The sequence below is a fragment of the Citrobacter sp. Cf087 genome (assembly GCF_030334285.1).
GTDB lineage: Bacteria > Pseudomonadota > Gammaproteobacteria > Enterobacterales > Enterobacteriaceae > Citrobacter > Citrobacter freundii.
On record NZ_JAOWED010000028.1, the window covers coordinates 115,075 to 345,760 of the forward strand.

Sequence of the window (230,686 nt, forward strand, 5' to 3'; positions counted from 1 at the left end):
TGGTCAATGGCGGCGCTGATCTTCACCTGGTTCTGCATGCTGCATTCCGGGCTGATGATCCTTGAAGCTAACCTCAATTACCGCATTGGTTCCAGCTTTGACACCATCACGAAAGATCTGCTGGGTAAAGGCTGGAACGTAGTGAACGGCATCTCGATCGCCTTCGTTCTCTATATCCTGACCTACGCCTATATCTCAGCGAGCGGGTCGATTCTGCATCACACTTTCTCCGAGATGTCGCTGAATGTTCCGGCGCGCGCGGCAGGTCTTGGCTTTGCGCTGCTGGTGGCATTTGTGGTGTGGTTAAGCACCAAAGCGGTTAGCCGCATGACGGCGATTGTGCTGGGCGCAAAGGTGATTACCTTTTTCCTGACCTTCGGCAGTCTGCTGGGACATGTTACGCCCACTACGCTGTTTAACGTGGCACAAAGCAACGCTTCGTATACACCGTATCTGCTGATGACGCTGCCGTTTTGTCTGGCTTCATTCGGCTATCACGGCAACGTCCCGAGCCTGATGAAGTACTACGGCAAAGATCCGAAGACCATCGTTAAGTGTCTGGTGTACGGCACGTTGCTGGCGCTGGTGCTATATACCGTATGGTTGCTGGGAACGATGGGCAACATTCCGCGTCCAGAGTTTATCGGTATCGCGCAACAGGGCGGTAACATTGATGTGCTGGTACAGGCGCTGAGCGGCGTACTAAACAGCCGCAGTCTGGATCTGCTGCTGGTGGTGTTCTCCAACTTTGCGGTGGCGAGTTCATTCCTCGGCGTTACGCTCGGTCTGTTTGACTATCTGGCGGATCTGTTTGGCTTTGATGACTCAGCAGTGGGACGTTTCAAAACGGCATTGCTGACGTTTGTCCCGCCAATTATCGGTGGCCTGCTATGGCCGAACGGTTTCCTGTATGCCATTGGCTATGCAGGACTCGCGGCAACCATATGGGCTGCCATTGTTCCGGCGCTGCTGGCCCGTAAATCCCGCGAGCGTTTCGGTAGCCCGAAATTCCGTGTCTGGGGCGGTAAGCCGATGATTGCGCTGATCCTGGTGTTCGGTATCGGCAACGCGGTTATCCATATTCTGTCGAGCGTGGATCTGTTACCGGTCTATCAGTAAAACCGTTGCCCGGTAGCGCTACGCTTATCCGGCCTACAGTACCGTGTAGGCCGGATAAGGCGTAGCCGCCATCCGGCACAAAGCGCGCTACCCCAACAATTCCTGCTTCACATCCATCGCCAAATCAAACGAATGAAGACGTGCCTGATGATCAAAAATCTGGCCGTTAACCATAATTTCATCGGCCTGGGTTTCACGCAAAATGGCATCAAGACCGTGACGCACTTTTGCCTTATCACCAACCAGCGACATGCTCAGCGCCTGTTGTACGCCGTACTGTTCAGAAGCGGACCACAGCTGATGCATATTCTCTACCGGCGGTGGTAGCTGGCCGGTTTCGCCACGACGCAGTTTCATAAACGCCTGCTGCATCGAGGTGAAAAGAAACTCGGCGTCGCGATTGCTGTCAGCGGCAATGATGTTGATGCACACCATCGCATACGGCTTTGCCAGCCGCGCTGAGGGTTTGAACTGGGTGCGATACAGATGCAGCGCCTGATGCAGCATATCCGGAGCAAAATGCGAGGCGAAGGCAAACGGCAGGCCGAGCTGGGCCGCCAGCTGTGCGCTGTACAGGCTGGAGCCTAATAACCAGACCGGGATCTGTTCGCCGTAGCCGGGAACCGGGCGTACATGGGGATTAGGATCGTGGGCGTCGAACCAGTCCACCAGTTCAGCGACGTCGCGTGGGAAGTTATCTATATCACCGCTCATATGGCGGCGCAGCGCACGCATCGTTGGCTGATCGCTCCCCGGCGCGCGGCCAAGCCCAAGATCGATGCGTCCCGGATACAGCGTATTCAGGGTACCGAACTGTTCGGCGATCACCAGCGGCGAATGGTTGGGCAGCATAACGCCGCCAGACCCGAGATGCAGCGTGGTGGTATTGGCGGCCAGATAGCCAATCAGCACTGAAGTTGCGGCGCTGGCGATACCGACCATGTTGTGATGTTCTGCCAGCCAGTAGCGGTGGTAGCCGCGCTTTTCGGCCAGTCGGGCGAGATCAAGCGAGTGCGTGAAGGCCTCTTTTGCCGAAGAACCTTCAGGGATCGGCGCCAGATCCAGCACCGAGAACGGAATAGTTTTGTCAGTCATAACGGCTCACTTTGTTACCGGTTAATCTTTTAATACTGCATTAAAATTTGATTACCGTTGTTAACAAAGTGAGCTTTATGAGACTGACGGCAAAAACAATGCCCGATGGCGCTGCGCTTATCGGGCCTACGGGATCGCTATTTGTAGGCCGGATAAGGCAATTTGCCGCCATCCGGCTAGGCCTGCAGCTCCAGACCAGCCAGTCGCTTCCAGTAGCCGTTGCAGTCACTGTGGGCGGCAAGCGGTAATGGAGCACTGCCATTTTCATTGGCACGGAAGGCGTCAAGCATGGCGAATGTCTCTGTCCCCAGCGGGGAAAGGCGCACAATATCAACCAGCCCCTGCATGGATGTCAGCTCGTTACCGAGGTTGTAGACATAGCCGCTCATGGTCTGGATCCCGTTGAGCACAAAGACCTGCTGATTCTCCTGCGACAGCACATCGCGTCCGTTCGGGTATTTGATGCAGCAGGTTTCACATTCGTCTTTTGGACGATCTTCAGAGCGTGCGGTAAAGCATCGGGCGGAGTATGCCAGCGGCAGATGCCCATAGCTCAGTACCTCGACTTCAAACTGATTGCGAATACCCAGCTCATCACACTGGTTGAGCAGGTTTACCAGCCAGTCGCGGGATAACTCTACCGGCATACACCAGCGCACCATGCCCTGCTTGAGCAGAATACGCAGCGTGACGGCGTTGTAGCAGTTGAGCGCGTGCCCGGCGACAAACGGCAGCTTACGCTCGGCGCACATATTCACCACGCCGAGATCGCTGGCTTCCAACAGGAAGTCGCCGTTTTCGACATAGCGCTTCAGCTCTCCCAGTTCAGAGGAAGCCTGCACCAGCGCCAGCGTCGACAGCACCACCTGCTTACCGCTACCGGCGAGAGACTTCGCCATATCCAGCCAGTCGCCCACTTTGGTCGCACGGCGTTTGCTGCATACCGCTTCGCCAAGATAGATAACGTCAGCATGACTGGCGGCGGCCTGCTGGTAAAAATCTTCCAGCGTTTCTTTCGACCAGTAGTAGAGCACGGGTCCTAATGAATATTTCATTGCTTTTCTCACTGCCATTTACGGTGATACGCGCCAAGCGTGGTCTGCGTGCCTTCGGACATTGAACCGAGCGTTTCCATCCACGCGGCCTGCGGGACGTAGTTTTGCGGGTCGGCCATACAGCGGTCGATTGCCTGACGCCACACTTTCGCCACCTGGCTAACGTAAGCCGGGCTGCGCTGGCGACCTTCGATTTTCACCGAGGCAATATTGGCAGCCAGCAGTTCCGGCAGCAGTTCGAGCGTGTTGAGGCTGGTGGGTTCTTCCAGCGCATGGTAGCGCTCGCCATCCACCAGGTAGCGCCCTTTACACAGCGTTGGATAACCGGCGTTTTCTCCATCCTGATAGCGGTCGATCAGCACTTCATTAAGACGGGATTCCAGCCCTTGTTGGGTCTGCTGCCAGCGCACAAAACGGGCAGGGGAGCAGGCACCGACGGTATTAGGAGATTCGCCCGTCAGGTAAGACGAAAGATAGCAACGGCCTTCCGCCATAATGCACAAGCTGCCAAAGGCGAACACTTCCAGGGGAACTGGTGTGACGCGAGCAAGCTGCTTCACCTGATGAATAGACAGCACGCGCGGCAGAACCACGCGGGCGACGTCAAAGTTGCGATGGTAGAAATTAATCGCCTCTTCATTGGTTGCAGATGCCTGAACAGAGACATGGCGCTCAATATGCGGGTAGCGCTCTGCGGCATACTCAAGCATGGCGAGGTCGGCGAGGATCAGCGCGTCTGCACCCAGTTGCGCTGCCATATCAACGGCACGCTGCCAGCGTGCGTAACCATCCGGGTGCGCAAAGGTGTTAATCGCAATGTGCAGCTTACGGCGATGTTGATGAACGAAACTCACCGCTTCCTGCAATTTTTTCTCGGTAAAATTAAGGCCGGCGAAATGACGGGCGTTGGTATCATCTTTCAGCCCGATGTAGACAGCATCAGCGCCGTTCTCGATGGCCGCCTTAAGCGCCGGGAGGTTTCCGGCAGGGCAGAGCAGCTCCATAATTTATCCTGAACGTTGCGCCATGTAGGGCGCAGAAATGTTAACGAAGAGGGATTTTAGTTAACCTTGCTGAGACAATTTTTGATTTGAGGCAGTTAAAGTCGTATTGGTGACACCAATAAAGAGGTAACAATTTCGTAGCGAATTGTTGATTTATGCCGCTATGTCGTTTATTTGATATGGCAAAATAGCAGGACTATTGAAACAGGGAGTAAAGCTCGTGTTGGATAAACTGCGTTCACGCTTAGTACATTTAGGTCCTTCTCTGATGAGTGTACCGGTTAAACTGACGCCCTTTGCGCTGAAGCGCCAGGTTCTGGAGCAGGTCCTGAGCTGGCAGTTTAGTCAGGCGCTGGCCGATGGGGAGCTGGAGTTTCTCGAAGGTCGCTGGCTGAGCATTCATGTGCGTGACATTGACCTCAAATGGTATACCTCTGTTGAGAACGATAAACTTATCGTCAGCCAGAATGCAGATGCGGATGTGAGTTTTAGCGCCGATGCCAGCGATCTCCTGATGATCGTGGCCCGCAAGCAGGATCCGGATACGCTTTTCTTCCAGCGTCGCCTGGTGATTGAAGGTGATACAGAATTAGGGCTATACGTAAAAAATCTGATGGATGCCATCGAACTGGAGCAGATGCCTAAAGCGTTGTGCGTCATGCTGATGCAGTTGGCGGATTTTGTTGAGGCGGGGATGAAAACGTCGCCAGAAACCAAACAGACCTCGGTAGGTGAGCCATGCTGATTCGAGTTGAGATTCCCATTGATGCCCCTGGTATTGATGCGTTGCTGCGCCGTTCATTTGAGAGCGATGCGGAAGCAAAATTAGTGCACGACCTGCGTGAAGATGGTTTCTTAACGCTGGGTTTGGTTGCTACCGATGATGAAGGTCAGGTAGTGGGTTACGTCGCGTTCAGCCCTGTCGATGTTCAGGGTGAAGATCTGCAATGGGTCGGCATGGCGCCGCTCGCGGTGGATGAAAACTACCGGGGGCAAGGCCTGGCGCGTCAACTGGTCTATGAAGGACTCGATTCCCTGAACGAGTTTGGCTACGCCGCGGTGGTTACGCTGGGCGATCCGGCACTGTACAGCCGCTTTGGCTTTGAGCTGGCAGCGCATCATGACCTGCGTTGTCGCTGGCCGGGCACCGAAAGCGCGTTCCAGGTTCATCGCCTGGCGGACGATGCGCTGGAGGGCGTGACGGGCCTGGTGGAATACCACGACCACTTCAATCGTTTTTAACATCCGGGGCTTGCAGGCTGCTCAGTAGAGCCTCAAGCCCTTCGCCTTCTACAAGGCGCTCTTTCTGACGCTTTGTGAGCTGTTTGACGCGATACTCTATGCGCAGGGCCAGCGAACGGTCGCCAATCTGCGCCGCAAATGCCAACGTGAGTTCCCCCTTTCCACGTAGCGCCTTCGCGCCTTTCCCACTTTGATGCTGCTTATAGCGGCGCTGCACATCGGTGGTTATTCCGGTGTATAAGGCGTTGTCAGCGGTACGGATCAGGTACAGATACCAGGGTGTCATTGTCACCATCGACATGATAATTTTCAGGCCTACAGTATAAAAGAGAACAGAAATGGAAACACTGACTGCAGTGTCTCGCTGGCTGGCAAAACAGCACGTCGTGACCTGGTGCGTACACCACGAAGGTGAATTGTGGTGCGCCAATGCGTTTTACCTGTTTGATGCGCAGAAGATGGCATTCTATGTGCTGACCGAAGATAAAACGCGCCATGCGCAGATGTCGGGACCGTGTGCACCGATTGCCGGCACGGTAAATGGTCAGCCCAAAACGGTCGCCCTGATTCGTGGCGTGCAGTTTAAGGGGGAGATTCGCCGTCTTGAAGGGCAGGAGAGTGAAGCCGCGCGTAACGCCTACAACCGCCGTTTCCCCGTCGCCAGAATGTTGCCAGCGCCCGTGTGGGAGATTCGACTGGATGAAGTCAAATTCACGGACAACACGCTGGGCTTCGGTAAAAAGATGCACTGGCTACGTGATCTATAGTTAAAAGAGTGATTGAAGCGTCAGGGGAAAATAAACGATGAGTCAGGTGTTAATAACCGGTGCAACGGGTCTGGTGGGTGGACATTTATTGCGGATGCTACTGAATGAACCCCGGATCAATGCCATTACGGCGCCGACGCGTCGACCGCTGGCTGATATGGTTGGCATCTATAATCCCCACGATCCGCAGCTAACCGATGCTCTGGCGCAGGTTACCGATCCGGTCGATATTGTCTTTTGTTGTCTGGGAACGACCCGACGTGAAGCGGGCAGCAAAGAAGCATTTATCCACGCTGACTATACGCTGGTAGTGGATACAGCTCTGACGGGGCGTCGGCTGGGGGCACAGCATATGCTGGTGGTGAGTTCGATGGGCGCTAATGCCAATTCACCGTTTTTTTATAACCGGGTTAAAGGTGAAATGGAGCAGGCGCTGATTGCGCAGAATTGGCCTCGGCTGACCATTGCCCGGCCTTCAATGCTACTGGGTGATAGGGACAAACAGCGGGCGAATGAGATGTTTTTAGCGCCGTTGTTCAGGCTGCTGCCGGGTAACTGGAAGTCGATTGAAGCGCGCGATGTTGCGCGGACAATGTTGGCAGAAGCGCTGGCGCCTGGGCATGAAGGGGTTTCGATCCTGACCTCTTCCGAGTTACGCGAAAGGGCTAAATAAAATGCCGGATGGCGCTGACGCTTATCCGACCTACAAACGATAATGTCCTGTAGGCCGGATAAGACGCTCAGGCGTCGCTATCCGGCATCAGTATTACTTAATAAACGTAAAGGCCGTCGTGACGCGTTTCACGCCGCTTACCCGGCTGGCGATGTCTGCCGCCGCCTTCGCTTCGCGTTCGGTCACCAGACCTAACAGGAACACTTCTCCATTCTCGGTCGTGACTTTCACGTTAGAGGATTTCACCTGATCGCTGGTCAGTAACTGGGAACGTACTTTGGTGGTTATCCAGGTATCGTTGGACGCATCGCCCAGACCGATTGGCTGGCCCTGACGGATCTCATTAAAGACCTCAGTCGTACCTTCTACGCCCATCGCAATCTGTTTTGCTCGTGCAGACAGTTCGCTATTTGGCGACTGACCGACCAGCAGCACTTTACCCTGATATGCGCTCACGTTGATTCGCGCTTCTTTCTTGATCTGGGCATCTTTCGACAACGCCGTATTGACGCGTAATTCCAGGGTTCCATCATCTACCTGGGTGCCGACGCTGCGAGGATCCGTCGCGGCTTTGGTGCCGACAGCAGCAGTTCCGACAACGGCAGCAGCGACACAGCCTTGCAGCAGCAGTGCAGCGATAATCACAGCAAGCGGCGAAAATGCCTTCATGTGTACTCCTTAATCATCCTGGTGAGGGAAAAGCGTGTTATCGATGAGATCGCAAAGGCAGTTGACCGTCAGCATGTGCATTTCCTGAACGCGGGCGCTGTGGTGTGAGGGGATACGGATTTCAACATCCTGCGGCCCCAGTAATCCGGCCAGTTCCCCTCCGTCATACCCGGTCAGCGCGACGATTGTCATGTCGCGTGTCACGGCGGCTTCAACGGCTTTTACGATATCGCGGCTATTACCACGCGTAGAGATTGCCAGCAGAACATCTCCTGCATGTCCCAGCGCACGGACTTGTTTTGCATAAACTTCGTCGTGCAGGCGATCGTTGGCAATCGCAGTTAAGACCACATTATCAGTGTTTAGTGCAATCGCAGGTAAACTTGGGCGTTCTGTTTCAAAACGATTGATCATGCTGGCAGCAAAATGCTGTGCGTTGGCAGCGGACGTCCCATTACCACAACAGAGAATTTTGTTGCCATTGAGCAGGGACTGAACCAGCGTCATGGCGGCACGGGAGATCGCATCCGGAAGTGCTTCAGCCGCAGCTATCTGAGTTTGAATGCTTTCTGTAAAGCAGACTTTAATTCTATCTAACACGCTAATCCTTAAGAACCAGGCTCTGAATCTTCAACTATGAGCGGTCGTTGAACGCGTCCTTAAACCACTCAACATCATTTCCGGTGAAGGCTAACACATCGAACCGGCAATCCACAGTATCAAAACTCCCATTGTGGCGCGCAAGCCACAAGCGGGCGGTCTGTAATAATTTGTGTTGTTTGCTCCGGGTCACACTCGCCGCTGCGCCGCCAAACTGGGCCGAGCGCCGATAGCGGACTTCAACAAAGACGGTGGTGCTGCCTTCACGCATTATCAGGTCGATTTCGCCGCCACGTTCACGCACGTTGGCGGCGATAAAATGCAGTCCCTTGCTTTGCAGCCAGTCACGCGCGGTGGATTCCCACGCGTCACCGGTCTGTTTACTCGTTAACTGGCGGGGACGACTTGTCCTTGCTGGTATTTGAGCCATGATAACTTCCTGTTAATCACACAATCCGGCGTTGCGGTTAAGGCCCCGGTGTTGCCGTTAATTTCGAAACCCTGTACCTGACGCATTTGCGAGAAGTGGTTGGCAAGTGACCAGGCATCGACGCCCATCGCATACATACGTGCCAGTGAGTAGTCGTTACGAACCGCGCCAAGCGCCTGCTGCATGAGAGGAGCGTTAGCACCTGCAAGCATCGGTATTTCGCTGTACTGCAAGCCTTCCATCTCCAGACGGAAATCCGGGCCAGCAGTTCCCTGCGCGCTACGGGAGCTGGCGTACAGCGTCGCTCCGCTCTGGCTGCCGTTGCGCATAGCGATCATCGGCTTAATAAAGGCAATTTCTTCCGGCGTCGCCAGAATATACACGGCATCAACACGGCCGCTGCCGCCGGTGATCTGCGCATCGGTGGGCGCAGCCGGAATCGTCAGGCCGCCAATCGTCACGCCAGGTTGCGCAGGTACAGAGGAGGCCACCGGGCTGCCCGTCAGGGAAATTCCCGAGCCGCCGTTGACGCCCATTTTCAGCTCGGCGGTGGAGCCAAACTTCTGCTGCAACACTACGCCGCCGCCCAGCTTTTGCCATTCCTGTGCAAAGGCGTTGGCAACGCGATCGCCTAATGAACTCCGAGGGATCAACAACAGCGGCGTCTGTTTTCCTTGATCGCGGATGTGACGCGCGGCGTCGCGTGCTTCATCTTCTGGCGACAAAGCGAAGTAGCAGACGTTCGGCAGGTTTTTCACCGACTCCGGCTGATTAAGTGCCAGCACGTTTAATGGCGTATTGCTTTTCATCAGCTCTTCAACATTGTTCTTCAGCAGTGGGCCAACCACGATGCTGGCGCCATCCTGTTGAACCTGAGTCAGAATTTGGTTCAGAGGCTGTGATGAAGTGTCGTAGATTTTCAGCTCTGCTGATGGATTCGCCGGTGCGCTGGCGGTTGTTGGCTGAGCGGGTGCTGTGGGCTGGGCAGCAGGTGTTTCTGGCTGAGCTGGCGTCTCGTTGGTCAGATCGCTTACTGACGCCTGAGAAGGGCTGGCAACGCCGTCAGTCGTTTGCGGCTGTTCTGTGGTCGTCGCAGCTGTTGTATCCGCAGCAGGCGCAGCTACCGCAGGGGCCGCTACGGGTTGAGTACCCATATTTTTCGCCGCTTCAAAGCCTTGCTGAATAGTCCGGCCAAATACAGCGGCCTGACCGTTCAGCGGCAGCAGCAGCGCAATTTTGCTGGTGGAGGCGGGCTTAAAGCTCTGGACGTTAACCAACTGCGTTGGCAGTATTTTTGCGCCCGGGTTTTGCGGATAACGTTTCTGCCAGTCCGCAATACCGGCTTTCATCATGTCTGGATCGTTACGGTTATCGAACCAGACGCGCTGGAGATCCAACCAGCCTTGCAGCACGTTTTCATCCGCATTGATGACCAGTGCCTGTGCTTGCTCCTGGGTCATGGATGACAGCGCCTGCCAGGTGGCATCGATGTTTTTCTGCTTAGCATTCGCGGCCAGCAGCGGTTCCTGGGCGATCAGGGCGCGCAGTAGTGTCAACGATGGGCGACCCTGGTTGACGTCGATTTGCGCCTGCCAGTATCTGGCCTGCTGGTTTTGATCGAAATCGGCAGGAGTGAGTTTATCCAGCAGGGCCTGAGCGCCAGCGATATCTTTCTGCGCGAGCTTGATCTCGACGGCCAGCAGAGACTGCTCACGACGCTGAGTGTCGTTTAGTTTCTGCGGCAGCTGGTTCAACAGCTCGATAGCCTGCTGGCTCTTGCCTTCTTTCAGCAGTGCACGAATGGCGAGTAATTGCCAGTTGGTCTTGCTATCATCTGAGCTTTGCTGCATTTGTTGCAGATAAAAGCCGGAATCAGCCTGCGCAGTGCCCTGCATATGGGCTGCACTCTGGTCTGGCGCCTGGGTGCCACAGCCTGCGAAAATCAGTGCTGCCAGAATGACTGGTAGCGCGCGCGCGGCTTTCAAACGAGAAAATGTTGAGGGTACCATACTGTATCCAGTGATATTTTTTTACTCAATGCTCAATATTAAATCGGCAATACGGACGACACAATGAAACAACACGAATCGGCGGATAATTCTCAAGGCCAACTCTTTATTGTACCTACTCCTATAGGAAATTTGGCTGATATTACCCAACGAGCGCTCGAAGTTTTACAAGCCGTTGATTTGATTGCCGCTGAAGACACACGTCATACAGGATTATTGTTACAACACTTCGCGATTAACGCCCGTTTGTTCGCGTTACACGATCACAATGAGCAACAAAAAGCGGAAACGCTGGTGGCGAAACTCAAAGAAGGGCAAAACATTGCGCTGGTTTCCGATGCCGGAACGCCGCTGATTAACGATCCTGGCTACCATCTGGTGCGCACCTGTCGCGAAGCGGGGATCCGCGTTGTTCCGCTGCCAGGTCCTTGTGCGGCGATTGCTGCCCTGAGCGCTGCTGGTTTGCCTTCAGACCGCTTTTGCTATGAAGGTTTTCTGCCTGCCAAATCGAAAGGGCGTCGTGATGCGATGAAAGCCATTGAGGCAGAGCCGCGTACGCTTATTTTTTATGAATCTACCCACCGCTTGCTGGATAGCCTGGAAGACATGGTTGCCGTCTGGGGCGAATCCCGTTACGTGGTGCTGGCGCGCGAGCTGACCAAAACCTGGGAAACCATTCACGGCGCACCGGTCGGCGAACTGCTTGCGTGGGTCAAGGAAGATGAAAACCGTCGTAAAGGTGAAATGGTGCTGATTGTCGAAGGGCATAAAGCGCAGGAAGACGATCTCCCTGCCGATGCGCTGCGTACGTTGGCTTTATTACAGGCAGAGCTGCCGCTGAAAAAGGCCGCCGCGTTGGCCGCTGAAATCCACGGCGTGAAAAAGAATGCACTGTATAAGCACGCACTGGAACAACAGGGAGAGTAAGCCCGATTGTTGATGGCCAAACCGACAAGGGTATGGCCATAAGCTAACACAGAGCTTAAGACTGAGCGGCAGTTTCACTGATTAATAAGCGGTTTGCTGACCCGCATACAGTGATTTTGCTACGCACCACTTCTTTCATCGCATCCATACCGACCCGCATGTAATAGCGAGGATCGTTGCCCTGCGGATTCTCCGCAAACCACGCCTTGACCGCATCGGCAAAAGCGATTTTCAGTTCAGTAGCGACGTTAACTTTGCAAACGCCAAGCTCGATCGTGCGGCGGACGTATTCGTCAGGAACATCGCTTGCGCCATGTAAAACCAGGGGAACGTCGACGACCTCACGAATTTCACCCAGCCGCTGGAAATCGATCTTGGGCGTTTTGGTATATAAACCGTGTGCTGTGCCGATGGCAACTGCAAGGCTATCTACGCCAGTACGCTCAACAAACCGTTTAGCTTCTTGTGGATCGGTGAGGAAGGCGCTTTCTGCATCCACGCTCATATCATCTTCTACGCCACCGAGGCGACCCAGCTCAGCTTCCACGCTGCAATCTTTGGCATGGCAAAAATCCACAACGGATTTCACCAGCTTCACGTTTTCTTCAAACGGAAAGTGGCTGCCGTCGATCATTGCGCTGCGCACTCCTGCATTCACTTTACGACGGATATCGTCCAGCGACTCATGGTGATCAAGGTGCAGCGCCAGCGGTATACCGTAGCTGGTGGAATAAGCGCTGCACAGCGCGTAGATCTCTTCCAGCGCGATATGCTTAAAGGTGCCCGGTGTTCCGGCAAGGATCACCGGCGATTGCATTTCATAGCACACCTCAAGGATCGCCTGGATCGTCTCGGCGTTATGAATGTTAAAGGCGGGTACGGCATAACCCTTTTTTTGGGCATCCAGCAGGAGGTATTTCGTGGAAATAATGCTCATAAAACGATCCTTTTAGGCGTTCCAGGGATGAATAACAACGCCCTGTACAACGCGGTTCACAGTGCCGCTGGCAGAAGGCGTATCCGGTGTATTGCCGATATTGATGGATTGCGTCAAAGCAAAGACCTGGGCGTAGATCAGGAAGCAGAATGCCAATTCCATATCGATGAAAGAGCGTGCTGGTGGCAGCAGAATATGTGGGCCAGCTTCAATCGCCTCATGGGTTTGTGCGGCAATCGCGACAACCCGCAATGCCTGCCGATCGCGGCGTAACTCTGCCAGCAGATCGAGATCGTATTGACGTGTATAGGGATGGCTGGAAACAAAGACCACTACCAGCGTTTCATTATCAACCAGCGACTTTGGACCGTGACGAAAGCCTGTAGGGGAGTCATAGAATGCGGCCAGTTTGCCTGCTGTCAGTTCCAGGACTTTCAGTGCCGATTCCCGCGCAGCTCCCTGTAATCCACCGCTACCGAGGTAAACGATCCGTTTCCAGGGTTCATTGCCAAATACGCCGTCGCTGAAATCACCCAGTGAAGTCAGAATCGCCTGGCACCGATCGGCCACGTCGCGGAAGGTCTGACTGTTGATTTTTTCCGGGGCGAATACCGCCAGGCAGCTGGCCATCATGGTGGTAATGCTGCTGGTCATGGCGAAACCACGGTCATGTGTCTCTGCGGGCATCAACAGAGCAAAGGCATTGTCGCTTGCGACTGCGTTTTGATAGAGGCTACCTGCTTCGTTGCAGGTGATTGGCAGGTGATAGCACTCAGGTACAAACTGATTAGCCAGTTCCACTGCCGCAACACTTTCAGGGCTGTTTCCTGAGCGAGCGAAAGAAATGAGCAGCAGCGGATGTGCGGGATTCAGGTAATCCATCGGATTAGTGACCAGATCGGTGGTTGGCACAGCGCTGATGTTTTTACCGGTATAGCTTGCCAGCCAGGGGGCGATGATGTCGCCAATGAATGCTGATGTTCCGGCCCCAGTCAGTATGATCCGCAGATCGTTTTTGCGCAGTAATGGTGCGAGAAAGCTGTCAATGGCAGAGCGAATGTTGTCGATATTCGTAAGGGAACGGATCCAACTGGCAGGTTGTTGACGGATCTCTTCTTCGGTCCAGGTGCCCGTTACCGCGGTAACAGGGGTATAGGTTTCTGGCATAACTTAAGTCCTTAGTCTTGTAAATTCCACATAAGACGCTGGCGAGAATGTCGCTATCTTTCGTTTCGTTTCACTTGTTCATCTTGTCGATTGATTAAAATCTATAGGAAAGAAATCGAAAGAGCAATGATCCAAAATGAAATAAAACGAAATTTGTGATCGTGAGAACGAAAGGGGCGATTATCTTATTGATCTATAAGAAGTACGCTTGTTGAATGATGGTTAGGTATTTACTCAAGCGAAAGGAAAAGAAAGGCCTTGCGATCGAAGACCGCAGGCCAACACGAGACAAAATGAAAGGTCAAAGGGGGAGAGCCTGACCCTGAATCCAGATCTGTTGTAAATGCAGCCCGCTATTAAGCGCGATCGCGTCGGCACGTTTTCCCACTGCTAACGATCCCAGGTGGCGATCGATACCCAACAGACGTGCGGGGTGGAGAGAGGCCATATGAATTGCCTCTTCTGCCGTTATCCCGGTGAGCTCGACCATATTACGTACGGCGGCATCAACCGAGAGCGTGCTACCAGCCAGACCACCGGAAGCGGTACGCACAATACCACTGTGCATTTCCACTTCCTCACCGCAGAGCGTATAGCGCCCGTCTGGCATTCCTGCAGCCTGCATGGCATCGGTGATCAGCACCAGCCTGTCTTTGGCGCAACAGCAGCAGAGCTTCATGGCCGCTGGGTGGACATGGTGTCCGTCAGCGATAAGTTCCAGCCAGGCGCGAGGGTCGGTTAACCCTGCGCCAACCATTCCTGGATCCCGATGATGTAAGCCGGTCATACCGTTATAGCAGTGCACCAGTCCGTCAGCACCGGCGTCAAAGGCCGCGCGGGTTTGTTCCCAGGTAGCAGCGCTGTGTCCCAGCATCACCCGTACGTTGCGCTGCTTCAGATGTTCGATGGCCTGTAATGCACCGGGTTTTTCTGGTGCCAGCGCAACGACGCGCAATGTTTGCTGGGAAATCGCAATCAGTTCATCCAGTTCACTGAGTTCCAGTTCCCTGAAAAGCTCAGGCGGGTGCGCCCCTTTGTTCTGCGGCGTAAAGTACGGGCCTTCAAGATAACTGCCCAGCACCTGTGCGCCGGGTCCTCCGGAATGGTAACGATGGGCGATACGCTCAAGCGCCTTGCGAATATCTGGTAGTGGAGCGGTGACGGTAGTGGGTAGCCAGTTGGCTACCCCTTCACGTGCTTTGTGCATCGCCAGTTTGTCGAGCGTATCTGGTGCTTCATCCATCACATCGACGCCCGCACCGCCGTGCACGTGGATATCAATGTAAGCCGGACAAAGCAGGTCTGCATCGTGGACCATAACGCCAGAGGGGATTGGCTCTATTTCTGCAATGATGCCGTCTTCAATGTGTATTTGATGATCGTCCAGCCAGCCCCGTTCGGTCAGTAGACGTCTGGCGCGAAGTAGCTGTCTCATATCCCTTCCTCAACGGGCTTTTCCTCACGACAGCGTCCCAGTTCGTCCACCAGGCTAGTTAAACCACGATGCCCGCACTCCAGCGCCTGCAAGCGAAATGCTTCGCTGGTCAGGCCATCGCGCTCCAGCACCATTTCCAGCAGTAGTTGCAGATTAGTGCCAGTGATCACCTCGGTGCCTTGCCTTTGCATGGCCAGGGTGGAAGCGACGCGAAATGGTGTCCCGCCTAACAGGTCTGTCAGAAACACGATGTCTTGCTGCGCATCCAGTTCACTCACCGCCTGTTCAAGCTGCGATGTGAGTAAGGCGGTGGTTGAGGTTTCCGGAAAGTCGATGGCGATGAACTGTGATTGTTCACCCAGAATCTGTTTCATCGCATTTTCCATTCCGCTGGCAAACCCGCCATGACCCGTCAAAATAATACCTAACATCTACAACCCCTTATGTTTACAGGAAGTGACAGAACTTACCTACGACGCCGAGCACCACGGTAATGGCGATAAGGCGCAGAGGACTCCAGCCACGGCGGACCAGCCAGAACATGGTTAATGTGTAGACCAGCGGTAAAAAAGCAGGCATCAGCTTGTCTATCACATCTGTTTGCAGTTTCACCACTGCATCGCCAGCAGTGATTTCCAGCGTAGTGCTCAGGCGAACATAGGTCGCTACCAGCGCGCCGATCACCGTCATCCCAACGATGGATGCCGCATGTCCAACCTTTTTGGTGTTAGCTTTAATCAGCGGGATGGCAGCAACGCCCATTCGATAAGCATAGTGTGCCAGCCCAAAGCGCAGACCAAGATGAACCACGTTGAACATAACAATAAAGACAACAGCGCCAAGAATAGAGCCTTGCAGCGCCAGGCTGGCCCCGATACCGCCGCAAATAGGCAGTAACGTTAACCAGAACATGGCATCACCGATACCGCCAAGTGGCGCACCCACGGCAATCTTGGTGCTTTGAATACTGTTCACATCCTGCTTGGAGCGTTCCATCGCCAGGATAATCCCGATAACAAACGTGACCAGGAATGGGTGCGTGTTGAAGAAGCCCATATGGCCTTTCATCGAACGCGCCAGATCGCGCTTATTGGTGTGGATCTTTTTCAGAGCAGGTAACAGGCCGTACAGCCATCCTGATGCCTGCATACGTTCGTAGTTAAAAGAGGCCTGCAACAGCATTGAACGCCAGGCAACACGGTTGATATCTTTTTTCGTCAGCTCGGCACCGATATTCTGGTCTTCGTAGACGTTTTCATTGGTGCCAGACAGCAGCGTTTCTTCGGTTTCGGAAACGTTCGGCAGAGCCGTTTGATTAGATGCCATCTTCGAATTCCTCTTTTTGTGCTGCGGGAGCTGTAGGTTCAGGTGATTTACGCAGAAAATCGATCAGCGCCATTGCCAGTGCTGCGGCGGCGATTGCCAGCACAGGGAGTTTGAGCCAGGCTGCGGCGACAAAACCCAGGATGAAGTAGGGGATATAGACGTTTTTCATCATGATTTTCAGCAGTACGGCGAAGCCGATAGCTGGCATGATGCCGCCTGCCACGCCGAGGCCGTCAATCAGACGCGTCGGCAGAACATCTATCGCGGTTTTGGCATGTTCCGCGCCAAAGTAAATTGGCAGGAACGCGCATAAAAAGTAGAAGGTCCCCAGCGCGAGCAACGCCAGATAGTTGACCCGCTCAATCCCGGCTGTATCGGCATTCGCTGCCATGCGATCGCAGCGAGCCATCACCCCGGACATCACAGAGAACAGGAAGGTAATCCCCATCTGTACTGCTACGGCGAACGGTACCGCCACACCTACGGCAACTTCAGGTTTCACTCCGGTCGTTATGGCAAACGTGGTTCCCACGATAGTGCCGATAATCACGTTTGGCGGCTGAGCTCCTGCCAGTGGGGCCAGACCCATCCACACCAGTTCCAGCGTACCACCTGTTAAAATACCGGTATGCAGATCGCCCAGAATCAGGCCGACCAGCGGCCCGAGAACAACCGGGCGGTGCATGTGCGTTAACCCGTTGAACATATCCAGGCCTGCAATAAAGGCGAGAATACCCAACGCAAAAGCCTGCAACAGACTGATTTCCATTGTGAATCCCTCAGAGAAGTTTATAGAGGTCCTGGGCGGGTTCTGTTGGAACGCCCTGAACGAAGCATTCCACTCCAGCGGCTTTGAGCCCGTTGAACGCCGTAATATCGGCAGCGTCTACAGAAACCGTTTTGGCGATTTGTTGTTTGCCGTTGGCGTAGTGCATATTGCCAACGTTGATACGGTTAACAGGAACACCGCCTTCGACCAGACGGAAGAAATCCGCAGGCGATTTGCAGACCAGCAGAATTTTCTGGCGATCGGCGGCACGGTGAATATTGTCGATCACTTTTTGTAGTGACCAGAAGCGTACGGCGATCCCTTCTGCCAGTACCATTTCCATCAGGTTTTGCTGCACTGGATCTTCAGCCACCTCATCATTAGCGACCAGCACCAGGTTTGCCCCCGCAAACCCGACCCATTGCACACCAACCTGACCGTGAATCAGACGTTCATCAATGCGACTTAATACAATGTTTGGCATGGTATTTTTCTCTTTTTTGTTATGCGTTACGAGCTGGAGCACCCAGGCAGGCGCAGTGATATTGCTGCAGTATGTCCTGAATATGGTTAATGATGAGTTCTCGCGGCGTGGCGCTGAGATCTCCCTCGCGCACTTTTACGTACTGCAAGGGTAAATACTGGCTAATCAGCGGCAGTGGAATGGGGTCATCCGCCAGGTTACGTACCAGACGTTCGAATGCCTCATCAATCTGGCTGTCCGGCCAGTAGTAACGAACCCGATCGGAGTAGCTGTATCCGCGAGCCAGACGGCGTGCGTTGCCATCACCGTGATAGTGGCTCTGCCAGTACTCTGGTCGATCAAGCATTACGCTTTCCAGCACATGTCGCAGGCCTGAACAAGCTTTTGCAGGCAGTAATTCTTCTTCAATGGCGGCTAATGAAAACAGCGCTTCGCGCAGAGCGAAGGTCAGCGCAGGTCCCACTTTCAGAATAGCGAAGTGGTCTATCACCAGTTGACGCAAGGACTGTGGCGTTTGGTAATCGGTAGAGTGCGCTTCAAACACGAGTGTGTCGTAGTCTTCCACCATTTTGCTGAGTGCCACAGCTTTCTGTGGTTGATAATCAATGATGTGTGTGTGGTCGAATTCAACGCCAGGTTGCACCACCAGGGCGATAATACGCGGCCAGATACCTTCCAGACCGTGCTTTTCAAAGGCGTGATAGTGAGCCTGAAGCGTTGCGCGTGCGGCATCGGGCGTTGTTACCGCCAGGTCGGTTAACGTTTCGTGAGCGCCACCTGGAACCGGCACTTCTGTGCCAATCACATAGACCAGGTCAGACTCGCCAAAATGTGCCATACAGGTTTCTTCGGCGACTTTTGCCAGACGTGCGGCGCGCTCAGCGACAATTTCATCCGTCAGTGGCACCGGGTCGTTAGCACAAGACATGCTGCAATCGAGGTGGATTTTTTTAAAGCCTGCGGCGACATAGCTCTTGATCAGATCGTCTGCATTGGCCATTGCCTGTTCCGCAGGCAGATTTTGCCAACGGTTTGGCCCGAGATGGTCTCCGCCGAGAATCAGCATATCCTGAGAAAAATCAAGCGAGTCGGCTAAACGGCAGACAAAACTGCGAAAATCGGCTGGTGTCATACCCGTATAGCCGCCAAACTGGTCAACCTGATTAGAGGTTGCTTCGATCAACAGCGGTGTATGGTTTGCATGGGCGTAGCGTATTGCGGCTTCCAATACGATTGGATGCGCGGAACAAACGGCATAAATCCCGTTTGCCTTCCCCCGTTTATGCTGCTCGACCATTTTAGTTAGATGTTTCACTTTCCTCTCCAGGTCAGATTACTGCGACATCAATCTTTCGTTTTGTTTCATTTAATACTGCATCATGGTGTTATAAAAATAAAACGAAAGATAATAGTTTTCCGATCTGTTTCACAAAAGAAACACAATGAAAGGTTTCAGCGTAAGTTCGTCCGGCTCTTCCCTGCTTGCGGGGCTTGCATTCGCGCAAAAGAAAGGCGTTAATAGACAAAACGAAATAAAACGAAAGGTTTAACTAAAGGATTTCTTATGAGTAACACCGAGTCCTCTGCAGACAAGCGCGTTATTGGCACCAGCGAAAGACGTGAGCAGATCATCCAGCGGTTACGGCAGCAGGGAAGCGTTCAGGTTAACGATCTTTCCTTATTTTTTGGCGTCTCCACGGTCACTATTCGCAACGACCTCGCCTTTCTGGAAAAGCAGGGGATTGCGGTACGTGCCTATGGCGGAGCGCTAATATGCGAGAGCAATGCGCCTGTTGTGGAGCCTTCTGTAGAAGATAAGAGTTCACTTAATACGGCAGTAAAACGCAGTATTGCCAGAGCCGCCGCAGAGTTAATTCAACCGGGACACCGCGTGATCCTTGACTCCGGCACCACGACCTATGAAATTGCCCGCCTGATGCGCCAGCATACCAATGTCATTGCTATGACTAACGGTATGAATGTCGCCAATGCGCTACTGGAAGCCGAAGGGGTTGAGCTGCTGATGACCGGCGGTCATTTGCGTCGTCAGTCACAATCGTTTTATGGCGATCAGGCTGAGCAGTCGCTACAAAATTATCACTTCGACATGCTGTTTCTTGGCGTTGATGCTATCGATTTAGAGCGTGGTGTTAGCACGCACAACGAAGATGAGGCGCGTCTCAACCGCCGGATGTGTGAAGTGGCTGAACGTATCATTGTCGTTACCGACTCGACGAAGTTTAACCGCTCCAGCCTGCATAAGATTATTGATACCCAGAGGATCCACACCATCATTGTTGATGAAGGCATCCCAGAGGAGAGCTTGCAGGAACTACGCCGCAGCGGTGTTGAAGTGATCATTGTTGAGTAGTCCCGCTCTAAAATTCAAAAATGTGATCCCATTCAATTAAACAAAAACAAACCATAAGCGAGCTTTTTTAGTAGCTCGCTTTCGTTTTTTTGCATGCTTCCCGTCTCTTTCTCGCATCTTACTCGCTTTTGACCTTTTCATTTTTTCGGTTTTCTTCGTTTCGATTTGCTAAAACGAAAGAAAATAGTCAATTTTTGTTAAATTCAACGCTGGGCCAGTGCGCACAAATTCACCTTATTGCTTCTGATGTAATATATTCAAAAGAAAACGAAAGTGCTAAAGCGCTAAAACAAAACAACATGAATATTTGATGGAGCAATAGAAATGCTGGATAACTTAAGACGTCGCGAGCAAATAATTGATCTGCTATGCGATCAGGGTAGCGTTCGTGTCGAGCCACTGAGCGTCCATTTTGGTGTGTCATCGGTTACGATCCGCAACGACTTACGTTATCTGGAACAGAAGGGATGTGTCATGCGCTCCTACGGCGGGGCGGTTCTCAATCAGCACTTTGCCCTTGACCGGCCTTTGCAGGATAAGGACCGGCTGAATCGCGATGTGAAAACGCGTATTGCCGAAAAAGCGGCCAGCTTTGTGAAAGATGGTGACACGTTAATCCTCGATTCCGGTTCGACCACCACGCTCATTCCTCCTATGTTAAAAAATCGCCGCGATCTGGTGGTGATGACCAATGCGCTCAACATTGCATGGGAACTGGCGAATTTTGAGCGCGTAGACGTCATGATTCTGGGAGGGAATGTCAGGCAAAGCGTCTATTCATTGTATGGCCCTTCAGCAGAACACCAGCTTAGGCAATACCGGTTTGATAAGCTTTTCTTAGGCGTTGACGGATTCTGCCTGGAAGCGGGAATTACCACGCCACATCCGGGAGAAGCACATCTGAATCAGGTAATGTGTGAAGTTGCGCAGGAGGTCACGGTAGTCGCTGACTCCAGCAAGTTTGGCCGCAAAAGTTTCTGTATGATTAGCGAAATCAGCGGGATTGACCGGGTGATTACCGACAGCGGGATCCCAGAAAATTACCACCGGACGTTAATCCAGCTTGGGGTGGATGTGGTGATTGCGGATGAATAACTGAAACTGCTGGCGAGTTTCCCCCGCCAGCAGTTTTTTAGTGGGTCTGCGTACCCTGTTCAACCAGCAGCAATGCGGCACCGCGAACCCCGCTGGATGCGCCATGGATGGCCGGGAATACGCGGGCAGGTTCTAATCCCGGGAACAAATAACGTGACATGGCCTGCGGCAGCAACGTATAAATTTCTTCGATGTTGGAAACCCCACCGCCGAGAACAAAAGCATCGACATCCAGAATCAACTGCAATTGCGCCAGCGTACAACCCAACATATCAATCCATGCTTCTATGGTAGTAACGGCGCTGGCATTGCCATGACGATAATGCTCCAGCAGGGTCTCCATTTTGAGTTGTTCTCCGCTGAAGTGTTTGTGGAGCCACAGTAAACCGGGGCCGGATTGATAGCGTTCCAGACACCCTTGTAAGCCACAACCGCACTTCAGTTCCGGTAAATGATAACGACGCATAAACGTTGCCGGAAGCGGTAAATGGCCAAACTCACTGGCCATTCGGTTGCGACCCCGATACAGCTGACCGTCAATGACTAACCCTCCACCCATGCCGGTGCCAATAATGGCACCAAAAATTCTGGAGAACTGGCGAGCCTGCTGGGTATGGGCTTCCGAGAGTGCAAAACAGCAGCAATCATTGTCCAGTTCAACCGAACGATTGAGGCGGTGGGCCAGATCGTTCATCACCTGGCGTCCAGTAAGGCAAGGCACGTTAGATGACAGTAATTTTCCGGTATGTCTGTCCATAAGACCGGGCATGCCGATGCCAATTTTTCCTTGCGTTCCAGTCGCCCAGTCGGCGGTATCAATAAGTGAAGTAAAGGTCGAAAGAAAGAGTTCATAATCCTGGACTGGCGTGGCGACGCGCTTGCGCCAGCAAACCTGCATTTCCTTATCAAAAGCGACAATTTCAGTTTTGGTTCCACCAATATCAACACCGTAAAACATGCCTCATCTCCTCCGGCTTCACAGCGTAACCAGACTGTTTTCCTTGCGAGCGCGTTCTGCGGCAAAGACCATTAAGTGACTTTCCAGTGACTCATCCGGGCCAGAAAGGATCATATTTTGATCGTTGGCCATCACTGCATGGATAAAGCGATCCATCAGGTAGTAATCGCCACCACCATGTCCCCCCATCTGGGTTTGTGTTCCAGCGGCGATCTCCTCGATCTGATGCACAGTTTCTTTGTCTGTCAGGAAATCAAACACCCGGATCTGCTCGCCATCACCTTCCAGATAACCTCTGGTGCCAAACAGGCGCGTTTTTCGATCTTCCATTTTGGTAAACGCGGTCATGGTAAAGGTCACTGTCTGCTGGTGGGCAAAACGTAAGTTAACAACCTGATGATCCACCACATCATTATCACAACGATAAACGCAGCGACCATAAGGCCCATCGCGCAGCGCCTGGCGGACATTTTCTTCGCTGGGATCTGCAGTCAGCACCCGACGGAAGTGGGGAGTGCATTTGTGGTTTTCACCCAGATAAATTTTGCAGGCAGACCAGGGGCAGGTTGCTTCAACCTGACAATCAAGGCAGCGGTCGGCGGCGCCAGCAGGCTGATTCTCTTTCACAAAGTGGCTCAGGCTGCCAAATGATCCTACGTCCTTGCAGTTGTCGCCCATGATGTAGCGGATCCAGTCCAAATCATGACAGGATTTCTGTAATAACATAAATGACGATTCTGCTTCATTGCGCCAGTTACCACGTACAAACGAGTGCGCCTGATGCCAGTAACCTACGGGTTCGAGATGCTGCATGCTGACAATATCGCCAATTACGCCATCATCAAGCAGTGATTTCAGCTTTTGCGTATAGCGGGTGTACCGCAGGACGTGCGCGACGGCCAGTAATACGTTGTTGCGTTTAACCGCATCAATAATGATCCGGCAATCTTCTGGCGTAGGGGCGAGCGGTTTTTCCAGCAGAATGTGATAGCCGAGATTGGCAAACGCCACGGCAGGATCTTTGTGCATATTATCCTGCGTGCAAATAAGTACTACGTCGGCCATTTTGGGTTGGGCCGCAGCCTCTTGCCAGTCGCAAAATACGTTATTTGGGGCAATCTTATGCTGTGCGACAAACTGCTGGCGATACGCCTCTCTGGGCTCAGCAACGCCTACTACCTGCATTCTGTCTGGATGTTCAAGCGCATAGCGAGCATATATTTCTCCGCGCGCACCAGCCCCTACCACTAATACGGTCACTTTATTCGCACACATATAAACCTCTCATTTTTCACTTAGCCTGAATAACGATCAGGCCAAATTTTCTTCATGTTTTTTATCAAACAAAAAGGCGGCTTCCAGATTAAATTTCACTTTGATAGATTCGCCGGGAAGAGGGGCCCAGTCGGGTGAGGAGTTAATACGTAAGATCATATGTTGCTCACCAATATCAAAATGCAGAAGGTCTTCGTTGCCCATCCTTTCTACGTTGGTAATGTGCGCATCGAACGCAGAGACGTCATGCTGTGAGGCTAACTGAATGGCCTCTGACCGGATGCCGAACCAGACGCTGGAGTGCGGATATTGCTCCAGTAGGTTACTCAAGCGTGTATTTAATGGCAGGATTAAATTATCAGCCAGGCGCAGACCACGAGTGCCGGGTTCAATATCAAGCAGCATAATATTCATTGCCGGATTACCAATAAAACCAGCAACAAATTTATTCCTGGGATGATGGTAGATATTTCCTGGGGTATCCACCTGCATAATACGACCGCCATTAAGAACGCAAATCCTGTCTCCCATCGTCATCGCTTCAATCTGATCGTGCGTGACGTACACCATGGTTGCGCTCACGCCTTCGTGACGCAGTTGTCGATGCAGTTCTGTCAGCCGCACGCGCATTGAAACACGCAGCTTTGCATCCAGGTTGGAAAGCGGCTCATCAAACAAAAAAACGTCTGGCTTACGCACGATGGCCCTGCCAACGGCAACGCGCTGACATTGACCGCCCGAAAGTTGGCCGGGCTTTTTATCGAGTAATGTCTCTATTTCCAGCTTGTGTGCAGCTTCCCGTACGCGGATATCAATCTCTTCTTTGCTCATTTTCCCTAACAGACTGAATGCCATATTTTTATAAATCGTCATGTGGGGATAGAGGGCATAATTCTGGAAGACCATGGCAACGCCTCGCTCCTTTGGTAGCAGGTCGTTGACGCACTTCTCTCCGATTGCGATATGACCATGAGTGATATCTTCCAGACCTGCAATCATGCGCAGCAGCGTTGATTTGGCGCAGCCTGATGGCCCGACAAACACCATGAATTCGCCATCGTGGATTTCAAGATCAACGCCATGGATCGCCTGGAAGCCATTGGGATAGACTTTGCTTACTGCCTGTAATTGAATACCTGACATAACACTGCCCCTTATCCTTTAATTCCGGCACCAGCGATGCCGCGAATAAAATAGCGCTGGAAGAAGATATAAAGTAACAACATCGGGATAATCGCCAGCAATGCGCCCGCCATTAACATCGGATATTCCACGCCTGAGCGTCCGGAAAGTGAGGCTAACCCCACCGGTAATGTCATTTTATCCATGGAGGTGTTGACGATCAGCGGCCACATTAAGTTATTCCAGCTCCACAATCCGTTAATAATGACGCAGGCAATCAGCCCTGGTTTAATTAATGGCAGCATAATTTTGAAGAAAATAGTCAGATGGTTATACCCATCCATAATGGCTGCCTCTTCCAGTTCTTTAGGTACTGACAGAAAAAACTGACGCAATAAAAAGGCGCTATATATGCTGAATAAACCCGGTAGCACCAGTCCAGGAATTGAGTTCAGCAAACCGATTTTTTCAACGGTTAAAAACTGTGGGATTAAAAAGATCTGACCGGGCACCATCAGAATTGAAATACACAGCATAAACAGGACATCTCGCCCTTTAAAACGCAGTCGGGAGAAACCGTACGCTGCCATTGCCGCAATCAGCGTCTGCAAAATGACGATGACCAACGTGGAGACGATCGAGTTAAAGTAAAAGCTGCCAAAAGGCATTTCATGCAAGATTTTACCGTAAGCCTGAAACCCTGGGTTGGCAGGTAGCAGGATCGGCGGAAAGGCGATGCTTTCTGCCTGGGTTTTAAAAGAGGTGATGATCATCCAGATGAAGGGAACCACAGTTACCAGCGTCGCGAGGATCATCAAGCCGTAAATTAGCCATTTTTCACGTTTAGTCATGAACATCGTGGTTGCCTCACTGTGCTTTAAGTCGTTTACCAATCCATATTTGCAGCAGCGTCAGGACCATCGTGATAACGAAAATCACCACGGCGATCGCTGAGGCATACCCTTTTTCATGGTAGATAAAGGCGTATTTATAGAAGAGATAGGCGATAGTCATTGTCTGATCGTCCACCATGGATGAACTGCCAAACAGCAGATAAACCACATCGAAAATTTGCAGCGTTTCGATAAAAGAGATCACCAGTACGAAAAACAGCGTGGGGATCATTAGCGGTAAGGTAATAGACCAGAATCCACGCAATTTGCTGATGCCATCCAGCGACATCGCTTCATAAATTTGTTTGGGGATCCCCTGCAATCCAGCGAGCAGAATGATCATCTTCAGCGCAATAGCCGACCAGATGATAACCAACGAGGCGCTCAGGCGGACGACATCGGGATCGGATAACCAACCGATGGCCGGAAGATCGAAAAAGGCCAGGATCTGATTAATTAAGCCGAAGTTTCGGTTCATCAACCACTGCCAGACCATAGCAATGGCCGCAGGCATAGTGACAGCGGGCAGAAATAACAGCGTGCGAAACAACCACTGACCGCGAATCGCCTGATTCAGGCCAATTGCGAGCAGTAATGACAAAACGGTGATTATCGGTACGCAAATAAAAACATAGGCCAAGGTGTTATAAATTGCTGAACGAAACTCATCATCGCTGAATAAATTAATATAGTTATCTAAGCTGATCGTCGTCCAGATCTGAAACTCACCCAGGTCAGTGAAACTATAAAAAACGTTCTGGAAGAATGGAGTAAAGTAAAAAACAATTAACCCCGCCAGTAACGGCATAATCATTATCCATCCCCAGAAGCGTTCTTCTTTTTCCAGCTTGGTCAGGGATTTTTTTTGCACCTCTCTGGCCGGTAATTGTGGGGATGCAGCTTCATCTGAATAGCTCATACAGACTCCGGGATGCTCACTGTGCAACCAAAATATATTGCGAAAGCGAGAGGGAGCATGGCTCCCTCAGGATTATTTCTGCATTTCTCGTTCAACGCGTTTAGCAACACCAGGCATGACTTTCTCTGGGTCAGTACCCGTCCACACTTTTTTCAAGCCATCATTCAGAATGCTATTCCACTTAGCGGTATTGGAGCCCGCGGTTGGATATTTATGTGAGAAAGCCAACGAATCGATATAGGCTGAAACATCAATATCCTTAAAGCCTTCAGCCCACTCTTTGGCCACTTTTTGGTTAGCCGGGATCACGACTTTTCCCGTCGCCAGAGTCTGCTGCGCATGCTCAGAACTCATGAATTCAATGAACTTCCACGCCGCATCTTTATGCTGACTTTTGGCTGACATAGCAAATGCCAGACTATGGGATACACCTGCCTGCTCTGCCATTTTTGGCATTGGCACTACGCCGATGTGATCCTTAATCAGCTCATTTTGAGAGAAGGGTAATGCCCACCATGAGCCTGCGTAGACCATGGCTACCCGGTTTGACTGGAAGACGTCTGAGGCTTCCATCTCGCCTGGCGGTTGGATTAGTCCCGCGTTCAGCATGCCTTGAACATCGCGATAGACGGCGATAGCTTTGTCATTGGCAACATCCGTTTTGCCCTCAGGTAGTACAATCTTATCCCCGGCCTGTAATAGCAGGTTAAAGTAACTATCCTGTCCGCTGCTGAATTCCATTGCCAGTGGATAAGACTGTTTATCCAGCCCTTTACGTAACTGATCTGATTTTTGTTTTAGATCATTCCACGTCCAGTTTTTATCGGGATAACTCACACCAGCCTGATCGAACATTTTTTTGTTGTACCAGACGGCAATTGCATCAATATCCCTTGGGATGGCATATTGTTGCGACTGGTATTGGTAGGCATCGACTGAGCTTTTAACAAAATCATCCAGTTTTGGCGCTGATTTATCTTTCAGATAATTACTCAGTGGTTCCAGCATGCCATTTTTCACATATTGCTGGAAATTAGGCATGTTCATCCAGAATACATCCGGTGCTACATTTCCACCGACTGCTGAACTGAGTTTGATAAAATACTGGTCATAAGGAGTTAGTTCAATTTCGACCTTAATTCCGGGGTTGTCTTTTTCAAATTCATTAACGAGCTGTTGTTCGCCAGGGAGTTGATTACGGTCCCATAACGTGTAGCGTAATTTAACAGGCTTTGCGTCCGACTGGCCTTCAGCACTCGCGAAGACAGGAGTTGCCAGTAAACAGGAAATAAGACAAGCCAATGCGACATTATTTTTATTCAGGGTATACATAACTTCCCTCTTTATTCAGGTCAGAATGCTTATGAGGTAAATTACAGGAGCCTATGAATAATCTGTTTTACACCGGAGAAAGTCAAAGCAGTAAAAAAGAGGGGATTATCGCATTAAAACAAGGTCGTCTTTCGGTAGGTTTCTCTTTTATCAAAACGAAAATATAACGTAAAACAATGGTGGTATTATTTCTTTTAATTTCATGTCGTTAGGTTCATTTGGCAGGTTTGAATCGAAAAAAACAGATGTTTAAAAAAACCTCTTAAAATGCGAACGTTATCACTTTATTTGTTGAAGCATCGACATCAAAAACGGGGACAAATCCCCGTTTTTTCGTTGGCTTTCGTTTCGATAATCAGGTCACTGGCGCCGGGTTAAACACCGCCAGTTGGTTATGCAGTCCCCACTGATCTGAGAAGGTTTTCTTACGTCCGCTGGCGACGTCGAGAATAAACTCGAACAGTTTCAGACCCACGTCTTCAATGGTTTCTTCTCCGGTAGCGATGGTACCGGCGTTGATGTCCATCAGGTCAAACCAACGATTGGCCAACTCCGTGCGTGTCGCCATTTTAATCACCGGCACGGCCATCAGGCCATACGGCGTACCGCGACCGGTGGTAAAGACTTGTACTGTGATCCCGGAAGCAACCTGTTGCGTACCGCAGACAAAATCGCTGGCGGGGGTGGCAGCGTAAATCAGGCCACGTTTGGTTGGACGCTGTCCCGGCGACAAGACTTCGACAATCGCGCTCTTGCCCGACTTCGCAATAGAACCCAGTGCTTTTTCCACCACGTTTGCCAGACCGCCTTTCTTGTTGCCCGGTGATGGGTTGGCGCTGCGGTCAGTCTTGCCCATATCCAGGTAGTTGTCGTACCAGGCCATCTCCTCGAGCAGGCGTTTACCCACCTCTTCGTTAATCGCGCGCGGGGTCAGAAGGTGGATGGCATCGCGTACTTCGGTGACTTCGGAGAACATCACTGTCGCGCCACAGCGTACTAACAGGTCGGAGGCATAACCTACCGCTGGATTGGCCGTCACGCCGGAAAACGCATCGCTGCCGCCGCACTGCATGCCGACCACCAGTTCTGATGCCGGGCAGGTTTCACGCTGGCGCTGATTGAGCTTTGCCAGATGGCGTTCGGCCACCTGCAAAATATCGGCAACCATCGATTGAAAGCCGACGTGTTTTTCATCCTGCAGGCTGACGATGCTGGCGCTGTCGACCGGAATGCTTTTTACATCGTGCGTACCTTCCAGCAGGCGCTCTGGCTGCAGTTTTTCACAGCCGAGGCCAATGACCATTATCTCACCGCCAAAGTTAGGGTTCAGCGCAATATTATGAATAGTTCGAATGGGCACGATGGCGGCTGGAGCGTTAATCGCCACGCCGCAACCGTACAGATGATTGAGCCCCACCACACCGTCAACATTCGGGTATTTGGGCAGCAGATCGCGTTCAATGATTTTCACCACATAGTCCACCACGCCCGCCACGCAGTGCACGCTGGTGGAGATGCCGAGCAGATTCTTGGTGCCAACGCTACCGTCAGCATTGCGGTAACCTTCGAAGGTATAACCCTCGAGAGGCGGCAGCGGCTCAGGCACTTTAGTTGCCAGCGGCAGCGTCTCCAGCGGCGGAGCCTTGGGCAGCTCAACCATTGATTCATCAATCCAGCTGCCGCGTGGGATGTCGCGAACGGCATAGCCTATCACTTCGCCATAACGCACGATTTCGCCATGAACAGGAATATCCACGAGCGCCACTTTATGACCCTGGGGAATATGTTCAATGAGTTCCAGTCCGTCCGGAAAACGCGTTCCGGCTTTCAGACCATTGTCATTGACAATTATCGCCACATTATCTGTTTCGTGAACTTTAATATAAAACGCCGTTGGCGATTCTTGTCTAATTTCGATTTCGGCCATTGTCCAGTATTCTCCAACAAGTGGTGATAATAGTGTGGATATTTATATTTTGAATCTCATTTTCAGTAATAAAGATTCGGTATCGTGAAATAAGAATGTCAGGAGTTTATCGTGAAGAATGTGACAATGATCACTTAAACTCAGCAAGACCGCACCAGCAGGGGTAGCAATACGTAAATGTGTGGATTAGCGCCCATGTATGTGTGCATATGCCCAAAACATTATTTTCATAACGCATATTTAATGAGCGCTTGCACAATGATTAACGTTGCACTGCTGATTATACTAAATCACGGTTTCATAGCGTCTGATAAATTATTATACGTTTTTATTATCGGTAATTTATCACCAGGGATATCTGCCAAATAATAATAAAAACTTTTATGTACCCGAGGTAATTAGAATGATACTGGATACAGTTGTCGAGAAAAAGAAAGGTACGCACACCCGTTACTTAATATTGCTAATAATATTTATTGTTACCGCCGTTAACTATGCGGACCGTGCCACGCTATCTATTGCCGGCACGGAAGTGGCGAAAGAGTTGCAGCTCAGTGCCATTTCAATGGGTTACATTTTCTCCGCCTTCGGTTGGGCTTACCTGTTGATGCAAATCCCTGGCGGCTGGCTGCTGGATAAGTTCGGTTCGAAGAAAGTCTACACTTACAGTCTGTTCTTCTGGTCGCTGTTCACCTTTCTGCAGGGTTTTGTCGATATGTTCCCGCTGGCCTGGGCGGGTATTTCAATGTTCATCATGCGTTTCATGCTGGGCTTCTCGGAAGCGCCGTCCTTCCCGGCGAACGCCCGTATTGTGGCGGCCTGGTTCCCGACGAAAGAGCGCGGTACGGCATCTGCGATTTTTAACTCCGCACAATATTTCTCTCTGGCGCTGTTTTCGCCGCTGCTGGGCTGGCTGACCTTTGCCTGGGGCTGGGAGCACGTCTTTACCGTGATGGGCGTTATCGGTTTTGTGCTCACCGGCCTGTGGGTAAAGTTTATTCATAACCCAACCGATCACCCGCGTATGTCGCAGGAAGAGCTGAAGTTTATCTCTGAAAACGGCGCGGTCGTGGATATGGACCATAAAAAGCCCGGCGATGTGAAATCAGGTGGTCCTAAACTGCATTATATCAAGCAGTTGCTGACAAACCGCATGATGCTTGGCGTGTTCTTCGGACAGTATTTTATCAACACTATCACCTGGTTTTTCCTTACCTGGTTCCCGATTTACCTGGTACAGGAAAAAGGCATGTCGATCCTGAAAGTCGGTCTGGTGGCGTCGATTCCTGCGCTGTGCGGATTTGCCGGTGGCGTGCTCGGCGGTGTGTTCTCTGATTATCTGATTAAACGTGGCTTCAGCATCACCCTGGCACGTAAGCTGCCGATTGTGCTCGGAATGTTGCTCGCGTCGACCATTATTCTGTGTAACTACACCGATAACACCACCCTGGTTGTCGCGCTGATGGCGCTGGCGTTCTTCGGCAAAGGCTTCGGCGCGCTGGGTTGGCCGGTGATTTCCGATACCGCGCCGAAAGAAATCGTTGGTCTGTGCGGTGGGGTATTTAACGTATTTGGCAACGTAGCCTCTATCGTCACCCCGCTGGTGATTGGTTATCTGGTGAGCGAGCTGCACTCATTTAATGCTGCGCTGATGTTTGTAGGGTGTTCGGCGCTGATGGCAATGGTTTGCTACCTGTTTATTGTCGGTGACATTAAACGTATGGAATTGCAGAAATAAACAAAGGTATAGGCGATGAATAACACGATTTTCCCGAATAAGTTTAAAGCGGCCCTCGCGGCGCAACAGATTCAGATTGGCTGCTGGTCTGCATTGGCCAGCCCAATCAGTACCGAAGTTTTAGGCCTGGCGGGTTTTGACTGGCTGGTACTGGACGGCGAACACGCGCCAAACGATATCTCGACGTTTATCCCGCAATTGATGGCGCTGAAAGGCAGCGCCAGCGCGCCGGTCGTACGCGTGCCGACCAACGAGCCGGTGATTATCAAGCGCCTGCTGGATATTGGGTTTTACAACTTCCTGATCCCGTTCGTTGAGACACAAGAAGAGGCGGTGAACGCCGTGGCGTCGACCCGCTATCCGCCGGAAGGTATTCGCGGCGTGTCCGTCTCCCATCGCGCCAATATGTTTGGCACCGTACCGGACTACTTTGCGCAATCGAATAAGAACATCACCATCATCGTGCAGATCGAAAGTCAGCAGGGCGTTGATAACGTTGACGCCATCGCGGCGACCGAAGGTGTAGACGGTGTCTTCGTCGGCCCAAGCGATCTGGCTGCGGCGCTAGGCCATCTCGGCAATGCGTCACATCCTGATGTGCAGAAAGCTATCCAGCACATTTTTGCCCGCGCGAAAGCACATGGCAAACCAAGCGGAATTCTGGCGCCGGTAGAGGCGGATGCGCGTCGTTATCTGGAGTGGGGCGCGACCTTTGTTGCTGTTGGCAGCGACCTTGGCGTGTTCCGTTCAGCCACGCAGAAACTGGCTGATTCTTTTAAGAAATAACCACCATCGACAGTAGAGAGAGATAAAGACATGACAATGAAAGTTGGTTTTATTGGCCTCGGTATTATGGGTAAACCAATGAGTAAAAACCTCCTCAAGGCAGGTTACTCGTTGGTGGTTGCTGACCGTAACCCGGAATCCATTGCGGAAGTCATTGCCGCTGGTGCAGAAACCGCCGCCACGGCGAAAGATATTGCTGAGCAGTGCGACGTGATCATCACCATGTTGCCGAACTCGCCGCATGTTAAGGAAGTGGCGCTGGGTGAAGGCGGTATTATTGAAGGGGCGAAACCGGGCACAGTGCTTATCGACATGAGCTCCATTGCACCGTTGGCCAGCCGTGAAATTAGCGACGCGCTGAAAGCGAAAGGCGTGGATATGCTGGATGCGCCGGTCAGCGGCGGCGAGCCAAAAGCGATTGATGGTACGTTGTCGGTAATGGTCGGCGGCGATAAAGCGATTTTCGACAAGTATTACGATCTGCTGAAAGCGATGGCTGGCTCAGTGGTACATACCGGCGACATTGGCGCGGGTAACGTCACTAAGCTGGCGAACCAGGTGATTGTAGCGCTGAACATTGCGGCGATGTCTGAAGCGCTGACGCTGGCGACCAAGGCGGGTGTGAACCCGGATCTGGTGTATCAGGCGATCCGTGGCGGACTGGCCGGAAGCACCGTGCTGGACGCGAAAGCGCCGATGGTCATGGACCGCAACTTTAAGCCAGGTTTCCGTATTGACCTGCATATCAAAGATTTGGCGAATGCGCTGGACACTTCTCATGGGGTCGGCGCGCAGTTGCCGCTGACTGCTGCAGTCATGGAGATGATGCAGGCGCTTCGCGCAGATGGGCTGGGCACCGCCGATCACAGCGCGCTCGCATGCTACTACGAAAAACTGGCGAAAGTGGAAGTCACACGCTAACAAGAAGGGCGCGGATGTGCGCCCTGTATTTCTTGCCTTGCGCGGCACAGTCAGGCTACATAACTATGAAAATCGTAATTGCCCCAGACTCTTATAAAGAAAGTCTATCTGCCACTGAGGTCGCTCAGGCAATAGAAAAAGGATTTCGGGAAATATTTCCCGATGCGCAATATGTTTCAGTTCCGGTGGCCGACGGCGGCGAAGGAACGGTCGAAGCCATGATTGCCGCCACGCAAGGGAGTGAATATTCCGCGTGGGTAACGGGGCCGCTGGGCGAAAAAGTGAATGCCTGCTGGGGCATGTCCGGAGATGGTAAAACTGCGTTTATCGAAATGGCGGCAGCCAGTGGTCTGGCGTTAGTCCCTCCTGATAAGCGTAACCCGTTAGTCACCACGTCACGTGGTACCGGGGAATTGATTTTGCAGGCGCTGGATAGCGGGGCGCAGAGCATTATTATCGGCATTGGCGGTAGTGCAACCAACGACGGCGGCGCGGGTATGGTGCAGGCTCTGGGCGCGAAACTTTGCGACGCTAACGGGACTGAGATTGGCTACGGGGGCGGTAGTCTGATGAGCCTCAACAGCATCGACATTTCCGGTTTGGATCCGCGATTAAAAACCTGCTCCATTCGCGTGGCCTGCGATGTGACCAATCCGCTCACAGGTGATACTGGCGCTTCGCGCATCTTCGGCCCACAGAAAGGGGCGACGGAAGAACGCATTATCGAACTGGACCGAAATTTGTCTCACTATGCCGACATCATTAAAAAATCGTTACGGGTAGACGTGAAGGATGTTCCCGGGGCGGGGGCTGCCGGTGGTATGGGCGCTGCGTTAATGGCTTTTTTAGGCGCGGACTTGCGCAGTGGTATTGAGATTGTGACCCAGGCGCTCAACCTGGAAGAGCATATTCACGACTGTACGCTGGTGGTGACCGGGGAAGGACGCATCGACAGCCAGAGCATTCACGGCAAAGTGCCGGTGGGCGTGGCGATCGTCGCGAAGAAATACCACAAACCGGTAATTGGTATTGGCGGCAGCCTGACGCGCGATGTGGAGGTGGTGCATCAATATGGTATCGATGCGGTGTTTAGCGTATTGACCAGCATCAGTACGCTGGAAGAGGCCTTCCGTGGGGCATTTGACAATATTTATCGCGCCTCAAGAAACATCGCCGCTACGTTAGCGATAGGAATGCGCAGTGCGGGGTGACATTACCCCGCAAACCCTCTATACTGCGCGCCGAAGCTGACCAGACAGTCGCCGCTTCGTCGTCGTCCTCTTCGGGGGAGACGGGCGGAGGGGAGGAAAGTCCGGGCTCCATAGGGCAGGGTGCCAGGTAACGCCTGGGGGGGAAACCCACGACCAGTGCAACAGAGAGCAAACCGCCGATGGCCCACGTAAGTGGGATCAGGTAAGGGTGAAAGGGTGCGGTAAGAGCGCACCGCGCGGCTGGTAACAGTCCGTGGCACGGTAAACTCCACCCGGAGCAAGGCCAAATAGGGGTTCACAAGGTACGGCCCGTACTGAACCCGGGTAGGCTGCTTGAGCCAGTGAGCGATTGCTGGCCTAGATGAATGACTGTCCACGACAGAACCCGGCTTATCGGTCAGCTTCACTCTTTATAAAACCCCGCTTCGGCGGGGTTTTTGCTTTTCGGATAGGCCAGATGAATGACTGTCCACGACGCTATGCTCAAAAGAACGCGGCTTATCGGTCAGCTTCACTCTTTATGAAACCCCGCTTTGATGGGTTTTTTGCTTTCTGGGCAGGTTGTTATGCCTGATGGCGCTGCGCTTATCAGGCCTACAGGTATGGCTGGAACGGGTTTTGTAGGCCGGATAAGGTGTTTACACCGCCATCCGGCAGACGTTATACCTGTCGCGTTACGCTTGGTTTAACACGACTCTGGCGTTTATTTTCTCTTCATCTACTCTTTATTTGACCTTTATTTATGCGCTGAATGTCTTTTATTTGAGGGAATGCGTTGTAGGGTATTTTCGTTTTTGTGATGGCTAGCACAAAACGCTGAGCGATACGTTTTTATCGAGAATAATCGAACGCAATCGATCGCCATCACAAAATTACGCGCTAATAAAGTGTACAAAATTAGTGTTAATACAATGTTGCATATGATAATTATTTGTATTGTCTAGATTGAATTTTAATAAACGCAATGTTTCTTTACAAACAAATATGGCGAAAAAATGTGATGCATGGCGTTATTTAATCACTACAAACGGTAAAATATAATTATATTTGATAAATTACTCATTAAATTTAAGTGTCATTCTGCCCGATAATTGCGCTGTAATTGATTGAAATATAGCCTTTCCTGGTTTTTAGAAATAACAGATAAAATGGCGATGTTATAGCCATAAAAAATCGTTATCCCCCCATCTTTTTTTGATTAAAGTCAGGGTAAAGTGAGATGTGTATTTCATATCTATATGATTTATAAGTGGTTTCATTTTTTATAATAGTCTTACAAAATGTAAGTCAAGGGATTTGTGAGGGGTAGCACATATCCTTGTTTGCTTAATTTGGTACACTTCCTGCCGTCAACAAAGTAATTAACGCAGGTCGATATGAATACTATTACACTCCCTAAAACACAGCACTTAGTGGTCTTTCAGGAAGTCATTAGAAGCGGTTCTATCGGCTCAGCTGCAAAAGAATTAGGTTTAACTCAACCCGCTGTCAGTAAAATCATCAACGATGTTGAGGCTTATTTTGGTATTGAGTTAGTTGTGCGTAAAAATACTGGTGTGACATTGACTCAGGCAGGTCAGGTGATGCTCTCATGGTCTGAATCAATTACCCGTGAAATGAAAAACATGGTTGATGAGATGAACAGCATGACGAGCAATGCGGTCGTTGATGTGTCGTTTGGTTTTCCTTCACTGATTGCCTTCACCATCATGTCCGGCATGATTAAAAAATTCAAAGAGGTATTCCCGAAAGCACAGGTTTCTATGTATGAAGCTCAGCTCTCCTCGTTCTTACCGGCAATCCGTGACGGGCGTCTGGATTTTGCCATCGGTACGCTGAGCGATGAGATGAAATTGCACGATCTGCATGTGGAGCCGCTTTTTGAGTCAGACTTTATCCTGGTTGCCAGCAAGTCCCGAACATGCACCGGCATCACCTCGCTGAGCGCGTTGAAAAACGAACAGTGGGTGTTGCCACAAACGAATATGGGGTACTACAGCGAACTTCTTACCACGTTACAGAATAATGGCATCAGCAGTGAAAACATCGTTAATACTGACTCCGTCGTCACCATTTATAATCTTGTTCTCAATGCTGATTTCTTAACAGTAATTCCCTGCGATATGACCACACCGTTTGGCTCAAACCAGTTTATTACTATCCCGGTACAAGAAACCTTACCCGTCGCGCGTTATGCCGCCGTGTGGTCGAAAAATTATCGAATTAAAAAAGCAGCATCTATTTTGGTGGAATTAGCCAAAGAGTATTCATCATATAATTGTCGGAGACGAAGGCAATTAATTGAAATTGATTAAAGATTGAAATTGTTTTAACAAAAAATAAACGCCATCTGTCTATATCTGACAATGGTCACGGCTATCTATTTACTTTAATACCCTAGTAAGAGGTTCTAATGCACATTACATACGATCTCCCAGTTGCAATTGAAGATATCCTCGAAGCGAAAAAAAGACTGGCGGGGAAAATTTATAAAACGGGAATGCCTCGCTCTAACTATTTTAGTGAACGTTGCAAAGGGGAAATTTTCCTCAAGTTTGAAAACATGCAGCGTACCGGTTCATTTAAAATCCGTGGCGCTTTTAACAAGCTCAGTTCCTTAACAGAAGCCGAAAGAATGAAGGGCGTGGTGGCTTGCTCTGCAGGTAACCATGCGCAAGGGGTTTCTCTCTCCTGCGCTATGCTCGGTATCGACGGCAAAGTGGTAATGCCGAAAGGCGCACCGAAGTCTAAAGTAGCGGCAACCTGCGATTATTCCGCGGAAGTTGTGCTGCATGGCGACAACTTCAACGACACCATCGCTAAGGTTAGCGAGATTGTGGAAACGGAAGGCCGTATCTTTATTCCACCATATGATGACCCGAAAGTTATTGCTGGTCAGGGCACTATTGGTCTGGAAATTCTGGAAGATCTGTACGATGTCGATAACGTGATTGTGCCAATTGGTGGTGGTGGTCTGATTGCGGGTATTGCGGTGGCAATTAAATCTATTAACCCGACCATTAAAATTATTGGTGTGCAGTCTGAAAACGTTCACGGCATGGCGGCTTCTTTCCACGCTGGAGAAATAACCACGCACCGAACGACCGGCACCCTGGCGGATGGTTGTGACGTCTCTCGCCCGGGTACTTTAACGTATGAAATCGTTCGTGAGTTGGTGGATGACATTGTCCTGGTCAGCGAAGATGAAATTCGCAACAGCATGGTGGCATTAATTCAGCGAAATAAAGTTGTAACTGAAGGTGCCGGTGCGCTGGCATGCGCAGCATTATTAAGCGGGAAATTAGATAGCTATATCCAGAACAGAAAAACAGTCAGCATTATTTCTGGCGGTAATATCGACCTTTCTCGTGTATCTCAAATTACTGGTTTAGTTGACGCTTAATATACTTCGTTGAGGATAGGATATGAGTACTACTGATAGCATTGTATCCAGCCAGACAAAACAGTCGTCCTGGCGCAAATCGGACACCACCTGGACACTGGGTTTATTTGGTACAGCCATCGGCGCTGGGGTGCTGTTCTTCCCTATCCGCGCAGGTTTTGGCGGACTGATCCCCATTCTGATCATGCTGGTGTTAGCATACCCCATCGCGTTCTATTGCCACCGTGCGCTGGCACGCCTGTGTCTTTCCGGTTCTAATCCTTCCGGTAACATCACAGAAACGGTTGAAGAGCACTTTGGTAAAACGGGCGGCGTGGTTATCACGTTCCTCTACTTCTTTGCGATTTGTCCGCTGCTGTGGATTTATGGCGTCACCATTACCAACACCTTTATGACCTTCTGGGAAAACCAGCTGCAAATGCCAGCATTGAACCGTGGCTTCGTGGCGCTGTTCCTGTTGCTGCTGATGGCATTCGTCATCTGGTTTGGTAAAGATCTGATGGTTAAAGTGATGAGCTACCTGGTATGGCCGTTCATTGCCAGCCTGGTGCTTATCTCTCTGTCACTGATTCCTTACTGGAACTCAGCGGTTATCGATCAGGTTGATATCAGCAATATCGCTCTGACTGGCCATGACGGCATCCTGGTTACCGTATGGCTGGGTATTTCCATCATGGTGTTCTCTTTCAACTTCTCGCCAATCGTTTCTTCCTTCGTGGTCTCTAAACGCGAAGAGTATGAGAAAGATTTCGGTCGCGAATTTACCGAGCAGAAATGTTCTAAAATCATCTCCCGCGCCAGTATGCTGATGGTTGCGGTGGTAATGTTCTTCGCCTTTAGCTGCCTGTTCACGCTGTCTCCGGCAAACATGGCGGATGCGAAAGCGCAGAACATTCCAGTACTGTCTTATCTGGCGAACCACTTCGCTTCACTGTCCGGGACGAAGTCCACCTTCGCGACCGTTCTGGAATACGGTGCTTCTATTATCGCCCTGGTTGCTATCTTCAAATCGTTCTTCGGCCACTACCTGGGGACGCTGGAAGGTCTGAACGGTCTGGTGCTGAAGTTTGGTTACAAAGGCGATAAGACCAAAGTTTCCGCCGGCAAACTGAATACCATCAGCATGATCTTCATCATGGGCTCCACCTGGGTTGTGGCTTACGCCAACCCGAACATCCTGGACCTTATTGAAGCAATGGGCGCGCCGATTATTGCCTCTCTGCTCTGCCTGCTGCCGATGTATGCCATCCGTAAAGCGCCATCACTGGCGAAATACCGTGGCCGTCTGGATAACGTGTTTGTTACCGTGATTGGTCTGCTGACCATCCTGAACATTGTCTACAAACTGTTTTAATCCTTAAGCTCAGGATGAGCGGAGTAGTGAAATGAATGAGTTTCCGGTAGTACTGGTTATTAACTGTGGTTCGTCTTCCATTAAATTCTCAGTGCTGGATGCAGCTAACTGTGAAGTTTTAATGGCGGGAATCGCGGACGGTATTAACTCTGAAAATGCGTTCATAGCAATTAATGGAGGAGAGCCAGCTAAGCTGGCTCACCACAGCTACGAAGACGCATTAAAAGCAATTGCCGTTGAACTAGAGAAACGTAATTTAATGGACAGTGTGGCCTTAATTGGCCACCGCATTGCACACGGCGGAAATATCTTTACCGAATCAGCAATTATTACTGACGAAGTTATCGATAATATCCGCCGGGTATCGCCGCTAGCACCGTTACATAATTATGCGAACCTGAGTGGGATCGAATCTGCTCAGCACCTTTTCCCTGGCCGACAGCAGGTTGCGGTATTTGATACAAGCTTCCACCAGACGATGGCCCCTGAAGCCTATTTGTACGGTTTACCGTGGAAATATTTCGAAGAGTTGGGCGTTCGTCGTTACGGCTTCCACGGCACGTCGCATCGCTATGTTTCTCAGCAAGCGCATGACCTTCTCGACCTGCAGAGTGATGACTCGGGTCTGGTTGTGGCTCACCTGGGGAACGGTGCGTCAATCTGTGCGGTGCGTAACGGGCAGAGCGTTGATACCTCAATGGGCATGACGCCGCTGGAAGGGTTGATGATGGGGACACGCAGCGGCGACGTCGATTTCGGCGCGATGACGTGGATTGCCAGCGAAACCAACCAGACGCTGAGCGACCTTGAGCGCGTAGTGAATAAAGAGTCCGGTTTACTGGGTATTTCCGGTTTGTCTTCTGACTTACGTACGTTAGAAAAAGCCTGGCACGAGGGACATGAGCGTGCGCAGCTGGCGATTAAAACGTTTGTGCATCGTATCGCGCGTCATATCGCCGGGCATGCCGCATCGTTGCATCGTCTTGATGGGATTATTTTCACTGGTGGAATAGGTGAGAACTCGGTATTAATTCGTCGTCTGGTTATTGAGCACCTTGCCGTTTTAGGCGTGAATATCGACAACGAAATGAATAGTCTGCCAAATTCCCATGGTGAAAGAATTATCTCAAATAAAGATGCTCGTGTTATTTGTGCGGTTATTCCCACAAATGAAGAGAAAATGATTGCACGTGATGCCATTGCATTAGGCAAAATTAATACCCCAGTAGCATTTGCATAATTAATTTTCAGCAGAGAGATTATTTTTCATGAAGGTAAATATCGATACCAGCGATATGCTGTATGCCGAAGCCTGGAATGGCTTTAAAGGTACGGACTGGAAAGAAGAAATTAATGTCCGTGATTTTATTCAGCACAACTATACGCCTTATGAAGGGGATGAATCTTTCCTCGCCGAAGCAACGCCTGCGACCACTGCATTGTGGGAAAAAGTTATGGCGGGCATCCGTATTGAAAACTCGACGCACGCGCCGGTTGATTTCGATACCAATATTGCTACCACGATAACCGCGCATGATGCGGGTTATATTGAACAAGAACTGGAAAAAATCGTTGGTCTGCAAACGGATAAGCCGCTCAAGCGCGCTCTGCATCCGTTTGGTGGCATCAACATGATCAAAAGCTCTTTTGATGCTTATGGTCGTGAGATGGATGCTGATTTTGAATACCAGTTTACTGAACTGCGTAAAACCCATAACCAGGGCGTATTCGACGCCTACTCTCCGGATATGCTGCGCTGCCGTAAATCCGGCGTGCTGACCGGTCTGCCGGACGGCTATGGCCGTGGCCGTATTATCGGTGACTATCGCCGCGTGGCGCTGTACGGTATCCGCTACCTGGTGCGCGAGCGTGAACTGCAGTTTGCCGATCTCCAGTCGAACCTGGAGTGGGGCCAGAATCTTGAAGCCACGATTCGCCTGCGTGAAGAGCTGTCTGAGCACCGTCGCGCTCTGCTGCAAATGCAGGAAATGGCTGCGAAGTATGGCTGCGATATCTCCCGCCCGGCGCGTAATGCGCAAGAAGCGGTGCAGTGGGTGTACTTTGCTTACCTGGCTGCGGTGAAATCGCAGAACGGCGGCGCGATGTCGCTGGGCCGTACCGCATCGTTCCTAGACATCTACATTGAGCGCGATTTCAAAGCGGGGATTTTAAACGAGCAGCAGGCGCAGGAGCTGATCGACCACTTCATTATGAAGATCCGTATGGTGCGCTTCCTGCGTACGCCGGAATTCGACACCCTGTTCTCAGGCGACCCTATCTGGGCGACTGAAGTTATCGGTGGTATGGGGCTTGATGGCCGCACGCTGGTGACGAAGAACTCGTTCCGCTATCTGCATACGCTGCACACCATGGGCCCGGCACCAGAGCCGAACCTGACGGTGCTGTGGTCTGAACAGCTACCAATCGCCTTTAAAAAGTACGCTGCCCAGGTGTCTATCATCACCTCGTCTTTGCAGTATGAAAACGACGATTTGATGCGTGCCGACTTTGACAGCGATGACTATGCCATTGCCTGCTGCGTCAGCCCGATGGTTATCGGCAAACAAATGCAGTTCTTCGGGGCGCGTGCCAACCTCGCTAAAACGTTGCTGTACGCAATCAACGGCGGCGTGGATGAGAAGCTGAAAATCCAGGTCGGGCCGAAAACGGCACCACTGATGGATGACGTGCTGGACTACGACACGGTGATGGAGAGCCTGGACCACTTTATGGACTGGCTGGCCGTGCAGTACATCAGCGCGCTGAACATCATCCACTACATGCACGACAAGTACAGCTACGAAGCTTCGCTGATGGCGCTGCACGATCGTGATGTCTATCGCACAATGGCCTGTGGTATGGCGGGTCTGTCCGTGGCGGCGGATTCTCTGTCGGCTATCAAATATGCTCGCGTGAAACCGATTCGCGATGAAAACGGCCTGGCAATTGATTTCGAAATCGAAGGCGACTATCCGCAATACGGCAACAACGACGAGCGCGTAGACAGTATTGCCTGCGACCTGGTCGAACGCTTTATGAAGAAAATTAAAGTGTTGCCAACCTACCGTAACGCGGTGCCGACGCAGTCCATTCTGACCATCACCTCCAACGTGGTGTACGGACAGAAAACTGGTAACACGCCAGACGGACGTCGCGCGGGTACGCCGTTTGCGCCAGGGGCAAACCCGATGCACGGCCGCGATCGTAAAGGTGCGGTGGCGTCGTTAACCTCGGTCGCCAAACTGCCGTTCACCTATGCCAAAGACGGTATCTCGTACACCTTCTCCATTGTACCGGCAGCGCTGGGCAAAGAGGATGGAGTGCGTAAAACCAACCTGGTCGGTCTGCTGGACGGTTACTTCCACCATGAAGCGCATGTGGAAGGTGGTCAGCATCTGAACGTTAACGTTATGAACCGTGAAATGTTGATGGATGCCATTGAGCACCCGGAAAACTATCCGAACCTGACGATCCGCGTGTCTGGCTATGCGGTGCGCTTCAACGCGCTGACCCGCGAACAGCAGCAGGATGTTATTTCACGTACTTTCACCCAGGCGCTCTGACGCCGGAGGGACTATGAGAAAAGTTATTGCAACCGAATGTGCGCCAGGGGCTATCGGGCCTTACGTACAGGGTGTGGATCTGGGCAGCATGGTGTTGACGTCAGGTCAAATCCCGGTGTGTCCACAGACCGGTGAAGTGGCTGAAAACGTATCCGATCAGGCGCGTCAAAGCCTGGAAAACGTGAAAGCGATTGTCGAGTCTGCAGGTTTGAAAGTGAGCGATATCGTCAAGACCACCGTTTTCGTTTCCGACCTGAACGACTTCGCCACCATCAATCAGGTTTACCAGCAGTTCTTTGATGAGCATAAGGCAATCTACCCTACACGCAGCTGCGTGCAGGTCGCCCGCTTACCCAAGGATGTGAAGCTGGAGATTGAAGCCATCGCCGTACGTGGCGACACGCTGTAATCCCTTGCGGGGCGATCTCAGGATCGCCCCGATCCTTAATGAGTGTGAAACCTGGTCTTCACTGAACGGCAATCCGAGGGTGTGGATATGATTAGCGCATTCGATATTTTCAAGATTGGCATTGGACCTTCCAGCTCCCATACCGTGGGGCCAATGAACGCTGGTAAAAGCTTTATCGATCTGTTGGTCAGCTGCGGGGAACTTCCCAAGGCTACACATATTGTGGTCGATCTTTATGGATCGCTTTCCTTGACCGGAAAAGGTCATGCGACAGATGTCGCCATCATGATGGGACTGGCCGGTAACAGTCCACAAAATGTTAATATAGATTCTATCGCTGGTTTTACTCAGGAAGTGGCCCGTACCGGACGTTTACCGGTTGCAGAGGGCACGCATGTTGTCGATTTTTCCCCAGACGAAAATATTCTCTTTCATACCGAAACGCTGCCGCGCCATGAAAATGGCATGCGTATCACCGCATGGAACGGCACCGAGACGCTATTAAGCAAAACCTATTACTCCATCGGCGGTGGTTTTATCGTTGAAGAGGAGCAATTTGGTCAGGCGCATGATGTTGAAGCACACGTGCCCTACAATTTTCATTCCGCCAGCGAACTGCTGAAACTGTGCGAGCGCAACGGGCTGTCTGTTTCCGGCCTGATGATGCAAAACGAACTGGCGATGCGCAGCAAAGAAGAAATCGATGCTGGCTTTGCTGCCATTTGGGACGTTATGCACGCTGGAATTGAGCGAGGCATGAACACCGAAGGCGTTCTGCCGGGTCCACTGAACGTCCCGCGCCGCGCCGTGGCATTACGTCGGTTGCTGGTTTCCAGCGATAACCTGTCCAGCGACCCAATGAACGTGATCGACTGGATCAACATGTTCGCGCTGGCCGTGAGCGAAGAAAACGCCGCCGGATGCCGGGTTGTGACGGCACCGACCAACGGAGCATGTGGGATTATCCCTGCTGTCCTGGCCTATTACGACAAGTTCCGCCGCCCGGTGAATGCAAACTCCATTGCCCGCTACTTACTGGCCGCGGGGGCGATAGGCGCGCTGTATAAGATGAATGCCTCTATTTCTGGTGCCGAAGTGGGTTGCCAGGGGGAAATTGGCGTCGCCTGTTCAATGGCAGCAGCCGGGTTGACAGAGTTGCTTGGCGGTAGCCCGTCTCAGGTGTGTATTGCGGCGGAAATCGCCATGGAGCATAACCTGGGACTGACCTGCGATCCGGTCGCCGGACAGGTACAAATACCGTGTATTGAGCGCAATGCGATCAACGCGGTAAAAGCCGTCAACGCCGCGCGTATGGCGCTACGTCGAACATCTGAGCCACGCGTTTCGCTCGATAAAGTGATCGAGACCATGTATGAAACGGGCAAAGATATGAATGACAAATACCGTGAAACGTCACGTGGTGGTCTGGCTATCAAAGTGATTTGTACTTAACTAAATTTGTGTTTATTTCTCCTTTGGGCGCACCTGAGTGCGCCCTTTTTTTTGTTGTGATCCGCTTCAAAAAGAGAAATTAATCCCATTTTGTAAATATAAAATAGAAAAACTTTATTAAACATTATGAAATGAGTGGGTATTTATGTGAAGTTTTTCTCTGACCCTCGGCGTATGATTTCTCCATTCTAACGAACTCGCCTGCACGACTCGTACCGCGTATCGCATTGATGCGGAACGGAAAAATAATAAAACCTTACCCTACATTTTGAGCGAGATTTTTATGGAAACGGCAACGAATAACAGCGTAATACTCGACGCATCTGCTCCGGCGCGTCGGGCGGGGATGACCGAAAGTGAATGGCGTGAAGCCATTAAATTCGACAGCATGGACACCGGCTGGGTCATTATGAGTATCGGTATGGCGATTGGTGCGGGGATTGTTTTTCTTCCTGTCCAGGTCGGGTTAATGGGGCTGTGGGTGTTCTTGCTGTCCTCTATCATTGGCTACCCAGCCATGTATCTGTTCCAGCGTCTGTTTATCAATACGCTGGCTGAGTCCCCGGAATGTAAAGATTACCCAAGCGTGATCAGCGGTTACCTGGGTAAAAACTGGGGCATCCTGTTAGGTGCGTTGTACTTTGTGATGCTGGTAATCTGGATGTTCGTCTACTCCACCGCCATCACCAACGATAGCGCCTCTTACCTGCATACTTTTGGCGTTACTGAAGGTTTACTGTCCGACAGCCCGTTCTATGGCCTGGTGCTGATTTGCATCCTGGTGGCCATCTCGTCACGCGGGGAAAAACTGCTGTTTAAAATCTCCACCGGCATGGTGCTGACCAAACTGCTGGTAGTGGCAGCGCTTGGCGTATCGATGGTTGGGATGTGGCATTTGTATAACGTAGGTTTACTGCCGCCGATGGCGCTGCTGATCAAAAACGCGATCATAACGTTGCCATTTACGCTGACCTCAATTCTGTTTATTCAGACATTAAGCCCGATGGTTATCTCGTATCGTTCTCGCAACAAATCCATTGAAGTGGCGCGCCATAAAGCCCTGCGAGCGATGAATATCGCGTTCGGCATTCTGTTCGTGACCGTCTTTTTCTACGCCGTTTCCTTCACGTTGGCGATGGGCCATGACGAAGCGGTTAAAGCTTATGAGCAGAATATTTCCGCTCTGGCGATTGCCGCGCAGTTTATCAGCGGTGCGGGTGCTGGTTGGGTGAAAATCGTCAGCGTTGTTCTGAACATCTTTGCCGTTATGACCGCTTTCTTCGGCGTCTACTTAGGTTTCCGTGAAGCGACTCAGGGGATCGTAATGAACGTGCTGCGCCGCAAAATGCCAGCCGAGAAAATCAACGAAACCCTGGTTCAGCGCGGCATTATGGTTTTCGCCATCCTGCTGGCCTGGAGCGCAATTGTGCTCAATGCGCCGGTGCTGAGCTTCACCTCTATTTGTAGTCCTATCTTCGGCATGGTGGGTTGTCTGATCCCGGCCTGGCTGGTCTACAAAGTTCCTTCACTGCACAAATACAAAGGCGCTTCCCTGTATCTGATTATTATCACGGGCCTGCTGCTGTGCGTTTCTCCGTTCCTGGCATTTTCCTGAGTTATCTGAGCAAAGGTTGTTGTTATGTTTGAGACTACATTGAATCCATTATGGGATAGTTTTATCCGCGCGGTACAGGAAGAGGTTAAGCCTGCGCTGGGTTGTACGGAACCTATCTCTCTGGCGCTGGCGGCAGCGGTCGCATCCTCTGAGCTGGACGGCGCGGTTGAACGTATTGATGCGTGGGTCTCACCGAACCTGATGAAAAACGGCATGGGCGTTACCGTGCCGGGTACCGGAATGGTCGGGTTACCTGTCGCGGCGGCGCTGGGTGCGCTGGGGGGAAATGCCCGTGCCGGTTTAGAGGTACTGAAAGATGCGTCGCCCCAAGCGATCGCTGATGCGAAAGCGATGTTGAGCGCTGGCAAGGTCGCGGTGATGCTGCAGGAGCCTTGCGAGGATATCCTCTTTTCCCGCGCGAAGGTTTACAGCGCTGAAGGATGGGCGTGCGTGACGATTGTGGGCGGTCATACCAACATAGTCCACATCGAGACCAATAAGGGTGTAGTGTTCACCACAGAACAGAATGCTCAGGAAGAGGAGCTGGAGTCGCCGCTGGCGGTATTATCTCACACCTCGCTGGAAGAGATTCTGGCGTTCGTGAACGCGGTACCGTTTGAGTCGATCCGCTTTATTCTTGATGCGGCAAAGCTGAACGGTGCGCTGTCTCAGGAAGGGCTGCGTGGTAACTGGGGCTTGCACATCGGAACCACGCTTGAGAAGCAGTGCGCGCGTGGCCTGCTGGCGAACGATCTCTCCACCTCTATTTTGATCCGTACCAGTGCGGCATCGGATGCGCGAATGGGCGGGGCGACGCTGCCGGCCATGAGCAACTCCGGATCCGGCAATCAGGGTATTACCGCGACTGTTCCGGTCATGGTGGTGGCCGAGCACTTTGGCGCGGATGAGGAGAAACTGGCGCGGGCGCTGATGTTGTCTCACCTGAGCGCTATTTACATCCATCATCAGCTTCCGCGTTTGTCTGCGCTATGCGCGGCAACCACGGCGGCGATGGGCGCAGCAGCGGGGATGGCATGGATCGTGGATGGCCGCTACAACACCATCGCGATGGCGATCAGCAGCATGATTGGCGACGTGAGCGGAATGATTTGCGATGGCGCTTCAAACAGCTGCGCGATGAAAGTCTCAACCAGCGCATCTGCGGCGTGGAAAGCGGTACTGATGGCACTGGATGATACTGCCGTAACCGGAAACGAAGGGATTGTGGCGCATAACGTGGAACAATCTATCGCTAACCTGTGTGCGCTGGCGTGTCGGTCGATGCAGGAAACCGACAAGCAGATTATTGAGATCATGGCCAGTAAGGCGCATTAATCTTCAGGTCGGGTAAGGCGTTGCCGCCACCCGGCATAAGTCTAAGCCGCCTTTTCAGGCGGCTTCTTCGTCTTCCAGCCGTAGCTCGGCATCGGCCACAATCGCTTCCAGCTCTGTCAGCATTTCTTCATAGCCGAAGGCAACTGTTTCCTGTTTTTTCAGCTCAACCTGCGGCTGGCGTTTTTTTGATGATTTCTTACTCAATAGTCGTACTCCATTGTTTTCCCTGACTATACGGGCAAATCTATCAGCAAAGCGCGCAGCGGGGTATCGGCGACTAACGTTATGTTAGTTTCGTCACGAATAAATGCCCCATCGCCACAGGTGAGCGCTTCTTTTTCGGCGCCAGACGTCACCGCATGGAATCTGCCGTGAATCGACTGTAAATAAGCGCGTGGCCCATGTAACTGAAAACTCAGCGATTCACCTTGCTGCAGTTCAACGTGGTGCACCCATACCTGTTGGCGCAGATGCAGGCTGCCTTGTTCACCGTCCGGCGAGGCCAGCAGCTGATGCTTACCGGTACCCAGCGTGGCTTTCTGTACGCAGGCGTTTTCACGCTGCGGGCAGGCGTCCAGCCAGAGCTGCATCCGCGTTAACGGTTTGTCTTTGCTGATATTGTGTTCGCTATAGCTAATCCCGGGCTGTGTCGCGAGCAGTAAAACTTCGCCTGCTTTGGCCTTGATATGGTTGCCTTCGCTGTCTCGGTACTCTGCTTCCCCTTCAAGGATCAGATTGACGATATCCACCTTCGGATAGGTCCGCGGCTGGAAAGAGGCCCCCGGTGCCAGAACTTCCTGGTTCAGAACACGCAGCGAGGCATAACCCAGCAGTTTAGGATCAAAATAGTGTCCAAAGGAGAAGGTATAACGGGCCTGCAGCCAGCCGTAGTCTGCTTGCCCGCATTGTTTGGCTGTACGGGTAGTAATCATAGTTCTTGACCTCTCTTTACTTCCTTTTATGTTAAATGGCTAGACGCTGCATTGTTAGCCAGATATTCTGCCCGGTATGTTCAAATTTCCTGAATGAGAACGAGATGGCTAAAGAAAGGGCTTTAACGCTTGAGGCGTTACGCGTCATGGACGCAATAGACAGGCGCGGCAGCTTTGCCGCCGCAGCAGACGAACTGGGGCGCGTGCCTTCCGCACTTAGCTATACCATGCAGAAGCTGGAGGAAGAGCTGGACGTAGTGCTGTTTGACCGTTCAGGCCACCGTACAAAATTCACTAACGTCGGGCGTATGCTGCTGGAGCGTGGGCGCGTACTGCTGGAAGCTGCGGATAAGCTGACTACCGATGCCGAAGCGTTGGCTCGAGGATGGGAAACGCATTTGACTATCGTTACCGAAGCACTGGTGCCAACGGCGGCGTTTTTCCCGCTGATCGACCGACTTGCCGGCAAGGCCAATACCCAGCTTTCCGTCATTACCGAAGTTCTGGCCGGGGCGTGGGAGCGTCTTGAGCAGGGGCGGGCGGATATCGTGATTGCGCCGGATATGCATTTTCGCTCATCCTCAGAAATCAACTCGCGCAAGCTGTACTCGCTGATGAACGTGTATGTGGCGGCTCCGGATCATCCGATTCATCAGGAGCCGGAACCGTTATCGGAAGTCACCCGCGTGAAATACCGTGGGATCGCTGTGGCGGATACCGCCCGTGAGCGTCCGGTACTCACGGTTCAATTGCTGGATAAACAGCCGCGTCTGACGGTGAGTACGATAGAAGATAAACGTCAGGCGCTGCTGGCCGGATTGGGCGTAGCGACAATGCCGTACCCGCTGGTGGAAGAGGATATTGCAGCTGGTCGACTGCGGGTCGTTAGTCCGGAATCGACAAGCGAGATAGATATTATTATGGCCTGGCGTCGTGACAGCATGGGCGAGGCGAAATCCTGGTGTCTGCGAGAAATTCCCAAGCTGTTTGCGGGTAAATAAGAAATACGCCCCTCCAACGGAAGGGGCGTATTTAAATTCAGGACAACTGTTTGGGGTCAGCGCCGAAGCGGTTACTCCCCGGAGTGCCGTTTTGACAGTTGAAAATGATGATCACCAACCAGCCGACGATCGGGATCAGCAGCACCAGCAGCCACCAGGCTGAACGGTCGGTGTCATGTAAACGCCGGAACTGTACCGCCCACCACGGGATAAAGACCAGAACCCCGTAAATCGTCGTTAATATGCCTTCTCCTCCGGCGCGTTCCCAGCCAAACATTCTGTCCAGAATGCCCAGCACGAACGTGAAGATGATGTTGACCAGCACAAACATCCAGTATTCTTTACGACGCGCGCGGCCACCAAAACCAAAGTAATTCTTTAATACGTTTAAATACCAATCCATTTTTGCCTCGTTCTGCGTTCAATTACTTGTTTTTAAAGCAATCAAATTAAGAATAGCTGCGAATGGAATGCTGGTAAATGTTTGTGTTGTTAATTATTTGGCCTCCAAACGGGCAATGCCGATCAGTTAAGCATGTATGGTGAACATGTGATTCTTGCTCAGGGTTCCGTTCACCTCATGTGCGTTGCTTCTCTGATATCTTTATACCCGTGAACGGGCAAGGGAGGCTCACCGCCGCCTCCCTTGCAACCCAGGCTCCCGGCGGGAAAATCGTCGCTGCGCGATGTATTCGTCTTATTCCGTCTGCCTGTCGGGTCGGGGCCGAGCCTGCGTCCATGCAGGCCGTCCCCTCTGCCCGCATCCCTGCGGGCAGCCCCGGTCAGCCGTCAACGCCTCATCGATTTTCAGCCGGACCGGGGTCATCGCTGTAATGCTCTGACTTCCAGTTAAATCTGATTTGCTGTTCAGATATATTCAAAAAAACGCAGATGGTTAGGTGTGGGCTGGTCCGGCTGAAAATTGCCGACGTGTTTCCGTAAGGCCGGGAGAACCCGCATGGATGCGGGTTCAGGGCGCGTTTTACAGGGACGTTTCCTCGCGCCCGACCCGGGAGCCGGGAGGAATAAGCGGAGGGTATTGCATAGCAACAATTTTCCTGCCGGGAGCCGGGATTGTAAAGGGCGTGGCGGAGAACGCCCTTTACACGTTCACAGGAATCGGTGCTTCAGAGAAACGATGAACATGAGGTGAACGGAACCCTTTCCCTGAAATAACATATTCATTACCTCCGCCAGCACATGTTGATGCCTTTCGAAACGGAGGCGTTAACTGAACAGCATTACCCAAACGGAGGCCAGTGTAAATCAGGCGAAACGCTCGTCACGCCCATGAGGTTCGCTGAGATCCTGCCACGGGCCGATTGAAATAATACCGGTCGGGTTGATTGTTTTGTGGCTACGGAAGTAGTGATGACGGATATGGTCAAAGTTGACGGTCTCCGCAATGCCCGGCATCTGGTAGATATCGCGCAGAAAACCGTACAGATTCAGGTAGTCACTGATGCGGTGTTTGTCGCACTTGAAGTGGGTGACATAAACCGGATCAAAGCGCACCAGCGTGGTCCACAGGCGAATATCGGCCTCAGTTAGCTGGTCACCGGTCAGGAAGCGATGCTGACCCAGGATCTGCTCCAGTCGTGCCAGAGATTGAAAGACTTTTTCCACGGCATCGTCGTAGGCTTCCTGGCTGGTGGCAAATCCCGCTTTATACACGCCGTTATTGACGTTGTCATAAATCCAGCCGTTCAGCTCGTCGATTTTACTTTGCAGGGCAGGTGGATAGTAATCCCCGGCTTTCGCACCCAGCGCATCAAACGCAGTGTTAAACATGCGGATGATTTCTGCAGATTCGTTGCTGACAATAGTGTGGTTTTTTTTGTCCCACAGTACCGGAACGGTCACCCGACCGCTGTAGTGCGGATCGGCGTGTAAATAGAGCTGATAAAGAAATTTGTGCTGATACAGGGTATCGCCGGTTGCCGCTGGGAAGTTGTCGTCAAAGGTCCAGCCGTTTTCCAGCATTAGCGGATGCACAACGGAAACGGAAATAAACGGTTCCAGCCCTTTAAGTTTACGCAAAATCAGTGTGCGATGTGCCCACGGACAGGCCAGAGAAACGTACAGATGATAACGGTCTTTTTCGGCAGCAAAGCCACCTTCACCGGTCTGGCCAGGCGTGCCATCCGCGGTGAGCCAGTTACGGAAAGCCGATGCAGAACGTTGAAATTTCCCGCCGGTTGATTTGGTGTCGTACCAAGTGTCATGCCAGATGCCGTCAATCAGTTGTCCCATGATTTTCGTCTCCTCAGATAGCAAAAGCGAGGAGATATCTCCTCGCTTTTTGATGTGTTCAGTATAGTTTGCTTACCACTTTTTATTCAGTACGCGGTCAATACTGAATGCGCCCGGACCGGTGATAGCCAGCAGCAGGAAGCCGCCTGCGATGGTCAGGTTTTTCATAAACATCAGAGAGTTCACACCTTCCGCAAAGTTACTGTGGAAGAGGAATGCCGTCAGCAGCGTGAAGCCTGCGGTGAACAGCGCGGTAGTACGGGTCAGGAAACCGAACAGAATTGCCAGACCGCCGCCAAACTCAAGCAGAATCACCAGCGGCAGCATAAATCCTGGGACGCCCATGGCTTCCATGTACTGTTGGGTACCTGCATATCCGGTGATTTTTCCCCAACCTGCGGTAATAAACAGGATTGGCATCAGAATGCGCGCTACCAGTACACCAACATCTTCTAATTTCTTCATCATACTCTCCAGGAAACCACTCAGGCGGCTTATTGTGTTTTTTTGTGCAACGACGCTGCTGAGCGCGTCGTTGCTGTCGATGAAGAGAATAATAAACGTGGCTAATGAGAATTGTTAGCAAGGAAAACTGTCAGTATTTTTCAAAAATTTTGAGGTTGGGGGTAGGGAAGGGATTAGCCGCGCAGTTGCTGCTGTCTGATGGTCGATTTCACCAGACGCCAGATGCTCCAGACGCTAAAGCCGCGTTTGGCCCAGCGGACCAGCAGATTTGGGTTACGGATGGTGCGAACTGCCATAATACTGCTCCCGACTAACACCCAGCCGCGCAGGTTCAACAGCGTCTTCCAGCCACGATCGTAGACCTCGGTGGCTTCCAGCCAGTCGCGGCGAGTAGCAGACAGATCCAGCCGTTGCTGCTGGATCTGTCCAAGCAGTTGCGCCTTACGTTGTTGACGTTCGACTTTACTGCTCATTATGCGTCATCCTCCAGAGCCCGCCTGTCGTTCGCGAGTTCATTGCGCGTATGGCGTAGCAGCGTTGTTTTACGCGCTTTACGCAGCGTCCATATCCCGCCAATCAGCGCTAACAGCAACAGCACTACGGTGGTGGCAATCATGGCATTCAGGCGGTATTGAGGGTCAATGGCCCAGATGATAAGTACCATCAGGCTCATCAGGCCAAACGCCGCGAACAGCATAGTCAGCCCAAGCATCAGCAGGATCTGGATGAGGTTGGCTTTTTCCTCTTCCAGTTCGACGACGGCCAGCCGCAGCCGCGTCTCTACGATCTCAACGAGAATCGTCAGGATCCGCTGTCCAATACCCAGTACGCCTTTGCCTGGACCTTGTGCGTGTTGAGAATCAGCCATTGTTAACGGCGCGACAGCAGTACACCAAGCACCACACCGACTGCAGCGCCAATGCCGACGCCTGTCCATGGGTTTTCGCGCACGTAGTTATCGGCTTTAGCCGCGGCCTCACGGGTCTGTTTGGCAATCACATCGCTGGTTTCACTCAGACGATGGCGGCTCTCGCGCAGCGCATGTTCGGCTTTGCTGCGAATTTTACTCATCTCTTCCTTCGACTTATCGCCAGAAGAGCTAAGTACTTCTTCAAGCGTATCCGCAAGAGATTTCAGCTCAGCGCGCAGGTTTTCCGTAGCATTATCTTTCGACATAGTTTTCTCCAGTTGAGTGGCTAGTTACCGTACTTAGTAATCGCGGGTTTCGAGTTCTTTTAGCTCTTTCTGAGCTTCAGCAAGCTTGTGTTCGCGCTTTGCTACCTTATCCGCATCGCCTTTTTGCTTAGCTTCGGCTAAGTCACGTTGACGCTCGGCAATCTCATTTTTCTGCTCGGCGATTTTTTTCTGATGGTTGGCGCGCAGTTTGCTGTCAGTACAGTTTGCCCTGACTTCGCTCAGCGCTTTGTTCAGCCCATTGATGCGGCTCTGATTATTGTGTTTTTCGGCATAGCTAATCTCCCGCTGAATGTCTTGTTCTTTTTCCTGACAGAGGGTGTTGGCGTAGCTGCCGGCACTTAGAGCGAAAAGGCTAATTGCCAAAGCGATGCGGTATTTCATTCTTGAACCTTCCATTGTGATTCGACCTCGTCGTTTAGGGTCGATGCTCCAGAATAATAAAACGTTGGGTCATAAGCCCAGTTTATTAATCATAGGCGCTAAACGGTGAAATCACCAAAGTGAGTGATCTAATTCAGATTCCTGGAAATTAACCAAAGCGGTGTGGAGTATCACGTAAGCGGGATAACCACTGCACCGCCTGATTATCATCATCCTGCTGAGCAATAACGAAACCGTGCGGTAACGTTCGATCAAGTACGACCTTTGCCGCTGCGCTTTGCGCACTGGAATCAAAGGTAATCAGCAGTGCGTCATTTTGCGGAGTGATGCTTTTAAAACGAATGCCGTTGGCATCCAGGTGATGCCAGATAGAGAAGCCATCAGGCATGCTGGCTCCCTGGTTTACGGCACGAATGGCGAGCGTTGATTCCTGCTGGCGAATGACAGACCAGGTCAGGAGCAACGCGCCAATGAACAACATAAAAGTGGTGGACCAGGCAAGTCGTCGGAGCGTTATGCATGATTTCAGCATAATTTACCCTCGGTTCCCGTATTTCTTCTTCCAAAGAACAACCAGTGAACCTGCCAGACCAAACACCAGTAACACCACAGGAAGCAGCATCAGACAAGACATTAGCTGATCTTCATATTTGAGAAACACCGGCGTTTTGCCCAGCAGATAACCAAGCGTTGTGAGAATCAAAACCCAAAGCAGTCCACTCATCCAGTTGAAGAACTGAAAGCGCGCATTGTTCAGGCCGGACAATCCTGCGATGGTCGGCAGTAATGTTCTGACAAACGCGATGAAGCGACCGACCAGCAGCGCAGACAAGCCATGCTTATGGAACAGATGATGCGCGCGCTGATGGTAATGCGCGGGCAGATGAGATAGCCAGTTTTGTACTGTGCGGGTATTCCCCAGCCATCGCCCCTGGATATAGCTAAGCCAGCAACCCAGGCTGGCTGCGGTAGTGAGCAGCAGTACCGTTTGCGGGAAACCCATCGCGCCTTTGGCGATAAGTACGCCGACCAGCACCAGTAGACTGTCGCCAGGTAAAAAGGCCGCTGGCAGCAGTCCGTTTTCCAGAAACAAAATGGTAAATAGTACGAAATAGAGCATGCCAATCATGGAAGGATTGGCCAGCGTTTCAAAATCCTGAGCCCATAAAGCATTCAGTAATTGAGTCAGTAGTTCCATTCAATATTCCTGGAGAATCGGTTGTCGTCATGCCGGTTTTCTGGAGTTTGTAACGCCGCAATTTTATTGGTGTTTTTTACATGGATCGCGGTCTGACACAAATTCACGGCCTGAACTATTCCCTGTAAAGTTGTGAAGTAAGCAAGCTCTCAAACACAAAAATTCAAATAGCATCTAATTGTAACAAAGGTCAACGTTGTCCGTTATAGAAATTACGGTTGTTGAACTGTGATTTTGCTTATCGCAATGGAGGGAGGCGAGAGGATTTACACAGGCTGACACTTTATACCTAATGCTTACCAAGCAGGAGAAACAGGCGCTTTGTCGCGCCTGCATCGAAAAGATTGCTTATTTAGCGCTGTTAACCGCCGTATCGAGATGAACGACCGGATTTTCTGCAAAAAGATAACGATCGGCATTGAACTCAAAATCATCGCTGGTCTCATTGAACAACATGATTTTGGTATTCTCCAGGTGCTGCCACATCGCCAGTTTTGCCGCGTTCGGATCTTTACGGATCAGTGCTTTGAGAATTTGATCATGGTCATCACACCAGTTATCGACGGTACGTGCGTCGATATGTTCGTGCAGTTTTTTCCAGTACGGGTTGTGGCTACGCTGGGTCCACATTTTTTCTACGATGGCGGCCAGCGCAGAGTTCTGCGTGGCTAGCGCGACCTGAATATGAAACTGCAGATCCCATTCGGAATCGCGGAAGCATTTTTCATTCCGCGCATGCTCTTGAATGTCCATCAGTTTCATGATGTCTTGCTTGGTAACCTGCGTAGCAGCAAATTCAGCGATATTGCTTTCAATCAACTGACGAGCCTGAAGCAGCTCGAAAGGACCATAATTGGCGAATTCAAGCGATTCGTCGGTGGCCTGCTGGTGACGGGCCTGGTTCGAAATGACATGAATGCCAGAACCTTTGCGCACTTCTACATAGCCCTCAACTTCGAGCATGATAATCGCTTCACGAACCACGGTACGGCTGACATTTTTTTCATCGGCGATAAAGCGCTCTGCGGGGAGTTTTTCACCCACCAGATAGACGCCCTGCTCAATGCGTTCTTTCAGATCAGCGGCAAGTTGTTGGTACAAACGTCGTGGTTCAGTGATTTCCATATGCGCTCCAGGCATGATACGGCAGACTCTATTTGTTATACCACTTTTACGATTACGGCTCCACTCGCGACGTCAAAAAAGCCGCCAGATAACTGGCGGCTTAGCATGACAAAACCTTGTTAAATCTTGTCCGGTTAACTTTGCGCAGCGGGATCGCCAGTTTGCGACTCTGACTCTACCTCGCTGGCCGATTTGTTCTGCAATACTGTCCAGATGACTAACGCGCCGAGCAGGTCGAATACCGCCAGTACGGCAAACAGTGGGCTAAAGCCGATGGTGTCAGCCAACGCGCCGACGACCAGCGCAAACAGCGTACTTGCAAGCCAGGCGGACATACCGGTCAGACCGTTCGCCGTTGCCACTTCATTACGACCAAACACGTCAGAAGAGAGTGTGATCAGCGCACCGGACAGCGCCTGGTGAGCAAAGCCACCGACGCACAGCAGGGCGATAGCAATGTATGGGCTGGTGAACAGACCGATCATCCCTGGGCCAATCATCAGCAATGCACCCATGGTGACGACCATTTTACGCGAAACGATCAGGTTAACGCCGAACCAGCGCTGGAACAGCGGCGGTAAGTAACCCCCAACGATACAGCCCAGGTCAGCAAACAGCATCGGCATCCAGGCAAACATCGCAATTTCTTTCAGGTTAAAGCCGTAGACTTTAAACATGAACAGCGGGATCCAGGCGTTGAAGGTCCCCCATGCCGGTTCTGCCAGAAAACGCGGCAGCGCGATGCCCCAGAACTGGCGGTTACGCAAGATCTGACCGAGCGACATTTTTTTCGAGGTCGCGTTTTTATGCTGTGATTCCTGACCATTCAGAATGTAATCACGTTCCTCATCAGACAGTTTTTTCTGGTCGCGCGGGTGTTTGTAGAATACAAGCCAGCACATCGCCCAGATGAAGCTCAGCGCACCGGAAATAATGAATGCCATCTGCCAGCTGTGCATGACGATGGCCCAGACCACCAGCGGTGGAGCAATCATCGCGCCGATAGAAGAGCCGACGTTAAAGTAACCTACGGCAATTGAACGCTCTTTTGCCGGGAACCATTCAGAACTGGCTTTCAGACCCGCAGGGATCATTGCGGCTTCAGCGGCACCTACCGCGCCACGCGCCAGTGCCAGTCCACCCCAACTGCCAGCCAGTGCGGTCGCGCCACAGAAGACGGCCCACAGAACGGCGAACATCGCATAACCCACTTTTGTGCCGAGCACATCGAGCACGTAGCCGGCAACGGGTTGCATTACGGTGTAAGCAGCAGAATACGCTGCGATGATATAGGAATACTGTTGAGTGGAGATGTGTAACTCTTCCATCAGAGTTGGCGCAGCTGCCGCCACAGTGTTACGTGTCAGGTAACCCAGCACGGTGCCAAGTGTCACCAGTGCAATCATGTACCAACGTAACCCTTTAATTTTACGCATGTAAAACCTCATCGTTTTGTTATGTCCGCGAACGAGCGGTCATCTTCCAGTTCAGGGCGGAGGATGTTCTTTTACGAGGGGGGACCGAAAAAAAGCCGGTACTCCCCGAACTTTGCCATGTCAATAATTGTGCTAATTCGGTTTCCGTACCGGTCAATCCGATGGATATCCATCGGTAATTTGCATTCCGTCGGCTTATGTATCGCGACGGCCAAAAGATAACTTGTCATACAGCTTTAAAAGGTGAGTGCCATCACAAAAGTGTGAATCTTCGTGTGGTCATTATTTCGATTCAGCAAAGCCAGAACTGGCGCGGCTTGACGCGTGATTTACCTCTTTGAGAGTAATTTTTTTGTCACCATTTGTTGATCTAACTCACGAAAATATCTTCAGCGTATAGAAATTGGTGTGATAACTTTGTCAACATCAAAACATAAGCAATCTGACGCACTCGTTGAGAGGAAGACGATAATGACCCCGTTTATGACTGAAGATTTCCTGCTGGACACCGAATTTGCCCGCCGTCTGTACCATGATTACGCCAAAGACCAGCCGATCTTCGATTACCACTGCCATTTACCACCGCAACAAATCGCTGAAAACTACCGTTTTAATAACCTGTATGACATCTGGCTGAAGGGTGATCACTACAAATGGCGTGCGATGCGTACCAATGGCGTCGCTGAGCGCTTGTGTACCGGCGATGCGTCCGATCGCGAGAAGTTTGACGCATGGGCCGCCACGGTTCCGCACACCATCGGTAACCCGCTGTACCACTGGACCCACCTCGAATTACGTCGTCCGTTTGGTATTACAGGTAAGCTGCTGTCTCCGGCAACGGCTGACGAAATCTGGAACCAGTGCAACGAGCTGCTGGCGCAGGATAAATTCTCTGCGCGCGGAATCATGCAGCAGATGAATGTGAAAATGGTCGGCACTACCGATGATCCGATCGACTCTCTGGAGCACCATGCGGCCGTTGCTAAAGACGGAAGCTTTGATGTGAAAGTGCTGCCGAGCTGGCGTCCGGATAAAGCCTTTAACATTGAGCTGGCGACCTTTAATGACTACATGGCGAAGCTCGGTGAAGTGTCTGACACGGATATCCGCCGCTTCAGCGACCTGCAAGCTGCACTGACCAAACGTCTTGATCACTTCGCAGCTCACGGCTGTAAAGTCTCTGACCACGCGCTGGACGTGGTGCTGTTTGCCGAATCTAACGAATCTGAGCTGGATAGCATTCTGGCGCGTCGCCTGGCGGGTGAAACCCTGAGTGAACATGAAGTGGCGCAGTTCAAAACCGCCGTTCTGGTGTTCCTCGGCGCTGAATACGCCCGTCGCGAATGGGTACAGCAGTACCACATCGGCGCGCTGCGTAATAACAACCTGCGTCAGTTCAAACTGCTCGGCGCGGACGTCGGCTTCGACTCCATCAACGACCGTCCGATGGCGGAAGAGCTGTCCAAACTGCTGAGCAAGCAGAATGAACAAAACCTGCTGCCGAAAACCATTCTGTACTGTCTGAACCCGCGCGATAACGAAGTGCTTGGGACTATGATCGGTAACTTCCAGGGCGAAGGTATGCCGGGCAAAATGCAGTTCGGTTCCGGCTGGTGGTTCAACGATCAGAAAGACGGGATGGAACGTCAGATGACCCAACTGGCACAGCTCGGCCTGCTGAGCCGTTTCGTCGGTATGCTGACCGATAGCCGTAGCTTCCTGTCTTACACTCGTCACGAATACTTCCGTCGCATTCTGTGCCAGATGATTGGCCGTTGGGTTGCCGCGGGCGAAGCCCCTGCCGACATCCAGCTGCTGGGTGAAATGGTCAGAAATATTTGCTTCAACAATGCGCGCGATTATTTCGCCATTGAACTGAACTAAGGCCTGGGTGAAGGTATGCAATACATCAAGATCCATGCGCTGGATAACGTCGCGGTTGCGCTTGCTGATTTGGCTGAAGGAAACGAAGTCACCGTTGATGGGCAGGCGGTAATCCTGCGCCAGGCGGTCTCTCGTGGCCATAAATTCGCCTTATGCGATATTGCGAAAGGCGAAAACGTCATTAAATACGGTTTGCCAATTGGCCATGCGCTGGTGGATGTTGCGGCGGGTGAGCATATTCATGCCCATAACACGCGCACAAATCTGAGCGACCTGGATACGTATCGCTACCAACCTGATTTCCAGGCCGAAGTCGTGCAGCCTGCCGATCGCGATGTGCAGATTTATCGCCGCGCGAACGGTGACGTTGGGGTGCGTAACGAACTGTGGATCCTGCCAACGGTAGGCTGCGTTAACGCGATGGCGCGCCAGATGCAGAACCGTTTTCTGAAAGAGACTAACGACGCCGAAGGAATCGACGGCGTGCATCTCTTCAGCCACACCTACGGCTGTTCACAGCTCGGCGACGACCACATTAATACCCGCACCATGCTGCAAAACATGGTGCGTCACCCGAATGCGGGTGCGGTGCTGGTGGTTGGTCTGGGCTGTGAAAACAATCAGGTGGATGCCTTCCGCGAAACCTTAGGCGAGTACGATCCTGAGCGCGTTCACTTCATGGTCTGCCAACATCAGGAAGACGAAGTGGAAGCGGGGATTGAACATCTTCACCAGCTGTACAACGTGATGCGTAACGATAAGCGTGAACCGGGTAAGCTGGGCGAGCTGAAGTTTGGTCTGGAATGCGGCGGCTCTGACGGCCTCTCCGGTATTACCGCCAACCCGATGCTGGGCCGTTTCTCCGACTACGTGATTGCTAACGGCGGAACTACCGTGCTGACCGAAGTACCGGAAATGTTCGGCGCCGAGCAGCTGCTGATGGACCACTGCCGCGATGAAGAAACGTTCGGCAAGCTGGTCACCATGGTTAATGACTTCAAGCAGTACTTCATTGCCCACGACCAACCGATCTACGAGAACCCATCGCCGGGCAACAAAGCGGGCGGTATCACCACGCTGGAAGATAAATCGCTGGGCTGTACGCAAAAAGCAGGCTCCAGTCAGGTGGTGGACGTACTGCGCTACGGCGAACGTCTGAAGACGCATGGCCTGAACCTGCTGAGCGCACCGGGCAACGATGCCGTCGCCACCAGTGCCCTGGCGGGCGCGGGCTGTCATATGGTGCTGTTCAGTACAGGTCGCGGTACGCCGTACGGTGGTTTTGTACCGACGGTGAAAATTGCCACCAACAGCGAGCTGGCAGCGAAGAAAAAGCACTGGATCGATTTTGACGCTGGACAGTTGATCCACGGTAAAGCGATGCCTCAACTGCTGAGCGAGTTTGTCGATACGATCGTTGAGTTCGCCAACGGTAAGCAAACCTGCAACGAGCGCAACGATTTCCGGGAACTGGCTATCTTTAAAAGCGGCGTAACGTTGTAATTACCCTTCATCTTTTGCACCACAGCTGTGTTGGCTGCGTTCACCCACCCCGGTCACTTACTCATGTAAGCTCTCGGGGATGTGCGAACTTGCCACCTTGCTGTAGCACAAAATCTTTTGGGTAAGTTTGTTTATGGTGGAATCTAAAAACGGCGTTTCATAATATGGAGCGCCGTTTGTTTTTGCATTACCTGACAAGGATCATTCATGACCGCGTATTGGCTGGCCCAGGGCGTAGGTGTCATCGCCTTTCTGATCGGCATTACCACCTTTTTCAATCGCGATGAGCGCCGCTTCCGGCTGCAACTTGCTGTCTATAGCGCCACCATTGGCGTGCATTTTTTTCTGATGGGCGCCTGGCCCGCGGGAATGAGCGCAGAACTCAACACCATCCGCACACTTGTCTCAATGCATACCCGCAAACTGTGGGTGATGACCGTTTTTATTATCCTCACCCTGGTTCTCGGTCTGGCGAAATTACAGCATGCGATGGAGCTGTTACCGATAATTGGCACGCTGGCCAGCACCTGGGCGCTGTTTCGCTGCCAAGGGTTAACCGTGCGTTGCGTAATGTGGTGCGCAACCGCCTGTTGGGTTATCCATAATTTCTGGCTGGGATCGATTGGCGGGACGATGATCGAAGGGAGTTTTCTGGTGATGAATGGCCTGAACATTATTCGCTTCCGGCGGATGCAAAAACGCGGAATTGATCCGTTCAAAATTGAAAAAAGCGTACAAGAAAAGAGCCCCTCCGCCCGATAACGGAGGGGCGCAGGGATTAGCCGCGCAGAGCGTTATTTGCCAGACGCTCGTCTTCAGCCTGGCAGGCTGCCGCGGTAAACAAGACATCTGTAGAAGAGTTCAGCGCCGTTTCACAGGAATCCTGCAATACGCCGATGATAAAGCCGACGGCAACTACCTGCATGGCGATATCATTCGGGATACCGAACATATTACACGCCAGTGGGATCAGCAGCAGAGATCCACCCGCCACGCCAGATGCGCCACAGGCGCAAAGCGAAGCCACCACGCTCAGTAACAGCGCCGTCGGTAAATCGACCGGAATACCCAGCGTATTCACCGCCGCCAGCGTCAGCACGGTAATGGTGATCGCCGCACCCGCCATATTGATGGTGGCGCCCAGCGGGATAGATACCGAGTAGGTATCACGATCCAGATTCAGCTTCTCACATAGCGCCATATTCACCGGAATGTTGGCGGCAGAACTGCGGGTAAAGAAAGCGTACACGCCGCTTTCGCGCAGACAGGCCAGCACCAGCGGATACGGGTTACGGCGAATTTTCCAGAAGACCAGCAGTGGGTTGACCACAAACGCCACCAGCAGCATACAGCCTACCAGTACGGTCAGCAGTTGGGCGTAGCCCCAAAGCGTTGCGAAACCGGTGGTTGCCAGCGTGGATGAGACCAGACCAAAGATACCGATTGGCGCGAAACGAATCACCAGCTTTACCATAAAGGTGACGGCGTTGGACATATCATTGACCAGATTTTTGGTCGTTTCATTACCGTGGCGCAGTGCAAAGCCCAGACCAACGGCCCAGACCAGAATACCGATATAGTTAGCGTTAAGCAGGGCATCAATTGGGTTAGAAACCATGCTCATCAGCAGGCTACGCATTACTTCAACGATGCCGGACGGCGGCACGATATCGCCAGCGCTGCTGGAAAGGTGCAGTGTCGACGGGAAGGCGAAGCTGAAGACAACGGCGGCTAATGCCGCTGAAAATGTTCCGAGCAGGTAAAGGAACAGAATGGGGCGGATATTGGTTTTTTGCCCGTGTTGGTGGTTGGCGATAGAGGCCATGACCAGCATCAGAACCAGAATTGGCGCGACGGCTTTTAATGCGCCGACGAACAGCGTACCCAGTAAACCAACGGCTTCTGCCGCAGGTTTTGACACCAGTGCGAGTAAAATCCCCAGTACCAGGCCAATCAAAATTTGTTTAACCAGGCTCCCTTGCGCCAAACGCGAGAGTAGCCCCGATGAACGTTGCGTAGTCATGTCGTGATCCTTTCATTGTGTTGTTGCTCATCCATCGTGCGCTCTTACGACGCATCTTTCTGGATGTAACAAAGTGTTTGCGTGGTTGAGTATAAGGAAAGATAAAGCTTCGGGAAGAGAAATATCCTGGATTCCCCGCTGAGATCATATTTTATAACTTTGAATTAACATTGTTTTGACATGATAAACAAAAAGCCCGACGCACGCAGTGTGCTGCCGGGCTTTTCAGCTAGCAGATGAAACTTACTGTATTTGCTGCTTTTTATCGTGCTGGTGGTTGACCCATGCGTTAACAATCAGCGTCACAAACAGAATGCCAAATACCACGCCTAACGAGATAGCGATCGGGATATGGTAGAAATCGACGATCAGCATCTTAATACCGATAAACACCAGAATAACCGACAAGCCGTACTTCAGCATCGAGAAACGCTCCGCCACGCCCGCCAGCAGGAAGTACATTGCACGCAGCCCCAAAATAGCAAACAGGTTCGAGGTCAGCACGATGAACGGGTCGGTGGTAACGGCAAAGATAGCCGGAATACTGTCGACGGCGAAAATCACGTCGCTCAGCTCAACCAGAATCAACACCAACATCAGCGGCGTGACAAACAGCAGACCGTTTTTACGCACGAAGAATTTTTCATCTTCGATGGTATCGGTCATGCGCAAATGGCCGCGCAGCCAGCGTACTAACGGTCTGTCGCCGATACCGGAGGCATCTTCTTTCGCCAGCGCCATCTTCACGCCGGTAAACAGCAGGAACGCGCCGAACACGTACAGCAGCCACTCAAACTGGGTGATAAGCCAGCTGCCGGCGAAGATCATGATCGTACGCAGAACAATTGCTCCCAGCACGCCATACACCAACACCCGGCGCTGCAACGCAGGCGGCACTGAGAAGTAGCTGAAGAGCATCAACCAGACAAAGACGTTATCTACTGCCAGCGATTTTTCGATCAGATAGCCGGTCAGGAACGCCAGTGCCTGTGGGTCGGCAACGGCGCGGCCCTGGGTTTCCGCCAGGTACCACCAGAAGGCGGCGTTAAACAGTAGCGACAGCGTTACCCAGACGATTGACCAGGCCGCAGCCTGTTTCATCGACATCGTATGTGCGCCACGACGACCCTGCAACAGCAGGTCGATGGCCAGCATAATTACCACTACGACAGCGAAGCCACCCCATAACAACGGTGTGCCGACAGTATTCATTGTATTTCCCCATGCATAAAAAAAACGGCCAACGCCGAATGACGTTAGCCGCTGCTTTTTATGCATAGACCTTGCCATTCGGCAAGGTCTCACTTACAACAACAAAGGAATACGATGGCGTATTCCTTTGTTATCGCCCGGTGACCGGATGTGGTTTTTCACACATCGTAATGACGATCAACCGACAACGAAGTTACTCCCCTTTGCGGGTTACAAAATATTACAGGCCATGCATTCAGTCAATGGCCTGCAACATTCCATTTACACACTTTTACGCAGTCAGCGAGGTTACCGTCTCGTCTGCCGGGAAAACCACGCCGGTCTGGCGGCGAATCTCCGTTTGCAGTTTAGCGGTGATACGGCTGACGGCCAGTGCCGGGTGATCCACTTCGCCGGATTCAACCAAATGGGCAAAAGCCTCTGCCTCATACAGCATAGTATTGATGTGTTGAGGCGTCGTCAGATCCTGCGTTTTCCCCCCGCGTGGAACGAAGCACACCTTTTGGCATTCGGAAATATGCTCGATGACCAGCGATCCCGACTCGCCCTGAATTTCACTGGCTAATACCGAGTCGCTTACTTTTGAGTGCTGGAGCGTAACGCTGAAATCACCGTAATTCAGCACCACCACACCGTGAGCATCCACGCCGCTTTCCAGCAGGCTGGCGCTGGCCTGAACGCTCTGTGGTTCGCCCCACAGCGCAACCGCCGAGGCCAGGCAGTAAAAACCGATATCCATAATCGAGCCATTGGAGAACGCCGGATTAAACGTGTTCGGATTTTCACCATCCAGATAGCGCTGGTAACGCGAGGAGTACTGGCAGTAATTGATAAATGCCTTCCTGATTTTTCCAACTTTTGGGAGCGATTGCTGTAACAGCAGGAAGTTAGGCAGGCTGGCGGTTTTAAACGCTTCAAACAGCACGACCTGGTTTTCACGCGCGCAGGCGATAGCGGCTTCGGCTTGCGCCAGGTTGGAGGCCAGTGGCTTTTCGCAAATAACATGCTTTTTGTGCCGCAAAAACAGCTCGGTCTGCGGGAAGTGCAGGGAGTTTGGACTGGCGATATAGACGGCGTCGATCGCCTCGCTTTGCGCCATCGCTTCCAGCGAAGTAAACAGATGCTCGACGGGGTAATCGTTGGCGAAGGTCTGTGCCTGCTCAAGGCTACGAGAATAGACCGCGGTTAACTTATACTTGCCGGTTTCATGGGCGGCATCGACAAACTGGCGGGTGATCCAGTTTGTGCCAATTACTGCGAAACGTATCATAAAGGCCTTCAGGCTGCGAAAAGGGATTCTTTCGTCAATTTAGCATGCCCTGAAGACAAAGCCAGTGCGCGACTACGCAGTTTGCTTTAACGATTGTTGCGTTAACCACAGGCGGGTATCGAACTCCAGTTGGTGATACTGAGGCTCCATATGACAGCACAGCTGGTAAAACGCTTTGTCGTGCTCTTTTTCTTTCAGATGCGCCAGTTCATGAACGACAATCATACGCAAAAAGGGTTCGGGGGCATTGCGAAAAACTGTCGCCACGCGGATCTCCGCTTTAGCCTTGAGCTTTCCGCCCTGCACGCGAGATACGGCGGTATGCAGTCCCAGCGCATTCTTCAGAACGTGGATCTTGCTGTCATACATGACTTTATTCAGCGGCGGGGCGTTACGCAGAAACTGATTTTTCAGATCCTGAGTATATTGCCAGAGCGCTTTGTCGGTCGCGAAGTCATGCGTACCCGGATAGCGCTTCTCCAGCACTGCGCCCAGGCGTTGCTCAGCAATCAGCGTTCTCACCTGAGAAAGTAAATTCTCCGGATATCCTTGCAGATAGATCAACTGACTCATTAGTGCCCCATATAAAGTATAAAAAGTGTATACTCACGCACCCTTTTCAGGGATACGCCGAAATTTTACCATTCAGGAGGGCCGATGAGCCACATAGACAACGGTTTCCGTTCGCTGTCACTTAAACGTTTCCCGGAAACGGATGACGTTAACCCGCTGCTGGCGTGGGAAGCTGCAGATGAATATCTGCTGCAACAGCTGGACGATACCGAGATTAGCGGCCCGGTGCTGATCCTGAATGATACCTTCGGTGCGCTGGGCTGTGCGCTGGCGGAACATACGCCGTACAGCATTGGCGACTCCTATCTCAGCGAGCTTGCCACACGTGAGAACCTGCGTCACAACGATATTGCCGAGTCGAGCGTCAAGTTCCTCGACAGTACCGCTGACTATCCGCAGGCGCCGGGCGTGGTGCTGATTAAGCTGCCAAAAACCATGGCGCTGCTGGAGCAGCAACTGCGCGCCCTGCGTGAAGTGGTCACGCCGCAGACGCGTATCATCGCCGGTGCAAAAGCGCGTGATATCCACACCTCTACGCTGGAGCTGTTTGAGAAAGTGCTGGGACCAACCACCACCACGCTGGCATGGAAAAAGGCGCGCCTGATCAACGGCACCTTTACCAAACCGGCGCTGGCCGATACCGCCCAGACCCTGAGCTGGAAGCTGGAAGGCACCGACTGGACCATCCACAACCATGCCAACGTCTTCTCCCGTACCGGGCTGGACATCGGCGCACGTTTCTTTATGGAGCATCTGCCGGAAAACCTGGAAGGCGAGATTGTCGATCTCGGCTGCGGTAACGGCGTGCTGGGCATGACGCTGCTGGCGAAGAACCCAGAAGCCAGCGTGGTGTTTGTTGATGAATCACCGATGGCGGTCGCTTCCAGCCGTCTGAACGTGGAAACCAACCTGCCGGACGCGCTGGATCGCAGCGAATTTATGATTAATAACGCGCTCTCCGGCGTAGAACCGTTCCGCTTCAACGCGGTGTTCTGCAACCCTCCGTTCCACCAGAAGCATGCGCTGACCGATAATATCGCCTGGGAGATGTTCCACCACGCCCGCCGCTGCCTGAAAATCAACGGTGAGCTGTACATTGTGGCTAACCGTCACCTCGACTACTTCCACAAGTTGAAGAAGATTTTCGGCAACTGCGTAACCATCGCCACCAATAATAAATTCGTGGTGCTAAAAGCGGTCAAAACCGGTCGCCGTCGTTAAGCCCTTGTGCCGGATAGCGGCTAACGCCTTATCCGGCCTACACGAGCTGCATCGTAGGCCTGATAAGCGTAGCGCCATCAGGCAAAGATGTGCGCAGTTGCCTTATCCGACCTACGGGATACAACGTGTTAAATCTCCAGCGCTAAGCGGGTCCCCTGCGCAATAGCGCGTCGGGCATCCAGTTCCATCGCCACATCGCAGCCGCCGATCAGATGCACCGTTTTATCTGCCGCGTGCAGCGGATCGACCAGTTCACGGCGTGGCTCTTGTCCGGCGCAAATCACCACGTTATCCACGTTAAAGATCACCGGTTCGCCGTTCAACACGACGTGTAACCCATCATCATCAATCTTCTGGTAGCTGACTGCCGGGATCATTTTCACGCCGCGTGAGAGCAGGGTGGCGCGATGGATCCAGCCCGTCGTTTTACCTAAACCTTGCCCCGGTTTGCTGGCTTTACGCTGCAACATCACTATCTGGCGCGGGCTGCGGGATAAGTGCGGACCTTCCGGGCGTAAGCCGCCAGGCTGTTGCAGGCTGGTGTCGATCCCCCATTCCACGCAGAACTCCGCAATGTTCTGGCTGGTGGCTTCACCGGGTTGACTCAGATACATGGCTGTATCGAAACCAATCCCGCCGCAGCCAACGATCGCTACGCGTTTGCCCACTGGCGTTTTATCGCGCAGGACGTCGAGATAGCTCAGCACTTTTGGATGTTCGATCCCCTCGATCGGCGGCATACGTGGCTCGATCCCGCTGGCAAGGATCACTTCGTCGAAAGTGTGCAGATCGTGTGCGCTGACAAAATGATTCAGCTTCAGGGTCACGCCAGTCACGTCGATCATCCGGCGGTAGTAGCGCAGGGTTTCATAGAATTCTTCTTTGCCGGGGATCTGTTTGGCGATATTAAACTGCCCGCCAATTTCGCCATGTGCGTCAAACAGCGTGACGTGATGTCCGCGTGCGGCGGCATTAATGGCGAAGGCGAGGCCCGCAGGACCCGCACCGACAACCGCCAGATTCTTCGGCACAGCTGCCGCAACGATCGGCATTTTGGTTTCATGGCATGCGCGCGGATTCACCAGGCAAGAGGTGACTTTGCCGACAAAGATCTGATCCAGACAGGCCTGGTTACAGCCGATACAGGTGTTAATCTCATCCGCTCGTCCGGTTTGCGCTTTTGACAGCAGTTCGGCATCGGCGAGGAACGGACGGGCCATCGACACCATATCGGCATCGCCACGGGCCAGAATGTCATCGGCGACCTGGGGATCGTTAATGCGGTTGGTGGTGACCAGTGGGATTGTCACATGCCCTTTCAACTTGCGCGTCACCCAACTAAACGCGCCGCGCGGTACCGGGGTCGCGATAGTGGGAATACGCGCCTCATGCCAGCCAATACCGGTGTTAATAATGGTGGCCCCGGCGGCTTCTATAGCCTGCGCCAACTGGACGGTTTCGTCGAAGGTTCCGCCGTTTTCTACCAGATCGAGCATCGACAGGCGGAAGATAATTATAAAGTCATTACCGGCACGCTGACGTACCGCTCGCACCACCTCAACGGCAAAACGCATGCGGTTGGCATACTCACCGCCCCATTGGTCATCGCGCTGGTTGGTACGCAGAGTCAGGAATTCGTTGATGAGATACCCTTCCGACCCCATCACTTCTACGCCATCGTAGCCCGCTTCCCGCGCCAGTTGGGCGCAATGGGCAAAATCTTCAATCAACTGCAGCACTTCATCATGCGTCAGCTCATGCGGCGTAAAGCGGTTAATGGGGGCCTGAATAGCAGATGGGGCCACCAGATGCGGCTGGTAGCTGTAACGCCCGGTGTGCAGGATTTGCAGGGCGATTTTGCCGCCTTCGTCATGCACGGCATCGGTAATGACGCGATGGTGTGCAAGCTGGCTGCTGTCGTTGAGCATCGCGCCGCCTTCCATCCCCACGCCGGAAAGCGCAGGCGCAATGCCTCCGCTCACAATTAACGCGACCCCGTGACGAGCGCGCTCGGCGTAGAACGCGGCCAGCCGTTCTGCACCGTCGGGATACTCCTCCAGCCCGGTATGCATTGAACCCATCAGCACGCGGTTTTTAAGCGTGGTGAAGCCTAAATCGAGCGGGGCGAACAGCGACGGATAGCTCATAAAGGTGTCCAGTATGTAAAATTATTGTTATGTGGTCGGATGAGTTCTAATTTAGCCGTCGCCGCGTAAAAGGGAAAAGGGGAATGCCGTGATTGTGATGGGATTCAAAAAAGGAGTGGGGCCAGAGAATGAATATGCCGGATATCGGTGCAAGCACCTAATCCGGCCTGTGAAAATGTGTCTTTGTAGACCGGATAAACGAAGCGCCATCCGGCGGTATGTCACAGATTACTGTTTTTTAAGAAAATCGTTGTACAGCATATAGAGATGTGCCGCGCTCCAGGAGAAGTTTGGCGCGCCCTGCTGCGCACCGGTCAATGGGTTATAGTTTTCCTGAATCGGACCATCTGCTGTAAGGCCTTTGGCGTGGCTGAAGAAGGTATCCGCCAGTTTTAACGCTTCATCGCGATAGCCATAACGCTCCATCCCTTTTAGCCCAAACCAGAACTGATCCACCCAGACGCGCCCGCGCCAGTAGATGTCCGCGCCGAAGGCGGGGTTGGTCAGCGCTGCAGTACCAAGTGGGACAAAGGTGTTGAACTCGTTGGGATCGAGCATCACCTTAACCACCGCATCCGCATGGGGCTGCGTTGCCGCCCCGTTAAACAGCGGCGACCAGCCTTCCGGCCCTTTGCCACGTTCGACGATTGGTTTACCCGCACAGCCGTTGGTCAACGGGATATCTTCGATCCTCACGTCATAGAAGAATCGGGTGTCTGGGTCGAACATGCAGGTATTGATGTAATCCGCCAGTTTTTGCGCCAGCTGGCGGTAGCGCTGCGCTTCTTTGTGTTTACCGAGCAGGGTCGCCATCTCTGCCAGATAATGGTTGTCGCTGTACATATAGCTGGCCTGATCGACCGATTCCTGCAGCAGCGAGTAACCCAGCAACTTACCGTCGTTACTGCGGTTTTCGGCAAATTTCACCACCCAGTCGCTGCGTTTCCCACCGTTAGCGACGTATTTATCCAGTTGCTCTTTGTCGATAAAACCAAAGACTGCCGCATCGTCACGCCCGGATTCCCAGGAAGCAGCAACCTGTGCTGGGATCTCGAGGCTGTCATACTGGCCTTTACTGGTGATGTTGGCGTAGTTTTTCAGTCCGGATAGGGTTTCTTCCTTGTCGCCATTTTTCACCGTAAACAGCATTTCACCGCTGTCGGTATTGTGGGCTTTATCGCGGGTCGCGCCGTATTCCGGTACGCCGTTGCCGTTATGATCGCGGTTTCGCAGCCACCAGTCGTGATATGCAACCAGCTTTGGATACATCTCTTCGAGCCAGGCCTTATCCTTGGTGACGTTGTAGACTTCCATTACCGACCAGGCAGCCAGGCTTGGCTTGGTGTTACGCTCGTTCCAGTTGCCGCCGTCGCCGCCGCGCTCGGGGCTAAGGTTCCAGGCAATCAGGTCGGGAATGAATCCGGCGTCTTGCGGGCGAACGGGATCGCCGGGTTTAATCTGCCATGAAAAGACGGCGCGGATGTTCTCTTTGGCGATCTCCGGGTTAAAGTGCGCCATGGCGAAGGCCTGCTTCCAGGTATCCCACGGCCAGGTCTGGTTGCCGGAGAACCAACGGCCGGTAACCGACGGTGTCACGGTATTGTGTTTTACCGCACCGCCCGGCGAGCGCCAGTTACCGTTCAGCGTTTCGATCGCCTTCACCGCCACTCGGGTTTGTTCTGGCGTGGCGTCCGGGTTGTTTAAGCCTTTCTTGAGATAGTCGTCCCAGCGCTGCTGTGAGGCGAGCATGTAAGAAGAAGGACGCGCCAGAATATCGCGGATCTGCGGTTGCTCTTTTGCCACATCTTCGGCGGTAAGCAGATGAGACCAGGTGGTGTAAATCGTCGTCGAACCGTTGATATGGGTCTTCCCCGTGAAGCGATGACCATTAACCGTGGTTTTCATGGCGACAGATTTATGCACCTGATACTCCGACTCGCCGGAGGTGAGCAGATCCCAGGTTGAACGCACCTTGCCGAAGGTGACTTTCAGGCCGTCGTGCGTGGCGGTGATTTTGCGCTGATAGCCAGGGAACTCGCCATCAATGGTTTTATCCGACAGGGCTTTTCCCTCTTTTGCCTCCAGTTTTTCCAGCAGTTCGCCGTCCCACACCAGATCCAGCGGCGAGTTGCTGGTGATTTTGGTTTCCAGCAGCGAAGTGCGCGGACTGGCGAAGCGTAGCGTCATCTCTACCTGTACATCTTTTGATGACAATTTCTGTACCAGCGCCCCGGGAATGCTGTAAGCCTCGAGGGCAAAATCGACCTTTTTACCGTGCTGATACACCGTCAGTCGGTCAAAATTATTGGCCATAAAGTTGATGTACTCTTCGGTCAGCAGTGCGACGCCAGGAAAGCCGCCCATTGTTGCGGGGCCATCTGGCAACAGATGCCCGTGCCATGAGCCGAGGTCGAAAAATGGATTAAAACGCTGGTGGTCGTCGTGATCGTAGTCATGCATGTAGTCCGGCGCACCGGTGCGATTAATGATGTTTTTGAAGTCATTAACGCTGGCGGCATGTGCAGAGACGTTCATCAGCAGGAGGCAGGCCAGCGGCGTAAGAAGAGGTTTGATATTCATGGGTTCCGGTCCTTGTTACCAATAGAAATATTGCATCAGGAAGATTTGGTCGCTCGGGTCACCAGATGCATTCTGCATATAGAACCGGCTGTCGAAGGCGGTAGCGAAACGTCCGCCGCCGTATTCATACCAGATACCGAACTGCATAAAGGACGTGGTTTCTTCCTCGGCGCGATCTGGTCGGTGTTTGGCGTAGCTATATGCGGTGGAGAGGTAAACGCCTTTTAGCGCTTCATACATCGCGCTGACCATATAGCCGGTCTCGGTGCCGGACACATCCAGCCCGTCGGCGCGACCTGTGTGGTGCCACGCGCGGGCGGCGAAGTTGGGCGAGAGGATGCCGGTCAGGAACAGCTGTCCGGTACCGTCCGTTATCTCCAGACCGTTCATCCAGGTTACGCCTTCAGTCAGGTCGTACTGGATGTAACCGTTCATCATGGCCGGATAGGTATATTTATCGTCGTAGCGATCGTATTTACCAAAGTGCAACCATGCTTTGCTTTCATCGTGATGTCCGGCGGGTGTAGCGGTCACGCTATAGCGCAAAGGGCCGGTCAGGTTTTGCACCTTAATGGCGGTCATGATGTCTCGGGTATTCGGAATAACGTAGCCCAGGTCTGGCGTGAAATCCCCCCACCATTGCAGGTCATCCAGCGAGGAGTCCTGGCGCAGGCTGAGCATCACCTCTGTTCCAGCATCGGTACGGTAACCACCGTAAAAGCGGTTGATCCCGCCTTCGAATCCGCCCCAGCTATGGTCAGGAACCCAGGCATTGCCTTGATGGTCGGCCTGCACGGTCCAGCCCTCGCCGTAGATCAGACCAAACCATGAACCGTGTTTTATCTCCAGGCCACCTTCAATGTAAGTACCGTCGCTGTATTTATGCTTATCTTTTCCTTCTAAATCCATATATCCACCCATGCCCAATTCGCCATAAAAACGAAAAGAGGGGGAGGTTATGGCAGGTGTTTTCGTATCGTCGTGTTCAGCAGGGCGAACTTCTTCTGCACCCACAGAAGAGACGCAGAAAAAGGGCAGGGCAATAATTGCCCTGCAATAATGGCTAATGTTATTCATGCTTCGATCCTAAGCAAATAAAATATAATTTTTATTGTTATATACACTTCATACTTCAAGCTGCATGTGCGTTAGCTACGTTCGTTCACCCCAGTCACATAGTTATCTATGCTCCTGGGAATTCACTCACTTGCCGCCTTCATGCAACTCGAATTATTTTGGTTATAGCCTTGGAGAATATTGTTTATTGTTATTATGTTTTAGTCATTAATTGATATTTGAAGCGGGAGCAGCCTCAATAGCTTTTTCTTCTTTAGTTAGCCCTTTGATGTATTTACTGTATTTCCACCAGGCAAAACCGAGGAAAATAACAATCCCACCGACGTTATAGAAAATAATGGTTATGATATTCCCGCCGCTCGGGAAGGTAGAGGCAATAAATCCGATAGTGAACAGGACGATCAGCATTGATACCACAATAATGCCGGTTTTTTGCGAACCCATACGGAAGTCGCGCGGTAAGTGGTCCAGTTTTGCGCGCAGATTCAGGTAGGCCAGCATAATAAACAGCGGCGGCAGCATCGATGCGGCGGCGGTCATGTTGATGATGGTGTTCATTAAGTCTTGCACGGTATTGGAACCGAGCGTTGGGATAATCATCAGCGGGATAACGATCAGAAACTGGATCCACGCTGCACGGGCCGGTACGCCGTTTTCATTCAGTTCGACGGTTTTTTTACCGAAAATACCCGCCGGAATTTCAGAGAAGAAGATCTTCACCGGCGTTGCGGTCCACATCAGCAGAGAGCCGAACATCGCGGTAAAGGAGACCAGGCCGACAAAGCGGTTAACGATGAGTTCCGGCAGGCCAAAGTATGCCGCCAGACCGTGGAATACCTGCACCGATCCACCGGTAAACTTCAGCTCTTTGCTGCTGACGAAGACGTTGATCAGCACCGAGGAGATGGAATAAAGCACGCCGATAAAAATCCCGGCAATGATAATGACCTTCACGAACGATTTTGACCCGCCCTTGACGTCGTTGACATATACCGCCACGGACTCCGCGCCGCCTGCCGCCATGAATATCCAGGTGGTAATACCGAGGAACGCCCAGTTAAAATTCGGGATCATTGCATCAACGGTGATGGGGTCAGCAGGCTGCACGCCGCCCACCAACGCAGTACCCGCCAGTAAAATGTAGGACAGCGTCAGCAGCAGCATTAACGTTGAGGTGACGGAGGTAATCGGCCCCAGCATTTTTGCGCCGTTGGTCGAAACCCAGGTCGAGAAGGCAAACAGCACCATACTTAACACGGTTGTGGCGAACGGCGTCAGAATGTATTCGTAGCCTAAAAATGCGTACGAGGCATAGGCGATAACGCGCGGGAGTAACGAGGTAAAAAAGAACAGGTTAACGAACCAGTAGGTGTAGGCGGTAATAAAGGCCCAGCGCCCGCCCAGCGAGCTTTTCACCCATGCGTAGACACCGGCTTCGGAGTTTTTATTCAGCGAAACAAATTCGGCGATGATTAAGCAGAATGGAATAAAGTAGAAAATTGTCGCGAGGAAAAACATCGGTGCGGATGCCAGACCAAGCTCAATATTATTGTTGATAACGTTATTAAAACTATAAACCGCGGCAAAGGTGAGTGAAAGTAAGCCGAACTTGCCGATGGTATTACGTTTGGTATCAGACATAGCACATCTCCGATTCCTGATTATTATAGGGTACTGGCGGCGCAACGTCGGCGCCGCCTGTGTTTTTTATTTATTATGAAAATAACCATCTTCGATGGTGACTTTGAGTACGACTTTCTTCACTACGCTATTACAGATAAAACGATAGGCTTCATGGTTGTCACAAATAACCATTTGTCCTTCGTGCACTTCTACGGTTTTTCCGCAGCCTTTCAAATATTCGCGGTCGGTTTCATCGCGATAATATTCAACCACCTGGAGATCCTCTTTGGCGGCATACTCTATTTTTTGCTGTCCTTGCAGGTAGTAGTGGATCTCAAAATAACGACGATGGCCGGTAAACAGCGCATCGGTTGCAGAGTCCGTCTCTACACGGTAGCTCAGAGAATCACCGATAGAGTGAGCGACGCCTGGCTGAATATTGTCAATATTTTCAATGGCCTCGACGCAGCGTTGCCATTTCCGACCCGAAGCATAGCGTTGCTGGAACTGCTCTAAGTTGTCGATGATCCTCATTTTATATTCTCGCTGTGCATATTCGTGGAAAAGAACCCGGTGCCAAAGGCACGGTTGGCGGTGGTTTGAGCGCCAGACTCACTGCCGGAAATCGGCAACAACGTGAAGCCGTAGCTGAATGACGTAAACCAGACGCGCCAGGAATCAAGTACCTCGCTTCCCCACGAGTTAGAACCTAAGCCCAGTAGCTGATGGTCCAGATTAAGGGTGATGTCATCGCTGTGCTGCAGCTCATTACAGTGCTGTGCGGCAAAGATATTTTCTGGCGTATAGCGCCAGGCGCTCAGGTTGACAGGGCGCTGCGGAATCACTAGCAAACCGTTACCGTGACGATTGGTTAGCGTTGCCCAACGCACGTCCTGACGATTGCCGTTGTTTTGCGGGAACGGATAATTCTCGAACATCTCATCCACGCTGCTGCGCCAAATGTCGATGATATTGGCCTGCTGACTATCGGCATAGTTTTCACCAGGACCACGTCCGTACCAGGCCACCTGTCCCAAATCACCGCTGATGCCCATCGTGAAGCCGATACACGGAATAATGTCCCGGTACTCGCCGTAAGGCTGGCCGGAAAGCTCCACATTCAACTGACCGTCTGCGGCAATCCGCCAGCGATAGGTGCAGCGCATACCGAAATCAAATACCGGCGGGGCGATAATCGTTTGGCTGGTGATGAGCAGCGCATCTTCGGTTTGCTCAAAGGTAAAGTCGCGCAGATGCTCCTGCATTATCTGTATATGATTTGGCTGCCAGAGGCCTTCGAACTCTTGCTTGTGGTTATCTATGGTTGGTTTGAAGAAATTAATCTTCGGCTCGCGGGTAATCAGCTCTTCACCATTGACGTTCCAGCTAATGGGTTTACCGGTCAGCTTTGAGAACGTCAGATGGAAGTTATAACCGCGAACGGTGCAGCTCTGGCGGTTCTCTTCCAGCGTCAAAGGGGTGGCGTTTTGCAGACTGAACGGTACGGCAGTCACCGTTCTGGCCTTCAGCGGGAACTGATAAGTCGCGATGTGATGCCCGGCTTCGCTGTATAACGTGCGGGAATCTTTCGTCACGGTGACGTTGAGGAACGTCTCGCGCGCATCCAGCTCCGGCAACGTGCATTGCAGCAGCGTATCGCTGTTGGGAGGAACGTCGCGCAGTTTTATCTGCTGAGCAGAGAGCGTATCTCCTTCGGCGCGAACCTCAATATGCAAGGTGTAGTCGTCAAGCGTGGTAAACCACAGTTTGTTTTCTACCCGCAGCTCGCCGCGAGCCAGATCCTGCGCGCGCACTTTCACTGGTGCAATTACCTGCTTGTACTCTTGCAGACCCGGGCCTGGGGTTTGATCGGAATAAATCAGGCCATCAAGGCAGAAGTTGTAGTTGTTCGGGTAGTCGCCGTAGTCACCGCCATAGTTGTACCAGACGTTACCGTCTTCATCTTTGGCCTGAATCCCGTGATCGCACCACTCCCAGACATAGTGTCCCTGAATGCAATCATGCTGATAGAAGACGTTCTGATATTCCGTTAGCCCGCCGGGGCCGTTGCCCATTGCGTGAGCATATTCGCAGATGATGCGCGGTTTAGGATGTGGGTATTCACCAAACTCATTCATCAACGGTACGCGGGTGTACATGGTGGAAATGATATCCACCACTTCGGCGTCACGATCTTCTTCGTAGTGGATCAGACGCGTGTCATCCAGCGCTTTTGCCGCGTGGTACATGGCGCGAATATTACAGCCGTAGCCGGATTCATTGCCGAGCGACCAGATGACGATCGACGGGTGGTTTTTCTGCGCGTGGACGTGGCGTACGATGCGCTCAACGTAGACATTTTCCCACAGCGGATCGTCGGTGATCCGGCTGATATCGCCGATATTAGCGAAGCCGTGAGATTCAACGTCGGTTTCGGCCATGACGAACAAACCATAGATATCGCACAATTCATAGAAACGTGGATCGTTCGGGTAATGGGCGGTGCGTACGGAGTTGATGTTGTGCTGCTTCATTAACAGCAGATCTTTTTCCACACGATCCATACCGACCGCGCGACCCTTGAGATGATCGTTATCATGACGGTTGACGCCATGCAGCATGACATAGCGGTTATTGATGTAAAACAGACCGTTGCGAACGTTGATATCGCGGAATCCGACGCGCTGCGGCACAACCTCAAGGATGTTGCCGCTGGCATCTTTCAGGGTCATCACCAGATGATAGAGATACGGCGATTCCGCCGACCACTGCTGTGGTGCGCTGACCTTGAAATTGAACGCGGTGCGGGTGAGTTTATCCACCGTCAGAGCGTTAATCACGCCGCTATGCAGTGTCTGCTCACCGTCAAACAAAGTGTATTCGAGCGATGCCATCGTTGGCGTGGAGGCGATGTTTTCCAGCACGATGTCGCAGGAGAGGGTGGCATCGCGATAGTCATCATCGAAATCGGTACGAACGGTAAAATCCTGGATATGGGTCGCCTGTTTGCCGACCAGATAGACGTCGCGGAAAATTCCCGCCGACCACCACATATCCTGGTCTTCAACGTAGGTGGAATCAGCCCATTGCATGACGCGAACGCACAGCAGGTTGTCACCGGTTTTCACCACCGCGCTGATATCAAACTCGGCCGTCAGGCGACTGCCTTTGCTGAAGCCAACGTACTGACCATTCACGTAAACTTCGAAGTAGGTTTCTACGCCATCAAATTTAATCAGCGTCTGTTTGCCCTGCCAGCCTTCGCTGAGAGAGAAAATACGCTGGTAGGCTCCGGTGGGGTTATTGGTCGGCACGTAGGGGACATCAATCGGGAAAGGAAAACCTTCGTCGGTATACTGCAGCTTGCCGTGCCCTTCCATCTGCCACATACCGGGGACGGTGATGTTGCCCCAGTCGCTCATAAACTGCGATGTAAAGGCTTCCGGCACCTGCAGCGGATGCTCAAAGAACTGGAAATTCCACTGACCGCTCAGCAACTGAAAGAGGCTGCTGGTTTCGCGGGCAAACGAGCGAGCCTGCGCAACGGAGTCGTAAGAGAAAAAATATGCGCGTGGCGCCAGTCGATTTTCGTGGGTGAGCTGAATGTTTTCCCAGCGATTCATAAGGCCTCCCGGTGGAGAAAAATCGGAACCATTCATTTTAATGGTGAGTAAGTGTAATTGATGGTGATTTTAGTAAAAGTTTTACTAAAATATAGCAAGTAAAGTGATTTACTTTAACTGGATCACGAAAATAATTCGGGCGCAGAAAAAAATGCATGACAATGCGCGCCCGGCTTCAGCAGAAACCGGACGGATTAACGGGGGATTTTAGCGGGTGGTGCCGCGCAGTTTCAGCTTGCTGGGAACAAAAACCAGCAGGGGAAGTGCACGTCCGTCGCGGGCTTTCTCAAACAGCAGGTTGACGCCCTGACTGCCCATCATTTCTGAATGGATGCGTACGGTGGAAAGCGGAGGAAAGGTGAAGCGCGCCGTCGGGATATCATTAACGCTAATCAGCGAAATATCCTGCGGAATGTTCAGTCCACGCTCGTGAATGGCGCGCAGAACGCCAATAGCAATCGAGTCAGAAGCCACAAACAGGGCGCTGGGATAGTCGGCTTTCGCCAGCATTTTTTTGGCCAGTTCATAGCCTGATGAACTGGAGAAGCCGCCGCGATAAATATCCTGTTCTGAAACGACCTGCTGCAGGCGACCGTATTCGACAAACGCGGCTTCGCGGATATCAGCCTTGCCAGGCTGATCTTCGCCGCCGATGAAGCCAATGCGGGTCACGCCCTGGGCGATGAAGTAGTCGATGCTCTCTTTACTGATGCGGGCCAGATCGATATCGACAGCGTCATATTCACTGCCGGGTTCATGAAAATCGATAAAGCAGATGTTGTCGGTAAGCGCTGTTGCCGCCTCGCGCAGCGCAGGAGAAGGCTTGCCGACAATAAGAATGCCGGTAATGTTTTTGCTCTCCGGCAACCCACTGTGCTCATAGCAGTTGGTCAGTTCAATCCCCAGCTTCTCGCACTGGGTTTCAATCCCATGGCGGATCGCGAGATAGTAAGGATCGTTGATTTCCAAATCCTGCTGATAGCTGTAGAGCGCCAGAATATGCTGGGGGCCGAGTGCGCTGGTCTGGTTCTTACGGGCGCTGCTGGTTTTGTACTCCAGCTTTTCCGCGATCTCCAGAATGCGATGCTTGGTCTCTTCTTTTACATTCAGCGTGGGGTCATCGTTTAAAACCCGGGACACTGTCGCCAGGGACACGCCAGCTTCGATTGCGATGTCTTTAAGTGTTGCCATGTTTGCCTTTTCCCTGAGTTACCTGCGCATTGTAAATGAAGTGCTTATCTATTCATCTGTTTTCAGTAAAAAAAGCACGTTTAATTGACATGCTCGGGGTAAAACTGGGCTTGCAGAGTGTGATGGATACGTCATTTCCCCGCTTTTGAGAACAATGCCCGGAAAATAGTTTGCTAGTATTTAGTAAAATTTTACCAAAGGAGAAAACAATGGATACTGTCGCATTTGCTGATTTTGCCCGCATGGAAATACGTGTTGGAAAAATCGCACAGGTTAAGCGCCATGACAATGCCGATAAGCTGTATATCGTACAGGTTGATGTGGGAGAGCGAACGCTGCAAACCGTGACCAGCCTGGTGCCTTATTACAGCGAAGAGGAGCTGATGGGGAAAATGGTGGTGGTGCTGTGCAATCTGCAAAAGGCCAAAATGCGCGGTGAAACATCGGAGTGTATGCTGCTGTGCGCTGAGACGGACGATGGCAGCGAAAGCGTGCTGTTAACGCCAGAACGGGTGATGCCTGCAGGCGTGAGGATTGTTTGAATTGAGCTGATGCCGGATGGCGGCTACGCCTTATCCGGCCTACGTTTGCTCACGCAGGCCGGACAGACATCTGTTACATCTGCTCCACGCTCACCCGTAATGCTGCCAGGGCTTTGCGTGTTGATCGCAACACCAGATCGCATTGCTCGATCGTTAACGTTAGCGGCGGTTCGATGCGGATCGTCTTGGCATTGTTGAGCGTCCCGGCGACCAGCACCCGCTGGCGGAACATCTCACTGGCAAAGTTATAGCCGATTTCATTATCGACAAACTCAATCGCCATCAGCATGCCTTTGCCGCGTACATCATGTACCAGGTCCGGGTATTCCCGCGCAAGCTGACGGAAACCATCCAGCAACATATCGCCTTTCTGCTCCGCCTGAGCCGGTAAATTTTGCTCCAGCAGGACGTTAATGGTGGCCAGCGCAGCCGCACAAGCGAGCGGGTTGCCACCAAACGTGGTGGTATGCAGGAAAGGATTGTCGAACAGGACGGAGAACACCTCTTCGGTGGCAATGGTTGCGCCAATGGGCATCACGCCGCCGCCTAACGCTTTGGCAAGACACATAATGTCGGGCTGCACATTTTCGTGCTCACAGGCGAACATCTTGCCGGTACGCCCCATCCCGGTCTGCACTTCGTCAAGGATCATCAGTGCGCCGAACTCATCGCAAAGTTTACGAACAGCGGTTAAATAGCCTTGTGGCGGCAGGATCACCCCCCCTTCGCCCTGGATGGGTTCGAGGATCACGGCTGCGACATCGTCACCGGTCTTTTTACACTCGCTGAGCATGGTGCGCATCGCGTTAACATCGCCAAACGGCACATGACGGAAGCCCGGCAGCAGCGGCATAAAGGGTTTGCGGAAGGTAGATTTAGCCGTGGCGGACAGCGCGCCCAGTGATTTACCGTGGAATGCGCCGCTGGTGGCAATAAACGTAAATTTACCGCGCGGTGATTGATACGCTTTCGCCAGCTTCAGTGCGGCTTCAACCGACTCGGTCCCGCTGTTACAGAAGAAACTGTATTTCAGTTTACCGGGCGCCAGTGCGGCGAGAGTTTTTGCCAGCATGGCCCGCAGAGGGTCAAGTAACTCCTGGCTGTGCAGAGGTTGTTTCGCGAGTTGATTCTGTACGGCGGAAACCACGACTGGATTACGGTGCCCCACGTTGAAAATTCCAAAACCACCCAGGCAATCGACGAACTCCTGCCCTTGGGTGTCGACAAGCGTATTCAGGCTTCCCGCTTGCCACTCTACGGCTCCGTAATCCCCGCCTGCAGTTACAGATTTTCGATACTCTAAGAACCCCGGATTGACATGCTCCTTGAAGTACTCAATCACCTCTCGGTTTAACGATTTCATTTCCTCATGATCAAGCGTGCGCTTTTCGATGAGATTCAGTGCGTGTGCGCTGCAGGCCAGGGCCGATGCGCTGGAAGGTAACCTGTTCAAAATATGCTCCAGGAGCTCGCGTATCACATGATACTGATTTAAGTATTGCAGGGATTGCGCCATTCCGGCGCGCTTAGCAAAAATCGGGATAAACACCAGGAAACATCTTACTTACGCAACATTTAATGCCATTATTTAACATTTGCTGGCATTTTGCCCAAGTCAGGAGCCTGAAAACAGATCGAATAAACGCAAATTTGCTCTAAAAATGGGCAATATTTGCACTGTGACAGTGCGCTGGTAGAAGTAATATTGAATAGTTACTGGATGAAAGTATTTTAAATCAATGGATTAGAATGCGTACAGTTTTTGAGGTTTAATCGCAAATTGCGATCTAAATCAAATTTAACAACTAAAGATAAAAAAATTATCGCCGAAATAACATAAGCCGAAAGAGTTAACAACCAGATAACCTGCACAGGACGCAATCATGTCTTCTCATCCCTACGTTAGTCAGCAAAATACACCGCTGGATGATGATATCACCCTCATGTCGACCACCGATTTGCAAAGCTATATCACCCATGCGAACGACACCTTCGTTCAGGTCAGCGGCTATCAACTGAATGAGTTGCTTGAAAAGCCGCACAATCTGGTTCGTCATCCGGACATGCCAAAAGCGGCGTTTGCGGATATGTGGTACACCCTGAAGCAGGGCGAGCCATGGAGCGGGATTGTGAAAAACCGGCGTAAGAATGGCGATCACTACTGGGTGAGGGCCAATGCGGTGCCGATGGTGCGGGAAGGACGCGTGACCGGGTATATGTCGATTCGTACCCGGGCAACTGACGAGGAAATTGCAGCGGTAGAGCCTTTATATAAAGCGCTGAACGAAGGACGTTGCAACCGGCGTATCCATAAGGGGTTGGTGGTACGCAAAGGCTGGCTGGGTAGACTGCCGGCGATGCCGATTCGCTGGCGGGTACGCAGCGTGATGGCATTCATGTTTGTCCTGCTAGCGGTCGCATTGCAGCAAATGGGTGCTGAATGGCCATTACTGTTGATGAGTGCATTGGTGATGCTTTTAGGAACGGCTATTTTCGAATGGCAGATTGTGCGTCCTATTGAGAATGTCACCCGTCAGGCGCTGAAAGTGGCGACCGGTGAGCGGAACAGCGTGTCGCATCTTAACCGCAGCGATGAACTGGGACTGATGCTGCGAGCAGTGGGCCAACTGGGATTAATGTGTCGCTGGCTTATTCATGATGTCTCCAGCCAGGTGAGTTGCGTGCGCAGCGACAGCGAAACGCTGGCAAAAGGTAGCGATGATTTAAATAAGCATACGCAGCAGACCGTTGAGAACGTGCAGGAAACGGTGACCACCATGAATCAGATGGCGGCATCGGTAAAACAAAACTCAGAGACCGCCGCGGCGGCTGATAAGCTCTCTATTGCCGCCAGCAGCGCGGCAACGCACGGCGGTGAGGCGATGGATACCGTCATCAAAACCATGGACGATATCGCCAACAGCACCCAGCGGATCGGCACCATTACCACGCTGATTAACGATATTGCCTTCCAGACCAACATTCTGGCTTTGAACGCCGCTGTTGAAGCCGCGCGGGCGGGCGAGCAGGGGAAAGGGTTCGCCGTGGTGGCGGGAGAAGTGCGTCATCTTGCCAGCCGCAGCGCCAGTGCGGCCAATGATATCCGCAAGCTGATTGATGCCAGCGCCGACAAAGTGCAGTCCGGATCCGACCAGGTTCACGCCGCAGGACGCACGATGGACGATATTGTGGCGCAGGTGCAAAACGTCACTCAGCTGATCGCCCAAATCAGCCACTCAACGCTGGAACAGTCAGATGGTCTTTCCAGCCTGACCCGCGCGGTGAATGAGCTGAGCAACATTACGCAGAAAAACGCCGAACTGGTTGAAGAGAGTGCGCAGATTTCCGCAATGGTGAAACATCGCGCGGGTCGTCTGGAAGATGCGGTCACGGTGCTGCATTAATACTAATAATACAGGCGGAACGTCGGGCAAACGGGTTCCGCCTGCTGTGCAGATTAATCCAGCTGAGTAATATCCAGCGCAGCGCGATCGATAATACCGATGATTTTTTTGATCTGCGCATCGCTGGTATCACCATGATTAACGCGTAGATCCAGCACGGCTTTGAAGTTTTCCAGCGCGCGTTTCATCTGTGGATTTTTGCGTAATTCAAAACCCACGCAGCGGGCTTTGATCCGTTCGTGGATATGGCCCAGATGTTCACGGTTTTCATCCAGCCATTGCTGGCCCTGAGTCGTGATCGCAATCTGTTTACGCCCACCTTCCTCGTCGCTGACGGTGATTAGTGCCTGATCCTGCAAGAAATCCAGCGTCGGATAGATAACGCCCGGGCTCGGGGTATAGTTACCCTGAGTCAGGGTTTCAATCGCTTTTATCAGCTCATAGCCGTGGCTGGCGTCGCGGGTCAAGATATCCAGAATGACCAGGCGTAATTCTCCGTGACCGAAGAAGCGTTGGCGACGACCACCGCCGCCGCGACCATGGCGGTGCCCGCAGCCGTGCTCGTGGTGGTGATCTTTGTTACAGCCTTCATGGCGATGTTCTTCACCTTTGCAGCAGCCTGCATGGTGCTCGTTGTGGCGGCCTTCGTGGTGATGTCCTTCACCCTTGCAGCAGCCTTCGTGTTGGTGCTCTGTATTTTTGCAGCAACCTTCATGATGGTTTTGCATCATCGTCTCCTGATGTTATTTAGATATATCTAATTTATATCTAAAAACTATTATTTTGCAAGTCTACAAATTATATGTTGTTTAAGTCTGTGATTATTTAGTGTTTTTATTGGTTTTTGATAGCTACTTAATCAGACAGTGACTATATCAAAAAAGTGCTTGCAATCTTCTTGATTAGCAATCATTATCATTTAAAAATGAATTTAGATATATCTTATTATTTTCACGAAGGCGAAAACATGACAAAAAACACCTCACGCTACCCGCAGCGCGTTCGCAATGAACTGCGTTTTAGGGAACTTACCGTCCTGCGCGTAGAGCGTATTAGCGCGGGCTTTCAGCGCATTGTACTGGGCGGTGACGCTCTGGACGGTTTTAGCTCACACGGCTTTGACGACCATACCAAGGTCTTTTTCCCTGAACCGGGCAGCCACTTTGTGCCGCCTGTCGTCACCGATGAAGGCATTGTCTGGGCTGACGGTGTGCGTCCGCTTTCCCGTGACTACACGCCGTTGTATGACGAAGCGCGCCATGAGCTGGCGCTGGATTTCTATATTCATGATGGCGGCGTGGCGAGTACATGGTCGATGAATGCCCGCGAGGGCGACAAGCTGACAATCGGCGGGCCGCGCGGTTCTTTGGTGGTGCCAGAGGATTATGCGTATCAGGTTTATGTGTGCGATGAGTCGGGAATGCCCGCGCTACGCCGACGCCTGGAGTCGCTCAGCCGTTTAGCGGTACGTCCAAACGTCACGGCGCTGGTCAGCGTGCAGGATGCGGCGTACCAGGATTATCTTGCCCATCTCGACGGGTTTACTATTGAGTGGTTTATCGGCCATGACGCGCAGGCGGTGAATGAACGCTTATCGCGACTAACCGTGCCCGCAGATGATTATTACGTCTGGATCACTGGCGAAGGCAAGGTGGTAAAAAACCTGAGTGCTCGCTTTGAAACCGAGGCGTTTGACCCTCAACGGGTGCGTGCGGCAGCCTACTGGCATCAGCATAAAGCGGCAGATTAATAATTAGATGGCGGAACGCCAAACGCCTGGCGGAAGGCATAGCTAAATGCCGCGGTGCTTGAATATCCTACGTCGAGCGCCACGGCGGTCACGCTTTTATTTTTTTTCAGCATTAATACGGATTCCAGAATACGCATTTTTTGCTTCCAGACGCTGAAAGGCAATCCGGTTTCTTTTTTGAAATGGCGTGAAAAGGTACGGGCAGACATACCCAGATGATGCGCCCAGTATTCAACTGAATGCTCCAGGGCGGGGGATTCTTGTATGGTTCGGCATACTTTGGTTAATTCGCGATCCTGCGGCCAGGGTAATACAAAGGCGACTTCCGGGAGTTGCAGAATAATATCGACCAGTACACTAACCAGTTTGCCCTCTTTTGACTGGCTATCATAATGACCTGAAATTGAATTCGTGGCGTAATGAATAAACTCTCTGGCGAAATCACTGATAGCCACTACTTTGCATTCATTGATGCTCTCTTCAAGAAAGCCCGGTTTAATATCCAGATTTTCTAAATACACATCATCCAATGCCCAAACCGCATGCTCAGTATTATTTGGGATCCAGATGCCATAATGCGCCGGGATTATCCAGCACTTACCGGCAACATCAATGCGCATGCTGCCTTTGCGGGCGAAATGAAACTGCATAAAAGAGTGTGAATGCTGCGGTACATGGTGGTTGGCTTCCAGGACATAAGAGCGAAAGAATACGTCCTGCGGCAGTTCGGTCATGGAGTTATCCGGGAAGGAGTTCCACTGTTTTTGCGCCAGAGTTTCCATAAATGAATCGTCAATGCTCCCGATAATGTGTCCGCTGCTCGATAGATCTTGTCCGCGGATCATAATACATACACTCTTTTTTCCATAATAATCTTGCGTAATAATTTTTAGCCCACTTTTGGTAAATACCATGAACTCGCTTTGTTCAGATGCTGTCATCGTCAATGAAACAAATGATAACTGGACCCGAATGGGAAAAGAGCTGCTTTCACAAGCGGATATCAGAATTAATGGCTCACGCGCCTGGGACATTCAACTTCATCATACCGGTTTCTTTAAACGAGTATTGCAGCAAGGCTCATTAGGGCTTGGCGAAAGCTATATGGAAGGCTGGTGGGACTGCGAACGGCTCGATATTCTGTTCTGCAAAATCCTGAAAGCAAAACTCGACCAGCAGATGCCAGGTAATCTGAAAGATATTTTACGCATTGCCAGCGCGCGCCTGTTTAATTTGCAGTCACGTAGCCGTGCATGGATCGTCGGTAAAGAGCATTATGATATTGGTAACGATCTCTTTGCGCTGATGCTTGATCCGCATATGCAATATTCCTGCGGTTACTGGAAAGATGCAACCACATTAAACGATGCGCAAAATGCCAAATTAAAAATGATCTGCGAGAAGCTGCAGCTTAAACCGGGTATGCGTTTACTCGATATCGGTTGTGGCTGGGGCGGGCTGGCGGAATATGCGGCGCGTCATTATGGCGTAGCAGTAGAAGGCGTTACCATTTCCAAAGAGCAGCAGAAAATGGCGCAGCAGCGCTGTGAAGGGTTGGACGTTAACATTCTGCTGCAGGATTATCGCGATCTTAATAAACACTACGATCGCATTGTCTCCGTGGGGATGTTTGAACATGTCGGGCCGAAAAACTACGACACCTATTTCAGTATCGCCGACCGTTGTTTAAAACCAGACGGACTGTTCCTGCTGCATACCATTGGTAGCAATAAAAAAGGGATGAGCGTCGATCCGTGGATCAATAAATACATTTTCCCAAATGGCTGCTTACCGGCGATTTCCCATATTGCCGAGGCCAGCGAATCACGGTTTGTGATGGAAGACTGGCATAACTTCGGCAGCGATTACGATAAAACGCTGATGGCCTGGCATGAGCGCTTTAATCAGGCATGGCCGGAGCTGTCATCATGTTATTCCGCCACCTTCAGAAGAATGTTTAATTACTATTTATGCGCGTGCGCAGGGGCTTTCCGCGCCAGAGATATTGAGCTTTGGCAGGTGCTGTTTAGCCGCGGCGTAGAGGGCGGGATCCGCGTTTATCGTTAACGTCCGCCGGATGTCGGCGTTGCCTTATCAGGCCTACAAAGCTTTGCACTCGTAGGCCTGATAAGCGCAGCGCATCAGGCACTTATGGCTTATCCCAGCTCACTCTCTGCCAGCGCTTTAAACACCATCGCTACGGCGTGCGCGCCGGGGTCCATATTTCCGAGCAGGCTTTCGCTGCTGAGATACGATGCGCGACCGGCATTGGCTTTGCTCGACAAACAGGTTCGTTCGGCTCCCGCTTGCGCGGCGTCGAATGCGGCCTGCAGATTTTGCGGCTGCGTGAGCAGCGAAGTCAGGGCCGGTTGCAGCGCATCAATCATGGTGCGATCGCCTTCGTCTGCGCCGCCGTAGAACTTCATCTGCGCCAGTCCCGTATTCAGGGATTCGGCAACGCTAGCTCCCTGTTCCAGTTTCTGCCCCGCAGCGGTAAAGAAAATAGACATCAGCACACCGCTGGAACCACCCATCACTACGGTCAGACGTTCGCCAATCAGCGCGAACAGCGTGGCAAGGTTATCCAGCGGTAACTGCTGGCGATGCAACAGACTGGCAATTTCACGCGCGCCAGCGGCAAAGGTCGAACCGGTATCGCCATCGCCGACTTTGGCGTCCAGCGCATTAAGATGAGTCTCCTGATCGGAAAGGGTTGTGGTGACTAGTTCCACAATCCCGGCCACCAGGGCGTTCGCCGAAGGCTGGAATTCCACGCGTGCGCTACGCTGAGATGATGGTACACAACTGATTTCACGCGGCGGGACCGGCGTCGGCCAGTTGCTGGTTTCCACCTCGGTGAGTAACGCTTTTTCGATGCTCTCTTCCAGCACGATGGCCGTCAGTGAAAAGCCTTTCATATCCAGCGCGGTGACCAGTGAGGCCGGGCCAATCAGCCAGTCGATACGTGGGTGCAGCGGGCTGCTGGCCAGTTCGCGGGTAATGATGGCCATTTCGGCAACGGAAACGCCGCCAAGATTGTTAACCATCACCGCCAGACGGCCGGTTTCAGGCAGGGCTGCCATCAGTTTATCCACCATCAGGTTCACCACCTGCGCACTGTTCTGGGTGTCGATAACCGATGCGCCTGGTTCGCCGTGAATGCCCATGCCCAGTTCCGCGTGGCCCGGATGATGACGCGGGGCGGCGTCGGCTTCTTGCGGCAGATGACAGCTGGAAAGCGCAACGCCCAGGCTGAAGGTGTTATTGGCCGCGTACTGCGCTTCACGCAGGACGGTGGCGAGGTTGTAGCCGCGTTCGGCAAAATAGCCTGCGATTTTATGCACCAGGATGGTTCCCGCAATGCCGCGTGGGTGTTTGTTATCAGGCAGGGAGATGTCGTCGCCAACAATCAGCATTTCAACGTTGTAACCAAGGCGACGTGCTTTCTCGGCGGCGAGACCGAAATTAAGACGGTCACCGGTGTAATTTTTCACGATCAATAAACAGCCCGCCTCACCGGTTACCGCCTGGATGGCGGTCAGTACCGCATCCACGCTCGGGGAAGCGAAAACGTCGCCGCAAACCGCAGCGGTTAGCATACCTTTACCGATAAACCCAACGTGCGCGGGTTCGTGCCCTGAACCACCGCCGGAAATTACCGCCACGTTATTTTTGTTGAGGTCACGACGGACCACGATGCGAATGGCCGGATCGCTTTCCAGACGCGCCAGGTTATTCCACGGGCTGGCGATAATCGTACCGTCGATGACGTCGCTCACGAGATGGGTGCGTTGATTAAAAAAGAATTGAGACATAACGGCTCCTTGAGGTTGAGTGTAAGACAAACCCCCGGAAGCATGGTCATGGTACGGAGGCGATAGAGAGATTCTGGCGAAGTCAGCGCGGAAAAAAACAACGTTAAAATGAGTTTCATTCCGGAACGTTGTCATTGTTTTTTGTTCCATAATGAAACTGAAAAGAACGAGGAACGATCACAATGCGAGCTCGCTCGACTTTTTTCTCTCGCGATAAATGCAGCTGATACGGCACTGTCGGCTTTTTTTTTGCCGGTTTTTTGGCAAGTGAGTGGGTAAAAAAGAAAGTGAGATTCGTCTGTGCCGGAGATTTGGTGGCAAATGAGCGGATCGGGATCGCAAACCTTATCATTTTTGTGGATAAGCGTTCCAATATGGAACGTACTCCGTTTTTATCTGTTTCATATCAGAACAAAAAGACGAAAGATTTTTTTGTGCACGCCTCGCCATACAGTTATTGCATCGCTCCGGTACCTCCCGTTTTCGCCGTCTGCATCAGGCCAAACAGGTTAACGCCAGGGCTCACCATGTAAAAACATGTACTTATTTGAGGATGAAAGGAATGCTAAAAGTTATTCAATCTCCAGCCAAATATCTCCAGGGTCCTGACGCTTCCACCTTGTTTGGTCAATACGCTAAAAATCTGGCGGACAGCTTTTTTGTGATTGCGGATGACTTCGTGATGAAGCTGGCGGGAGAGAAAGTACTCAACGGCCTGCACAGCCACGACATTAGCTGCCATGCGGAACGCTTTAACGGTGAATGTAGCCATGTTGAAATTAATCGACTGATTGCCATTCTGAAACAGCACGGCTGTCGCGGCGTGGTTGGGATTGGCGGCGGGAAAACGCTGGATACCGCCAAAGCGATTGGTTACTACCAGAAGCTGCCGGTGGTGGTGATCCCGACTATCGCGTCTACCGATGCGCCAACCAGCGCGCTGTCCGTTATCTATACCGAAGCCGGTGAGTTTGAAGAGTATCTGATCTACCCGAAAAACCCGGATATGGTGGTGATGGACACTGCGATCATTGCCAAAGCGCCGGTACGTCTGCTGGTGGCCGGGATGGGCGATGCGCTCTCGACCTGGTTTGAAGCGAAAGCCTGTTATGACGCCAGAGCGACCAGCATGGCGGGCGGACAGTCCACCGTGGCGGCGCTGAGCCTGGCGCGCTTGTGCTATGATACCCTGCTGGCGGAAGGCGAGAAGGCACGCTTTGCTGCGCAGGCTGGCGTGGTGACCGATGCGCTGGAGCGTATTGTCGAAGCTAACACTTACCTCAGCGGCATCGGCTTTGAAAGCAGCGGTCTTGCAGGGGCGCATGCGATCCACAACGGCTTTACGATTCTGGAAGAGTGCCACCATTTGTACCACGGTGAAAAAGTCGCCTTTGGTACGCTGGCGCAACTGGTGCTGCAAAACAGCCCGATGGAAGAGATCGAAACCGTGCTGAATTTCTGTCAGAAAGTAGGCCTGCCGGTAACGTTAGCGGAAATGGGCGTGAAAGAAGACGTTGACGGCAAGATCATGGCCGTGGCGAAAGCGACCTGCGCAGAAGGTGAAACCATCCACAATATGCCGTTCCCGGTAACGCCTGAAAGCGTACATGCCGCTATCTTGACGGCAGATCTGCTGGGGCAGCAGTGGTTGGCGCGTTAATCAGTCGTCGGTAGGTTGTTATCCAGCATCTTCTCCCCCTCTGACAGTTTCTGCCGGAGGGGTTGTCTATGGTTAAACAGCGGAAAGGGATATGACGGCGCACACGCATAACATCGGGAAGGAAGTCTCTTCAGTCATTGCCCAGTCATGGCATCGTTGCAGCAAGTTTATGCAGCGGGAAACCTGGCAGGCGCCGCATCAGGCGCAGGGACTGACCTTTGAGTCGATTTGTCGTCGCAAGACGGCGTTGCTGACGATTGCTCAGGCTGCGCTGGAAGATGCTTGGGAGTTTATGGACGGCCGCCCGTGCGCGCTGCTGATTCTGGATGAATCAGCCTGTATTCTCAGCCGTTGCGGCGATCCGCAGACGGTAGAACAGCTGGCGGAGCTTGGGTTTCGTGACGGCAGCTACTGTGCAGAAAGCATCATTGGCAGTTGTGCCCTGTCGCTGGCGACGATGCCGGGCCAGCCGACAAAAACCTCTGGCGAGCAGCATTTTAAACAGGCGCTGCATCCGTGGTCGTTCTGCTCGACGCCGGTCTTCGATAACCATGGTCGACTGTTCGGCTCCATTTCGCTGTGTTGTCTGGTGGAGCATGAGTGCGTTTCTGATTTATCCCTGACGCTGGCGATTGCCAGAGAAGTCGGCAACTCTTTGCTGACCGACAGCCTGCTGGCTGAATCCAACCGCCATCTGAACCAGATGTACGGGCTGCTGGAGAGTATGGATGATGGTGTGATGGCCTGGAACGAACAGGGCGTATTGCAGTTCATCAATGCGCGAGCGGCGCTGCTTTTGCATCTCGATGCGCAGGCCAGTCAGGGGAAAAACATTCACGATCTGCTCAATCTCCCCATGCTGTTGCGCCGGGCGATCAAACATGCCCGCGGTCTGAATCACGTCGAAGTTACCTTTGAAAGCCAGCATCAGTTTGTTGATGCCGTCATTACCCTGAAGCCGATTGTTGAGGAGCAGGGCAACAGCTTTATTCTGCTACTGCATCCGGTGGAACAAATGCGCCAGCTGATGACCAGCCAGCTCGGCAAGGTGAGCCACACCTTTGAGCAGATGTCGACTGACGATCCGGAAACCCGCCGCTTGATCCATTTTGGACGCCAGGCAGCGAGGGGGAGTTTCCCGATCCTGCTGTGCGGGGAAGAGGGTGTTGGTAAAGAGCTACTGAGTCAGGCCATCCACAATGAAAGCGAGCGCGCCAGCGGGCCGTATATCGCCGTGAACTGTCAGCTGTATGCCAACAGCGTACTGGGGCAGGATTTTATGGGCAGTGCGCCCACCGACGATGAAAATGGCCGGTTGAGCCGTCTTGAACTGGCGAACGGCGGCACGCTGTTTCTGGAAAAAATTGAATATCTGGCACCGGAGCTGCAATCCGCGCTGTTACAGGTGATCAAACAGGGGGTGTTAACCCGCCTGGATGCCCGTCGGCTGATTCCGGTGGATGTCAAAGTGATCGCCACCACCACGGTTGATCTCGCCAATCTGGTGGAGCAAAACCGCTTTAGCCGTCAGCTGTATTATGCGCTGCACTCTTTTGAGATAGTGATACCACCGCTGCGGGCGCGGCGCAGTAGTATTCCCTCGCTGATTTATACGCGGCTGAATAGCCTGAAAAAACGCTTTTCATACAGTTTGAAGATCGACGACGACGCGCTGGCGCAACTGGTGGCCTATTCGTGGCCGGGCAATGACTTTGAGCTGAACAGCATTATCGAAAACATCGCCATCAGCAGTGATAACGGCCATATTCGGCTGAGCAATCTACCGGATTATTTGTTTGCCGAACGTCCTGGTCTGGAGACGGCGTCTTCACTGCTGCCTGCTAGTCTGACGTTTACCGCTATCGAAAAAGAGGCGATTATCCATGCTGCCCGCGTCACCAGCGGGCGCGTGCAGGAGATGTCGCAACTGTTGAATATCGGTCGTACTACCTTGTGGCGCAAGATGAAGCAGTACGACATTGATGCCAGCCAGTTTAAGCGCAAGCATCTGGACTAGTTTCTTCAATTCTCGCCATCGAGAACAGCGCGTCTGACAGTCGGTTGATATAACGCCTGGGTTCATCGCGTAACGTTAGCGATCTGCTCATCGCGATGAGGACCCGCTCCAGTCGGCGCGTCAGGGTTCGCGCAACGTGTAGCTGTGCCGATGCGAGATTTTTCCCCGGAATAACAAACTCTTTGAGCGGGCCGCTTTGCGCCATATTACGGTTAATAAGCTGCTCCAGCGCCTGAGTATCCTCTTCACCAATACGCTGTTGTAAGCGAGCGAGTCCTTTCTCATCGCTGGCGAGTTCCGCACCCAGAACAAACAGCATTTTCTGTATGGCGTGCAGATCCTGGCGTAGCCCGGCCTGACGCGTGCTGGCATAGCAGACGCCAAGTTGGGAAATCAGTTCATCCACCGTGCCATAGGCCTCAACGCGGATGTCGTCTTTGTCGATACGGCTGCCGCCAAACAGTGCGGTCGTGCCTTTATCGCCGGTTCGGGTGTAGATGCGGTACATTTATTTTATCTCGCTGAAGGGAAGCACTTTGACCAGTTGACCAGCATTGGCGCCAAGCGTGCGGATCTGCGCAATTCCGGCGGTGATATGACCACGGATCAGCGCCCGATCCTCGGGCAACTGGGCGTGGGTTAACGCAATATCACCCGTGGCGTTAAGACCCAGACCGACACGTAGCGTTGAGCTTTTGGCCGCAAGTTTGCTCAATGCCAGTGCGCAGTCATGCTCGTTGCAACAGATTGCCCGACAAGGGACGCCTTGCTCTTCCAGTCCCCAGCACAGCTCATCAAGCACGCGAGTATCCTGCCAGCGTGAGTGATAAAACAGATGTACGCCCGGTGATGAAAGTGACATTGCGCCCCCTGTACTATCAGAATGCCTGACGGAAGATCTCGGCAATTTCTTTCTCGTTCCCTTTGCGCGGGTTAGAGAAGGCGTTGCCGTCCTTCAGCGCCATTTCCGCCATGTACGGGAAATCGGCTTCTTTGACACCCAGATCGCGCAGATGCTGCGGAATGCCGATGTCAGCAGAGAGACGAGCAATGGCGTGAATGGCCAGTTCTGCGGCATCCATGGTGGAAAGCCCGTCAGTGTTTTCGCCCATAAACTCTGCAATGTCGGCAAATTTTTCCGGGTTAGCGATCAGGTTATAGCGCGCCACGTGCGGCAGTAGTACGGCATTCGCCACGCCGTGCGGCATGTCGTACAGACCGCCAAGTTGATGCGCCATCGCGTGAACGTAGCCGAGGTTGGCGTTGTTGAAAGCCATACCTGCCAGCAGGGAGGCGTAGGCCATATTCTCGCGAGCTTTCAGGTTGCTGCCCAGCGCTACGGCCTGACGCAAGTTGCGTGCGATCAGGCGAATAGCCTGAATAGCGGCAGCGTCGGTGACCGGGTTGGCATCTTTGGAAATATAGGCTTCTACGGCGTGGGTCAGGGCGTCCATACCCGTCGCGGCGGTCAGCGGGGCGGGTTTGCCGAGCATCAGCAGCGGATCGTTAATGGAGACCGACGGCAGGTTGCGCCAACTGACAATCACAAACTTCACTTTGGTTTTTGTATTGGTCAGCACGCAGTGGCGGGTGACTTCGCTGGCGGTACCGGCAGTGGTATTTACCGCAACGATCGGAGGCAGCGGGTTGGTCAGGGTTTCAATCCCGGCATAGCTGTAGAGATCGCCTTCGTGAGTTGCTGCGATACCGATGCCTTTACCGCAGTCATGCGGGCTACCGCCACCGACGGTAACGATGATATCGCAATGCTCTTTGCGAAAGACTTCCAGACCGTCACGCACGTTGGTGTCTTTGGGGTTAGGTTCAACGCCATCAAAAACCACCACGTCAATGCCCGCTTCACGTAAATGGGCGAGGGTTTTATCTACCGCGCCGTCTTTAATGGCCCGCAGACCTTTATCAGTAACCAGCAGCGCTTTTTTACCGCCTAACAGTTTGCAGCGTTCGCCGACAACGGAAATAGCATTGGGGCCAAAGAAGTTCACATTTGGCACCAGGTAATCAAACATACGATAGCTCATAATATACCTTCTTAGATTTAAATTATAATTCAGAGAAACAATTCAGTGCGGTTTCTGCTAATAATCTGTCTTGTTCCACGGTGCCGCCACTAACGCCAACGGCACCAATTAATTTACCGTTTAATATGACAGGTAAACCGCCGCCGAAAATAACAATGCGCTGTTGGTTGGTAAGCTGCAAACCATATAGCGAAGCACCAGGTTGTACCGCGTCGGTAATTTCATGGGTACCCTGGCGCAGACAGCAGGCGGTATACGCTTTATTAAGAGAGATATCACAGCTGGTGACAAACGCATCGTCCATGCGTTGCATTAGCAGCGTATTCCCACCGCGATCCACCACGGAAAAGACCACCGGAACGCTGATCTCAAGCGCTTTAGCCTCAACGGCCTGCGCCATTTTTTTTGCAGCCGCCAGCGTAATGGTGGCAATTTGTTGGCTCTTATTCACAGTTTCTCCTGAAAATGTTGTAGGGCTGAGGTCACGAAACATATCGCGCAACAGCTATTTTTATCATTGGCTTTACCTTATTTTCTCGCCGTGCGTTATTAAGTCAATAGGGCGAAAATTTCAAAGATATTAAATTCACCTTCCCGGTTTGGCGTTTATTGATAATGATCATTTAACCTCGTCACAATTCACGATGGATATTCCTGAATTGCGTTTCAATATGAAACGATGCGTTTTTATTAGGTACCAAATTGGAACGAAATTAATTTTATTTTTTTATTGTTCTGCTCATTTAGAGTTCGACCATTGCTGATGAAAGGCGAATGCCGGGTGTTGTGTCCCCGGCAATGCGGCCCGGCGTCCCTATTTTTTATCTTTTGAGTCAATAAATCATGAGAAGATCAAAACGATTCGAAGTGCTTGCGAAGCGGCCTGTAAATCAGGATGGGCTGATTGGCGAATGGCCTGAAGAGGGGCTGATCGCCATGGAAAGCCCCTACGATCCAGCGTCGTCGGTGAAGGTGGAAAATGGTCGTATTGTTGAGCTGGACGGTAAGAGCCGCGCCGAGTTCGACATGATCGACCGTTTCATTGCCGACTACGCCATTAACGTGGCTGAGGCCGAGCACGCCATGCAGCTCGACGCGCTGGAGATCGCCAGAATGCTGGTGGATATCCACGTCAGTCGGGAAGAGATTATTGCCATTACCACTGCCATCACCCCAGCGAAAGCGGTGGAAGTGATGGCGCAAATGAACGTGGTGGAGATGATGATGGCGCTGCAAAAAATGCGTGCCAGACGCACGCCCTCCAACCAGTGCCACGTGACCAACCTGAAAGATAACCCGGTACAGATTGCCGCCGACGCTGCTGAAGCGGGGATCCGCGGCTTTTCCGAGCAGGAAACGACGGTCGGGATCGCCCGCTACGCGCCGTTTAACGCCCTGGCGCTGCTGGTGGGTTCCCAATGCGGTCGTCCCGGTGTGCTGACGCAATGTTCTGTTGAAGAGGCCACGGAGCTGGAGCTGGGCATGCGTGGGCTAACCAGTTATGCCGAAACGGTGTCGGTGTATGGCACAGAATCGGTGTTTACCGACGGTGATGACACGCCGTGGTCCAAAGCGTTTCTCGCCTCGGCTTATGCATCGCGTGGGTTGAAGATGCGCTACACCTCCGGCACTGGCTCGGAAGCGCTGATGGGCTATTCCGAAAGTAAATCGATGCTTTATCTGGAGTCGCGCTGCATTTTTATCACTAAAGGCGCGGGCGTACAGGGGCTGCAAAACGGTGCGGTCAGCTGTATCGGCATGACCGGCGCTGTGCCTTCGGGGATCCGCGCGGTGCTGGCGGAAAACCTGATTGCCTCAATGCTCGACCTTGAAGTGGCCTCCGCCAATGACCAGACCTTTTCTCACTCCGATATTCGCCGTACTGCCCGCACCCTGATGCAGATGCTGCCGGGTACCGACTTTATTTTCTCTGGTTACAGCGCGGTACCCAACTACGACAACATGTTTGCCGGGTCGAACTTCGACGCTGAAGACTTCGATGATTACAACATCCTGCAACGCGATCTGATGGTTGACGGCGGTCTGCGTCCGGTGACTGAAGAAGAAACTATCGCTATACGCAATAAGGCCGCACGCGCCATTCAGGCGGTGTTCCGCGAACTGGGCCTGCCGCTGATTAGCGATGAAGAAGTGGAAGCCGCTACTTATGCTCACGGCAGCAAAGATATGCCTGCGCGCAATGTAGTGGAGGATCTGGCGGCCGTGGAAGAGATGATGAAGCGTAATATCACCGGGCTGGATATTGTCGGCGCGTTGAGTTGCAGCGGTTTTGAAGATATCGCCAGCAATATCCTCAATATGCTGAGACAGCGTGTTACTGGTGATTACCTGCAAACGTCGGCCATTCTGGATCGCCAGTTCGACGTCGTCAGCGCCGTCAACGACATCAATGATTATCAGGGACCTGGTACCGGCTATCGCATCAGTGCCGAACGCTGGGCGGAAATTAAAAATATTGCGGGCGTGGTTCAGCCCGGCTCGATCGAATAAGGCGGAACACTGTGGAATGCACAACTGAACGTAAGCCGGTTTTCACCTTACAAGTGAGCGAAGGCGAGGCGGCTAACGCGGATGAACGCGTGGATGAAGTGGTGATTGGCGTCGGCCCGGCCTTTGGCAAGCACCAGCATAAAACCCTGATTGACATGCCGCACAACGCGATTCTGAAAGAGCTGGTGGCAGGGATTGAAGAAGAGGGATTGCATGCGCGGGTAGTGAGGATCCTGCGCACCTCGGATGTTTCTTTTATGGCATGGGATGCGGCAAACCTCAGCGGCTCAGGCATCGGGATTGGCATCCAGTCGAAAGGAACCACGGTGATTCATCAGCGCGATCTGCTGCCGTTAAGCAACCTCGAGCTGTTCTCTCAGGCTCCGCTGCTGACGCTGGAAACCTATCGTCAGATTGGTAAAAACGCCGCGCGATATGCACGCAAAGAGTCGCCTTCGCCGGTGCCAGTGGTCAATGACCAGATGGTGCGCCCTAAATTTATGGCCAAGGCCGCGCTGTTTCATATCAAAGAAACCAAACACGTGGTGCAGGATGCTGCGCCTGTCACGTTGCATATTGCACTGGTAAGGGAATGACCATGAACGACAACATCATGACTGCGCAGGATTACCCATTAGCGACCCGCTGCCCGGAGAAAATCCAGACGCCTACCGGCAAGCCGCTAACCGACATTACTCTTGAGAATGTGCTGGCGGGCCGCGTAGGACCGCAGGATGTGCGTATTTCTCAGCAAACGCTGGAGTACCAGGCGCAGATTGCTGAGCAGATGCAGCGTCATGCCGTGGCGCGCAATTTTCGTCGTGCGGCAGAGCTGATTGCGATTCCGGATGCCCGCATTCTGGAGATCTACAACGCGCTACGGCCGTTTCGTTCTTCGTTCGCCGAGTTGCAGGCCATTGCCGATGAACTGGAACACACATGGCATGCCACGGTGAACGCTGGGTTTGTCCGCGAATCGGCAGAGGTATACCAGCAGAGAAATAAGCTGCGTAAAGGCAGCCAGTGACGGAGGCAGCATGCCGTTAATTGCAGGGATCGATATCGGCAACGCCACCACCGAAGTGGCGTTGGCGCAGGATGGCCGGTTTATCGGCAGCGGGATTGTCGCCACGACCGGTATGAAAGGCACGCGGGATAATATCGCCGGGGTAGTCGCGTCCCTGCAGCAGGCGCTGAATAACACGCCGTGGTCGCTGCAGGACGTAGCAAAAATTTGCATCAACGAGGCCGCACCGGTGATTGGCGATGTGGCGATGGAAACCATCACTGAAACCATCATTACCGAATCGACGATGATTGGTCATAACCCGCAAACGCCCGGTGGCGTTGGCGTGGGCATGGGAACCACCATCGCCGTGGAGAAGTTGGCGGCGTTGAGCGAGGATCGATTTGCCCAGGGCTGGATCCCGTTGGTAGGTGAGGAGATGGATTTCCTTGAGGCGGTTTGGTTTATCAATGAAGCGCTGGATCGCGGCGTCAATGTGGTGGCGGCCATCCTGAAAAAAGATGATGGCGTGCTGGTGAATAATCGCCTGCATCGGCCAATGCCGGTGGTTGATGAAGTCACTCTGCTGGAGAAGGTGCCGGAAGGTGTTCTGGCTGCGGTGGAAGTGGCGGCCCCGGGACAGGTGGTGCGGGTGCTGTCGAACCCTTACGGCATTGCGACCTTCTTTGCCCTGACGCCCGAGGAAACGCAAACTATCGTCCCCATCGCCAGAGCGCTGATCGGCAACCGTTCCGCCGTGGTGCTGAAAACCCCGCAGGGTGATGTGCGATCAAGGGTGATCCCGGCGGGTAAGATCTTTATCCGTGGTGAAAAGCGTGGCGGTGAAGCCGACGTAGCGCAAGGCGCGCAGGCCATTATGCAGGCGATGAGCGCCTGCGCGCCCGTGCGCGATATTGCTGGGGAAGCTGGTACGCACGCAGGCGGCATGCTGGAGCGGGTGCGAAAGGTGATGGCCTCGCTGACCGGTCATGACATGAACACGGTGCATATTCAGGATCTGTTGGCGGTCGATACATTTATTCCGCGTAAGGTGCAGGGCGGCATCGCCGGAGAGTGTTCAATGGAGAACGCCGTGGGCATTGCGGCGATGGTGAAAGCCGATCGCTTACAGATGCAGGCCATCGCCAGTGAGCTGAGCGCCCGGTTAAACACTCTGGTTGAGGTTGGTGGCGTGGAGGCCAACATGGCTGTAGTGGGGGCGTTAACAACGCCTGGATGCGCTGCGCCGCTGGCAATCCTCGATTTAGGCGCAGGATCTACCGATGCAGCTGTCATCAATAGCGATGGCGTAGTGAAAGCGGTACATCTGGCCGGGGCGGGGAATATGGTCAGCCTGTTGATTCAAACAGAGCTGGGCTTAAGCGATGCATTTCTGGCGGAGGAAATTAAAAAATACCCGCTGGCAAAAGTGGAGAGCCTGTTCAGCATTCGCCATGAGAACGGCGCGGTAGAGTTTTTCCGCGAACCGCTCAGCCCGTCGGTGTTTGCCAAAGTTGTGTATTTGAAAGAGGGCGAGCTGATCCCGGTAGATAACCAGACCTCGCTGGAAAAAATACGTCTGGTGCGCCGACAGGCCAAAGAGAAGGTTTTTGTGACCAACTGCCTGCGCGCGTTACGCCTGGTGTCACCTGGTGGATCTATTCGCGATATGACTTTTGTGGTGCTGGTAGGCGGTTCTTCTCTGGATTTCGAAATCCCGCAGATGATCACCGATGCGCTGGCGCATTACGGCGTTGTCGCCGGGCAGGGCAATATTCGAGGTACCGAAGGGCCGCGTAATGCGGTGGCAACCGGACTGGTTTTAGCCGGAGATGCAAAAAAATAGCGCAGAAAACAGTCGCGCAAGCGTTTAGCTGCGGGGTAAGTCAAATAAAGGCGATGTTCTCTTTGATATCCCGGCGGAGTTGGGTACATAGTATAAATGTGTCTCTCACGTGGTTAATTTTAAGGATAAGAGCATGCCAACAGCAATTGAGAAAGCATTGGATTTTATTGGTGGTATGAACACTTCGGCGTCAGTACCCCATTCAATGGATGAAAGCACCGCTAAGGGAATCTTAAAGTATTTGCATGACTTAGGTGTGCCAGCGAGTCCGGAAGTTGTGATGGCACGGGGTGAGCAGGAGGGATGGAATCCCGAGTTCACGAAAAAAGTGGCCGGATGGGCAGAAAAAGTTGCCTCCGGTAACCGCATCCTTATCAAGAACCCAGAGTATTTTTCAACCTATATGCAGGAGCAGCTCAAAGAGCTAGTGTGAGCTGACTATCGAATAAAACTCTAACGGACGTTTCCATCTCGGGATGGCGGCGTCCAAATGGAATGCCAGCGATATGGGCTGGCGTATCGCATGATATATCCTTATTCCCTCGCCATCCCCCGCTACGCATTCAGAGCCATCCAATTATTGGCTTTGCCAACAATTGCATATATTTCCAATAACAAAAAGGACCTGCGATTTCTCGCAAGTCCTTGAAGTTTGGTGGCCCCTGCTGGACTTGAACCAGCGACCAAGCGATTATGAGTTCCTACATAAACAACCGAAAATCAATAGTTTGCGTTATTTATCATTGACATAGGTTGCCAACATTTGCCAATGATTACCCATTCTTAGCCATTTCCACCGCCACTTTATCGCCATTACCATCAATTAACGCAGTGATGCTTGCAACTTACAAAAGTGTAAGTAAGGTGTATCATCAAAGACATGCATTAGGTGAGGTAATATATGGATTTAAATCAATTATTTAATTCAATAGAAGCTACAATGTTGGCTAGATTCAAAGAATCTGGCTTTATACATCATAGCGGCGATAAAGGTGAGAATCGAGAAGAGTTTTTAATGGATTTTCTCAAAACTCATTTGCCAAAAAGATATGGTGTGACCAAAGGAGAGGTAATTACAAAAGAAGGTTTACGCTCCCATGCTATTGATATCATAATTTATGATGCCGTTAATTGCCCAGTGCTTTATGCGGGAAAAACATCAATCCTACCTGTTGAAGGGGTTTATGGTATTATCGAAGTTAAATCAACTCTATCAAAAAGTGAGTTTGATGATGCAGCAAAAAAAATAACCTTATTCAAAAAACTAGCGCCGAGAGATTTAGGGGTGATTGCTACTAGAGAGTACGCAACAGTTCATAGAGCATCTAGGCCATTTGGTATTGTTTTTGGATTTAATGTTTCTGGTAACTCTTTGGATTCTCTGAAAGAAAATTGGATGGCGCATTGCGATGCTGTACATGATGTAAATTATTTTTGTAATCTAATATGTGTTCTTGGCAAAGGTGTGCTTCGTTATGAAAAAGTTAATCTAACAAAAGGGGAAAAAGATTTACTGCTAGATACAGATGAATTTGTTAATTTGGTTTTAACGGCACATAAGCGTCAGGTAAATAGTGAGGAAAATGATGAGGTTATTTTTCGTATAGTTAAAGAGGGTATGGAAGACCAATCTTTTGGTCGTTTTTTTACCTATCTATTAATTATGCTTACTCGAATGAAATTAAATGTCCCTGATATTGGACGATATATCGATCCAAATTTGCCATTGTCCATTGTGAGAGAGTAAATATGGCTAAGATTGATCCAAATGAACTTTGTCCCTGTGAGTCTGGCTTGCTTTTCAAAGAGTGCCATGAACCAAGAATTAAGAGACCTGAAGTTCCAGAGATTAAGGAGACGATAACTCTAGAGGTTATTCCTGAGCCAGACCCAGATACAAGGACTGTTTTTATTTATCAAGGGGAGGGCACTGTTGCTATAACAGGTTATGAGGTCGGATTAGCGTTGCTATGTGGGGGGTGTAAATCTCAACTTGTTATTGGAGTGCCAAAAGTTAATATTCATAACATTGTCATTCGTTGTAATGGATGTGGTGCATACAATGAGGTTTGATATTTTATAGTATAGATATTGTCACTTTTGTAACCCTACTAAATATTCAAGGTCATAAGCGCACTATATCTGTGCGCCTATAATTTTATTTACCGCTACTCCATTACCGCAGAGGTCTTGTTCAATGGATTAAGTCTTACGGCATCTTCAAGATGGTCAGGAGCAAAATGCGCATATCGCATCGTCATTTTGATGTCGGTATGGCCGAGTACTCGTTGCAAGACCAGAATATTACCGCCATTCATCATAAAGTGGCTGGCGAATGTGTGGCGCAAGACGTGGGTAAGTTGTCCTGCTGGTAATTCGATGCTTGTTCTTTCCAGTGCAGACCGGAATGCGCCATAACAATCACTAAACAATCGACCTTTTTTATCATCAGGCAGTGACTCGTAGAGCTCTTTGCTGATGGGAACAGTGCGGTTTTTTTTACCTTTTGTGTTGGTGTAGGTGATTTTGTATTTCGCAAGCTGGCTTTTTTTCAAACTCTCAGCCTCAGACCACCGGGCGCCAGTGGCGAGACAGATTCTGACCACGGTTTCTAAATCAGGGTGGTCGTGCCGTTTACACTCTCCGAGCAGTTGCGAAATTTGGTCGTGAGTTAGCCAGGCCATTTCCATTTCTTCTGTGCGGAATGGGCGCATGTTTTTCAGTGGGTTTTCGCCCTTCCATTCTCCGAGGCGGTTTAGCTCATTGAACACAGCCCGGAAGTAGGCCAGCTCAAGATTAAGCGTGCGAGGCGATACCTCTTTCACTCTGTTTGAACGGGCATACTCACCTTTTAACCGTTTTTCTCGGTAGCGGGAAAACATCTGCGCATCGAAATCGCGTGCGAGTGGTTCGCCCATACACTCAAAAGCATGGTGCATGGATAACTGGCGTTTCAAGCCGTCTTTCAGCGTAATGCCATGAGCGCTATACCATGAATCAACCAGCTCTTTTAACGTGCGCCTGTCTTCCTTTTCTTCCTGCCACGGGTTTTGAACGGTGTACTGTTCAAACGCCAGAGCTTCGCCCTTAGTGGCGAATTTCTTTCTGATACGTTTGCCTTTTGCACCGTTTGGGTAGAGCTCACAAATCCAACCGCCAGCCGGATTTTTACGGACAGTCATCAATTAACCTCGCTGTATACACCCACTACACGGCCAATCGTTTTTATCTCATCAATCCCGCACTCAAACGGTACTTTTCCACCTGCCACATGCAACCTTTTACCGGGTAGAACCGTTAACTCTCGGAGGCTGATTGCGCCCTCAACATCAACAATCCAGAGGCCGTCAGCTAAAGGCGCATCTTTCTCAGCGATGTAGCTTTTACTCTCGCTTCTGACACAGATGGCACTTTTCAAGGGCTTTTCGAAAAGCTCGGGGTCGATATTCAAAATTCCAGTTTTAGTGAGCCTGCCTTCACTTAATGTGAATGACTGGAGCTCGTAAGACGGTTTTGAGTTTTCATCTGATTTTTGTGGTCCTTTCCCAGTCAGGATCCATTGGATATTGACGCCAGTCTCAAGGGCGCAGAATGCAGCGAAATCATAGGAGACGTTGCCCCGCGTATAGCGGTTTTGCAGCGTGCTAGCTGCGATATTGAAATGATTAGCGAGCTGGATTTTCTGTGTGAAACCGTAGACCTGACAGATTCTGTCTAAAACTTCCTCGTTTGATATTTGGTTTTCAAAGTCCATAAATCGCATTCTCATGTTGACCAATGCGAATAATCGCATTAGGATTCGATTGTTGGTGGCAGTTGATGGCAAGCGTCGGAGTTCTGTCAATAACTGTACGGGAAGCGAAAGCGATCCACCGAAACTCGATTTATCAAAACCACTGAGCCGACGTGAAAGACGAGAACTGACAAACCGGCTCAGGAAGCCAAAACCAGCAATGCGGCGAAAATTCATCCACGGAACGGATGAGCAAAATGCAGTTATAGCGAAAACTATCGACGAAATACATCTGACAACCGGCATCACTATTAGCCGGGGCGAAGCCTTGCACCTGATTGCAGGTGGCAAAAGTTGCTTTGATGGTAAATGGTTGCGAGGAACGGCCACAGGAGAAATATTTACCGCAGCGCCATCACATCAGGCTAAAGCTAAGGAGCATCAGACCAAAGCTACAGAAATCCTCAATCGTGTTGCGGCTTTAGCTGAACTGGCAACGAAAGCATAACCGTTAATATTCATCCATATCATGTACATACAGTGTATTTACTGCTTTTTTTTCTTCACATTTTTTATCAATACGTGCTACTGTATGTTTATACAGTATCTCGTTATGGAGGTTGTGTGGATAGAGAGTTAAGTGAGCACGTTATGATTGAGCGGGTCGAAATGATTGCGCGTCTGACGGCTGAAGGGACTTGTCAGGAAAGAGACCGTGAAATCGCATTGAATTTAATTGCGGAGATAGCAAGAGGCAACTTAATGAAAAACAATAATTTTTCTGTTGTTTTTTCCGCGCCGCCAGTTGATGAAACTTTTGCGAGGGAGAGCAAGGTGAGGGTAAATATCACATTAGATAAAGACCAAATAGTCGGTCAGCCGGTGATTGATGCTTTTCAGAGTGAATTATCTAGGCGAATACAGTCTGTTTTTCCATCGACGCGCGTTACGGTCAAAAAGGGATCCATGACTGGTGTCGAACTGATGGGGTTCGATAAAGATTCAGACCGCGAAGCGCTGGACGCTATTCTTCAGGAAGTTTGGGAAGATGAGAGCTGGCGGTAGCTCTTCAAAAAAGCGCCAATATCAACCTCATGTTTGGTAGCATGGGGTTGTTTTTTATGGGATTAGATAAAGGAAAATCATGGATACCGTAATAGCATTTTTATCTCTGGCTCTTTTTATTGCTTTTATCATTGGTCTTATCAAGCCGTCGCTGGTTAGGATGCCAAATCGAAAGCGCTCAAGTGCGGTTTATCTCGGCGGCTGTCTGGCGCTGGGCGTTATTGGCTCAATCTTATGGCCGACTGAAAAGGGTCAGCCTGTAGCGAAAAATGATGTACCGACGGTTAAAGCGGAACCGGCTACGCCAACGTTTGAGTACGCAGATAAAACCCTCAAAGAATATCGCAACGAGCCAAAAGAAACCCGGCACGAAATCGTTAAAGACTATGTTGGCTTCAAAAGTGTACCGGCCAGCTCTGCAGATGTTTTTTATGCCTGTATGAGTGAGTACACTTTTACTAAAGATGATGCGTTAAAGCTCGGTGATGTGTTGGGGTGGTGTTTCAACGACTTTGAGAAGGATCCACAATCTCTAAATAATAAAATCAACCTTGATGTATTTCAGGGAAATTTTAGCGGTTGGGATGGCTCTTATCGTCCGTTAGAGAGGCTGATAAAAGCCAGCATGAATGATGATTCCTCTTATAAACATGTTTCAACGGTTTACCATCTTATTTTGAATAAAGACCCGCATGCCGTTGTCAAAACAACGTTTCGCGGAACTAATGCTTATGGTGGAGTGGTTAAACAGACCGTAGCAGCGCGCGTCGATGTTCGAACGGGTGAGGTTGATTCAATACTCGAAAATTAAGTAATACAGTGACAAACGCCGCCGGTGTTGAAAAACGACTACCGCGAGGCGTTTGTCCTGCCTTTCAAAATTTCCAGATGTGTTATTGGTTACACACTAGTGATGAATGGGACGTTACCTTAGCGGGTTTTATAGTGGCGCTTTGACGACACTAAATAAAATTCATTGAGGGCGATATTATGCATCGACTACCGGGAGAAATTCCGCAGCACAAAACTAAAAGCATAAAACTGATGGCAATCGTTCATCGTCTGCAGACGATAATGGTCAATGAGAACCTGACGCCAGCAGAACTGGTTGGGTGTGCAGAAATAGTCAGGGATAACTACGGCAAACTGGATAATATCAGCAGGCCGATACAATACGCACCTCCACCACGTCGTCCATAGCAAACGTCGCCAGCGATGAAACTCGCTTTCAGTGCTGGCGGGGTTGAACAACGAGCTACGCGAGGCGTTAGTGTTAATTTAGTTTTAATGAATGGTACTCAACCGAGTCGACCTTAGATTTGATATATGTAAAATCATTTACAGAGAGTAATGCTGCTAGTAAGCGACATACCAGAGCCTGCATTTCTCGTAATATATCATCACCATATTGACCGCCATTAACACTGGAGAAACCAAGCGGTTGACCATAGAAAATAGCCTCATGAAAATTATCATTGCGGATGGTTGTAATATTTTTTTTGCCTGTTACCCATGAAGGCCGTGGTATGCCATAGGTTTCGCACAGCCACTTTAACCGCCTGGAGTGATTTAACGTTTTTTCAGGGCACTTGTTTTTTTCTGCCCACGCTAAAGCAAAACAACCATCCAATGCCATGTAAAGATACTGGAACTTTTCAAATGAAAGGTATTGTGGGTTGTGAGATAAAAATAGTGCGTGCACCACTGCCGCTATTTTTATTGGTGATTTCTCGGTTTTTTGCTCGCTAGATATGTAATTGAGAGCCAATTCTATGATTGCTTTTTCAGAGCATCTGCCGAGAATAAAGTCTGTTAACTTAGCAGGCTTGATGGGGGTTGCATCTAAAAAACCAGCATCGGTGGTTGTTAATCTCATCCCCCTGAAAAAAGACAGGCACCACACAACAAAGTTGAGAGCTTCTAGCGAGGATGTATTTTTTAATTTTAGTATGTGCGTTTTTGGCAATCCGAATACTCGGCAACTATAAGGCATTATGGATATGCCGCCATTAAAGTTATATGTCTCTTGGTTTCCTGGGTATATCCAGCCATTAACAACATTTTTGTCATTGTTAACGCGCTCTACTTTCTCAGCGAGGCCGGGTAAAGTAAGTAAAGAAAAATTTTCAGTCTCAATGTTAACTTCTACTGGATAGTATCCAAACTCAGTTCCAATCTCATCGGGCTGCTGTTCGTTAACTTCACCTTGCATATCTTTCTCCGTTCAAAAATAGGCTCGATAGTTATGGAGAGGCTATCATGTTTGGAAATTGCCAATGTTCGTGATTTTTGTAAATTTAAGGTGATTTATCAATAAATAAGCTGTGCATGCAACAGGTGCATGGTTTTGCATGCGTCAGGCTTGCCCGTTCTGGTAGTGCGCCGCCAGAGCTGGCGCGGATCCAGAGTGGTCATGCAACTGCATTAAAACCGACCCATAAAGCGGGCAGGCGTGGCGGGGAAAGCATTGCGCGCCAGAGGTGGTGCGGAATAATAAAAATTATCGTCTGAGCGCCTCATAATGGCGCTATCGTGGTTGCTGTTGCTTCGTTGGTGGTCGTGTGTGTTCGTGCGCGTGTGGCGCGTCTGAGGCGTGATGGTGGCGGGGTATGAAAAAGCCGCCATGCTGGCGGCTTGAGGGGGTTATTCCGGGTTGTCGAGGGTGTACTCTTTGAATCTGATGACCTCCATGCCGAGCCAGTCGTTTACCTCCCTGAACCTGTCCTGTAGCGGCGACAGCTCATTGCGCACAAATACCTTTGCCACCTTCTCAACGTCACCGAGTGAGCCGATATTCTCGGGCTTGCCGCCCATTAGCTGGAACGGTACGCGGTGCGCATCCATCAGGTCGGCGGCACTGGCTTTCTTGATGTTGAAAAAGTCATCCTTTGTGGCGACCTCGCTCAGTGGCACGATTTTGATGCCGTCCGGTTTTCCGCCGGGGGCGTAGAAAAACAGGTTCTTAAAGTTGCCGAGTCCTTTCGAGTTACGCATCGCCTCGCGTAGCGATTCGACGTCGGTCGCGCTCTGCGCCGGGTCAGTCACATACATGATGTAACCCGCGTGCGCGCCGTTCTGGTAATACTTGCGGCGAAACAGCGTTGCGGATTCATTCAGCCAGGCAGAATTAAGCGCGCTGAGATATTCCGGCAAGCCGTAAATCTCCTGATTAATGTCAGGCTCCAGCAGGTGAAATACGGTGTCAGGCGCGAATTCATGCGGCAGAGTGAAGTTTTCCACAAACCAGAAAATCGAATCATCAACCCCACGACGGGTGTATTTGGCCGGTGAGGTCAGTAGCTTGATTAACTGGCCGGTGACGCTGTGGCGCTGCTCAAGAAAGGCGTTGCCGAAGACCAGATAGTCGAGCGCAAAACGGCTGAAATCCTGACGGGACAGCAGCGGGTGTGGAATGTAGGTGCTCGCGAGTACGTTGCGTTTAACGTAAATCGGTGAGCTGTGATGTACAGCAGAGCGCAGGCTCTTTGCCAGCCCGGAAAAGCTGACCGGCGGCTCGTACCATTTGCCGTTACTGATGCACTCGACGTAATCCAGAATATCGCGCTTGTCGAGCACCGGCACTGGCTCACCGAAGGTGAACGCTTCCATTTTTTGCGGTGCGCTGGCTTTCAGTTGCTGTGGTGCGCGTGTTTTCTGCGCGGCGGCTTTGCGGGATTTTTGCTTACCCATTAGTTGAACTCCAGAATAGATTTAGGCTGCATGCCGCTACCGGCAGAAAGCGGTTCGTTTAACAGGGCGTGCATGGTCGCCCATGCGATATCGGCGTGACTGGCTTCCTCGGTACGACTGGCCTCATAGGTGGCGCTTCGCCCGCTGCTGGTCATGGTTTTGCGAATCGACATAAACGACTGCGTGACGTCGGTTGCCCCGGCGTCGTACTCCAGACAGCCGCGACGAATGGTGTCTTTTGCCTTGAGCACCATGGCGGTTTTCATTTCAGGTGTGTAACGGATGCCGCGTGCCGCCGGGTAGAATGAGCGCACCAACTGGAACACGCCGAGACCGAGGCCGGTTGCGTCAATGCCGATGTATTCGACGTTGTATTTCTCAGTCAGCTTGCGGATGCCCTCTGCCTGCGCGGCAAAGTCCATGCCTTTCCACTGGTGGCGCTCCAGCATGCGGAACTTGCCACCCGAGACCACCGGCGGTGCGAGCACGACGCACCCGGCACTGTCGCCAGTGTGCGACGGGTCGTAGCCAATCCAGACCGGGCGAGAGCCGAAAGGATGGTCGGCGAACGGGGCAAAATCCTCCCATTCTTCCATCACATCGACCATGCAGCGCTGCAGCTCCTCGAACGGGAATACCGATGCCTTATCGTCGACAAACTCGCACATAAACAGGTTTTTAAAATCATCATCACTGTTTTCGCGTTTGAGCTGGTCGAGGTCGAACAGGGTGCAGCCCCCGGCAAGGGCGTCCTCAATAGTGACAATCTGCCGCCACTGACCATCATCGCAGAGCTGACCACCGGCGAGTGCGCGGTGACTGATGTCGATTTCGATGCGGTCAGCGGCACTGGCGCGCCCCTTGTTGAACAGCTCACCCGACCAGAAGGGGTAAGCCCCGTGCGCCAGCGTTGAGGGCGTCGAAAAGTAGGTTGAGCGCAGGTGCTTCTGCGATGCCATGCCCGAGGCGACTTTGCGCAGTTTCTGAAAGTTCGGGATCCAGAATATTTCATCGACATACAGGTCGCCGTTATGGCTCTGCGCGGTGTTGGAATTGGTACCGAGAAAAATCAGTTTTGCGCCGTTGTTGCCGATGACAATCGGGTCGCCGGTCAGGTCGACGTCGACCAGTCGTGCAAACTGGATGATGTATTCGCGGAACACGTAAGCCTGCGTTTTACTGGCTGACAGAAATATCTGGTTATGGCCGGTTTTGAGCGCGCGCAGCAGCGCCTCACGGGAGAAATAGAACGTCGCGCCAATCTGGCGGGATTTGAGAATGTCGCGAATACGGTGCGCCAGTCCTGCGCGGTACCACTGCAACTGGTACTCGAAAGACTGGTCGAAAAATAGCTCCTCCAGTTTCTCGATAGCCTCGTCGCTGAAAAAATTCTTTTTCGGCTTTTTGCGCTCCCCTTTGTTGCGGTTGGCGACGTTGGGGTTAAGGTCGGCCTCGTTGCCGGTCTGGCTGTAGCGGTTGACGCGCGCCAGCCGTTCAATCTGCCGTCCGAGCAGGTCAATCTCTTTGAAATCGCCGCCTGTCTTTTGCGGCTTGGCGATGAGCTGAATCAGCCTGGCCTCAAGGCTGCTTTCAACGCGGGAAATCGGCGCGATGCCGTCCCAGCCGTCGCGCTGCTTCCAGCTCTGCACGGTCGGGCGCTTGACCTGCAGCATTTCGGCAATCTGTGGCACGGAAAACCCCTGCCAGTAAAGCAGCGATGCCTGTCGTCGCGGGTCATGCAACAAGGTTGTATCGGTGGAAATGGTCATTGATGCCTCGCCGTAGTGGATTCAGGGCAAGGCTACTTAATGGCCGTCAGTGATTCGCTAAGGTGCTGTTGTGTGGGCGATTGTCCAGCCGTCGTTAGTGGTCTGGTGTGCCCGGAGTCTGGAAACTGGCGTTGACCAGTAACCCTAACCTCAGGACTCCTGACAATGGCAAAAAAAGTCTCAAAATTCTTTCGCATCGGCGTCGAGGGTGATACCTGCGACGGGCGCATTATCAGCGCCAGTGATATTCAGGAAATGGCCGACACGTTTGACCCGCGCGTCTACGGTTGCCGCATCAATCTTGAGCACATCAAAAGCGTGTTTCCTGATAGCCCGTTCAAACGCTATGGCGATGTGGTCGAACTGAAAGCGGAGAAAATCGAAGATGACTCCGCGCTTAACGGAAAGCTGGCACTGTTCGCAAAAATCAGCCCATCCGACGATTTAGTCGCAATGAATAAGGCACTCCAGAAGGTTTATACCTCAATGGAAATCGCGCCGAATTTCAGCAACAGCGGCAAATGCTATCTCGTTGGTCTGGCTGTGACCGATGACCCGGCAAGCCTCGGCACCGAATACCTCGAATTCTGTCGCAATGCAAAACACAACCCGCTTAACCGCTTTAAGGCTAACCCTGAAAACCTGATTTCAGCGGCAACGCTTGCAGAGCTTGAGTTTGAAGACCAGCCGGAAACGGTATTTACCGCCCTGACTGACAAGGTGAAAGCCATTTTCAGCCGTAAACAGGTCAGCGACGATGCGCGCATGAATGATGTGCATGAAGCGGTGACCGCCGTCAGCGAGCATGTGCAGACCAACCTCACTGCGCAGGATAAGCGTATTTCCGATATGGAAACCGCACTTGCCACCTTCAAACAGGAACTGACCGGCAAGGTTGAGGAAACCAGCAAGGCATTTTCCGCCCTGAAAACCACCCTCGATAAAACCGAAAGTTTCAGCCAGCCGCGACGCACGAAAGCCAGCGGCGGTGGTGGCGATGAGCTGCTGACCGACTGCTGATAAGCCGCAAACCCGAAACCGGGCGGCAACCCCGCCCGATGCAGTGACTAACCGATAATTTCAAACAGGAAATACTATGCGCCCGGAAACCCGTTTTAAGTTCAATGCCTATCTGACCCGCGTCGCTGAGCTGAACGGCATCAGCACTGATGATGTCAGTAAAAAATTCACCGTCGAGCCGTCCGTCACGCAAACGCTGATGAACAAAGTGCAGGAGTCATCCGCGTTTCTGCAGACGATTAATATCCTGCCGGTTGCAGAAATGAAGGGTGAGAAAATCGGCGTCGGTGTGACCGGTACTATCGCCAGCACGACCGACACCTCGGGTGATGATGAGCGTAAGACCGCAGACTTTACCGCGCTTGAGTCCAACAAGTACGAGTGCGACCAGATTAACTTTGACTTCCACCTGAAATATAAAACCCTCGACCTGTGGGCGCGTTTTCAGGACTTCCAGCGCCGTATCCGTGACGCCATCGTCAAGCGTCAGGCGCTCGATTTCATCATGGCCGGTTTTAACGGTACCACCCGCGCCGCCACCTCTGACCGCACCAAAAATCCGATGCTGCAGGATGTGGTCGTCGGCTGGCTGCAGAAATACCGCAATGAAGCCCCGACGCGCGTGATGAGCAACATCACCGACGCTGACGGTAAGGTCGTTTCAGCAGTGATTCGTGTCGGTCGAAACGGTGACTATGAGAACCTCGACGCGTTGGTGATGGATGCGACCAATAACCTGATTGACGAGGTTTATCAGGATGACCCGAAACTCGTTGCCATCGTTGGCCGTAAGCTGCTGGCCGACAAATATTTCCCGCTGGTGAACAAGCCGCAGGAAAATAGCGAAGCGCTCGCGGCAGATATCATCATCAGCCAGAAGCGAATCGGCAACCTGCCTGCTGTGCGTGTGCCGTACTTCCCGGCGAATGCCGTGTTAGTGACCACGCTGGAAAACCTCTCTATCTATTTCATGGATGAGAGCCACCGCCGCAGCATTGATGAAAACCCGAAAAAAGACCGTGTGGAAAACTACGAGTCGATGAATATCGACTATGTGGTCGAGGCGTATGCTGCCGGGTGCCTGCTGGAAAACATCACCCTGGGCGATTTCACCGCACCTGCAGCACCGGAAAGCGGAGCCTAAACCATGACGAGCCCCGCACAGCGTCACATGATGCGGGTCTCGGCCTCTCAAACCGCGCAGCGGGAGCAAGCCCCGCTGCGCCATGCAACCGCCTATGAGCAGATGCTGGTTAAGCTGGCCGATGACCGCCGCACGTTAAAAAACATCCGTTCAAACGAACGTAAAGCCGAGAAAAAGCGCGAGCTGCTGCCGTTCTATGCGCCGTGGGTCGCCGGTGTGCTGGCTGATGGTCGTGGTGCGCAGGATGACATTGTCATGACCGTCATGCTGTGGCGTCTCGATGCCGGTGATATCGCTGGCGCGCTGGAAATTGCCCCCTACGCGCTGAAATACGGCCTCACCTCTGACCATCGCCGCACAACACCTTACATGCTGGTTGAGGAGGTGGCGCTTGCCGCGCAGCGTCTGCGCGATGCCGGTGAGTCTGTCGACCTTTCCTGGCTGCAGACCACTATCGACCTGACCGACGGCGCTGACGTTCCCGATATGGTGCGCGCCCGTCTGCATAAGGTGACAGGCCTGACCCTGCGTGATGCCGGTATGAATGCCGAGGCGCTGGCGCAGTTTCAGCGCGCGATGCAGCTCGACCGCAATGCCGGTGTGCGCAAGGAGATTGAGCGACTGGAACGGGCATTGAAGCCAAAGCCAGAGGCCGCACCCCGTAAAACGACTAAACCGCGCACGCGCAAACCTGCCAGCAAACCGGCAGCAAAGCGCGGGCGTCCACCAAAGGCGGAAAAACCGCCGGTTAACTGAACGCTCCCCGAGCCGGGCGGCACGCCGGTCAAAGCAGGCAAAGACCTGACGGCGACCGGCGTCCACCGCCCAACCTGATGAGGTTGTCATGACGACAGTGATACTGAACCAGCCCGATGAACCGCAGGACGTACCGGGCGTGGTGATTCCCGCACCGGAGACGGGCGGTGCAGTGATTAAAAACACGTTCTTTTTCCCTGATGTGGATCCGAAGCGCGTGCGCGAACTGATGCGCCTTGAGCAGACGGTTTCCGATGCGCGCCTGCGCAATGCCATCAAGACCGGCATGGCCGAGACCAATGCGGAGCTTTACGACTACCGGCAGCGCCAGACTGCCGCCGGGTTTAAGCAACTGGCCGACGTGCCTGCCGAGGAAATCGACGGTGAGAATGTGCGCGTTTTCCACTACCTCAGCGCCGTGACGGCGATGGCGACCGCCACCCTGTATGAGCGTTATCGCGGCGTTGAGGCCACCGGCAAGGGTGACAAAAAAGCCGACAGTGTGGAAACCACCATTGATGACCTGTGGCGGGATATGCGCTGGTCAGTTGCGCGTCTGCAGGACAAGCCGCGCTGCATAGTGGGTCAGCTCTGATGAAAGTCAGGGCAATGCAGGGCGACACCCTCGATGCGATTTGCGCCCGGTATTACGGGCGCACTGAGGGCGTGGTCGAGACGGTGCTGCAGGCTAATCCGGGTCTGTCTGAGCTGGGAGTCATTCTGCCGCATGGTACCGAGATTGACCTGCCCGATGTGCCATCTTCACCAGTAACTAACACTATCAATCTTTGGGAGTAAACCATGACAGAAGGGGAAAAAGGCGTCCTGTCACTGTTTGTGATTGGCGTGATGATTGTTGTCGGGAAAGTGCTGGCAGGTGGTGAGCCCATCACCCCGCGCCTGTTTGTCGGACGCATGCTGCTCGGCGGTTTCGTTTCGATGGTCGCCGGTGTTGTTCTGGTGCAGTTTCCTGATATGTCACTGCCTGCCGTGTGCGGGATTGGATCCATGCTCGGCATTGCCGGTTATCAGGTGGTGGAAATCGCCATACAGCGCCGCTTTAAGTCACAGAAAGGGGAAGACGATGCCGGTCATTAATACTCACCAGAATATCGCCGCCTTTCTGGACATGCTGGCGTATTCCGAAGGAACAGCGAACCATCCGCTGACGAAAAACCGTGGCTATGACGTCATTGTCACCGGTCTTGATGGTAAGCCAGAGATTTTCACCGATTACAGCGACCACCCTTTCGCACATGGCCGACCACCGAAAGTGTTTAATCGCCGTGGTGAGAAATCCACGGCATCGGGGCGTTACCAGCAGCTTTATCTGTTCTGGCCGCACTATAAAAAACAGCTCTCGTTGCCTGATTTCAGTCCACTGTCGCAGGACAAGCTCGCGATCCAGTTAATCCGGGAACGCGGTGCTATTGACGATATCCGGGCGGGGCGTATTGAGCGTGCTGTTTCCCGTTGTCGCAATATCTGGGCGTCATTACCGGGTGCCGGTTACGGCCAGCGCGAGCACAGTCTCGAAAAGCTGGTCACTGTCTGGCGCACGGCTGGCGGGGTGGTGGCATGAAAGTCCTGATAACGCTGCTTGTGCTGGCCGTGCTCGGGTTGCTGTGGTTGCGCCATGAGAACGGCAATTTATACCGCTCTTTTGAGGCGGCAAACCGTGTCGCGAGCGAGCAAAAGACGACGATTGGCATGCTGAAAAATCAGCTCAGTGTTGCCGGTCAGCTCGCCCGACGTAATGAATCCGCGCAGGTGGCACTGCGCGAGCAGCTCGCAAAGGCAAGTGCAGAAGCCAGCCGCCGTGAGCAGACGATAACGAGGTTACTTAATGAAAATGAAGCCTTTCGCCGCTGGTATAACGCTGCTCTGCCTGATGTTGTGCGTCGGTTGCACACCCGCCCCGCCTGCGCCAGCGCCGGTGATTGTGGTCAACGGATGCCCGAAGGTGAGCCTTTGCCCGATGCCGGGAAGTGACCCGAAAACAAATGGTGACCTGAGCGCGGATATTCGCCGTCTTGAGGGCGCGCTGACTGCCTGTGCGCTGCAGGTCAAAACCGTCAAACACTGTCAGGATGAACTCGATGCAGAAGCACAAAAGCCTGCGCAAAGCGCTGATTAACGCCGTGCCGCAGCTCCGAAACAACCCCGATATGCTGCGCATGTTCGCTGATAACGGGCATACGGATTCCCGACTGGCGAGCTCACTGTCGTTTGAAAAAGTGTACGTGCTTAACGTGGTGGTGACTGACTTCACCGGCGACCTCGATTTGATATTCGTGCCGGTGCAGGCGTGGCTGCGTGAACATCAGCCGGACATTATGACCACCAACGACGGGCGCGAGAAAGGATTCACCTGGGTGATTGATATCAATAACGACGATTCGCTCGATATCAGTATCAGCCTGAGACTCACCGAGCGCACGCTCGTCAAAGAGGTCGACGGCGCACTGCACGTCAGCTATGCGCCAGAGCCGTCGCTGCCTGAACCCGTGACGCGCCCGGTCGAACTGTACGTTAACGGCGAACTGGTGAGTAAGTGGGATGAGTGAGTTAACCGCGCTGCAGGAGCGCCTTGCCGGTCTGATTGCCAGCCTGTCACCGGCGACGCGTCGGCAAATGGCGGCTGAGATTGCGAAAAAGCTGCGCGCCAGTCAGCAACAACGCATTAAGCGCCAGCAGGCACCCGACGGCACCCCGTATGCCGCGCGAAAGCGCCAGCCGGTGCGGAGCAAGAAAGGCCGCATTAAGCGCGAGATGTTCGCCAGACTGCGCACTAACCGCTTTATGAAAGCCAAAGGCAGCGACAGTGCGGCGGTGGTGGAATTTACCGGCAAAGTGCAGCGCATGGCGCGGGTGCATCAGTATGGCCTCAAAGACCGGCCAAACCGCAACAGCCGTGAGGTGCAGTACGAGGCGCGCCCGCTACTCGGTTTCACCCGCGACGATGAGCAGATGATTGAAGACGTCATTCTCAGTCACCTCGGCAAATAAATATTGTGTGAGCCATCACCGGAGCCGCGCGAATTGGCGCGGTTCCAGACCAGAGGCATCCTTGCATTATGAATACGTTATCCACTTTACAGGAGCTCGCGCGCGCAATTCGCAACCTCATCCGCTCAGGTGTGGTGACTGAGGTCGATATTGTGCAGGGGCTGTGCCGCGTACAAAGCGGCGGGATCCAGACTACATGGCTGAACTGGCTGACTACCCGCGCCGGTCGTTCGCGTACATGGTGGGCTCCCTCGGTCGGTGAGCAGGTACTGCTGCTGGCGATTGGTGGCGAGCTTGATACCGCTTTCGTTCTGCCGGGGATTTTCTCAGACGATAACCCCGCCCCGTCTGCCTCGGCGGATGCGTGGCATGTGGTGTTCCCTGATGGCGCGGTTATGGAGTATGAGCCGGAAACCGGTGCGCTGACGGTCAGCGGCATCAAGACTGCCGACGTGACGGCATCGGAGTCCATCACCGCCACCGTGCCGGTGGTGCTGGTCAAAGCGGCAGAGCGTATCACCCTCGACACCCCGGAGGTGGTCTGCACCAACAAACTGACGACGGCGACGCTTGAGGTGCAGAAAGGCGGCACCATGCGGGGAAACATCGAACATACCGACGGCACGTTGAAATCAAACGGTGTGCAGGTTGATGACCACGGTCACGGCGGCGTGCAACGGGGTGGGAGCTGGACGGAGGGCACCAAGTGACGGCGCGCTATATGGGGATGAACCGCAATTCCGGCCTCGCTATCCGTGACAGTGAGCATATCAGCCAGAGCATGCGCGACATTCTGCTGACGCCGGTCGGCTCGCGGGTAATGCGTCGTGAATATGGCTCGCTCCTGTCTGCGTTGATTGATATGCCGCAAACCCCGGCGCTAAGGCTGCAAATCATGGTGGCGTGCTATTCCGCGATCCAGAAGTGGGAACCACGCATCAGGCTTACATCCATCAGTTTTGAGCGCGGCGACACTGGCGAAATGTATGTCGATATTACCGGGATGCGTACCGATACCGGTGCGTCAGTTTCAACCACTGTTTCACTGAGTTAAATCACTATGCCAACTGTTGACCTGAGTCAGTTACCCGTTCCCGACGTGGTTGAGGAACTGGACTATGAAACCATCCTTGCGGAACGCATAGCGACGCTGATTTCGCTTTATCCTGAAGACCAGCAGGAGGCTATCGCCCGCACGCTGGCACTTGAGTCTGAGCCGATTGTTAAGCTTCTGCAGGAAAACGCCTACCGCGAAGTTATCTGGCGTCAGCGGGTGAACGAAGCCGCGCAGGCGGTGACGCTGGCCTATTCTGCCGGTGACGACCTTGACGTCATGGCCGGGAACAACAATACCGAACGCCTGACCATCTCACCGGCGGATGACACCACCATCCCGCCGACACCTGCCGTTATGGAGTCCGACACCGACCTGCGTCTGCGCGCACAACAGGCGTTTGAGGGCTTGAGTGTAGCGGGTCCGGTCGGAGCATATGAGTATCACGGTCGCAGCGCCGACGGGCGGGTCGCTGACGTTTCGGTCGCCAGCCCGTCACCAGCCTGTGTGACGATTACCGTGTTATCACGCGAGGGCGACGGCACCGCCAGCCCTGAGTTACTGGCAGTCGTTGAAAAGGCGCTGAATGCTGAAGATGTGCGCCCGGTGGCAGACCGGGTGACTGTCCAGTCAGCCGAGATTGTGCCGTACCAGATTGACGCGACGCTCTATGTTTACCCAGGCCCTGAATCCGAACCCATCAGGCAGGCGTCAGAACAGAAGCTGCAGAGCTACATCAGCGCGCAGCACCGCCTCGGGCGAGATATCCGACTGTCAGCCATTTATGCGGCGCTGCATGTTGAAGGGGTACAGCGTGTCGAACTGGCATCACCGCAGGCCGACATTGTGCTGAGCAAGTCGCAGGCGTCGAACTGCACCGAATACCAGATAACTATCGGGGGCTCGGATGAGTGACCGGCTGTTACCCGTTGGCTCATCACAACTGGAGGTCGCCGCCGCTGCTGCACTCTCTGAGATTCAGCGCGTGCCGGTACCGCTGCGCACTCTGTGGAACTGGCGCACCTGCCCGGTAAACCTGCTGCCGTATCTGGCGTGGGCGCTGTCGGTCGACAGGTGGGATGAGAAGTGGCCGGAGGCGACAAAACGCAGCGTCTGTGCTTCCTCGTTTTTCGTCCATCAGCACAAAGGCACCATCAGCGCATTGCGCCGGGTGGTTGAACCGCTTGGTTTTCTGATTGAGGTGCGCGAGTGGTGGCAGCTCGACGAGGAGCCAGGCACATTCCGCCTTGTTGTCGGCGTGCTCGATAGCGGCATCACTGACGAAATGTATCAGGAGCTTGAGCGCCTGATTGAAGATGCCAAACCAGCAAGCCGTCACCTGACAGGGCTGGCTATCAGTCTGAGTGCAAGCGGTGAGCTGTATGTCGGCGCGGGATGCTACCACGGCGACGCGCTGACCGTTTACCCCTACACCCCCAAGGAAATTGTCGTCGGCGGTGAATATTACCTGGCCTCGGCCATCCATTTGATTGATAACCTGAGAGTGAACGCATGACCGCAAAATATTTTGCCATTCTGACCAATCAGGGCGCGGCGCGACTGGCGAACGCGGCGGCACTCGGCACCAAACTCAACCTGACGCAGATGGCCGTCGGTGATGCGAATGGTGCGCTGCCGACCCCTGACCCGTCGCAGACGAAACTCATCAACCAGAAGCGCATCGCGCCGCTGAACCTGCTGACCGTTGACCCGACCAATAGCAGCCAGATTATCGCGGAACAAATTATTCCCGAGAATGAGGGTGGGTTTTGGATCCGAGAGATTGGTCTCTACGATGACGACGGCATTCTGATTGCTGTGGCGAACTGCCCGGAGACCTATAAACCGCAACTTCAGGAGGGAAGTGGCCGCACGCAGACCATTCGCATGATTCTCATCGTGTCCAGCACATCAGCTATTACTCTGAAAATCGACCCGTCGGTCGTGCTGGCAACGCGCCAGTATGTCGATGACAGAATTATCGAAGTTAAAAGTTATGTCGACAGTAAATTCACGGCTCATGAACAGTCACGAAATCACCCCGATGCCACAACGGCTGATAAGGGATTTGTGCAGCTTAATAGTAGCGTGACAAGCGAAAGTGAAGCGCAAGCGGCAACACCAAAAGCGGTAAAAATAGCTATGGATAACGCCAGTGCTCGACTGGCTAAAGAGCGCAATCTCGCAGATTTGCCAAATCCGGCATTGGCGCGGCAAAGTCTACAACTGGGCGACAGTGCGACTAAAAATACCGGGACAACTGCTGGCACTGTGGCAGCAGGTGATGATGCTCGTATCTCAGGCGCGATGCAGAAAAGCCAGAATGGCGGTGATATTCCCGATGTCGCACAGTTTGTCCAGCACCTTGGTCTGCAATTTTTTAAGTCAGCGCCATCTGAGTTATCAGATGCTTTTACCAGTGTTCTGTCTCCTGATGGAAAATTGCGGATTGTACTGGCAAATAGCGGAGAGTGGGGAGTGCAGGATAGTCAGGGAAACGCCGTGGCACTTCCTGTATCTCGTGGCGGTACTGGCGCAACCGATGTGGCGGGAGCACTTCGCAGACTCGGGCTTGATTATGGCAGCCTGTTACCGGTGGGCGTTCCTATCCCATGGGTATTCGCAACACCGCCCGAAGGATTTCTGAAATATAACGGTGCATCGTTTGACAAGGCGCTGTATCCGAAGCTCGCACAGATATTCCCATCAGGAAAACTATTGGATTTACGCGGCGTATTTATTCGTGGCTGGGATGATGGAAAAGGGATTGATGCCGGACGTGCAATACTGACACAACAGCAGGATGCCCAGCAAAATATCACCGGTATGGTTTCTGATGTTACTGTCGGCGTTAACGCTGCCGGAACAGGTGCATTTAGTCTGGTCGATTTAACTACATCAGGCATTGCGGCAGGTGCATTAAATTCATTTTATCAAAAGCACATTTATCTGGATTCCTCCAGGGTGGTTCGAACGGCAACCGAAAACCGTCCGGTGAATATTGCATTTAACTACATCGTGAGGGCTGCATAATGGCGAAAGCGACGCTAAACAAAAATGGCATAGCTACGAAAGCAGGTGATATGACCGTCTATAACTACGACGGCGCAACTAGAGAGTATCTGTCGACCTGCGTTGAATATCTCGCGGTTGGTGTAGGCATTCCTGCCAATTCTTGTACTGATGCCCCATTAGATGAAAAAGACGGTTTTACCGTGTGTCGTACGGCCAGTTTTGAAGGATGGGAATATGTAGCAGACCATCGGGGCGAAACGGTTTATGACACAGCAACAGGTAAGCCTGTCACGATTACTGTGCCGGGTGATTATGCAGACGACGTGACCACGGTTGCACCCGCAACGCCTTATGACCGCTGGAACGGTAGCGAATGGGTCACCGATAAGAATGCGCAGAAAAACGGTCAGATTATGGAGGCAGAGCAGAAAAAATCCGCGTTGTTAGCCGAAGCGCAAAGTACTATCAGCCTGTGGCAGACCGAGTTGCAGCTCGGCATCATCAGCGACGATGACAAAGCCAGCCTGATTGCATGGATGAAATACATTCAGGGGCTGAACGCGGTCGACACCTCAGCGGCACCGGATATCGGGTGGCCGGTTAAGCCGGAGTAATGCGGGGCGGGCTGATGCCCGTCTTTTTTTAATTTGTTTATGTGCCATCCCCTACCCATCGCCGACAAATAGCCCACCATTACAGCACAACAGAAAATACGCTCACCCCTTAACCATGGAGTTAACCGGATGAGTGATTTTCACCACGGCGTGCAGGTGCTTGAAATTAACGACGGCACCCGCGTCATTTCCACAGTTTCGACCGCTATCATCGGCATGGTCTGCACGGCCAGTGATGCGGATGCGAAGCTATTCCCTCTCAATGAACCGGTACTGATTACCAATGTGCAGAGCGCCATTGCGAAAGCCGGTAAAAAAGGCACGCTGGCAGCCTCTCTGCAGGCCATCGCCGACCTGGCTAAACCTGTCACTATCGTTGTGCGCGTTGCCGAAGGTACCGGAGACGACGCAGAAGCGCAGACCGTTACCAACATCATCGGCGGCACGGATGAGAACGGAAAATACACCGGCATTAAAGCGCTGTTGACTGCCGAAGCGGTTACCGGCGTTAAGCCGCGCATTCTCGGTGTGCCGGGTCTCGATACGCAGGAAGTGGCGGTCGCACTTGCGTCAGCCGCTATCAAACTACGCGCATTTTGTTATGTCAGCGCGTGGGGCTGTAAAACCATTTCAGAGGCGATGGCCTATCGCGAGAATTTCAGCCAGCGCGAACTGATGGTCATCTGGCCTGACTTCCTCGCATGGGACACCACCGCGAACGCCACCACCACGGCATATGCCACCGCCCGCGCACTCGGTCTGCGCGCCTACATAGACCAGACCATCGGCTGGCACAAAACGCTGTCTAACGTCGGTGTGCAGGGTGTTACCGGCATCAGCGCCTCAGTCTTTTGGGATTTGCAGGCATCCGGCACCGATGCTGACCTGCTCAACGAGGCCGGGGTCACGACGCTGGTGCGCAAAGATGGTTTCCGTTTTTGGGGGAACCGCACCTGCTCTGATGACCCGCTTTTCCTGTTTGAGAACTACACCCGCACCGCGCAGGTACTGGCCGACACGATGGCTGAGGCGCACATGTGGGCGGTCGATAAACCCATCACTGCATCGCTCATCCGTGACATTGTCGACGGTATTAACGCCAAATTCCGCGAGCTGAAATCTAACGGCTACATCGTGGATGGTGAATGCTGGTTCGATGAGGAATCGAACGACAAGGAAAACCTCAAGGCCGGGAAACTGTATATCGACTACGACTATACACCGGTTCCCCCACTGGAAAGCCTGACCCTGCGCCAGCGCATCACCGATAAATATCTGGTGAATCTGGCCGAATCGGTCAACAGCTAAGGAGCCTGAAACAACATGGCACTACCCCGCAAACTTAAATATCTGAACATGTTCAACGACGGCCTTAGCTACATGGGTGTTGTTGAATCCGTGACGCTGCCGAAGCTGACCCGCAAGCTCGAAAACTATCGCGGCGGCGGTATGAATGGTGCGGCGGCAATTGACCTCGGCCTCGACGACGATGCGCTCACCGTCGAATGGTCTGTCGGTGGCCTGCCCGATGTGGCGCTGTGGGCGCAGTACGCCGCGCCGGGTGCTGACGCCGTGCCGCTGCGTTTTGCTGGATCCTATCAGCGCGACGACACCGGCGAAATCATCGCGGTCGAGGTGGTCATGCGTGGACGTCACAAAGAAATCGACGGCGGCGAGAATAAACAGGGTGAAAACACCTCGACCAAGCTGTCGACCGTCTGCACCTACTATCGCCTCACGATTGATGGTAGCGACGTCATCGAAATCGACACCGTCAACATGGTCGAGAAGGTGAACGGCGTCGACCGTCTGGAACAGCACCGCCGCGCAATCGGGCTGTAATTCCCTGATCGGTCAGCACTGCTGGCCGGTTATTAATCCCCATTCAGAGCAGAGAAAAACATCATGGCAAAAGCACCACGTAAAACCGCTGAATTTGTTGATACGGCTGGCAATGAAATTGACACCGTAAACCCGAACGTCGTGACCCTCGACAAGCCGATTAAGCGCGCCGGTCAGACGATTGATAAAGTCACCCTGATTGAGCCCAACGCCGGTACCCTGCGCGGTGTCAGTCTGGCAGCGGTGGCGCAGTCCGAAGTCGATGCGCTGATTAAAGTGCTGCCCCGCATGACCTATCCCGCGCTCACCACGCAGGAACTGACCGCGATGAACCTGCCCGACATGTTATCGCTGGCCGCTAAGGTGATTGGTTTTTTGTCACCGGCTTCGGCGGAGTAGATTTTCCGCCCGACCTGTCGACCGATGACCTGATGGCGGATATTGCCGTGATATTCCACTGGCCGCCATCAGAGCTCTATTCCCTGAGCCTGAGCGAGCTCATCACATGGCGCGAAAAGGCGCTGCAGCGTAGTGGAAACCACAATGAGTAATAACCTGAGGCTTGAGGTATTGCTGAAAGCGGTCGACCAGGCGACCCGACCGCTTAAATCTATCCAGACCGCGAGTAAAACCCTGTCGGGTGATATTCGCACCACACAAAAAGGGCTGCGTGACCTGAATGGTCAGGCGTCGAAAATCGACGGCTTTCGTAAGGCAAGCGCGCAACTGGCCGTAACCAGTCAGGCGCTTGATAAGGCGAAGCGTGAAGCCGGTGAGCTGGCTGTGCAGTTTAAAAACACCACCAGTCCGACCCGTGCGCAGGCGCAGGCACTCGAAGCGGCAAAGCGTGCCGCTTCTGAACTGCAGGCGAAATACAACAGCCTGAGAACATCGGTACAGCGTCAGCGCTCCGAACTGATGCAGGCCGGTATCAATACCCGCACCCTGTCTGCCGATGAACGTCGTCTCAAAACATCCATCAGCGAAACAACAGCGCAGCTTAACCGCCAGCGTGAGGCACTGGCGCGCGTCAGTGCGCAGCAGGCGAAATTAAGCCGGGTGAAAGAGCGATATAAATCAGGTAAAGAGCTTGCCGGTAACATGGCCGCAGCAGGCGCTGCCGGGGTGGGTATTGCGACAGCGGGAACGATGGCCGGGGTTAAATTGCTGATGCCCGGTTATGACTTTGCGCAGAAAAATTCCGAGCTGCAGGCTGTGCTCGGGGTCGATAAGCAGTCGCCAGAAATGGAGGCGTTACGCAAACAGGCTCGCCAGCTCGGCGACAATACTGCAGCCTCTGCAGATGACGCAGCGAGCGCGCAAATCATCATTGCGAAAAGCGGCGGTGACGCTGCTGCTATTCAGGCGGCGACGCCGGTCACACTGAATATGGCACTGTCAAACCGACGCTCGATGGAGGAAAACGCTGCGCTGCTGACCGGGATGAAATCAGCATTTCAGCTTTCAAACGACAAGATTGCGCACATTGGCGACGTTCTCTCGATGACGATGAACAAAACCGCCGCCGATTTTGACGGACTGAGCGACGCGTTGACCTATGCCGCGCCGGTGGCAAAAAATGCCGGGGTGAGCATCGAACAAACCGCCGCAATGGTCGGTGCGCTGCACGACGCCAAAATCACCGGGTCAATGGCGGGCACGGGTAGCCGCGCCATTCTCAGCCGCCTGCAGGCTCCCACCGGAAAAGCGTTTGAGGCCATTAAGGAGCTCGGCGTCAAAACGTCCGACAGCAAGGGGAACACGCGCCCGATATTCTCCATCCTGAAAGAAATGCAGCGCAGCTTTGAGAAAAACAACCTCGGGACAAGCCAGCGCGGCGAGTACATGAAAACCATTTTCGGCGAAGAGGCCAGCTCGGCGGCGGCGGTACTGATGGAAGCAGCCTCAAGCGGCAAACTTGACCGGCTCACCGCAGCGTTTAAAGCCTCGGACGGTAAAACCGAGGAACTGGTTAAGGTCATGCAGGATAACCTCGGCGGCGACTTTAAAGAGTTCCAGTCTGCTTATGAGGCAGTCGGTACCGACCTGTTTGACCAGCAAGAGGGCTCGCTGCGTAAACTCACCCAAACCGCCACGCAATACGTGTTAAAGCTCGACGGCTGGATCCAGAAGAACAAAGGGCTGGCGACAACCATCGGCATCATCGCCGGTGGCGCACTGGCTCTGATTGGTATCATCGGCGGTATTGGTCTCGTTGCGTGGCCGGTTGTTATGGGGATTAACGCCATTATCGCTGCTGCTGGCGTGCTGGGTACGGTATTTACTGTCACCGGTAGTGCCATTGTGACCGCACTCGGCGCGATTACCTGGCCGATTGTCGCATTGGGGGCGGCGATTGTGGCCGGGGCGCTGCTCATTCGTAAATATTGGGAGCCCATCAGCGCATTTTTCTCGGGGGTGATTGAGGGGGTCATGAGCGCCTTTACCCCTGTCGGGGAAATGTTCGCTCCACTGGCACCCATTTTTGACGGTCTCGGTGAGAAACTGCGCGGTGTCTGGCAGTGGTTTAAAGACCTGATAGCACCGGTCAAGGCCACGCAGGAAACGCTCGATAGCTGCAAAAATGTCGGCGTCATATTTGGTCAGGCGCTGGCCTCTGCTTTGATGGCTCCGCTCAATGTATTTAACAAGTTGCGCAGCGGTGTCGACTGGCTTCTCGAAAAGCTCGGCATCATCAACAAAGAGTCGGACAGCCTCGACCAGACCGCAGCCAAAACCAACGCCGCCACACAGGGTAATTCCTACATCCCGGCAACCAGCACATATGGTGGTTATCAGGCTTATCAGCCAGTGACCGCACCGGCGGGACGCTCTTACATTGACCAGAGTAAAAGCGAATACAACATCACTTTGCCGGGTGGCGTTGCGCCGGGGCATCAGCTTGACCGACAGCTACGCGATACGCTCGAACAGATTGAGCGCGAAAAGCGTGCGCGTCAGCGTGCCAGTATGAGCCATGACTGAGGAGGAATAAATAATGATGCTTGCGCTTGGAATGTTTGTGTTTGAACGCCGCACCCTGCCTTATCAGTCGATGCAACTCTCGAAGGATTATCGCTGGGCATCTAATGACCGGGTCGGTAAACCTCCTGCGTATCAGTTTCTCGGTGAGGGGGAAACCTCCATTCAGCTTGCCGGTACGCTTTACCCTGCCATTACCGGTGGCCGTATATCACTGAGGGCAGTTGAACTGATGGCTGACGAGGGCAGAGCGTGGCCGATGATTGAGGGTACCGGCAATATTCTCGGGATGTATATCGTCGATAAAGTCTCGACTACACACACCGAGTTTTTCAGTGATGGCGCGGCCAGAAAGATTGATTTCACACTTTCGCTGAAACGGGTCGACGAATCACTGGCGGCGATGTTTGGCGACCTGAATAAGCAGGCTGGCGAACTGCTTGGCTCTGCCGGTAATCTGACCGATAAGCTGCAGGGTATGCTCGGAGGGCTGACCGCATGATGACGGGCATGACCATTGACGCCGGGGCAAGCCTTGCACCGGTATTTATGCTGACACTGAACAGCCAGGACATTACCAGCAATTTTAGTGACCGGTTGATTTCTCTCACTATGACCGACAACCGGGGTTTTGAAGCTGACCAGCTAGACATTGAGCTCGACGATACTGACGGCAAAGTCGAGTTACCACTGCGCGGCGCGGTGCTGACGCTGTGGCTTGGCTGGCAGGGTTCGTCACTTCTGAATAAGGGCGATTTCACGGTTGATGAGATTGAGCACCGAGGCGCGCCTGATACGCTGACCATTCGTGCGCGTAGCGCAGATTTTCGCGGAACACTCAATTCACGGCGTGAGGAATCATGGCACGACACCACTCTCGGTGAGCTGGTCAGCGCCATCGCAAAACGCAATAAACTGACGGCCAGCGTCGCGGATTCGCTGAAAAAAATCCCGGTACCGCATATCGATCAGTCGCAGGAGTCCGACGCAGTATTTTTGACCAGACTGGCTGAGCGCAACGGGGCGGCAGTATCAGTGAAAGCGGGGAAATTGCTGTTTCTGAAAGCCGGTAGCGCAGTGACAGCCAGCGGTAAACCCGTCCCACAAATGACACTGACCCGCAGTGATGGTGACCGTCATCAGTTTGCCATTGCCGACCGTGGGGCTTATACCGGCGTAACGGCAAAATGGTTGCACACCAAAGACCCTAAGCCGCAAAAGCAAAAGGTAACGCTGAAACGTAAACCAAAAGAGAAGCACCTGCGCGCACTGGAACACCCGAAAGCAAAGCCGGTCAGCAAAAAGACAAAAGCCAAAAAAGAGCAGGAAGCGCGCGAGGGTGAGTATATGGCCGGTGAGGCTGATAACGTGCTGGCGCTGACGACGGTCTACGCTTCAAAGGCTCAGGCGATGCGAGCAGCTCAGGCTAAGTGGGATAAGTTGCAGCGAGGCGTTGCGGAGTTTTCAATTACACTGGCGCTCGGTCGGGCTGATTTATTCCCCGAGACACCGGTGCGCGTGTCGGGCTTTAAGCGTGTCATAGATGAGCAGGCATGGTTAATCAGTAAGGTAACTCACAATCTGAATAATAATGGATTCACGACGGGATTAGAGCTTGAGGTTAAGCTCTCCGATGTGGAGTACAGTGCTGAACCGGATGATGAATAAAATATATTCACAAAAAGTGAATTGATGTTTATCATTGATTCACGAATTGAGAATAGTAGGGTGGGTTATGTTTCATTGTCCAAAGTGTCATCATGCCGCACATGCACGAACAAGCCGCTATTTAACAGAAAATACAAAAGAGCGCTACCACCAATGCCAGAACATCAACTGTAGTTGTACGTTTATGACAATGGAAACGATAGAGCGCTTTATTGTTACTCCAGGAGCTATCGACCCGGCACCGCCGCACCCGACTGTCGGTGGTCAGCGGCCATTGTGGCTCTGATAAATTTCCGTTAAATGCCCGCCGTGTGCGGGTTTTTTTATACGCTCAGGAAAATGGCGGTATAAAATCCACCGCCATTTTATCGCCACTTAAAAACGAGACAACAAAAAAGCCACTCTTTCGAGTGGCTTAATTATATGATTTTAAAGCTAAAATTTGGTGGCCCCTGCTGGACTTGAACCAGCGACCAAGCGATTATGAGTCGCCTGCTCTAACCACTGAGCTAAGGGGCCGTGGCGGTGGATTATAAAGTAACTCCGCGTTGCAATCCAGACATAAGCGTACGGATGCTGTTTTTATAAACAATGTATTTTCAGTCCGTTATACTTGTTCCTCTGATGTATTGTTCGGAGTAATTATGGTTAAGGACATACTGGCACCGGGGCTGCGGGTGGTGTTTTGCGGCATCAATCCGGGGCTATCTTCCGCAGGTACAGGATTCCCCTTTGCACACCCCGCTAATCGCTTCTGGAAGGTTATCCATCAGGCGGGGTTTACCGATCGCCAGCTTAAACCTGAAGAGGCACAGCATCTGCTGGATTTCCGCTGCGGCGTGACTAAGTTTGTCGACAGACCAACGGTACAAGCCAATGAAGTGAAGCTACAAGAGATGCGTAGCGGAGGTCGTCTGCTTATTGAGAAAATAGAAGAGTATCAGCCAGCCGCGCTCGCTATCCTCGGGAAGCAGGCATTTGAGCAGGGGCTTAGCCAGCGTGGGGCGCAGTGGGGAAAACAGACGCTGACCATTGGCGCGACGCAAATATGGGTATTGCCGAATCCCAGCGGGTTAAGCCGGATCACGCTGGATAAACTGGTAGAGGCGTATCGGGAAGTGAATGTGGCGTTGAAGGCGCGCGGCCTGTAACTGCCGGAGCCTTAGGCTCCGGCGTCACTGTCAGAACTCGAAGCGTGCGCCCATGTTGTAGCGGCGTCCTTCCAGGATGGAAGACTGGTTATAGGACGTTTTGTAGATTGGGTTCACGTCGAACAGGTTATAAACCCCCGCCATCAATGTGATGCTCTTGTTGAGATGGTAGCGTGCGCCTAAATCGACCAGCGCATAGGCGTCGGTTGACGTTGATTTGCCGATGTCAGGCGTATTGCTGCGCCAGCTGGCTTTACTCCACAGCTCCAGATCGTTAAGTGCATTCCATGTCAGAGACAGGTTGGCCATGCTCGTCGGGAACTCGTTCAGTGCCTCTCCCTTGTACTGACCGCTCTTTTGCTCGCTGTGGGTATAGGTGTAGTTCGCGTTCGCTTTCAGCGCGGTAGTGACCTGCCAGTCGCCGTTCAGCTCCAGGCCATAGATTTCCGCGTCACTGACGTTGAAATACTGCGAGACTTCTTCCGCTTCATACCCGTTGTAAATGCACTTCTGCGTGGCCGTTGCGGTACAGATGGTGTAGTCGCTGATCTTGTCCTTGAATTTGGTGAAGAACACGGTTGCATCCAGTGCCAGTGTGTCCTGTTGCCAGTAGACGCCCAGCTCGGTGTTGACGCTCTGCTCAGGTTTCAGGTCATCGTTGCCGATCCCAATGAAAGAATACGGATACGAACCGTAGACGCTGGTGAAACCTTCATTGTTCTCACGCAGGTCCGGTTTTTTATAGCCCGCCGATACGCCGCCCTTCAGCGCCCAGCTTTCGTCAATCGTCCAGTTACCGTAGAGTTTTGGCGTGACGTGGTAGCCAAAGTAGCTGTCGTGATCGAGACGCGCCGAGGTGGTGAGGGTGAAGTCCGGAACCATCATCCAGGCATCCTCCGCGAAGATGGCCCAGCCGTCACGGGTGATCTTGCTGACCGGCGTTATGCCCGGCACTTCTTTGTTTTCGATGCCGAAAGTGTCGTCCAGCTCATTACGGGTGAAGTTGATCCCCAGCGTCAGCTTGTGGTCGCCCAGCGTAAAGGTGTTCGCGCTGTTGGCTTCATAGTTTTTCTGCTTAATGAACTGCGAACTCATGCCCGGCACACGATACTCGGTTTTAGCGTTCTCGTAGCTGATGAAGTTCTTCACTTCCAGCAGATCGTCGCCGTACCAGGCATGCTGCGCAAGTGAAGCGGCATCGCGGTCAAAGTCCCATTGCCAGGCTTTATCATTGTGTGATTTTACCTGATGCCCTTTGACGACGTTCAAATCCCACAGTTGGGTGTCGGTCGGCGACATGTTGATGGTGGCATCCAGATTGCCAGCCTGGTGCTTCACAAAGCGCTCATCGGAGATGCTGTCGTCATCACGGCGATCAAGATAATCCGCCGCTACGCTCACCCCGAGCTTGCTGGGGATAATTGGCCCCATCAGGAAGACATTGGTCTGGTTGGTGTTACCGTACTCGCTCTTCTCTTGCAGGAAGTAGTTATCTTCCAGCACACCCGTCCATTTATCGAGGTTGTAGCCTTTTTTGGTGATGACGTTGACCACGCCGCCGATGGAGTCAGAGCCATACAGTGAGGACATCGGTCCGCGAATCACCTCGATTCGCTCGATAGCAGCAAGTGGCGGTAAAAAGGCAGCCTCTGTCCCGATATGGTGTCCGTAAGGACGCGATTCGCGGGTGCCTTGTTTGATGCCGTTGACCATGTAGGAGGTATAGGTCGAGTCCATGCCGCGCATCTGCACATCGCCTGTGGCAAGGCTACCGTTGCCATTACCCACCAATACGCCGGGCATCTCGCGAAGGGCTTCGGTGACGTTCTGGTTAGAGCGGGTGTTCAGTTCTTTCTCGCCGATGACGGAGATGGTCGCCGGTGCCTCACGGCGTTCCTGTGCGAAACCGGTGGCGGTGACCACCAGTTGATCTTCATTATCTGGTGTGGTTTCTTCGGCGAAAACGGTCGCCGGGAGGCTGGCAAGGGCGAGCGAAATCGCCAGCGCGGTACGAGTCTGGTTAATCACAACGTATTCCTCAGAACTGGGTTAAATCGAGCTTGAGTACATAGTCAGCCTTGTTGGCTTTTTCATCCTGCTTCACGCTAACGAAGAGCGTTTTGCTGTCAGGAGAAAGCACCATGCTGTTTGGCATTGCTGCCGTTTTGATGGTGTGCTTCAGGCTGTAAGTGTTGGCATCGATAACGCTAATCTGACGGGCATTGCGATGGGTAACATACACTTCGTTGCGGGCAGGGTTATAGACCGCAGCGATAGAGTTTGGCGTGGGAACGCGGTGAACAATTTTACCGCTGTCCAGTTGGACTACCAGCACGTCGGCGGTGTTGGTATCGGCGATAAATCCGACGCCTTTGGCCGTGTTCAACGCGATGTTCAGGAAGTAATGCTTCGGCTCGGAGGGGTCAACCTTCACACGCGACAGAACCTGCGACGTTTTGCCATCCAGGGTAACCAGTTCGCCTTTGCCAGTGACGGCGTAAACTTTATCGCCAGCTTCATCAACGGCGAAACCGACCGGATCCATCCCTTTGAGGGCGTGTAATAGTTTCTGGTTATGCGTGTCGACAACCCACAGCACACCTTTATTTTCACTGCCAATACCGGAGACATACAGACGGTGGTGCTTCTTGTCGAGCACCACTTCACGAACGTGGGCTTTATTTTCTTCGTCTGCAAGCTGAAGCATTTTCACTTCTTTATGGGTGCGGGTATCCAGCAGGGTCAGTGAGCCATCCAGCGCATTACCTAGCCAGAGAATGTGGTTAGGTTCATCCAGTGAGACCGCAAAAGGACGGCGTTCGGTGGCGATCCGCTCATCGACTTTTAATGATTCAGTTGAAAACAGGAACACTTCACCGGCGGTTTTATCTTTGTCGAAAGAGGGGGCAGAGGCTGCATAGATAGCCTGTTGTCCGGCGTCATAAGCCAGTTCGTAAACGCCATGACCAAGCGTCTGAGAGGCGAACTGATCCTCAGTAAAGTCTTTTGCCAGGGCTGAACCGGCATAAAGTGCCAGTGAAATCGCAAGCGCGCAGAGGGACTGATTTTTTAATGTTTTTAAATTCATGTCATTTTTCTTTACAGTTGTTTACGAAAAGAAAATGATAATGAAAATAAATATCATTTACAATTGCGTGTATAGGCAATGCCCCCTACCAATTTTTGTACACTGCGGAAAATCCCAAAAAAAAAGCTCCCCGGAGGGAGCTTCTTAATAACAGAAACGATTAATCGTCGAGGAAGCTACGCAGTACTTCAGAGCGGCTCGGGTGGCGCAGTTTACGCAGCGCTTTCGCTTCGATCTGACGGATACGTTCACGGGTAACGTCGAACTGTTTACCGACTTCTTCCAGCGTGTGGTCGGTGTTCATATCGATACCGAAACGCATACGCAGAACTTTTGCTTCACGGGCGGTCAGGCCAGCCAGAACGTCGTGCGTTGCGGCACGCAGGCTCTCGGTAGTCGCAGAGTCCAGCGGTAGCTCGAGGGTGGTATCCTCGATGAAATCACCCAGATGCGAATCTTCATCGTCGCCGATCGGCGTTTCCATGGAGATAGGCTCTTTAGCGATCTTCAGCACTTTACGGATCTTGTCTTCCGGCATCAGCATGCGTTCAGCCAGTTCTTCCGGCGTAGGCTCGCGGCCCATCTCTTGCAGCATCTGACGGGAGATACGGTTGAGCTTGTTAATGGTCTCAATCATATGTACCGGGATACGGATGGTACGCGCCTGATCCGCGATCGAACGGGTGATCGCCTGACGGATCCACCAGGTTGCATAGGTGGAGAACTTGTAACCACGACGGTATTCAAACTTATCAACCGCTTTCATCAGACCGATGTTACCTTCCTGAATCAGATCCAGGAACTGCAGGCCACGGTTGGTGTATTTTTTAGCGATAGAGATAACCAGACGTAAGTTCGCTTCAACCATTTCTTTTTTCGCACGGCGGGCTTTCGCTTCACCGATGGACATGCGACGGTTGATATCTTTAACCTGCTCGATGGTCAGGCCGGTTTCTTCTTCAATCTGCTGCAGTTTCTGCAGGCCGCGGTGAACGTCATCTGCCACATCGTGCAGTTTTTCAGACCACGGTTTGTTCATCGCGATTGCCGCGTTGAACCAGGTTTCGCTGGTTTCGTTGCCAGTGAACAGGGTGATGAAGTTTTTCTTCGGCATTTTGCACTGCTCAACGCAGAGCTTCATGATCAGACGTTCCTGAGTACGCACGCGGTCCATCATGACGCGCATGCTGTTTACCAGGTAGTCGAACTGCTTCGGCACCAGGCGGAACTGTTTGAACACTTCGGACAGCTTCTGAATTTCTTCCTGCGCGGCAGCATGGCTGCGGCCTTTCGCTTTGATGGTGTCGCGAGTGATTTCGTACTGAGTACGCAGTTCACCGAATTTTTCACGCGCTAACTCAGGGTCGATGCTGTTGTCGTCATCGCTGCTGTCGTCGTCGCCATCTTCTTCATCTTCGTCTTCATCGTCATCCATCTCTTCCTGAGAGAGTTCAGAACCGACGTGGGTCGCCGTGGGCGCCATGTCTTCTTCCGCGTTTGGATCGACAAAGCCAGTGATCAGATCGGAAAGACGTGCTTCTTCAGCTTCTACGCGATCGTACTGCTCAAGCAGGTAGGTGATAGCTTCCGGGTATTCGGCAACGGAGCATTGAACCTGGTTAATCCCGTCTTCGATGCGTTTAGCGATGTCGATTTCGCCTTCGCGGGTTAACAGTTCAACGGTACCCATTTCACGCATGTACATGCGGACCGGGTCAGTTGTACGACCGATTTCGGACTCAACGCTGGACAGAACCTGGGCAGCCGCTTCTTCCGCGTCTTCATCGGTGCTGTTGGAGGTTTCAGCAAGCAGCAGATCATCGGCATCAGGTGCTTCTTCCATCACCTGAATACCCATGTCATTGATCATTTGGATGATGTCTTCGATTTGATCTGAATCGACGATATCTTCCGGCAGATGGTCATTGACCTCGGCATAGGTCAGATAGCCTTGCTCCTTACCACGTTGGACAAGAAGCTTCAGCTGTGACTGCGGGTTTTGCTCCATAAGACGGTATCCACACTTAATTCGTTTGATTGGTGTTGGGCGGTAAAACCGCCAACGGCAAAACGAGGGCATACTTATATTTTGCCGCTGCCTCTCCGTGCGGCTGTCGGGGGCTTCCCGATCGATATTCGGCAGTTAAGCCGTTAAATACTTCATCTTTCACGTTGTCTCTGCGTTAGCTGCGTTCGTTACTCGGCTCATCCTGAGCCTCGCCCCTTACGGGGCCGCCGCAAGCAGCGTTCAAATCCGCTCCCGGCGGATTTGTCATCCTGGTCATGTACTTATGTACACTCCCAGGCGTTCGTTCACTTGCTGCCTTGATACAACGCGAATGATTTTGTCTTTGTTTTGTCTTTCTCTTATTTCTTGGCCAGTTCCTGGTTCAGCGTCCAGAGTTCCCGGCGTTCTTCGCTGCTTAAACCGTGTGTGCGCTCACGAGCTATCAACTCTTCCTGGCGCAGTTCAAGCATCGAATCAAACATATGGTTGAGTGAGTCGGTGAAGGTTTTTTCTGCGATATCTTTATCTGCTATATCGTCCCACATCGACAGTTTTTCAAGGGTCGCAGCATCATTTGTGCCACGATAGTGTTCTAAAAGTTGCCCGGTGGTCAGACCTGGCTGAGCCAGACAAGTGTTGACCAGTTCTCTTAATAAGCCAAGTCCAGGCAGCTTATTGCTATCCAGTGCGCCTAACGGTGGAACCAGCGGGGCGAGCTCCGGGTTCTGCACCAGCAACCCTATAAGTATACGCATGGTCGTACGTTTTAGCTGTGGAACAGGGCGGGAAGCCCCATTTTCTGCCAGTTTTGGCATTAAACGTTCAAGCTGGCTGTCATCCAGAATGCCGAGCTTGTTTCCCAACTCCTGTCGCAGGTAAATGCGCAACGTTTCCCCTGGTACTTGAGTAATCAGCGGTAATGCCAGCGTGCTGAGCTGTGCGCGTCCGTCTGGGGTACTCAAATCCACCTGCGGCAACAGGCTGTTAAATAAAAACGCAGAGAGCGGCAGCGCCTGCTCCATCCGCGCTTCAAAGGCCTCTTTCCCTTCTTTGCGCACCAGCGTATCGGGATCTTCGCCGTCAGGTAAAAACATAAAGCGTAGCTGGCGTCCGTCTGTCATATAGGGCAGTGCGGTTTCCAGCGCGCGCCATGCTGCGTCGCGTCCGGCACGGTCGCCGTCGTAACAGCAAATTACGTTGTTCGTCGCGCGGAACAACAGTTGGATGTGATCGGCGGTGGTTGACGTCCCAAGGGATGCCACGGCGTAGTTAATGCCGTATTGCGCCAGCGCCACCACATCCATATAGCCTTCTACCACTAACAGGCGCTGTGGATCGGCGTTATCCTGCTGGGCTTCATAAAGACCATACAGCTGGCGACCTTTATGGAAAATATCGGTTTCCGGGGAGTTCAGATACTTCGGCAGAGCATCGCCCAGCACGCGTCCACCAAAACCAATGACCCGACCACGTTTGTCGCGGATGGGGAACATCACCCGTTCGCGGAAGCGATCGTAACTGCGTCCCTGATCGTTGGTGACCAACATCCCCGCATCAACCAGCGATTTGCGATTTTCAGCATTGCCGCCAAACCGTTTCAGGACGTTGTCCCAGCCGGGGGGCGCAAAACCAATAGCAAAACGGGTGATAACGTCGCTACTTAATCCTCGCTTTTCCAGGTACTGGCGCGCAGGGGTAGCGGCGGGTTGCATCAAAGACTGTTGATAAAAAGTGTTCAGGCCATCCATCAATTGATAAAGGCTTTGCCGTTGGTGGCGCTCTATCTGACTGGGGCCACTGCCTGCTTCATAGGGCACTTCAAGGTTGTGCATTGCGGCCAGTTCTTCGACGGTTTCCACAAACTCGAGCTTGTCGTAGTTCATGAGAAAGTCGACGGCGTTGCCATGCGCGCCACACCCAAAGCAGTGATAAAACTGTTTTTCACCGTTTACGGTGAAAGAGGGGGTTTTTTCGTTATGAAACGGACAGCACGCGTGATAATTTTTGCCCTGCTTTTTCAGCTTTACCCGCGCGTCGATGAGATCGACGATGTCGGTTCTTGCCAGCAGGTCATTGATAAAAACGCGAGGAATTCGTCCAGCCATAAGCCCCTGTTTTTTGATGACTCATATACACAAAATCATTCAGGATGCATCAAGGCGGCAAGGAAGCGAATCCTCAGGAGCGTACATCAGTACGTGACTGGGGTGAGCGACTGCAGCCAACACTGAGGCAGCTTGAATGATGACGTGTATAAACGAAAATAAGCCGCGCATTCCTTCCGGAAGCACGGCCTTACAACTACAACTCAGTCTGAATTGAGAGCTTTGGCTCTCAATGGATTAGTACAGACGAGTACGGCGTGCGTTTTCGCGAGCCAGTTTCTTCGCGTGACGTTTCACAGCAGAAGCTTTAGCGCGCTTACGTTCGGTAGTCGGTTTTTCATAGAACTCACGACGACGAACTTCCGCCAGAACACCTGCTTTTTCGCATGAACGCTTGAAGCGACGCAGTGCTACGTCGAACGGCTCGTTTTCACGTACTTTAATTACCGGCATGTAACTCTCACCTTTAATAAATTCGGTTTGCCGCTGGCATCAACGCCAGCTTATTTCAAAATGGTGCGGAATTTTACTGCAATTGCTGCTGCTTTGTAAAGCACCGACGCGATTTTGAAAGGGACTTTTATAAGGACAAGGAGTATACACGAGCGGAACTCCTGGGGCGAACAAAGTTTTACATCAACCCGCATTGGTCCTACACTGCGCGGTAATAGAGCGAGGTAAAACAAGTCATGCGTGTACTGGGTATTGAAACATCCTGCGATGAAACCGGCATCGCCATTTACGACGATGAAAAAGGTCTTTTAGCCAACCAATTGTATAGTCAGGTGAAATTACACGCTGACTACGGCGGCGTAGTGCCAGAACTGGCCTCGCGCGATCACGTACGTAAAACCGTACCGCTGATCCAGGCCGCGCTGAAAGAGGCGGGACTGACGGCAAAAGAGATCGATGCGGTGGCGTATACCGCAGGTCCTGGTCTGGTTGGCGCGCTGCTGGTTGGCGCAACCGTAGGACGTTCGCTGGCGTTCGCCTGGGGCGTACCGGCAATTCCTGTGCACCACATGGAAGGGCATCTGCTGGCGCCAATGCTGGAAGATAATCCCCCTGCGTTCCCGTTCGTCGCGCTGCTGGTTTCCGGCGGTCACACGCAGCTGATCAGCGTCACCGGTATCGGTCAGTATGAATTACTCGGCGAATCGATTGATGATGCTGCTGGCGAAGCGTTCGACAAAACCGCCAAGCTGCTGGGGCTGGATTATCCTGGCGGTCCAATGTTGTCAAAGCTGGCCTCGCAAGGCGTTGAAAAACGTTTTGTCTTCCCGCGCCCGATGACCGATCGTCCGGGGCTGGATTTCAGCTTCTCCGGGCTGAAAACCTTTGCCGCGAATACTATTCGTAATAACGAAAATGACGATCAGACGCGCGCAGATATTGCTCGTGCCTTTGAAGATGCGGTAGTTGATACGCTGATGATCAAGTGCAAACGCGCGCTGGATCAAACCGGTTTTAAACGTCTGGTGATGGCGGGGGGCGTGAGCGCTAACCGTACGCTACGCGCAAAACTGGCCGAGATGATGCAAAAACGTCGTGGCGAAGTATTTTACGCGCGTCCGGAATTTTGTACCGACAACGGGGCGATGATCGCCTACGCGGGCATGGTGCGTTTTAAAGCGGGCGCAACGGCGGATCTTGGCGTAACCGTGCGCCCACGCTGGCCGCTGGCGGAATTACCGGCGGCGTGATTTTTTGCCCGGTGGCGCAATGTTACCGGGCAAGACGCTACATCCGCAGCATTCCTTTCTCTTCCAGAAACGCGATAATTTTTTCCAGACCCTCTCCGGATTTTAAATTGCTGAACGTCCATGGACGCTCCCCGCGCATACGCAGGGTATCGCGTTCCATCACCTCCAGCGAGGCGCCGACGTAAGGGGCCAGATCGGTTTTATTGATAACCAGAAAATCGGATTTAGTGATCCCCGGCCCTCCCTTACGCGGGATCTTCTCGCCTTCGGCAACGTCGATCACATAGATCGTCAGATCCGCTAATTCCGGACTAAAGGTGGCGCTCAGGTTATCGCCACCGCTTTCCACAAAAATCAGATCCAGATTGCCGAATTTCTCGCTCAGCGCCTCTACGGCAGCCAGATTCATCGACGCATCTTCGCGGATGGCGGTATGTGGGCAGCCGCCGGTTTCCACACCGACGATCCGGTCTGGCTCCAGTGCGCCCGCCTCGGTGAGAATGCGCTGATCTTCTTTGGTGTAGATATCGTTGGTCACCACCGCCAGTTGATAGCTGCTGCGCATGGATTTGCATAACGCTTCCAGCAGCGCCGTTTTGCCGGAACCGACCGGGCCGCCAACGCCCACACGCAGGGGATGCTTGTAGTTACTCATTTTTTCTCCTCAGGAGCGGAATAATCGGGAATATTGGGTTTCATGCCGGGCAGACGCGATAGCGGCCAACGGCGTTGCGGAGCCGAGACTGGCGTCAGGCGTCGCCAGCGCCTGAGCCAGACCCTGCGCATAGCGACCGCAGAGCGCAATAATCAAACGCTGGGCCGCCTGTTGTCCAAAAGGAACCAGCTTGACGCCAGCCATCACAGCGCTCTCAATCCAGCTGTAGCCGAGGCTTAACGCCAGTTCGGTCAGGGGAATTCTCCAGCGCACGGCCAGCCAGGCCATGCCGCAGAGTTGGCTGTCGGCGAAGAGAGTGCGCCACTCTCGCGAGCAATCCGCCTCCCAGTCGGTGACCAGCCGCGTAAACGCCGCGCCCCGACTGCGTTCTTCATCCCGCAGTTCGCGGGTTTCGCGACAGGCTAACAGGTAAGCGCTCCAGCGGCGTGCGGCGTCGAGATCGTCCTGCTCGCAGGCGCGATACAGTCTCGCCAGCAGCGGTAGGTCGACGGTAAAAAAGTTCTGCTCCATCTGCTGAATTTGCCAGGCAGAGAAGTCATCGACGCTTTTCACCCAGCCAATCTCCACTGCCCACTCCAGACCCTGGGACCAGGTAAACGACCCCACCGGGAGTGCGCTGCTGGCGAGCTGCATCAGACGCAGCTGTTGGGTGTTATGCATCAGTGCGCATGGCCGTGATGATGCCCGTGTGATTCACTGGCATAAGCGCCTGCTTCCGGTTCAAACGGCAACTGGGTGAACGTCACCTCGAGGTTGAACTGGCGCAGCATGGCGTCCAGCACATGATCGTGGTGGTAGCGCAGCTCATCCGGCAGGATTTGCAGCGGAACGTGGCGATTGCCGAGGTGATAACAGGCTTTGGCGAGTAGGAAAGGATCGGCGCAGCGCACCACGGAAACCGACTCCGGCGCGGCGATCACTTCGATCACCTCGCTGCCATCGTCGGTGGTCAGCAGGTCGCCACCGCGTAACAGCAAACCGCGCGGTAGCATCAGCCCGGCTTCGCGACCGTCGTTCAGCGCCACTCTGGCACGACTTTTTACCCGCATATCAATGGGTAGCGTGACGCTTGCGGTGACGCGGTGAGCGTGGTCAAGGCGTTGGGTCAGGTAGATCATCGTCACTCCTAAAACAGAAAATAGCGTTGTGCCATCGGCAAAACGTTTGCCGGTTCGCTGGTAATCAGTTCGCCATCAATACGCACCTCGTAGGTCTGAGCATCGACGGTGATATTGGGTTGCAGGTCGTTGTGGATCATGTCGGCCTTTTTCACTGTTCTGCAGCCTTTAACGACGGCGATGGCGCTTTGCAGGTTGAGCTGCTGCGCGATGTTTTGCGCATCAGCGGCCTGCGAAATAAAGGTCAGCCGGGTGTGATGCCGCGCTGCGCCAAGTGCGCCGAACATCATGCGGTAATGCACCGGCTGTGGGGTGGGAATCGAGGCATTGATGTCGCCCATCGGCGCACAGACGATCATCCCGCCTTTAACGATCGTCGCTGGTTTTGCGCCAAAGAAGGCCGGTGACCACAGCACCAGATCGGCCAGTTTGCCAGGCTCAACGGAGCCGACTTCATGGGCGATACCGTGGGTTAGCGCCGGATTGATGGTGTATTTGGCGACGTAGCGTTTAACGCGCAGGTTGTCGTTGTCACCGGATTCTTCTGCCAACGGGCCACGCTGAACCTTCATGCGGTGTGCCACCTGCCAGGTGCGCAGGATCACTTCGCCCACGCGCCCCATTGCCTGTGAATCGGACGAGGTCAGGGAAAAGGCGCCAATGTCATGCAGCACATCTTCGGCAGCGATCGTTTCCCGGCGAATGCGTGATTCGGCAAAGGCCACGTCTTCGGCGATATCCGGATCGAGATGGTGGCAAACCATCAGCATGTCGAGATGCTCGTCGATGGTGTTGATGGTATAGGGCAGCGTCGGGTTCGTAGAGGAGGGCAGGATATTCGGATGCGCGCAGGCGGTGATGATATCCGGCGCATGACCACCGCCCGCGCCTTCGGTGTGAAAAGTATGAATGGTGCGATCGCCAATCGCCGCCAGCGTATCTTCCACGAAACCGGACTCATTGAGCGTGTCACTGTGCAGCGCGACCTGGATGTCCATCTCGTCGGCCACGGTCAGTGCGCAGTCAATAGCGGCGGGCGTGGCACCCCAGTCTTCATGGATTTTCAGGCCAATTGCGCCCGCGGTGATTTGCTCGCGCAAGGCGTCAGGATTTGAGCCGTTACCTTTGCCCAGTAAACCGATGTTAACCGGTAACGTGTCTGCCGCCTGCAGCATGCGTGCGATGTACCACGGCCCCGGCGTACAGGTGGTGGCGTGAGTGCCCGCGGCCGGACCGGTGCCGCCGCCGATCATCGTCGTCACGCCGGAAACCAGCGCCTCTTGCGCTTGCTGTGGGCAGATCCAGTGAATATGCGTATCCACGCCGCCTGCGGTGACGATCTTGCCTTCCCCGGCGATGACTTCAGTTCCCACGCCTATCGGGATCGTAACGTTGGGCTGAATATCGGGATTACCTGCCTTGCCGATGGCGAAGATCCTGCCGGCTTTGATACCGATATCTGCTTTCACGATCCCCCAGTGATCGACGATCAGCGCGTTGGTTATCACCAGATCCACACATGCATCGGCGCGCATTTGCCCCTGGCCCATGCCGTCGCGGATCACTTTTCCGCCGCCGAATTTGACCTCTTCACCGTAGGTGGTGAAGTCTTTTTCCACTTCGATCCACAGGTCGGTATCCGCCAGGCGCACTTTATCGCCGGTGGTTGGGCCAAACATGTCGGCGTACGCCTGCCGGGAAATGTCACTCATTATCTGCCTCCAGCGCGCCCATCACTTCGCTGCGAAAACCCACGATCCTTTGTGCGCCAGCAACGCGCACCAGTTCGACTTCGCGTTTTTGTCCTGGCTCAAAACGCACCGCTGTGCCCGCAGCAATGTTCAGACGAAAGCCGCGTGCGGCCAGCCTGTCAAAGTGCAGCGCCGGGTTCACTTCGAAAAAGTGATAGTGCGATCCCACCTGGATGGGCCTGTCGCCATGATTTTCCACCACGATCGTGCAGATCTCTCGCCCCTGATTAAGTGCGATACTGCCTTTTGCGATCTGATATTCACCTGGGATCATTGCCGCTCCTTAGACGATCGGATTGTGGACAGTGACCAGCTTCGATCCGTCCGGAAAGGTGGCTTCAACCTGAATATCCGGGATCATTTCCGGTACGCCTTCCATCACCTGATCGCGGCGCAGCACGTGACGCCCGTCCTCCATCAGTGCGGCCACGGTTTGCCCGTCGCGCGCCCCTTCCATGATGAAAGCGCTAATCAGCGCCACCGATTCCGGGTAGTTCAGCTTCAGCCCGCGGGCCAGGCGACGTTCCGCTACCAGCGCGGCGGTAAACAGCAACAACTTATCTTTTTCTCTGGGGGTCAGTTCCATAAGGGTTCTCTTAGGTTTGCCAGATTCGCGGGAGTACAGGCGTTTTATGTGTCAGCAGCGGGCGCAAAAATTGCCAGATGTCACGCATAACGCGCTGAACAACCAGGTTGTCGTTAGCAAGAAAACGGATTGTCAGCAGCGAGTCGTTAAGCGTTGCCCCGGCGTAATCGCCAAGCGCCATAAGCCGCTCCCGCGTGCCCTCCAGCATGTGTTCGTTGGCCGGATAACACAGCAACGTGCCGACCCAAGGATGATGCGCGACGCCGCTCAGATTCCCCTCCTGCAATATCAAGCGTTCTATCAGCAGCGGCAGCCCATCTCGCCACACTTCCAGGCGATTTTGCAGCATGCCGTGGCTGAAAGTTTCCTGCATAACCGGTCGGCCAAGACACAGCAGATCCCAGGCCAGCAGGCGGCTTGCGGATGTCAGATGAAAGACGGTCTGAATAGCGGCGTTGGCGCCGGGAAAGAGGATCGTATCCTGCGGCAGCCACTCCAGCGTGGCGTGCGAGGCGAGGGTAAAATGCTGGCGCAGCAACGCCTGCGGTCCACGGCTGCGATAAAACTTGCCCGCGCCGGGCTGGGTGATTAACGCATGGCTGTTTTCGTCGAGTGTGACGGCAATATGAAGCTCATCCCCGCCAACGATCCCCGCAGGTGGATGCAGCAAATAGAGGTGGCAGACGTCCTCTTCCGGGTAAAACGGGCGCTGAACCGTCAATGGACCATGATGACGCGCCAAGGCGAGCACCGTTTTGTGCCCGGAGCAGGTAAAATGCAGTTCCAGTTCGGCCTGCCAGCCCCGTGTGAGTGTCTCGTGCGCAACCGTGTCCAGAGCGTTTCCCCTATCAGCATGAGGGTGTTTGCATACAAAAAAGTATGCCTCAGCGCATCGGGAAATCGATCATATGAGAAGCTTATGGATAAAGGGGCGACAATACGCCGCCCAAGGGAGATTACAGCAAAACGAGGGGCATCCAGACCAGACCGGTGATCACCAGCAGCACGAGGAAAATCAGGCCAAAAATAGCGCCGAGCCGCCAGTAATCCACCGTTGGCAAATAACCGCTGCCGTAGTAGATAGGGCTAGGACCGGTGGCGTACGGGGTCAGAATGCTGCCCAGACCAATGACGGCGCCGACCATCAGGCAGAAGACCGGTAGCGGGATTTCCGGCATTGCCAGCGCGGCGGCAATCATCATCGGCGCGAGTGCCGAGGTATACGCCGTGGCGCTGGCAAAGAAGTAGCGCAGCAGATAGAACACCACGATCAGCGCCACCATCACCATCATCGGCGAATAGCCGCTCAGTCCTCCCGCCAGCAGCTTGCCAAACCAGGAGATAAAGCCGGTGTTATTGAGCCCGGTGGCGAGCGTTATCAGCGAGGCCAGCCAGAAAAAGACGTTCCATGCGGCTTTATTGCTGACGATGTCATCCCAGCTAATGATGCGTAGTACCAGCATCAACGCCACCACGCTGTATCCGACCATTGCGGCGTCAATGTAGTCGCCGCCGAAGATCCACAGCACCAGCGCGCCGACCATCAGTGCCAGCATCTTTTTCTCGCGAGCGCAGAGCGGTCCCATCGCTTTTAGCTCTGTATCCGCCCAACGTGGAACCTGCTCGCCGGATTTCAGCACCGGTGGATACAGCACGTACGCCAGCCATGGCACGATCAGCACCAGTAAAATGCTCAGCGGCAGCATGCCTAAGAACCAGTCGCCCCAGCTCAGCGCCGTGTGGGACGCGCCTTTCATCAGGCCGATCAACAGCAGATTTGGTGCCATCGCCGTTAAGAAAATAGCGCTGGTAACGCAGTCAGCGACAATGCCCATCCACATGATGTACGAGCCAATGGAGCGTGAACTGGTGCTATTGGGCTGCGAGTTATACAGCGGCGGCAGGTTGCGGATAATCGGGTAGATTATTCCGGCTCCGCGCGCGGAGTTGGAAGGCGTGACGGGAGCGAGGATAAGTTCGGAGAACATCACCGCATAGCCGAGAAATAACGTCCGGTGCCCCATCTTTTTCACCAGCATCAGCGCGATTCGCCGACCAAGGCCGGTTTTCTCATAGCCGGTACCAAACATAAAGGCCGCGAAGATCAGCCAGATGACTGAGTTTGAGAATCCAGATACCGCCCACGACAGCGATTTGGCGGTAAATTTAAAACCGTCCTGCGCGAGTTGCTCCGGACTGAACAGCAGCCACGGTGAAAGGACAGCGATGATCGAAATGCCAATCATCGCCACCACCGCGCCCGGTACAGGTTCCAGAATAAGCCCGACAATCACACCGGTAAAGACGGCAAAATAGAGCCAGGTGTGACTCTCAAGACCGGTGGGGACGGGCAGAACAGCAATAATGGCGATGACCACCAGCGGAGCCAGGTATCGCCACCAACCAGCTAAAGGTGCCATTGTTGTATCCCTGCGAAGAGGGAGAGGCGTTACGCCCCTCCGGGAGGGTTATTTGATGTAGTGCACGTGCTCGCAGATTTCTTCGACGATAGGATCGCGACGTTCAGCGAACAGCTTTTTGTTTTCGGCAATCAGGTTATTACCGTGAGTATCGATGGAAACGATCAGCGGGCCGAACTCTTTTACCCGGCATACCCACAGAGATTCCGGCATGCCGAGTTCGGTCCAGTGAACCTCTTCAATTTCTTCAACCTGAGTAGCCGCCACGACCGCACAGCCAGCCGGGAAGATGACGTGCAGCGCTTTGAACTGTTTGCAGCCTTCTTCCGTCAGCGGCCCCATGCCGCCTTTGCCGACCACCAGCTTGACGCCCGTCTGCTCGATAAAGTCTTTCTCAAACGCTTCCATACGCATGCTGGTAGTTGGGCCGACGGAGACCATCTCCCATTTTTCACCGTTCTTACGGACGATCGGGCCCGCATGGAAAATGGCTTTGCCGTTCAGGTCATAAGGAATCGGGCGCTTCAGTTCGATCAGGCGACGGTGGCAAACGTCACGGCAGGTCACCAGCGTGCCAGTCAGGTAAATGACATCGCCAACGCGAATGTCTGCCAGATCTTCGGCTTTGATCGGGGTTGTGAGGATCTTTTTCATAACGCGCTCCGGGTGTGAGACAGGTTTTCGAAGGAGAGGTCGGCATGAACCAACAGCGTGCCGCGACGATGCGCCCAGCAGCCGGTAGAGACGGCAACGCCGATAGTCGACGGGTGGCGCGCGGCGGATTCGATATGTACGCCCATCACTGAGCTATTCCCGGTCAACCCTTGCGGCCCAATGCCCAGACGGTTAAGTCCTTCTTCCAGGCGCAGTTCCAGTTCTGCCGCTTTTGGGTTTGGATGGCGTGATCCGATTGGGCGCAGCACCGCTTTACGAGAAAGCACGGCAGCGGTTTCTACAGAGGTGGCAATACCTACGCCCACCAGCACTGGCGGACAGGCGTTGACTGCCAGCGTGGAGATATTTTCGAAGACAAATTTCACCACGCCTTCGTAGCCTTCAGAAGGCATTAACACTTTCGAGCGCCCCGGCAGCGTACAGCCGCCGCCTGCCATGTAGACTTCGATTTCCGCGTCATCGTTATCAGGGATGATGTCCCAGGTGATCCACGGCACACCGGTACCGGTATTTTTTCCGGTATTCACTTCGTCAAAAATCTCAACCGCGTTATGGCGCAGCGGCGCTTTTACCGTGGCATCTTCAACAGCCTGTTTCAGAATGCTTTGCAGTTCGCCAAGTAGAGGAAAACGGGAACCGACCTTCACGAAGAACATAATTTCCCCGGTGTCCTGACAGGCAGGGCGGTTCAGGTCGATAGCTTTCTGCATGTTGTCAAACATGGTGTGGTAGATGATTTTACCCATCGGCGAGGTTTCGCCTTCACGCAGCTGTTTTAATTTATCCACAACATCGTCAGGCATGCGGGTAGAAATCATGGCGGTAAAGTCGGCGACAATGTTCGTCAGCGTAGTTATCGCATGTTGGTTATTTTGATTGCTCATCTTATTAACTCCAGTTCTTTTATTTGTCTGGAAATAAATTCTCCGCCACAAACTACCACTAAAAATGTGGTTTTATATTATTTGGCACTGTGAATATCTAATTAACAGTTCGTGAATGATGTCCAGATAAGGCAATAAAAATTGCGCCAGGGCAGGGTTTAATACGTATGGGAGAATTACACTGCGGTTAATCACATTACGGATTACCGATCATGCTGAATACGTATCCCCTGGCGAAAGACCTACAGGTGCTGGTTGAAATTGTTCATAGCGGCAGCTTTAGCGCCGCCGCTGCGACGCTGGGCCAGACGCCAGCGTTTGTGACGAAGCGCATTCAGATCCTCGAGTCCACGCTAGGGGCTACGTTGCTAAGCCGCTCGGCGCGCGGCGTGGCGCTAACGGAGAGTGGCCAACGTTGCTATGAACACGCGCAAGCGATCCTCGCAGGTTATCAACATTTGGTCGATGACGTTACGCAACTCAAAACGCGTCCGGCAGGGATGATTCGTATCGGCTGTAGCTTTGGTTTTGGGCGCAGTTATATTGCACCGGCAATTACAGAATTGATGCACAGCTATCCTGAATTACAGGTACATTTTGAACTTTACGATCGGCAAATTGATTTGGCGCAGGATAATATCGATTTGGATATTCGTATCAATGATGAAATTCCTGATTATTATATTGCGCATTTGTTAACGAAAAATAAAAGGATATTATGCGCAGCACCGACGTATTTACAAAAATACGGTGAGCCGACGACGTTACAGGAATTAATTCGGCATGATTGTCTGGTCACCAAAGAACGGGATATGACTCACGGGGTGTGGGAACTGGATAACGGTCAGGAGAAAAAGTCGGTTAAGGTAGCGGGACATCTTTCTTCTAACAGCGGTGAGATTGTGCTGCAGTGGGCACTACAGGGAAAAGGGATCATGCTGCGTTCTGAATGGGACGTACAACCGTTTCTGGCCAGCGGTGAGCTGGTGCGTGTGCTGTCGGACTATGCGCAGAGCGCTAATATCTGGGCGGTTTATCAGGAGCCGCTGTATCGCAGCGTGAAGCTTCGCGTGTGCGTGGAGTTTCTGGCGACGTGGTGTCAGAACCGATTAGGCAAACCGGTGGAGGGGTATCACATCCCCGAGGCCGGATAAGACGCCGACGCGTCGCTATCCGACAATAAAATCACTCGGGGTCTTTTTCGCGTTTTTTCTTTAGCTTGGTCCAGATCTTCGGCTCCTGACGACGCCACAGACGCTGAATGTTGTCATGGTGACGAAGCAGAATTAAGCACGACAACATGGACACCGGAAAAGTGAACTGGGGATTGAACCACCAGACGTAAAAAGGGGCGATCAGCGCACTGACGATAGCGCCTAACGACGAATAGCCGCTTAACAGGACGGTTAGTAGCCAGGTTCCGGCCATCACGCCGGTTAAGTCCCAGCCAATCGGCGCAATTGCGCCAAAGGCGGTGGCAACGCCTTTTCCACCTTTAAAGCCGAAAAATACCGGCCAGATGTGTCCCAGACAGGCGGCGATCGCGATCAATCCCAGCCAGAAGGGGCTGACGCCTAGCGCATAGGCACCCCAGACGGGTAACATACCTTTCAGGACGTCGAAAATCAGTACCGCGACGGCGGCTCCCTTGCCACCGATGCGCAGCACGTTTGTCGCGCCCGGATTCCCAGAGCCGCTGTCGCGCGGGTCCGGCAATCCAGCAAGGCGGCATACCAGAATAGCACTGGAAATTGAGCCACAGAGGTACGCGAAGATAATCATTCCAGGCGCGATTGCACTCATAAGCTGTTCCGTTTTGAAAATGTCGTGTAAAACGCTACTTCTGTGGATAATACGCATATTTCGCCGGAAGTGGTATCCGGGTTAGCCAAAAAGCAGGCAGGTCGTGATGGATATTGTATTTATAGAGCAACTTTCTGTAATCACCACTATTGGTGTTTACGACTGGGAACAAACGATCGAACAACGGTTGGTGTTCGATATCGAAATGGCATGGGATAACCGCAAATCAGCTAAAAGCGATGATGTGGCTGATTGCCTGAGCTATGCTGATATTGCTCAAACGGTTGTTAATCATGTGGAAGGTGGGCGTTTTGCGCTGGTAGAACGTGTGGCGGAAGAGGTGGCGGATTTGCTACTTAACCGCTTTAATTCACCGTGGGTGCGGATCAAACTCAGCAAACCTGGCGCGGTAGCCCGTGCGGCAAACGTCGGGGTCGTCATTGAGCGTGGCAATAATCTGAAAGAAAATAATTAATTTAATAATTTCTAAATCAAACGGGTATAAAAGAGTCCTTTCGTCGGCTCTTTTTTGCCGTGTTTTCTCTATCTAGGGGTTTATTAATGAGTGATATGCACTCGCTGCTGGTGGCGGCAATTTTGGGTGTGGTCGAAGGATTGACGGAATTTTTACCCGTTTCCAGCACCGGCCATATGATTATTGTTGGCCACCTGTTGGGTTTTGAGGGTGATACCGCAAAAACATTCGAGGTGGTGATCCAGTTGGGGTCTATTCTGGCAGTAGTGGTGATGTTCTGGCGACGTTTGTTTGGCCTGATAGGCATTCACTTCGGCAAGGCTCCGCATGAAGGTACTGGCAAAGGTCGGCTGACGCTGGGGCATATCCTGTTGGGGATGATTCCGGCGGTTGTACTGGGACTGGTGTTCCACGACACCATCAAGTCGCTGTTTAACCCGATCAACGTGATGTATGCGCTGGTGGTGGGTGGTGTACTGCTGATTGCCTCAGAATGCCTGAAGCCGAAAGAGCCGCGCGCGCCGGGTCTGGATGATATGACCTATCGCCAGGCGTTTATGATTGGCTGTTTTCAGTGTCTCGCGCTGTGGCCGGGTTTTTCTCGCTCAGGGGCGACGATTTCTGGCGGTATGCTGATGGGCGTGAGCCGTTATGCGGCTTCTGAATTTTCATTCCTGCTGGCGGTGCCGATGATGATGGGCGCGACGGCGCTGGATCTCTACAAGAGCTGGTCGTTCCTTAGCGCATCAGATATCCCAATGTTTGCAGTCGGTTTTGTGACGGCGTTTATCGTGGCGCTGGTCGCGATCAAAACCTTCCTGCAGCTGATTAAGCGTATCTCGTTCATTCCGTTTGCGATTTACCGCTTTGTTGTGGCGGCTGCCGTCTATGTGGTTTTTTTCTGATCGCCACTAAATGCCGGATGGCGCTGCGCTTATCCGGCAACGTCAGTTTAATGGGCAGGTTTAGGACACCGCTTCTCCTTCCAGTTGGCCACCGCCGCAATGCGACGCCGGGTCAGTTCTTCACGAATTGCCTGACCTTTGAATCCCGCTTCCACGACATCTTTCGTGGGAACCGCCTGTGCAACCAGCCAGGCTTCACGCAACAGCCTGCCTTGCGGGTAATCCGCCGCTTCAAAACCGGTTCGCCCACGCACGTCGGCCTCGCTGGTGAGGGCGATTTGCTCCACGCGCTGCGGTTTGCGCCATGCATCGATGGAATCAAACAGCTTAACGATGGTTTTCGGTTGCAGGATCGGGAAGGTATGAATCAGGTCGTGGAACTCGGCCACCAGTTTGGCTAAATCACGGATGTCATTCGGCACGCGCAGGCGCTGACACAGTTGCTCGACCAGCTTAACACCCGCCGGACCGTGGCCATGATGGCGCGGCCATAGCGCTTTAGGCGTTAATGCTTTGCCAAGATCGTGGCACAGCGTGGCAAAACGCACGTCGACCTCCGGGCTTAACATGGCTGCCATCGACAGCGTCATCAGCGTGTGAATACCGGTATCAATTTCCGGGTGCCACTGCGCGGGCGCGGGAACGCCGAACAGAGCATCCACTTCAGGAAACAGAACGTGCAGTGCGCCGCAGTCGCGCAGGACCTGAAAAAATACCTGTGGGTTGCGGGTGGTTAAGGCGCTTTCCGTTTCTTTCCACACGCGCTCTGGCGTCAAGTGTTCCAGCTCGCCAGCGGCGTTCATATCGCGCATCAGCGTCATGGTTTCGTCGGCAATACGAAAGCCAAGGTGCGCATAGCGGGCAGCAAAGCGCGCTACGCGCAGCACGCGCAGTGGATCTTCGCTAAAAGCCGGGGAAACATGACGCAGCAGGCGGTTTTCCAGATCATCGCGTCCGTTATACGGGTCGATAATCTCCCCGTTGTCATCGCGGGCCATTGCGTTGATGGTCAGGTCGCGCCGCTGAAGATCGGCCTCCAGCGTCACATCTGGCGCGGCGTAGCAGGTGAATCCGGTATATCCCGAACCTGATTTGCGTTCAGTACGCGCCAACGCATACTCTTCCCGGGTTTGCGGATGCAGAAACACGGGAAAATCGCGGCCTACCTGTTGGTAACCCGCGTCGAGCATTCCTTGCGGCGTGGCGCCGACAACGACCCAATCTTTATCTTTAATCGGTAGCCCTAATAACGCATCCCGAACAGCACCACCGACCAGATAAATCTTCACGCCACTTTCCTTTTGAAAAAAACATCCCTTAATCATATGTCAGTGTGGCGGAGAAGGCGATTCAGTTCATCCAGCGATCTTTGCGTTTACGGCTTGGGATCATGTGTGGCAGAACCAGACCGAGCAGCAGACCAAGACCCAGCACGCCGCCGCCATACATAAACCATTGCATGATGATAGTACGCTGCTTGTCATCAAGCTGAAGGTTGGCTGCGCTCACCTTCTTTTGCGCCACGATAAGTTCGTTCTTCAGCTTCTGGTTTTCTTGTTTCAGCCCGTCAATCACGCTGTCGCTCTGCGCTACCTTTTGCTGCATGTCGGCGGTACGCTGATTCCATGTGGTATCGATATTATTGAGCTTATCGGTCAAGATCTTAACCTGGTTTTCCAGGTCGGGAACGCGGGTACGCAGGCTCGGCGTACTGTTCAGCTCTTTCAGTGGGATCCAGGCGGTACGTCCGGTGCTGTCTTTCACCTGGGCGTAGTTGGTGTTGGCATCAGTCTGTAATAGCGTGACTTCCTCGCCGGCGTTAACCGTACCCACGAGGCGATAATTATCTCCCGGACCGCTGCGGACCCAGGTGTTCAGTTCGTCAGAGACATAGCGCTTTTCTTCGGCATGAGAGACTGCAGTGGCGCTAAGTGCGAGTAAAGTTAATCCAATCAGGCGTAATTTTGGCATCAGGCTGTCGTTATTGTCATAGAAAGTGGAACGATAGTAGTGGCATCAGTGTCTCTACGCAAAGCATTCGACATCAATCGGAATCATCTGTGTCCTTTTTGCCACCACTCGAAACTTTTACGCCCGTCAAATTGCTCGTTGCATGGCAATTTGGCGCAAAATACTATCTACTGACCATAAAGAACGAACTTAGTTCGCAGTCAGTTTTCTCAACTGTGACATAACCCATAAGTACAAGACCATGGCCCAGGAAATCGAATTAAAATTTATCGTTAATAGTGACGCTGTCGATGCGCTACGTGAACGTCTGAATACGCTGGGGGGAGAGCATCATGCGCCCAGCCAGTTGCTGAATATTTACTACGAAACGCCGGATGCGTGGTTGCGTGGTCACGATATGGGGCTGCGTATTCGCGGTGAAAACGGTCATTACGAAATGACCATGAAAATTGCCGGACGCGTGACGGGCGGCCTGCATCAGCGACCGGAATTTAACGTTGCGCTAAACGCGCCTGAGCTGGATCTCACCTTGTTCCCAACCGAAGTCTGGCCTGATGGCAAACTGCCCGCTGAACTTGTTTCTCAAGTGCAGCCGTTGTTCAGCACCGATTTTTACCGTGAGAAATGGTTGGTTGATGTTGATGGCAGCCGGATTGAAATGGCCCTCGATGTGGGGGAAGTGAAAGCGGGCGAGTTTGCAGAACCTATCTGTGAGCTTGAACTTGAACTGCTAAGCGGCGATACCCGTGCGGTACTGAAGCTGGCAAACCAGCTGGTTTCGCAAACCGGTTTACGCCAGGGCAGTTTGAGCAAAGCAGCGCGCGGTTATCATTTGGCCCAGGGGAATGCGCTGCGCGAACTCAAACCGACGCGGATTTTGAAGGTTCCGGCGAAGGCGAGCATTGAGCAGGGGCTGGAAGCGGCGCTGGAGCTGGCATTATCACAGTGGCAGTACCACGAAGAGCTGTGGGTACGCGGCGTGAAAGGGGCGAAAGCCGAGGTGCTGGCGGCAATGGGTCTGGTGCGTCACATTCTGATGTTGTTTGGCGGTAATGTGCCACGAAAAGCGAGCGCTCACTTACGTGATTTGCTGACCCAATCGGAAGCGATCATTGCGTCGGACGTTTCTGCTATTTCGGCGGTTTACAGTACGCAAACGGCAATGGCCAAGCTGGCGCTGACCGAATGGCTGGTGACCAAAGGATGGCAGCCGTTCCTGGATGCGAAGGCGCAGGGCAAAATTGCCGACTCCTTTAAGCGCTTCTCTGATACCCATCTTTCACGTCATGCCGCTGAGCTGAAAACCGCTTTTGCGCAGCCGTTGGGCGATCAGTACGCCGATCAGCTTCCACGTTTGACGCGCAACATTGATAGCATGCTGATGCTGGCGGGATACTACGACGAAAATGTCGCATCAGAATGGATCGCTACTTGGCAGGGCTTACGTCGCGCCATTGCGGCCAACCAATATATTGAAATTGAACACTTCCGCAACGAGGCGATCGCGCTGGAACCGTTCTGGCTGCACAGCGGAAAACGATAATCAGGGCCGAGGCCGGGATGCCTGATGGCGCTGCGCTTATCAGGCCTACGCGATGTGTGTAACTGTCATGTAGGTCGGATAAGGCGAAAAGACGCATCCGGCACCATTCAAAGGATAACCCGTAAATGAAGCAGCTCTCTTCACCGTTACAGCAGTACTGGCCGACCGTTGTTGAGCGGCTGCCAGCAGCAATATCTGAGTCCTCGCTTAGCGTTCAGGCGAAGTCAGTACTTACATTCAGTGATTTTGTCCGTGACAGCATTATTGCCCATCCCGAATGGCTGGCTGAGCTGGAAAGCACTCCACCCCTGGCGGATGAATGGCAACACTATGCCAACTGGTTACAGCAAGCATTGGCTGACGTTAGTGACGAAAACACACTGATGCGTGAGTTACGCCTGTTTCGCCGTCGCATTATGGTGCGTATCGCCTGGGCACAGACGCTGTCGCTGGTGACCGAAGAGAGTATTTTGCAGCAGCTAAGTCATCTGGCTGAAACGTTGATCGTCGCCGCGCGCGACTGGTTGTACGCAGCCTGCTGTCGCGAATGGGGAACGCCGTGTAATCCTGAAGGTGTGGCGCAGCCGCTGCTGATTTTAGGCATGGGGAAACTGGGCGGCGGCGAGCTGAATTTTTCCTCCGATATCGACCTGATTTTTGCCTGGCCGGAACACGGCAGCACACAGGGTGGGCGTCGCGAGCTGGATAACGCGCAGTTCTTTACCCGTATGGGCCAGCGGCTTATCAAAGTGCTGGATCAGCCCACAATGGATGGGTTTGTCTATCGGGTGGATATGCGTTTACGCCCGTTTGGCGACAGCGGCCCGCTGGTGCTGAGCTTCTCCGCGCTGGAGGATTATTACCAGGAACAAGGGCGCGACTGGGAACGCTATGCGATGGTTAAAGCCCGCATTATGGGCGATGCCGACGGTACATACGTCAGCGAGCTTCGTGCCATGCTGAGGCCTTTTGTCTTCCGTCGCTATATTGATTTCAGCGTGATCCAGTCGCTGCGTAACATGAAAGGGATGATTGCGCGTGAAGTACGCCGTCGTGGCCTGAAAGACAACATCAAGCTGGGGGCGGGCGGCATTCGTGAAATCGAATTTATCGTGCAGGTATTCCAGCTGATTCGCGGTGGGCGCGAGCCATCGCTGCAATCCCGCTCGCTGTTACCGACGCTTAGCGCCATCAATGCGCTGCACTTGCTTTCTGATACCGACGCGGAACAACTGCGCGCAGCCTATCTCTATTTACGCCGCCTGGAAAACCTGCTGCAAAGTATCAATGATGAGCAGACCCAGACGCTGCCGGGTGATGAACTGAATCGCGCGCGGCTGGCGTGGGGGATGAACGTTGATGACTGGCAGCAGTTAACCGATGTGCTGACCAATCATATGGACAATGTGCGCCGGGTCTTCAACGAGCTGATTGGCGATGACGAAGCTGAAACCCAGGAAGAGTCGCTCTCAGAACAGTGGCGCGAATTGTGGCAGGACGCCTTACAGGAAGATGACACCACGCCAGTGCTGACGCATCTGGCGGATGACGATCGGCGGCGCGTGCTGTCTCTGATTGCTGATTTCCGCAAAGAGCTGGATAAACGCACTATTGGCCCGCGTGGACGCCAGGTGCTGGATCATTTAATGCCGCATCTGTTGAGCGATGTCTGTACGCGTGACGATGCCTCAGTCCCGCTGTCACGCATTACACCGCTGCTGGTGGGTATTGTGACTCGCACGACCTATCTGGAACTGCTGAGCGAATTCCCCGGGGCGCTGAAGCATTTGATTTCGCTCTGTGCGGCCTCGCCGATGGTCGCCAGCCAGCTGGCGCGGTATCCGTTGTTGCTCGATGAACTGTTGGATCCGAATACCCTGTATCAACCTACCGCGACGGACGCCTACCGTGATGAGCTGCGCCAGTATTTGCTGCGCGTGCCGGAAGATGACGAAGAGCAGCAACTGGAGGCACTGCGCCAGTTTAAACAAACGCAGCTACTGCGTATTGCCGCGGCTGATATCGCCGGTACGCTGCCGGTGATGAAGGTGAGCGACCATTTAACCTGGCTGGCGGAAGCGATTATTGATGCGGTAGTCCAGCAGGCGTGGACGCAGATGGTTGCTCGCTACGGGCAACCTACCCATCTTGGCGAACGTGAGGGGCGCGGTTTTGCCGTCGTCGGCTATGGCAAACTGGGCGGCTGGGAACTGGGTTACAGTTCGGATCTTGATTTGATCTTCCTGCATGATTGCCCGATGGACGTGATGACGGACGGTGAACGTGAGATTGATGGGCGACAGTTCTATCTGCGTCTGTCGCAGCGCATTATGCACCTTTTCAGCACCCGTACCTCGTCCGGTATTTTGTACGAAGTGGATGCGCGGCTGCGTCCATCCGGCGCGGCGGGAATGCTGGTGACATCAACCGACGCTTTCGACGATTACCAGCGCAACGAAGCCTGGACATGGGAGCATCAGGCACTGGTGCGTGCTCGTGTGGTATATGGCGACCCGCAGTTGACCTCTCAGTTTGATGCGATTCGTCGCGATATCATGACCCTCGTCCGTGATGGGAAAACCTTGCAGACCGACGTGCGTGAAATGCGTGAGAAAATGCGCGCCCATTTGGGCAATAAGCATCGGGATCGTTTTGATATTAAAGCGGATGAAGGTGGCATCACAGACATTGAGTTTATTACGCAGTATCTGGTGTTGCGCTATGCGCATGAAAAACCGAAGCTGACGCGCTGGTCGGATAATGTGCGCATTCTGGAATTACTGGCGCAAAACGACATTATGGACGAGCAGGAAGCGCTGGCGCTTACCCGTGCTTATACGACGTTGCGTGATGAACTTCACCATCTTGCGTTGCAGGAACTTCCGGGCCATGTGGCGCTGGAGCACTTTGACGCTGAACGTACACTGGTGCGTGACAGCTGGCAGAAGTGGCTGGTTGCCGAGTGAAGTGTGCTATTATCGCGCGCAAATTTTAAGACCCTCAGAGAATCTCTCAGGAGACAGGAATGAAAGTAACGCTGCCAGAGTTTGAACGTGCAGGAGTCATGGTTGTCGGTGATGTGATGCTGGATCGCTACTGGTACGGCCCTACCAGCCGTATTTCACCTGAAGCGCCGGTTCCGGTGGTGAAGGTCGATACCATCGAAGAACGTCCCGGTGGCGCAGCAAACGTGGCGATGAACATTGCCTCTCTGGGCGCAAATTCCCGTCTGGTGGGTTTGACCGGTATCGACGACGCGGCGCGTGCGCTGAGCAAAACGCTGGCGGATGTGAACGTAAAATGCGACTTCGTTTCCGTGCCGACGCATCCGACAATCACCAAACTGCGCGTGCTTTCCCGCAACCAGCAGTTGATTCGTCTGGATTTTGAAGAAGGTTTTGAAGGCGTGGATCCGCAGCCGCTGCACGAGCGTATTAATCAGGCGCTGGGTTCTATTGGCGCTCTGGTGCTTTCCGACTACGCCAAAGGCGCGCTGGCAAGCGTGCAGCAGATGATTGCGTTGGCGCGTAAGGCTGGCGTGCCGGTACTTATCGATCCGAAAGGGACCGATTTTGAACGTTACCGCGGCGCAACGCTGCTAACGCCGAACTTGTCTGAGTTTGAAGCGGTAGTGGGTAAATGCAAAAGCGAAGATGAACTGGTTGAGCGCGGCATGAAAGTGATTGCTGATTTCGACCTTTCCGCACTGCTGATTACCCGTTCAGAACAGGGGATGACGTTGCTGCAACCGGGCAAATCGCCACTGCATATGCCGACGCAGGCGCAGGAAGTGTATGACGTGACCGGTGCGGGCGATACGGTAATCGGCGTGCTGGCGGCGACGCTGGCGGCGGGTAACACACTGGAAGAGGCGTGCTATTTTGCCAACGCTGCAGCCGGTGTTGTGGTCGGTAAACTGGGAACCTCCACCGTTTCTCCGATTGAACTGGAAAACGCGGTGCGTGGTCGGGCTGATACTGGTTTTGGCGTGATGAGCGAATCTGAGCTGAAACAGGCCGTTGCCAGCGCCCGCAAGCGCGGTGAGAAAGTGGTGATGACTAACGGCGTGTTCGACATCCTGCATGCGGGCCACGTTTCCTATCTGGCAAATGCGCGCAAGCTGGGCGATCGCCTGATCGTGGCGGTAAACAGCGATGCGTCGACCAAACGTCTGAAAGGAGAAACGCGTCCGGTCAACCCGCTGGAACAGCGCATGATCGTGCTGGGCGCGCTGGAATCCGTCGACTGGGTGGTCTCTTTTGAAGAAGATACACCGCAGCGTCTGATCGCCGGTATCCTGCCGGATCTGCTGGTCAAAGGCGGTGACTATAAGCCAGAAGATATTGCGGGTAGCAAAGAGGTATGGGCGAACGGCGGTGAAGTGCTGGTGCTGAACTTCGAAGATGGCTGCTCAACGACCAATATCATCAAGAAGATCCAGAAAGACAGCGATAAATAACAATTGGAATGTTTGTCGGATGGCGGTGTCCGGCCTACGAGGTTGTAGGCCGGATAAAACGCGTAAGCGTTGCCATCCGGCATTTCTGTTTCTTATTCTTCAGTCGTTTTCTCAACAGGCTGTGGACTGTTTTTCAGCGGATCGGCCAGTGCCGACAGCGAACCGCCGGACAAACCAATTTCATTTAACAGCGAGTCAATCAGCGGCGCTTGTGTACGATAGGCAAGGGCGGCGGATAATGCCTGCTCAGCCAGATTCCCTCCGGTTACGTTACCTGCGGTCACTTCACCGACGGCGCCGCCACGATTCAGACCATCAACCTGGATAATCTTGATCCCATCGATAGACTTCATTGGCTCAACGGATTTCTCAATGACTGCTGGCAGGGACTGCAGCAGGGCCAGCTTAAATTTCAGACTGGTCTGTTCGTCGGAAAGCACGTTGATAGCATCGTTCAGCGCACGCTGGGCTTCGGCTTCCGCCAGACCTTTTTTCCGCGTGGCTTCGGCCAGTTCCACAATTGCCGCCGCCTGCAATTCTGCGGCTTCTTTTTCCGCTTTTGCCCGGACGGTCAGTTCAACCGCCTGGGTTTCTGCATCCTGCGCTGCGGCAATCAACGCCACCTGTTTGGCACGATCCGCTTCTGCGGTCTGGCGGGTGGTTTCTACGTTCTGCTGGGCGCGAACCGCTTCGGCTAGCGCATCGTTAGCGCGTGCTTCAGCCTGAGACTGCTGTTCAGACTTGGCGGCAATAGCGATGGACTTGGTCTGGTTGGCGATCTCCGTTACCTGCTGTTGTTCGATTTCTTTAATGCGAACTTCACGCTCGGCCTCGACTTTTCTGGAACGCACCGCCTGTTCACGCTCGATTTCTGTTTCCTGAATCTGGCGTTCAGCAAGAATGCGCGTCTGCTCAGCTTCACGATGACGTTCGGCTTCGAAGGCGGCAATTTTGGCGTTTTGCTCGGCCGTGCGGGTCTTCACCTGCTGCTCCTGCTCGAGCGTCATGAAGGCTTCCTGCTGTTCGATTTCCAGCTTGCGTGCCAGCGCATCACGGTTTTTCTCACGAACGGCAACTTCTACGTCCTGCTCGACTTCGTTACGTTCGCGACGACGGCGTTCTGTTTCCTGGGTCAGCTTGGTCAGACCCTCGGCATCAAAGGCGTTATTCGGGTTGAAATGGACTTTTTCGGTCTGGTTAAAGTTGGTGAGTGAAACGCTCTCCAGTTCCAGGCCGTTTTTGGACAGGTCTTCCGCGACGGTATTTTGTACGCCCTGAACGAAGTTTTCACGCGTATCCTGCAGTTCATGCATGGTCATCTGCGACGCAGTGGCACGTAGGGCATCAACAAACTTATCTTCTATTAGCACACGTAAATCCTCTGGTGACAGCGTCCGCTGTCCCAGCGTCTGTGCGGCGGTAGCAATCCCTTCAACAGACGGTTTTACACGTACGAAAAAGGCGACGACGACATCCACGCGCATACGGTCTTTGGTGATGAGACTGTCGACAGTTGAACGGCTCACCTCAAGTTTGAGGGTGTTCATGTTGATAGGAATAATTTCGTGGAAGATAGGCATGACAATTGCGCCGCCGCTCATCACCACTTTTTGTCCGCCAAGGCCGGTACGCACAAACGCCTGTTCAGCAGATGCGCGGCGATACAGGCGGGCAAAAATAATCCCGATAATTACTAAGACGACCACCGCCACAATGGCGGTAAACATCCATGAAGGTAACATGCCAAAAACATCATCCATCTATAAGATCCCTCTGTATAAAATTATAAAACAGTCGGCCAGGGGTTTAGCTCGGCCAGGTAACGCGTTGCGGAGAGTCGGCAGATAATCAGCACCTTGTCTCCTTTTTTGAATTCTTTGCCCGCTTCAGGCTCCAGCAGCACATAGTGAGTCTGCCCGAACTTATCGGTAAATTTGCCTTCGCAGGGGGTTCCGGCACTTGCGGAATGTCCGGTAATAATCGCCATGCTGCCGATAAATTCATCTTCAGCGAGGGCGGTGGTTTCATCCCGCGGCAGCCAGGGAGCAATGATTTTTCCGCTGTAATGCACGGCGAAGACGGCAAGAATAAAACTCACCGGAGCAAGCAGCAGGTTGCTGAGCGGTGCTTGCCACAGCGTGACCCAGCCATGCTGAAGGAGGATGCCGAAGAGTCCAAAGAAGCCAGCGAGTAAACACAGCACGATCAGTGCCGGGATCCGCCCGATATTGAGATAGTGAAGCGCCTGGCCGATATTGCCGGAAGTCAGGGCATCGTAATGTTCGAGGTGAGCATCAAGCGCACCTGAAAGAAAATGGCCAAAAATAAGAGAGATGATTTCCAGTAGGCCAATCAACAGTACAAATGAAATAGCAAACAGGTAGGGGCTGTTGTAATCCGTGAATAATGCCAAGTTGTTTCCTCCTGTTACTGCGTTCCCTGTCCGTGTCAAAAGTAATGGTTTTACCTCTTACTTTTACATGACGTTACAATAACATGCGTTACCCTGGTCTTTAATCCGAAAAGGGGCTCATCCCCCTCTTAGATTTCGTAGGAAACTGTGAAGCAGGCGGTTTTTTTGCGCACAATATGTACAGAATAACTTCGTATCCAGGGAAATACTGAAATTAGAAAAAGCATATGGCCTTAGCAGATATTCAATAACTGGAGGGTATGCTCATGAACAGCAATATGTATTCAATGAACAATTTCGATTTCCTGGCCCGTAGTTTTGCCAGAATGCAGGCTGAGGGCCATCCCGTTGATATCCAGGCGATAACCGGGAACATGGATGAAGAACATCGAAGCTGGTTTTGCAAACGCTATGCGCTGTACTGCCAGCAGGCGACGGAAGCCAGGAAGCTAGAACTGGAACACTAACAGAAAAACGGGCCTTGCGGCCCGTTGTCGTTTTACTCTTGCGGATCGACTGACGGGATCGCGGGGGCAGGTTTAACTTCTGCCGTTTTTTCACGCGATTCCAGCTCAGTCAGACGTTGCTCAAGCAGCGCCAGCTTTTCACGTGTGCGCAATAAAACCTGAGTCTGTACATCGAATTCTTCACGGCTTACCAGATCCAGACGGGTCAGCTGTGACTGCAGCGTTTGACGAATTTTCTTCTCGACGTCTTCGCCAAACTCGCGGATCCCTTTCGGCATCGACTCGTGAACCTGACGAGCAATCTGCTCAATTTTTTTCGGGTCAATCATTGTGGTTTCCCTGAACTGGTACGTGTTGCTGCCTATTGTAGTGCGAACTGGCACAGGCATAAACCAGAATTGTGTGAAGCTAAGACGAGTAAAGGCGTTGATGAAGGTAATCAATAGCGTTATAGTTAACCCGCTTATTCTCAGGGCGGGGCGAAATTCCCCACCGGCGGTAAATCAACTGATGTTGAAAGCCCGCGAGCGCTTTTTGTTACGGCAAAAAGGTCAGCAGATCCGGTGTAATTCCGGGGCCGACGGTTAGAGTCCGGATGGGAGAGAGTAACGATCCAGTCGGGCATGGACCCGCTCACGTTATTTTTTTGCCGCTTAGACGGTACTCCTAAGACTGCCCTGATTCTGGTAACCATAATTTTAGTGAGGTTTTTTTACCATGAATCAGACGCTACTTTCCTCTTTTGGTACGGCTTTCGAACGTGTTGAACATGCGCTGTCTGCGCTGCGTGAAGGACGCGGTGTGATGGTGCTTGACGATGAAGATCGCGAAAACGAAGGCGATATGATTTTCCCGGCAGAGACCATGACCGTAGAACAGATGGCGCTGACCATCCGTCACGGTAGCGGTATTGTATGCCTGTGCATCACTGAAGACCGACGCAAACAGCTCGATCTGCCAATGATGGTGGAAAATAATACCAGCGCTTACGGCACCGGTTTTACCGTGACCATTGAAGCAGCAGAGGGCGTGACCACCGGTGTTTCCGCTGCGGACCGTGTGACTACGGTGCGTGCGGCAATTAAGGATGGCGCCAAACCTTCCGATCTTAACCGTCCGGGGCACGTTTTCCCGCTGCGTGCTCAGGCTGGCGGCGTGTTGACCCGCGGTGGTCATACTGAAGCGACCATCGACCTGATGACGCTGGCAGGGTTTAAACCGGCAGGCGTGCTGTGCGAACTGACCAACGACGATGGCACCATGGCGCGAGCGCCAGAGTGCATCGAATTTGCCGGCAAGCATAATATGGCGGTGGTGACTATCGAAGACCTGGTGGCTTACCGTCAGGCGCACGAGCGCAAAGCCAGCTAATAGACTATTACCACGTTAGTTGTGGTAAGCATAAAAAACCGAAGCCATCTTCCAGGCTTCGGTTTTTTTATTTTTGCTCAAATTATTTGGCCCTGGCCAGTTTCAATGCCCATGCGCCGCTCATTATCACCAACAGCAATAAACATAAGCCAAAGGCTAGCAGGCATGCCTGCGCCATGTTCATAAATTGCCACGGTGGAAGCAGATACCAGCCTTCAGACTGTTGGTATAGATCGATAAACCACTTTTGCGTACTGCTGAGTGCCACGCCATCAGGCACTATGGGAGCATCATAGCCGCAATCTCCAGTGGGTTTAAACCACTCCGGAGCCCAGTTTGCCAGCGGCAAATTGAAAGGGAATGTCGGATCGGTGGAACACCCCTGGACGCCAAACAGCGAATCTGGGCTATGTACCGCATGATGAATATCATTGAGTTTGAGCGAGAACTTAATGCCCATGATGCTGCCGTAAAATGCCGCGATGCAGCCAATAAGCTTCAGAACAACATTTTTAGGGTTTATTGCCGCGATCAATCCACCGAAAACCATCGCAAACATGGCAAAGCGAATGTAGACACACTGCTCGCAGGGGGCCATATAGAGATAGATTTGGAAAAACGAGTGGGCCAATATTATTAACCCGCCCATCGCGCAGGCCATCAGTAGCCACAGAAAGCGCCGTTCCTGCCATCTCACCAGCGTATCAACCGGCGTGGTACGTAAGTCCCGCCACAATCCTTTTATGAAAACCATAGCCTCGTCCCTGTTTATTTTGTCGCCAGCTCTCTGACAAGCTCAGCCATGGAGTCAATGGATTTGATACTCTTGGTGTAGATCAGGTATTTACCGTTAACGACGTAAGCCGGAACCCCCTGAATTTTGGCGACGTCATATGCCGCTTTCCATTTCTCCAGCGTTTGCTGAACGGTGGGATCTTGCAGCGCGGCGTCAAAATCTGCCTGGCTCATGCCTGCAGCATCCAGGCCTGTTTTAATGAATGCGGTCGGATCTTTACCATCTGACCAGCGCTCTTTCTTGTCGTGGTAAGCAGCGTAATAAGCGAATTTCGCTTTTTTGAACTGTGATTTGGCATCAAATAATGAAATCCCTGCTGCCTGATCTTTAGCAATCATTACTGCAAAAACTTCACTGGCCTGTTTACCATATTCCCCTTTGGTTTCCAGATGAAATGGTGTGAAGGTGACGAGATCGGCCACTTTTTCAGAAACCGGGCCAGTCACGGCTTTATCATATTTGTAACAGAACGGACAGGCGTAGCTGAATACTTTTATTAACGTCTTATCAGCATTAGGAATCGGTTTCTCTAAAACCATATAATCAGTGCCTTCTGTAAAAGCGGAGGCGGCAAACGACGAGGCAAGTGCGGCGGTTAATACCACGCTTTTAAATAATGAAGTAATCCATTTAGATGACATAATTAATCCTTAATCTAACGATATTATTTAAACATTTGTTGTGGGTGAACCAGTAATGCGCGGTAGTGCGTTTGGTTTGGCTTATCTGAAAGGACATCAATTTCGACTTTGACTTCTTTGGTCTTATAGTCAATTTCGTTGATTTTGCCGATGGTTGGTTGTCCAACGTCAAATAAATTAATAGAACCACCAAATCCAAACATGGTGTCGCGGTCTTTCTGATATTCGATAACCGAGGTGATGGGACTATAGAAATCGTAACCGCGTTCTTTGCCGTATTCCCAAATTTGCTGAACGGTTCCTTTTTTCTCGTCAACTTTATATTCGACGAAACGAGAATATTTCATCGTCGGCAATGCCGGTTGTTCGAGCCCACGACCATCGCCGTTGTCAAAGATGGTTAATGTCCCTTTGCTCGAGAGCCATGCGGTGTGTTGGGTGTAGGTAAAATCGAAATCAGTATTCTCGCACTTACCGTTTTCGTCACATTTTAGCGCGTTGCCCTTATCATCAACCGGTTCTAACAGCTTGCTTGCCAGCGCTTTATTCCAGCCTTTAGACGGTGCCAGAATCCACTTCACCTGTTTATCGCGACCGATTTTGACAACACCCTGATGGCGGGAAGAGATAATAATGGAGTCATCTTTGGCATCATAGGCAATGGAGTTAACGTGCGCCCAGTTACGACCTGCACCCACTCCGAGGGCGTCACCGTAAGGAGTATCTGGCTCCAGTTTCGCCTGTTGACCGGCATGAGCGAGGTCAACGTTGACGCATACCGCGCCTGCGTCCAGTGCACCCAGAAGCGCATCACGCATCGGATCGAGTATCTTTGTCAGATCCCACACATCAACCACACGACCGGACTTGTCTACTTCAATTATCTGATCGCGGATGGTTTGCACATGGATGCCATCTTCTTTGCGATAATCGCGTTTGCCCACGCGAAGCAACACGGTGTCGTTGATTGTTTCGATCGATTCATGCGACGCGTCGAGGAAGCCGCGCGGTAGCTTATGATCGGCCAGAATCTGCCCCATCATATCGAATTCGTACCAATGCTGACCCTGAACGGCTGTGAAGGTGCCGCGCGGCGTTTCCCGGATACCCATCAAGTAACCGCGCTTATTGATATCCATGTCATGGCCATCGTAAAAGGTATCTTGATCCAGCCACCAGCGGTATTCACCTTCCGTATCGACGATAAAGGTGAAGGGGGCAATGTCAAAGGGTAATGCCCCGCCCGCAGGACCCGCATCCAGGATACCGGCATTTTTGTCTTTTTCACCATGCCAGTGGAATTCTGCCCCCTGAGCGGTGAAAGTATGGGTATTCACCAGATAGAGACGGTCTTCAAAGCCAGGCGCTACCTTAATAACTTTCGTTTGCTGTAAATCGGAAATAGAACGGTTATCCATGTAGTGATTAACGATGGCGGATGTTTGCACCACATAATCATCCTTCATGGCTTTGCCATTTTCTTTATATTCAACGGTGACCTTATTGGCAAACTTTTGATAAAGGCCAAAAATAGGTATGCCATCGTAGGTAGCGAGTGACTCTTTGCCCACGGCATATGTCACAGGAATCCCTTTTTCACCTTTACCATGAACGGTGACTTTGACATCTGAAATAACGTGACTATCTAATTCAACCAGTGCGGTAAGCGGGGCGTTTCCATAAGGATCAACGACTATAGCGCCCAGTTTCCCTGCGGGTTGGGCGGGTTGAAAACCCGCGGCAAAGGAATTTCCAACCGTTAATCCAAACGTCAGTGCCAGAGTTCCTGCGAGAAGTGTTTTTCGATATTGTCTAAACATGGATATATCTCCTTATATTGCCTATAAATATAATCTCAATGAATATATTATGTTTTTACGATATGGCTAAAAATGAAAATGGTACTACTGATGTCACTTTTATTGTGGGTATATAAATATTGATGAAGTGTATTATTCTACAAAATCTAATTTTTATTGTTTTCTGGATAGTATGAGTGAGGTATTTTAAGGACAATGTTTATTATTGCTTAGTGTGATCTCGTCGACAGAGTTTTATTTTTTATAACTGTTTTAGCTATTGGCATAGCTGCTGGTTTATATGATCGAAATCATATATTTGTTTCTGAAATATGCCACTATAGGGGTATGTCAGAATAAGTTTATGTAAAATTTTAACGTTAAATGTTTAATGATGTTAAATGTTAAGGGTAAAAGAATGTTTATTGCCTGGTATTGGATCGTATTAATTGCACTCGTTGCATTGGGTTATTATTGCCATATGAAGCGTTATTGTCGGGCATTCCGACAAGACAGAGACGCATTGCTTGAGGCGCGAAACAAACTCTTCCGACGTTCTGGTGAAGATAACAGCGTGATTAAGGAACAGGAATAGTCCTTCACGTTCTGCTATGGATGAGCGGATGCTGTAAAATAGCAGGGTGGCATCCGCCCTCTGGATTATCCGATTCCCATGGACTGGAGGATGACGAGACTTAACCCCATCACCGACATTCCGCACAGGACCCCATAGCTGGGATTATTATTTGGGTCGATCTCTTTTGCCAGTGGCATCAATTCATCGACTGACAGCGCCACCATAATACCCGCGACTGCCGCCATTATTGCCGCCATCACCACAGGCGAGATGAGACTCCCCAGAATTAACCACGCCAGTACGCCGCCCAGTATTTCTGCCATGCCCGAGATCCCGGCCCAGAATATCGCCGTACGTTTGGAGCCCGTTGCTGCATAGACCGGACCTGCAACGGCTAATCCTTCTGGAATATTGTGTAATGCGACGGCAAGCGCAATACCAAAGCCCAGCTCGAGGTTGCTGCTGGCGGTAACAAACGTCGCAATCCCTTCCGGAAAATTGTGCAGGCTGATGCCGAGCGTTAATAAAATCGCGGTGCGTTTAATGGATCCGGGTAGAGGCTGCGTTGTTTTTTGTACCAGATCCTGAGGGTGCGCGTGCGGCAATAGACGGTCCAGGCCAAAGTAGCCCAGCAAGCCGACGATAAACATTCCGTAGCCTAGCACTGGCGACATGCCTTCAGCGGCCAGCGCAGCAGGTAGCATTTCCATTAGAGAGATCAGTAGCATAATCCCGGCAGCGAAGCCTAAAGAAAAGGCGAGAACGCGGTTGGAAGGCTTTTGCCCTAACACGCCGAGAAATGCGCCGATAAACGTGGCGGCACCTGCCAGTAAAGTCAGAAGTAAAGGTACTGACATCGACAAATAAAACTCCTTATCAATCTGCTTTCCGGACTGGATCGTCAAAATAACTGATGATCTTCATCATGGTTATCTGAGTTCTTCATCAACCGAATAAGCGTATTGTAATGGTATCAAAATGACTCCCTCAGTAAGGATATCATCATGTCTTCAACTCGTATGCCAGCATTGTTTTTGGGCCACGGTAGCCCGATGAATGTTCTGGAAGATAACGTTTATACCCGTGCCTGGCAGCAACTGGGGGAAACGTTGCCGCGTCCGAAAGCCATTGTGGTGGTCTCGGCGCACTGGTTCACCCGTGGAACGGGTGTGACAGCGATGGAAGCGCCTAAAACGATCCACGATTTCGGCGGTTTTCCGCAAGCGCTGTATGACACCCATTACCCGGCTCCGGGCTCGCCAGAACTGGCGCAGCACCTGGTTGATTTACTTGCTCCTGTATCCGTCGCGTTAGACAAAGAGGCGTGGGGTTTTGACCACGGTTCCTGGGGCGTACTGATCAAGATGTATCCGAATGCCGACATCCCGATGGTGCAGTTAAGCATCGATAGTACAAAACCGGCGGCCTGGCATTTTGAGATGGGCCGCAAACTAGCGGCACTGCGTGATGAGGGTATTATGCTGGTGGCCAGTGGTAACGTGGTGCATAACCTACGTACTGCGCGTTGGCACGGTGAGAACACGCCATATCCGTGGGCAACCTCATTCAATGATTATGTTAAGGCTAACCTGACCTGGCAGGGACCGGTTGAGCAGCACCCGCTGGTGAACTATCTCGATCATGAAGGTGGATCGTTGTCGAACCCGACGCCAGATCACTATCTGCCGCTGCTGTATGTTCTCGGGGCATGGGATGGTAAAGAGTCTGTTACGATCCCTGTAGATGGTATCGAGATGGGAAGTTTAAGTATGTTGTCGGTGCAGGTTGGGTGATGAACGCCCGATGGCGCTACGCTTATCGGGCATTAAGTTCGTGCCGTAGGCCGGGTAAGGCGGAGCCGCCACCCGGCACTCTCAATCATTCGACAAAAATATGCGGATAGAAACGTGAAAGATCCTGCGTGATCAACGCACGGTCTTCACGAATGCCGATCCCTGCGGGTTGATCGTTGATCAGCCAACTGCCAATCAGCATATAGCTGTCGCCAAACTTCGGTAGCTGATGGAACTGCTGCACGATCATGCCTTCTTCACCGTACGGTCCTTCCACAGATTCGATCGTTTTACCGTTCTCAATGATGGAGACGTTAGCTCCCTCGCGCGAGAAGATCGGTTTGACAACGAATTTATCCATCTGTGGGTAGTCGTCTTCGGCGAAATACGCTGGCAGCAGGTTCGGATGATTCGGGAACATTTCCCATAACAGCGGTAACAGTGCTTTATTGGAAATAATGCTCTTCCAGGCGGGTTCCAGCCAGCGAACGCCAGCGTCTTCCAGCTTGGTGGAGAACATTTCACGCAGCATGAATTCCCACGGATAGAGCTTGAACAGGTTAGCGATCACCTGATCCTGCATATCGGTGAATTGGCCTTTTTCACCAAGACCAATATCTTCTACATAGAGGAATTCTGTAGCGATCTCTGCTTCGGCCGCGCAATCCTGCAGATACTGGATCGTACCGCGATCTTCCACCGTATCACGACAGCAGGTCAGATGTAGCAGTTGAAAACCATACTGTTCACGCAGCTCGGTGAAACGCTCGATCAGCTTTTCCTGCAGACTGTTGAACTGATCGCTGCCTTCCGGCAGGTTGCCCGCATTGAGCTGATCTTCCAGCCAGATCCACTGGAAAAACGCGGCTTCGTACAGCGAGGTTGGCGTATCAGCGTTGTTTTCCAGCAGTTTGGGTTCACCGGTTCCATCCCACGCCAGATCGAGACGTGAATACAGCGACGGTTGCTGTGTCAGCCAAGACTGGCGGACAAAACCCCAGGTATGCTTCGGAATGCGAAACTTGGTCATCAGCTCATCGCTGGCAATGACCTTTTCCACCACTTTGAGGCACATTTGATGCAGCTCTGCGGTGACCTCTTCCAGCTTTTCAACCTGAGCAAGGGTGAGTTTGTAGTACGCGTCTTCACACCAGTACGGCTCGCCGTACATAGTGTGAAAATTAAAACCGTATTCGGTGGCTTTATCGCGCCAGTCCGGGCGCTCAACAATACTGACTCTTTCCATGACGATCAGCCACCCATTGAACGTGTGGTGGTGCCGCTTGCGCTACGCTGCATGGTGCTCTGTTTGGCCACAGACTCACCAAATCCGCCGCGGGTTACGGTAGAGGTGGTGGCTGGTTTCGGTGCCATAGCGGTTTTCGGTACGGTCATGGTGCGACCCGGCGTTGCTGCGCCGTAGTTTTTACCGCTGGCATCTGTGTATTTGCCGTAAGCCGGGCTGGCCGGGTTTTTCGAGCTAAACAGCGGTTGCTGAGCGCCCATTCCGCCACCCATCAGTCGGCCCATCATGTAGCCTGCCATCAGTGGCATCCAGAAGCTGCCGCTGCTTTGATTCTGCGCCTGAGCCTGACCTTCACCGGTCGGCGCCATACCTGCTTGCGCAGGAGCCTGCTGGCACTGGCCTTCGCCGAATTCAGCGATACAGTCTTCACGAGTGGCGTATTTTGGTGCGGTACGTTCAGCTTCTTTCAGCGCATTGTTAAACGCGGTAGTACATTCGGCGCTTTTACCTGGATTCGCTGCAGAGCAGTCGTCAGCGTTCTGATAAAGCGAAACCGTTTCGTCACTCTTTTCACAGCCCGCGAGCATAAACACTGCGGTAACTGCCAGGGCGACAGGAGTCAGATGGCGCGCGCTCCAGCTTTTGCGGAACGAGGCGTGATGTATAGATTTTGTCCGTTTCATTTTTGTCTTCCAGGACCCAGTGGTAAACACAGTAAATAATGCTCAGGATAGAGGATGACTGGTCGAAATTGAAGCGGGAAGAGGCGAGAATGCGCAGGAAGGGGCGGATCTTTACGTTGTCTTACGTTCAGACGGGGCCGAAGCCCCGTCATCAGCATCAGTTACGGAACGGGTTGTTGCCGTTGCTGCTGGTTGAACGTGCTGCTGTCGGTTGAGCCGCAGGCAAATTGCCAGTGCCGTTAAAGTCATTCACGGCGGCATCTTGTTGTGGATTTTGCGGTGCCACGGTATCCGGCGTTGTGGATACCGGTTTACCCAGCGTATTGTTCAGTGCCACCAAATCCTGCTCGTTCAGCGTACCGAGCGCAGATTTGACGTTTAACTGATTGATAAGATAGGTATAACGCGCATTTGCCAGTTGCTGTTTGGCGTTGTACAGCGTGGTGGTGGCATCCAACACATCCACAATGGTACGTGTACCTACGGAATAACCGGCTTCCATCGCATCCAATGAGCTTTGAGCAGAGACAACCGCTTGTTTGTACGCGTTAATGCTACTAATAGAAGCATTAATGTTGTTGAATGAAGAACGAACGGTCTGCACCACGCTGCGGTGTGCGCTTTCCAGTTGTTCACTCGCGCCAACAAAGTTGTACTGCGCTTGTTTCACCTGCGAGTTAACCATCCCGCCCTGGTACAGCGGCAGCGAGAAGCTCAGACCGATTTTGTTCTGGCCCATGTTGCTGTCGTCATACTGATTACCCGTAGTACCACCATGAGTTTTAGATCCGCTGTACGAGGTGTCAGATACCCCGGTAGAGGCGGTTAAATCCAGCGTTGGTAAGTGACCATCCTGTGCCTGACGAATCTGCTCACGCGCCAGATCCTGGCTTAAACGCGCCTGCAACAAAGTCAGGTTGCGGTTTTCCGCTTCTTTCAGTAGCGCATTCACCGCCTGCGGTTTGTTGGTTTTGAAACCATCAACGTTCAGCGAAGCCAGTTCCGGGTAATAGTTACCGGTCACCTGACGCAGCTGTTCTACCGCGTTATCCAGATTGTTACGCGCGGTCACTTCGTTCGCCAGCACGGTGTCGTATTGTGAACGGGCGTTCTGCACGTCAGTGATGGCGACCAGACCAACGTTAAAACGCTGAGTGGTCTGATCTAACTGACGATAAACCGCATCTTTCTGTGCCTGGGTGTAAGACAGCACATCAATCGCGTTCAGTACGTTAAAATAGGCCGTAGCGGTATTCAGGATCAGCGTTTGCTGATCGGTCTGATACGTTACGTCCTGGATGCCCGCTGATTTTTCTTGCAGCGTCAGGGCACGCCATTTAGACATGTCGAACAGCGTCTGAGTCAATTGTAATGATGCGCTGGTGGCGTTGGAGTTGACGCCGTTTGCATCACGGTAGCCATTGCTGTAGGTGTAATCGGCACCTAAACCCAGTTGCGGCAGTAATGGACTACGCGCTTCGTTAATTTTTTCGAATGCAGCATCGCGATCGGCGGCGGATTTACGCAATTCCGGGTTGCTCAGGCGTGCTTGCTGATAAACCTGCATCAGGTTTTCTGCCTGGCTCAAAGTACTGAACCCCGACAGGCTCAGGCCGATAAGGATGGGGAGCAATTTCTTCATTTGCATTCCTTGTTGTGAAGCAGTATTTAGCGCTGATCAAATTGTAAAAATATTTGCTGATTCTAGCAGAATCCGCCACTGCAAAAAGTTGGCGTTACGTGCCATACGGCGTTAATTTGCATCAATTTAACACAAGGGCGTTCAAACATCAGTCAAACGACCTTGAAATTCACATTTTAATCACTATTGGTTTCAGGACAGCACAATGCGTAAACCAGACAACTTGCCAATGACTTTCACTAAAAATGATGTAGAAATTATTGCACGAGAAACGCTATACCGCGGTTTTTTTTCACTGGATCTTTATCGGTTCCGCCATCGCCTGTTTAACGGTGGTATGAGCGGTGAGGTAAAGCGCGAAATTTTTGAGCGCGGACACGCGGCAGTCTTGCTACCCTTTGACCCTGAGCGGGACGAAGTTGTACTGGTCGAGCAGATACGTATCGCGGCGTTTGATACCAGCGAAAGCCCGTGGCTACTGGAAATGGTAGCCGGAATGATCGAAGAGGGCGAAACCGTTGAAGATGTGGCCCGTCGTGAAGCGATGGAAGAAGCCGGATTGGACGTTAAACGTACGAAACCCGTTCTGAGCTATCTGGCAAGCCCTGGCGGCACCAGTGAGCGCCTGTCTATTTTAGTTGGCGAAGTGGACGCTACGACCGCGAGCGGAATTCATGGTCTGGCTGATGAAAACGAAGATATTCGTGTTCATGTGGTGAGCCGGGAGCAGGCTTATCAATGGGTAGAAGAGGGGAAAATCGACAACGCGGCTTCTGTCATCGCCTTGCAATGGTTACAGCTGCACTATCAAGAGTTAAAAACTGAGTGGAAAAAATGAAGCGTTACACACCTGACTTCCCTGAAATGATGCGCCTGTGCGAAACCAACTATTCGCAATTGCGCCGCCTGCTGCCACGTAATGATGCAGCCGGTGAAACAGTGAGCTATCAGGTAGCAAACGCACAATATCGGTTAACGATCGTTGAATCGACCCGATACACTACGCTTGTCGCGATCGAACAAACGGCGCCGGCTGTCACATACTGGAGCCTGCCGTCATTGACCGTGCGCCTGTATCATGACGCGAGGGTGGCTGAAGTGTGTTCAAGTCAGCAGATCTTTCGCTTCAAAGCGCGGTATGATTATCCAAATAAAAAGTTGCATCAACGCGACGAAAAGCATCAAATTAATCAGTTTCTGGCCGACTGGCTACGGTACTGTTTAGCACATGGAGCGATGGCGATTCCGGTTTATTAGCGTCGTGAAACCTAAGGACACCATTTGGAAAGCCTGTTAACCCTTCCTTTGGCTGGTGAGGCCAGAGTCAGGATCTTACAAATTACAGACACTCACCTGTTTGCCGAAAAGCATGAAACGCTGCTGGGTGTGAATACCTGGGACAGTTATCAATCCGTACTGGATGCCATACATGCAGAGTCGCCTGAGTACGATCTGATCGTCGCGACGGGTGATTTGGCGCAGGATCAATCCGCTGCGGCCTATCAGCATTTTGCTGAGGGCATCGCAAGCTTTCGTGCGCCCTGCGTTTGGCTACCGGGCAATCACGATTTTCAGCCGGCAATGTACAGCGCGCTGCAGGACGCGGGAATTTCCCCTGCCAAGCGTGTTTTCATCGGCGAACAGTGGCAAATTTTGCTGCTCGACAGCCAGGTGTTCGGCGTTCCCCACGGTGAATTAAGTGAATTCCAGCTCGAATGGCTGGAGCGTAAACTTGCTGATGCACCAGAGCGTAATACTTTGCTGCTTCTGCATCATCATCCTCTGCCTGCGGGTTGTAGCTGGCTCGATCAGCATAGCCTGCGCAATGCCGCTGAGCTGGATAACGTGCTGGTGAACTATCCACGCGTGAAGTATCTGCTGTGCGGGCATATTCATCAGGAACTGGATCTGGACTGGAACGGACGCCGCCTGCTGGCGACGCCATCGACCTGCGTGCAGTTTAAGCCGCACTGTTCCAACTTCACATTGGATACCATCAGCCCCGGCTGGCGGACGCTGGAGCTTTTTGCTGACGGGACGTTGCAGACTCAGGTACGTCGTCTGCAGGGTAATCGGTTCCACCCTGATACCGCTTCAGAAGGCTACTGATGTCTACGCTTCTCTATCTTCACGGATTTAATAGCTCTCCTCGTTCGGCGAAGGCGTGTTTGCTGAAAAACTGGTTGGCGGAGCACCATCCGCACGTTGAGATGATCGTACCGCAGCTGCCGCCGTATCCGGCCCAGGCCGCAGAGATGCTGGAATCGATCATTCTTGAACATGGCGGAGAGTCGCTGGGGATTGTCGGCTCCTCATTAGGTGGTTATTACGCCACCTGGCTGTCGCAATGTTTTATGCTGCCGGCAGTGGTGGTGAACCCTGCTGTACGGCCTTATGAACTGCTGGTCGACTATCTCGGTCAAAACGAGAACCCCTACACGGGGCAGCAATATGTGCTAGAGTCACGCCATATTTACGATCTTAAAGTCATGCAGATTGACCCGCTGGAAGCGCCGGATTTGATCTGGCTGCTCCAACAAACGGGCGATGAAGTGTTGGACTACCGCCAGGCGGTGGCGTATTACGCCTCCTGCCGTCAGACAGTTATTGAGGGCGGAAACCACGCATTCACGGGCTTCGAAGATTATTTCAACCCGATTGTCGATTTCCTTGGACTGCACAGTTTCTGACGATCAATTCGAATTGCTTATTTAAACCATGACGCAAACTTATAACGCTGATGCCATTGAGGTACTCACTGGGCTTGAGCCGGTACGCCGTCGCCCTGGGATGTACACCGATACGACCCGTCCGAACCATCTTGGACAGGAAGTGATTGATAACAGTGTGGATGAAGCACTGGCGGGCCACGCGAAACGCGTGGACGTGATCTTACATGCCGACCAGTCTCTGGAAGTCATTGATGACGGACGCGGCATGCCAGTAGACATTCACCCTGAAGAGGGCGTTCCGGCGGTTGAGCTGATCCTCTGTCGTCTGCACGCGGGCGGCAAGTTCTCCAACAAGAACTACCAGTTCTCCGGTGGTCTGCACGGTGTGGGGATCTCCGTTGTTAACGCCCTGTCCAAACGTGTGGAAGTGAACGTACGCCGCGATGGGCAGGTATACAACATCGCGTTTGAGAATGGCGATAAAGTGCAGGATTTACAGGTTGTCGGTACCTGCGGCAAACGCAATACCGGGACCAGCGTGCACTTCTGGCCGGATGAAAGCTTCTTTGACAGCCCGCGTTTTTCTGTTTCGCGCTTAACGCACGTACTGAAAGCCAAAGCGGTACTGTGCCCGGGCGTTGAAATCACCTTCAAGGATGAGGTCAACAACAGCGAACAGCGCTGGTGCTACCAGGATGGTCTGAATGACTATCTGAGCGAAGCGGTGAATGGCCTACCGACTCTGCCGGAAAAACCGTTTATCGGTAATTTCAGCGGTGAGACGGAGACGGTGGACTGGGCGCTGCTCTGGCTGCCGGAAGGCGGTGAGCTGCTGACCGAAAGCTATGTGAACCTGATCCCAACTATGCAGGGCGGGACGCACGTCAACGGTCTGCGTCAGGGTCTGCTGGATGCGATGCGCGAGTTCTGCGAATACCGCAATATTTTGCCGCGCGGCGTGAAGCTGTCGGCGGAAGATATCTGGGATCGCTGTGCTTACGTGCTGTCGGTAAAAATGCAGGATCCGCAGTTTGCCGGACAAACCAAAGAACGCCTCTCTTCGCGTCAGTGTGCGGCGTTTGTTTCTGGCGTGGTGAAAGATGCCTTCAGCCTGTGGCTGAACCAGAACGTACAGTCAGCTGAACTGCTGGCTGAGATGGCAATTTCCAGCGCCCAGCGTCGTCTGCGTGCGGCGAAAAAAGTGGTGCGTAAAAAGCTGACCAGCGGTCCGGCGCTGCCGGGTAAACTGGCGGACTGTACTGCACAGGATCTTAACCGCACCGAACTGTTTCTCGTCGAAGGTGACTCCGCAGGTGGTTCCGCCAAACAGGCGCGCGATCGTGAATATCAGGCGATCATGCCGCTCAAAGGTAAGATCCTCAATACCTGGGAAGTCTCTTCTGATGAAGTTCTGGCGTCTCAGGAAGTGCACGATATTTCGGTAGCGATCGGTATCGATCCGGACAGCGACGATCTGAGCCAGTTGCGTTACGGTAAGATCTGTATCCTGGCGGATGCGGACTCCGATGGTCTGCACATCGCCACGCTGCTGTGCGCACTGTTTGTGAAACACTTCCGCACGCTGGTGAAACACGGTCACGTGTACGTGGCGCTGCCGCCGTTATACCGTATCGACCTCGGTAAAGAGGTGTATTACGCGCTGACGGAAGAAGAGAAAGCGGGCGTACTGGAGCAGTTAAAGCGCAAGAAAGGTAAGCCGAACGTGCAGCGCTTTAAAGGACTGGGTGAAATGAACCCGATGCAGCTTCGTGAAACCACGCTGGATCCGAACACCCGTCGCCTGGTGCAGCTCATTATCGATGATGAAGACGATCAGCGCACCAACGCAATGATGGATATGCTGCTGGCCAAGAAGCGTTCTGAAGACCGTCGTAACTGGTTGCAAGAGAAAGGCGACCTGGCGGATCTCGAAGGGTAAGCATGATGTTAAATGCCGGATGGCGCTTCGCTTATCCGGCCTACATTCGCATTGTGCCCGTAGGCCTGATAAGACGCATCAGCGTCGCCATCAGGCGTTACAGCTTATGCCGCTTGCGATACTGCAACGGCGTCTCGCCAATGCCTTTACCGAAGGCGCTGATGAAGTATGTTACCTCTGAAAATCCCACCTTTTGAGCAATCTCCCGCACGCTGATTTCACTGTGTAACAGCGCTTCACAGGCTTTGCGTAACCGCAGCGTATTGAGATAGTCGAGAATGCTCTCGCCCGTTTCCATCTGGAAGCGGCGGGATACATAGCTTTTTGATTTATTCAGTTCCTGCGCCAGCGCTGCCAGACTAAATTTGTGAGTGTAATGTTCATCCAGCCAGAACATCACCTGACTGGCAATTCCGCTGCTAATTTCCGGCATATTGCCATTATCGTCGGGTAACAGGCTGAATAAATTGACTAACAGACAGGCAACCTGCTCAGTGCTCAGCGGTTTTTGAGCGGCCATTTTTTCATAACGGCTGAAGAGAAAATCAACATGTGGATGAACATTCGCCGCGTCGACGACCCATGCTTCACTGCCGCGAATGCTCAGATTTTGCAGATGCTGTTGAGTATGAGGCAAGTCGCGCAGCACCTTCAGTACCGCATGTTGATCGAGATGAATAATGGTACGTCGATAACCATCCCGCGCCTGCTCATCGACCCAGATCTTGTGTAGGGTAAACGGCGGGAAAAAGAACATTCGTCCCGGTCGCATGGTGTATTGCTTATGGTCAACCGTAACCACGCCAAAGCCTTCTTCCACATACAGCACTTCCAGACACTGATGCCAGTGGTGATAACGCACCGTATTGGCGAATAAACGGCTGAACGACGCAACCGCATCATTAAGGGCGATCAGCTCCAGACGTTCTTGCGGTGAGGATAAAGTCATAGTGCAATAAATTTAAATTTTTGCCGCCGAATGGTAATTTATAAACCCTATTTTTAAATTTTCTCAATCACTGTTTTACTTTAATTCTGGTGCTGTGATTGACGTAACATTTCTGCTGCTCTGCGATTCACTATTCTTTAGCCACTTAATTCAGAGGGGCAGATTATGTGGTCAGCAACTGAAGAAAAATCAAATCCATTGTCATCACGCGAAGACGTAACGTGTGCGGTTAACGCCATTTTACGTGCGCTGGATCGGCAGTTTCCGGCGGGACAGGCTCAGTTTTCTCTTGGCAATACCTGTGCTCACTACAGCGCGGATATTGCCTGTATGGAAGGGCTTTCCCGGGCGTTGTGGGGGCTATTTCCTCTGATGGCAGGCGGGGCTAAAGTGCCGTTTGCCGAAAAGTACATTCAGGCGATAAAACTCGGTACTGGCCCACAAAGCCCACATTACTGGGGAGGCACCGGTCCTTACGATCAGCGTCTGGTTGAGATGGCTGCTTATGGCCTGGGTCTGGCATTGTTACAGACGCAATTAACGGAGCATTTCTCCCTGAGCGAACGCGAGAATCTGCACCGCTGGCTGAATCAGATAACCGACTCGCAAATGCCGGACAGCAACTGGAACTACTTTGCGATTATCGTTCAGCTTGGTTTCAAGCGTGCGGGTCTGCCTTACGATCAGGCGGCTATCGATCGCCGCTTTGAGCTGATGGAAGCCTACTATCTTGGTGACGGTTGGTATTCCGATGGTCCCGGTCGACCGAAAGATTACTACATCTCAATGGCTTTTCACTTCTACGGCCTGTTGTATGCCACCCTCAGCCCGGATGACACCGAACGCGCTGTCGTTCTGCGTGAACGTTCGCGCTTGTTTGCCGAAGATTTTATTTACCTGTCCGCCGCTGACGGCGCATTGGTGCCGTTTGGCCGCAGCCTGACCTACCGCTTTGCCATGGTTGCCTTCTGGAGCGCGGTGGCGTTTGCCGAACTGGATGTTCTTTCACCAGGCATAATCAAAGGGGTGATCCTGCGTCATTTGCGCTGGTGGCAGAAGCAGCCGATTTTCGATCGTGATGGCATTCTGACGCTGGGGTTTGCCTACCCGAATCTGGCGATGTGTGAAGACTACAACTCGCCGGGATCGCCTTATTGGGCATTGAAGGTTTTTTTGATTCTTGCACTGCCGGAGGATCATCCATTCTGGCAGGCTGAAGAGCTGGCGCTACCGCAACTGGTTGAAAAACGTGTTATCCCCCATGCTGCGCAGATCCTGCAGCATAGTGAGCATTCTGAGCATGTCATGATGTTGACCTCAGGCCAGCTTGAACTGAACAACTACGTTAATACCGAAGCCAAATACACCAAATTTGCCTACTCCAGCCGCTTTGGTTTCACCATTGAGCGCGGCCGTTACGGCATCAAACATGCAGCCTGTGACTCTATGCTGCTGTTGGCGGACGGCGATGGCTACTATCGTGGCCGTCGTCAGTGCGACGAGGTTCGGGTCGATGAGAATTTTATCTGGTCCCGCTGGTCTCCCTGGCATGACGTAATGATTGAGACCTGGCTTGTCCCGTTTGGCGAATGGCATCTTCGCCTGCACCGTATTAACAGTGCGCACACGCTGCAAACGGTGGAAGGGGGATTTGCGGTGATGAAAGCCGAGCCTCGGTTATGTGAGCGTGGATGCCTCCTTGCGGCATGCAACGGAACCAGCGTTATCGTTGATCTGTCGCCGTCCATAGTTCGCCAGCCAGACAGCGTGGTCACGCCGCCGAACAGTAGCATCATGTTCCCTGAATGTGCGTCGATTCCTGTGTTGACCAGCGAAATCCCGCAGGGCGAAAGCTGGCTTTGCTGCGCCGTGAGTGCCAGCGGGCAGCAAAGACAGTACTCAGCCGTTCCGCAGCTATCCATCAACAATAACCAGGTTGTTATTCAGCAACCTGAAAGTGCACGCCAGTTGTCGTTCTTTTTATAGCGAGGGTGGTATGAAAAATAATTCAACGGGAAATCGGACTGAATATTATAAAATAAGCAGTTTTATATTCCTTTATTTCTTTACCTGGTCCGCAAGTATTGGTTTGTTGGCTATCTGGTTGGGGCAAAAAGCGCAGTTGAGCGGTACGGCGATCGGCACCGTATTTGCTGTGAACGGTATTTTCTCGGTTATTCTGAAGCCTATTTATGGCTATATCCTCGATAAAATAGGTATGAGCAAATATCTGCTCTATTTCGTCGTAGTGATGTCAGCGTTAATGGCACCGTTTTTTATTTATATCTATCAGCCATTATTACTCTCCAATACCATGCTGGGTATTATAGTTGGCGCGATTTACTTGAGCTTTGCGTGGTATGCCGGGGTGGCGGCCTGTGAATCTTATTCTGACCGCTACAGCCGTCTGAACGGCATGGAGTTTGGGCAGATCCGTATGTGGGGGTCGCTTGGCTGGGCGGTGGCGTCATCGTTCTCTGGCCTGCTGTTTAACCTCTCACCGGCCTATAACTTTATGCTCGGCAGCCTGACGTCAGTGGTGATGCTGGTTGTTCTGGTGAGTCTGAAAGTCAATGTCAATGCGGCCAACGCCTCGGAGGTTATAACTAAAGAGAAAATCTCCCCGACGGATGTTTACGCCCTGCTGCGTAATCGCAAATTTTGGGCATTCTGCCTGTACGTTGCGGGCGTGGCGTGGATGATGTTTATCGCGGAGCAGCAGTTCTCCCGCTACTTCGTCACTTTCTTTGCCGATGTACATGAAGGGAACGCCGTCTTTGGTTATCTGGGCACAGTGCAGTCGGGAATGGAATTTGTCATGTACATGGTCATTCCGCTATTCGTCAATTATATTGGCGCGAAGCGTGGTCTGCTGATTGTTGGGACGCTGGTGGGCGCGCGATTGGTGATATCTGGGCTATGTGACTCTCATTTATTAATTTCTGTGCTGAAGCCGCTATACGGCCTGGAGATCTGTTTATTACTGGTTTCCGTCTTCAAATATATTGCCGAGCATTTTGATAAACGTGTCAATGCGACCATGTATTTACTGGGTTATCAGGCGATGCTGTATGTCGGTAACGTGGTGGTTTCCTCTCCTGCCGGATTAATGTACGACCGGATAGGCTTTGAGAAAACATATATCATTATGGGCATTGTGGCGCTGACCTTTACATTGATATCGGCATTTACTTTATCTGCCTGTCAGAGCAAACGTGGCAAAAATATCGCTCTCGATATTGCTGAAAATACCCCTGCAAAATAATTTACGTCATAAGGAACCGAAATATGTTAAATCATATCGTTGAGGAATCGTTGCGCGTATTTCCTGGCAGTCCGGTTAATCCCGGCAGTTTTCAGGATCAAATAAGTTGCGCCAGAGAAGATGTCCTCGAATTGATTAGCCGTCATTTAACGGAATTCGGTGAACAATTTCCTGCCGAAACCTGTGTGCAAGGTTATTACCCACTGACAGAGAATGTGGAATGGACGACCAGCTTCTGGACCGGGCAATTATGGCTGGCGTGGGAAATGAGTGGTGAGAGCAAATTTCGTGAGATGGCGGAGAAGCATGTGCGTTCGTTTGGCATGCGTATTGCCGGACGCCACGATACCAACACCCACGACCTGGGATTCCTCTACACGCTTTCCTGTGTGGCGGCCTGGCGATTGACCGGCAATCGCGATGCTCGAGGTTTTTCCCTGATGGCGGCAGAAGCGCTGTTGGAGCGTTTTCATGAAAAGGCGCAGATCATCCAGGCGTGGGGCGATCTTCGCGATCCCGATCAGGCCGGACGGATGATCATTGATTGCAATATGAATCTGCCGCTGCTGTACTGGGCTAGCGAGCAAACGGGCGATCCGCGTTTTGCGAATGCGGCGAAGGCCCACGTTGCGCAGGCAGCCAAATATCTGATCCGCCAGGATGCGTCGACCTTCCACACCTACTATATGGACGTGCAAACCGGCGCACCGCGTTACGGTAATACGCAGCAGGGCTATGCTGATGATTCTTGCTGGTCGCGTGGGCAGGCATGGGGGATTTATGGTTTTCTGCTGAGCTATATTTACACTGGCGATACACAAATGGTGCAGCTGTCGAAGAAACTGGCCAACTACTTTCTTAATCGCCTGCCGGAAGATGCCGTTTGCCACTGGGATCTGGCATTAGTCGGAACCGATGCGCTGCGCGATTCATCTTCGGCGGCGATTGCCGTCTGTGGTCTGCTGGAGCTGATTAAACATCTGCCGGTGACCGATCCGGATCGCGAGTGCTACCAGCAGTGGGCGATGGGGATCATGTCTTCGCTGACCAGGCATTATCTGATGGGTAAAGATGAGCAGGGGAACGGGCTACTGAAACACTCGGTGTATCACCTGTCGAGCAACAAAGGGGTCGATGAGTGTGCAAGTTGGGGGGATTATTTCTACGTTGAAGCGTTAATGCGCTTCACTCAGAGCTGGAAGCTCTACTGGTAAAGAGTGCCCGGTGGCGCTGCGGTTGAATGCCGGATGGTGGCCTAAAACGCATCATCCGGCAAATCGACAACCTTAAATACCCGACTCCAGAATTCGAATATTCATGTCCAGCACGTCACCTTTCACGGCTTCGCTGTAGGCTTTCATATGCGGGGTCTGCAAATGCGCTTCAAGATGCGCGATGCTTTCCCACTGCTCAACCATCACGATTGAATCTGGCGCTGTGGTCTGAAAACTCACACCTGCGGCATGATCCACCATCGGCGCATAGCCGTGGCAGCCTTCTTCTTTCAGTACGGTCGGAACGATTTTAGCAAACTGATCCAGTACCGCCTGGCGGTGATGTTGACCTGGACGTGTACGGATTTCTGCAATAACGGTAAGCATGGTTAACTCCTTCTAATTCCAGGTTACCAGTTAACCAAAAATTTCGGTCAGATGCTTGCGATATTCTGCGATATAACGCGGGACGTCCGGCATTTTAATCACGTCATTGGTGATAAAGGTCGGTAGCGCTTCCATTCCCAGGAACTGGTTTGCTTTATGGAACGGGAGATAGACGCCATCAACACCAACGCCATGGAAGAACTGGTCTTTTTCAGTGAAGGCTTCCATCGGTGCGTTCCAGGTCAGGGACAGCATGTATTTTTTGCCCTGAATCAGCCCGCCGGAGCCATATTTTTTAGAGGCATCTGAACGTGTGCGGCCATCGCTGGCGTACAGCGTGCCGTGACCTTCGGTAAACACGTCATCGATGTATTTTTTCACGGTCCACGGTGCGCCCATCCACCAGCCTGGCATCTGCCAGATAACCGCATCGGCCCAGACGAAATTCTGCACTTCTGTTTTTACATCATAATCGCTGTCCGCGCGTACGACTTTAACATCATGCCCGAGGTCGCGCAGGATACCGTCCGCGACCTCGGTCAGGGTGTCATTCAGTTGGCCATTAGAATGACCGAATTTTTTCGCCCCGTTGATAATCAGAATGCTGCTCATTTTGTGTCCTCAAGGAAATACGTTTGAAGACGATTTTACCCCCACCAGCGGTGCGGTGAAATTAGCAAAATGTGCAAAGTCTTTTGCTATTTGAGCAATAATAATGCAGTTACCAACTGACCTTAGCTTCAAAGCCACCTTCCGAAGCGTTGCCAAACGAGGCTGACATTCCATGCAGTGTTGCGATACGGCGGACAATTGACAGCCCGAGACCGCTGCCGGTCACGCTTTGTCCCGGTGGACGATAAAAACGTTCACCGATGTGTGTAAGTACCTCCGGCGCAACGCCAGGACCATTATCTTTGACGCTGAAATTGCGGGCGTTGAGCGTCACTTCCACAATGCTCCCCTGCGGACTGTAGCGAATGGCATTATCCAGCAGATTTCGTACCATCAGGCTCAGCAACAGCGGCTGTCCTGTGCGCATAATATTGTGTGCGTTAATCTGCAAACGTACGTCAATGTGCGCCTGCTGGGCCGGGTGGTAGATATCCATCACCGCGGATTGCAGTAGCTCCTCCAATGAAATTTCCGCCACATCCTGAAGATTATCGAGGGAGTCGAGGCGCGAAAGCGTCAGGAGCTGATCGACCAGTCGGGTGGCGCGTTCAATTCCCGCATGTAGCTGCGCCAGCGCTTTTTCCCGCGTTTGCGGGTCGTCGTCTGACAGTTGCACCACTTCGGTTTGCACCTTCAGCGCGGTCAACGGACTGCGCAGCTCATGGGCGGCATCAGAAGTGAAGCGGCGTTCACGCACCATCATTGAGTGGATGCGGGTAAACAGCTGATTTAGCGATTCAACCAGCGGGCGCACTTCGCTTGGCACACCTTTCGAGTCGAGCGGCTCTTCTGATTCCGGGGCGCGCCAGCGCAGAGCTTGCGCCAGTTTTTTTAGCGGCCTGAGTTCGCGACTCAGCATGACCACCAGGATCAGCAACATCAGCGGCAGCGCAACCAGCCATGGGGTTAATTGTGCAGTAAGGATCGACAGCGCCATATCCTCCCGATATTCCCACTCCTGGCCCACCACAATGCGATATTTCCCATCAGCGGAATTCAGCCACAGGAAGCGCCAGGAATCGCTGTCGCCCCTGAGTTGGCCGTCGCTAAACCCTTCCCGGCTGTAGCTGTAGGGAATATCCTGGCCATTATCGCCATCGTGTAGCACCATTTTGCCGTCGGTGGAGTAGATGGCAAACGCCAGTGCGTCGTCATCAATATGGCCATGCTTCAGTTTCTTTGGCGTGCGGGCCATATTGCTTGAAGTGGTGACATCGCTGATATCCAGCGTGCTAAGCCGCTTGGCGAACAGCATCAGCTGGGTATCAAACAGCTCATCGACATTATCGGTAGTCTGCCTCCAGGCCACAAAACTGGATACGGCCCAGGTGGCTGATGCCAGAATCAGAAAAATAAGCGTTAGCCTGACGCGCAGGCTGAGGCGTTGTGTGAGTTTCATGCGTCACCCAGGGTGTAGCCAATGCCATGCACGGTACGGATAAAGTCGCTGCCGAGCTTACGGCGTAAGTGATGAACGTGGACCTCAACCGCATTGCTGGAGACATTTTCGTCCCAGGTATACAGTTTTTCTTCAATCAGTTTGCGGGGCAGGACGCGACCTTTGTTGCGCATCAACAGTTCCAGCAGTGCGAACTCTTTAGGTTTGAGTGACAAAGGTTCACCCGCCGCCGTGGCGACCAACGCGCCGGGATCGAGCGTTACCTGGCCATGGCGCAATGTGTTGCTGGCCTGGCCGCTGGCACGACGCACCAGCGCCTCCAGTCTGGCAGCAACTTCGATCAGCGCAAAGGGTTTACACAGATAGTCATCTGCGCCCAGGCGCAGGCCTTCAACGCGTTCCGCCAGCGCGTCGCGAGCGGTCAGAATCAGTACCGGCTCCTGCTTCCCGTTAGCTCGCCATTCGCGCAAAATGTCCCGTCCGTCTATGCCTGGCAGTGTCAGGTCGAGGATTACCGCATCATAAGGTGCGCTGTAGAGTGCTTCTTTCCCCTGGCGACCTTCGGTAAACCAGTCAATGCTGAAACCCATTTTACTCAGACCTGTTTTCAGGCCATCGCCAATCAACGTGTCATCTTCGATCAGTAAAATACGCATATGTTCTTCCCTGCGATACCTCATTTGCAGTCAGTAAACCTGTGGCTACAGTCTCTGTACAGTAAAAAAAGTATCTTTTTTTGCCTTAAGAACTTGTTAAGGATTAACTTATTTAATAGTCGTAAACCAACATGAAAGGGAGACATGACGATGAAAAAATTAGCTGCAATGGTTGCCGTAATGGCACTGTGTTCCGCACCTGTTCTGGCAGCTCAGCAGGGCGGCTTCTCTGGGCCAACGACAACCACTACGCAGAGCCAAAACGGCGGATTTGTCGGCCCTAACGGTAGCAGCACGACAGTAGAAAGCGCCAAATCACTGCGTGATGACACCTGGGTTACCCTGCGCGGGAACATCGTTGAGCGTATTTCCGACGACCTGTATGTGTTTAAAGATGCGACCGGCACAGTGAATGTGGATATCGACCACAAGCGCTGGAACGGCGTAACCGTCACACCGCAGGATGTGGTTGAAATCCAGGGTGAAGTGGATAAAGACTGGAACTCCGTTGAAATCGACGTGAAACAGATTACCAAAGTTGCTAAGTAATCCCCATCAGGGCCGCATTCGCGGCCCTTTTCTTTGTGACTCAACACGCCAGATAGGGTAGTATCTGCGGCAATATTGCCCTTCAATAGAGGGGTACAAAGTTGAGGAACCACGATTAATGAGCGATATGGCAGAGCGCCTGGCGCTGCATGAATTCACGGAAAACGCCTATCTGAACTATTCCATGTACGTCATCATGGATAGGGCGTTGCCGTTTATTGGCGATGGTTTGAAACCCGTTCAGCGTCGCATCGTGTACGCGATGTCCGAACTGGGGCTGAATGCCAGCGCCAAATTTAAAAAATCCGCCCGTACCGTCGGTGACGTGCTGGGTAAATACCATCCGCACGGCGACATCGCCTGCTATGAAGCGATGGTGCTGATGGCGCAGCCGTTCTCTTACCGTTATCCGCTGGTTGACGGGCAGGGGAACTGGGGGGCGCCGGACGATCCGAAATCCTTCGCGGCGATGCGTTATACCGAATCCCGCCTGTCTAAATATGCGGAAGTCCTGCTGGGTGAACTCGGTCAGGGCACGTCGGACTGGGTGCCGAACTTCGACGGCACCATGCAGGAGCCGAAGATGCTGCCTGCGCGTCTGCCAAATATTCTGCTCAACGGTACGACCGGTATTGCCGTTGGTATGGCAACGGACATTCCGCCGCACAACCTGCGTGAAGTGGCAAAAGCAGCGATTACTCTGATTGAGCAGCCGAAAACGACGCTGGATCAGTTGCTGGATATCGTGCAGGGGCCGGATTACCCGACCGAAGCGGAGATCATTACCTCGCGCGCGGAGATTCGTAAGATTTACGAAAACGGACGCGGCTCCGTACGTATGCGTGCGGTATGGACGAAAGAAGACGGCGCGGTGGTGATTTCCGCGCTGCCACATCAGGTTTCCGGGGCAAAAGTGCTGGAGCAGATCGCTGCTCAAATGCGCAATAAAAAACTGCCGATGGTAGACGACCTGCGCGACGAATCGGATCACGAAAACCCGACTCGTCTGGTGATTGTCCCGCGCTCCAATCGCGTGGATATGGAGCAGGTGATGAACCACCTGTTTGCCACCACCGATCTGGAAAAAAGTTACCGCATCAACCTGAACATGATCGGTCTTGATGGGCGTCCGGCGGTGAAAAACCTGCTGGAGATCCTCACCGAATGGCTGGCGTTCCGCCGCGATACCGTGCGCCGCCGCCTGAATTATCGTCTGGAAAAAGTGCTCAAGCGCCTACACATCCTTGAAGGCTTGCTGGTGGCGTTCCTCAATATTGACGAAGTAATCGAAATTATTCGTCATGAAGATGAACCTAAGCCAGAGCTGATGTCGCGGTTTGGTATTTCTGAAACCCAGGCTGAAGCCATCCTTGAGCTGAAATTGCGCCATCTTGCCAAACTCGAAGAGATGAAAATCCGCGGCGAGCAGGATGAACTGGCGAAAGAGCGCGATCAGTTGCAGGCCATTCTGGCTTCTGAACGTAAAATGAATAACCTGCTGAAGAAAGAGTTGCAGGCTGACGCTGAGGCCTATGGCGACGATCGTCGTTCTCCGCTGCAGGAGCGCGAAGAAGCGAAGGCGATGAGCGAGCACGACATGCTGCCGTCTGAGCCGGTGACCATTGTGCTGTCCCAGAGTGGCTGGGTGCGTAGCGCGAAAGGCCACGACATCGATGCGCCGGGATTAAGCTATAAAGCGGGCGACAGCTTTAAGTCGGCAGTGAAGGGTAAGAGCAATCAGCCGGTGGTGTTCGTGGACTCGACCGGCCGCAGCTATGCCATCGATCCGATTACGCTGCCGTCGGCGCGCGGTCAGGGTGAACCGCTGACCGGGAAGCTCACTCTGCCGCCGGGCGCGACGGTTGAGCACATGCTGATGGAAGGCGATGATCAGAAACTGCTGATGGCATCGGATGCGGGCTATGGTTTTGTCTGCACCTTCAATGACCTGGTAGCACGTAACCGTGCAGGTAAGGCATTGATTACGCTGCCAGAGAATGCGCGTGTCATGCAGCCGGTGGTGATTGAAGATGAAACCGATATGCTGCTGGCGATTACTCAGGCTGGTCGCATGTTGATGTTCCCGGTGAGCGATTTACCGCAGTTGTCGAAAGGCAAAGGGAACAAGATCATTAATATCCCTTCAGCGGAAGCGGCGAAAGGCGAGGATGGTCTGGCGCAACTTTACGTGCTGCCGCCGCAGAGCACGCTGACTATCCACGTCGGTAAGCGCAAAATCAAACTGCGTCCCGAAGAGTTGCAGAAAGTGACCGGCGAGCGCGGCCGTCGCGGCACGCTAATGCGTGGTCTGCAGCGTATCGACAGCATTGAGATTGACTCGCCTCGACGCGCCAGTCACGGCGACAGCGAAGAATAACGCTACCGTCCGGCTCTCCCTGTTAAAGCCCAGGGAGAGCCAACGTTAAAAATTCCCGTGAAACCGTTGTTTATTCGTGCGTTGCGATTAACAATACGCTTTTCCAGAGAGCCGCCCTTAACAAAGCCCTAACCTGATACCGCGTGATGAATCAGGTGACGTAAAATGCCAGGCTCTTAGGCCTTAGAGGTTGTTATGCTATATATTTTTCGTTTAATTATTACTGTTATTTACTGCGTTCTGGTCTGTATTTTCGGTTGCATATACTGTCTGTTCAGCCCGCGAAATCCAAAACACGTTGCAACGTTCGGTCATATGTTTGGCCGCCTGGCTCCCCTTTATGGTCTGAAGGTCGAGTGCCGCATGCCGGCAGACGCGCAGAACTATGGTAATGCTATCTATATTTGTAACCATCAGAACAACTATGACATGGTTACTGCTGCGAATATCGTTCAACCGCCGACGGTGACGGTAGGTAAAAAAAGCCTGCTGTGGATCCCTTTCTTCGGGCAGCTGTACTGGTTAACCGGTAACCTGCTGATTGACAGAAATAACCGCGCAAAAGCACACAGCACCATTGCTGCCGTGGTTAATCATTTCAAAAAACGCCGCATTTCTATCTGGATGTTCCCGGAAGGAACGCGTAGCCGCGGTCGCGGTCTGCTTCCGTTTAAAACCGGCGCGTTCCATGCAGCGATTGCTGCTGGTGTCCCGGTCATTCCGGTATGCGTTTCCACAACCTCGAACAAGATAAAATTAAACAGACTCAATAATGGTCTGGCGATTGTCGAGATGTTGCCGCCGGTGGATATTAGCCACTTTGGCAAAGATCAGGTTCGTGAACTGGCAGCACATTGCCGCACGTTGATGGAACAAAAAATCGCAGAGCTCGATAAAGAAGTTGCTGAGCGGGAAGCCGCCGGTAAGGTTTAATCCGCGCAATTCGGTTTTTTTACAGGAAATGACTTCCTGCGTGTTAATAGCCAGTTTTTTATGGAGTTTATATGTCATTCAGTCGGCGTCAGTTCATTCAGGCATCGGGGATCGCACTGTGTGCAGGTGCTGTTCCGCTGAAGGCTAATGCTGCCGGTCAGCAACAACCGTTACCTGTGCCTCCGCTGCTGGAATCCCGCCGGGGGCAGCCGCTATTTATGACGCTGCAACGTGCGCACTGGTCCTTTACACAAGGCACGCGCGCACCTGTCTGGGGAATTAACGGCCGCTACCTGGGACCGACAATTCGCGTCTGGAAAGGGGATGACGTCAAGCTTATCTACAGCAACCGTCTGACTGAGAATGTCTCGATGACCGTCGCCGGGTTACAGGTACCAGGCCCGCTGATGGGCGGCCCGGCGCGCATGATGTCCCCGAATGCTGACTGGGCGCCGGTGCTACCGATTCGCCAGAATGCCGCCACGTTGTGGTATCACGCCAATACGCCAAATCGTACTGCTCAGCAGGTCTATAACGGCCTTGCCGGGATGTGGCTGGTTGAAGATGAAGTGAGTAAATCACTGTCTATTCCCAACCACTATGGCGTGGATGATTTTCCGGTCATTATCCAGGACAAGCGGTTGGACAACTTTGGCACGCCGGAATACAGCGAGCCCGGCAGCGGTGGCTTTGTCGGTGATACGTTGCTGGTCAATGGGGCGCAAAGCCCGTATGTCGAAGTCTCCCGCGGCTGGGTGCGCTTGCGTTTACTGAACGCTTCAAACTCGCGTCGTTACCAGCTGCAAATGAGCGATGGCCGTGCGCTGCATGTGATTTCCAGCGATCAGGGCTTTTTACCTGCGCCCGTTTCGGTGAAGCAGCTTTCGCTTGCGCCTGGCGAGCGTCGTGAGATCCTGGTGGATATGACGAACGGTAATGAGGTCTCTATCACCTGTGGCGAGGCAGCCAGTATTGTCGACAGGATCCGCGGGTTCTTTGAGCCTTCCAGTATTCTCATCTCCACGCTGGTGCTGACTCTGCGTCCAACGGGGCTTCTGCCGCTGGTGACTGACAGCCTGCCAATGCGCCTGCTGCCAACGGAAATCCTCAGCGGTTCGCCGATTCGCAGCCGTGATATCAGCCTGGACGATGACCCTGGCATCAACGGTCAGCTGTGGGACGTCAATCGTATGGATATTACCGCTCAGCAGGGCTCCTGGGAGCGCTGGACTGTGCGGGCGGATATGCCCCAGTCCTTCCATATTGAAGGCGTCTCGTTCCTGATCCGTAATGTGAATGGCGCGATGCCGTTCCCGGAAGACAGAGGCTGGAAAGATACCGTCTGGGTTGACGGCCAGGTTGAATTACTGGTTTATTACGGACAGCCTTCCTGGGCCCATTTCCCGTTCTACTTTAATAGCCAGACGCTGGAAATGGCAGATCGCGGCTCAATCGGACAGATGTTGGTGAACCCGGCGCCGTAATGCGCCGGGATTTCCGTTATGCCCGCCAGAACATGCGCGAGAACAGGATCAGAATGGGGTAAATCTCCAGACGCCCCATGATCATGGCCGCGCACATCAGTAGCTTTGCTTCCTCATTTAAGGTGCCAAATGTCGTGGCGGTGACGCCAAATCCTAGCCCCATATTGTTGATGCAGGCGGCGACGGTGGCAAAAGAGGAGAAGAGATCGTAGCCCATCAGATTGAGCGCCCAGATAAAAAAGCTGGTGAACAAAACGTAGAGAAAGAAAAAGCTCCATACCGAACGCACCACCCGGTCGCTTACCACGCTATTGCCCACTTTAATGTTCAGCAGGGCACGGGGATGCGCGAGCTGGTGTAACTCCTGACGGCACTGCTTGAACATAATCAAAAAACGTAGCACCTTAATCCCCCCGCAGGTCGATCCCACACAACCGCCGAAGAAACTGGCGCTGAGCAGCATGAAGATCGTGTGCGAAGGCCACTGCGCGTAATCCGCCGTCGACAGGCCATTATCTGTCAGCATCGAACTGGCCAGAAAAAAAGCATGCACCAGGCTGTCCGTTAATCCATACATGCCTGCCCGCCAAACTTGCCAGGTGGCGATCAGAGTGACAACCAACGCAATAAGCAAAAAGAAACGCAGTTCGGCATTACGACGAAAGGGTTTGAAGGTACGTTTCGCGATAGCCACGTACCAGAGGGTGAAGTTAAACGCGGACAGCAGGGAAAATACCCCAGCGACCAGCTCGATCGCATGGCTGTTATAGAAGCCGATGCTTTCACTGCGAGTGGAAAATCCGCCGAGAGAAACCGTCGACAGCCCGTGGCATAAGGCATCGAAGAACGACATCCCGGCAGCCCAGTAGGCCAGAGTACAGATTAGACCCAGAATGACATAGGTCAGCCACAGCGTACGTGCAGTATCGGCAAGCCTTGGAGTGAGCCGTTCTTCTTTGAAGGGACCCGGCATTTCAGACTGATACAGCTTCATGCCGCCGATACCCAAAAGCGGTAATACCGCCACGGCGAGGACAATAACACCCAGGCCACCAATAAAATTGAGCTGAGCCCGATAGTAGAGATACGACTTCGGCATGGCGCTGACGTCGCCAATTACCGTTGCGCCCGTGGTGGTAATCCCGGAAACCCCTTCAAACAGGGCATCCGCAAAGGAGAGGTTTAAGCCATCGTCCATCCACATCGGCATCGCGCTGATAAACGAAAACAACAGCCAGAACAGGACGATAATAACGAAACCATCCCGTGTTCGCAGTTGAATACCCGCATGTTTGGTTGCCAGCCACGCCCCGCCGCCGAGGGTGAAGAAAGTCATAAATGTGCTGAAAAAAGCGAACAAGCTCCGCTCTTTGTTTAACAAAGCGATGGTCATCGGTGGCAGCATAGAAAAGCTGTAGAGAAGAACCAGAAACCCACACAGGTGAACAACAACCCGTAGCTGGGAAATATGCAGTGAATCGTTGAGTCGCAATGAAAAATCCCCCGCCGAAAAAGAGTTATCTCAGCTGGCCGGCATGGTGTTAATTATGATTGATAAAAATGAGCGTCGTAAAATTTAACAATTTATATAACTTTCTACTGCCCTGGTTCAGACTCCACTTCATTTCTTGTCGACATACAGCGTATAATCCCCGGCCTTTGATTATTTTTTTACCATTTTTGGAAGCATTATGAGCGCAATATCCCTGATCCAGCCGGACAGAGACCTTTTCTCCTGGCCGCAGTACTGGGCTGCCTGTTTTGGCCCGGCACCGTTTTTGCCGATGTCACGCGACGAAATGGACCAACTAGGCTGGGATAGCTGCGACATCATTCTGGTTACCGGCGATGCATACGTCGATCATCCGAGCTTTGGCATGGCAATATGCGGCCGTATGCTGGAAGCGCAGGGCTTTCGTGTAGGGATTATCGCCCAGCCGGAGTGGAACAACAAAGACGATTTTATGCGTTTGGGTAAACCGAACCTGTTCTTTGGTGTGACCGCAGGCAACATGGACTCGATGATCAACCGTTATACCGCCGATCGCCGACTGCGCCATGACGATGCCTACACACCAGACAACGTAGCAGGTAAACGCCCGGACCGCGCCACGCTGGTCTATACCCAGCGTTGTAAAGAAGCATGGAAAGATGTGCCAGTTATTCTCGGCGGCATTGAGGCCAGCCTGCGCCGTACCGCGCACTATGACTACTGGTCTGATACCGTTCGTCGCTCTGTTCTGGTGGATTCCAAAGCCGACATGCTGATGTTCGGCAACGGCGAACGTCCGCTGGTAGAAGTGGCGCATCGTCTGGCGATGGGCGAAACCATCGATCAGATCCGCGACGTGCGTAACACCGCGATTATGGTTAAAGAAGCGCTGCCGGGCTGGAGTGGGGTGGATTCCACGCGTCTCGACACGCCGGGCAAGATTGATCCGATCCCGCATCCGTACGGCGAAGATCTGCCGTGTGCCGACAACAAACCGGTCGCCCCGAAAAAGCAGGAAGCGAAAGCGGTAACCGTACAGCCGCCGCGTCCGAAACCGTGGGAAAAAACCTACGTGCTGCTGCCGTCCTTTGAAAAAGTGAAGGGCGATAAAGTGCTGTATGCGCATGCGTCGCGTATCCTGCACCACGAAACCAACCCTGGATGCGCGCGTGCGCTGATGCAAAAGCACGGCGATCGCTACATCTGGATCAACCCGCCAGCCATTCCGCTGTCTACCGAAGAGATGGATAGCGTCTTTGCGCTGCCGTACAAGCGCGTGCCGCATCCGGCGTATGGCGACAGCCGCATTCCGGCCTATGAGATGATCCGTTTCTCGATCAACATTATGCGTGGCTGCTTTGGCGGCTGTTCGTTCTGTTCGATCACCGAGCACGAAGGCCGCATCATCCAGAGCCGCTCTGAAGACTCGATCATCAATGAAATCGAAGCCATTCGCGACACCGTTCCGGGCTTTACCGGCGTGATTTCCGACCTCGGCGGCCCAACGGCGAACATGTATATGCTGCGCTGTAAGTCACCGCGTGCGGAGCAGACCTGCCGTCGTCTGTCATGCGTCTACCCGGATATCTGTCCGCATATGGATACCAACCACGAACCGACGATTAACCTTTATCGCCGGGCGCGTGATTTGAAAGGCATTAAAAAGATCCTCATTGCTTCCGGTGTGCGCTATGACATCGCGGTTGAAGATCCGCGCTATATCAAAGAACTGGCGACCCACCACGTTGGCGGCTATCTGAAGATTGCGCCAGAGCATACTGAAGAAGGCCCGCTGTCGAAGATGATGAAGCCGGGGATGGGCAGCTACGATCGCTTTAAGGAGTTGTTCGATACCTACTCTAAACAGGCGGGTAAAGAACAGTACCTGATCCCGTACTTCATCTCCGCGCACCCGGGTACGCGTGACGAGGATATGGTGAATCTGGCGCTGTGGCTGAAACAACGTCGTTTCCGTCTGGATCAGGTGCAGAACTTTTATCCATCGCCGCTGGCGAACTCCACAACCATGTATTACACCGGGAAAAACCCGTTGGGTAAAATTGGTTATAAGAGTGAAGACGTGGTGGTGCCGAAAGGTGATAAGCAGCGCCGTTTGCATAAAGCCCTGCTGCGTTACCACGATCCAGCTAACTGGCCGTTAATCCGCCAGGCGCTGGAAGACATGGGTAAAAAGCATCTGATCGGCGGTCGTCGTGAATGTCTGGTTCCGGCGCCTACGCTGGAAGAGATGCGCGAAGCACGTCGCCAGAATCGTCATACCCGTCCGGCGTTGACCAAGCACACCCCGGTGGCGCACCAGCGCCAGACCCCTGCCGCAAACAAAAAACGCGGGAAAGTAGCGGGACGTTAATTTGCTTTGCCCGGTGGTGAAATGCTTATCAGGCCTACGAGCAGCACAGTTTTGTAGGCCGGATAAGGTGCTTGCACCGCCATCCGGCAGAAGTGCTCAGTATTTATGCCTCACGAATTCTGGCCGCTAATGCGGCCAGTTTTGCATCATCCGCCCGTTCATGATCGTGTGATGACAGATACCCTTCATATTGCTCGAAAAATTTGGTCTGCCGCGACTCAATCGGTTTCCAGTGAGTTAGATCGCCAGTGCCGTGCATGGGGCTTAATTTGCTGTGCACATGGTCTACGCCGAAACCTTCGAAGAACATCCCCGTACGACTGACATCCGGGAAAGCCTTATCCAGTTTCTTAGCCACTTTTTGGGTTGCCATCATCAGGTCAGCCAACGCCTGCGGCGGCATATCGAAGGCATAGCTGGGGTAATGCTTTTTCGGGATCACCACGGTAAAACCGTCGGTGTTCGGGAAAATCGACAGAAAAGCCAGATGGTGCTCGTCTTCCCAGACCTTATGGCAGGGTGCTTTACCTTCAACAATTTGACAGAAAATACAGGTCATTCCTTTTCTCCGCAGGTAAGGTGATTCGTCAGGGCGCAGTTAGTTTAGTACAGACCCAACACCTTCCACCACATCAGACCTACGGTGATAAACACCGCCTGGTTAAACAAGCTAATGATAAATCCTGTGCGCCACCAGACGCCCGTTGGAACGTACCCGGCACCAAACAGGATTGGACCGCGAGCGTGGGTGTACTGGGTGAGCGAGCAGTACAAACTGCTGGTGAAGGCCAGCATTAACGCCGTGGGGGCTGCGGGGATATTCAGATGCAGTCCGACGCCGAGGAAAACGGCGTACAGCGCGGCAATCTGTGCATTACCGCTGGCAAAAAAGTAGTGGGTATAGAAGTAGGCGGCATTCAGCAGCAACAGGACGATCACCCAACTGGTACCGTGCATAGTACTGCTCAGGCTATCGCCGATCAGATTGCCAAACCAGGTAGTGAAACCTAGTTTTTTCAGCTGGTTCGCCATCATCAGCAGTGCGGCAAACCAAATCAGCGTGTCCCATGCGCCTTTCTCGCTTTTCACATCTTCCCAGCTCAGAACGCCGCTTAGCAATAAAATGGACAGTCCCACGAACGAGGCTGTAGTGGCGTCGACGCCTAACGTATCGCCAAAAATCCACAGCACCAGCAGTACGCCGACGGTAACCAGCATCAGCCATTCGCCGCGAGACATACTGCCCATTTCAGCCAGCTCTTTGCGCGCCAGGTTCGGGGCATCCGGCGTGTGCTTTATTTCCGGGTGCACGATCCAGTAGACCAGCAGTGGAACCAGCAGTAAGGACACAAGGCATGGCAGCAGCGCCGCCATAAACCAGCTGCCCCAGGTCAGCGTGACGCCCGCATTGGCCGCCAACTTCACCGCCAACAGGTTGCCGGTATAACCGGTCATAAAGAGCGCGGCGGTGACGTCGTTGACGTTGCCAATGCAGGTGATAAGAAAGGTACCGATTTTACTGCGGGACTCATCTTCCGGGTTCGAATGGAAACTGCGTGCCAGAGAGTCGGCAATCGGATAGATGACGCCGCCGCAGCGTGCTGTATTACTCGGCATTGCCGGGGAGAGGATCAGATCGGCAAAAGCCAGACCATAGGCGAGTCCCAGCGTGCGCTTGCCGAGCAGACGGATCATCTGCAGCGCAATGCGTCGTCCGAGGCCAGTTTTGATAAAACCGCGGGCAATCATAAAAGCCACGACGATAAGCCAGATAAGTGAACTGTTCAGTTCGCTTAGCGCTGTGGTGATAGCGCCGCTGGCGGTTTTATCCCCGGCCGCATAGGCGAGTGCAAAAACCGTAATCCCAATAATGCCGACCGCGCCGATGGGTAAAACTTTTGCCACGATAGAAGCAATCGTCGCAACGAAGATAATTGCCGAATGCCAGGCTGGCGCACTTAACCCGGATGGAGGGGTAAGTTGCCACAGCCCGGCAGAAATGAATGTTATAAGAATTAATGGGAGCCATTTGACTCCGCTACCTTTTTTCTCAGTCACGGTTACGCACCTATGGATATGGTGAATACATTCATTAAATAAATATATTTATTTGATAATTAACAGGTTATGTTGCGCAATGCTGCTCCAGTGACTGCAAGAAATACAACAATATATGTGCGTGAATTGTTTCCTGATATTTCAAATCAGTAAAGGCCCGACGAGAGTGTCGGGCTGGAGGGAAGGGGTTAACCGCCGAACTGGTCCGGGTCTGGCCCCAGACGTTTGCCCTGATCGAGTTTCGCGATTTCGCCTAATTCATCTTTATCCAGGCGGAAGTCCCAGACGTTAAAGTTTTCTGCGATACGCGCAGGGGTGACCGATTTCGGAATCACCACCAGGCCGCTATCCAGATGCCAGCGGATGACAATCTGCGCCGGTGATTTGCCATATTTCTCTGCGAGGTCACGGATTATCTTTTGATCGAAGACGTCTTTGCCGCCCTGCGCCAGCGGGCTCCAGGATTCGGTCTGGATTTTATGTGTGGCGTTCCAGGCGTGCAGCTGGCGCTGCTGCATGAGCGGGTGAAGTTCTATCTGATTAATCACCGGAGGTACGCCGGTTTCATCCATCAGCCGCTGGAGATGGTTGATCTGAAAGTTGCACACGCCGATGCTCTTAATCAGCCCTTCTTTTTGCAGGTCGATCATGTTTTCCCACGCTTCAACGTAGTGGTCGATCGCCGGAACTGGCCAGTGCATCAGGTACAGATCGAGGTAATCAAGCTGGAGTTTCTCCATGCTTTCGAGCAAGGCTTCCCGGGGGCGTTTCTGGTCATCATTCCACAGCTTGGTGGTAATGAATAACTCTTCCCGTGGCACGCCTGCGTCACGTATTGCTTTGCCGACACCTTCTTCGTTTTTGTACGCTGCCGCGGTATCAATTGAGCGATACCCCACTTCCAGCGCTTTATGAATGGCAGTGATGACTTCTTCGTTGCTTGCCTTCCAGACCCCCAGGCCCAGTTGCGGCATGACGTTACCATCCTGTAGTTTGATAATGGTTGGAGTGGTCATAATTCCTCCCCTTAATGACTGTCACCGGAACATACTCCGGTGACATAGGTGTGACTTAAGTCTGGTATAAATACCCAAAAACGAAAGGCGGAGGTTAAAAAACCTTAGCGGGCAGCTTCGTAAATCCGACGGCTGACCTCAAGCGTAATGTCCTGATGTTCGCCCAGTTTCGTACCGCCATGCGCTTGCAGTTTTTCCAGCAGCGCCGGGATGGAGCTACCGTCCAGACCGTAGTCAGACAGGCGAGTCGGTACGCCCATTTGTTCGAAGAAAGCGCGGGTTGCGGCAATGGCGGCGTCGATGCGCTGGTCATCGCTTCCTTCGGTGATATTCCAGATACGCTCTGCGTATTGCAGCAGTTTGGCACGCTTGGTATCACGTTTTTCATTCCACAGCGCTGGCAGAACGATGGCCAGTGTTTGAGCATGATCCAGACCGTGCATTGCAGTCAGTTCATGGCCCAGCATATGCGTTGCCCAGTCCTGCGGTACCCCTGCGCCAATCAGACCGTTCAGCGCCTGGGTTGCCGCCCACATGACGTTCGCACGCACGTTGTAGTTTTCCGGTTCCTGCAAGGCTTTCGGACCTTCTTCTACCAGTGTGAGCAGAATGCCTTCGGCAAAGCGATCCTGAATTTTCCCGTCGACCGGATAAGTCACATACTGCTCAACGGTATGAACGAACGCATCCACGACGCCGTTTGCAACCTGACGTGGCGGCAGGGTGTAGGTGTAAACCGGATCCAGTACGGCAAATACTGGCTGCACAAACGGGGTCATAAAGGCCAGTTTATCGCCGGTGGTTTTACGCGAAATTACCGCGCCGGAGTTAGATTCAGAGCCGGTTGCGGGCAGGGTTAATACGGAGCCCATCGGGATGGCGCTTGTTACGTCGTTGCCGTGGGTTTCCAGAATGCGCCATGGATCGATGCCGTCAGCGTACTGTGCAGCAGCCGCGATGAATTTGGTGCCGTCCAGCACGGAACCGCCGCCTACTGCCAGCAGAAACGTCACTTTCTCATCACGCACGATTTTTACCGCGTTCATCAGCGTTTCATAAGACGGATTTGGCTCGATACCGCCAAACTCCAGCACGTCCAGGCCTTTCAGCGCGTCCTGAACCTGTGCCAGGACACCTGTTTTTTTCACGCTGCCGCCGCCGTAAGTAACCAGTACGCGAGCGTCCTGAGGAATTTGATCGCGCAGCTCAGCAATCGCGCCTTTACCAAACAAAATACGTGTTGGGGTATGGAGATTAAAGTTGTTCATTGCTCGTTCCCTTTGGTGGGTAATAAAAGAGGGCAGGAGAGTGTCTGCCGGATGATGAACATTGTGGTCGCCCGCCGCGCTGCTCTCAATGCTCATTTCTGCCGATGTCTTGCCCATTTCTACAGACTGCTGGAGAAAACGGATAAATCTGCGCATTATGTCAGGGTCGAAAAACGATAATGAAATGGTGCCCCATGAACCGTGATGAGATCTGCCTTCTGCTGACAGATAAAATTAAGCATCTGAAAAACAATGAAAATAAACTTAGCGAACTGCTGCCAGATGTCCGCCTGCTACACGGTACGGAGCCGGCGGCGCGTACACCAGTCATGTATCAGCCAGGCATCATATTTCTCTTTTCGGGACATAAAATTGGTTACATTAATGAGCGCGTATTTCGCTATGACGCCAACGAATACCTGCTGCTAACCGTACCTTTACCCTTCGAATGTGAAACGTATGCGACGCCGGAGGTTCCTCTGGCCGGTATTTACCTGAATGTCGATATCCTGCAATTGCAGGAGCTGTTGATGGACATTGGGGAAGACGAGCTGTTCCAGCCCGCTATGGCTGCCAGTGGGATTAACTCTGCGACGCTCTCAGACGAAATTCTCTGTGCTGCTGAGCGCCTGCTGGATGTGATGGAGCGACCGCTGGATGCGCGTATTCTGGGGAAACAGATCATTCGCGAAATCCTCTACCATGTGCTGACCGGGCCGCGTGGTGGCGCGTTACTTGCGCTGGTAAGTCGCCAGACGCATTTCAGTTTGATAAGCCGGGTACTCAAGCGGATTGAAACCAAATACACCGAAAACCTCAATGTAGAACAGCTGGCGGCAGAGGCGAACATGAGCGTATCGGCGTTTCATCATAATTTTAAAGCGGTGACCAGTACCTCGCCGCTGCAATATCTGAAGAGCTATCGCCTGCATAAAGCACGGATGATGATGATCCACGATGGAATGAAGGCCAGTGCGGCTGCAATGCGCGTCGGCTATGAGAGCGCATCGCAATTCAGTCGGGACTTCAAACGTTTCTTTGGCGTAACGCCGGGGGAAGATGCGGCAAGAATTCGTATGATGCAGGGGAGTTGATTTCTTGTCGGCTTTAAAGCTAGCTGTGCGCCATCAATGAAATGCCGGAGTGACTCCGGCATACGGCTAATACTCAGGCGCTACAGTATTTTTTTTTAATCACCACGAACAGCGTTCCCAACAGACCTGCGGTTAACAGGGCAATTGGCAGGATCATTAAAAAGGTCATCACCTGATCTTCATGACGTTTGACGAACGGGATCATACTCAGCGCATAGCCGAAACTGGTAACGACGGTGACCCACAGCAGTCCGCTCAGCCAGTTAAAAAACTGGAACCGACGGTTAGGAAGCCCTGAAATGCCCGCCATCGTTGGCAGCAAGGTACGGACGAACGCCAGGAAACGCCCGGCAAGCAGCGCCATCAACCCGTGTTGGTCAAACATGCAGGTAGCGCGTTGATGGTATTTTTCAGGTAATTGCGCCAGCCAGCCTTTCACCGTGCGCGTGTTGCCCAGCCAGCGTCCCTGAATGTAGCTCAGCCAGCAGCCCAGACTGGCTGCGGCAGTCAGAATAGCTATGGTAGGTAAAAAACTCATCACGTCCTGAGCGATCAGCGCTCCTGCCAGTAATAACAGGCTGTCTCCGGGTAAAAAGGAGGCGGGCAGAAGGCCATTTTCTAAAAACAGTGTGGCGAACATGACGAAGTACACCACGCTCACAACGTGCGGATCCGCCAGTGCGGCAAAATCGTGTTGCCAGAGCGCGGAGACAATATCTTGAATGACTACCATGGACTTTCCTGTGGAACAGCGTTTATATGTGGATTGTACTCCTGAATTGCCCGGGATGCCTTGATCCCGGACGCAACAATTGCAGACTTTTCCACCAGAAGTGTCTGCATATATGTCCATCTGTGGCAATTTTACTCGATTCGGGCAAATCCTGCGGCCAAATCGGCAATCAGATCGTCAACATTCTCTAAACCGATATGCAAACGGATGAGCGTTCCGCTGAAGTCCACCTCGCCTTGCGGACGGATTGCCGCAATGTGTTCCGGCTGGTTGGCGAGAATCAGCGACTCAAAACCGCCCCAAGAGTAGGCCATGCTGAACAGGCTGAAGTGATCCAGATACGCGGCCAGCTCCTCATTATTGAGTTTCTTATTCAATACAAAGGAGAACAGGCCGCTGCTGCCGGTGAAATCACGCTTCCAGAATTCATGTCCTTTACTGCCGGGTAGTGCCGGGTGGTTCACGCGGGCGACCTGCGGATGGCTGGCCAGCCACTCGGCGACCTTTAAGCTGCTTTCATGGTGCTGACGCAGGCGTACACTCAGCGTACGCAGCCCACGGCTGGTCATATAGGCGGTATCGGCGTCCAGCATTTGCCCCATCAGATACGCATTTTCGCGAAGTTGATCCCAGCAGCGGGCATTAGATACCGCCGTTCCGACCATGCCGTCGGAATGGCCAATCAGATATTTGGTGCCTGCCTGAATAGAAATATCGATGCCAAAATCCAGCGCTTTGAACAGCACCCCGGCAGCCCAGGTGTTATCAATCATGATGATTGCGTCAGGTGCTACGCTTCTGACGGCGGCAACAATTGCCGGAACATCATGCACTTCCATGGTGACAGAGCCGGGCGACTCCAGAAATACGACTTTGGTGTTCGGCTGCATGTGCTTCACAATATCGGCGCCAATCAGCGGATCGAACCAGCCGGTGGACACGCCAAGCTTGCCGAGAATTTTGGTGCAGAAATCCTGACTGGGTTCATAGGCGGTATTGGTCATCAGCACATGATCGCCTTGCTCCACAAAAGCGAGGATGGTGTTGGCAACGGCAGCCGCACCGCAAGGGAACAAGGCGCAACCCGCGCCGCCTTCCAGTTCGCACATCGCTTCCTGCAGAGAGAAATGCGTCAGGGTTCCGCGACGTCCATAGAAAAGCGCACCGTTGGCACGGTTGTGTGTGGCCTGCTTTTTGGCCTCCACGGTGTCAAACACCAGCGAAGAAGCGCGCTGGATCACGCTATTTACCGAGCCCAGCGTGTATTTTTTACTGCGTCCTGCGTGAACGAGCTTGGTTTCAAGTTGCTTATCTGCCATGTTGTCTTACCTGTTTTTATACGTCTGGATGTCTAAACTACCATGAATCAAAGATGACGCATCCTGCAGAACGGTCATACAGTAGAAAATAATCTCAAAATGCTTCTGGTGACTTTTTTACTGCGTAAGCGCAAGGAAAAGAAACCAAAGGTGCGGCAATATGTAAATAGTAATGAGAACGACTATCAATTCGACGTCTTTTTGATATCATTACGCTCAGATTTTGTGATTTGCGTCCTGGAGATACAGAGTGGGTAATAATTTGATGCAGACGGATCTTTCCGTCTGGGGTATGTATCAGCACGCCGATATCGTGGTTAAGTGCGTGATGATTGGGCTGATTTTGGCGTCAGTGGTCACCTGGGCTATCTTCTTTAGTAAGAGCCTTGAGTTCTTTACTCAGAAACGCCGCCTTAAGCGTGAACAGCAACTGCTGGCGGAAGCCCGCTCTTTAGATCAGGCAAGTGAGATTGCCGCAGGATTCGATGGCAAAAGCCTGGGCGCACAGTTGATTAACGAAGCGCAAAACGAGCTGGAACTGTCAGAAGGCAGTGACGATAACGAAGGCATTAAAGAGCGTACCGGCTTCCGTCTGGAGCGTCGTGTGGCGGCGGTAGGTCGTCATATGGGACGTGGTAACGGATACCTGGCCACCATCGGGGCTATCTCTCCATTCGTCGGTCTGTTCGGTACCGTATGGGGCATCATGAATAGCTTCATCGGGATTGCACAAACTCAAACGACCAACCTGGCCGTTGTTGCGCCGGGTATCGCAGAAGCGCTGTTAGCGACCGCAATTGGTCTGGTCGCAGCAATTCCAGCGGTTGTTATCTACAACATTTTCGCACGTCAGATTGGCAGCTATAAAGCGATGCTGGGTGACGTCGCGGCACAGGTGCTGTTACTGCAAAGTCGCGATCTGGACCTGAACGCAAGCGCATCCGCGCATCCGGTACGTGCAGCGCAGAAATTACGTGTAGGATAATGTTCCATGGCAATGAGCTTTAATGAAAACCTGGACGATAACGGTGAAATGCATGAAATCAACGTGACGCCGTTTATCGACGTTATGTTGGTTTTATTGATCATTTTTATGGTGGCCGCACCGTTAGCAACGGTGGATGTGAAAGTGAATCTTCCTGCCTCCACCAGCACGCCGCAGCCGCGTCCGGAAAAACCGGTTTACCTGTCTGTTAAAGCCGATAAAAGTATGTTTATTGGCAACAATCAGGTGACGGATGACACCATGATTAGCGAGTTAAATGCACTGACAGATGGGAAGAAAGACACCACCATTTTCTTCCGGGCAGATAAAACCGTTGATTATGAGACCATGATGAAGGTTATGGATACGCTGCATCAGGCGGGCTTCCTGAAGATTGGTCTGGTTGGCGAAGAGACTGTGAAAGCGAAGTAATCCTCCTCATTGCCGGGTAATGGTTGCCGCCTTACCCGGCGTGCCTCTCCTGATTCAACTCTCTCGCATACCTGTTCTTATCTGTTCTCGTCTAACGCGACCGTGGTTGTCCTGGTGGGTTCGTAGTTCCCTTCAGACAGCTTTCGTGTCAGGCGTAAGGTGGCTGTTTCCCGCGCGAGTATATGCTGGTAGGTGCTTTCCAGTCGGGCCATGATTTTGTCCCGCAGTTCTGGTTGCTGCTCCATAATGGCTTCGATCGCGGCACCGTAGATCTCTTCTTTAGCCTGTAGCGTGTAAATTTCACGCCGATTTTGCCATTTCATCCGCACCAGTGCAGCGGGAATAGAGACTATCTCCTGAGCAACGCTTTCCAGCGTCGCGTTTTTATTGGCAATCAACACGGCTAAATTTTGCTTTAAGACAAACTCATCGCTTTTATGGTTATCTAAAGCCAAATAAACATTGTTATCCTCAACATCTTTCATTCTATTTCTCTTCCAGAGAATAAAAAATAGGGGCGCTGGTTTCACGCGTAATTAAATTAAGCCAAATTTTGTTGCCCTGTTCATTTATGATGGCTGTTTTTTGAGTCAAAATTTTACTTAATTCTTGTGCGTTAATATCGCCTTCTGCTTGTAGTGAATTGAGCAGGCGAGAGAATGACTCAATTTTTGCTGCACGAAACAGACGCTCTTTTAAATGACGGTCGCACTCTTCAAATAGCATATTTCGTGACTGACCGGTAACCGTTGAGCTAATCAAAATATCGGATTCGTAATCGCTTAATGTTCTCTTTCCCTGAGTCAAATTTTCACTATTATCTACGGGGTTGGTATTGGTAGCGGGGCTGGATAAGTGAAAGTGCGAGGGAACAAGATGCTCGGGAAGCATGTTGAAATATCCTTTGATGCCAATGATATGTTGTTTTAAATAAACCAGGCCGCGTTGACAATAGCATGGCGTAATTTTAAAATCAAAAAAAATGGAGCCAGTATATGAACAGTATATTTTATTCTGTTATTACCCTGCTATTGCTGACCTGCGGGGTACTTTTGTTAATGCGCAGTGCAAATAAAAACCGACATGCCGAAAATGGGCACTCTGAAAACCAGCCGGAAATGCTGAGTAAAGAAGAAGGCGAGGACCATTTCTCGGTATTGATGAATTCGATTACGCCAGTCTGGTATTGGCGCGTTAATCACGAATATATCGATTTTATCCACTCCACGATCAAGCGGATGACAATGGTGGAGTTGAATGAGACACCTGGATTATTTGATGCGCAGCGGCGTTGTAGCGATCTCAACTCTGCGGTGTATAAATATTACGACAATATTAAAAAGCGCTGTTTGAACGGTGAGAAGGTCCCGCATGCCGACCTGGACGTGCTCAACCTGCGTCAGTGTTTCAGGGAGTTCAGTCTGGAGGCTTATCCCGCGCTTGTCGCGCTGGTGTGGCCGGAGTATCAACGCCCGGAGATCAAAGCGGAAGAGGTGTGAAGGGGACTGTTTGGCCCGTATTACGTGCCGGGGAGGCTAACGCTGCCACCCGGCACGATGTTACATACGGCTATTTGTCAGATGAGGCCTGCCACAGGTTCAGCTTACCGTCCGCGACGTGCTTATCGATCTGCGCCAGTTCTTCGGTGCTGAACGTCAGGTTCGCCAACGCCTGAACGTTTTCCTCCAGTTGCTCCGGTCGACTGGCGCCAATTAATACCGAAGTCACCCGGTTGTCTTTTAGCAGCCAGCTTAAGGCCATTTGCGCCATCGACTGTCCACGATGTTGCGCCATCTCATTGAGCAACCGCAGGCTGTTAAGATTCTCTTCCGTCAGCATATTTTCCGTCAGCCCACGAACTTTTTTCCCTTCACGCTGCATGCGTGAACCTTCCGGAATGCCGTTGAGGTATTTCCCCGTCAGTAGTCCCTGAGCCAGTGGCGTAAAGGCGATGCAGCCCATGCCATTGGATTCCAGCGTATCCAGCAGGCCGCTGCTGTCTACCCAGCGGTTAAGCAGGTTGTAAGACGGCTGGTGGATCAGCAGGGGAATTTTCCATTCTCGCATCAGCTCGGCCATTTTTTGCGTACGCTCTGGCGAATAGGATGAGATGCCGACATACAGCGCTTTGCCGCTCTGTACGGCGTGGGCCAGGGCTGAGGCGGTCTCTTCCATTGGCGTATTTTCGTCGACGCGGTGCGAGTAGAAGATATCGACATAGTCGAGGCCCATGCGTTTCAGGCTCTGATCGAGGCTGGCGAGCAGGTATTTGCGCGAACCGCCAGAACCGTATGGCCCTGGCCACATGTCATAGCCTGCCTTGGTGGAGATAATCAGTTCATCGCGATAGTGTGCAAAATCCTCGCGCAGTAATCGGCCAAAATTCTCTTCTGCGCTGCCTGGTGGCGGCCCATAGTTATTGGCTAAATCAAAATGCGTGATGCCTAAATCAAATGCTTTACGCAACAGGGCTCGCTGTGAATCCAGCGCCTGAACGTGCCCAAAACTGTGCCATAAACCCAGCGATAGCGCGGGTAAGCGCAAACCGCTGCGCCCACAGTAGCGATAGAGCATCTGCTCGTAACGTTCAGGATTGGCAAACCAGGCCATGAGATCTCCTTAGTGCAGGTGAATTTCGAAACAACGTTTCTATTCTAGCGGGTTCACGGTGAATATCCCGTTCACCAGGTCACACTGAGATGAAAAACTGGGCAAAAACAGGTCACTGTGCTTTGCTTAAAAAAACATCAATCAGGAGTGCGACGATGCCGCGTTTGACTGCCAAAGATTTTCCGCAAGAACTGCTCGACTACTATGACTATTACGCTCATGGCAAAATAACGAAACGCGAGTTTCTCAATATGGCAGCGAAATATGCAGTGGGTGGCATGACGGCATTGGCCTTATTCAATTTATTGAAACCCAACTACGCTCTCGCAACGCAGGTAGAATTTACCGATCCCGATATTCTGGCGGAATATATTACCTATCCCTCGCCTGAAGGACATGGTGATGTGCGGGGGTATTTGGTTAAACCTACGAAGGTGACGGGGAAAGTTCCGTCGGTGGTGGTAGTGCATGAGAATCGTGGGCTGAATCCGTATATTGAAGATGTGGCGCGACGGGTGGCGAAGGCGGGCTTTATGGCACTCGCGCCTGATGGGTTAAGTTCGGTAGGGGGATATCCAGGCAATGATGATAAAGGTCGGGAATTGCAGCAGCAGGTTGACCCCGTAAAGTTAATGAACGACTTTTTTGCCGCCATTGAATTTATGCAGCATTATTCAGGGACGACAGGAAAGGTAGGTATCACCGGATTTTGCTATGGTGGTGGTGTGTCGAATGCCGCAGCTGTGGCTTTCCCTGAACTGGCCTGTGCGGTGCCTTTTTATGGGCGTCAGGTTCCTGCATCAGATGTCCCTAAAATAAGCGCGCCTTTATTACTGCACTATGCGCAATTAGATACCCGAATTAATGAGGGATGGCCTGCATATGAAGCGGCGCTAAAGGCGAATAAGAAAGTCTATGAAGCATATATCTACCCCGGTGTTAATCATGGCTTTCACAATGATTCTACCCCCCGTTATGATAAAGCTACCGCTGATTTAGCCTGGGAACGTACTCTTGCGTGGTTTGACAAATATTTGCGATAGAAAACAATAGATTATTTAATGCTTTTAATTAATTACCTGAATAATAATGCTACCTAATTTCATTAGCATTCATATTGATATAGGGGGGAGAGATAGTGGATGTACTTAAGAAAGTAAAAAAATAAAGAACGCATTATATCTTCTCTACTGCCTGCCGATAACAAGGATAAGTATCGCCTGATGGCGAATTCCTCATCAACGGCAAGGAAATTATTATGCGTTTGCTGAAAAACTTCACTATTCGTATTGTCATGTTGGCAATACTGGGACTTTTCTGCCTGCTCTGGTCGGGCGTGGGTTTATTCAGTCTTCATTCGTTATCAAAAATATCTGAAGGCAATGATATTGACCGCCATCTTGTCCATCAGATGACGGTTCTCAGTCAGGGTAACGATCAGTACTTTCGCTTCGTAACGCGCCTAAGTCGCGCCATGGATGTCAAAATGAGCGGCGGAACGCCTGATTTTGCGCCGGCGCAGCAGTCCCTGGAGAATATGAGTAAAAAACTCCAGGAGATGAAAACATTGTCTCCAGGCCCCATGGATCCGGAAGTTGCCGCGGCGGTACTGACGAAGTGGCAGGCGCTGCTGGACAATGGCGTGATCCCGCAAATGCAGTTGGCAAAGCAGGGCACGCTCACGGCCTTTGCGGAACATGCCAGTACCATAACGCCAGCGCTGAGCCGTGAATTTGGCGCCAGTGCCGAACGTTTTAACGCCACGGCAGGAGAGCGGCTTGATACCACCCGCGTGATGGTCGATGGCAAAACGTCTATCATCCGGACGTTAATTATTACTGCCGTTATCCTCGGTATTGCCCTACTGTTCTTTACCGACCGTTACCTCGTCGCCATGATGGTGAAACCTCTGGGACGCATCCGTCAGCAGTTCCAGCAGATTGCGCAGGGCGATCTCAGCCATCCCATTGAAGATTTTGGTCGTAACTGTGTGGGTCAACTGGTGCCGTTACTGTGCGCGATGCAGGACAGCCTGCGCGAAGCCGTCAGTACCATCCGTTCAGGTAGTGACAACATCTGGCGAGGGGCGACGGAAATTTCCACCGGTAATAACGATCTCTCCTCACGTACTGAAGAGCAGGCCGCGGCGCTGGAAGAGACCGCTGCCAGCATGGAGCAACTGACCGCAACGGTAAAACTGAACGCTGAAAATGCGCGTGAAGCCAGCCAGCTTGCCGATACGGCCACAGAAACGGCAGGTAAAGGGAGCACGCTGGTTTCAGAAGTGGTTGAGACGATGGATGGTATTGCCGCCAGCTCTAAACAGATCGCGGAAATCACGTCAGTTATTAACAGTATTGCTTTTCAGACCAATATTCTGGCGCTGAACGCCGCAGTTGAAGCTGCCAGGGCAGGCGAGCAGGGGCGCGGTTTTGCCGTCGTTGCCGGTGAAGTACGCAACCTTGCCAGTCGCAGCGCCGGAGCGGCGAAAGAGATTGAGACGCTAATTGGCGAGTCATCGCGTCGTGTCGACCAGGGGGCTCGTCTGGTTAAAGAAACGGGATTAACCATGGAGGCAATTCTGCGCGGCGCCACCGAAGTTACGGTCATCATGAAGCAAATTGCCTCAGCCTCGGAAGAGCAGAATAAGGGCATCTCGCAGGTGAGCGTGGCGATCACGCAGATGGACAGCGTAACGCAACAGAACGCTGCATTGGTAGAGCAAGTCTCCGCCGCTGCCGTGGCGTTGGAACGCCAAACAGAGGAACTGCAACGCTCGGTGCAACAGTTCCGCCTCTCAGCGAATGATGTGCAATACGCCGCTGCTAATACTGCTTCCCCTTCAGCAGACAGCAAAACGTCTGCGGCAGCTAAAACGGATGAATGGGTGTCCTTTTAAGCTGGCATAAAAAGTTCGTGATACCTCTGGTCTTTGCTCAAAAAATCGCTATATAATTTATTATATAGCGATTGGAGGTTATGCATGGACAACCATTTTGGAAAAGGCCTGATGGCCGGATTAAACGCCTCAAGTGCGGACAGCGCACGCTCAGTGGCGAATTTTTGTGCGGATTATAAGCGTGGTTTTGTGTTGGGATTTTCACATCGCATGTTTGAAAAAACGGGCGATCGACAGCTTAGCGCGTGGGAAGCGGGCATCCTCACGCGTCGCTATGGACTGGATAAAGAGATGGTTATGGATTTCTTTAGAGAGAATCAATCCAGTACAACAATTCGTTTTTTCATGGCTGGCTATCGACTCGAAGCTTGATCCGAAAGGGGTATTATCTTGCTTTAATTAATTACACTATTGACCTACGCCTTCGTTTTGTTGCTCCGTCGAAGTATTATAATGCACATAACCATATAAAAAGTGTGGTAATGGCGCGCCGATCGCAATATGCAACATGCGAATGGTGCAAAATAAAAGCCAGGTCTTCGCAACGGAATAACTATAAAATGACTGGAGATAACTCTCTCATCAATTCGAGCGGCATTAATCGCCGTGATTTCATGAAGCTTTGTGCAGCACTGGCCGCTACCATGGGGCTCAGTAGCAAAGCCGCCGCAGAAATGGCCGAATCAGTTTCTCGTCCTCAGCGCCCACCGGTTATCTGGATTGGTGCCCAGGAGTGTACGGGTTGTACTGAATCGCTGCTTCGCGCGACACACCCTACAGTGGAAAACCTCGTTCTGGAGACAATCTCTCTGGAATACCATGAGGTGCTCTCTGCCGCCTTCGGCCATCAGGTTGAAGAGAACAAACATAACGCTCTGGAGAAGTACAAAGGGCAATATGTTCTGGTAGTAGATGGATCTATCCCACTGAAAGATAATGGTATTTACTGCATGGTTGCCGGTGAGCCGATCGTGGATCACATCCGCCGGGCCGCAGAAGGCGCAGCCGCTATCATTGCCATCGGCTCTTGCGCGGCGTGGGGTGGTGTTGCTGCCGCTGGCGTTAACCCAACGGGTGCCGTCGGCCTGCAAGAAGTTCTGCCAGGCAAAACCATCATCAACATCCCCGGCTGTCCGCCGAACCCGCATAACTTCCTCGCAACGGTCGCGCATATCATCACTTACGGTAAGCCGCCGAAGCTGGATACCAAAAACCGTCCGACATTCGCCTATGGCCGTTTGATTCACGAGCACTGCGAACGTCGCCCGCACTTCGATGCTGGTCGTTTTGCGAAAGAGTTTGGCGATGAAGGCCACCGTGAAGGTTGGTGCCTCTACCATCTGGGCTGTAAAGGGCCAGAAACCTACGGCAACTGTTCAACGCTGCAATTCTGCGACGTTGGCGGCGTGTGGCCGGTGGCTATTGGTCACCCTTGCTACGGCTGCAACGAAGAAGGCGTCGGTTTCCATAAAGGTATTCACCAGCTTGCTCATGTGGAAAACCAAACGCCGCGTTCCGAGAAGCCTGACGTCAATATGAAAGAAGGCGGTAATGTATCTGCCGGAGCGATTGGACTGCTGGGTGGCGTAGTAGGACTGGTTGCCGGCGTCAGCGTGATGGCGGTACGTGAACTGGGGCGTCAGCAAAAGAAAGATAACGCTGACTCACGGGGAGAATAACCGTGAACAGACGTAACTTTATTAAAGCAGCCTCCAGCGGGGCATTGCTGTTGGGCGCAGCGCCGTCCATCAGTCATGCGGCTGCAGAAAACCGTCCGCCGATCCCGGGTTCTCTTGGGATGCTCTATGACTCGACGCTGTGCGTAGGCTGCCAGGCCTGTGTCACCAAGTGTCAGGATATCAACTTCCCGGCCCGTAACCCGGAAGGCGAGCAAACCTGGTCGAACAACGACAAACTGTCTCCGTATACCAATAACATCATCCAGGTGTGGCGTAGCGGAACAGGCGTGAACAAAGACCAGGAAGAAAATGGCTACGCATACATCAAGAAACAGTGCATGCACTGTGTTGATCCGAACTGCGTTTCCGTTTGCCCGGTCTCCGCGCTGAAGAAAGATCCGAAAACCGGCATCGTCCATTATGACAAAGACGTCTGCACGGGCTGTCGTTACTGCATGGTCGCCTGCCCGTACAACGTGCCTAAGTACGACTACAACAACCCGTTTGGTGCGCTTCACAAATGTGAACTGTGTAACCAGAAAGGCGTTGAGCGTCTGGACAAAGGCGGTTTGCCGGGTTGTGTTGAAGTGTGCCCAGCCGGTGCGGTGATTTTTGGTACTCGTGAAGAGTTGATGGCTGAGGCGAAAAAACGTCTCGCGCTGAAGCCTGGCAGCGAATACCACTATCCGCGTCAAACGGTGAAAGCAGGCGATACCTATCTGCATACGGTACCGAAGTACTACCCACACCTGTACGGTGAGAAAGAAGGTGGTGGTACACAGGTTATGGTGCTGACGGGTGTTCCTTACGAGGATTTGGATCTGCCGAAGCTGGATGATCTTTCAACTGGTGCGCGTTCCGAACATGTTCAACATTCCCTGTACAAGGGCATGATATTACCCCTGGCTGCGCTGGCGGGCTTAACCGTGCTGGTTCGTCGTAACACGAAAAACGACCATCACGATGGAGGAGACGATCATGAGTCATGATCCTAAACCGCTGGGCGGAAAAATAATCAGCAAACCGGTCATTATTTTTGGGCCGCTTATCGTCCTGTGTATGCTCCTGATCGTGAAACGTCTGGTCTTCGGACTGGGCTCAGTCTCCGATCTGAACGGCGGTTTCCCATGGGGTGTATGGATCGCGTTTGACCTGTTGATTGGTACTGGCTTTGCGTGCGGCGGTTGGGCGCTGGCGTGGGCGGTGTATGTTTTCAACAGAGGACAATACCATCCGCTGGTACGTCCGGCGCTGTTGGCGAGCCTGTTTGGCTACTCGCTGGGTGGTCTGTCAATCACCATCGACGTCGGTCGTTACTGGAACCTGCCGTATTTCTACATTCCGGGTCACTTCAACGTGAATTCGGTACTGTTCGAAACGGCGGTCTGTATGACCATCTATATCGGCATCATGGCGCTGGAATTTGCTCCGGCTCTGTTTGAACGTCTGGGGTGGAAAGTTTCTCTCAAGCGTTTGAATAAAGTGATGTTCTTTGTTATTGCCCTCGGCGCGCTGCTGCCAACCATGCACCAGTCTTCAATGGGTTCATTGATGATTTCTGCGGGTTATAAGGTGCATCCGCTTTGGCAAGCTTATGAAATGTTGCCGCTTTTCTCGGTATTAACCGCCTTTATTATGGGCTTCTCGATCGTCATCTTTGAAGGCTCACTGGTACAAGCGGGTCTGAAAGGTAACGGTCCGGACGAGAAAAGTTTGTTCATCAAGCTGACGAACACCATCAGCGTGCTGCTGGCGATTTTCGTGGTTCTGCGCTTTGGCGAACTGATCTATCGCGACAAGCTGTCGTATGCGTTTGCAGGCGATTTCTACTCAGCCATGTTCTGGCTTGAGGTCGTGCTGATGGTCTTCCCGCTGGTGGTGCTGCGCGTCACTAAGCTGCGTAATGACTCGCGCATGCTGTATCTGTCTGCGCTGAGCGCATTGCTGGGTTGTGCAACATGGCGTCTGTCCTATTCGCTGGTGGCGTTCAATCCTGGTGGTGGCTACCACTACTTCCCGACCTGGGAAGAACTGTTGATTTCTATTGGTTTTGTGGCTATTGAGATTTGTGCATACATCGTACTCATTCGTCTACTGCCGATACTTCCTCCTTTAAAACAAAACGATCAAAATCGTCATGAGGCGAGCAAAGCATGAGCCAGAGAATTACTATTGATCCGGTAACCCGTATTGAGGGTCATTTACGCATCGACTGCGAAATCGAAAATGGCGTGGTATCTAAAGCATGGGCTTCCGGTACCATGTGGCGCGGCATGGAAGAGATCGTGAAAAACCGCGATCCGCGCGATGCCTGGATGATTGTGCAGCGTATCTGTGGCGTTTGTACGACCACTCACGCTATCTCTTCCGTTCGTGCAGCAGAAAGTGCGCTGAATATTGATGTTCCGGTGAACGCACAGTATATCCGTAACATCATTCTGGCCGCGCACACCACGCATGACCATATTGTTCACTTCTATCAGCTGTCTGCGCTGGACTGGGTGGATATCACCTCTGCCCTGAAAGCTGACCCAGCGAAAGCATCTGCCATGCTGAACGGCGTGTCCTCCTGGCACCTGAACAGCGCAGAAGAGTTCACCAAGGTTCAGAACAAGATCAAAGATCTTGTTGCCAGCGGTCAGTTAGGCATTTTTGCTAACGGTTGCTGGGGTCACCCGGCAATGCAACTGCCGCCGGAAGTGAACCTGATTGCGGTCGCTCACTATCTGCAGGCGCTGGAATGCCAGCGTGATGCCAACCGCGTTGTGGCGCTGTTGGGCGGTAAAACGCCGCACATCCAGAACCTGGCGGTAGGTGGGGTTGCTAACCCGATTAACCTCGACGGTCTTGGCGTGCTGAACCTTGAGCGTCTGATGTACATCAAGTCTTTCATTGATAAGCTGAGCGACTTCGTTGAGCAGGTTTACAAGGTTGATACCGCGGTCATTGCTGCGTTCTACCCTGAATGGCTGGAACGTGGTCAGGGCGCGGTTAACTACCTGAGCGCGCCGGAATTCCCGACTGACGGTAAAAACGGCAGCTTCCTGTTCCCGGGTGGTTACATTACTAATGAAGATCTGTCGACCTATCGTCCGATTACCTCTCACTCCGATGAGTACCTGATCAAAGGGATTCAGGAGAGTGCGAAACACGCGTGGTACAAAGACGAAGCGCCGCAGGCTCCGTGGGAAGGTACAACGGTTCCTGATTACACCGGTTGGTCAGATGACGGCAAGTACTCCTGGGTTAAAGCACCGACCTTCTACGGTAAAACGGTTGAAGTGGGTCCGCTGGCCAACATGCTGTGTAAACTGGCGGCCAAACGTGAGTCTACTCATGCCAAGCTGAATGAAATCATCGCGATTTACACCAAGCTGACCGGTAAAACTATCGAAGTGTCTCAGCTGCACTCTACGCTGGGTCGTATTATTGGCCGTACCGTTCACTGCTGTGAACTGCAGAACGTTCTGCAGGATCAGTACAACGCGCTGATCGTGAACATCGGTAAAGGCGACCACACCACCTTCGTGAAACCGGATATTCCGGCAACGGGCGAATTCAAAGGTGTTGGTTTCCTCGAAGCGCCACGCGGTATGCTGTCTCACTGGATGGTGATTAAAGATGGCATTATCAGCAACTACCAGGCGGTTGTACCGTCAACCTGGAACTCTGGCCCACGTAACTTTAATGATGAAGTGGGACCGTATGAGCGCTCGCTGGTAGGTACGCCGATTGCCGATCCAAACAAACCGCTGGAAGTGGTTCGTACCATTCACTCCTTCGATCCTTGTATGTCATGTGCGGTGCATGTGGTGGACGTTGACGGGAACGAAGTGGTCTCAGTTAAGGTTCTGTAATGCGGATATTAGTCTTAGGGGTCGGCAATATTTTGCTGACCGACGAAGCCATCGGAGTACGTATCGTTGAGGCATTAGAGCAACGGTACATCCTGCCAGACTTTGTTGATGTTCTGGACGGTGGTACGGCTGGGATGGAGCTTCTCGGCGATATGGCGAACAGAGATCATCTGATCATTGCTGACGCCATTGTGTCGAAGAAAAACACGCCAGGAACGATGATGGTCCTGCGGGATGAAGAGATCCCGGCGCTGTTTACCAACAAAATCTCACCGCACCAGCTTGGCCTGGCCGACGTTTTGTCGGCCCTGCGTTTCACCGGCGAGTTTCCGAAAAAGCTGACGTTAGTCGGCATTATTCCGGAATCACTGGAGCCGCATATCGGGCTAACGCCAACGGTCGAAGCGATGATTGAACCTGCGCTTGAGCAGGTTCTTGCTGCGCTTCGCGAATCAGGTGTTGAAGCGATCCCTCGGGAGGCGGCTCATGTCTGAGGAGTTTGTCGGTTTTCAGACGGCCCCGAAGATGCAGATTCAGGCAGCGTTTGAAGAGGTTGCCCGGCGTTCGATGCACGATCTCTCTTTCTTGCACCCGAATATGCCGGTATATGTCTCTGATTTTACGCTGTTTGAAGGGCAGTGGACGGGGTGTGTTATCACACCCTGGATGCTCAGCGCACTGATTTTCCCTGGACCAGACCAGGTCTGGCCGGTACGTAAAGTCAGCGAAAAAATCGGGCTGCGTCTGCCGTATGGCGAGATGACCTTTACCGTTGGTGAACTGGAGGGCGTATCACAATACCTTTCCTGTTCACTGATGTCGCCGCTTTCGCACAGCATGTCTGCGCAAGAAGGTGTGCGCCTGACTGACGATTGTGCGCGAATGCTGTTATCGCTGCCGGTGAGCGATCCAAATGCGCCGCAGCTCAATCGCCGCGCGCTGCTGCTGGGTCGTCGGAACTGCGAAAATGCATGAGCTGTCCCTTTGTCAGAGCGCGGTTGAGATTGTTCAACAGCAGGCAGAGCAGCACGGTGTCAAACGTGTAACCGGCGTTTGGCTGGAAATCGGGGCGCTCTCCTGCGTTGAAGAGAGCGCCGTGCGTTTCAGTTTCGACATCGTCTGTCAGGGGACGCTGGCGCAAGGGTGTGAGCTGCATATTGATTACAAGCCAGCCCAGGCATGGTGCTGGGATTGCAGTCAGGTTGTGGAAATCACCCAGCATGATGCGCAGTGTCCACATTGTCAGGGGGATCGTCTGCGAGTTGATGCGGGCGATTCACTGAAAGTGAAAAGTATTGAAGTCGAATAACCCATAGGTTGCTATGGGGCGGAGTCAGATATGTGTATTGGAGTCCCTGGTCAGGTTCTGGCCGTTGGTGAAGATATTCACCAGCTTGCGCAGGTTGAAGTGTGCGGCATCAAACGTGATGTCAATATTGCCCTGATTTGTGAAGGTGATACGGCTGAGCTGGTCGGGCAATGGGTGCTGGTGCACGTAGGGTTCGCCATGAGCATCATTGATGAAGATGAAGCTAAAGCCACGTTAGACGCACTTCGCCGTATGGAGTACGACGTCACCAGCGCGTGATTTTGTGCCGGATGGCGGCGCAAACGCCTTATCCGACCTACGGCATGACATCTTTGTAGGCCTGATAAGACGCCCCGGCGTCGCCATCAGGCATTTTAAGCCTGGCGCTTATCTTCGGTATTGGTATCGAAGTCGCTGGCGTCATGGCGTTCATGAAGCTGCTCGTTCAGCGGTCCGTTGGTACGGTTAACAATACGACCACGCTTAACCGCCGGACGCGACGCAATCTCTTTTGCCCAGCGCTGCACGTGCTTGTAGCTTCCTGCATCAAGGAACTCTGCCGCGTCGTACACGTTACCCAGAACCACATTGCCAAACCACGGCCAGACTGCCATATCGGCAATGGTGTATTCATCTCCGGCGACAAACTGATGCTGCGCTAACTGTTTATCCAACACGTCAAGTAAGCGCTTGGCTTCCATGGTGAAGCGGTTAATCGCGTATTCAATTTTAACCGGCGCATAATTATAGAAGTGACCAAAGCCACCGCCGAGGAACGGGGCAGCACCCTGTAACCAGAACAACCAGTTTAGCGTTTCAGTACGTTTTGCCAAATCCTGCGGCAAGAAATAACCATATTTTTCCGCCAGATAGAGTAGGATTGCACCAGATTCGAATACGCGAACCGGTGGGTTTTGCGAGTGGTCACGCAGAGCTGGGATCTTCGAGTTCGGATTCACCTCAACAAAGCCGCTGGAAAACTGATCGCCATCGCCGATGCGGATAATCCAGGCATCGTATTCCGCGCCCTTCACGCCCTGCGCCAGCAACTCCTCCAGCATAATCGTCACTTTCTGCCCGTTTGGCGTACCCAGCGAATAGAGCTGCAGCGGATGCTTGCCAACCGGCAGCGTTTTCTCGTGTGTAGCGCCGGAAATAGGGCGGTTGATATTGGCGAATGCGCCGCCGTTCGATTTTTCCCACGTCCAGACTTTCGCGGGCTGATAGGTATTGTCTGACATAGTGACCTGCCTTCTGAGTGGTTGTTTGATGCAGTGTAGCAGCAAGGTAGAACTCAATTTAACAGATTGGGACTTTATGCCGTTTTGTGCTGAAAGGGGAAGATAAATCTAACCCGTTCATTGTACCTGGCCCGTACTCCATGAAGAGGAAATCTTTGTTGCACGGAAATTGCTACCGTATTCACCATCAAAAATTGGCGGTGAATAAGCAGTAATAATGAAAAAGGGTGTTCCAGGAGTAAGCGGTTATCAGGGCCCGGCGGGTGGGTGGGGCGCGGTAAAAGCCGTCACTGCTTCGCTGTTTTCGCAAAAGGCTGTCGCCCGCGACATTATCGCGATGTTTAAAATGAACCAGGTGAAAGGATTCGACTGTCCGGGCTGTGCATGGCCGGACCCTGGCCATCGGGCACCGATGGAGCTGTGCGAAAATGGCGTTAAGGCGGTCTCCTGGGAGACAACCAACAAGAAAGCGTCACCGGAATTTTTCAGCCGTCACCCGGTTTCCACACTCTGGCATTACAGCGATTATGAGCTGGAAAACATCGGTCGTTTGACGCATCCAATGAAATACGATGCCGCATCAGACACATGGCAGGCGGTGGATTGGGATATCGCCTTCCAGGAAATCGGCGAGCGTCTGCGCAGTTATGATTCAGCCCAGCAGGTTGAGTTTTACACCTCCGGCAGAACGTCAAATGAGGCAGCGTTCCTGTATCAGCTGTTTGCCCGCGAATATGGCAGCAGCAACTTCCCTGATTGCTCAAACATGTGCCACGGACCGACCAGCGCAGGGCTAACGCCGGCCATTGGCCTTGGAAAAGGAACCGTTGAACTTGAGGACTTTGACCACTGCGATCTGGTGATTTGTATCGGGCATAACCCTGGCACTAACCATCCGCGCATGCTGACCACCTTACGCGACGTTGCCAAACGCGGGGCTAAAATTATCTCCATTAATCCGCTGAACGAAAGGGGGCTTGAGCGCTTTAGCTTCCCGCAAAGCGCGAAAGAGATGTTCACCGGTCAGGCGACGGCGCTGAGCAACGACTACTACCAGGTAAAAATTGGCGGTGACGCTTCGCTGCTCAAAGGCATCATGAAAGCGCTAATCGAAATGGACGAAGCGCGGATCTTATTGGATCAGCAGCCGACGCTTGATCATGCGTTTATCGAAGAGCATACCGCTGGATATGCCGCGTTGTATGATGACTTACGCCAGCGTAGCTGGGCGGAGCTGGAACAGGACTCGGGTCTGACGCGCAGTCAGATGGAAGATCTGGCGCACAGCTACAGTAAATCCCGCGCCACGATTGTTTGTTACGGCCTGGGCATCACCCAGCATAAAAACGGCACTGAGAACGTCCAGCAACTGGTAAACCTGCTGCTGCTGAAAGGCAATATAGGTAAGCCTGGGGCGGGGATCTGCCCGTTGCGCGGTCATTCTAATGTGCAGGGCGATCGTTCTGTGGGAATCAACGAAGCGGCGTCCGAAGATTTCCTGCAACGCCTTGAGACGTATTTTTCTATCCGTGTTCCGCGCAAACATGGTCGTTCCAGCGTGGAGAGTATTCGGGCCATCGAGCGGGGCGATGCAAAAGCGCTCATCTGCATGGGTGGCAATCTGGCGGTGGCGATGCCCCAGCCGCAGCGTACCTTTGCGGCGATGAAAAATCTGGATCTGCAGGTCCATGTGGCGACCAAACTGAACAGATCGCACCTGCTGCTGGCAAAACACAACTATTTGCTCCCCGCGTTGGGTAGAACCGAGCGCGATCTGCAAGCTACGGGCATTCAGCCTGTGACTGTCGAAGACTCGATGTCGATGGTCCACGCGTCCTGTGGCGCGCTGAAGCCGGCTTCCCGCTGGCTAAAATCCGAGCCCGCGATTGTGGCGGGCATGGCGCGCGCAACGCTGCCGCTTTCGCCGGTAAACTGGGAAGCGTTGACCGGGGACTACGCGCTGATCCGTAATGCCATTGAAGCCGTGATCCCGGCGTTCCACGACTACAACGCCCGTATTGCTGAACCGGGCGGATTTCGTATGGATACGCCTGCTTCGCGCCGTGAATGGCGAACGGAGAATGGCAAAGCCAACTTTATCGTCAGCCATCAGCGGGCGGTAGAGCGGGAAAATCAGCCTGCCGATACGCTGATACTGGCGACGCTACGCAGCCACGATCAGTACAACACCACGATTTATGGTATGAACGATCGCTATCGTGGCATTACCGGCCGTCGGGATGTGGTGTTTTTAAGCGCCGAAGAAGCGATGAGGCGCGGTCTGAGCCAGGGTGATGTGGTCAACGTTCAGGCGCTGGACGACAACGGTCAGCCCTGCGCGGATCGCATCATGTACGGTTTAACGGTGGTGATTTACAACATGGCGGCGGGCTCAATTGGCGCGTATCTGCCTGAAGCGAATGTCCTGCTGTCGCTGGACGCGGTGGACACACAAAGTTTGACTCCGGCCTATAAAAGCGTGCCGGTAATCCTTACCCAGGCATAGTTCCTGCTGTGAATTTTTCGCCTCTGAGCGCCAGTCGCTGCGTTGAGGTGTATGATGATGTCAACCTCTGTCCGGTTAGTGTCGCAGAGCAGGCAATCAGAGCGAAAAATTCACGCCAACCTGCTCAGGCTGTATTGTTTTGAGGTAAGGTGCATGAGCAAAGGAACGACCAGTCAGGATGCCCCATTCGGGACATTATTGGGCTACGCCCCAGGCGGCGTAGCAATCTACTCTTCAGATTACAGCTCCCTTGACCCACGGGACTACGACGATGATGCGGCATTTCGCAGCTATATCGACGACGAATACATGGGCCACAAATGGCAGTGCGTAGAGTTCGCACGCCGCTTTCTTTTCCTAAACTATGGTGTGGTCTTCACCGATGTAGGCATGGCCTGGGAGATTTTCTCCTTACGCTTCCTGCGTGAAGTGGTAAATGACAATATTCTGCCGTTACAAGCATTTCCCAATGGTTCACCCCGCGCACCGGTAGCAGGCGCGTTGCTTATCTGGCAAAAAGGCGGCGAATTTAAAGACACCGGCCATGTGGCGGTCGTCACCCAGTTGCTGGAAAACAAAATCCGTATTGCCGAACAGAACGTGCTCCATACGCCGCTGCCTCCCGGACAGCAGTGGACCCGTGAACTGGAGATGGTGGTTGAAAACGGTTGCTACACCCTGCGGGATACCTTTGACGACACCACCATCCTTGGCTGGATGATCCAGACCGAGGATACCCGTTACAGCCTGCCGCAGCCGGAGATCGCCAGTGACTCGCTGAAAATTGGCGGCGCGCGACTGGAAGATAACGGGCAGTTTGACGGTAAATGGCTGGATGAACAGGATCCGCTGCAAAAAGCCTACGTGCTGGCGAATGGGCATGTGATTAATCAGGATCCGCATCAGTACTTCACCATTACCGAAAGTGCCGAACAGGAGCTGATCAAAGCCACTAACGAGCTGCACCTGATGTACTTGCACGCGACCGACAAGGTGCTGAAAGACGATAACTTACTGGCGCTGTTCGATATTCCGAAAATCCTCTGGCCGCGCCTGCGCCTTTCCTGGCAGCGTCGTCGGCATCATATGATTACGGGTCGTATGGATTTCTGTATGGATGAACGCGGACTGAAGGTGTATGAGTACAACGCCGATTCCGCATCGTGCCATACCGAAGCCGGTTTGATTCTCGAAAGATGGGCTGAGCGGGGCTACACAGGGCAGGGACACAATCCGGCTGAAGGGTTGATCAACGAACTGGCGGGTGCCTGGAAGCACAGCCGCGCACGTCCGTTTGTCCACATCATGCAGGATAAGGATATCGAAGAAAACTATCACGCGCAGTTTATGCAGCAGGCGCTGCGTCAGGCCGGGTTTGACAGCAAAATTCTGCGTGGCCTCGATGAGCTACGTTGGGATGATGCTGGTCAACTGATTGACGGTGACGGTCGCCTGGTGAACTGTGTCTGGAAAACCTGGGCGTGGGAAACCGCGATTGAGCAGGTGCGAGAGGTCAGCGAAACAGAGTACGCCGCGGTACCAATTCGTACCGGGCATACGAATCAGGAAGTGCGTTTAATCGACGTGTTGCTGCGCCCGGAAGTGCTGGTCTTCGAACCTCTGTGGACGGTGATCCCAGGCAACAAAGCGATATTGCCAATCCTCTGGCAGCTTTTCCCGCACCACCGCTATCTGCTTGATACCGATTTCACTGTTAATGAAGAGCTGGCACAAACCGGTTATGCGGTGAAACCCATTGCAGGACGTTGTGGCAGCAACATCGATCTGGTGAGTCATCAGGAAGAGCTACTGGATAAAACCAGCGGTAAGTTTGCCGAGCAGAAGAACATTTATCAGCAGCTTTGGTGTCTGCCAAACATTGCCGGTAAATATATTCAGGTTTGTACCTTCACCGTAGGCGGTAACTACGGCGGTACCTGCCTGCGCGGCGATGAATCACTGGTGATTAAAAAAGAGAGCGATATCGAACCGCTGATTGTGGTGAAGGAATAATCGCAACCCCCTGTGGTGGTGATGTTACTACCACGGGGTTATTTGATGGGAATAATTTTAGAAATACTCCAAAGCAAAAACCCGCCTTTTGGGCGGGTTCTTTGAATAGTGGTGCCCGGACTCGGAATCGAACCAAGGACACGGGGATTTTCAATCCCCTGCTCTACCGACTGAGCTATCCGGGCAACGAGGCGCATTAAACCCGATTCACTTCGTTTCGTCAACGAAATTTCTTCAAATCAATGCAGACTGCACAATCTATCACCACATTGTTGCTATTGCACGCATTCTCAGGCAAAAAAAGCTGTCCACGCTGCGGAAAGCGGCATTGCCAGTAGAAGGGCAGGAAGCATATTCACCACCGCAAACATTTTAATGCCGCAAATCCGCAAACCGGTTGCAAGTAGCAGCAGTCCGCCTACAGCGCTGAAATCGGCCATCATGGCTGGGGTTGTCAGCGGTAAAATCAGAGCTGCACAGGTGGCAAGCGTCAACTGAATTGCCAGCATCGGTATGAAAATGGCAGACACGGCGATCCCTAGCGAGCAGGCGAAGATAATAGCGGTGAAGAAATCGAGAAATGACTTGGCGATTAAAATATTAGGATCGCCGGTCATCCCTTCATGGATCGCCCCGAATATCCCGGTCCCGCTGGCGCAAAACAACACGATGATCGCCACATAGCTTTGGATAAAGGATTCGTGTGTTGCATTGGCATCCGATTTGGTGAAAAGCTGTTGCGCTTTGGCAACCGCGGCATTGATTCCTTTTTCCAGATGGCAGAATTCGCCAATTAATGCACCGATCAGTGTCGCCAGAACCATCACCGGCAAGTTAACGCATTTGATAACCAACAAGATACCAATTCCCAACGAGCACAACCCGAATATTGAGGTCATTGAGATCCGAATACGTTCGGGTAAGTGCTGACTGAGCAGCGCGCCGAGAACACCGCCTAATAAAATGGCGCTGGCATTAATAAAGGGTCCGATTACCACGTTTGCTCCTGCATACCCATTATCGTCTTGATGTTAAAGGCAACTGTTTGGGTGAAATTATGTTTCAGATTGCATTATTATGCCGCTATTGTCAGACGAAATGCTTGTTTATCTGTGAGGTTTAAGCACAGGATTTTATCTTGCGCCAGTAGGTGAAAGGTGCCATGATTGCGCGAATTTTCTCCTGTCTGAATGGGGCTGCCTGGGATGATATTACTCCCCCTACATCGCCTTCAATATCGCCTTTTTGCGCGACGTTTTCCCCTTCCTGCGACTTATCTATACTCTGCCACCATGCGGTGAGGGCAGCGCATGCTCACTGCAGGATAACAGTAAGATCAGAGGCTATCTGCTTTTACTGATGTCTGGCGGTCGGGGCTGGTAACCAGTTTGACCCGTCATTTCGTGGGCAAAGCAATGCGGCTTTGCCCGGGACTTTTGATTTTCCCGAAACGGGTTATTGCGCTTATGAAATCAATGAAAATTGCCGCCAGTGGTGAACTGGCTTCTCGTCTTTCCAGCCATCGCCAGGTGGTTGCGCTGGACAGCACCGATTTTACTGACGTCGCGGCAGTCGTCATTACCGTTGCGGACAGCCGCAGTGGGATCCTGGCTTTGCTGAAACGCACTGGTTTTCATATACCGGTGTTTTTGTTCGCAGAGTCTGATGTCGATGTACCTGCGGGCGTTAACGCGGTGATTCGCGGTCAGGCTCAGGACTGGCTGGAGCTGGAGTCTGCTGCCTGTCAGTATGAGGAAGAATTGCTGCCGCCGTTCTATGACACGCTTACCCAGTATGTCGAAATGGGGAACAGTACGTTTGCCTGCCCGGGACACCAGCACGGTGAGTTTTTTAAGAAGCATCCGGCGGGCAGACATTTCTATGAGTTCTTTGGCGAGAACCTGTTCCGCGCGGATATGTGCAACGCTGACGTTAAGCTGGGCGATCTGCTGATTCATGAGGGATCAGCGAAACATGCGCAGAAATTTGCCGCGAAAGTTTTTCACGCGGATAAAACCTACTTTGTGCTGAACGGAACCTCTGCGGCGAATAAAGTGGTCACCAACGCGCTGCTGACGCGCGGCGATCTGGTGCTGTTTGACCGCAACAACCATAAGTCCAACCACCACGGTGCGCTGATCCAGGCCGGTGCGACGCCGGTTTATCTGGAAGCGGCGCGTAATCCGTTTGGCTTTATTGGCGGTATTGACGAGCACTGCTTTGATGAGGCGTATCTGCGCCAGCAACTGCGTGACGTTGCGCCGCACAAGGCTAACCAACCGCGCCCGTTCCGTCTTGCAATCATTCAGCTTGGTACCTATGACGGTACGATCTACAACGCCCGGCAGGTGATCGACAAGATCGGTAGCCTGTGCGATTACATCCTGTTTGATTCAGCCTGGGTTGGCTACGAGCAATTTATTCCGATGATGGCCGATGGGTCACCGCTGCTACTGGATCTCAATGCTGACGATCCGGGGATCTTTGTCACCCAGTCGGTACACAAACAGCAGGCCGGATTCTCGCAAACCTCGCAGATCCACAAAAAGGATAACCATATTCGCGGTCAGGCGCGGTTCTGTCCGCATAAGCGTCTGAACAATGCATTTATGCTGCATGCTTCCACTAGTCCGTTTTACCCGCTATTTGCGGCGCTGGATGTTAACGCTAAAATCCATGAAGGCGAGAGTGGGCGTCGGCTATGGGCGGAGTGTGTAGCGCTGGGCATTGAGGCCCGTAAAGCGATTCTTACCCACTGTAAGATGATTCAGCCGTTTATTCCTCCGGTAGTTGATGGTAAGCCGTGGGAAAGCTATCCGACGCAGGTGATTGCCAGCGAGCGCCGCTTCTTTAGCTTTGAACCGGGTGCTAAATGGCATGGTTTTTCCGGCTACGCGCGCGACCAGTACTTCGTTGATCCCTGCAAGCTGTTGTTAACTACTCCGGGCATTGATGCGCAAACCGGGCAATATACTGAGTTTGGTATTCCGGCGACGATTCTGGCGCATTACCTGCGTGAAAACGGCATTGTTCCGGAGAAATGCGACCTTAACTCGATTCTGTTCCTGCTGACCCCGGCAGAAAGCACCGAGAAACTGGCGCAACTGGTGGCGATGCTGGCGCAGTTTGAGCAGCATATTGAGGACGATACGCCGCTGGCAGATGTGCTGCCCACCATCTTCAACAAGTATCCGGTACGCTATCGGGATTACACGCTGCGTGAACTGTGTCAGGAGATGCACGATTTATACGTCAGCTTTGATGTGAAGGATCTGCAAAAAGCGATGTTCCGACAGGAGAGTTTGCCTGCCGTGGCGATGAACCCGCAGGATGCCAACAGCGCCTTTATCCGTGGTGATGTCGAACTGGTGCGTATTTGTGATGCCGCAGGTCGCGTTGCGGCAGAAGGTGCGCTGCCTTATCCTCCAGGCGTTCTGTGCGTGGTACCGGGCGAAATCTGGAGCGGGGCGGTGCAACGTTATTTCCTGGCGCTGGAAGAGGGTGTTAACCTGCTGCCGGGCTTCTCGCCGGAGCTGCAAGGTGTGTACAGTGAAACGGATGCAGACGGTATTAAGCGTCTGTATGGATATGTTGTGAAGTAAGCGCAAAAAAAACGGGTTACCTTTTGGCAACCCGCTTTTCTCTGCGTAAACGTTAGTGCGCGATAGTTTGGGTGCCTGCCGGAACGCGTACGTGTTTATATTTAAACAGCGCCACGAAGGCAAAAGCCAGAACCAGCGAGTAACCTGCGAAGATCAGCCACACGGTCTGCCAGTCGGTAATACCGTTCAGCGTATAGTGTTCAACTACTTTACCGCTCACCAGTCCGCCCAGAATACAACCGAAGCCGTTGGTCATCATCAGGAACATACCCTGTGCGCTAGCGCGGATTTCAGGGCGAACTTCTTTCTCCACGAATACCGAGCCAGAGATGTTGAAGAAGTCGAAGGCGCAGCCGTAAACAATCATCGACAGAACCAGCAGCACGGTACCGAACGGTGTCGGATCGCCGTAGGCAAACAGGCCGAAACGCAGCATCCACGCCACAATACTGATAAGCATTACATTCTTAATACCGTAACGGCTCAAGAAGAACGGGATGGTCAGGATAAACAGCGTCTCGGAAATCTGCGAGATCGACATCATCACCGAGGCGTGTTCAACGATGAAGCTACCGGAGAACAGTGGGTTGTTATCGAAGCTGTGCAGGAAGGTATTACCGAACATATTGGTAATCTGCAGCTCCGCTCCCAGCATCATTGAGAAGATGAAGAAAATCGCCATGCGCTTGTTTTTAAACAGCGCGAAAGCATCCAGGCCCAGCATGGACGACCAGCTCTGGTTTTTCTGCTGGTTAGCCACCGGAATATGCGGCAGCGTCAGCGTGAACAGCGCCAAAACAACGGACAGCGTTGCACCGATATACAGCTGCATATGACTCAGCTCGAAGCCGGAGAAGCTCACGCCCCACATCGCCATGATAAAGCCGATAGTGCCCCAGATACGGATTGGCGGGAAGTCCGTTACGATATCCATCCCGGCTGACTGCAGGCGATAGTAAGAAATGGTGTTGATTAACCCCAGCGTTGGCATATAGGCCAAAGAGTTAAGCAAGATCACAAAGAACATCGCGCCTGGGGTGGTGACTTCGGCTGCGGCGAACAGCGTTGCTGCACCGACCAGGTGACAAATGGCGTACACCCATTTCGCACTGATCCATTTGTCGGCCACGATCCCTAACAGCGTAGGCATAAACACGGCGGCGATCCCCAGCGAGCTATACACTGCGCCAATGGATGCACCATCGAATTTTAGGGTGACAAACATATAGGAGCCGAGGGTAGTGAGCCAACTACCCCATAAGCAGAACTGCAGAAACGAGAGCACTTTCAGCTGCAGCTTAAGATTCATGTTAATTTCCTCACACCGTAATGCGGATGAATGTTTTAAAAGGCACATTTGCCGGGGCTTGATGATGTGATTCTATCAACGAGGGACACTCTTTTTTTGTTACCTGTGACAAATATTTGCAAACAATTTCTGATTGCAAAGCAAAAGAGTGATGGAGTTAACACTTTACCCTCTTCCGGGCCCCGTTTACCGGGGCAGAAGAGGGGATATATTAGCGGCGTCGATATGATTTTTGTGCGGAATTGACCTTGTAAAGGTATCGGCGTGATTCAGCCGACGGATGTCGGGTAGTCAGCGTTTGATAAACGTCCCCCGGGGTCATGCTGTTGATAATATTCGCGGCCTGGATTTTATCGTTCGAGAAAACGCGCAGCACGCTGCCCGCACCGCCGTTATATGCCGTGATCACCGCGTAGCGACGGGACGTTGGATTATCAATGCCGCCTAAATAGACATTGTTGAGCATAGCCAGATAGGCGGTACCGGTATCAATGTTGCTGGCCGGGTCAAACAGGAAGCTACGGCTCGGTGTGCCGGAGCGCCCTTGCGAGCGAAACACATCTTTCCCGGCGCTGTGCTGTACCACCTGCATCAGTCCCAGCGCATCGGCATGGCTGACCGCATATGGGTTAAATGAGGATTCGGTTTGCATGATGGCCAGAATCAGCGACTCATCGACGCCATACTTACGCGAAGCCTGACGCACCATGCCGACGTATTTATGCGCGCGCTTATCAAGGTGGTTCGGTACCAGGTTGATCGTCACGCTATAGATGATGCGAATACCATTGCTGCGGCTTTTCAGGCGTGTTTTCAGCAGATAGTCAGCGAAATTGGTGGCACGTCCCTCCCAACGAATGGGCTTGCCGGTATTATCGACCACCTGCCCGTACAGGAACGGCTCTTTGGAAATCTTAATGTCGTCGACATCGGAATAGAGGTCGATAGAACCTGGATCATCCCCCATCAGCAATGTCTTGATAATCGCCCGACGCAGGTGTCCGGCGGGATCTATCCCGGCAATGGTCTCGACGGTTATCGTACCGTCATCAAAGTTGATATGGCTGCGGGTTTGATACTGATCGGTATACTTTACGTAGTCCTTTGGACCCGCAATCAGCACTTCCTTAAATCCCCACAAATTCTCAATGTTATGGGCAAATTGCCCCATCAGAATATCAAAACCGTTGGTATCCTTGACCCAGGCTTCGTTATAGGAATCGCCTTTTTTGGTCGAACTGGAACAGGAGATGAGCAACGGCGCAATAACGGCAAGCGCGAGAAATTTTTTCATCATTCCGGGAGTGCGTGTTGTGTTTGTTATTTGCAAGGACCAGAGTAAATCGTAGGCCGGATAAGCGCAGCGCCATCCGGCAACGGTTCTTAAGACTCTGGTGTATAGCCTTCAATATGCACGTCTTTGCCTTCAAACAGGAAGTTGATCATCTCCTGCTCAAGCAGTTTACGATGCTCAACGTTCATCATATTGAGCTTCTTCTCGTTAATCAGCATGGTTTGCTTATGCTGCCATTGCGCCCATGCTTCTTTAGAAATCTCGTTGTAGATGCGTTTCCCCAGATCGCCCGGGTACAGCTGAAAATCCTGGCCTTCTGCTTCGCGTTGCAGGAAAGTGCAAAAAATCGTTCTGCTCATAAAAAATCCTCTCTATCGACCGGTACGTTAAACGTGTGTACCGGCACGTAATTGCTGTAACAAACGCTCCACGGGAGCCGCCAGTCCGACCGACGGCGGTTGCGCTAAGTTATACCAGAGCGCGTTGACTTCATCCATGCATGAGCCGAATGAAGACACAGGAAGCCACATAGGCACAATGTCTAAGTGGAAATGGCTAAAGGTATGGCGAAACGCATTAAGTTGGGTCAGATTATCTGCGTTAATTTGCCGTTGCGCCAGCCAGTTGCGCAGTCCATCTTCGTCGTCAAACTGTGGAAAACAGTATAAACCACCCCATAAGCCGCTGGGCGGTCGCTGTGCGAGCAGCACTTCGTCATCATGCTGCATCAGTAAAAAATAGCCCGTTCGTTCTGGCAGCGTTTGCTTGGGTTTTTTACCCGGGTACAACGCCCAGCTTGCATTGGCGCTGGCCACACAGCCATTTTCCAACGGACACAGCGAACATTTAGGTTTTGAGCGCGTACAGACCATGGCGCCTAAATCCATCATCGCCTGATTAAAACGTTCAACGCCATGGGCGGGCGTCACCTGCTCGCTCAACTCCCACAGCTTCTTTTCGACCTCTTTTTTACCCGGCCAGCCGTTTACAGCATAACAGCGAGCCAGCACGCGTTTGACGTTACCGTCGAGAATCGGAAAATGCTGACCCAGAGAGAGGGAAAGGATCGCGCCTGCGGTTGAGCGACCGACGCCAGGTAGGGCGGCCACCTCATCAAAAGTTTGCGGAAATATACCGCTATGTAGCGTGACAACCTGCTGCGCGGCTTTATGCAGATTACGCGCTCGGGCGTAATAACCCAGCCCGGTCCACAAATGCAGAACCTCATCCAGCGGCGCATGGGCTAAATCCGTTACCGTTGGGAAGCGCGCCATAAAGCGCTCAAAATAAGGGATAACGGTCGCAACCTGAGTTTGTTGCAGCATTACCTCAGAGAGCCATACTTTGTAAGGCGTCTTATCAATTTGCCAGGGCAGCGTTTTCCGCCCGTATTTGTCGTACCAGCTCAATACCTGAGCCGAGAATTGAGACGCTTGCATGATTACCGTTTCATTATTGCCGGGGGCAAGATTGCAGCACAGCGGCAACAGGGTGTAAACCGGAACTTTCCGCTGCTCACTTTCTTCCTTTACTTGCATCCGGCAACTAACTTTGGATAATGCCCGTTTTCAGAACTCAAACACAGCAGACTAAACTTTTATGAAGAACGACGTCATTTCACCGGAATTTGATGAAAACGGCCGCCCTCTGCGCCGGATTCGTAGTTTTGTTCGTCGCCAGGGGCGACTGACGAAAGGGCAGGAACACGCGCTGGAAAACTACTGGCCGGTGATGGGCGTTGAGTTCAGCGAAGAGCCTGTAAATTTCGCAGAACTGTTTGGCCGTGATGCGCCAGTCACGCTGGAAATCGGTTTTGGTATGGGAGCGTCGCTGGTCGCAATGGCGAAAGCGCGTCCGGAACAGAATTTCCTTGGCATTGAGGTTCACTCGCCGGGCGTTGGTGCGTGTCTGGCTTCAGCCCATGAAGAGGGTGTCGAGAACCTGCGCGTCATGTGCCATGATGCCGTTGAAGTCCTGCATAAAATGATTCCTGACAATTCTTTATCTATGGTTCAGCTGTTTTTCCCTGACCCGTGGCATAAAGCACGTCATAATAAACGCCGTATCGTTCAGGTACCGTTTGCTGAGCATATCTTAAGTAAGCTGAAGCTGGGCGGCGTATTCCACATGGCAACCGACTGGGAAGCTTATGCGGAACATATGCTGGAAGTGATGTCCTCCATTGACGGGTATAAAAACCAGTCCGAGAGTAACGATTATGTACCGCGCCCACAATCGCGCCCGGTAACCAAATTTGAACAACGTGGTCATCGTCTTGGCCACGGCGTATGGGACTTAATGTTCGAGAGGGTGAAATAATGGCAAAGAACCGTAGCCGTCGTCTGCGTAAAAAGATGCACATCGAAGAATTCCAGGAAGTAGGATTTTCGGTTGCATGGCGTTTCCCGGAAGGTACATCTGGAGAGCAGGTCGATCAAATCGTTGATGACTTTATCAATGAAGTTATCGAACCGAACAAGCTGGCTTTTGACGGCAGCGGCTATCTGGCCTGGGAAGGTCTGATCTGTCTGCAGGAAATCGGCAAATGCACCGAAGAACACCAGGCAATCGTGCGTAAGTGGCTGGAAGAGCACAAACTAGAAGAAGTGCGTACCAGCGAACTTTTCGATATTTGGTGGGACTAAGTAGCACAGGGTCGGCAAATGCCGGCCCGATTTGTCTTGAGGGAAAGATATGATGCGCAAAACGCTGCTGGCGGCAGTCCTAACGTTCACGGCGATGGCCGCACATGCAGATTACCAGTGCAGCGTCACCCCGCGTGACGATGTGATTTTGAGCCCACAAACGGTGCAAGTGAAGGGTGAGAACGGCGACCTGATTATTACCCAGGCCGGCGATGTCACCTTCAACGGTAAACAGTACAGCCTGAACGCCGCACAGCGTGAGCAGGCCAAAGATTATCAGGCGGCGTTGCGTAGCAGCCTGCCGTGGATTGACGAAGGTGCCAGAGCGCGCGTAGAGAAAGGTCGCGTGGCGCTGGATAAAATCATCGCCAAAGAGGTCGGTGAAAGTAGCAACATGCGTGGCCGCTTAACCAAGCTGGATGCGCAATTGAAAGAGCAGATGAACCGTATCATCGAGCATCGAACTGATGGCCTGACCTTCCATTATAAGGCGATTGATCAAGTCCGCGCGGACGGACAACAGCTGGTTAATCAGGCGATGGGCGGTATTTTGCAGGACAGCATCAACGAAATGGGTGCCAAAGCCGTACTCAAAGGCGGTGGTAATCCGTTGCAGGGCGTGCTCGGTAGCCTTGGTGGCTTGCAAACCTCAATTCAAAACGAATGGAAGAATCAGGAACAAGACTTCCAACAGTTTGGCAAAGATGTTTGTGCCCGCGTCGTGACGCTGGAAAACGATCGTAAAACGCTGGTTAGCACTCTGAAATAATCTTCACCTCTTTTTAACGGTGCAGAAACATTCTGCGCCGTTTTATTTTGTACTTTTCTGTTTTTTTGATATCCATCTCTAAGAATAACAATTTGATGGAGATATAAATCTGGTTAATTGGAACTCGTCACATTATTCATCTGTAGGATAGACATAATGCTGCAAATTCAAGTAACTGGAGAAATAACATGGAGTTTTTCAAGAAAACGGCACTTGCCGCACTGGTTATGGGTTTCAGCGGCGCGGCGCTTGCACTGCCAAACATCACCATTTTAGCGACCGGCGGGACGATTGCTGGCGGTGGTGATTCCGCGACAAAATCTAACTACACGGCAGGCAAGGTTGGCGTAGAAAATCTGGTTGAGGCCGTACCTCAGTTGAAAGATATCGCTGTCGTTAAAGGCGAGCAGGTGGTGAACATCGGCTCCCAGGATATGAATGACGAAGTCTGGTTAACGCTGGCCAAAAAGATTAATACCGAGTGTGATAAAACCGACGGCTTCGTGGTGACACATGGTACGGATACCATGGAAGAAACCGCCTATTTCCTCGACCTGACCGTCAAGTGCAACAAGCCGGTCGTGCTGGTCGGCGCCATGCGTCCATCTACGGGTATGAGTGCTGATGGCCCGTTCAACCTGTATAACGCAGTGGTAACTGCCGCAGACAAAGCCTCTGCCAACCGCGGAGTGCTGGTGGTGATGAACGACACCGTTATGGATGGTCGCGACGTGACTAAAACCAACACTACCGACGTTGCTACCTTCAAATCCGTTAACTACGGCCCGTTGGGTTACATTCATAACGGTAAAATCGACTACCAGCGTACGCCTGCGCGTAAGCACACCACGTCTACTCCGTTCGATGTTTCTAAGCTGACCGAGTTGCCGAAAGTTGGGATTGTTTACAACTATGCTAACGCCTCCGATCTGCCGGCAAAAGCACTGGTAGATGCGGGTTACGCAGGGATCGTTAGTGCAGGTGTAGGTAACGGTAACTTGTATAAAACCATTTTCGATACGCTGGCAACCGCCGCGCATAAAGGTACCGTTGTGGTGCGTTCATCTCGTGTACCAACGGGTGCCACCACGCAGGATGCAGAAGTTGATGATGCAAAATACGGATTTGTGGCTTCAGGTTCCCTGAACCCGCAAAAAGCACGTGTGCTGCTGCAGCTGGCGCTGACTCAAACCAAGGATCCTAAACAGATCCAGGAAATGTTTAATCAGTATTAATGACTGAAGGTGGCTGCGCTCATCGACCTAACCCTGTAGGCCTGATAAGCGCAGCGCCATCAGGCAATTTGCCGGATGCGGCTCAAGGCCTTATCCGGCCTACATCGTTACCGTATTACTCCGCCAGAAACAGCTCCAACAGAGAGTTCAAAAACAGCTTACCTTGTTGAGTAATCTGCCAGTATTCATCGCATTCACTCAGGTAGCCCTGGGAAATAGCCTCATCGATCTGTCGACGAATAACGTCCTCGGTAAGCCCGGTATATTGTCTGAACTCCGCGCGAGGCGCGGCCTCAAGCAACCGGAAACGGTTCATAAAGAACTCGAACGGCTTATCGGCTTCGGCGACATCACGCTGGCTTTCGAGATAACGCCCTTGCATGTAGCCACGCGGATGCCGCGTTTTGGTGGTACGCAGAATGCGCCCGTCCGGGAACGTAATTTTGCCA

Annotated in this window: 224 protein-coding genes, 2 tRNA genes, 1 other RNA gene, 1 pseudogene and 1 riboswitch (2 of these 229 running past the window's edge); of the genes and pseudogenes, 115 read left to right on the top strand and 113 right to left on the bottom strand. The window is 52.6% G+C overall.

The features are described from left to right. A protein-coding gene (mtr, locus tag OGV57_RS08985; protein WP_054528824.1) for a tryptophan permease crosses the window boundary here: on the top strand, nt 1-1,119 show its 3' portion. 126 nt of this gene lie to the left of the window's left edge; 1,119 of the gene's 1,245 nt are visible here — the last part of the coding sequence; its start codon lies beyond the left edge, outside the window; its stop codon occupies nt 1,117-1,119. A gap of 87 nt (nt 1,120-1,206) precedes the next feature. Here the strand turns inward: mtr and OGV57_RS08990 are convergent, their stop codons facing one another. The 3 genes from OGV57_RS08990 to ubiU form a co-directional block, all read right to left on the bottom strand. After that, a complete protein-coding gene (locus OGV57_RS08990; RefSeq protein ID WP_044714516.1) occupies nt 1,207-2,214 on the bottom strand; it encodes a luciferase-like monooxygenase in 1,008 nt (335 codons plus the stop codon). Between the two features lie 176 nt (nt 2,215-2,390). Continuing rightward, nucleotides 2,391-3,269: a U32 family peptidase gene (locus OGV57_RS08995; protein ID WP_049015916.1), complete on the bottom strand. Its 879-nt coding sequence runs from the start codon at nt 3,267-3,269 to the stop codon at nt 2,391-2,393. An 8-nt stretch (nt 3,270-3,277) separates the two neighbouring features. Then, the gene (gene ubiU / locus OGV57_RS09000) at nt 3,278-4,273 is read right to left on the bottom strand and encodes a ubiquinone anaerobic biosynthesis protein UbiU (protein WP_003024971.1); all 996 of its coding nucleotides are present in this window, start codon (nt 4,271-4,273) and stop codon (nt 3,278-3,280) included. A gap of 220 nt (nt 4,274-4,493) precedes the next feature. Here ubiU and ubiT point away from each other — a divergent pair, with 220 nt between their 5' ends. Both ubiT and OGV57_RS09010 read left to right on the top strand, forming a co-directional pair. Then, the gene (gene ubiT / locus OGV57_RS09005; protein WP_054528823.1) at nt 4,494-5,018 is read left to right on the top strand and encodes a ubiquinone anaerobic biosynthesis accessory factor UbiT; all 525 of its coding nucleotides are present in this window, start codon (nt 4,494-4,496) and stop codon (nt 5,016-5,018) included. After that, nucleotides 5,012-5,515: a GNAT family N-acetyltransferase gene (locus OGV57_RS09010; RefSeq protein WP_003024966.1), complete on the top strand. Its 504-nt coding sequence runs from the start codon at nt 5,012-5,014 to the stop codon at nt 5,513-5,515. The genes ubiT and OGV57_RS09010 overlap by 7 nt, the downstream gene beginning before the upstream one ends. Here the strand turns inward: OGV57_RS09010 and OGV57_RS09015 are convergent. Further along, on the bottom strand, nt 5,502-5,816 hold the full coding sequence (locus OGV57_RS09015; protein WP_085951587.1) for a GIY-YIG nuclease family protein: 315 nt from the start codon (nt 5,814-5,816) through the stop codon (nt 5,502-5,504). The two genes, OGV57_RS09010 and OGV57_RS09015, sit on opposite strands and share 14 nt — an antisense overlap. Before the next feature lie 37 nt (nt 5,817-5,853). Between OGV57_RS09015 and OGV57_RS09020 the strand changes: the two genes are divergently transcribed. Further along, a complete protein-coding gene (locus OGV57_RS09020) occupies nt 5,854-6,282 on the top strand; it encodes a YhbP family protein (protein WP_003839984.1) in 429 nt (142 codons plus the stop codon). A 37-nt stretch (nt 6,283-6,319) separates the two neighbouring features. Next, on the top strand, nt 6,320-6,955 hold the full coding sequence (locus OGV57_RS09025) for an NAD(P)H-binding protein (protein ID WP_286530971.1): 636 nt from the start codon (nt 6,320-6,322) through the stop codon (nt 6,953-6,955). A 93-nt stretch (nt 6,956-7,048) separates the two neighbouring features. Here OGV57_RS09025 and dolP read toward each other — a convergent pair whose 3' ends face one another. The 4 genes from dolP to OGV57_RS09045 are packed head-to-tail and all read right to left on the bottom strand — an operon-like array spanning nt 7,049 to nt 10,663. Next, nucleotides 7,049-7,624: a division/outer membrane stress-associated lipid-binding lipoprotein gene (gene dolP / locus OGV57_RS09030; protein WP_003024954.1), complete on the bottom strand. Its 576-nt coding sequence runs from the start codon at nt 7,622-7,624 to the stop codon at nt 7,049-7,051. 9 nt (nt 7,625-7,633) lie between these two features. Further along, entirely contained in the window at nt 7,634-8,224 is a 591-nt protein-coding gene (diaA, locus tag OGV57_RS09035; protein ID WP_003024948.1) for a DnaA initiator-associating protein DiaA, read from the bottom strand. 34 nt (nt 8,225-8,258) lie between these two features. After that, on the bottom strand, nt 8,259-8,654 hold the full coding sequence (locus OGV57_RS09040; protein ID WP_003024946.1) for a YraN family protein: 396 nt from the start codon (nt 8,652-8,654) through the stop codon (nt 8,259-8,261). Next, on the bottom strand, nt 8,612-10,663 hold the full coding sequence (locus OGV57_RS09045; protein WP_054528821.1) for a penicillin-binding protein activator: 2,052 nt from the start codon (nt 10,661-10,663) through the stop codon (nt 8,612-8,614). Before OGV57_RS09045 ends, OGV57_RS09040 begins: the two co-directional genes overlap by 43 nt. A gap of 63 nt (nt 10,664-10,726) precedes the next feature. Between OGV57_RS09045 and rsmI the strand changes: the two genes are divergently transcribed. After that, a complete protein-coding gene (rsmI, locus tag OGV57_RS09050; protein ID WP_003024942.1) occupies nt 10,727-11,590 on the top strand; it encodes a 16S rRNA (cytidine(1402)-2'-O)-methyltransferase in 864 nt (287 codons plus the stop codon). A 55-nt stretch (nt 11,591-11,645) separates the two neighbouring features. Here rsmI and kbaY read toward each other — a convergent pair whose 3' ends face one another. The 8 genes from kbaY to kbaZ form a co-directional block, all read right to left on the bottom strand. Continuing rightward, nucleotides 11,646-12,527 (bottom strand): tagatose-bisphosphate aldolase subunit KbaY, encoded by an 882-nt coding sequence (gene kbaY / locus OGV57_RS09055; RefSeq protein ID WP_016151042.1) that lies wholly within the window; start codon nt 12,525-12,527, stop codon nt 11,646-11,648. A 12-nt stretch (nt 12,528-12,539) separates the two neighbouring features. Further along, on the bottom strand, nt 12,540-13,694 hold the full coding sequence (locus tag OGV57_RS09060; RefSeq protein WP_003839993.1) for an AgaS family sugar isomerase: 1,155 nt from the start codon (nt 13,692-13,694) through the stop codon (nt 12,540-12,542). A 301-nt stretch (nt 13,695-13,995) separates the two neighbouring features. Beyond that, entirely contained in the window at nt 13,996-15,129 is a 1,134-nt protein-coding gene (gene nagA, locus OGV57_RS09065; RefSeq protein WP_016151041.1) for an N-acetylglucosamine-6-phosphate deacetylase, read from the bottom strand. Further along, on the bottom strand, nt 15,126-15,560 hold the full coding sequence (gene agaF, locus OGV57_RS09070; RefSeq protein WP_054528820.1) for a PTS galactosamine/N-acetylgalactosamine transporter subunit IIA: 435 nt from the start codon (nt 15,558-15,560) through the stop codon (nt 15,126-15,128). The genes nagA and agaF overlap by 4 nt, the downstream gene beginning before the upstream one ends. Nucleotides 15,561-15,576: 16 nt before the next feature. Continuing rightward, complete coding sequence (gene agaE / locus OGV57_RS09075) at nt 15,577-16,455, bottom strand: PTS N-acetylgalactosamine transporter subunit IID (RefSeq protein WP_003024929.1); 879 nt, start codon at nt 16,453-16,455, stop codon at nt 15,577-15,579. Next, nucleotides 16,445-17,224 carry a PTS N-acetylgalactosamine transporter subunit IIC gene (agaW, locus tag OGV57_RS09080; protein ID WP_003839998.1) on the bottom strand — a complete coding sequence of 260 codons (780 nt, stop codon included), beginning with the start codon at nt 17,222-17,224 and terminating at the stop codon, nt 16,445-16,447. Before agaW ends, agaE begins: the two co-directional genes overlap by 11 nt. Before the next feature lie 10 nt (nt 17,225-17,234). After that, nucleotides 17,235-17,708, bottom strand: coding sequence for a PTS N-acetylgalactosamine transporter subunit IIB (gene agaV, locus OGV57_RS09085; protein WP_003024925.1), 474 nt, complete (start codon nt 17,706-17,708; stop codon nt 17,235-17,237). Nucleotides 17,709-17,727: 19 nt separating this feature from the next. Next, nucleotides 17,728-19,023, bottom strand: a complete 1,296-nt coding sequence (gene kbaZ / locus OGV57_RS09090) for a tagatose-bisphosphate aldolase subunit KbaZ (RefSeq protein WP_008320556.1) — start codon at nt 19,021-19,023, stop codon at nt 17,728-17,730. Between the two features lie 249 nt (nt 19,024-19,272). On the opposite strand from kbaZ, the gene OGV57_RS09095 reads away from it, so the two are divergent. Then, complete coding sequence (locus OGV57_RS09095) at nt 19,273-20,079, top strand: DeoR family transcriptional regulator (protein ID WP_003024922.1); 807 nt, start codon at nt 19,273-19,275, stop codon at nt 20,077-20,079. Nucleotides 20,080-20,403: 324 nt separating this feature from the next. Further along, a complete protein-coding gene (gene agaR / locus OGV57_RS09100; RefSeq protein WP_003024920.1) occupies nt 20,404-21,174 on the top strand; it encodes a transcriptional repressor AgaR in 771 nt (256 codons plus the stop codon). A gap of 37 nt (nt 21,175-21,211) precedes the next feature. Here the strand turns inward: agaR and OGV57_RS09105 are convergent, their stop codons facing one another. The 7 genes from OGV57_RS09105 to garD all read right to left on the bottom strand — a co-directional run bounded on the left by OGV57_RS09105 (nt 21,212) and on the right by garD (nt 29,600). Further along, entirely contained in the window at nt 21,212-22,132 is a 921-nt protein-coding gene (locus OGV57_RS09105) for an ROK family protein (RefSeq protein ID WP_003840003.1), read from the bottom strand. An 18-nt stretch (nt 22,133-22,150) separates the two neighbouring features. Beyond that, nucleotides 22,151-23,407, bottom strand: coding sequence for a Gfo/Idh/MocA family protein (locus tag OGV57_RS09110; RefSeq protein ID WP_003840006.1), 1,257 nt, complete (start codon nt 23,405-23,407; stop codon nt 22,151-22,153). Nucleotides 23,408-23,443: 36 nt separating this feature from the next. After that, entirely contained in the window at nt 23,444-24,550 is a 1,107-nt protein-coding gene (locus OGV57_RS09115; protein WP_003024911.1) for an ABC transporter ATP-binding protein, read from the bottom strand. An 11-nt stretch (nt 24,551-24,561) separates the two neighbouring features. Continuing rightward, complete coding sequence (locus OGV57_RS09120; protein WP_003024907.1) at nt 24,562-25,386, bottom strand: carbohydrate ABC transporter permease; 825 nt, start codon at nt 25,384-25,386, stop codon at nt 24,562-24,564. Between the two features lie 10 nt (nt 25,387-25,396). Beyond that, complete coding sequence (locus OGV57_RS09125) at nt 25,397-26,341, bottom strand: carbohydrate ABC transporter permease (RefSeq protein ID WP_003024905.1); 945 nt, start codon at nt 26,339-26,341, stop codon at nt 25,397-25,399. A gap of 72 nt (nt 26,342-26,413) precedes the next feature. Further along, a complete protein-coding gene (locus OGV57_RS09130) occupies nt 26,414-27,673 on the bottom strand; it encodes an ABC transporter substrate-binding protein (protein WP_054528819.1) in 1,260 nt (419 codons plus the stop codon). 355 nt (nt 27,674-28,028) lie between these two features. Next, nucleotides 28,029-29,600 carry a galactarate dehydratase gene (garD, locus tag OGV57_RS09135; protein WP_054528818.1) on the bottom strand — a complete coding sequence of 524 codons (1,572 nt, stop codon included), beginning with the start codon at nt 29,598-29,600 and terminating at the stop codon, nt 28,029-28,031. A 403-nt stretch (nt 29,601-30,003) separates the two neighbouring features. Here garD and garP point away from each other — a divergent pair, with 403 nt between their 5' ends. From garP to OGV57_RS09205, 14 genes are all read left to right on the top strand, one after another. Continuing rightward, complete coding sequence (gene garP / locus OGV57_RS09140) at nt 30,004-31,338, top strand: galactarate/glucarate/glycerate transporter GarP (protein ID WP_003024898.1); 1,335 nt, start codon at nt 30,004-30,006, stop codon at nt 31,336-31,338. A gap of 15 nt (nt 31,339-31,353) precedes the next feature. Beyond that, the gene (gene garL / locus OGV57_RS09145) at nt 31,354-32,124 is read left to right on the top strand and encodes a 2-dehydro-3-deoxyglucarate aldolase (protein WP_003840018.1); all 771 of its coding nucleotides are present in this window, start codon (nt 31,354-31,356) and stop codon (nt 32,122-32,124) included. 30 nt (nt 32,125-32,154) lie between these two features. Then, nucleotides 32,155-33,045, top strand: coding sequence for a 2-hydroxy-3-oxopropionate reductase (gene garR, locus OGV57_RS09150; RefSeq protein WP_003840019.1), 891 nt, complete (start codon nt 32,155-32,157; stop codon nt 33,043-33,045). A 65-nt stretch (nt 33,046-33,110) separates the two neighbouring features. Continuing rightward, on the top strand, nt 33,111-34,256 hold the full coding sequence (gene garK / locus OGV57_RS09155; protein WP_044714478.1) for a glycerate 2-kinase: 1,146 nt from the start codon (nt 33,111-33,113) through the stop codon (nt 34,254-34,256). Between the two features lie 32 nt (nt 34,257-34,288). Continuing rightward, an RNA gene (rnpB, locus tag OGV57_RS09160) (RNase P RNA component class A) lies at nt 34,289-34,665 on the top strand. Nucleotides 34,666-35,632: 967 nt separating this feature from the next. After that, complete coding sequence (gene tdcA / locus OGV57_RS09165) at nt 35,633-36,571, top strand: transcriptional regulator TdcA (protein ID WP_003024882.1); 939 nt, start codon at nt 35,633-35,635, stop codon at nt 36,569-36,571. Nucleotides 36,572-36,669: 98 nt separating this feature from the next. Further along, the gene (gene tdcB / locus OGV57_RS09170) at nt 36,670-37,659 is read left to right on the top strand and encodes a bifunctional threonine ammonia-lyase/L-serine ammonia-lyase TdcB (protein WP_003024877.1); all 990 of its coding nucleotides are present in this window, start codon (nt 36,670-36,672) and stop codon (nt 37,657-37,659) included. 22 nt (nt 37,660-37,681) lie between these two features. Then, nucleotides 37,682-39,013, top strand: coding sequence for a threonine/serine transporter TdcC (tdcC, locus tag OGV57_RS09175; protein WP_003024875.1), 1,332 nt, complete (start codon nt 37,682-37,684; stop codon nt 39,011-39,013). Between the two features lie 31 nt (nt 39,014-39,044). Next, nucleotides 39,045-40,253 carry a propionate kinase gene (tdcD, locus tag OGV57_RS09180; protein ID WP_054528817.1) on the top strand — a complete coding sequence of 403 codons (1,209 nt, stop codon included), beginning with the start codon at nt 39,045-39,047 and terminating at the stop codon, nt 40,251-40,253. Between the two features lie 28 nt (nt 40,254-40,281). Then, nucleotides 40,282-42,576, top strand: coding sequence for a formate C-acetyltransferase (gene pflB / locus OGV57_RS09185; RefSeq protein WP_003024871.1), 2,295 nt, complete (start codon nt 40,282-40,284; stop codon nt 42,574-42,576). 13 nt (nt 42,577-42,589) lie between these two features. Next, nucleotides 42,590-42,985, top strand: a complete 396-nt coding sequence (locus tag OGV57_RS09190; RefSeq protein WP_003024870.1) for an enamine/imine deaminase — start codon at nt 42,590-42,592, stop codon at nt 42,983-42,985. Nucleotides 42,986-43,072: 87 nt separating this feature from the next. Then, nucleotides 43,073-44,437, top strand: coding sequence for an L-serine ammonia-lyase (tdcG, locus tag OGV57_RS09195; protein ID WP_054528816.1), 1,365 nt, complete (start codon nt 43,073-43,075; stop codon nt 44,435-44,437). Nucleotides 44,438-44,720: 283 nt separating this feature from the next. Further along, complete coding sequence (locus tag OGV57_RS09200) at nt 44,721-46,052, top strand: SLC5/6 family protein (protein ID WP_003841510.1); 1,332 nt, start codon at nt 44,721-44,723, stop codon at nt 46,050-46,052. A gap of 24 nt (nt 46,053-46,076) precedes the next feature. Next, nucleotides 46,077-47,387, top strand: coding sequence for an L-cysteine desulfidase family protein (locus tag OGV57_RS09205; RefSeq protein ID WP_003841509.1), 1,311 nt, complete (start codon nt 46,077-46,079; stop codon nt 47,385-47,387). Nucleotides 47,388-47,441: 54 nt separating this feature from the next. Here the strand turns inward: OGV57_RS09205 and OGV57_RS09210 are convergent, their stop codons facing one another. Further along, nucleotides 47,442-47,591, bottom strand: a complete 150-nt coding sequence (locus tag OGV57_RS09210) for a protein YhaL (protein ID WP_003841507.1) — start codon at nt 47,589-47,591, stop codon at nt 47,442-47,444. Nucleotides 47,592-47,617: 26 nt separating this feature from the next. Further along, nucleotides 47,618-48,319 (bottom strand): pirin family protein, encoded by a 702-nt coding sequence (locus OGV57_RS09215; RefSeq protein ID WP_003024860.1) that lies wholly within the window; start codon nt 48,317-48,319, stop codon nt 47,618-47,620. 104 nt (nt 48,320-48,423) lie between these two features. On the opposite strand from OGV57_RS09215, the gene yhaJ reads away from it, so the two are divergent. After that, the gene (gene yhaJ, locus OGV57_RS09220) at nt 48,424-49,320 is read left to right on the top strand and encodes a DNA-binding transcriptional regulator YhaJ (protein WP_003024855.1); all 897 of its coding nucleotides are present in this window, start codon (nt 48,424-48,426) and stop codon (nt 49,318-49,320) included. A 37-nt stretch (nt 49,321-49,357) separates the two neighbouring features. Here yhaJ and OGV57_RS09225 read toward each other — a convergent pair whose 3' ends face one another. From OGV57_RS09225 to OGV57_RS09275, 11 genes are all read right to left on the bottom strand, one after another. Continuing rightward, nucleotides 49,358-49,723 carry a DUF805 domain-containing protein gene (locus OGV57_RS09225; RefSeq protein WP_016151025.1) on the bottom strand — a complete coding sequence of 122 codons (366 nt, stop codon included), beginning with the start codon at nt 49,721-49,723 and terminating at the stop codon, nt 49,358-49,360. A gap of 863 nt (nt 49,724-50,586) precedes the next feature. Beyond that, complete coding sequence (locus OGV57_RS09230; RefSeq protein WP_054528814.1) at nt 50,587-51,573, bottom strand: glutathione S-transferase family protein; 987 nt, start codon at nt 51,571-51,573, stop codon at nt 50,587-50,589. 72 nt (nt 51,574-51,645) lie between these two features. Then, entirely contained in the window at nt 51,646-52,038 is a 393-nt protein-coding gene (locus tag OGV57_RS09235) for a DoxX family protein (RefSeq protein ID WP_003024847.1), read from the bottom strand. Between the two features lie 173 nt (nt 52,039-52,211). After that, complete coding sequence (locus OGV57_RS09240; RefSeq protein ID WP_003024845.1) at nt 52,212-52,511, bottom strand: YqjK-like family protein; 300 nt, start codon at nt 52,509-52,511, stop codon at nt 52,212-52,214. Beyond that, nucleotides 52,511-52,906, bottom strand: coding sequence for a phage holin family protein (locus tag OGV57_RS09245; RefSeq protein ID WP_003024834.1), 396 nt, complete (start codon nt 52,904-52,906; stop codon nt 52,511-52,513). The genes OGV57_RS09240 and OGV57_RS09245 overlap by 1 nt, the downstream gene beginning before the upstream one ends. A 2-nt stretch (nt 52,907-52,908) precedes the next feature. Further along, nucleotides 52,909-53,214, bottom strand: a complete 306-nt coding sequence (locus OGV57_RS09250) for an ElaB/YgaM/YqjD family protein (protein WP_003024832.1) — start codon at nt 53,212-53,214, stop codon at nt 52,909-52,911. A 33-nt stretch (nt 53,215-53,247) separates the two neighbouring features. Continuing rightward, nucleotides 53,248-53,616 carry a DUF1090 domain-containing protein gene (locus tag OGV57_RS09255; RefSeq protein WP_003024825.1) on the bottom strand — a complete coding sequence of 123 codons (369 nt, stop codon included), beginning with the start codon at nt 53,614-53,616 and terminating at the stop codon, nt 53,248-53,250. 148 nt (nt 53,617-53,764) lie between these two features. Further along, nucleotides 53,765-54,133: an EnvZ/OmpR regulon moderator MzrA gene (gene mzrA / locus OGV57_RS09260; protein WP_162838710.1), complete on the bottom strand. Its 369-nt coding sequence runs from the start codon at nt 54,131-54,133 to the stop codon at nt 53,765-53,767. A gap of 18 nt (nt 54,134-54,151) precedes the next feature. Continuing rightward, complete coding sequence (gene yqjA / locus OGV57_RS09265) at nt 54,152-54,814, bottom strand: DedA family general envelope maintenance protein YqjA (protein WP_003024820.1); 663 nt, start codon at nt 54,812-54,814, stop codon at nt 54,152-54,154. A gap of 348 nt (nt 54,815-55,162) precedes the next feature. Continuing rightward, on the bottom strand, nt 55,163-55,939 hold the full coding sequence (gene exuR, locus OGV57_RS09270) for a transcriptional regulator ExuR (protein WP_003024817.1): 777 nt from the start codon (nt 55,937-55,939) through the stop codon (nt 55,163-55,165). A 134-nt stretch (nt 55,940-56,073) separates the two neighbouring features. Further along, nucleotides 56,074-57,375, bottom strand: coding sequence for an MFS transporter (locus tag OGV57_RS09275; RefSeq protein WP_003024814.1), 1,302 nt, complete (start codon nt 57,373-57,375; stop codon nt 56,074-56,076). Nucleotides 57,376-57,846: 471 nt separating this feature from the next. Here OGV57_RS09275 and uxaC point away from each other — a divergent pair, with 471 nt between their 5' ends. The 3 genes from uxaC to OGV57_RS09290 all read left to right on the top strand — a co-directional run bounded on the left by uxaC (nt 57,847) and on the right by OGV57_RS09290 (nt 61,524). Continuing rightward, nucleotides 57,847-59,259 carry a glucuronate isomerase gene (gene uxaC / locus OGV57_RS09280; RefSeq protein ID WP_003024811.1) on the top strand — a complete coding sequence of 471 codons (1,413 nt, stop codon included), beginning with the start codon at nt 57,847-57,849 and terminating at the stop codon, nt 59,257-59,259. 15 nt (nt 59,260-59,274) lie between these two features. Then, complete coding sequence (locus OGV57_RS09285) at nt 59,275-60,762, top strand: UxaA family hydrolase (RefSeq protein WP_054528813.1); 1,488 nt, start codon at nt 59,275-59,277, stop codon at nt 60,760-60,762. A 207-nt stretch (nt 60,763-60,969) separates the two neighbouring features. Then, a complete protein-coding gene (locus OGV57_RS09290; RefSeq protein WP_054528812.1) occupies nt 60,970-61,524 on the top strand; it encodes a YgjV family protein in 555 nt (184 codons plus the stop codon). A 16-nt stretch (nt 61,525-61,540) separates the two neighbouring features. On the opposite strand, the gene sstT is transcribed toward OGV57_RS09290, so the two are convergent. From sstT to OGV57_RS09310, 4 genes are all read right to left on the bottom strand, one after another. Next, a complete protein-coding gene (gene sstT / locus OGV57_RS09295) occupies nt 61,541-62,785 on the bottom strand; it encodes a serine/threonine transporter SstT (RefSeq protein ID WP_003024801.1) in 1,245 nt (414 codons plus the stop codon). Between the two features lie 243 nt (nt 62,786-63,028). Further along, complete coding sequence (locus OGV57_RS09300; protein ID WP_003828551.1) at nt 63,029-63,997, bottom strand: TerC family protein; 969 nt, start codon at nt 63,995-63,997, stop codon at nt 63,029-63,031. A 271-nt stretch (nt 63,998-64,268) separates the two neighbouring features. Beyond that, nucleotides 64,269-65,267 (bottom strand): Gfo/Idh/MocA family protein, encoded by a 999-nt coding sequence (locus tag OGV57_RS09305; protein ID WP_003846207.1) that lies wholly within the window; start codon nt 65,265-65,267, stop codon nt 64,269-64,271. Between the two features lie 72 nt (nt 65,268-65,339). Beyond that, entirely contained in the window at nt 65,340-65,840 is a 501-nt protein-coding gene (locus OGV57_RS09310; RefSeq protein WP_003024792.1) for a M48 metallopeptidase family protein, read from the bottom strand. Nucleotides 65,841-65,924: 84 nt separating this feature from the next. Between OGV57_RS09310 and rlmG the strand changes: the two genes are divergently transcribed. Further along, entirely contained in the window at nt 65,925-67,061 is a 1,137-nt protein-coding gene (rlmG, locus tag OGV57_RS09315) for a 23S rRNA (guanine(1835)-N(2))-methyltransferase RlmG (protein ID WP_003024789.1), read from the top strand. 128 nt (nt 67,062-67,189) lie between these two features. On the opposite strand, the gene OGV57_RS09320 is transcribed toward rlmG, so the two are convergent. The 7 genes from OGV57_RS09320 to ebgR form a co-directional block, all read right to left on the bottom strand. Further along, nucleotides 67,190-69,208: an oxidoreductase gene (locus OGV57_RS09320; RefSeq protein WP_054528811.1), complete on the bottom strand. Its 2,019-nt coding sequence runs from the start codon at nt 69,206-69,208 to the stop codon at nt 67,190-67,192. A gap of 228 nt (nt 69,209-69,436) precedes the next feature. Then, nucleotides 69,437-71,788 (bottom strand): alpha-glucosidase, encoded by a 2,352-nt coding sequence (gene ygjK / locus OGV57_RS09325; protein ID WP_054528810.1) that lies wholly within the window; start codon nt 71,786-71,788, stop codon nt 69,437-69,439. 15 nt (nt 71,789-71,803) lie between these two features. Continuing rightward, entirely contained in the window at nt 71,804-72,865 is a 1,062-nt protein-coding gene (ygjJ, locus tag OGV57_RS09330; RefSeq protein WP_048232835.1) for a protein YgjJ, read from the bottom strand. Between the two features lie 207 nt (nt 72,866-73,072). Continuing rightward, on the bottom strand, nt 73,073-74,506 hold the full coding sequence (locus OGV57_RS09335; protein WP_003846220.1) for an amino acid permease: 1,434 nt from the start codon (nt 74,504-74,506) through the stop codon (nt 73,073-73,075). A gap of 66 nt (nt 74,507-74,572) precedes the next feature. Beyond that, nucleotides 74,573-75,022 (bottom strand): beta-galactosidase subunit beta, encoded by a 450-nt coding sequence (locus tag OGV57_RS09340; protein ID WP_003024776.1) that lies wholly within the window; start codon nt 75,020-75,022, stop codon nt 74,573-74,575. Then, nucleotides 75,019-78,111 carry a beta-galactosidase subunit alpha gene (ebgA, locus tag OGV57_RS09345; RefSeq protein WP_054528809.1) on the bottom strand — a complete coding sequence of 1,031 codons (3,093 nt, stop codon included), beginning with the start codon at nt 78,109-78,111 and terminating at the stop codon, nt 75,019-75,021. Before ebgA ends, OGV57_RS09340 begins: the two co-directional genes overlap by 4 nt. Nucleotides 78,112-78,318: 207 nt before the next feature. Continuing rightward, nucleotides 78,319-79,302 carry a transcriptional regulator EbgR gene (ebgR, locus tag OGV57_RS09350; RefSeq protein ID WP_003024771.1) on the bottom strand — a complete coding sequence of 328 codons (984 nt, stop codon included), beginning with the start codon at nt 79,300-79,302 and terminating at the stop codon, nt 78,319-78,321. A gap of 209 nt (nt 79,303-79,511) precedes the next feature. Between ebgR and OGV57_RS09355 the strand changes: the two genes are divergently transcribed. After that, complete coding sequence (locus tag OGV57_RS09355) at nt 79,512-79,844, top strand: tRNA-binding protein (RefSeq protein ID WP_054528808.1); 333 nt, start codon at nt 79,512-79,514, stop codon at nt 79,842-79,844. 73 nt (nt 79,845-79,917) lie between these two features. Here OGV57_RS09355 and ygjG read toward each other — a convergent pair whose 3' ends face one another. Then, nucleotides 79,918-81,297, bottom strand: a complete 1,380-nt coding sequence (ygjG, locus tag OGV57_RS09360) for a putrescine aminotransferase (protein WP_168150126.1) — start codon at nt 81,295-81,297, stop codon at nt 79,918-79,920. 430 nt (nt 81,298-81,727) lie between these two features. Here ygjG and OGV57_RS09365 point away from each other — a divergent pair, with 430 nt between their 5' ends. Continuing rightward, complete coding sequence (locus OGV57_RS09365; RefSeq protein WP_003024763.1) at nt 81,728-83,248, top strand: methyl-accepting chemotaxis protein; 1,521 nt, start codon at nt 81,728-81,730, stop codon at nt 83,246-83,248. A gap of 53 nt (nt 83,249-83,301) precedes the next feature. On the opposite strand, the gene OGV57_RS09370 is transcribed toward OGV57_RS09365, so the two are convergent. Continuing rightward, complete coding sequence (locus OGV57_RS09370; protein WP_161799266.1) at nt 83,302-83,979, bottom strand: PadR family transcriptional regulator; 678 nt, start codon at nt 83,977-83,979, stop codon at nt 83,302-83,304. Between the two features lie 236 nt (nt 83,980-84,215). Between OGV57_RS09370 and OGV57_RS09375 the strand changes: the two genes are divergently transcribed. Beyond that, nucleotides 84,216-84,998, top strand: coding sequence for a siderophore-interacting protein (locus OGV57_RS09375; protein ID WP_054528806.1), 783 nt, complete (start codon nt 84,216-84,218; stop codon nt 84,996-84,998). On the opposite strand, the gene OGV57_RS09380 is transcribed toward OGV57_RS09375, so the two are convergent. Then, nucleotides 84,995-85,843 carry a helix-turn-helix domain-containing protein gene (locus OGV57_RS09380; RefSeq protein ID WP_003024755.1) on the bottom strand — a complete coding sequence of 283 codons (849 nt, stop codon included), beginning with the start codon at nt 85,841-85,843 and terminating at the stop codon, nt 84,995-84,997. The two genes, OGV57_RS09375 and OGV57_RS09380, sit on opposite strands and share 4 nt — an antisense overlap. A gap of 67 nt (nt 85,844-85,910) precedes the next feature. Between OGV57_RS09380 and cfa the strand changes: the two genes are divergently transcribed. After that, the gene (cfa, locus tag OGV57_RS09385; protein WP_054528805.1) at nt 85,911-87,065 is read left to right on the top strand and encodes a cyclopropane fatty acyl phospholipid synthase; all 1,155 of its coding nucleotides are present in this window, start codon (nt 85,911-85,913) and stop codon (nt 87,063-87,065) included. Nucleotides 87,066-87,154: 89 nt separating this feature from the next. Here cfa and OGV57_RS09390 read toward each other — a convergent pair whose 3' ends face one another. Then, entirely contained in the window at nt 87,155-88,813 is a 1,659-nt protein-coding gene (locus OGV57_RS09390) for a glycerone kinase (protein WP_054528804.1), read from the bottom strand. Nucleotides 88,814-88,928: 115 nt separating this feature from the next. Continuing rightward, on the bottom strand, nt 88,929-89,186 hold the full coding sequence (locus OGV57_RS09395; protein WP_157844751.1) for a hypothetical protein: 258 nt from the start codon (nt 89,184-89,186) through the stop codon (nt 88,929-88,931). Between the two features lie 189 nt (nt 89,187-89,375). On the opposite strand from OGV57_RS09395, the gene OGV57_RS09400 reads away from it, so the two are divergent. Together OGV57_RS09400 and dhaR are read left to right on the top strand one after the other, a co-directional pair. After that, nucleotides 89,376-90,473 (top strand): glycerol dehydrogenase, encoded by a 1,098-nt coding sequence (locus tag OGV57_RS09400; protein WP_003024745.1) that lies wholly within the window; start codon nt 89,376-89,378, stop codon nt 90,471-90,473. Nucleotides 90,474-90,564: 91 nt separating this feature from the next. Then, complete coding sequence (dhaR, locus tag OGV57_RS09405) at nt 90,565-92,490, top strand: dihydroxyacetone kinase operon transcriptional regulator DhaR (RefSeq protein ID WP_054528802.1); 1,926 nt, start codon at nt 90,565-90,567, stop codon at nt 92,488-92,490. Here dhaR and OGV57_RS09410 read toward each other — a convergent pair. The 4 genes from OGV57_RS09410 to OGV57_RS09425 are packed head-to-tail and all read right to left on the bottom strand — an operon-like array spanning nt 92,468 to nt 94,983. Next, the gene (locus tag OGV57_RS09410) at nt 92,468-92,998 is read right to left on the bottom strand and encodes a cob(I)yrinic acid a,c-diamide adenosyltransferase (RefSeq protein WP_054528801.1); all 531 of its coding nucleotides are present in this window, start codon (nt 92,996-92,998) and stop codon (nt 92,468-92,470) included. The genes dhaR and OGV57_RS09410 overlap by 23 nt on opposite strands. Continuing rightward, nucleotides 92,999-93,352: a glycerol dehydratase reactivase beta/small subunit family protein gene (locus OGV57_RS09415; RefSeq protein ID WP_003841450.1), complete on the bottom strand. Its 354-nt coding sequence runs from the start codon at nt 93,350-93,352 to the stop codon at nt 92,999-93,001. 16 nt (nt 93,353-93,368) lie between these two features. Beyond that, nucleotides 93,369-94,532 (bottom strand): 1,3-propanediol dehydrogenase, encoded by a 1,164-nt coding sequence (gene dhaT / locus OGV57_RS09420; RefSeq protein ID WP_003024734.1) that lies wholly within the window; start codon nt 94,530-94,532, stop codon nt 93,369-93,371. Nucleotides 94,533-94,554: 22 nt separating this feature from the next. Beyond that, nucleotides 94,555-94,983 (bottom strand): GlcG/HbpS family heme-binding protein, encoded by a 429-nt coding sequence (locus OGV57_RS09425; protein ID WP_003024730.1) that lies wholly within the window; start codon nt 94,981-94,983, stop codon nt 94,555-94,557. A 392-nt stretch (nt 94,984-95,375) separates the two neighbouring features. On the opposite strand from OGV57_RS09425, the gene OGV57_RS09430 reads away from it, so the two are divergent. The 7 genes from OGV57_RS09430 (at nt 95,376) to OGV57_RS09460 (ending at nt 101,968) form a co-directional block, all read left to right on the top strand. Next, entirely contained in the window at nt 95,376-97,043 is a 1,668-nt protein-coding gene (locus OGV57_RS09430) for a propanediol/glycerol family dehydratase large subunit (protein ID WP_003841447.1), read from the top strand. A gap of 11 nt (nt 97,044-97,054) precedes the next feature. Next, entirely contained in the window at nt 97,055-97,639 is a 585-nt protein-coding gene (locus tag OGV57_RS09435) for a propanediol/glycerol family dehydratase medium subunit (protein WP_003024724.1), read from the top strand. A gap of 2 nt (nt 97,640-97,641) precedes the next feature. Then, nucleotides 97,642-98,070, top strand: a complete 429-nt coding sequence (locus OGV57_RS09440; protein ID WP_003024721.1) for a diol dehydratase small subunit — start codon at nt 97,642-97,644, stop codon at nt 98,068-98,070. 10 nt (nt 98,071-98,080) lie between these two features. Then, nucleotides 98,081-99,895 (top strand): diol dehydratase reactivase subunit alpha, encoded by a 1,815-nt coding sequence (locus OGV57_RS09445; RefSeq protein WP_054528800.1) that lies wholly within the window; start codon nt 98,081-98,083, stop codon nt 99,893-99,895. A gap of 109 nt (nt 99,896-100,004) precedes the next feature. Beyond that, a complete protein-coding gene (locus OGV57_RS09450) occupies nt 100,005-100,328 on the top strand; it encodes a DUF1889 family protein (protein WP_001573898.1) in 324 nt (107 codons plus the stop codon). A gap of 468 nt (nt 100,329-100,796) precedes the next feature. After that, entirely contained in the window at nt 100,797-101,642 is an 846-nt protein-coding gene (locus tag OGV57_RS09455; RefSeq protein WP_193146790.1) for a DUF6602 domain-containing protein, read from the top strand. 2 nt (nt 101,643-101,644) lie between these two features. Continuing rightward, nucleotides 101,645-101,968, top strand: coding sequence for an SEC-C metal-binding domain-containing protein (locus OGV57_RS09460; protein WP_111987026.1), 324 nt, complete (start codon nt 101,645-101,647; stop codon nt 101,966-101,968). A 95-nt stretch (nt 101,969-102,063) separates the two neighbouring features. On the opposite strand, the gene OGV57_RS09465 is transcribed toward OGV57_RS09460, so the two are convergent. Together OGV57_RS09465 and OGV57_RS09470 are read right to left on the bottom strand one after the other, a co-directional pair. Further along, entirely contained in the window at nt 102,064-103,077 is a 1,014-nt protein-coding gene (locus OGV57_RS09465) for a phage integrase (RefSeq protein ID WP_181506523.1), read from the bottom strand. Then, nucleotides 103,077-103,649 carry a phage repressor protein CI gene (locus OGV57_RS09470; RefSeq protein ID WP_226791434.1) on the bottom strand — a complete coding sequence of 191 codons (573 nt, stop codon included), beginning with the start codon at nt 103,647-103,649 and terminating at the stop codon, nt 103,077-103,079. Before OGV57_RS09470 ends, OGV57_RS09465 begins: the two co-directional genes overlap by 1 nt. Nucleotides 103,650-103,725: 76 nt before the next feature. Between OGV57_RS09470 and OGV57_RS09475 the strand changes: the two are divergent. The 4 genes and pseudogenes from OGV57_RS09475 to OGV57_RS09490 form a co-directional block, all read left to right on the top strand. Then, nucleotides 103,726-104,136: pseudogene (locus OGV57_RS09475) on the top strand (replication endonuclease); the annotation flags it as partial. 116 nt (nt 104,137-104,252) lie between these two features. Beyond that, nucleotides 104,253-104,693: a DinI family protein gene (locus tag OGV57_RS09480; RefSeq protein ID WP_000373436.1), complete on the top strand. Its 441-nt coding sequence runs from the start codon at nt 104,253-104,255 to the stop codon at nt 104,691-104,693. A 79-nt stretch (nt 104,694-104,772) separates the two neighbouring features. Further along, nucleotides 104,773-105,504 carry a hypothetical protein gene (locus OGV57_RS09485; RefSeq protein WP_193146784.1) on the top strand — a complete coding sequence of 244 codons (732 nt, stop codon included), beginning with the start codon at nt 104,773-104,775 and terminating at the stop codon, nt 105,502-105,504. A 179-nt stretch (nt 105,505-105,683) separates the two neighbouring features. Beyond that, nucleotides 105,684-105,893 carry a hypothetical protein gene (locus OGV57_RS09490; RefSeq protein WP_024132455.1) on the top strand — a complete coding sequence of 70 codons (210 nt, stop codon included), beginning with the start codon at nt 105,684-105,686 and terminating at the stop codon, nt 105,891-105,893. A 73-nt stretch (nt 105,894-105,966) separates the two neighbouring features. Here the strand turns inward: OGV57_RS09490 and OGV57_RS09495 are convergent, their stop codons facing one another. The 3 genes from OGV57_RS09495 to OGV57_RS09505 all read right to left on the bottom strand — a co-directional run bounded on the left by OGV57_RS09495 (nt 105,967) and on the right by OGV57_RS09505 (nt 110,152). Further along, nucleotides 105,967-106,905, bottom strand: coding sequence for a hypothetical protein (locus OGV57_RS09495; protein WP_193146783.1), 939 nt, complete (start codon nt 106,903-106,905; stop codon nt 105,967-105,969). 431 nt (nt 106,906-107,336) lie between these two features. Further along, a complete protein-coding gene (locus OGV57_RS09500) occupies nt 107,337-108,383 on the bottom strand; it encodes a phage portal protein (RefSeq protein WP_087856846.1) in 1,047 nt (348 codons plus the stop codon). Then, entirely contained in the window at nt 108,383-110,152 is a 1,770-nt protein-coding gene (locus OGV57_RS09505; protein ID WP_023135269.1) for a terminase ATPase subunit family protein, read from the bottom strand. The genes OGV57_RS09500 and OGV57_RS09505 overlap by 1 nt, the downstream gene beginning before the upstream one ends. A 165-nt stretch (nt 110,153-110,317) precedes the next feature. Here OGV57_RS09505 and OGV57_RS09510 point away from each other — a divergent pair, with 165 nt between their 5' ends. The 25 genes from OGV57_RS09510 to OGV57_RS09630 all read left to right on the top strand — a co-directional run bounded on the left by OGV57_RS09510 (nt 110,318) and on the right by OGV57_RS09630 (nt 127,542). Further along, on the top strand, nt 110,318-111,172 hold the full coding sequence (locus OGV57_RS09510; RefSeq protein WP_193146782.1) for a GPO family capsid scaffolding protein: 855 nt from the start codon (nt 110,318-110,320) through the stop codon (nt 111,170-111,172). 76 nt (nt 111,173-111,248) lie between these two features. Continuing rightward, nucleotides 111,249-112,316, top strand: a complete 1,068-nt coding sequence (locus tag OGV57_RS09515) for a phage major capsid protein, P2 family (protein ID WP_193146781.1) — start codon at nt 111,249-111,251, stop codon at nt 112,314-112,316. 3 nt (nt 112,317-112,319) lie between these two features. After that, a complete protein-coding gene (locus OGV57_RS09520) occupies nt 112,320-113,072 on the top strand; it encodes a phage terminase small subunit (protein ID WP_193146780.1) in 753 nt (250 codons plus the stop codon). 88 nt (nt 113,073-113,160) lie between these two features. Beyond that, on the top strand, nt 113,161-113,667 hold the full coding sequence (locus tag OGV57_RS09525; RefSeq protein ID WP_193146779.1) for a head completion/stabilization protein: 507 nt from the start codon (nt 113,161-113,163) through the stop codon (nt 113,665-113,667). Further along, the gene (locus tag OGV57_RS09530) at nt 113,667-113,870 is read left to right on the top strand and encodes a tail protein X (protein ID WP_023135265.1); all 204 of its coding nucleotides are present in this window, start codon (nt 113,667-113,669) and stop codon (nt 113,868-113,870) included. The genes OGV57_RS09525 and OGV57_RS09530 overlap by 1 nt, the downstream gene beginning before the upstream one ends. Before the next feature lie 3 nt (nt 113,871-113,873). Then, complete coding sequence (locus OGV57_RS09535; protein ID WP_023135264.1) at nt 113,874-114,170, top strand: phage holin family protein; 297 nt, start codon at nt 113,874-113,876, stop codon at nt 114,168-114,170. Continuing rightward, nucleotides 114,157-114,654: a glycoside hydrolase family 24 protein gene (locus OGV57_RS09540; protein WP_023135263.1), complete on the top strand. Its 498-nt coding sequence runs from the start codon at nt 114,157-114,159 to the stop codon at nt 114,652-114,654. Before OGV57_RS09535 ends, OGV57_RS09540 begins: the two co-directional genes overlap by 14 nt. Continuing rightward, nucleotides 114,651-115,064, top strand: a complete 414-nt coding sequence (lysB, locus tag OGV57_RS09545; protein WP_193146778.1) for an Rz-like lysis system protein LysB — start codon at nt 114,651-114,653, stop codon at nt 115,062-115,064. The genes OGV57_RS09540 and lysB overlap by 4 nt, the downstream gene beginning before the upstream one ends. Continuing rightward, complete coding sequence (gene lysC, locus OGV57_RS09550) at nt 114,964-115,209, top strand: Rz1-like lysis system protein LysC (protein WP_231912255.1); 246 nt, start codon at nt 114,964-114,966, stop codon at nt 115,207-115,209. Before lysB ends, lysC begins: the two co-directional genes overlap by 101 nt. Further along, nucleotides 115,172-115,639, top strand: a complete 468-nt coding sequence (locus tag OGV57_RS09555; RefSeq protein WP_193146777.1) for a phage tail protein — start codon at nt 115,172-115,174, stop codon at nt 115,637-115,639. Before lysC ends, OGV57_RS09555 begins: the two co-directional genes overlap by 38 nt. After that, nucleotides 115,632-116,081, top strand: coding sequence for a phage virion morphogenesis protein (locus OGV57_RS09560; protein ID WP_119174567.1), 450 nt, complete (start codon nt 115,632-115,634; stop codon nt 116,079-116,081). Before OGV57_RS09555 ends, OGV57_RS09560 begins: the two co-directional genes overlap by 8 nt. A 68-nt stretch (nt 116,082-116,149) precedes the next feature. Next, on the top strand, nt 116,150-116,791 hold the full coding sequence (locus OGV57_RS09565) for a phage baseplate assembly protein V (protein ID WP_023135261.1): 642 nt from the start codon (nt 116,150-116,152) through the stop codon (nt 116,789-116,791). After that, nucleotides 116,788-117,135 (top strand): GPW/gp25 family protein, encoded by a 348-nt coding sequence (locus OGV57_RS09570; protein ID WP_023135260.1) that lies wholly within the window; start codon nt 116,788-116,790, stop codon nt 117,133-117,135. Before OGV57_RS09565 ends, OGV57_RS09570 begins: the two co-directional genes overlap by 4 nt. Before the next feature lie 6 nt (nt 117,136-117,141). After that, entirely contained in the window at nt 117,142-118,050 is a 909-nt protein-coding gene (locus OGV57_RS09575) for a baseplate assembly protein (protein WP_193146775.1), read from the top strand. After that, entirely contained in the window at nt 118,043-118,651 is a 609-nt protein-coding gene (locus OGV57_RS09580) for a phage tail protein I (protein ID WP_193146774.1), read from the top strand. Before OGV57_RS09575 ends, OGV57_RS09580 begins: the two co-directional genes overlap by 8 nt. After that, nucleotides 118,648-120,168, top strand: coding sequence for a phage tail protein (locus OGV57_RS09585; protein ID WP_193146773.1), 1,521 nt, complete (start codon nt 118,648-118,650; stop codon nt 120,166-120,168). The genes OGV57_RS09580 and OGV57_RS09585 overlap by 4 nt, the downstream gene beginning before the upstream one ends. After that, nucleotides 120,168-120,764: a tail fiber assembly protein gene (locus tag OGV57_RS09590; protein WP_193146772.1), complete on the top strand. Its 597-nt coding sequence runs from the start codon at nt 120,168-120,170 to the stop codon at nt 120,762-120,764. The genes OGV57_RS09585 and OGV57_RS09590 overlap by 1 nt, the downstream gene beginning before the upstream one ends. Before the next feature lie 129 nt (nt 120,765-120,893). Beyond that, the gene (locus OGV57_RS09595) at nt 120,894-122,072 is read left to right on the top strand and encodes a phage tail sheath protein (RefSeq protein WP_193146771.1); all 1,179 of its coding nucleotides are present in this window, start codon (nt 120,894-120,896) and stop codon (nt 122,070-122,072) included. A gap of 15 nt (nt 122,073-122,087) precedes the next feature. Further along, the gene (locus tag OGV57_RS09600; protein ID WP_001207674.1) at nt 122,088-122,606 is read left to right on the top strand and encodes a phage major tail tube protein; all 519 of its coding nucleotides are present in this window, start codon (nt 122,088-122,090) and stop codon (nt 122,604-122,606) included. 63 nt (nt 122,607-122,669) lie between these two features. Further along, nucleotides 122,670-123,005, top strand: coding sequence for a phage tail assembly protein (locus OGV57_RS09605; protein WP_001029731.1), 336 nt, complete (start codon nt 122,670-122,672; stop codon nt 123,003-123,005). 14 nt (nt 123,006-123,019) lie between these two features. Continuing rightward, nucleotides 123,020-123,157, top strand: coding sequence for a GpE family phage tail protein (locus tag OGV57_RS09610; protein ID WP_077910118.1), 138 nt, complete (start codon nt 123,020-123,022; stop codon nt 123,155-123,157). Next, on the top strand, nt 123,150-125,591 hold the full coding sequence (locus OGV57_RS09615) for a phage tail tape measure protein (protein ID WP_193146770.1): 2,442 nt from the start codon (nt 123,150-123,152) through the stop codon (nt 125,589-125,591). The genes OGV57_RS09610 and OGV57_RS09615 overlap by 8 nt, the downstream gene beginning before the upstream one ends. A gap of 13 nt (nt 125,592-125,604) precedes the next feature. Continuing rightward, complete coding sequence (locus OGV57_RS09620) at nt 125,605-126,090, top strand: phage tail protein (protein ID WP_193146769.1); 486 nt, start codon at nt 125,605-125,607, stop codon at nt 126,088-126,090. Continuing rightward, on the top strand, nt 126,087-127,256 hold the full coding sequence (locus OGV57_RS09625) for a phage late control D family protein (RefSeq protein WP_193146768.1): 1,170 nt from the start codon (nt 126,087-126,089) through the stop codon (nt 127,254-127,256). Before OGV57_RS09620 ends, OGV57_RS09625 begins: the two co-directional genes overlap by 4 nt. Nucleotides 127,257-127,323: 67 nt before the next feature. After that, the gene (locus OGV57_RS09630) at nt 127,324-127,542 is read left to right on the top strand and encodes a DNA-binding transcriptional regulator (RefSeq protein ID WP_023135249.1); all 219 of its coding nucleotides are present in this window, start codon (nt 127,324-127,326) and stop codon (nt 127,540-127,542) included. A gap of 157 nt (nt 127,543-127,699) precedes the next feature. On the opposite strand, the gene OGV57_RS09635 is transcribed toward OGV57_RS09630, so the two are convergent. After that, nucleotides 127,700-127,775 (bottom strand) — tRNA-Ile (locus OGV57_RS09635). Between the two features lie 125 nt (nt 127,776-127,900). Between OGV57_RS09635 and mug the strand changes: the two genes are divergently transcribed. Then, on the top strand, nt 127,901-128,407 hold the full coding sequence (gene mug, locus OGV57_RS09640; protein WP_048218614.1) for a G/U mismatch-specific DNA glycosylase: 507 nt from the start codon (nt 127,901-127,903) through the stop codon (nt 128,405-128,407). A 30-nt stretch (nt 128,408-128,437) separates the two neighbouring features. On the opposite strand, the gene OGV57_RS09645 is transcribed toward mug, so the two are convergent. From OGV57_RS09645 to rpsU, 5 genes are all read right to left on the bottom strand, one after another. Beyond that, nucleotides 128,438-130,435 carry a TonB-dependent receptor domain-containing protein gene (locus OGV57_RS09645; RefSeq protein WP_054528799.1) on the bottom strand — a complete coding sequence of 666 codons (1,998 nt, stop codon included), beginning with the start codon at nt 130,433-130,435 and terminating at the stop codon, nt 128,438-128,440. A gap of 10 nt (nt 130,436-130,445) precedes the next feature. Next, a complete protein-coding gene (yncE, locus tag OGV57_RS09650; protein ID WP_049002828.1) occupies nt 130,446-131,495 on the bottom strand; it encodes a 7-bladed beta-propeller protein YncE in 1,050 nt (349 codons plus the stop codon). Between the two features lie 160 nt (nt 131,496-131,655). Further along, nucleotides 131,656-133,503 (bottom strand): RNA polymerase sigma factor RpoD, encoded by a 1,848-nt coding sequence (gene rpoD / locus OGV57_RS09655; protein ID WP_003024699.1) that lies wholly within the window; start codon nt 133,501-133,503, stop codon nt 131,656-131,658. A 359-nt stretch (nt 133,504-133,862) separates the two neighbouring features. Continuing rightward, nucleotides 133,863-135,608 carry a DNA primase gene (gene dnaG / locus OGV57_RS09660; RefSeq protein ID WP_054528798.1) on the bottom strand — a complete coding sequence of 582 codons (1,746 nt, stop codon included), beginning with the start codon at nt 135,606-135,608 and terminating at the stop codon, nt 133,863-133,865. 237 nt (nt 135,609-135,845) lie between these two features. After that, the gene (gene rpsU / locus OGV57_RS09665) at nt 135,846-136,061 is read right to left on the bottom strand and encodes a 30S ribosomal protein S21 (RefSeq protein ID WP_001144069.1); all 216 of its coding nucleotides are present in this window, start codon (nt 136,059-136,061) and stop codon (nt 135,846-135,848) included. Nucleotides 136,062-136,297: 236 nt separating this feature from the next. Between rpsU and tsaD the strand changes: the two genes are divergently transcribed. Beyond that, on the top strand, nt 136,298-137,311 hold the full coding sequence (gene tsaD / locus OGV57_RS09670; RefSeq protein ID WP_003024694.1) for a tRNA (adenosine(37)-N6)-threonylcarbamoyltransferase complex transferase subunit TsaD: 1,014 nt from the start codon (nt 136,298-136,300) through the stop codon (nt 137,309-137,311). A 37-nt stretch (nt 137,312-137,348) separates the two neighbouring features. Here tsaD and ureG read toward each other — a convergent pair whose 3' ends face one another. The 10 genes from ureG to ttdA all read right to left on the bottom strand — a co-directional run bounded on the left by ureG (nt 137,349) and on the right by ttdA (nt 145,421). Continuing rightward, nucleotides 137,349-137,966 carry an urease accessory protein UreG gene (ureG, locus tag OGV57_RS09675; RefSeq protein ID WP_003024692.1) on the bottom strand — a complete coding sequence of 206 codons (618 nt, stop codon included), beginning with the start codon at nt 137,964-137,966 and terminating at the stop codon, nt 137,349-137,351. A 9-nt stretch (nt 137,967-137,975) separates the two neighbouring features. Continuing rightward, entirely contained in the window at nt 137,976-138,647 is a 672-nt protein-coding gene (locus OGV57_RS09680) for an urease accessory protein UreF (RefSeq protein WP_003024687.1), read from the bottom strand. Further along, nucleotides 138,647-139,105, bottom strand: a complete 459-nt coding sequence (gene ureE / locus OGV57_RS09685) for an urease accessory protein UreE (RefSeq protein ID WP_054528797.1) — start codon at nt 139,103-139,105, stop codon at nt 138,647-138,649. Before ureE ends, OGV57_RS09680 begins: the two co-directional genes overlap by 1 nt. Before the next feature lie 8 nt (nt 139,106-139,113). Beyond that, entirely contained in the window at nt 139,114-140,817 is a 1,704-nt protein-coding gene (ureC, locus tag OGV57_RS09690; RefSeq protein WP_054528796.1) for an urease subunit alpha, read from the bottom strand. Further along, a complete protein-coding gene (locus OGV57_RS09695; RefSeq protein WP_003024680.1) occupies nt 140,810-141,130 on the bottom strand; it encodes an urease subunit beta in 321 nt (106 codons plus the stop codon). Before OGV57_RS09695 ends, ureC begins: the two co-directional genes overlap by 8 nt. Nucleotides 141,131-141,139: 9 nt before the next feature. Then, the gene (locus OGV57_RS09700) at nt 141,140-141,442 is read right to left on the bottom strand and encodes an urease subunit gamma (protein ID WP_003024678.1); all 303 of its coding nucleotides are present in this window, start codon (nt 141,440-141,442) and stop codon (nt 141,140-141,142) included. Nucleotides 141,443-141,452: 10 nt separating this feature from the next. Further along, the gene (locus OGV57_RS09705) at nt 141,453-142,277 is read right to left on the bottom strand and encodes an urease accessory protein UreD (RefSeq protein ID WP_197971074.1); all 825 of its coding nucleotides are present in this window, start codon (nt 142,275-142,277) and stop codon (nt 141,453-141,455) included. A 121-nt stretch (nt 142,278-142,398) separates the two neighbouring features. Beyond that, a complete protein-coding gene (locus OGV57_RS09710) occupies nt 142,399-143,862 on the bottom strand; it encodes an anion permease (RefSeq protein ID WP_054528794.1) in 1,464 nt (487 codons plus the stop codon). A 48-nt stretch (nt 143,863-143,910) separates the two neighbouring features. Further along, nucleotides 143,911-144,516, bottom strand: coding sequence for a L(+)-tartrate dehydratase subunit beta (gene ttdB, locus OGV57_RS09715; RefSeq protein WP_032937359.1), 606 nt, complete (start codon nt 144,514-144,516; stop codon nt 143,911-143,913). Continuing rightward, nucleotides 144,513-145,421, bottom strand: coding sequence for a L(+)-tartrate dehydratase subunit alpha (ttdA, locus tag OGV57_RS09720; protein ID WP_003838113.1), 909 nt, complete (start codon nt 145,419-145,421; stop codon nt 144,513-144,515). Before ttdA ends, ttdB begins: the two co-directional genes overlap by 4 nt. A gap of 212 nt (nt 145,422-145,633) precedes the next feature. Here ttdA and ttdR point away from each other — a divergent pair, with 212 nt between their 5' ends. After that, a complete protein-coding gene (gene ttdR / locus OGV57_RS09725; protein WP_032950138.1) occupies nt 145,634-146,575 on the top strand; it encodes an L-tartrate utilization transcriptional activator TtdR in 942 nt (313 codons plus the stop codon). 31 nt (nt 146,576-146,606) lie between these two features. Here ttdR and plsY read toward each other — a convergent pair whose 3' ends face one another. Then, nucleotides 146,607-147,224 (bottom strand): glycerol-3-phosphate 1-O-acyltransferase PlsY, encoded by a 618-nt coding sequence (gene plsY, locus OGV57_RS09730; protein WP_003024662.1) that lies wholly within the window; start codon nt 147,222-147,224, stop codon nt 146,607-146,609. Nucleotides 147,225-147,330: 106 nt separating this feature from the next. Here plsY and folB point away from each other — a divergent pair, with 106 nt between their 5' ends. Both folB and bacA read left to right on the top strand, forming a co-directional pair. Then, nucleotides 147,331-147,699 (top strand): bifunctional dihydroneopterin aldolase/7,8-dihydroneopterin epimerase, encoded by a 369-nt coding sequence (gene folB, locus OGV57_RS09735; RefSeq protein ID WP_003838117.1) that lies wholly within the window; start codon nt 147,331-147,333, stop codon nt 147,697-147,699. Between the two features lie 86 nt (nt 147,700-147,785). Continuing rightward, nucleotides 147,786-148,604 carry an undecaprenyl-diphosphate phosphatase gene (bacA, locus tag OGV57_RS09740; RefSeq protein ID WP_054528793.1) on the top strand — a complete coding sequence of 273 codons (819 nt, stop codon included), beginning with the start codon at nt 147,786-147,788 and terminating at the stop codon, nt 148,602-148,604. Between the two features lie 47 nt (nt 148,605-148,651). Here bacA and OGV57_RS09745 read toward each other — a convergent pair whose 3' ends face one another. Beyond that, on the bottom strand, nt 148,652-149,893 hold the full coding sequence (locus OGV57_RS09745; protein WP_016150993.1) for a multifunctional CCA addition/repair protein: 1,242 nt from the start codon (nt 149,891-149,893) through the stop codon (nt 148,652-148,654). Nucleotides 149,894-149,954: 61 nt separating this feature from the next. Continuing rightward, nucleotides 149,955-150,575 carry a TIGR04211 family SH3 domain-containing protein gene (locus tag OGV57_RS09750; protein WP_003024650.1) on the bottom strand — a complete coding sequence of 207 codons (621 nt, stop codon included), beginning with the start codon at nt 150,573-150,575 and terminating at the stop codon, nt 149,955-149,957. 241 nt (nt 150,576-150,816) lie between these two features. Between OGV57_RS09750 and OGV57_RS09755 the strand changes: the two genes are divergently transcribed. The 3 genes from OGV57_RS09755 (at nt 150,817) to hldE (ending at nt 156,577) form a co-directional block, all read left to right on the top strand. After that, entirely contained in the window at nt 150,817-152,118 is a 1,302-nt protein-coding gene (locus OGV57_RS09755; protein WP_054528792.1) for a CYTH domain-containing protein, read from the top strand. A gap of 125 nt (nt 152,119-152,243) precedes the next feature. Beyond that, on the top strand, nt 152,244-155,084 hold the full coding sequence (gene glnE / locus OGV57_RS09760; protein WP_003846303.1) for a bifunctional [glutamate--ammonia ligase]-adenylyl-L-tyrosine phosphorylase/[glutamate--ammonia-ligase] adenylyltransferase: 2,841 nt from the start codon (nt 152,244-152,246) through the stop codon (nt 155,082-155,084). Between the two features lie 59 nt (nt 155,085-155,143). Beyond that, nucleotides 155,144-156,577 carry a bifunctional D-glycero-beta-D-manno-heptose-7-phosphate kinase/D-glycero-beta-D-manno-heptose 1-phosphate adenylyltransferase HldE gene (hldE, locus tag OGV57_RS09765; protein ID WP_054528791.1) on the top strand — a complete coding sequence of 478 codons (1,434 nt, stop codon included), beginning with the start codon at nt 155,144-155,146 and terminating at the stop codon, nt 156,575-156,577. Between the two features lie 92 nt (nt 156,578-156,669). On the opposite strand, the gene OGV57_RS09770 is transcribed toward hldE, so the two are convergent. Next, nucleotides 156,670-158,337, bottom strand: a complete 1,668-nt coding sequence (locus OGV57_RS09770; RefSeq protein ID WP_003838127.1) for a flotillin family protein — start codon at nt 158,335-158,337, stop codon at nt 156,670-156,672. Between the two features lie 23 nt (nt 158,338-158,360). Then, nucleotides 158,361-158,990, bottom strand: coding sequence for an OB-fold-containig protein (locus tag OGV57_RS09775; RefSeq protein ID WP_044713705.1), 630 nt, complete (start codon nt 158,988-158,990; stop codon nt 158,361-158,363). A gap of 260 nt (nt 158,991-159,250) precedes the next feature. Here OGV57_RS09775 and glgS point away from each other — a divergent pair, with 260 nt between their 5' ends. Continuing rightward, complete coding sequence (glgS, locus tag OGV57_RS09780; protein WP_019077704.1) at nt 159,251-159,457, top strand: cell surface composition regulator GlgS; 207 nt, start codon at nt 159,251-159,253, stop codon at nt 159,455-159,457. A 32-nt stretch (nt 159,458-159,489) separates the two neighbouring features. Here glgS and ubiK read toward each other — a convergent pair whose 3' ends face one another. Further along, nucleotides 159,490-159,786, bottom strand: coding sequence for a ubiquinone biosynthesis accessory factor UbiK (gene ubiK, locus OGV57_RS09785; protein WP_003024618.1), 297 nt, complete (start codon nt 159,784-159,786; stop codon nt 159,490-159,492). A gap of 132 nt (nt 159,787-159,918) precedes the next feature. Further along, nucleotides 159,919-160,068: riboswitch (FMN riboswitch) on the top strand. A 106-nt stretch (nt 160,069-160,174) separates the two neighbouring features. On the opposite strand from ubiK, the gene ribB reads away from it, so the two are divergent. Then, nucleotides 160,175-160,828, top strand: coding sequence for a 3,4-dihydroxy-2-butanone-4-phosphate synthase (gene ribB / locus OGV57_RS09790; protein WP_003838130.1), 654 nt, complete (start codon nt 160,175-160,177; stop codon nt 160,826-160,828). An 82-nt stretch (nt 160,829-160,910) separates the two neighbouring features. On the opposite strand, the gene dsbI is transcribed toward ribB, so the two are convergent. The 4 genes from dsbI to zupT form a co-directional block, all read right to left on the bottom strand. Then, nucleotides 160,911-161,582: a protein-disulfide oxidoreductase DsbI gene (gene dsbI / locus OGV57_RS09795; protein WP_054528790.1), complete on the bottom strand. Its 672-nt coding sequence runs from the start codon at nt 161,580-161,582 to the stop codon at nt 160,911-160,913. A gap of 14 nt (nt 161,583-161,596) precedes the next feature. After that, entirely contained in the window at nt 161,597-162,265 is a 669-nt protein-coding gene (locus tag OGV57_RS09800) for a thiol:disulfide interchange protein DsbA/DsbL (RefSeq protein WP_054528789.1), read from the bottom strand. A 23-nt stretch (nt 162,266-162,288) separates the two neighbouring features. Next, nucleotides 162,289-164,085: an arylsulfate sulfotransferase AssT gene (gene assT / locus OGV57_RS09805; RefSeq protein WP_054528788.1), complete on the bottom strand. Its 1,797-nt coding sequence runs from the start codon at nt 164,083-164,085 to the stop codon at nt 162,289-162,291. Between the two features lie 639 nt (nt 164,086-164,724). After that, entirely contained in the window at nt 164,725-165,498 is a 774-nt protein-coding gene (gene zupT, locus OGV57_RS09815; protein ID WP_003024600.1) for a zinc transporter ZupT, read from the bottom strand. A gap of 147 nt (nt 165,499-165,645) precedes the next feature. Here zupT and ygiD point away from each other — a divergent pair, with 147 nt between their 5' ends. Continuing rightward, nucleotides 165,646-166,434 (top strand): 4,5-DOPA-extradiol-dioxygenase, encoded by a 789-nt coding sequence (gene ygiD, locus OGV57_RS09820; protein WP_044700878.1) that lies wholly within the window; start codon nt 165,646-165,648, stop codon nt 166,432-166,434. 85 nt (nt 166,435-166,519) lie between these two features. On the opposite strand, the gene OGV57_RS09825 is transcribed toward ygiD, so the two are convergent. From OGV57_RS09825 to tolC, 3 genes are all read right to left on the bottom strand, one after another. Then, the gene (locus OGV57_RS09825; RefSeq protein WP_003024594.1) at nt 166,520-167,680 is read right to left on the bottom strand and encodes a glutathionylspermidine synthase family protein; all 1,161 of its coding nucleotides are present in this window, start codon (nt 167,678-167,680) and stop codon (nt 166,520-166,522) included. 5 nt (nt 167,681-167,685) lie between these two features. Continuing rightward, nucleotides 167,686-168,363 (bottom strand): DUF1190 family protein, encoded by a 678-nt coding sequence (locus OGV57_RS09830; protein WP_003024591.1) that lies wholly within the window; start codon nt 168,361-168,363, stop codon nt 167,686-167,688. Between the two features lie 157 nt (nt 168,364-168,520). Further along, nucleotides 168,521-170,005 (bottom strand): outer membrane channel protein TolC, encoded by a 1,485-nt coding sequence (gene tolC, locus OGV57_RS09835; protein WP_032937374.1) that lies wholly within the window; start codon nt 170,003-170,005, stop codon nt 168,521-168,523. Nucleotides 170,006-170,210: 205 nt separating this feature from the next. On the opposite strand from tolC, the gene nudF reads away from it, so the two are divergent. From nudF to parE, 5 genes are read left to right on the top strand one after another with little or no spacing between them, the layout of a single operon-like run. Continuing rightward, a complete protein-coding gene (nudF, locus tag OGV57_RS09840) occupies nt 170,211-170,843 on the top strand; it encodes an ADP-ribose diphosphatase (protein ID WP_003024585.1) in 633 nt (210 codons plus the stop codon). Next, nucleotides 170,840-171,262 (top strand): DUF1249 family protein, encoded by a 423-nt coding sequence (locus tag OGV57_RS09845; protein ID WP_003024582.1) that lies wholly within the window; start codon nt 170,840-170,842, stop codon nt 171,260-171,262. Before nudF ends, OGV57_RS09845 begins: the two co-directional genes overlap by 4 nt. Nucleotides 171,263-171,286: 24 nt before the next feature. Continuing rightward, nucleotides 171,287-172,114, top strand: a complete 828-nt coding sequence (gene cpdA / locus OGV57_RS09850) for a 3',5'-cyclic-AMP phosphodiesterase (RefSeq protein ID WP_003838143.1) — start codon at nt 171,287-171,289, stop codon at nt 172,112-172,114. Next, nucleotides 172,114-172,695: an esterase YqiA gene (yqiA, locus tag OGV57_RS09855; RefSeq protein ID WP_003024575.1), complete on the top strand. Its 582-nt coding sequence runs from the start codon at nt 172,114-172,116 to the stop codon at nt 172,693-172,695. Before cpdA ends, yqiA begins: the two co-directional genes overlap by 1 nt. Before the next feature lie 28 nt (nt 172,696-172,723). Then, entirely contained in the window at nt 172,724-174,616 is a 1,893-nt protein-coding gene (parE, locus tag OGV57_RS09860; protein ID WP_003024571.1) for a DNA topoisomerase IV subunit B, read from the top strand. Between the two features lie 97 nt (nt 174,617-174,713). Here the strand turns inward: parE and OGV57_RS09865 are convergent, their stop codons facing one another. Continuing rightward, nucleotides 174,714-175,565 (bottom strand): helix-turn-helix transcriptional regulator, encoded by an 852-nt coding sequence (locus OGV57_RS09865; protein WP_054528786.1) that lies wholly within the window; start codon nt 175,563-175,565, stop codon nt 174,714-174,716. Between the two features lie 165 nt (nt 175,566-175,730). Between OGV57_RS09865 and OGV57_RS09870 the strand changes: the two genes are divergently transcribed. Genes OGV57_RS09870 through OGV57_RS09880 form a run of 3 tightly spaced genes read left to right on the top strand, consistent with a single transcriptional unit; the run spans nt 175,731 to nt 180,044 of the window. Further along, nucleotides 175,731-177,551 (top strand): DUF2264 domain-containing protein, encoded by a 1,821-nt coding sequence (locus OGV57_RS09870; protein ID WP_054528785.1) that lies wholly within the window; start codon nt 175,731-175,733, stop codon nt 177,549-177,551. A 10-nt stretch (nt 177,552-177,561) separates the two neighbouring features. Next, complete coding sequence (locus OGV57_RS09875) at nt 177,562-178,830, top strand: oligosaccharide MFS transporter (protein WP_044700870.1); 1,269 nt, start codon at nt 177,562-177,564, stop codon at nt 178,828-178,830. Nucleotides 178,831-178,853: 23 nt separating this feature from the next. Further along, a complete protein-coding gene (locus OGV57_RS09880; RefSeq protein WP_003838151.1) occupies nt 178,854-180,044 on the top strand; it encodes a glycoside hydrolase family 88 protein in 1,191 nt (396 codons plus the stop codon). A gap of 72 nt (nt 180,045-180,116) precedes the next feature. Here the strand turns inward: OGV57_RS09880 and OGV57_RS09885 are convergent, their stop codons facing one another. The 4 genes from OGV57_RS09885 to qseB all read right to left on the bottom strand — a co-directional run bounded on the left by OGV57_RS09885 (nt 180,117) and on the right by qseB (nt 183,158). Beyond that, nucleotides 180,117-180,431 (bottom strand): putative quinol monooxygenase, encoded by a 315-nt coding sequence (locus OGV57_RS09885; RefSeq protein ID WP_003024557.1) that lies wholly within the window; start codon nt 180,429-180,431, stop codon nt 180,117-180,119. A gap of 30 nt (nt 180,432-180,461) precedes the next feature. Continuing rightward, nucleotides 180,462-181,043 (bottom strand): NAD(P)H-dependent oxidoreductase, encoded by a 582-nt coding sequence (locus OGV57_RS09890; RefSeq protein ID WP_054528784.1) that lies wholly within the window; start codon nt 181,041-181,043, stop codon nt 180,462-180,464. Nucleotides 181,044-181,152: 109 nt separating this feature from the next. Beyond that, on the bottom strand, nt 181,153-182,502 hold the full coding sequence (gene qseC / locus OGV57_RS09895) for a quorum sensing histidine kinase QseC (RefSeq protein WP_003846328.1): 1,350 nt from the start codon (nt 182,500-182,502) through the stop codon (nt 181,153-181,155). After that, nucleotides 182,499-183,158: a quorum sensing response regulator transcription factor QseB gene (qseB, locus tag OGV57_RS09900; protein WP_003024547.1), complete on the bottom strand. Its 660-nt coding sequence runs from the start codon at nt 183,156-183,158 to the stop codon at nt 182,499-182,501. The genes qseC and qseB overlap by 4 nt, the downstream gene beginning before the upstream one ends. A gap of 150 nt (nt 183,159-183,308) precedes the next feature. On the opposite strand from qseB, the gene OGV57_RS09905 reads away from it, so the two are divergent. From OGV57_RS09905 to ftsP, 4 genes are all read left to right on the top strand, one after another. After that, nucleotides 183,309-183,707, top strand: coding sequence for a YgiW/YdeI family stress tolerance OB fold protein (locus OGV57_RS09905; RefSeq protein ID WP_003024544.1), 399 nt, complete (start codon nt 183,309-183,311; stop codon nt 183,705-183,707). 118 nt (nt 183,708-183,825) lie between these two features. Further along, entirely contained in the window at nt 183,826-186,084 is a 2,259-nt protein-coding gene (parC, locus tag OGV57_RS09910) for a DNA topoisomerase IV subunit A (RefSeq protein WP_071681440.1), read from the top strand. A 195-nt stretch (nt 186,085-186,279) separates the two neighbouring features. Beyond that, nucleotides 186,280-187,017: a 1-acylglycerol-3-phosphate O-acyltransferase gene (plsC, locus tag OGV57_RS09915; RefSeq protein WP_003024540.1), complete on the top strand. Its 738-nt coding sequence runs from the start codon at nt 186,280-186,282 to the stop codon at nt 187,015-187,017. Nucleotides 187,018-187,088: 71 nt separating this feature from the next. Further along, nucleotides 187,089-188,501, top strand: a complete 1,413-nt coding sequence (ftsP, locus tag OGV57_RS09920) for a cell division protein FtsP (protein ID WP_003024538.1) — start codon at nt 187,089-187,091, stop codon at nt 188,499-188,501. 16 nt (nt 188,502-188,517) lie between these two features. Here the strand turns inward: ftsP and OGV57_RS09925 are convergent, their stop codons facing one another. Continuing rightward, nucleotides 188,518-189,993, bottom strand: coding sequence for a TrkH family potassium uptake protein (locus tag OGV57_RS09925; protein ID WP_048232785.1), 1,476 nt, complete (start codon nt 189,991-189,993; stop codon nt 188,518-188,520). Between the two features lie 199 nt (nt 189,994-190,192). Between OGV57_RS09925 and OGV57_RS09930 the strand changes: the two genes are divergently transcribed. Then, nucleotides 190,193-192,364, top strand: a complete 2,172-nt coding sequence (locus tag OGV57_RS09930; protein WP_003024532.1) for a YgiQ family radical SAM protein — start codon at nt 190,193-190,195, stop codon at nt 192,362-192,364. A 103-nt stretch (nt 192,365-192,467) separates the two neighbouring features. Here the strand turns inward: OGV57_RS09930 and OGV57_RS09935 are convergent, their stop codons facing one another. The 4 genes from OGV57_RS09935 to yqhD all read right to left on the bottom strand — a co-directional run bounded on the left by OGV57_RS09935 (nt 192,468) and on the right by yqhD (nt 196,706). Continuing rightward, nucleotides 192,468-192,923: an HIT family protein gene (locus tag OGV57_RS09935; protein ID WP_003024529.1), complete on the bottom strand. Its 456-nt coding sequence runs from the start codon at nt 192,921-192,923 to the stop codon at nt 192,468-192,470. A 44-nt stretch (nt 192,924-192,967) separates the two neighbouring features. After that, a complete protein-coding gene (locus OGV57_RS09940) occupies nt 192,968-194,422 on the bottom strand; it encodes a DASS family sodium-coupled anion symporter (RefSeq protein WP_049015257.1) in 1,455 nt (484 codons plus the stop codon). A 188-nt stretch (nt 194,423-194,610) separates the two neighbouring features. After that, nucleotides 194,611-195,438: a 2,5-didehydrogluconate reductase DkgA gene (dkgA, locus tag OGV57_RS09945; protein ID WP_003024520.1), complete on the bottom strand. Its 828-nt coding sequence runs from the start codon at nt 195,436-195,438 to the stop codon at nt 194,611-194,613. A gap of 104 nt (nt 195,439-195,542) precedes the next feature. Continuing rightward, nucleotides 195,543-196,706: an alcohol dehydrogenase gene (gene yqhD / locus OGV57_RS09950; RefSeq protein WP_003838168.1), complete on the bottom strand. Its 1,164-nt coding sequence runs from the start codon at nt 196,704-196,706 to the stop codon at nt 195,543-195,545. Nucleotides 196,707-196,900: 194 nt separating this feature from the next. On the opposite strand from yqhD, the gene OGV57_RS09955 reads away from it, so the two are divergent. Continuing rightward, nucleotides 196,901-197,800 carry an AraC family transcriptional regulator gene (locus OGV57_RS09955; RefSeq protein ID WP_054528783.1) on the top strand — a complete coding sequence of 300 codons (900 nt, stop codon included), beginning with the start codon at nt 196,901-196,903 and terminating at the stop codon, nt 197,798-197,800. Between the two features lie 73 nt (nt 197,801-197,873). Here the strand turns inward: OGV57_RS09955 and yghB are convergent, their stop codons facing one another. Both yghB and metC read right to left on the bottom strand, forming a co-directional pair. Continuing rightward, nucleotides 197,874-198,533, bottom strand: a complete 660-nt coding sequence (gene yghB / locus OGV57_RS09960; RefSeq protein ID WP_003024510.1) for a DedA family general envelope maintenance protein YghB — start codon at nt 198,531-198,533, stop codon at nt 197,874-197,876. Between the two features lie 131 nt (nt 198,534-198,664). Next, complete coding sequence (gene metC / locus OGV57_RS09965; RefSeq protein WP_003024509.1) at nt 198,665-199,852, bottom strand: cystathionine beta-lyase; 1,188 nt, start codon at nt 199,850-199,852, stop codon at nt 198,665-198,667. 250 nt (nt 199,853-200,102) lie between these two features. On the opposite strand from metC, the gene exbB reads away from it, so the two are divergent. Both exbB and exbD read left to right on the top strand, forming a co-directional pair. Further along, entirely contained in the window at nt 200,103-200,837 is a 735-nt protein-coding gene (gene exbB / locus OGV57_RS09970; RefSeq protein WP_003024507.1) for a tol-pal system-associated acyl-CoA thioesterase, read from the top strand. Between the two features lie 6 nt (nt 200,838-200,843). Beyond that, nucleotides 200,844-201,269 carry a TonB system transport protein ExbD gene (gene exbD, locus OGV57_RS09975; protein ID WP_003024505.1) on the top strand — a complete coding sequence of 142 codons (426 nt, stop codon included), beginning with the start codon at nt 200,844-200,846 and terminating at the stop codon, nt 201,267-201,269. A gap of 77 nt (nt 201,270-201,346) precedes the next feature. Here exbD and OGV57_RS09980 read toward each other — a convergent pair whose 3' ends face one another. Both OGV57_RS09980 and OGV57_RS09985 read right to left on the bottom strand, forming a co-directional pair. Next, on the bottom strand, nt 201,347-201,754 hold the full coding sequence (locus tag OGV57_RS09980; protein ID WP_003024504.1) for a hypothetical protein: 408 nt from the start codon (nt 201,752-201,754) through the stop codon (nt 201,347-201,349). A gap of 1 nt (nt 201,755) precedes the next feature. Next, nucleotides 201,756-202,160, bottom strand: coding sequence for a hypothetical protein (locus OGV57_RS09985; protein ID WP_054528782.1), 405 nt, complete (start codon nt 202,158-202,160; stop codon nt 201,756-201,758). Between the two features lie 104 nt (nt 202,161-202,264). On the opposite strand from OGV57_RS09985, the gene OGV57_RS09990 reads away from it, so the two are divergent. Continuing rightward, on the top strand, nt 202,265-202,768 hold the full coding sequence (locus OGV57_RS09990; protein ID WP_048218593.1) for an ESA_00282 family adhesion-associated protein: 504 nt from the start codon (nt 202,265-202,267) through the stop codon (nt 202,766-202,768). 70 nt (nt 202,769-202,838) lie between these two features. On the opposite strand, the gene OGV57_RS09995 is transcribed toward OGV57_RS09990, so the two are convergent. Beyond that, nucleotides 202,839-203,879, bottom strand: a complete 1,041-nt coding sequence (locus tag OGV57_RS09995; protein ID WP_054528781.1) for an aldo/keto reductase — start codon at nt 203,877-203,879, stop codon at nt 202,839-202,841. A 155-nt stretch (nt 203,880-204,034) separates the two neighbouring features. Here OGV57_RS09995 and yghX point away from each other — a divergent pair, with 155 nt between their 5' ends. The 11 genes from yghX to hybG all read left to right on the top strand — a co-directional run bounded on the left by yghX (nt 204,035) and on the right by hybG (nt 213,902). Continuing rightward, nucleotides 204,035-204,922 carry a YghX family hydrolase gene (gene yghX / locus OGV57_RS10000; RefSeq protein ID WP_003024495.1) on the top strand — a complete coding sequence of 296 codons (888 nt, stop codon included), beginning with the start codon at nt 204,035-204,037 and terminating at the stop codon, nt 204,920-204,922. A gap of 215 nt (nt 204,923-205,137) precedes the next feature. Continuing rightward, nucleotides 205,138-206,778 carry a methyl-accepting chemotaxis protein gene (locus tag OGV57_RS10005; RefSeq protein WP_003024493.1) on the top strand — a complete coding sequence of 547 codons (1,641 nt, stop codon included), beginning with the start codon at nt 205,138-205,140 and terminating at the stop codon, nt 206,776-206,778. An 84-nt stretch (nt 206,779-206,862) separates the two neighbouring features. Then, nucleotides 206,863-207,150 carry a DUF2623 family protein gene (locus tag OGV57_RS10010; protein ID WP_003838189.1) on the top strand — a complete coding sequence of 96 codons (288 nt, stop codon included), beginning with the start codon at nt 206,863-206,865 and terminating at the stop codon, nt 207,148-207,150. Nucleotides 207,151-207,338: 188 nt separating this feature from the next. Continuing rightward, the gene (hybO, locus tag OGV57_RS10015) at nt 207,339-208,457 is read left to right on the top strand and encodes a hydrogenase 2 small subunit (protein WP_003024486.1); all 1,119 of its coding nucleotides are present in this window, start codon (nt 207,339-207,341) and stop codon (nt 208,455-208,457) included. A 2-nt stretch (nt 208,458-208,459) separates the two neighbouring features. Further along, nucleotides 208,460-209,446: a hydrogenase 2 operon protein HybA gene (gene hybA, locus OGV57_RS10020; RefSeq protein WP_003828357.1), complete on the top strand. Its 987-nt coding sequence runs from the start codon at nt 208,460-208,462 to the stop codon at nt 209,444-209,446. Beyond that, nucleotides 209,436-210,614, top strand: coding sequence for a Ni/Fe-hydrogenase cytochrome b subunit (hybB, locus tag OGV57_RS10025; protein WP_003024479.1), 1,179 nt, complete (start codon nt 209,436-209,438; stop codon nt 210,612-210,614). Before hybA ends, hybB begins: the two co-directional genes overlap by 11 nt. Next, nucleotides 210,611-212,314, top strand: a complete 1,704-nt coding sequence (hybC, locus tag OGV57_RS10030; RefSeq protein ID WP_003024476.1) for a hydrogenase 2 large subunit — start codon at nt 210,611-210,613, stop codon at nt 212,312-212,314. The genes hybB and hybC overlap by 4 nt, the downstream gene beginning before the upstream one ends. Continuing rightward, complete coding sequence (locus OGV57_RS10035) at nt 212,314-212,808, top strand: HyaD/HybD family hydrogenase maturation endopeptidase (RefSeq protein WP_003024473.1); 495 nt, start codon at nt 212,314-212,316, stop codon at nt 212,806-212,808. Before hybC ends, OGV57_RS10035 begins: the two co-directional genes overlap by 1 nt. After that, entirely contained in the window at nt 212,801-213,289 is a 489-nt protein-coding gene (gene hybE / locus OGV57_RS10040) for a hydrogenase-2 assembly chaperone (RefSeq protein WP_003024465.1), read from the top strand. Before OGV57_RS10035 ends, hybE begins: the two co-directional genes overlap by 8 nt. Then, nucleotides 213,282-213,623 carry a hydrogenase maturation nickel metallochaperone HypA gene (gene hypA / locus OGV57_RS10045; protein WP_003024462.1) on the top strand — a complete coding sequence of 114 codons (342 nt, stop codon included), beginning with the start codon at nt 213,282-213,284 and terminating at the stop codon, nt 213,621-213,623. The genes hybE and hypA overlap by 8 nt, the downstream gene beginning before the upstream one ends. Nucleotides 213,624-213,653: 30 nt before the next feature. Continuing rightward, on the top strand, nt 213,654-213,902 hold the full coding sequence (hybG, locus tag OGV57_RS10050; protein ID WP_003024459.1) for a hydrogenase maturation factor HybG: 249 nt from the start codon (nt 213,654-213,656) through the stop codon (nt 213,900-213,902). Between the two features lie 95 nt (nt 213,903-213,997). Here the strand turns inward: hybG and yghU are convergent, their stop codons facing one another. After that, nucleotides 213,998-214,864, bottom strand: a complete 867-nt coding sequence (gene yghU, locus OGV57_RS10055; RefSeq protein ID WP_054528780.1) for a glutathione-dependent disulfide-bond oxidoreductase — start codon at nt 214,862-214,864, stop codon at nt 213,998-214,000. Nucleotides 214,865-215,081: 217 nt separating this feature from the next. Between yghU and OGV57_RS10060 the strand changes: the two genes are divergently transcribed. After that, nucleotides 215,082-217,370, top strand: a complete 2,289-nt coding sequence (locus OGV57_RS10060) for an FdhF/YdeP family oxidoreductase (protein WP_054528779.1) — start codon at nt 215,082-215,084, stop codon at nt 217,368-217,370. Between the two features lie 153 nt (nt 217,371-217,523). After that, nucleotides 217,524-219,383: a bifunctional glutathionylspermidine amidase/synthase gene (gene gss / locus OGV57_RS10065; RefSeq protein ID WP_003838200.1), complete on the top strand. Its 1,860-nt coding sequence runs from the start codon at nt 217,524-217,526 to the stop codon at nt 219,381-219,383. Nucleotides 219,384-219,492: 109 nt separating this feature from the next. Here gss and OGV57_RS10070 read toward each other — a convergent pair. Further along, nucleotides 219,493-219,568, bottom strand: a tRNA-Phe gene (locus OGV57_RS10070). A gap of 105 nt (nt 219,569-219,673) precedes the next feature. After that, nucleotides 219,674-220,381, bottom strand: coding sequence for a DUF554 domain-containing protein (locus OGV57_RS10075; protein ID WP_003838201.1), 708 nt, complete (start codon nt 220,379-220,381; stop codon nt 219,674-219,676). Nucleotides 220,382-220,849: 468 nt separating this feature from the next. Between OGV57_RS10075 and OGV57_RS10080 the strand changes: the two genes are divergently transcribed. Beyond that, on the top strand, nt 220,850-222,985 hold the full coding sequence (locus OGV57_RS10080) for an ornithine decarboxylase (protein WP_054528778.1): 2,136 nt from the start codon (nt 220,850-220,852) through the stop codon (nt 222,983-222,985). A gap of 52 nt (nt 222,986-223,037) precedes the next feature. On the opposite strand, the gene OGV57_RS10085 is transcribed toward OGV57_RS10080, so the two are convergent. The 4 genes from OGV57_RS10085 to mutY all read right to left on the bottom strand — a co-directional run bounded on the left by OGV57_RS10085 (nt 223,038) and on the right by mutY (nt 227,027). After that, nucleotides 223,038-224,294, bottom strand: coding sequence for a nucleoside permease (locus OGV57_RS10085; protein ID WP_003027130.1), 1,257 nt, complete (start codon nt 224,292-224,294; stop codon nt 223,038-223,040). Nucleotides 224,295-224,505: 211 nt separating this feature from the next. Next, on the bottom strand, nt 224,506-225,591 hold the full coding sequence (gene mltC / locus OGV57_RS10090) for a membrane-bound lytic murein transglycosylase MltC (protein WP_139239335.1): 1,086 nt from the start codon (nt 225,589-225,591) through the stop codon (nt 224,506-224,508). Between the two features lie 86 nt (nt 225,592-225,677). Beyond that, nucleotides 225,678-225,947 (bottom strand): oxidative damage protection protein, encoded by a 270-nt coding sequence (locus tag OGV57_RS10095; protein WP_003027126.1) that lies wholly within the window; start codon nt 225,945-225,947, stop codon nt 225,678-225,680. A gap of 27 nt (nt 225,948-225,974) precedes the next feature. Further along, nucleotides 225,975-227,027: an A/G-specific adenine glycosylase gene (gene mutY / locus OGV57_RS10100; RefSeq protein ID WP_032948135.1), complete on the bottom strand. Its 1,053-nt coding sequence runs from the start codon at nt 227,025-227,027 to the stop codon at nt 225,975-225,977. A gap of 160 nt (nt 227,028-227,187) precedes the next feature. Here mutY and trmB point away from each other — a divergent pair, with 160 nt between their 5' ends. From trmB to ansB, 4 genes are all read left to right on the top strand, one after another. Further along, nucleotides 227,188-227,907 carry a tRNA (guanosine(46)-N7)-methyltransferase TrmB gene (trmB, locus tag OGV57_RS10105; protein WP_003027117.1) on the top strand — a complete coding sequence of 240 codons (720 nt, stop codon included), beginning with the start codon at nt 227,188-227,190 and terminating at the stop codon, nt 227,905-227,907. Further along, a complete protein-coding gene (locus OGV57_RS10110) occupies nt 227,907-228,233 on the top strand; it encodes a YggL family protein (protein WP_003027115.1) in 327 nt (108 codons plus the stop codon). Before trmB ends, OGV57_RS10110 begins: the two co-directional genes overlap by 1 nt. A 49-nt stretch (nt 228,234-228,282) precedes the next feature. Then, nucleotides 228,283-229,002: a YggN family protein gene (locus OGV57_RS10115; protein WP_003838208.1), complete on the top strand. Its 720-nt coding sequence runs from the start codon at nt 228,283-228,285 to the stop codon at nt 229,000-229,002. Nucleotides 229,003-229,190: 188 nt separating this feature from the next. Continuing rightward, on the top strand, nt 229,191-230,237 hold the full coding sequence (gene ansB, locus OGV57_RS10120; RefSeq protein ID WP_003027108.1) for an L-asparaginase 2: 1,047 nt from the start codon (nt 229,191-229,193) through the stop codon (nt 230,235-230,237). Between the two features lie 115 nt (nt 230,238-230,352). Here ansB and hemW read toward each other — a convergent pair whose 3' ends face one another. Then, nucleotides 230,353-230,686: the 3' end of a radical SAM family heme chaperone HemW gene (gene hemW, locus OGV57_RS10125; RefSeq protein WP_003027105.1), read on the bottom strand. It continues 803 nt past the right edge of the window; 334 of the gene's 1,137 nt are visible here — the last part of the coding sequence; its start codon lies off the right edge, out of view — the gene reads right to left on this strand; its stop codon occupies nt 230,353-230,355.

Excerpts from the sequence above, each read along its gene's own strand:
- OGV57_RS09205 (WP_003841509.1), top strand. The coding sequence starts at position 46,077 with ATGTTTGAGACTACATTGAATCCATTATGGGATAGTTTTATCCGCGCG.
- agaE (WP_003024929.1), bottom strand. The coding sequence starts at position 16,455 with ATGGCATCTAATCAAACGGCTCTGCCGAACGTTTCCGAAACCGAAGAA.
- tdcA (WP_003024882.1), top strand. The coding sequence starts at position 35,633 with ATGAATACTATTACACTCCCTAAAACACAGCACTTAGTGGTCTTTCAG.
- OGV57_RS09125 (WP_003024905.1), bottom strand. The coding sequence starts at position 26,341 with ATGAGCTATTCAGATGAAGCTGCATCCCCACAATTACCGGCCAGAGAG.
- OGV57_RS09535 (WP_023135264.1), top strand. The coding sequence starts at position 113,874 with ATGACAGAAGGGGAAAAAGGCGTCCTGTCACTGTTTGTGATTGGCGTG.
- OGV57_RS09590 (WP_193146772.1), top strand. The coding sequence starts at position 120,168 with ATGGCGAAAGCGACGCTAAACAAAAATGGCATAGCTACGAAAGCAGGT.
- OGV57_RS09445 (WP_054528800.1), top strand. The coding sequence starts at position 98,081 with ATGCCGTTAATTGCAGGGATCGATATCGGCAACGCCACCACCGAAGTG.
- OGV57_RS09680 (WP_003024687.1), bottom strand. The coding sequence starts at position 138,647 with ATGCATAACACCCAACAGCTGCGTCTGATGCAGCTCGCCAGCAGCGCA.
- OGV57_RS09885 (WP_003024557.1), bottom strand. The coding sequence starts at position 180,431 with ATGCTTACCGTTATTGCAGAAATCCGTACACGTCCAGGTCAACATCAC.
- OGV57_RS09105 (WP_003840003.1), bottom strand. The coding sequence starts at position 22,132 with ATGTTTTACGGTGTTGATATTGGTGGAACCAAAACTGAAATTGTCGCT.
- OGV57_RS09275 (WP_003024814.1), bottom strand. The coding sequence starts at position 57,375 with ATGCGTAAAATTAAAGGGTTACGTTGGTACATGATTGCACTGGTGACA.
- OGV57_RS10115 (WP_003838208.1), top strand. The coding sequence starts at position 228,283 with ATGATGCGCAAAACGCTGCTGGCGGCAGTCCTAACGTTCACGGCGATG.
- OGV57_RS09115 (WP_003024911.1), bottom strand. The coding sequence starts at position 24,550 with ATGTCAGGTATTCAATTACAGGCAGTAAGCAAAGTCTATCCCAATGGC.
- OGV57_RS09440 (WP_003024721.1), top strand. The coding sequence starts at position 97,642 with ATGAACGACAACATCATGACTGCGCAGGATTACCCATTAGCGACCCGC.
- ureG (WP_003024692.1), bottom strand. The coding sequence starts at position 137,966 with ATGAGTAACTACAAGCATCCCCTGCGTGTGGGCGTTGGCGGCCCGGTC.
- OGV57_RS09255 (WP_003024825.1), bottom strand. The coding sequence starts at position 53,616 with ATGAAATACCGCATCGCTTTGGCAATTAGCCTTTTCGCTCTAAGTGCC.
- OGV57_RS09010 (WP_003024966.1), top strand. The coding sequence starts at position 5,012 with ATGCTGATTCGAGTTGAGATTCCCATTGATGCCCCTGGTATTGATGCG.
- metC (WP_003024509.1), bottom strand. The coding sequence starts at position 199,852 with ATGGCAGATAAGCAACTTGAAACCAAGCTCGTTCACGCAGGACGCAGT.
- dhaR (WP_054528802.1), top strand. The coding sequence starts at position 90,565 with ATGACGGCGCACACGCATAACATCGGGAAGGAAGTCTCTTCAGTCATT.
- OGV57_RS09710 (WP_054528794.1), bottom strand. The coding sequence starts at position 143,862 with ATGGCACCTTTAGCTGGTTGGTGGCGATACCTGGCTCCGCTGGTGGTC.
- gss (WP_003838200.1), top strand. The coding sequence starts at position 217,524 with ATGAGCAAAGGAACGACCAGTCAGGATGCCCCATTCGGGACATTATTG.
- garK (WP_044714478.1), top strand. The coding sequence starts at position 33,111 with ATGAAAATCGTAATTGCCCCAGACTCTTATAAAGAAAGTCTATCTGCC.
- garR (WP_003840019.1), top strand. The coding sequence starts at position 32,155 with ATGACAATGAAAGTTGGTTTTATTGGCCTCGGTATTATGGGTAAACCA.
- OGV57_RS09040 (WP_003024946.1), bottom strand. The coding sequence starts at position 8,654 with ATGGCTCAAATACCAGCAAGGACAAGTCGTCCCCGCCAGTTAACGAGT.
- OGV57_RS09595 (WP_193146771.1), top strand. The coding sequence starts at position 120,894 with ATGAGTGATTTTCACCACGGCGTGCAGGTGCTTGAAATTAACGACGGC.
- yghB (WP_003024510.1), bottom strand. The coding sequence starts at position 198,533 with ATGGTAGTCATTCAAGATATTGTCTCCGCGCTCTGGCAACACGATTTT.
- garD (WP_054528818.1), bottom strand. The coding sequence starts at position 29,600 with ATGGCCGAAATCGAAATTAGACAAGAATCGCCAACGGCGTTTTATATT.
- OGV57_RS09310 (WP_003024792.1), bottom strand. The coding sequence starts at position 65,840 with ATGAGTCAGTTGATCTATCTGCAAGGATATCCGGAGAATTTACTTTCT.
- OGV57_RS09320 (WP_054528811.1), bottom strand. The coding sequence starts at position 69,208 with ATGAGCTATCCGTCGCTGTTCGCCCCGCTCGATTTAGGCTTCACCACG.
- rpoD (WP_003024699.1), bottom strand. The coding sequence starts at position 133,503 with ATGGAGCAAAACCCGCAGTCACAGCTGAAGCTTCTTGTCCAACGTGGT.
- OGV57_RS09495 (WP_193146783.1), bottom strand. The coding sequence starts at position 106,905 with ATGCAAGGTGAAGTTAACGAACAGCAGCCCGATGAGATTGGAACTGAG.
- ubiU (WP_003024971.1), bottom strand. The coding sequence starts at position 4,273 with ATGGAGCTGCTCTGCCCTGCCGGAAACCTCCCGGCGCTTAAGGCGGCC.
- assT (WP_054528788.1), bottom strand. The coding sequence starts at position 164,085 with ATGTTTAGACAATATCGAAAAACACTTCTCGCAGGAACTCTGGCACTG.
- OGV57_RS09865 (WP_054528786.1), bottom strand. The coding sequence starts at position 175,565 with ATGACTTTATCCTCACCGCAAGAACGTCTGGAGCTGATCGCCCTTAAT.
- OGV57_RS09890 (WP_054528784.1), bottom strand. The coding sequence starts at position 181,043 with ATGAGCAGCATTCTGATTATCAACGGGGCGAAAAAATTCGGTCATTCT.
- OGV57_RS09290 (WP_054528812.1), top strand. The coding sequence starts at position 60,970 with ATGACCGCGTATTGGCTGGCCCAGGGCGTAGGTGTCATCGCCTTTCTG.
- OGV57_RS10060 (WP_054528779.1), top strand. The coding sequence starts at position 215,082 with ATGAAAAAGGGTGTTCCAGGAGTAAGCGGTTATCAGGGCCCGGCGGGT.
- yqjA (WP_003024820.1), bottom strand. The coding sequence starts at position 54,814 with ATGGAACTACTGACTCAATTACTGAATGCTTTATGGGCTCAGGATTTT.
- OGV57_RS09530 (WP_023135265.1), top strand. The coding sequence starts at position 113,667 with ATGAAAGTCAGGGCAATGCAGGGCGACACCCTCGATGCGATTTGCGCC.
- OGV57_RS09250 (WP_003024832.1), bottom strand. The coding sequence starts at position 53,214 with ATGTCGAAAGATAATGCTACGGAAAACCTGCGCGCTGAGCTGAAATCT.
- glnE (WP_003846303.1), top strand. The coding sequence starts at position 152,244 with ATGAAGCAGCTCTCTTCACCGTTACAGCAGTACTGGCCGACCGTTGTT.
- ebgA (WP_054528809.1), bottom strand. The coding sequence starts at position 78,111 with ATGAATCGCTGGGAAAACATTCAGCTCACCCACGAAAATCGACTGGCG.
- OGV57_RS09015 (WP_085951587.1), bottom strand. The coding sequence starts at position 5,816 with ATGTCGATGGTGACAATGACACCCTGGTATCTGTACCTGATCCGTACC.
- OGV57_RS09575 (WP_193146775.1), top strand. The coding sequence starts at position 117,142 with ATGCCAACTGTTGACCTGAGTCAGTTACCCGTTCCCGACGTGGTTGAG.
- OGV57_RS09625 (WP_193146768.1), top strand. The coding sequence starts at position 126,087 with ATGATGACGGGCATGACCATTGACGCCGGGGCAAGCCTTGCACCGGTA.
- OGV57_RS09335 (WP_003846220.1), bottom strand. The coding sequence starts at position 74,506 with ATGTCTGATACCAAACGTAATACCATCGGCAAGTTCGGCTTACTTTCA.
- OGV57_RS09355 (WP_054528808.1), top strand. The coding sequence starts at position 79,512 with ATGGATACTGTCGCATTTGCTGATTTTGCCCGCATGGAAATACGTGTT.
- agaW (WP_003839998.1), bottom strand. The coding sequence starts at position 17,224 with ATGGAAATCAGTCTGTTGCAGGCTTTTGCGTTGGGTATTCTCGCCTTT.
- uxaC (WP_003024811.1), top strand. The coding sequence starts at position 57,847 with ATGACCCCGTTTATGACTGAAGATTTCCTGCTGGACACCGAATTTGCC.
- hybG (WP_003024459.1), top strand. The coding sequence starts at position 213,654 with ATGTGTATTGGAGTCCCTGGTCAGGTTCTGGCCGTTGGTGAAGATATT.
- parE (WP_003024571.1), top strand. The coding sequence starts at position 172,724 with ATGACGCAAACTTATAACGCTGATGCCATTGAGGTACTCACTGGGCTT.
- OGV57_RS09605 (WP_001029731.1), top strand. The coding sequence starts at position 122,670 with ATGGCAAAAGCACCACGTAAAACCGCTGAATTTGTTGATACGGCTGGC.
- OGV57_RS09845 (WP_003024582.1), top strand. The coding sequence starts at position 170,840 with ATGAAGCGTTACACACCTGACTTCCCTGAAATGATGCGCCTGTGCGAA.
- yhaJ (WP_003024855.1), top strand. The coding sequence starts at position 48,424 with ATGGCTAAAGAAAGGGCTTTAACGCTTGAGGCGTTACGCGTCATGGAC.
- pflB (WP_003024871.1), top strand. The coding sequence starts at position 40,282 with ATGAAGGTAAATATCGATACCAGCGATATGCTGTATGCCGAAGCCTGG.
- ygiD (WP_044700878.1), top strand. The coding sequence starts at position 165,646 with ATGTCTTCAACTCGTATGCCAGCATTGTTTTTGGGCCACGGTAGCCCG.
- hybC (WP_003024476.1), top strand. The coding sequence starts at position 210,611 with ATGAGCCAGAGAATTACTATTGATCCGGTAACCCGTATTGAGGGTCAT.
- OGV57_RS09400 (WP_003024745.1), top strand. The coding sequence starts at position 89,376 with ATGCTAAAAGTTATTCAATCTCCAGCCAAATATCTCCAGGGTCCTGAC.
- OGV57_RS09515 (WP_193146781.1), top strand. The coding sequence starts at position 111,249 with ATGCGCCCGGAAACCCGTTTTAAGTTCAATGCCTATCTGACCCGCGTC.
- agaR (WP_003024920.1), top strand. The coding sequence starts at position 20,404 with ATGCTGGATAACTTAAGACGTCGCGAGCAAATAATTGATCTGCTATGC.
- OGV57_RS08995 (WP_049015916.1), bottom strand. The coding sequence starts at position 3,269 with ATGAAATATTCATTAGGACCCGTGCTCTACTACTGGTCGAAAGAAACG.
- OGV57_RS10035 (WP_003024473.1), top strand. The coding sequence starts at position 212,314 with ATGCGGATATTAGTCTTAGGGGTCGGCAATATTTTGCTGACCGACGAA.
- OGV57_RS09130 (WP_054528819.1), bottom strand. The coding sequence starts at position 27,673 with ATGTATACCCTGAATAAAAATAATGTCGCATTGGCTTGTCTTATTTCC.
- ftsP (WP_003024538.1), top strand. The coding sequence starts at position 187,089 with ATGTCATTCAGTCGGCGTCAGTTCATTCAGGCATCGGGGATCGCACTG.
- OGV57_RS10095 (WP_003027126.1), bottom strand. The coding sequence starts at position 225,947 with ATGAGCAGAACGATTTTTTGCACTTTCCTGCAACGCGAAGCAGAAGGC.
- OGV57_RS09285 (WP_054528813.1), top strand. The coding sequence starts at position 59,275 with ATGCAATACATCAAGATCCATGCGCTGGATAACGTCGCGGTTGCGCTT.
- OGV57_RS08990 (WP_044714516.1), bottom strand. The coding sequence starts at position 2,214 with ATGACTGACAAAACTATTCCGTTCTCGGTGCTGGATCTGGCGCCGATC.
- OGV57_RS09045 (WP_054528821.1), bottom strand. The coding sequence starts at position 10,663 with ATGGTACCCTCAACATTTTCTCGTTTGAAAGCCGCGCGCGCGCTACCA.
- OGV57_RS09995 (WP_054528781.1), bottom strand. The coding sequence starts at position 203,879 with ATGGCCTGGTTTGCCAATCCTGAACGTTACGAGCAGATGCTCTATCGC.
- ygjJ (WP_048232835.1), bottom strand. The coding sequence starts at position 72,865 with ATGAATAACATTAGCCATTATTGCAGGGCAATTATTGCCCTGCCCTTT.
- ribB (WP_003838130.1), top strand. The coding sequence starts at position 160,175 with ATGAATCAGACGCTACTTTCCTCTTTTGGTACGGCTTTCGAACGTGTT.
- hypA (WP_003024462.1), top strand. The coding sequence starts at position 213,282 with ATGCATGAGCTGTCCCTTTGTCAGAGCGCGGTTGAGATTGTTCAACAG.
- ygjK (WP_054528810.1), bottom strand. The coding sequence starts at position 71,788 with ATGAATATCAAACCTCTTCTTACGCCGCTGGCCTGCCTCCTGCTGATG.
- OGV57_RS09215 (WP_003024860.1), bottom strand. The coding sequence starts at position 48,319 with ATGATTACTACCCGTACAGCCAAACAATGCGGGCAAGCAGACTACGGC.
- OGV57_RS09695 (WP_003024680.1), bottom strand. The coding sequence starts at position 141,130 with ATGATCCCAGGTGAATATCAGATCGCAAAAGGCAGTATCGCACTTAAT.
- OGV57_RS09585 (WP_193146773.1), top strand. The coding sequence starts at position 118,648 with ATGACCGCAAAATATTTTGCCATTCTGACCAATCAGGGCGCGGCGCGA.
- mltC (WP_139239335.1), bottom strand. The coding sequence starts at position 225,591 with ATGATGAAAAAATTTCTCGCGCTTGCCGTTATTGCGCCGTTGCTCATC.
- folB (WP_003838117.1), top strand. The coding sequence starts at position 147,331 with ATGGATATTGTATTTATAGAGCAACTTTCTGTAATCACCACTATTGGT.
- OGV57_RS09870 (WP_054528785.1), top strand. The coding sequence starts at position 175,731 with ATGTGGTCAGCAACTGAAGAAAAATCAAATCCATTGTCATCACGCGAA.
- OGV57_RS09465 (WP_181506523.1), bottom strand. The coding sequence starts at position 103,077 with ATGACTGTCCGTAAAAATCCGGCTGGCGGTTGGATTTGTGAGCTCTAC.
- OGV57_RS09930 (WP_003024532.1), top strand. The coding sequence starts at position 190,193 with ATGAGCGCAATATCCCTGATCCAGCCGGACAGAGACCTTTTCTCCTGG.
- trmB (WP_003027117.1), top strand. The coding sequence starts at position 227,188 with ATGAAGAACGACGTCATTTCACCGGAATTTGATGAAAACGGCCGCCCT.
- tolC (WP_032937374.1), bottom strand. The coding sequence starts at position 170,005 with ATGAAGAAATTGCTCCCCATCCTTATCGGCCTGAGCCTGTCGGGGTTC.
- OGV57_RS09875 (WP_044700870.1), top strand. The coding sequence starts at position 177,562 with ATGAAAAATAATTCAACGGGAAATCGGACTGAATATTATAAAATAAGC.
- yncE (WP_049002828.1), bottom strand. The coding sequence starts at position 131,495 with ATGAATTTAAAAACATTAAAAAATCAGTCCCTCTGCGCGCTTGCGATT.
- OGV57_RS09340 (WP_003024776.1), bottom strand. The coding sequence starts at position 75,022 with ATGAGGATCATCGACAACTTAGAGCAGTTCCAGCAACGCTATGCTTCG.
- rsmI (WP_003024942.1), top strand. The coding sequence starts at position 10,727 with ATGAAACAACACGAATCGGCGGATAATTCTCAAGGCCAACTCTTTATT.
- OGV57_RS10080 (WP_054528778.1), top strand. The coding sequence starts at position 220,850 with ATGAAATCAATGAAAATTGCCGCCAGTGGTGAACTGGCTTCTCGTCTT.
- yqhD (WP_003838168.1), bottom strand. The coding sequence starts at position 196,706 with ATGAACAACTTTAATCTCCATACCCCAACACGTATTTTGTTTGGTAAA.
- OGV57_RS09905 (WP_003024544.1), top strand. The coding sequence starts at position 183,309 with ATGAAAAAATTAGCTGCAATGGTTGCCGTAATGGCACTGTGTTCCGCA.
- tdcC (WP_003024875.1), top strand. The coding sequence starts at position 37,682 with ATGAGTACTACTGATAGCATTGTATCCAGCCAGACAAAACAGTCGTCC.
- OGV57_RS09935 (WP_003024529.1), bottom strand. The coding sequence starts at position 192,923 with ATGACCTGTATTTTCTGTCAAATTGTTGAAGGTAAAGCACCCTGCCAT.
- plsY (WP_003024662.1), bottom strand. The coding sequence starts at position 147,224 with ATGAGTGCAATCGCGCCTGGAATGATTATCTTCGCGTACCTCTGTGGC.
- hybO (WP_003024486.1), top strand. The coding sequence starts at position 207,339 with ATGACTGGAGATAACTCTCTCATCAATTCGAGCGGCATTAATCGCCGT.
- OGV57_RS10085 (WP_003027130.1), bottom strand. The coding sequence starts at position 224,294 with ATGAATCTTAAGCTGCAGCTGAAAGTGCTCTCGTTTCTGCAGTTCTGC.
- OGV57_RS09560 (WP_119174567.1), top strand. The coding sequence starts at position 115,632 with ATGAGTGAGTTAACCGCGCTGCAGGAGCGCCTTGCCGGTCTGATTGCC.
- rpsU (WP_001144069.1), bottom strand. The coding sequence starts at position 136,061 with ATGCCGGTAATTAAAGTACGTGAAAACGAGCCGTTCGACGTAGCACTG.
- yqiA (WP_003024575.1), top strand. The coding sequence starts at position 172,114 with ATGTCTACGCTTCTCTATCTTCACGGATTTAATAGCTCTCCTCGTTCG.
- OGV57_RS09240 (WP_003024845.1), bottom strand. The coding sequence starts at position 52,511 with ATGAGCAGTAAAGTCGAACGTCAACAACGTAAGGCGCAACTGCTTGGA.
- rlmG (WP_003024789.1), top strand. The coding sequence starts at position 65,925 with ATGAGCCACATAGACAACGGTTTCCGTTCGCTGTCACTTAAACGTTTC.
- OGV57_RS09370 (WP_161799266.1), bottom strand. The coding sequence starts at position 83,979 with ATGATGCAAAACCATCATGAAGGTTGCTGCAAAAATACAGAGCACCAA.
- dsbI (WP_054528790.1), bottom strand. The coding sequence starts at position 161,582 with ATGGTTTTCATAAAAGGATTGTGGCGGGACTTACGTACCACGCCGGTT.
- OGV57_RS09565 (WP_023135261.1), top strand. The coding sequence starts at position 116,150 with ATGAATACGTTATCCACTTTACAGGAGCTCGCGCGCGCAATTCGCAAC.
- OGV57_RS09630 (WP_023135249.1), top strand. The coding sequence starts at position 127,324 with ATGTTTCATTGTCCAAAGTGTCATCATGCCGCACATGCACGAACAAGC.
- OGV57_RS09755 (WP_054528792.1), top strand. The coding sequence starts at position 150,817 with ATGGCCCAGGAAATCGAATTAAAATTTATCGTTAATAGTGACGCTGTC.
- dolP (WP_003024954.1), bottom strand. The coding sequence starts at position 7,624 with ATGAAGGCATTTTCGCCGCTTGCTGTGATTATCGCTGCACTGCTGCTG.
- nagA (WP_016151041.1), bottom strand. The coding sequence starts at position 15,129 with ATGAGACAGCTACTTCGCGCCAGACGTCTACTGACCGAACGGGGCTGG.
- plsC (WP_003024540.1), top strand. The coding sequence starts at position 186,280 with ATGCTATATATTTTTCGTTTAATTATTACTGTTATTTACTGCGTTCTG.
- parC (WP_071681440.1), top strand. The coding sequence starts at position 183,826 with ATGAGCGATATGGCAGAGCGCCTGGCGCTGCATGAATTCACGGAAAAC.
- OGV57_RS09110 (WP_003840006.1), bottom strand. The coding sequence starts at position 23,407 with ATGTGTGCGAATAAAGTGACCGTATTAGTGGTAGGGGCTGGTGCGCGC.
- OGV57_RS09485 (WP_193146784.1), top strand. The coding sequence starts at position 104,773 with ATGGATACCGTAATAGCATTTTTATCTCTGGCTCTTTTTATTGCTTTT.
- OGV57_RS09245 (WP_003024834.1), bottom strand. The coding sequence starts at position 52,906 with ATGGCTGATTCTCAACACGCACAAGGTCCAGGCAAAGGCGTACTGGGT.
- ureE (WP_054528797.1), bottom strand. The coding sequence starts at position 139,105 with ATGATCTACCTGACCCAACGCCTTGACCACGCTCACCGCGTCACCGCA.
- OGV57_RS09380 (WP_003024755.1), bottom strand. The coding sequence starts at position 85,843 with ATGATCCGCGGACAAGATCTATCGAGCAGCGGACACATTATCGGGAGC.
- OGV57_RS09025 (WP_286530971.1), top strand. The coding sequence starts at position 6,320 with ATGAGTCAGGTGTTAATAACCGGTGCAACGGGTCTGGTGGGTGGACAT.
- OGV57_RS10110 (WP_003027115.1), top strand. The coding sequence starts at position 227,907 with ATGGCAAAGAACCGTAGCCGTCGTCTGCGTAAAAAGATGCACATCGAA.
- OGV57_RS09375 (WP_054528806.1), top strand. The coding sequence starts at position 84,216 with ATGACAAAAAACACCTCACGCTACCCGCAGCGCGTTCGCAATGAACTG.
- OGV57_RS09800 (WP_054528789.1), bottom strand. The coding sequence starts at position 162,265 with ATGTCATCTAAATGGATTACTTCATTATTTAAAAGCGTGGTATTAACC.
- mug (WP_048218614.1), top strand. The coding sequence starts at position 127,901 with ATGGTTAAGGACATACTGGCACCGGGGCTGCGGGTGGTGTTTTGCGGC.
- OGV57_RS09580 (WP_193146774.1), top strand. The coding sequence starts at position 118,043 with ATGAGTGACCGGCTGTTACCCGTTGGCTCATCACAACTGGAGGTCGCC.
- dhaT (WP_003024734.1), bottom strand. The coding sequence starts at position 94,532 with ATGAGCTATCGTATGTTTGATTACCTGGTGCCAAATGTGAACTTCTTT.
- OGV57_RS09520 (WP_193146780.1), top strand. The coding sequence starts at position 112,320 with ATGACGAGCCCCGCACAGCGTCACATGATGCGGGTCTCGGCCTCTCAA.
- garP (WP_003024898.1), top strand. The coding sequence starts at position 30,004 with ATGATACTGGATACAGTTGTCGAGAAAAAGAAAGGTACGCACACCCGT.
- ttdB (WP_032937359.1), bottom strand. The coding sequence starts at position 144,516 with ATGAAAAAGATCCTCACAACCCCGATCAAAGCCGAAGATCTGGCAGAC.
- OGV57_RS09830 (WP_003024591.1), bottom strand. The coding sequence starts at position 168,363 with ATGAAACGGACAAAATCTATACATCACGCCTCGTTCCGCAAAAGCTGG.
- nudF (WP_003024585.1), top strand. The coding sequence starts at position 170,211 with ATGCGTAAACCAGACAACTTGCCAATGACTTTCACTAAAAATGATGTA.
- ebgR (WP_003024771.1), bottom strand. The coding sequence starts at position 79,302 with ATGGCAACACTTAAAGACATCGCAATCGAAGCTGGCGTGTCCCTGGCG.
- OGV57_RS09525 (WP_193146779.1), top strand. The coding sequence starts at position 113,161 with ATGACGACAGTGATACTGAACCAGCCCGATGAACCGCAGGACGTACCG.
- OGV57_RS09365 (WP_003024763.1), top strand. The coding sequence starts at position 81,728 with ATGTCTTCTCATCCCTACGTTAGTCAGCAAAATACACCGCTGGATGAT.
- OGV57_RS09750 (WP_003024650.1), bottom strand. The coding sequence starts at position 150,575 with ATGCCAAAATTACGCCTGATTGGATTAACTTTACTCGCACTTAGCGCC.
- yghX (WP_003024495.1), top strand. The coding sequence starts at position 204,035 with ATGCCGCGTTTGACTGCCAAAGATTTTCCGCAAGAACTGCTCGACTAC.
- OGV57_RS09555 (WP_193146777.1), top strand. The coding sequence starts at position 115,172 with ATGCAGAAGCACAAAAGCCTGCGCAAAGCGCTGATTAACGCCGTGCCG.
- qseC (WP_003846328.1), bottom strand. The coding sequence starts at position 182,502 with ATGAAACTCACACAACGCCTCAGCCTGCGCGTCAGGCTAACGCTTATT.
- tdcG (WP_054528816.1), top strand. The coding sequence starts at position 43,073 with ATGATTAGCGCATTCGATATTTTCAAGATTGGCATTGGACCTTCCAGC.
- OGV57_RS09620 (WP_193146769.1), top strand. The coding sequence starts at position 125,605 with ATGATGCTTGCGCTTGGAATGTTTGTGTTTGAACGCCGCACCCTGCCT.
- OGV57_RS09120 (WP_003024907.1), bottom strand. The coding sequence starts at position 25,386 with ATGTTCATGACTAAACGTGAAAAATGGCTAATTTACGGCTTGATGATC.
- OGV57_RS09600 (WP_001207674.1), top strand. The coding sequence starts at position 122,088 with ATGGCACTACCCCGCAAACTTAAATATCTGAACATGTTCAACGACGGC.
- OGV57_RS09390 (WP_054528804.1), bottom strand. The coding sequence starts at position 88,813 with ATGTCTCAATTCTTTTTTAATCAACGCACCCATCTCGTGAGCGACGTC.
- OGV57_RS09230 (WP_054528814.1), bottom strand. The coding sequence starts at position 51,573 with ATGGGACAACTGATTGACGGCATCTGGCATGACACTTGGTACGACACC.
- zupT (WP_003024600.1), bottom strand. The coding sequence starts at position 165,498 with ATGTCAGTACCTTTACTTCTGACTTTACTGGCAGGTGCCGCCACGTTT.
- lysB (WP_193146778.1), top strand. The coding sequence starts at position 114,651 with ATGAAAGTCCTGATAACGCTGCTTGTGCTGGCCGTGCTCGGGTTGCTG.
- OGV57_RS10005 (WP_003024493.1), top strand. The coding sequence starts at position 205,138 with ATGCGTTTGCTGAAAAACTTCACTATTCGTATTGTCATGTTGGCAATA.
- OGV57_RS09430 (WP_003841447.1), top strand. The coding sequence starts at position 95,376 with ATGAGAAGATCAAAACGATTCGAAGTGCTTGCGAAGCGGCCTGTAAAT.
- agaV (WP_003024925.1), bottom strand. The coding sequence starts at position 17,708 with ATGCCAAACATTGTATTAAGTCGCATTGATGAACGTCTGATTCACGGT.
- bacA (WP_054528793.1), top strand. The coding sequence starts at position 147,786 with ATGAGTGATATGCACTCGCTGCTGGTGGCGGCAATTTTGGGTGTGGTC.
- qseB (WP_003024547.1), bottom strand. The coding sequence starts at position 183,158 with ATGCGTATTTTACTGATCGAAGATGACACGTTGATTGGCGATGGCCTG.
- hybB (WP_003024479.1), top strand. The coding sequence starts at position 209,436 with ATGAGTCATGATCCTAAACCGCTGGGCGGAAAAATAATCAGCAAACCG.
- exuR (WP_003024817.1), bottom strand. The coding sequence starts at position 55,939 with ATGGAAATCACTGAACCACGACGTTTGTACCAACAACTTGCCGCTGAT.
- OGV57_RS09060 (WP_003839993.1), bottom strand. The coding sequence starts at position 13,694 with ATGCCAGAAACCTATACCCCTGTTACCGCGGTAACGGGCACCTGGACC.
- OGV57_RS09095 (WP_003024922.1), top strand. The coding sequence starts at position 19,273 with ATGAGTAACACCGAGTCCTCTGCAGACAAGCGCGTTATTGGCACCAGC.
- kbaY (WP_016151042.1), bottom strand. The coding sequence starts at position 12,527 with ATGAGCATTATTTCCACGAAATACCTCCTGCTGGATGCCCAAAAAAAG.
- OGV57_RS09825 (WP_003024594.1), bottom strand. The coding sequence starts at position 167,680 with ATGGAAAGAGTCAGTATTGTTGAGCGCCCGGACTGGCGCGATAAAGCC.
- dnaG (WP_054528798.1), bottom strand. The coding sequence starts at position 135,608 with ATGGCTGGACGAATTCCTCGCGTTTTTATCAATGACCTGCTGGCAAGA.
- OGV57_RS09955 (WP_054528783.1), top strand. The coding sequence starts at position 196,901 with ATGAACCGTGATGAGATCTGCCTTCTGCTGACAGATAAAATTAAGCAT.
- glgS (WP_019077704.1), top strand. The coding sequence starts at position 159,251 with ATGCTCATGAACAGCAATATGTATTCAATGAACAATTTCGATTTCCTG.
- yghU (WP_054528780.1), bottom strand. The coding sequence starts at position 214,864 with ATGTCAGACAATACCTATCAGCCCGCGAAAGTCTGGACGTGGGAAAAA.
- OGV57_RS09455 (WP_193146790.1), top strand. The coding sequence starts at position 100,797 with ATGGATTTAAATCAATTATTTAATTCAATAGAAGCTACAATGTTGGCT.
- OGV57_RS09020 (WP_003839984.1), top strand. The coding sequence starts at position 5,854 with ATGGAAACACTGACTGCAGTGTCTCGCTGGCTGGCAAAACAGCACGTC.
- tdcB (WP_003024877.1), top strand. The coding sequence starts at position 36,670 with ATGCACATTACATACGATCTCCCAGTTGCAATTGAAGATATCCTCGAA.
- OGV57_RS09470 (WP_226791434.1), bottom strand. The coding sequence starts at position 103,649 with ATGGACTTTGAAAACCAAATATCAAACGAGGAAGTTTTAGACAGAATC.
- OGV57_RS09305 (WP_003846207.1), bottom strand. The coding sequence starts at position 65,267 with ATGATACGTTTCGCAGTAATTGGCACAAACTGGATCACCCGCCAGTTT.
- garL (WP_003840018.1), top strand. The coding sequence starts at position 31,354 with ATGAATAACACGATTTTCCCGAATAAGTTTAAAGCGGCCCTCGCGGCG.
- OGV57_RS09190 (WP_003024870.1), top strand. The coding sequence starts at position 42,590 with ATGAGAAAAGTTATTGCAACCGAATGTGCGCCAGGGGCTATCGGGCCT.
- lysC (WP_231912255.1), top strand. The coding sequence starts at position 114,964 with ATGTTGTGCGTCGGTTGCACACCCGCCCCGCCTGCGCCAGCGCCGGTG.
- OGV57_RS09500 (WP_087856846.1), bottom strand. The coding sequence starts at position 108,383 with ATGGGTAAGCAAAAATCCCGCAAAGCCGCCGCGCAGAAAACACGCGCA.
- ansB (WP_003027108.1), top strand. The coding sequence starts at position 229,191 with ATGGAGTTTTTCAAGAAAACGGCACTTGCCGCACTGGTTATGGGTTTC.
- mutY (WP_032948135.1), bottom strand. The coding sequence starts at position 227,027 with ATGCAAGCGTCTCAATTCTCGGCTCAGGTATTGAGCTGGTACGACAAA.
- ttdR (WP_032950138.1), top strand. The coding sequence starts at position 145,634 with ATGCTGAATACGTATCCCCTGGCGAAAGACCTACAGGTGCTGGTTGAA.
- agaF (WP_054528820.1), bottom strand. The coding sequence starts at position 15,560 with ATGTTAGGTATTATTTTGACGGGTCATGGCGGGTTTGCCAGCGGAATG.
- OGV57_RS09225 (WP_016151025.1), bottom strand. The coding sequence starts at position 49,723 with ATGGATTGGTATTTAAACGTATTAAAGAATTACTTTGGTTTTGGTGGC.
- cfa (WP_054528805.1), top strand. The coding sequence starts at position 85,911 with ATGAACTCGCTTTGTTCAGATGCTGTCATCGTCAATGAAACAAATGAT.
- OGV57_RS09990 (WP_048218593.1), top strand. The coding sequence starts at position 202,265 with ATGAACAGTATATTTTATTCTGTTATTACCCTGCTATTGCTGACCTGC.
- ubiK (WP_003024618.1), bottom strand. The coding sequence starts at position 159,786 with ATGATTGACCCGAAAAAAATTGAGCAGATTGCTCGTCAGGTTCACGAG.
- exbD (WP_003024505.1), top strand. The coding sequence starts at position 200,844 with ATGGCAATGAGCTTTAATGAAAACCTGGACGATAACGGTGAAATGCAT.
- dkgA (WP_003024520.1), bottom strand. The coding sequence starts at position 195,438 with ATGACCACTCCAACCATTATCAAACTACAGGATGGTAACGTCATGCCG.
- OGV57_RS09200 (WP_003841510.1), top strand. The coding sequence starts at position 44,721 with ATGGAAACGGCAACGAATAACAGCGTAATACTCGACGCATCTGCTCCG.
- OGV57_RS09770 (WP_003838127.1), bottom strand. The coding sequence starts at position 158,337 with ATGGATGATGTTTTTGGCATGTTACCTTCATGGATGTTTACCGCCATT.
- OGV57_RS09700 (WP_003024678.1), bottom strand. The coding sequence starts at position 141,442 with ATGGAACTGACCCCCAGAGAAAAAGATAAGTTGTTGCTGTTTACCGCC.
- ttdA (WP_003838113.1), bottom strand. The coding sequence starts at position 145,421 with ATGAGCAATCAAAATAACCAACATGCGATAACTACGCTGACGAACATT.
- OGV57_RS09985 (WP_054528782.1), bottom strand. The coding sequence starts at position 202,160 with ATGCTTCCCGAGCATCTTGTTCCCTCGCACTTTCACTTATCCAGCCCC.
- OGV57_RS09300 (WP_003828551.1), bottom strand. The coding sequence starts at position 63,997 with ATGAATACTGTCGGCACACCGTTGTTATGGGGTGGCTTCGCTGTCGTA.
- OGV57_RS09540 (WP_023135263.1), top strand. The coding sequence starts at position 114,157 with ATGCCGGTCATTAATACTCACCAGAATATCGCCGCCTTTCTGGACATG.
- sstT (WP_003024801.1), bottom strand. The coding sequence starts at position 62,785 with ATGACTACGCAACGTTCATCGGGGCTACTCTCGCGTTTGGCGCAAGGG.
- OGV57_RS09880 (WP_003838151.1), top strand. The coding sequence starts at position 178,854 with ATGTTAAATCATATCGTTGAGGAATCGTTGCGCGTATTTCCTGGCAGT.
- OGV57_RS09510 (WP_193146782.1), top strand. The coding sequence starts at position 110,318 with ATGGCAAAAAAAGTCTCAAAATTCTTTCGCATCGGCGTCGAGGGTGAT.
- OGV57_RS09235 (WP_003024847.1), bottom strand. The coding sequence starts at position 52,038 with ATGAAGAAATTAGAAGATGTTGGTGTACTGGTAGCGCGCATTCTGATG.
- OGV57_RS09410 (WP_054528801.1), bottom strand. The coding sequence starts at position 92,998 with ATGTACCGCATCTACACCCGAACCGGCGATAAAGGCACGACCGCACTG.
- OGV57_RS09460 (WP_111987026.1), top strand. The coding sequence starts at position 101,645 with ATGGCTAAGATTGATCCAAATGAACTTTGTCCCTGTGAGTCTGGCTTG.
- OGV57_RS09980 (WP_003024504.1), bottom strand. The coding sequence starts at position 201,754 with ATGAAAGATGTTGAGGATAACAATGTTTATTTGGCTTTAGATAACCAT.
- hldE (WP_054528791.1), top strand. The coding sequence starts at position 155,144 with ATGAAAGTAACGCTGCCAGAGTTTGAACGTGCAGGAGTCATGGTTGTC.
- OGV57_RS10010 (WP_003838189.1), top strand. The coding sequence starts at position 206,863 with ATGGACAACCATTTTGGAAAAGGCCTGATGGCCGGATTAAACGCCTCA.
- OGV57_RS09415 (WP_003841450.1), bottom strand. The coding sequence starts at position 93,352 with ATGTCACTTTCATCACCGGGCGTACATCTGTTTTATCACTCACGCTGG.
- OGV57_RS09615 (WP_193146770.1), top strand. The coding sequence starts at position 123,150 with ATGAGTAATAACCTGAGGCTTGAGGTATTGCTGAAAGCGGTCGACCAG.
- ureC (WP_054528796.1), bottom strand. The coding sequence starts at position 140,817 with ATGAGTGACATTTCCCGGCAGGCGTACGCCGACATGTTTGGCCCAACC.
- tdcD (WP_054528817.1), top strand. The coding sequence starts at position 39,045 with ATGAATGAGTTTCCGGTAGTACTGGTTATTAACTGTGGTTCGTCTTCC.
- tsaD (WP_003024694.1), top strand. The coding sequence starts at position 136,298 with ATGCGTGTACTGGGTATTGAAACATCCTGCGATGAAACCGGCATCGCC.
- hybE (WP_003024465.1), top strand. The coding sequence starts at position 212,801 with ATGTCTGAGGAGTTTGTCGGTTTTCAGACGGCCCCGAAGATGCAGATT.
- OGV57_RS09505 (WP_023135269.1), bottom strand. The coding sequence starts at position 110,152 with ATGACCATTTCCACCGATACAACCTTGTTGCATGACCCGCGACGACAG.
- OGV57_RS09490 (WP_024132455.1), top strand. The coding sequence starts at position 105,684 with ATGCATCGACTACCGGGAGAAATTCCGCAGCACAAAACTAAAAGCATA.